Raw genomic sequence first — 226,503 nt, 5'->3', positions numbered from 1 at the left:
CAGCTTGCACTCGGTGTACCGCATGGCGGCGGCCGGGTCGTTGCCCGGGGAACCGAAGTTGCCGTTGGAGTCCACCAGCGGCATCCGCATCGACCACGGCTGCGCGAGACGGACCAGCGCGTCGTAGATCGAGGAGTCACCGTGCGGGTGGTACGTACCCATGACGTCACCGACGACACGGGCGCACTTGTAGAAGCCCTTCTCGGGCCGGTAGCCGCCGTCGTACATGGCGTACAGGACGCGCCGGTGGACGGGCTTGAGACCGTCCCGTACGTCGGGCAGCGCGCGCGACACGATGACGGACATCGCGTAGTCGAGGTACGAGCGCTGCATCTCGGTCTCGAGCCCGACGGGCTCGACGCGCAGCGTGATCTGGCCCTCTTCGGGCGTGCCCGGACCAGTGGGGGAAAGGGGCGTCTCGTCGGTCATTGCTGGTGAAGATCCTTTCTGGTGCGGTCAGCTGAGACCGACTCAGATGTCGAGGAAGCGGACGTCCTTGGCGTTGCGCTGGATGAACGCGCGGCGTGCCTCGACGTCCTCGCCCATCAGGACCGAGAACAGGTCGTCGGCCTGCGCGGCGTCGTCGAGCGTGACCTGGCCGAGGACCCGGTGCTCCTGGTCCATCGTCGTGATGCGCAGCTCCTCGGCGTTCATCTCGCCGAGGCCCTTGAAGCGCTGGACCGAGTCGTCCCGGGTGCGCTTGCCGTTCTGCCGGCCGTGCTCGATCAGCGCGTCGCGCTCACGGTCGGAGTACGCGTACTCGAAGTCGTCCCGGCCCCACTTGATCTTGTACAGCGGGGGACGGGAGAGGAACACGTGTCCGGCCTCGACCAGCGGGCGCATGAAGCGGAACAGGAAGGTCAGCAGCAGGGTGTTGATGTGCTGGCCGTCGACGTCGGCGTCCGCCATCAGGATGATCTTGTGATAGCGCAGCCTCGCGATGTCGAAGTCCTCGTGGACCCCGGTACCGAAGGCGGAGATCAGCGCCTGGATCTCCTGGTTCTGCAAGATCTTGTCGATCCTGGCCTTCTCGACGTTGAGGATCTTGCCGCGGATCGGGAGGATCGCCTGGTACTGCGGGTTACGGCCGGACTTCGCCGAACCGCCGGCGGAGTCACCCTCGACGATGAAGATCTCGCACTTGGTGGGGTCGTTCGACTGGCAGTCAGACAGCTTGCCCGGCAGCGACGCCGTCTCCAGCAGACCCTTGCGACGGGTGAGGTCGCGGGCCTTGCGGGCCGCCACGCGCGCGGTGGCCGCCTGGATGCCCTTGCGGATGATGTCCGAGGCCTCGTTCGGGTTGCGGTCCAACCAGTCGTTGAGGTGCTCGTAGACCGCCTTCTGCACGAAGGTCTTCGCCTCGGTGTTGCCCAGCTTGGTCTTGGTCTGACCCTCGAACTGGGGCTCCGCCAGCTTGACCGAGATGATCGCGGTCAGACCCTCGCGGATGTCGTCACCCGTGAGGTTGTCGTCCTTCTCGCGAAGCAGCTTCTTGTCGCGCGCGTACTTGTTGATCAGCGAGGTCAGCGCGGCCCGGAAGCCCTCCTCGTGCGTACCGCCCTCATGCGTGTGGATGATGTTCGCGAAGGAGTACACACCCTCCGTGTAACCACTGTTCCACTGCATCGCGACCTCGAGGGACAGGCTCTTCTCCCTGTCCTCCGCCTCCAGGTCGATGACCGTCGGGTGCACCACGTCCCCCTTACGGGAGTTGAGGTACGTCACGTAGTCGACGATGCCGCCCTCGTAGTGGTACGAGACGGTCCTGACCTCGTCCTTCTCGTCGGCACCCGCCTCGTCCGCCCCGGTCGTGGCCTTCGCCACCTCACGCTCGTCCGTGAGGTTGATCGTCAGACCCTTGTTGAGGAAGGCCATCTCCTGGAAGCGCCGCGAGAGCGTCTCGAAGGAGTACACGGTCGTCTCGAAGATGTCACTGTCGGCCCAGAAGGTCACCGACGTGCCGGTCTCGGCCGTGGCCTCGTGCTGGGCCAGCGGAGCCGTCGGGACGCCCAGCTTGTATTCCTGCGTCCAGCGGTGGCCGTCCGTCCTGACCTCGACCGCGACCCTGCTGGACAGGGCGTTCACGACAGAGACACCGACGCCGTGCAGACCGCCGGAGACCGAGTAGCCGCCGCCGCCGAACTTGCCGCCCGCGTGCAGCACGGTCAGCACGACCTCGAGGGCCGGTTTGCCCTCCGACGGGACGATGCCCACCGGGATGCCCCGGCCGTTGTCGATGACGCGCACGCCGCCGTCGGCCAGGATCGTCACGTCGATGGTGTCCGCGTGACCGGCCAGCGCCTCGTCGACGGAGTTGTCGACGACCTCCTGCACCAGATGGTGCAGACCACGCTCACCGGTCGAACCGATGTACATGCCGGGCCGCTTGCGGACCGCGTCCAAACCCTCGAGGACGGTGATGGCGCTGGCGTCGTACGAGGCGGTGACCTCGCCGTTCAAGGATTTCGCCTCGACGGTCGCGCCGGCGTCGTCGGTGGACGGGATGTTCTCGTTGGGGTTGCCGGAATCGGCCACGAAGCGCCCTTTCTGGCACAGCACAAGCCGTACTCCCGACGGTTGGCCGGAGCGGCTGCGGCATGTTGCGTTGGTAAGCCTTGGTCAGCGGTGCACACCATTTCCCGGTGGTCCCCTCCAATGGGGCGGGATTAGCTCCCAGTCTACCGGTAGCGCCGACAGTGATGGGGGTTTGCCGGTACCTGAGTCCGCATGTGCCGCCCTCAACCGGCGTCTCCCGAGTCCCCATATACGGAGCGGGGCTCCAAGAGGCTTGGAGAGGCACTCAGCGCTTCCGGGTGTCAACCCTTGGCTACCGGGGAGTCACGTAGGAATTCGCACACGCGCGCACCACCGTCCGCGGGCCCCCGCCCAGCATTTCCTGTGACACAGCTCACCTACAGGGAGTGGCGGGGCTCACCCGTAGGTGTCACCTGGACCAACGCTCCCGGGCGCCCGCAACGGGCCGAACCGACGGGCCGGACCATGAGGGCCGAGCACCTTGATCAGCCGCACCCTGCCCTGCCCGAGATCCTCGTTCAGCCGTGCGACCAGCTGCGGCGCCAGCAACCGCACGTTCGTCGCCCACGCCGTCGAGTCGCAGCGCACCGTCAGCACCCGCTCGTCCTCGTCGTACGACTCCGGCTCACAGTGCTTGGCCAGGTTCTCGCCGACGATCTCCGGCCAGCGGCCCATCACCCCGCCCACCGCGGCCGGCGCCTCCCACCCGCGCTCCGTCACCAGCCGGTTGATCGCCGCCCCCAACGCCATGGGGTCACGCCCGTCACGACCCGAGCCGGAACGCGGACCACTCCCGCGCCGCACCTGCTTCTTCTGCTGAGCCGCCTCCCCACGCGCGCGTGCCGCCTCTTTCGCCGCCCTGAGCGCCACCCGCGCGAGATCCACCCCGGAGTGCTCGGGGATCGGCTTGGGGGACGCGGCGGATTCCTCCGGGCTCTCCCCCGACACCGACCGGTCGGCCGTCATACGCGCTCCACCGCCCCCTCCGACACCGAGTACCGCGCCCCCGCCAGTACGTGCGGTACGTCGTCGTCGACCGCGGCCGTCACCAGCACCTGCTCACCGGGCGCCACCAGCTCGGCCAGCCGCTCCCGGCGCCGGGTGTCCAGCTCCGCGAACACGTCGTCGAGCACCAGCACCGGCTCATTGCCCTCGGCCCGCAGCAGGTCGTACGAGGCCAGCCGCAGCGCCAGCGCGTACGACCACGACTCACCGTGGGACGCGTACCCCTTGGCGGGCAGCGAGCCGAGCTTGAGATGCAGGTCGTCCCGATGCGGCCCCACGAGGGTGACGCCCCGCTCGATCTCCTGCTTGCGCACCTCGGCCAGGGCCCCCATCAGCTGCTCGTACAGCTCCTCACGCGCGTGTGCCTCCCCCGGCGCCGACGGCTTGTACTCCAGGGCGAGCGGACCGCCGCCGGGCGCCAGCTGCTCGTACGCCTTGTCGGCCAGGGGCTGGATCGAGGCGATCAGGTCGAGCCGCTGGGCCAGCAACTCGGCCCCCACGCGCGCGAGATGCTGGTCCCACACGTCGAGGGTCGACAGGTCCATCGTGCGACCCCCGTGCCGCCGGGCCAGCGCGGCCGACTTGAGGAGCGTGTTGCGCTGCTTGAGAACCCGGTCGTAGTCGGAGCGCACACCCGCCATGCGCGGGGAGCGCAGGGTGATCAGCTCGTCGAGGAACCGCCGCCGCTCACCCGGGTCGCCCTTCACCAGGGCGAGATCCTCCGGCGCGAACAGCACCGTCCGCACGATCCCCAGTACGTCACGAGGCCTGACCTGCGACGACCTGTTGATGCGGGCTCGGTTCGCCCGGCCGGGGTTCAGCTCCAGCTCGACCAGCTGCTGCCGCTCACCCTGCCTGACCTGCGCCCGGATGATCGCCCGGTCGGCGCCCATGCGGACCAGGGGCGCGTCCGAGGAGACCCGGTGGCTGCCCAGCGTGGCGAGATAGCCGACCGCCTCCACGAGGTTGGTCTTGCCCTGGCCGTTGGGGCCCACGAACGCGGTGACGCCGGGCTCGAGCGGGACCTCGACCGCGGCGTACGAACGGAAGTCGACCAGCGACAGATGCGTGACGTGCATGGTCGTTCGCCGACCTCCCCCGGACTCGCGGACCGCTGAGCGGCCCTGTGGACTACTTCGACTCGACCGCGTGGCCGCCGAACTGGTTGCGCAGTGCCGCGATCATCTTCATCTGCGGGGAGTCGTCCTGCCGGGACGCGAACCGCGCGAACAGCGACGCGGTGATCGCGGGCAGCGGAACCGCGTGGTCGATGGCGGCCTCAACGGTCCAGCGCCCCTCCCCGGAGTCCGCGGCGAACCCGCGCAGCCGCTCCAGGTGCTCGTCCTCCGCGAGGGCGTTGACCGCGAGGTCGAGCAGCCAGGAGCGGATGACGGTGCCCTCCTGCCAGGACCGGAAGACCTCGCGCACGTCCGTGACGGAGTCGACCTTCTCCAGCAGCTCCCAGCCCTCGGCGTAGGCCTGCATCATGGCGTACTCGATGCCGTTGTGGACCATCTTCGAGAAGTGCCCGGCGCCCACCTTCCCCGCGTGGACCGCGCCGAAGTCGCCCTTGGGCTTGAGTGCCTCGAAAACCGGCTCCACCTTGGCGATGTGCTCGGCGTCGCCGCCGTACATCAGCGCATAGCCGTTCTCCAGGCCCCAGACGCCGCCGGAGACACCGCAGTCGACGAAGCCGATGCCCTTGGCCGCCAGCTCCTCGGCGTGCTTCTCGTCGTCCGTCCAGCGCGAGTTGCCGCCGTCCACGACCACGTCACCGGGCTCCAGAAGCTCGGCGAGCTCGTCGACGGTGGACTGGGTCGGGGCGCCGGCCGGGACCATCACCCACACCACCCGCGGGGCGCTGAGCCCGTCCACAAGCTCCTTGAGGCTGTGCACATCGGCGACGTCCGGGTTGCGGTCGTATCCGATGACGGTGAGACCTGCGCGGCGGATCCGCTCGCGCATGTTGCCGCCCATCTTGCCGAGGCCGACGAGACCGAGCTCCATCAGTTGTTCCTTAGGTTGCGACGTGGCATGAGGGCACTCCTGTTGCTCGTACCCACGTCCGACCCTAAACCCGGACGCTCATGCACACCTGTGGGCATACGCGCTCAAACGTATGCCCTCACCTGCGGTGTTTCCGTCGGAGCCGATCAGCCGTTCGAAAAGACTCAGCCGCTGAGGCGAACCGGCATGATCAGGTACTTGTACGCCTCGTCCGCCTCGGCGTCCACGGCGGGCTTGCCGCTGAGCAACGCGGGCTTCGTGGACGTCGTGAAGGAGAGCTGAGCGACCGGGGAGTCGATGGCGCTCAGGCCGTCCAGCAGGAACGTCGGGTTGAAGGCGATCGACACGTCGTCGCCCTCCAGCTGGGCGTCGACCCTCTCCACAGCCTGTGCGTCGTCGCTGGAACCGGCCTCCAGGATGAGCACACCCTGCTCGAAGCTGAGCCGCACCGGGGTGTTCCGCTCGGCCACCAGGGCCACACGCTTGACTGCCTCCACGAAGGGGGCGGTCTCGATCACCGCGATGGAGTTGAACTCCGTCGGGAACAGCGAGCGGTACTTCGGGAGGTCGCCCTCCAGCAGACGCGTCGTCGTGCGACGGCCGGCGCCCTCGAAACCGATGAGTCCCTCACCGGCCCCGGAGCCGGACAGCGCCAGGATCACGCTGTCGCCGCTCGTGAGCGCCTTGGCGGTGTCCAGGAGCGTCTTGGCGGGCACCAGGGCCACCGCGGACGCCTCCGGGTCCTCCGGCTTCCACAGGAACTCGCGGACCGCGAAGCGGTAACGGTCGGTCGAGGCCAGCGTCACCCTGTCGCCCTCGATCTCGATGCGCACACCGGTGAGGACCGGCAGCGTGTCGTCGCGGCCGGCCGCGATGGCCACCTGGGCGGCGGCGGAGGCGAAGACCTCACCGGGCACCGTGCCGGTCGCGGTCGGCATCTGCGGCAGCGCCGGGTACTCCTCCACAGGCAGGGTGTGGAGGGTGAAGCGGGACGAGCCGCACACCACCGTCGCCCGTACACCGTCTGTGGAGATCTCCACCGGGCGGTTGGGAAGGGCTCGGCAGATGTCGGCGAGGAGCCGGCCCGACACCAGGACCGTGCCCTCCTCCTCGACCTCGGCCTCCACCGACACCCTCGCGGAGACCTCGTAGTCGAAGCTCGACAGGCTCAGCTGGCCTTCCTCGGCCTTCAGCAGGAGGCCGGCGAGGACAGGGGCCGGTGGACGGGCCGGGAGGCTGCGCGCCGCCCAGGCAACTGCCTCCGCGAGTACGTCGCGTTCCACCCGGATCTTCACTGTTGCCGCCTCCTGCTGTTGCCGGCGCTTCTCGGCCTGCCTGGCTTCGTCGTCTGTCTCGGTGTCGTCGGTCCCTGTGGTGGGAAGGACACCGGGAACAGTCTGACGCACGGCACTGACAGTAGGTGCCTGTCGGGGTCAAGTCGTGACGAGCGGCAGCTGGGCTCCCAGGAGCGAGTTGTGCACAGGACCCACTTCGAAACGGATATCCAGCTCTCACTAGTTGTCAGTAGTAGTAGGGGCTGTGGATACCGTGGATAACCCCGTTTTCGCAGCTCAGGCGGCAAATTTTGTCCACTGGCCCTGTGGGTGGAGGCGGTGGATAACCAGGCCCCTCTGTGGAGAACAGAAAGTTCTGCACACTCCGTGCACAGGCGGGGGGTACTTCTCCCCAGCGCCGTCCCCAGCTTTACCCACCTTTCCCACAGCCCAACCAGGCAGCTTGGTGTGACGCCTTTCACTCGACGTGGTGAGAAGGCGCGTCGAGTTGCCGAACAGTGGACAGGGGTGTGGAGAAGCCGGTGATCGCTGGGGACAACGGGCCGCAGCCTGTGGGCCGCCGGTGGACAACTCCGTGCACAGCCTGTGGATCATTTCTTTGTCCACAGGCTGTGGATATCTTTTGTCCACCAATCCACAACCACCTGACCTGGTCTGATGATCTATCACCAACCTCGCCTGTGGACACAGTCTGGACAACTTCTGGGTCCCCAGGTTGTGGACGCGAGAAAGTCACCAAATCTGTGGAGGGTGGCCGTAACTCGGCGCGCGTTCGAACACCGGGTTGCGGTCCGGCAACGCCCGACGCGTGCCGAAACCGGCGGGAGAACCGGCCGGCACCCCTCGCGGAGCTGCCGGAGAACGGCGAAGGCGCCCCCGGGACGTGTCCCGGGGGCGCCTTCGGTGCCGTGACAGCGCTGCTGTCAGCCGTTCTTGATGCGGTTGGTCAGCTCGGTGACCTGGTTGTAGATGGAGCGACGCTCGGCCATCAGGGCGCGGATCTTGCGGTCGGCGTGCATGACGGTCGTGTGGTCGCGGCCACCGAACTGCGCGCCGATCTTCGGCAGCGAGAGGTCCGTGAGCTCGCGGCACAGGTACATGGCGATCTGGCGGGCCGTGACCAGCTGACGGCCGCGTGAGCTGCCGCAGAGGTCCTCGACCGTGAGGCCGAAGTAGTCGGCGGTGGCCGCCATGATGGCCGGCGCGGTGATCTCGGGGGTCGAGTCCTCGCCGCCCGGGATGAGGTCCTTGAGGACGATCTCCGTGAGGCCGAGGTCCACCGGCTGCCGATTGAGCGACGCGAACGCCGTCACCCGGATCAGCGCGCCCTCCAGCTCGCGGATGTTGCGCGAGATGCGGGAGGCGATGAACTCCAGGACCTCCGGCGGGGCGTTGAGCTGCTCCTGGACCGCCTTCTTACGGAGGATGGCGATCCGCGTCTCCAGCTCGGGCGGCTGGACGTCGGTGATCAGACCCCACTCGAAACGGTTCCGCAGCCGGTCCTCCAGCGTGACCAGCTGCTTCGGCGGCCGGTCGCTGGACAGCACGATCTGCTTGTTGGCGTTGTGGAGCGTGTTGAAGGTGTGGAAGAACTCCTCCTGCGTCGACTCCTTGTCCGCGAGGAACTGGATGTCGTCGACGAGCAGGATGTCCATCTCGCGGTAGCGCTTGCGGAAGCTGTCGCCCTTGCCGTCGCGGATGGAGTTGATGAACTCGTTGGTGAACTCCTCCGAGCTCACATATCGCACGCGCGTGCCGGGGTAGAGGCTTCGCGCGTAGTGCCCGATGGCGTGCAGCAGGTGTGTCTTGCCGAGTCCCGACTCCCCGTAGATGAAGAGGGGGTTGTACGCCTTCGCGGGTGCCTCGGCGACGGCGACGGCCGCCGCGTGGGCGAAACGGTTCGATGCCCCGATGACGAAGGTGTCGAACAGGTATTTGGGGTTGAGGCGTGCGGTGGGCTCGCCGGGGCCCGGTGCCGGGGTCTGCCGCGAGGCCGGCGAGCCTGGTGCGCCGCCGCCGGGACGCACGGCGCCCCCGGGTCCGCCCCGGTGCGCGTGACCGCCGTTCGGCGGCGAGTCCGACAGGTCGCGGCGGCCGTCGCGCTGCTCGTACTCCGAGCGCTGCTGGCCGTAGTCGCCACGCTGCTGCTCGTAGTCGGAACGCTGTTGTTCGTACGGCGAACGGTCGCGGGGCGGCGGCTGGCGGTAGTCCGAGGACGGTGACGCGTACGGATCGCGCTCCGGGAAGCCGAGCCGGGGCTGCTGCCAGCCGTAGTCGTCCTGGGTCGGCCGGGGCCAGGCGCCGGGATCGGGGCGCTGGTACTCGGACGGGTAGGCGGGGCGGGCGGTGGGGAGCTGGTCCGGGTGGGAGGGCTGCTGGCCGTCGCGCGTCTGGGAGTGGTCGTCGGCGCGGTGTCGGCCGTATCCCTGGTACGGGTCGCGGGCCGGGGGGAGCTCGGGCCCGTCGTAGCGCGACTGCGGGGGTGCGGGGGCGGGCGGTGACTGCTCGCCGACGGAGTCGTCCACGGTGATCGCGATGCGGATCGGCCGGCCGCACTCGCGGCTGAGGGTCTCGCTGACGATCGGTGCGAGGCGGCCTTCGAGCACGCCTTTCGCAAACTCGTTCGGTACGGCGAGCAGCGCGGTGTCCGCGACCAGGGCCAGCGGCTGGCAGCGCCTGATCCAGCGCTCGTCCTTCACCTCGACGCCCTGTCCGCGGCCCTCACCGAGGAGATGTTCCAGCACTCGTGGCCACACTGCGGCAAGATCGGCAGGCACGTCAGCCACAGGGCACGCTCTCTCACGGGTCCCACGAACGTGTGGTTCTGGGACGTATCGGGATGTACATCGGGTGGAACGGGCGATGGGGAGTCCGGCCACGGTAGTCAGGGCGACGGGTGCGGTTCAAGTTGTTGTCCCCAGGCTGTGGACAGTGTCTCGCCCACGGTGCTGGTTTGACCGGATGGCGTAGCCCCGCGTACCGTGACCAGGTCGAGTTGTCGATGGCTGCTGCCGCCTGCCTCCGATGGGCATAGATCACGTACGAGCGCTCCCACCAGGGCATCGTCCAGTGATCGGGAGCGGTGCAATCGGGCGTAAGCGAGCTACTCGTGGGCGCACGGTGACAGCCAAGACGGCACCCCGGTATCCACCGATTCTTTCTGGAGCCCCCGAGTGAGCAAGCGCACCTTCCAGCCGAACAACCGTCGCCGCGCGAAGACCCACGGCTTCCGCCTGCGGATGCGCACCCGTGCCGGTCGCGCGATTCTCGCGAACCGCCGTGGCAAGGGTCGCGCGAGCCTGTCCGCCTGATCCTGATCAGGTCATGACGTCGTGCTGCCTACCGAGCATCGGCTGAGGCGGCGCGAGGAATTCGCGACCGCGGTACGACGGGGCCGCCGGGCCGGCCGTCCGCTCCTCGTCGTCCATCTTCGTAGCGGTACCACGGACCCGCACGCGCCTGGGGAGAGCGCTCCCCCGACGCGTGCGGGTTTCGTCGTCAGCAAGGCAGTCGGCGGCGCGGTCGTCCGCAACAAGGTGAAGCGCAGGCTTCGCCACCTGATGCGCGACCGAGTCGCCGAGCTGCCCCCCGGTAGCCTGGTAGTCGTACGAGCGTTGCCCGGTGCGGGCGACGCCGACCATGCACAGCTGGCCCGAGACCTGGATGCCGCTCTGCAGCGGCTGCTGGGAGGGGGCGCGCGATGAAGTACCCGCTACTGGCTCTGATCAAGCTGTACCAGTGGACGATCAGTCCGCTGCTCGGACCGGTCTGCAAGTACTACCCGTCGTGTTCCCACTACGGCCATACGGCCATCGACCGGCACGGTGCGGTCAAGGGGACGGCGCTCACCGCCTGGCGCATCCTGCGGTGCAACCCGTGGTCGCTCGGCGGTGTGGACCATGTCCCGCCGCGCAAGCGCCCGCGGTGGCACGAAATGCTGCGCAACACCTGGCATGCACGCAAGGGCGGGACCTCCGCCGCCGGCGCGGCCATCGAGGGACAGAATCCTTCGAGTCCGGCCGCCGAGACCCCGTCCCATGTCCAAGGAGCATGATTAGTGGACACGATTGCCAGCATTTTCAGCTTCATCACGACACCCGTTTCCTGGGTCATCGTCCAGTTCCACAGTGTGTACGGCGCGATCTTCGGGCCCGACACCGGCTGGGCCTGGGGCTTGTCCATCGTGTCCCTGGTGATCCTGATCCGTATCTGCCTGATCCCGCTCTTCGTGAAGCAGATCAAGTCGACCCGGGCCATGCAGACGCTGCAGCCCGAGATGAAGAAGATCCAGGAGCGCTACAAGAACGACAAGCAGCGCCAGTCCGAAGAGATGATGAAGCTGTACAAGGAGACGGGCACCAACCCGCTCTCCTCGTGCCTTCCCATCCTGGCGCAGTCGCCGTTCTTCTTCGCTCTGTATCACGTGCTCAACGGCATCGCGACGGGCGACACCATTGGCGTCATCAACGATTCGCTGCTGGCCAGCGCCCGTAAGGCGCACATCTTCGGTGCCCCGCTCGCCGCGAAGTTCAGGGACGGTTCCGGCACCGTCCAGGCTCTGGGCGCCACGGTCACCGATGTCCGCGTCGTCACCGCGATCATGATCGTCATGATGTCGGCGTCGCAGTTCTACACGCAGCGCCAGCTGATGACGAAGAACGTCGACACCACGGTGAAGACGCCGTTCATGCAGCAGCAGAAGATGCTGATGTACGTCTTCCCGGTCATGTTCGCCTTCTTCGGCATCAATTTCCCGGTTGGTGTTCTCGTCTACTGGCTGACCACCAACGTGTGGACCATGGGCCAGCAGATGTACGTCATCCGCAACAACCCGACCCCGGGCAGCAAGGCGCAGGCCGCTCACCTGGAGCGCCTCCACAAGCACGTCACGCAGCACGGCAAGACCCGCAGCCGTGGTGAGCGTGCCATCGTGAAGGCCATCGTCTCCAAGGGCCGCGACCGCAACGAGTTCGAGCGCAAGTTCATCAACGGTCTGAACAAGGCGGGCCTCGCGGCTCAGCCCGACGGCACGGTGACGAAGGGCGTGAACCCGGAGGTCGCCGAGACCGAGGACGGTACGCCCGCCGGCGCCACCGCCAAGCGCCAGCAGCCCAAGCGCCAGAGCAAGTCCCAGCGTCAGTCGGGCGCCAAGCCGGACACCTCCACGGTGTCACTGAGCAAGTCCGACGAGCCCGACGACGCCAAGCCGGCCGGTGGAGCCTCCAAGCAGACCGCCTCCAAGTCCGCGTCCGGTACCCGCAGCAAGGCCCAGTCAGGACAGCGCAAGGGTCCGCAGCGCCCCAAGTCCCCGTCCAAGAAGTAAGAAGGAGTCCATCCCGTGACGGAAGGCACCACCACCTCCGCCGCAGCCGAGGGTGTCGACACCCTGTCCCGCCTGGAGCAGGAGGGCGAGATCGCGGCGGACTACCTCGAGGGTCTGCTGGACATCGCCGACCTCGACGGCGACATCGACATGGACGTCGAGGCCGACCGGGCCGCTGTCTCGATCATCAGCGACGCGGGCGGCCGAGATCTGCAGAAGCTGGTCGGCCGGGACGGCGAGGTGCTGGAGGCCCTCCAGGAACTCACGCGCCTGGCTGTGCACCGGGAGACCGGCGACCGCAGCCGGCTGATGCTCGACATCGCGGGCTACCGCGCCAAGAAGCGTGAGGAGCTCTCGGAGCTGGGTGCCAAGGCCGCGGCCGAGGTCAGGAGTTCCGGCGAGCCCGTCAAGATGAATGCGATGACCCCGTTCGAGCGCAAGGTCGTGCACGACGCGGTGAAGGCCGCAGGCCTGCGCAGCGAGTCCGAGGGCGAGGAGCCCCAGCGTTTCGTCGTCGTCCTGCCCGCCTGATCGGTACGTAGCTCCCTCCGGCCCCGTCTGTTGCGCAGACGGGGCCGAACTTTGTCAGCCTGTAGTTCCCGGCAGCTGTTGGCCCTCTGTTCGTCCCCCTGTGGTGCTCGACAGCTGTAGTCCCTGTAGTCCTGGTGATCAGCGCCCAGTGCGCTCATGCGGTACGGAAGGACGGTCCCCCGTGACGGAGGCAGCGGAGCTTCCCCCGGCGCCCGAGCAGGCGCGCGAGGTGTTCGGCGATCGCTTCGCGGACGCGGTCCGATACGCGGAACTGCTCGCCGAGGCGGGTGTGCAGCGCGGTCTGATCGGCCCGCGTGAGGTGCCCCGCCTGTGGGAGCGGCACCTGTTGAACTGTGCTGTGCTCTCCGAGGTCGTGCCGGACAACGTGACGGTGTGCGATGTCGGTTCGGGCGCCGGACTGCCCGGCATTCCGCTGGCGCTGGTCCGGGAGGACCTGAAGATCACACTGCTCGAACCGCTGTTGCGCCGGACCAACTTCCTCAGCGAAGTCGTCGAGCTGCTGGGCCTGGACCATGTGACGGTTGTCCGTGGCCGCGCGGAAGAGGTCATGGGGACGCTCCAGCCCGTCCATGTGGTGACGGCACGTGCCGTGGCCCCGCTGGACCGTCTGGCCACCTGGGGCATTCCTCTGCTGCGTCCTTACGGGGAGATGCTCGCGCTCAAGGGGGACACCGCCGAGGAGGAGCTGAAGGCCTCGGCCACCGCGTTGAGCAAGCTCGGGGCGGTCGAGACGTCCATCCTGCATGTGGGTGAGGGTGTGGTGGACCCGCTGTCGACCGTGGTGCGGGTCGTGGTCGGAGAGAGTCCCGGCGGAGTGCGGTTCGCGGCGAAGCGGGCCAAGGCTGCCCGGACGGGGCGGGTGCGACGTCGGCGCTGATCCTCACGTTCATTGATCCGTCCTGACGACGAGACGTACTCCACACAAGCTGCCTAACCTACGCATCTCGGAGTGTCGCGCAGCCGGAGAGCTCACAGCTGGGCATCTTGTTTCACGTGAAACGTCGCTCACTGCTGCACGGCATCATCAGCCGCGGCCGGGCCGCGGCCGCACCCCGCGACCGAAAGCCTCTCCGTTCACCCGGAGAGGTAACGGAGTTGTCCACAGAGGTGGATTTCTCCACAGAACACCAGGCCTCACTGGTTCATGACCCCGAAGACATGGCAGGCTCTGTTCATTGCGAGCCTGAAGTCGAGGAGAGTGAATCCTTGCGGTCCAACGCCAACATCGCGGGACCGATGACCGATCCGGTCCCCGGTCCCCGAACCGAGTCGATTGGGGAGGATGTTTCACGTGAAACACCGCCCCCGATGGACGACACTCCCATCGGTCGTGCTGCCCAATTGGCGGTGGAGGCTCTGGGGCGGGCCGGCGAAGGCCTGCCACGGCCGGAGCGAACCCGTGTCATGGTGGTCGCCAACCAGAAAGGCGGAGTGGGGAAGACGACGACAACCGTCAACCTCGCCGCCTCGCTGGCCCTGCACGGGGCTCGCGTCCTGGTCGTGGACCTCGACCCTCAGGGCAACGCTTCCACGGCGCTGGGGATCGACCATCACGCCGATGTTCCATCCATTTACGACGTGTTGATCGACAGCAGGCCACTCTCGGAAGTCGTTCAGCCGGTCCCCGACGTCGAGGGCCTCTTCTGCGCACCCGCCACCATCGATCTCGCCGGTGCGGAGATCGAGCTGGTGTCACTGGTGGCACGAGAGAGCCGGCTTGAGCGAGCGATCCAGGCGTATGAGCAGCCTCTGGACTACATCCTCATCGACTGCCCGCCCTCGCTCGGTCTGCTCACGGTCAACGCACTGGTCGCTGGTGCCGAGGTACTCATCCCGATCCAGTGCGAGTACTACGCGCTGGAGGGCCTGGGCCAGCTGCTGCGCAACGTCGATCTGGTAAGGGCGCACCTCAACCGCGACCTTCAGGTAACGACGATCCTGCTCACCATGTACGACGGCCGGACGCGCCTCGCGTCCCAGGTCGCGGACGAGGTGCGCAACCACTTCGGCGACGAGGTGCTGCGGACGAGCATTCCGCGCTCGGTCCGAATTTCCGAGGCGCCGAGCTATGGACAGACGGTGCTCACCTACGATCCAGGATCGAGTGGTGCCCTGTCCTATCTTGAGGCGGCCCGGGAAATCGCGCTGAAGGGTGTCGGTGTCAGCTATGACGCGCAGCACGCCCACATCGGCGCACAGAGCGAACAGAGCATCGTGGAGGGTATCCAGTGAGCGAGCGACGGAGGGGGTTGGGTCGTGGTCTCGGCGCACTGATCCCAGCTGCACCGACCGGAGACAGGCCGACGCCACCGGCGATGGGGGGCACCGCTTCCACCTCACCGGCGGCGGTCCCCGTACTTACGGCCGAGCGTGGAGTGGCCGCGGCGAGGGTGGCCGCGCTGCCGTCTGTTTCACGTGAAACAGAGGATGCCTCCTCGAACGAGTTCAACGAATTCGGGGAAGTCCCGGCACCTCCCATCGGTGCTCACTTCGCCGAGCTGCCCATCGACTTCATCACGCCGAACCCGCGACAGCCGCGTGATGTGTTCGACGAGGACGCGCTGGCGGAGCTGGTCACCTCCATCAAGGAGGTCGGTCTCCTCCAGCCCGTCGTCGTGCGGCAGGTGGGTCCCACCAGCTACGAGCTCATCATGGGCGAGCGGCGCTGGCGGGCCTGTCGTGAAGCGGGCCTTGAGGCGATCCCGGCGATCGTGCGGGCCACGGACGACGAGAAGCTCCTCCTGGACGCGCTGCTGGAGAACCTCCACAGGGCTCAGCTGAACCCGCTGGAAGAGGCGGCGGCCTATGACCAGTTGCTCAAGGACTTCCACTGCACACACGATCAGCTGGCGGACCGGATCGGCCGTTCCCGGCCGCAGGTCTCCAACACTCTGCGGCTGCTGAAGCTCTCGCCGGCCGTCCAGCGCCGTGTCGCTGCCGGAGTCCTCTCCGCCGGGCACGCGCGGGCGCTTCTCTCCGTGGACGACTCGGAGGAGCAGGACAAGCTGGCTCACCGGATCGTGGCCGAGGGGCTCTCGGTACGGGCGGTCGAGGAGATCGTGACCCTGATGGGCTCGCGGCCGACGGCGGCCACGAGGTCCAAGGGGCCACGGGCCGGTGCCCTGGTGTCTCCGGCACTCACCGATCTCGCCGGTCGACTCTCGGACCGCTTCGAGACACGGGTGAAGGTCGACCTGGGGCAGAAGAAGGGCAAGATCACCGTCGAGTTCGCCTCGATGGAAGACCTTGAGCGCATCCTCAGTTCTCTCGCCCCGGGCGAGGGACCGGTTCTTCAGAAGAGTCTTCTGGACGACGACTCCGAGGACTCGGAGGCCTGAGCGTGGCGGGCCCGCTCTTTGCTTGCAGACGGTATCGATGCAATCGCTTCGTGGATACGATGCGTTCGGGATGGCGCATCCACCTGGCAGCACCTCTGAGTTGGGGAGGCGGGGGCCATGCGAACGGTGAGCCGTACCGGACTGGTGAGCGCCGGTCTGGGACTGGGGGCCGTCGGCGGGTTCGTCGGCAGTCTGCTCAGGGAACGGAGCGCTCTGACAGCCGCTCGCGACGCTGCGGGCGAAGGAAGCGAGGAACAGCCTTCATGGGGCGTCGGCTCGTACCGCTCACGCTGGACAACCTTCAGGACCTTCCCCAGCGCTGTCGCGCGTGTGTCTTCTGGGAACTGGATCCCGTCAGCGGAGAAGCCGCGCTGAAGGCGGGGACACCCGCACTGGAGAAGGAAGCGTGGATCTCGGCCGTTCTCCTCGACTGGGGTTCCTGCGGCCGTGTCGTCTACGTCGACGCCAATCCGGTGGGGTTCGTGCTCTACGCCCCTCCGGCTTACGTTCCCCGGTCCACGGCGTTCTCCACGAGTCCGGTCTCGCCGGACGCCGTACAGCTGATGACGGCCTTCATCATGCCGGGCTACCAGGGGCAGGGACTGGGGCGCGTGATGGTGCAGACGGTCGCCAAGGACCTGTTGCGACGGGGCTTCAAGGCGATCGAGGCTTTCGGGGACGCCCGCTGGAAGGAGACCGCCTGCGTTCTGCCGGCGGATCATCTCCTTGCTGTGGGCTTCAAGACGGTGCGACCCCATCCCGTGCATCCTCGTCTTCGCCTGGAGCTGCGGACGACGCTCTCCTGGAAGGAAGACGTTGAGCTGGCGCTCGACCGGCTGCTGGGAGCAGTGCAGAAGGAGCCGGTGCTTCGGCCGCTCTAGGGACTGACGCAACGCGCATGGGTAAAACGAGTGGGCCGACCCGCAAGGGTCGGCCCACTCAATGTTTCACGTGAAACACCGGCTGCTGCGTCGGCTAGTTGCCGATGAAGTCCTCGAGGTCACGCACGATCGCGGCCTTCGGCTTGGCGCCGACGATGGTCTTGGCGACTTCGCCACCCTGGTAGACGTTCAGGGTCGGGATGGACATCACGCCGTACTTGGCGGCGATACCCGGGTTCTCGTCGATGTTGAGCTTGACGACCTCGATCTTGTCGCCGTACTCGGCGGCGATCGCCTCGAGCGACGGCGCGATCTGGCGGCACGGTCCGCACCAGGCGGCCCAGAAGTCCACCAGGACGGGCTTGTCGTTCTTGAGGACGTCCTCGTCGAAGGAGGCGTCGGTCACGTTCTTCAGGGTGCCGGCCACAGGGGGCTCCTTAATTCGATGCTGCGGTGGGGCGGACGGGGGTCAGACAGAGGTCTTCTCGGGCTCGGCCTGCTCTTCGCTGTCCGCCAGGGCGGCGAGGAAGCGCTCGGCGTCCAGAGCGGAGGCGCAGCCGGTGCCGGACGCGGTGATCGCCTGCCGGTAGGTGTGGTCGACCACGTCACCGGCGCCGAAGACCCCACTGAGGTTGGTCCGCGTCGAAGGGGCGTCGACCTTCAGGTAGCCCTCTTCGTCGAGGTCCAGCTGACCCTTGAAGAGTTCGGTACGCGGGTCGTGGCCGATCGCGATGAACAGTCCCGTCACGGCCAGGTCGGACAGCTCGCCGGTCTTGAGGTTGCGCAGCTTCAGCGCGGCGAGCTTCGGGTCGCCCTGGATCTCTGCGATCTCGCTGTCCCAGATGAAGCGGATCTTCGGGTCGGCGAAGGCGCGCTCCTGCATCGCCTTGGAGGCGCGCAGAGTGTCCCGGCGGTGGACGATCGTCACCGACTTCGCGAAGCGGGAGAGGAAGGTCGCCTCCTCCATCGCGGTGTCACCGCCGCCGATCACGGCGATGTCCTGGTCCTTGAAGAAGAAGCCGTCGCACGTCGCGCACCAGGAGACGCCACGGCCGGACAGGGCGTCCTCGTTGGGCAGTCCGAGCTTGCGGTGCTGCGAGCCGGTGGCGACGATCACGGCCTTCGCCTTGTGCACGATGCCCGCGGTGTCCGTGACGGTCTTGATGTCACCCGTCAGGTCCACGGCGACGATGTCGTCCGCGACGAGCTCGGCGCCGAAGCGCTCGGACTGGGCGCGCATGTTGTCCATGAGGTCGGGGCCCATGATGCCGTCCTGGAAACCGGGGAAGTTCTCCACCTCGGTGGTGTTCATGAGCGCACCACCGGCGGTCACGGCACCCTCGAAGACCAGCGGCTTCAGCGACGCGCGTGCGGTATAGAGCGCCGCCGTGTAGCCGGCAGGCCCGGAGCCGATGATGATCACGTTACGGACGTCGCTCACGGCGTGTTTCCTCGTTTCTGAACGGCTTCGTACGACCGGTGGGAGCCTCTCTCAGAACTCTCACCCCACGCAACGGATCCTACGGGGCCCGCATTCCCGCTGTGTCCGGGCACACAGGGGCGCCACTCGGTAGGGGAGGAGACCGATGGGTGGATGAGTGCGAGGCGTCCGCGCTCAGGAACGCGCGTAGGACTGCGTCAGCAGAACCTCTGGCGAGACCGACGGCCGTGTCTCACAGGCTGAGTCGACGACGTAAGCGGTGACCCGGGTGTCGTCTCCGGCTGCGGGCAACACGACGAGATACGCGTCCGTACCGTCGTAGGTTCCGTGCTTGACGCCGACGACGGACACATTGGGGCGTCCGATGCCCTTCATGACGCAGCCCGGGGCCGACGTCTGCTCGATCTTGAGGGTGTCCTCATGTTTGTCGATCGTCGGGTCACTGGGGTGGGTCTGGATGCCGACCGACGGTTCCCCGCTGCGGGTGCTCTTCTTGCCGCCCTGGCCCTTGAGGAGTTCGGCGACCTGGGTCTCGATCTTCTGCCCGGCGAACGTGCTCGTGCTCTCAGCCTCGGGCTGCTTGGTGTCATCGCCCAGTGAGGACACCAGCAGCGAGCCGAGTCCCAGGACGGCAGCGGTGAAGACGGTGCCCAGGACAATGGTCCGGCGCCGTCCGCGGCGTGCACCGTTCTTACGCCCCGGCCCGGTAGCGGCGTGGGCGTGCCCGGTGGGGCGGTCTGCGGGTCCCTCGACGGGAGTCGATGTTTCACGTGAAACATGCGCGCTCTCGGTCCCGCCGGACATGGCACCGGCAGCACCGACCGACACCGGGGTGTTCAGGGATGCCTCGGCGGCGAGGGCGGCGTCGATACGGCCGACGACGTCGTCCGGCATGCGCACAGGGCTCGGCATAGTGCCGAGGAGGCTGCGAATCTCCTCTAGGGAGGCGTACACGTCAGCGCAGAGGACGCACTCGTCGAGATGCCGTTGTACGTCTGCGGTTCGGGACGGTGTGAGCAGGCCTTCGGTGAGGTCGGAGATCTCCGTGACGTCCGGGTGTCCGGCCGTATCGGTCGTGGATGTCACGCTCGCCCACCTCCGCCCTTCACAGCAGTTGTATCGCTTGGCCCTGCATCCGTTGGTCCCGCTGCGGGTGGGACGGATGTCCCCTGCGCCCGGTTCCGTCCGTCACCCGATTGCTTGCCGTCACCGGCTTTTTCCGGCCGGAGATGGGTGAGGAGCGGCAGCAGTCTGGCTCTGCCTCGGGCACAACGGCTCTTCACCGTCCCGGTGGGCACATCGAGAACGCGGGCGGCCTCCGCGACCGGGTAGCCCTGCATGTCCACCAGGACGAGGGCGGCGCGCTGGTCAGGTGGGAGGGTGCCGAGCGCCTCGATGAGCTGGCGGTGCAGATCGTTGCGCTCGGCCGGGGCCGATGCCGACTCGTGCGGTTCGAGCAGCTGCTCCAGCCGTTCGGTGTCGTCGACCGGTGAGGTCTTGCGGGACGCGGCCTTGCGGGCGCGGTCCAGACAGGCGTTCACCGTGATGCGGTGCAGCCAGGTCGTGACGGCCGACTGGCCCCGGAAGGTGTGGGCGGCCCGGTAGGCGGAGACGAGGGCGTCCTGGACGGCGTCAGCGGCCTCCTCGCGGTCCCCCAGCGTCCGCAGGGCCACCGCCCAGAGCCGGTCACGATGCCGACGCACGATCTCACCGAAGGCGTCGGGGTCGCCTTCTACATGTAGGGCGAGAAGGTCCTGGTCGCTTGTGTCACCGTATGCGCTGCCATCTGCCATCGGACCCCCTCCCCCTTGACTTGTCAGCTGCTCACCTTGACGTCCACGATCCTGCCGCGGAACTTGCCGTCGTCGACCTGCTTCGGTAGATCGGTCAGCCAGACCAGAAGATAGCGAGACTTGAGGGACTTGCCGGGCTTGAGCGTCACACTCGCGCCCGAACCCTTGGCCACCTTGTTGTAACCGTCGAGGGATGTCGGCTCCGAACCGGTGTCCCCAGAGGCGGCGCGGAGTTCGACCGAGGTGTTGCCGACGAAGGTGACGGTCACCTTTCCGACCTGCTGGACCTTGCCGAGATCGAGGATGACTCCGACGCCCGACTTCAACCGTCCGAAGTCCGAGCTCGTGTAGAAGCTCGTCTGCCAGTAGGTGCCCGCAGCGGCGTCGTAGATCTTGTCTATGTCGTCCGGGTTCTCGGACCCGTCCGCGCCGAGTGGATCGAAGTCACGGGCACCTTCGATGGCGATCGGCTTGCTGACCGGCTTCGCCGGGCTCTTGTCTCCGCCGTCCGTTGTCTGCGTCTGGTTGGTGTCCTCGGACTTGTTGCCCTGCTCAATGAGCGCGTCCGCCAGCTGCCAGCTTCCCAGGCCCAGTGCGGCGATCAGCAGCGCGGACACGGCCCACTTGAGGACCTTGCCCGTGCGGCTCTGCAGCGGGGGCGGCGGGGTGGGGAGGGGCTGCGTGAGGCCCGGGCGGGGCGCCTGACGGCCGTACGAGCCCTGCTGGTACGTCGTGCGCTGGTAGTCGGGCGGGGCCGTGAACACCGGCTCAGGCGGGCGGATGCGGGGCATCTCACCGATCGCCTTGACCAGTTCCTCGGGCGTCGTGCACGCGGACTCGTGGCGTGAGGCAGTGGCCCCGTCGTTGGCGAGCGCGCGCATCGCGAGCTCCGACAGGCCCCGGTGCACACCGGCCCGCACCTGGTCGGGTGCGATCAGACCGACGCCCTTGGGCAGCCCGGACAGGCCGTACGCGTCGTTCTCGTACGGCCAGCGCTGGGTGAGCGAGGCGTACAGCAGGGCGCCGATCGCCTCGGTGTCGGTGCGCTGGGGGGTGTCCGAACTGATGCCGCGCAGCGCGGCGTTGACCGCGAGGCCGCGGATGCGCCACTGGCCGGACGAACTCCGCAGGATGGTGCCCGGGGTCAGGCGCAGATGCGCGAGGCCCTCCCGGTGGGCGGCCGCCATGGCGGAGGCGAGCTGGCTGACCATCTGGTAGGCGTCGTGAGCCTCCAGCGGGCCGGCGGCCAGGAGCGCGGTCAGCTCCGTCGCGTCGGGCAGCCACTCGTGGACGACGTACACCAGGTCGTTCTCCTCGACGGCGTCGAGGACCTGCACGAAGCGGGGGTCGCCGAGCAGCGCCGAGGAGCGAGCCGCAGCCAGCACGGGACGCGCCCGTGAGTGGTCCGCGGGCAGAATGTGCACGCCGACGGCGCGACGAAGTTTCTCGTCGACCGCGCGCCAGCTGCTGAATCCGTCCAGACGGGTGACGCATTCCTCCAGGCGGTAGCGCCTGGCGAGTTTGTGACCGCTGTGCAGTTCGGGCGGTGAGGCCTTTTCGGGACTCTCGGTCCCGCCGCTCCCCTGTGCCTCGTCGTTGTCCGTGTCCCGCTCCCGGTTCTGGGCCACGCCGTCGGCCGTGGACTCGTCCGCCTGCGCGGTCAGCGGCTCGTCGCCGCTGTTGTCTGCCACGTCGACGGCAGCTGTGCTCCGTTCCGCCACCGTCGCTCCTGCCTCCCCATCCATTGCGAGCTCTCCGACGCCAAACCCAATTGTGCCCACAGTCCGCCACTCTGCACGACACGCGGTGGCGGACGATGGTTGTGCGGTTTCCCTCGACTCATCGCCCCAGTCGCCCGCGCACCATACCCACCAGTGAGTTCAGTTCTTCAATGCGCATCCGGCGGGCGGCGACGTAGAAGACGACGAGCAGGACGGCACCGCCGCCGAGCAGGGAGGCGAAGGACCCGCCGACGCCCTGGCCCAGAGTGTGGCCGATGCCGTAGCAGGCCGCGCCACTGAGGAGCGCGGCCGGTACCGAGGCGATGCCCAGTCGGGCGTACGTCCGCAGGACACGGGTGCCGTCGAGGTCACCGCCGAGGCGCGTGCGCAGCCGGTTCCAGGCGACGCCCACACCGATCGCGTACGCGAGGCCGTACGAGGCGGCCATGCCGACCACGGCCCAGCGGGCCGGGAGCACGAAAAAGCAGAGCGCGGAGGCCGTCGCGTTGACGGCGGCCACGATCACCGTGTTGTAGAAGGGCGTGCGGGTGTCCTCGTACGCGTAGAAGGCACGCAGGACGACGTACTGCACGGAGTAGGGAATCAGGCCCAGGGCGAAGGCCATCAGCATGAAGCCCATGTTGGTGGCCTCGGTGGTGCCCGAGGAGCCGAAGATCAGGGTGCACATCGGGATGCCGAGGGCCACGAAGCCGAAGGCGATGGGCACGATCGCGACGGCGGTGGTGCGCAAGCCCTGGGAGATGTCGTCGCGGACCGCGCCGGCGTCGCCCTCGTGGGCAGAGCGGGCCAGCCGCGGCAGCAGCGCGGCCATCAGCGAGACCGTGATGATGGCCTGCGGCAGGCCCCAGATGAGCTGAGCGTTGGCGTAGGCAGCGAAGCCTGTGCCATCAACCGGCGAGTCCTTGCCCGCGGCGGTGGACAGCTGGGAGACGACGATCGCGCCGGCCTGGTTGGCGAGGACGAAGAGGAACGTCCACTTGGCGAGCGTCACGGCCTTGCCGAGGCCATGGCCTCTCCAGTCGAAGCGCAGTCGCAGCCGGAACCCGGTCTCACGCAGGTACGGGATCATCGCCAGAGCCTGTACGACTAGGCCGAGCAGGATGCCGATGCCGAGGAGCCGCTGGCCCTCCTCCGGGATGGTCGTGACTTTCATACCGGAGTCGGCAGCGGTGCCGTAGACCCAGATGAACATGCCCAGCGTCACGATGATGACGATGTTGTTCAGGACAGGGGTCCACATCATCGCGCCGAACTTTCCGCGCGCATTGAGGATCTGCCCCATCACCACGTGAATGCCCATGAAGAAGATCGAGGGCAAGAAGTAGCGGACGAAGGTGATGCCGACTTCGTTGGCTGCCGGGTCACTCGCAACCGGGTCGGACAGCAGGCGGATCAGGACGGGAGCGCCGACGACCGCGAGCACGGTCAGCGCACCGAGTGCCACCACGACCAGGGTCAGCAGCCGGTTGGCGTAGGACTCGCCCCCGTCCTCGTCCTCTTTCATCGCGCGTACGAGTTGGGGTACGAAGACGGAATTGAGACCGCCGCCGACGGTCAGGATGTAGATCATCGTTGGCAGCTGGTATGCGACCTGGAAGGTGTCACCCAGCAAGCCGACGCCCAGCGCCGACACGATCAGTGCCGAGCGGACGAAGCCGGTGAGGCGGGAGACCATCGTGCCCGCCGCCATCACGGCGCTCGACTTGAGCAGGCCAGTGGCCCGACCGCCCTTCTTGGGGGCCGCCGGCGCTGGGGCGGGGGCGGGCGCTGCTTGGGGGGTGAGCTGCATCGTGGCGTCGGTCGCCGGGGCCTGGGCCCGCGGGACCGGAGCCGGCGAGGGGGACGGGCCGGGTACCACCGGAGGTTCCACGGGCCCCTGCCCGCCGCCCTGCTGCTGGTCCCGGAAGAGATGCGCGAAGGCGTCCGGTTCGTGCCGCTGCTCCCCGGCCTGGGAGACCAGGGCGTCGACGCCCACGTACTGGGTGGTGCGGGGATCGTCGCCGTACGGCAGGTACTGCGTGGCTCCGTCCGGCTCGGGTGCCGGGGTCTGGGCCCAGACGTGCGGGTCGGGGGCGTAGGGCGACTGGGCGGGCTGTCCATAGAGCGGGGGCTGCGGCTGATACGTGCCGGGGGGCGGCGGGGGGTGCGCGGCGCGGTCGTAGAGCGCCTCGGCCACCGGGTCCTGGGCGGAGAGGTCCTGGGCCCGGTACGGGTCCTGGGTGTAGGTGTCCTGGAGGTACATGTCCGCGGGGGACTGCGCCGGCACCTGGCCGTCCTCGGGCGGCGGACCCTCGGGAGAGCCCGAGTCGCCCGCGCCCTGACCGCGGTCACCGTCGTACGGCGCGTTCATGGTTTACCCCACCTCATCGTTCACCGGGCCCACCGGCCACGACGACATCGCTCAACGGTCCACTCTCTCACCCGTCCCGGACGGGCCGGCGCTTTCCGGAGCGGTGTTCGGCGTCGGGTCACTCGGCTGCTCCGGGGCGTCTGCCCGCACCGCCGAGTCCGACTCCCCCTGAGGACGGTCCTTGGAGCCGTCGTGGTTCTCGTCGGCGCCGGCGTTCTCATCAGTGGTCTCGTCCTCGGGCCCGTTGCCGGCCTCCTCGGCTAGCCGGGATGCGGCGCGCTTGCGCTGGGTGTACATGCGCAGGCCGGCGAGTACGAGCAGCAGGAAGCCGCCGCCGATGACCAGCATCGCCATGGCTGTGAACTCGGTGACCCGCACGTCGAAGGAGACAGCCGGTCCGTACTTCTGGCCGTCCTTCGTGTACAGCTGGGCGATCACGGTGATCGGGCCGTTGGCGTTGGACGACGTGGTGAACTTCACCGACTGGCTGTGCCCGCCGGACACCGCGATGGGCTGTTCCTGGTAGTCGTCGTCACCGATCTTGAGCCGGGTCGGGTTCGTCGAGGTGACCCGCAGTACGAGGTTGTCGACGGGCTGGACGAGGTTGTTCTGGACGGTCACTGGGATGGTGGCGCTGCCGCCGGAGAGCTTGGTCTCGGACTTCTTGATCAGTCTGACCTGGTCGGTCAGTTCGTTGAGGTGCCGCTCCACGCCCTTGCGGAAACTGTCCGCCTCGCGGGACCGGCCGCGCCAGGACGTGGCCATCTCACGGTTGATGGCCCGCCCGAAGGGGGTCTCCACGCGGGTCTCGTCGGTAAGGATGATCTTGAAGTTGTCGAGCTTGTCCTGCGTGGTCGCGATCTGGGCGAAGGCCGACCGCGGCAGCTGGTGTCTGCGCAGTGTGGCGGGGTACGAGGACGCCGAGGGCACCTTGGTGGTGGCGCCCGGGTCCGGCTTGGTGTCGGCGGTCGCGGTGAGTTCCTGAGGCTGGGACCAGTTCGCGTCCTGGAGGGCGGTGATCGCCTTCTCCATCGTCTGGGCCTGGCTCGCGGACGGCATGCGCTGCGGGGCGACGACCATGGTGCGCTGCTTGTCGGTCTGGAGGGTGGTCGTCAGGCTCGTGGCGAGGAACTTCTGCACTGCGAGCGTGGACCTGCCGGCATTCGTCATATCGCCCTGGAAGGCCGTGGACAGCCGCGTGTCCGCGACGACCGCCGTGGTGCCGCCGCCGATGGGGCGCGCCGCGGAGGGCGTGTACGGCAGGTCGCCCGTCTCCTTCAGGCTGTCGCTGCGCGCGATCACCTTGTCGGCGCCCGCCGACGTGGCGATCTTGACGATCGACGGGTCGACGGCACCGTTCACCGGCCACGCGAAGTCGGTGCTCGGCGTGACGTGGAGGATCGTCTTCACGGTGTCGGTGGCAACGTCCGTGGCGCTCTTGAGGTGGCTCAGCGTGCCGGTGACGTTCTTGCCGTTGTGCGCGATGGAGGCGAGGTCGGGATCGCCGAAGGGGAGGGCGACGACCTCCTTGCCCTCGACCGCGTCCTGGAGTTCGGAGAGCCACTGCTTGGCGACCGCCTGACCGGTGCCGGGCGTACTGGTGCCGCCGGCGCCCTGGACGCCGTAGCTGCCGATCATCGCGTCGACGGAGGCCAGCAGATCGGGGTCGATCACCCAGGTGACGTCGAGTTCCCTGCCCAGGGAGAGCATCTGCTCCAGACGTCCGCCCGGGGAGATCTCCGCGGCGAGGTCGTCGTTGAGGAAGACGGGCGTCTGCTGCTCGCCCGGGCCGGTCTCCGCCGTCATGTGGACCGTGGAGATCAGCGGCCACAGATACGTCGTCCGTGTCCTCGTGTCCGCTTCCTCGGGCTGCCACGGCAGGAACGTCCGCCGGATTCCGAGCACCCGCTCGTACGGTTCGGCGGAGGTCTCGCCCGACAGTGAGACGCCGAGCTCGTAGACGCCGTCCTGGCCGAGGTCCAGCTTGTCGACCGGAACGGAGATGGTGAACGGCTCGGCGACCCCCGGAGTGAGCTTCGAGAACCTCTCGACGTACTTGCCGCCGACCTCCGTCCCGTCCGCGCCCAGTACGTAGTCGGTGCGCGCGGCGACGTCGTCGATCCCCGAGCGGGTGGTCAGCAACTGCCCCACGCGCAGGTCCACATGGGCGTCCGTGACCGCACGTTTGCCCTTGTTGGTCACCGTGCCGGACACGGTCACCGTGTCCCCGTCCGTGGGGGCGCTGGGGGTGAGCGAATCGATGGAGACGACCACCGGATCGGACCCCGCGGCATACGCGGGCTGTCCGGCGGGTAGTTGGAGCAGACCGGCCAGTAGGGGCGCCCCCGTGAGCAGCACTCCGGCTCGCCGGAACCACCGGCGCGCGAGAGAGGGAGTCAGCCCCGGGAAGTCTGCCGCCTCGGCCACGCGTTCGCCCGTCCCTCGTCGTCAGTGGTCGTCGGAATGTGCGTCCACGCATGGTAACGATGCGCGCTGAGGGGAAGTGCCGCGGACTGCACCACAAGATCGTGGAACATCGGCCGGCTGTCCCCTATGTGCGTGTATTGATGGAGGAGTCCCCGGCCAAGCACGTGGACGTTTTATGGAGGCGCGGGCCGTGGCCCGGGCCACGTACCCTTTTCTGTTGTGCCGAACGCCAATGAAGACAATGCCAGTGCCCTGAGCCAGGTGCAGCACCAAGCGGTGAGTGAGCTGCTGCAGGTGGCCCCTGTCGCCGACGACCTAGCCCGCCGTTTCCAGGAGTCCGGGTTCTCGCTCGCCCTGGTCGGCGGCTCCGTCCGGGACGCGCTGCTGGACCGGCTCGGCAACGACCTGGACTTCACGACCGACGCCCGCCCCGAGGACGTACTGAAGATCGTCCGGCCCTGGGCGGACGCCGTGTGGGAGGTCGGGATCGCCTTCGGGACAGTGGGGGCGCAGAAAGACGGCTTCCAGATCGAGGTGACGACCTATCGGTCGGAGGCGTACGACAGGACCTCGCGCAAGCCCGAGGTGTCGTACGGCGACTCCATCGAGGAGGACCTCGTCCGGCGTGACTTCACGGTGAACGCGATGGCCGTGGCACTGCCGGAGAAGGTGTTCATCGATCCCCACGGCGGACGTGAGGACCTGGCACGGCGGGTGCTGCGCACGCCGGGCACGCCCGAGGACTCCTTCTCGGACGACCCGCTGCGGATGATGCGGGCCGCGCGGTTTGCCGCCCAGCTCGACTTCGAGGTGGCACCCGAGGTCGTCACCGCCATGACCGACATGGCCGGCCGCCTCGAGATCGTCTCGGCGGAGCGCGTACGGGACGAGCTGAACAAGCTGCTCCTGTCCCCGCACCCGCGCAAGGGACTGACTCTGCTGGTGGACACGGGCCTCGCCGACCACGTACTGCCCGAGCTGCCGGCCCTGCGCCTGGAGCGCGACGAGCACCATCGGCACAAGGACGTCTACGAACACTCTCTGATCGTCCTGGAGCAGGCGATCGAGCTGGAGCAGGACGGTCCCGACCTCGTTCTCCGGCTGGCCGCGCTGCTGCACGACATCGGCAAGCCGCGCACGCGCCGTTTCGAGGACGACGGGCGGGTCTCGTTCCACCACCATGAGGTGGTCGGCGCGAAGATGACCAAGAAGCGGATGACGGCGCTCAAGTACTCCAACGAGCTGGTGAAGGACGTCTCGCGGCTGGTCGAGCTCCACCTGCGCTTCCACGGGTACGGCACCGGAGAGTGGACGGACTCGGCGGTCCGCCGCTACGTCCGGGACGGGGGCCCTCTCCTCGACCGCCTCCACAAGCTGACCCGCTCGGACTGCACCACGCGGAACAAGCGCAGGGCCACTGCGCTTTCGCGGGCGTACGACGGCCTGGAGGAGCGCATCGCCCAACTCCAGGAGCAGGAGGAGCTGGACTCGATCCGTCCCGACCTCGACGGCAACCAGATCATGGAGATCCTGGGCGTCGGACCCGGTCCGGCGATCGGGCAGGCGTACAAGTTCCTGCTGGAACTGCGGCTGGAGAACGGGCCGATGGAGCGGGAGTCGGCGGTGGCGGCGCTCAAGGAGTGGTGGGCCGAGCAGGGCTGAGACGTGAAACGGCGCGATGTTTCACGTGAAACATCGCCACGCGGTTTGGATCACGGTACTGACTGAAAAGCCTCAATACGGGGATAGATCCCGCTGTCGTCACGTGACGTGCGTCACCTTATTGCTGTGTGCCTACTGTGATTCAACAGGTCGTGATCTGGTCGCTGGCGACCCTTTTCACCTTCTGTTGGGGGAAACGTGAAGCGTGTTGGAGCATTACTGGCCACAATGGGTGCAACAGTGGCTCTGGTCGCAATACCTACCCAGGCTCATGCGGCGCCGAGTAATTGTCTGACCCAGTGGCATCGCACGAGTTATCCGATGTGGACGACGACTGCCTGCGGCGCTGGCACTGGTGAGTTCAGAGCAATAGCTGTCTGTCGCCAGCAGAGCGGCGCCACTTACTCGGTCTACGGCAGGTGGTATGCGGTGGGCCTCGGCGTCTCGAGGGCCACTTGTCAAGGGGAGCACTACTTGTCGAGTGGGGCCTACGAGACGCGATAGTCCTGACTCCTGCATGAGCGAAGGGGTGTTGTTTCACGTGAAACAACACCCCTTCGTGCGCCTACCGTTGCGGTGGCGTCACTTCGCTTCTTTCAGGCAGAGCACGACGTCGTGGCCGCTGCCCGACTGGATGTAGTAGATGGTGGCTTCCGTGACGGTCTTGCACTTGTTCTCATCGCTACTGTTGTCGAACTTCTCAACCACCGTGTACTGAGCCCCGTCTGAAGAGCAGTCGACCTCATTGAGGTCGGCGTCGGCGTCTGTTCCGTCGTTGTGCAGGCAGGCGCCCACCGACGTGGTCTCCGCGTCGCTCTGGCCGAAGTACCACTTGCCGCCGGCGATGGCTATCGCGACGACGATGAACACGCCTATGCGCAGCAGCTTCTTGCTGAAGCGCTTGGCCGGCGCGGGCGGCGGGACCGGAACTCCCTGGAACGGGGCACCCTGGTGCGGCGGGTACGGCTGTTGGGGCGCCGTCGGCTCGACGGGAACAGGAGCGTTCGGGTTCTGGTCCTGCGGCGGAGTGGTCACTTCGGGGTCCCCCTTGGGTATGGGTGCGCTTGGCGTGAAGTAAGACGCACGTAAATTACCGGGACCCACTGACAACTCCGTACCTCAGAGAGTCTCTGTGGCCTTCATGTGACACTTACCGACGTTCAAAGCGGGCCATAGTCAGAGCAATCGCCCCGTAGATAACGGCGATCGTGACCAAGAGGGGCACCGAACGGCCGTCGGAGGGCAGCATCAGGGCCGCCACCCCGGCCGCGCCGACGAAGGCGACGTTGAACAGGACGTCGTAGACGGAGAAGATCCGGCCGCGGAAGCCGTCGTCGACCGAGGACTGGACGATCGTGTCCGTGGCGATCTTCGAGCCCTGGGTGACGAGGCCAAGGACGAAGGCCGCGATCAGCAGGGGCACCTCGGCGAACGTGAGGCCGAGCCCGGGCACCAGGACCGCCGCCGCTCCGGCGCAGACCACGATCCAGCCGCCGGGGCCGAGTCGCCCGGCGCCGGCCGGAGTCATGACGGCCGCGACGAAGAAACCCGCCCCGGAGATGCCCACAGCGAGGCCCAGCAGGGCCAGCCCGTCGTCGGAGCCGTCCGACCAGGCGTACCGGCAGAGCATCAGCACCATGACCGTCAGGGCGCCGTAGCAGAACCGCATCAGCGTCATCGCGGCCAGCGACCGGGCCGCCTCCCGGCGCCCGGGTTCGGCCAGGTGCCGTACGCCCGCCGCCAGGCCGCGCGCGGTGCCCGTGAGCGCCGCTCCGAGCCGGGGCTGCACCAACTCGGGGTCGGGGCCGAGCAGTTCCCGGTCGAGGCGGAGGGAGGCGAGCGACGCGCAGAGGTACAGGGCCGCGCCCAGGAGGACCACGGCGGCGTCCGAGTCGGAGGCCACGATGCGTACGACGAAGGCGAGTCCGCCGCCCGCCGTGGCAGCGAGCGTGCCGGCTGTCGGGGAGAGCGAGTTGGCGATCACCAGGCGCTCGTCGTCGACCACGCGCGGCAGAGACGCCGAGAGCCCGGCCAGGACGAAACGGTTGACGGCGGTGACGCAGAGGGCGGAGACGTAGAAGAGCCGGTCGGGGACATGGCTCAGCATCAGGACGGCCGTCACGCATGCCAGCAGGGCGCGCAGCAGGTTGCCGTACAGCAGGACCTGCCGGCGTCGCCAGCGGTCGAGCAGGACGCCCGCGAAGGGGCCGACCAGGGAGTACGGCAGCAGCAGAACCGCCATCGCGGAGGCGATCGCGGCTGGTGAGGTCTGCTTCTCCGGCGAGAAGACGACGTACGCGGCGAGTGCGACCTGGAAGACGCCGTCGGCGCCCTGGGAGAGCAGCCGTACGGCGAGCAGCCGCCGGAAGTTGCTCAGACGCAGGAGTACCCGCAGGTCACGCACGACAGCCATGGGGCACAGCCTCACATACGAGGAAGGTCCCCGGGCGGATGACCCGGGGACCCTCGACGGGCAGGAGCGACAAGCCTGTTGGGGCTCGACCGGCGCTGGACTCCTCTCAGCGCTCGACTTCGCCCTTGATGAACTTCTCGACGTTCTCCCGTGCCTCGTCGTCGAAGTACTGGACCGGCGGGGACTTCATGAAGTAGCTCGACGCGGAGAGGATCGGGCCGCCGATGCCGCGGTCCTTGGCGATCTTCGCGGCGCGCACGGCGTCGATGATGACGCCGGCGGAGTTCGGGGAGTCCCAGACCTCCAGCTTGTACTCCAGGTTGAGCGGGACGTCGCCGAACGCGCGGCCCTCCAGGCGGACGTACGCCCACTTGCGGTCGTCGAGCCAGGCCACGTAGTCGGACGGGCCGATGTGGACGTTGTCGGCGCCCAGGTCGCGGTCGCGGATCTGGGAGGTGACGGCCTGCGTCTTGGAGATCTTCTTGGACTCCAGGCGCTCGCGCTCGAGCATGTTCTTGAAGTCCATGTTGCCGCCGACGTTCAGCTGCATCGTGCGGTCCAGGACCACACCCCGGTCCTCGAACAGCTTCGCCATCACGCGGTGCGTGATCGTGGCGCCCACCTGCGACTTGATGTCGTCGCCGACGATCGGGACGCCCGCCTCGGTGAACTTGTCCGCCCACTCCTTGGTGCCGGCGATGAAGACCGGGAGGGCGTTGACGAAGGCGACCTTGGCGTCGATGGCGCACTGGGCGTAGAACTTCGCCGCGGCCTCGGAACCCACGGGGAGGTAGCAGACGAGGACGTCGACCTGCTTCTTCTTGAGGACCTTGACGACGTCGACCGGCTCGGCCTCGGACTCCTCGATGGTCTCGCGGTAGTACTTGCCGAGCCCGTCGAGGGTGTGGCCACGCCGGACCTTCACACCGGTGTTCGGCACGTCGCAGATCTTGATGGTGTTGTTCTCGGAGGCGCCGATGGCATCCGCGAGGTCGAGACCGACCTTCTTCGCGTCGACGTCGAACGCGGCGACGAACTCCACGTCACGGACGTGGTACTCCCCGAACTGCACATGCATGAGGCCCGGGACCCTGGCCGCCGGATCGGCGTCCTTGTAGTACTCGACTCCCTGTACCAGTGACGCGGCGCAGTTGCCCACGCCGACGATGGCTACGCGAATGGAACCCATTCGGTTGCTCCCTGTGTGTACGAGTGAGGACCTGAGCGGCCCTCACGTGGCGGTGTCGTCGGACGGACCGGTCCGGGAGTCGTCCTCCCGGGACCGGGGCAGGCCGCCCGGCGCTCCAGATGTGGTGTCCTGCGAGTCGGGCTCTCCGGAAGCGGCACCTTTGAGGTCCCGACCGGCCCGCTCGCTCTCGATGAGCTCGTTCAGCCAGCGCACTTCGCGCTCCACGGACTCCATTCCGTGGCGCTGGAGCTCAAGGGTGTAGTCATCGAGGCGCTCCCGGGTACGCGCCAGAGAGGCGCCCATTTTCTCGAGACGCTCCTCCAGCCGGCCGCGGCGGCCCTCGAGCACGCGCATGCGTACATCGCGGGACGTCTGGCCGAAGAAGGCGAAACGAGCGGCGAAGTGCTCGTCCTCGTATGCGTCCGGGCCCGTCTGTGAGAGCAGCTCCTCGAAGTGCTCCTTACCTTCCGCCGTCAACCGATAGACGATCTTGGCGCGGCGCCCTGTGAGCGAAGCGGCGACCACGTCCTCGGGCGCACTGCCAGGCTCCTCGATCAACCAGCCGCTCGCGACCAGCGTCTTGAGGCAGGGGTACAGCGTGCCGTAGCTGAAGGCGCGGAACACACCCAGTGACGTATTGAGTCGTTTGCGCAGCTCATAGCCGTGCATCGGGGACTCACGGAGCAGGCCGAGGATGGCGAACTCGAGGATCCCGGCACGCCGGCTCATCGTCGCCTCCCTTCTCCCACGGTCCCACCGTGACGGTCTCCGGCACTGTTTATGCCGAGCTGATGTATCGACTCGATACATCTAGACGATAGAACGCTCCTGCGGATGGGACAAGAGGGGAGGTCGTGAACGGGATCACATCACCGATTCGTAGGAAGCAAGTTGCCTGGTTTGGGGTGAACTTCGGGGCTGGACAGGTTTTGACGGTGCGTAGTCTGTGCGCCATGCAGTCCACCGGGAACCGAGTGACGTTTGGGGACGTCGTCGTGCTCGGTGCGGTACGGATGAATGCGAACCCGGCCGCATCCGTACTTTGGGGGGACCGGAAACCAGCCGCCGTTTCCAGGCGCGCACGGGTGCGCCTGCCCAAGGAGTAATCGTTCGATGAGCGAGCACCGTCGCAAACCGCCGCAGCCGCAGGGAGGCGGACGTGCCGAAGCCCGACGCGGCCCGTCCTCCGGCCGCCGCGCGGCGCCGCGAGGCGCAACCGAGTCTCCTTCCGACTCCTATGGATCGGATTCCTATGGGTTGGGTCCCTACGGAGCGGAAGGTGAAGTGCGCCAGTCCGGAGGCCGCGCCGAATCCCGGCGAGCCTCGCAGAGAAGTACTGGCGCACGTCGCAGAGAGCCCGAGGGCGGCGGACGTCGCGGTGGTCCCAACGGCCCGAACGGGCCCGGGCGCGGACGAGGCCGTGCGGCGGGTCCTCCGCCCAAGAAGCGCTTCATCGACTATCCGCGCGCGGGCAAGTACGGAGTGGCGCGCTGGATGCCGTCGTGGCGGCAGGTGACGGGACTGTTCATCGGCTTCGTCGGCAGTCTCGTGGCGGTCGCCGGCGTCGGTTACGCCCTGGTCGGCGTGCCGGATGTCGCGAAGGCCGCCAATGCCCAGAACAACGTCTACTACTGGGCCGACGGCAGCCAGATGGTGGCGACCGGTGGCGAGACGAACCGACAGATCATCGGCTACGAGCAGATTCCCCCGGCGATGCGCTACGCCGTGATGTCGGCCGAGAACAAGACGTTCGAGACCGACAGCGGTGTCGACCCGATGGGTATCGCCCGTGCCCTGTTCAACATGGCCAAGGGTGGTCAGACACAGGGTGGTTCGACGATCACCCAGCAGTATGTGAAGAACGCCCGGCTGGACGACCAGTCGCAGACGCTCACGCGAAAGTTCAAGGAGCTGTTCATCTCCATCAAGGTCGGCACCAACGTCGACAAGAGGGAGATCATGGCCGGCTACCTGAACACCGCCTACTACGGCCGTGACTCCTACGGCCTGCAGGCAGCCGCCCGCTCGTACTTCAACAAGAACGCCAAGGACCTGGACGCCAGCCAGTGTGCATTCCTGGCGGCGGTGCTGAAGGGCGCCACGTACTACGACCCGGCCGGCGCGCCGTCCGTCGACCCCGTGAACGCCACCCAGGCAGCCAACACCAAGCGGGCCGTGGAGCGGTGGAGTTGGATCCTCGACGAGGAGGTCAAGGACGGGCGCATGACCGCGGCCGAGCGTGCCAAGATCACGGCCTTCCCGAGGATCCAGAACCCGCGTTCCAACACCGCGCTGAGCGGCCAGATCGGCTACCTCGTCGACCTTGCCAAGGGCTACCTCATCAACAACACCGACAAGACCGGGATCACCGCCAACCAACTGCAGCAGGGCGGCTACTCGATCTACACGACCTTCGACAAGAAGAAGGTCCAGGCGCTGGAGAAGGCGGTCACGAAGGTTCGGAAGGCGAACATCAAGCCCGACGAGCGCCCCAAGACCGACAAGTACGTCCAGTTCGGCGGAGCCTCCGTCGACCCGACGACGGGCGCGATCAAGGCTGTCTACGGCGGTGAGGACGCGACCAAGCACTTCACCAACAACGCCGACACGACGGGCGCCCAGGTGGGTTCGACGTTCAAGGCGTTCGTACTCGCCGCAGCGATGAAGTGGGGCGTCCGGGATCCGGACCTGGGGGCGACACAGGCCCAGGACGAGAGGACCCAAGTCTCCCCGGACAGCATCTACAGCGGCAAGAACAAGCTGAAGATCAAGAACTACGACAACACCATTTGGAAGGACAAGGAGGACAAGGAGTGGCTGCAGCGCAACGACGGCGACGAGTCGTACAACGCGCCCAGCTTCCGGATCGACCTGCGTGAGGCGATGCGGGTCTCCGCCAACTCCGCCTACGTTCAGCTCGGCATGGATGTCGGCCTGGACAAGGTCAGGGAATCCGCCACCGACGCCGGCCTTCTCGACAGCAGCCTGGCCAGCGCCGACTTCCCGTCGTTCTCGATCGGTACCTCGGACCCGAGCGCGATCCGCATGGCAGGCGCCTACGCGACCTTTGCGGCCAGCGGCAAGCAGAACACCCCGTACTCGGTCGAGACGGTCAACAGCAAGGACGGCACGGTCTTCGAGCACAAGAAGATCGCCAGCCCCAAGCAGGTGTTCACCGCCCAGGTCGCCGACAACGTCACCGACGTTCTCAAGACCGTGGTCGACGACGGAACGGGTACGGCCGCTCAGCTGACCGGCCGTGAGGTGGCCGGCAAGACCGGTACCACCGACGGCAACAAGTCGGCCTGGTTCGTCGGCTTCACCCCGCAGCTGTCCACCGCGATCAGCATGTTCCGGATGGACGACGACGAGACCAACAAGAACCGCGAGTTCCTGGAGATGTACGGCACGGGTGGCCAGGCGAAGATCCACGGCGCCTCGTTCCCGGCCGAGATCTGGCACGACTACATGGAACAGGCGCTCAAGGGCACGCAGCCGAAGAACTTCCCGACTCCCGAGCCCTACGGCGAGGTCGTTGACGAGGACCCGCTGCCGAGCCCGACGCCCTCTGTCACCGAGTCGGAGGAAGCGACGCCGACGCCGAGCCCGACGCCCACTGAGGAAGAGGTCGAGCCCTCCCCCTCGCCGTCACCGAGCGAGTCCTGCGGCACCTTTGACGTCACCTGCGGAGACACCGGAGGGACCGATACGGGCGGCACGGACGAAGGCACTACCGACGGCGGAGTGACATCCAGTCCGACTCCCACGGAGAGCGAAGACGAGAGCAACGGCAACGCGAACGGCAACGGTGGCAATAACGGAGGCATCTTCGGCTGACCCAGTGGCTGGCCGAAGCAGCGCCCGGCGCGGGTGTTTCACGTGAAACACCGATCCGATTCACGCTGTTTCACGTGAAACATGGGGCCGTCGCACCGACCAGGTGCGGCGGCCCTCGACGTGTTCCTAGGTGGGTACGGCAGGATGTCGCCCATGCCCAGTGCAGAGACGACGCAAGTGAGCGTGCGCGAGCAGGACCCGGTACGGCCGACCAGGGACGACGAGATCGCCGTGGCCGGCAGTGAGCTGATCGGCGGCCCCATCGGGCGACGTGCCCTGCTGGGGACGTCCTGGTGGACTCCGGTACGAGTGGTCGCACTCGTGGCGATCGGCATGTTCGCCCTCGGCCTGGTCCAGAAGGCGCCCTGCTACAACGGGGGCTGGTTCTTCGGGGCCAGCTCGCAGTACACGCACGCCTGCTACTCCGACATTCCGCACCTCTATCAGGGCCGCGGATTCGCCGACGGACTCGTGCCGTACTTCGACAAGATCTCCGGCGACATGGAGTACCTCGAATACCCGGTGCTGACCGGCGTGTTCATGGAGGTGGCGGCCTGGCTCACGCCCGGCAGCGGGACCATCCAGCACCAGGAGCAGTGGTACTGGTTCGTCAACGCCGGAATGCTGATGGTGTGCGCGGCGATCATCGTCGTATGCGTGTCACGCACGCACGCACGGCGCCCCTGGGACGGTCTGCTGGTCGCCCTGGCGCCTGCTTTCGCGCTCACCGCCACCATCAACTGGGACCTCCTGGCGGTCGCTCTGACGGCCGCTGCGATGCTGATGTGGTCTCGAGGTCGGTCACTCGCCTTCGGTGTCCTCCTGGGGCTCGCCACGGCCGCCAAGCTCTATCCCGTCCTGCTGCTGGGACCCCTGCTCGTGCTGTGCTGGCGCGCGGGCAAGTGGCGGCCGTTCGGCAAGGCGCTGGGAGGAGCAGTCGTCGCCTGGCTCGCGGTGAACCTTCCGGTGATGTACTTCGCCTTCGACGGCTGGTCGAAGTTCTACACGTTCAGCCAGGAACGGGGCGTCGACTTCGGTTCCTTCTGGCTGGTCATCGCCCAGCGCTTCGACTATCCGTTCACCACCGAAACCGTCAACACCTTCGCGATGCTGCTGATGCTGGCGTCGGCCGCGGGCATCGCGGCACTCACGCTGACCGCCCCGCGCCGGCCCCGCTTCGCCCAGCTGGCCTTCCTGATCGTCGCGGCCTTCATCCTCACCAACAAGGTCTACTCACCCCAGTACGTCCTGTGGCTGGTCCCCCTTGCCGTACTGGCCCGCCCGAAATGGCGGGACTTCCTCATCTGGCAGGCGTGCGAGGTCGCGTACTTCCTCGGGATCTGGATGTACCTCGCCTACACGACCAGCGGTGACGCCCACAAGGGTCTGCCCACCGAGGGCTACCAGTTCGTCATCGGCGTCCACCTGGTGGGCACGCTGTACCTCTGCGCCGTGGTCGTCAGGGACATCCTCATGCCGGAACGGGACGTGGTGCGCCGGGCCGGCGACGACGATCCGTCAGGGGGCGTGCTCGACGGTGCGCAGGACGTCTTCGTAGTCGGCCCGGCGGCTCATCCGCCGCGGCACGCCGCGCAGTTCGACGGGCCGCAGGTGGAGTGGGGCAGCGAGCGGGCACGGGAGGACGACGACCGTTCGCTCTGAGCGAACACGGCTTGGAGGCGCTACGTGAAAGGCCGTACACGGATTCCGTGTACGGCCTTTCAGGCAACCTGCTCCAGGTAGGTCAGCGGTCGACGATCCGGTCGAACTGCGTGGTGGTGTGGCGCAGATGGGCCACCAGTTCCTCGCCGACCTTCGGCTCGCGGGCGTCGGCCGAGGGCACGAAAAGGATCGAGACCTGCATGTGCGGCGGCTCGGCGAACCAGCGTTGCTTGCCGTCCCAGACGAACGGGGCGAGATTCCGGTTGACCGTGGCGAGGCCGGCGCGGGCGACGCCCTTGGCGCGCGGCATGACGCCGTGCAGGGCCTTGGGGGCCTCCAGGCCCACCCCGTGTGACGTACCGCCCGCCACGACCACCAGATAGCCGTCCGAGGCCGCTTTCTGCTGCCGGTAGCCGAAGCGGTCGCCCTTGGCCACGTGGGTGACGTCCAGGACCGCGCCGCGGTACTCCGTGGCCTCGTGGTCGCCCAGCCACAGCCGGGTGCCGATACGGGCGCGGAAGCGGGTCTGCGGGAACTGCTGCTGAAGTCGCCCGAGGTCCTCGGCCTTGAGGTGGCTGACGAACATGGTGTGCAGGGGCAGCCTGGCCGCGCGCAGCCGGTCCATCCAGCCGATGACCTCCTCCACGGCGTCCGAGCCGTCGGTGCGGTCCAGCGGCAGGTGGATCGCGAAACCTTCGAGGCGCACGTCCTCTATGGCCGCGTGCAGCTGGGGCAGCTCCTGCTCGGTCACACCGTGACGCTTCATGGAGGACATGACCTCGATGACGACACGGGCTCCGACGAGGCCGTGCACCCCGTCCACCGACGACACCGAGCGGATGACGCGATCGGGCAGGGGCACGGGCTCCTCGCCCCGCCTGAAGGGCGTCAGCACCAGCAGGTCCCCGCTGAACCAGTCCTTGGTCCGCGCGGCCTCGTACGTCGTTCCGACGGCGAGGATGTCCGAGCCCAGTCGCGTGGCTTCTTCCGCCAGCCGCTCGTGCCCGAAGCCGTACCCGTTGCCCTTGCAGACCGGGACGAGCCCCGGGAACTGCTCGGACACGTGCTTGTGGTGCGCACGCCAGCGCGCGGTGTCGACGTAGAGCGTGAGCGCCATGGCCGGGACCTGGAACCTTTCTCGTGGCTGCGGTGCATCAGTGGTGTGAACGGGAATTCCGGTACATCAACGGCGCGACATGTAGATGTCGAGCGCCTTGTGGAGCAGCTTGTTGAGCGGGAAGTCCCACTCGCCGAGATACTCGGCAGCCTGCCCACCCGTGCCGACCTTGAACTGGATCAGACCGAAGAGGTGGTCCGTCTCGTCCAGCGAGTCGGAGATGCCGCGCAGGTCGTAGGCGGTGGCGCCCAGCGCGTAGGCGTCGCGCAGCATCCGCCACTGCATGGCGTTCGAGGGGCGGACCTCACGCCCGATGTTGTCCGAGGCGCCGTAGGAGTACCAGACGTGCCCGCCGACGATCAGCATCGTCGCGGCCGACAGGTTCACTCCGTTGTGGCGGGCGAAGTAGAGCCGCATACGGTTGGGGTCCTCGGTGTTGAGGGCCGTCCACATGCGCTGGAAGTACGACAGCGGGCGGGGCCGGAAGTGGTCGCGCACCGCTGTGATCTCGTACAGCCGCTGCCACTCCTCCAGGTCGTTGTAACCGCCCTGGACCACCTCGACACCGGCCTTCTCGGCCTTCTTGATGTTGCGGCGCCACAGCTGGTTGAAGTTCTGGTGGACCTCTTCCAGCGAACGGTTCGCGAGCGGCACCTGGTAGACGTAGCGAGGCTGTACGTCGCCGAAGCCGGCCCCGCCGTCCTCGCCCTGCTGCCAGCCCATGCGACGCAGCTTGTCGGCGACCTCGAAGGCGCGCGGCTCGATGAAGTCGGCCTCGATGTCGCGCAGGCGCTTCACGTCCGGGCTCTGGATGCCCGCCTTGATGGACGTGGCCTCCCATCGCCGGATGATCACCGGCGGGCCCATCTTCACGGAGAAGGCGCCCTGCTGCTTGAGATGGGCCAGCATCGGCTGGATCCAGTCGTCGAGATTCGGCGCGAACCAGTTGATGACCGGGCCCTCGGGCAGATAGGCCAGATACCGCTTGATCTTGGGCAGCTGGCGGTACAGCACGAGACCGGCGCCGACCATGTCGCCCGTCCGGTCGTCGAACCACCCGAGGTTCTCCGAGCGCCACTCCGCCTTGACGTCTGCCCAGGCCGGAACCTGCATGTGGCTCGCCGACGGCAGGCTCTGGATGTACGCCAGATGCTGCTCACGGCTGATCGTCCTCAGGGTCAGGCTCATTCCGGGCGCTCCTCGGGCTGGTGTGTCCCCATGGGTACAGGGGCTCCGGCTCTCGCGCCGAAGCCTACTGCGCCCTGCGAGCGCCTCGTCTGGCCGTACGGCACCTGTGCCCCGGCCTTACCTCGGCCGGGGCACCAGGGGGTGGTCCGCGTCAGCCGATCACACCGCCGAAGAGACCGCCGTGCGCCATGCCGAGGAAGAAGCCGACCGCGGCGGCGCCGAGGCCCAGGATCAGTCCGAAGCGTTCGCGGGTCGTCTCCGAGACGAACTGTCCGTACGCGCCGGTGAGGATCCCCACCAGGCCGGCCCAGGAACTGAGCAGATGCAGACTGTGGAACATCGCCGTGACGAAGGCCGTCAGCCCGAGCACCAGAGTCACAGCGAGCAGGCTGTCCTGGAGCGGATGGGGCTTGCCGTCGGTGGCGAAGAGAGATCCGGCGGTGTTCGGTCGCAATGCCTGTGCCATGTGGCACCTCCTGCGGAAGGCGGCGCATCGTAGCGCCATACACACCCGATGTGTACAGATTGACGGTCACCGGGGCCTGATTTCAACCGGAAGCGCAGTGCGGGTAGTCTGTACCGTCTGCACCGGTGTCTGCCCATGCCGTGACGAGGAATCCTTCGGAAACCTCCGACTGTCAGTGGCTGCCGATACCGTTGCGTACGCATAACAACCCTCCTGCCACGGAACGACCGTGGCCGCTGAGTCCAAAGGAGGTGGGTTCCACATGCGTCACTACGAAGTGATGGTCATCCTCGACCCCGAGCTGGAGGAGCGCGCTGTCGCCCCTCTGATCGAGAACTTCCTCTCCGTCGTCCGTGAGGGCAACGGAAAGGTCGAGAAGGTCGACACCTGGGGCCGTCGTCGTCTCTCGTACGAGATCAAGAAGAAGCCCGAGGGCATCTACTCGGTCATCGACCTGCAGGCCGAGCCTGCGGTCGTCAAGGAGCTCGACCGCCAGCTGAACCTGAACGAGTCGGTCCTCCGGACCAAGGTGCTCCGCCCCGAGACCCACTGAGCTTCCGCTCAGCTGATCCCGGGATTCGAGTAGCAGCAACCAAGCAGCCAGAGCAGCAAACCCGCCGAGAGGTTCCCCCATGGCAGGCGAGACCGTCATCACCGTCGTCGGAAACCTGACCGATGATCCCGAGCTGCGCTTCACCCCGTCCGGCGCGGCCGTCGCGAACTTCACGATCGCGTCGACGCCTCGGACGTTCGACCGCCAGACCAACGAGTGGAAGGACGGCGACGCGCTGTTCCTTCGCGCGTCGATCTGGCGCCAGGCCGCAGAGAACGTCGCTGAAACGCTGACGCGCGGTATGCGCGTCGTCGCTCAGGGACGACTTCGGCAGCGTTCGTACGAGACCCCCCAGGGCGAGAAGCGGACGGTCGTGGAGCTCGAGGTCGACGAGATCGGCCCCTCGCTGCGCTACGCCACTGCCAAGGTCACCAAGACCCCCGGTGGTCGTGGTGGCCAGGATGGCGGTGGGTTCGGTGGTGGCCAGCAGGGTGGCGGTCAGCAGGGCGGTGGCGGCTGGGGCGGAGGTCCCGGTGGTCAGCAGGGCGGTCAGGGCGGAGCCCCCGCCAGTGACCCCTGGGCGACCGGTGCCCCGGCCGGCGGCGGTCAGCGGCAGGGCGGTGGCGGTAGCTGGGGTGGAAACTCCGGCGGTTCCGGCAGCTCTGGCGGCTCCGGCGGCGGCTACTCGGACGAGCCCCCTTTCTAGGCCTTTGGGCCGAGGGGTGGGCTGTACCCACACTTCTTGATCACACAGGAGAAACACCATGGCGAAGCCGCCTGTGCGCAAGCCTAAGAAAAAGGTCTGCGCTTTCTGCAAGGACAAGGTCCAGTACGTGGACTACAAGGACACGAACATGCTGCGGAAGTTCATTTCCGACCGCGGCAAGATCCGTGCCCGCCGCGTGACCGGCAACTGCACGCAGCACCAGCGTGACGTCGCCACGGCTGTCAAGAACAGCCGTGAGATGGCGCTGCTGCCCTACACGTCCACCGCGCGATAAGGGAAGGGTGACCGACTAATGAAGATCATCCTCACCCACGAGGTCTCCGGCCTCGGCGCCGCGGGCGACGTCGTCGACGTCAAGGACGGCTATGCTCGCAACTACCTGATCCCACGGAACTTCGCGATCCGTTGGACCAAGGGTGGCGAGAAGGACGTCGAGCAGATTCGTCGCGCTCGCAAGATCCACGAGATCCAGACCATCGAGCAGGCCAACGACATCAAGGCCCGCCTCGAAGGCGTCAAGGTCCGTCTGGCCGTCCGCTCCGGCGACGCCGGTCGTCTCTTCGGTTCCGTCACCCCGGCCGACATCGCCACGGCGATCAAGGCTTCCGGTGGCCCCGACGTCGACAAGCGCCGCATCGAGCTGGGCGCGCCCATCAAGACGCTCGGCGCCCACGAGACGTCGGTGCGTCTGCACCCCGAGGTTGCCGCCAAGGTCAACATCGAGGTCGTCGCCGCCTGAGCGTTGCGCTCACTGGAGTAGTTGTAGGGCCGCATCCTCCGGGGTGCGGCCCTACTGCGTGAGCGGAATTGTGAGCGCAAGGCGTAGCGGGCGTGGGTCTCTGGTTGTGCGGGGACCAAGCACGCCGATGTTTCACGTGAAACGGCAGAAATCTGGCGATGTTTCACGTGAAACAGCGGGACGGGGAACAGCGGGACGGGGAACAGCGGGACGGGGAACAGCGGGACGGGGAACAGCGCGGTACGGCGAACTCGGCGTTCTCCGTACGCTCAGCGGATGGCTCCCGTGACCATCCAGCGGCCTGAGCGGGCTCGCAGCCACAGGGTGAGCATGCGGACGGTCATCATGAGCGTCATCGCTCCCCAGAGGGCGGTGAGGCCGCCGCCAAGGGTTGGCACAAGCAGGGCAACCGGTGCGAAGGCGGCCAGTGTGATCAGCATCGCCCAGGCCAGGTAGGTGCCGTCGCCCGCGCCCATCAGTACGCCGTCCAGGACAAAGACGATCCCGCAGATCGGTTGGGACAGCGCGACCATGAGCAGGGCCGGCAACGCGGTGTCCTTGACCACCGAGTCGCTGGTGAACAGGGGCAGGAACAAGGGGCGGCTGACGATCACCAGCAGGCCGAGCACGATTCCGGTGGCGATGCCCCACTCGACCATTCGGCGGCAGGCTTCGCGTGCGCCCTTGGTGTCGTCAGCGCCGAGATAGCGCCCGATGATGGCCTGCCCTGCGATGGCGATCGCGTCGAGCGCGAAAGCGAGCAGGCTCCACAAGGACAGGATGATCTGGTGTGCGGCGACGTCCGCGTCCCCGAGCCGTGCGGCAACGGCCGTGGCGATCACGAGGATCGCCCGCAGAGAGAGGGTACGCACGAGGAGCGGCGCGCCCGCCTGGGCGGAGGCCCGTATCCCCGCGGTGTCGGGGCGCAGCGAGGCGCCATGCCGGCGGGCGCCCCGGACGACGACCGCGAGATAGGCCGCCGCCATGCCCCACTGGGCGATGACGGTGCCCCAGGCGGAACCCGCGATGCCGAGGTCCGCTCCGTAGACGAGGCCCATGTTCAGGGCGGCGTTGGCGACGAAGCCCGCGATGGCTACGTACAGCGGGGTTCTGGTGTCCTGGAGACCGCGCAGAACGCCGGTGGAGGCGAGGACGACGAGCATGGCCGGGATACCGAGTGCCGAGATCCGCAGATAGGTGGCCGCGTACGGGGCCGCGGTGTTCGAGGCGCCGAAGAGGTCCACGAGTGCGGGTGCCGAGGGCAGGACGGCGGCAATGACCGCTGAGCCGAGCAGTAGGGCGAGCCAGATGCCGTCCACACCCTGGCGGATGGCGGCCTGGAGATCGCCTGCGCCGACGCGTCGGGCGACGGCGGCCGTGGTGGCGTACGCGAGGAAGACGAAGACGCTGACCGCTGTGGTGAGCAGGACAGAGGCGATGCCGAGCCCGGCGAGTTGCGCTGTGCCGAGGTGGCCGATGATCGCGCTGTCGGCGATGACGAAGAGAGGCTCGGCGATGAGAGCGCCGAAGGCAGGTACAGCCAGTGCGACGATCTCTCGGTCGTGCCGGCGCCGGGTCGCCCTGGGTTCAGCGGGAGCCTGTGTCATGACCACCAATCTAATCTTCCACAGGTAATAGATGCAATCTGCCTGGGACTATTACCTGCTCTCCTGAGGCGCGTGTCACGGTGTGCCGCTTGTGGAGATCTTGGCCCGATGCGGAAAGTTTTTCTTCTGCACAGCCGGTGGACGGGAAACGCGCTGGTCAGAAGCGGTGTGTCGAATGCCGCGAAAGCTTGTTCACAGGGCTGTCCACCGGGTCGTGCACAGGTTTTGCGGAGTTCTCCACAGCATCCGGGCCGTCGTCCACATGGCCTGTGGATAACCAGATTGGCTGACGGTGCAGACGGGCCTACGGTGGTGCGGCGCCCGCTCCTTCTCCCAGCCTCGGAAACGTCACAAAACCGACGCGCCGGAACCGGAGTTGGGCGTCTTATTTGTCAGTGCCGTGCCGTAGAAAAGAGGGGCACGGCGAGGTCCGCTCGGCGGACGGGAGGAGGTGGCTCGGTGAGTATTTCCGAGCCTTTGGACGATCCTTGGGCCGACAGCGGTCCCAGTGATCGTCTGCCCCCCTCCCGACAACGCCGTGAAGGGGGCCGGGGCCGTGACGAACAGCACGACCGCGGACGCGAAAGCGGCGCGTGGGAAAGCGAGGGCACGTCTTTCGAGCGCGTACCGCCCCAGGACCTCGACGCCGAGCAGTCGGTCCTCGGCGGCATGCTCCTGTCCAAGGACGCGATCGCGGACGTCGTCGAGGTGCTCAAGGGCCACGACTTCTACCGGCCCGCACACGAGATCGTCTACGGGGCGATCCTCGATCTCTACGCGAAGGGCGAGCCGGCCGACCCCATCACGGTCGCGGCCGAGCTCACCAGACGGGGCGAGATCACCAAGGTCGGCGGTGCTCCCTATCTGCACGCGCTGGTGCAGACGGTGCCGACGGCGGCGAACGCCGAGTACTACGCGGAGATCGTGCACGAGCGCGCGGTTCTGCGGCGGCTGGTCGAGGCCGGAACCCGCATCACCCAGATGGGATACGCGGCCGACGGAGACGTCGACGAGATCGTCAACAGCGCCCAGGCCGAGATCTACGCGGTCACCGAGCAGCGCACCACGGAGGACTATCTGCCGCTCGGCGACATCATGGAGGGTGCGCTCGACGAGATCGAGGCGATCGGCTCGCGTTCGGGGGAGATGACCGGTGTGCCGACCGGGTTCACCGACCTCGACCAGCTCACCAACGGTCTGCACCCCGGCCAGATGATCATCATCGCGGCCCGCCCCGCCATGGGTAAGTCGACGCTGGCGCTGGACTTCGCTCGTGCCTGCTCGATCAAGCACAACATGCCGAGCGTGATCTTCTCCCTCGAAATGGGCCGCAACGAGATCGCGATGCGTCTGCTGTCCGCGGAGGCACGCGTGGCACTTCACCACATGCGCTCCGGCACGATGACCGACGAGGACTGGACCCGGCTAGCCCGCCGCATGCCGGATGTCTCGGCCGCTCCTCTTTACATCGACGACTCCCCGAACCTGTCGATGATGGAGATCCGTGCCAAGTGCCGCCGCCTCAAGCAGCGCGCGGACCTGAAGCTCGTGATCATCGACTACCTCCAGCTGATGCAGTCCGGCGGCAAGCGTTCCGAGAGCCGACAGCAGGAGGTCTCCGACATGTCGCGAAACCTGAAGCTCCTGGCCAAGGAGCTGGAGCTGCCCGTGATCGCGCTGTCGCAGCTGAACCGTGGCCCCGAGCAGCGTACGGACAAGAAACCCATGGTCTCCGACCTGCGTGAGTCCGGCTCCATCGAGCAGGACGCGGACATGGTGATCCTGCTGCACCGTGAGGACGCGTACGAGAAGGAGTCTCCGCGCGCGGGTGAGGCGGACATCATCGTCGGCAAGCACCGAAACGGCCCGACGGCGACGATCACGGTCGCCTTCCAGGGGCACTATTCGCGGTTTGTGGACATGGCCCAGACGTGACGCGTGTCTGTGTAGGGTCTCGCGGCTAATGTCGTAATCTCACGGGCTGTGTCGTACCGATGTCGTATATGACATCACCATAAGACCAGCGCGTGGGTGCTGCTGCTCAGCGCCTCGTCTCGTACCTGGTCAGGACCACGCCGCCGGGCAACGTCCGCGTCTCCACCAGGTTCAGGTTCACCCAGCTGTCCAGCGCGGTGAAGAACGGCGTGCCGCTGCCCACCAGGACCGGATGGGCGGCGATCACGTACTCGTCGATCAGCCCGGCGCGCATGGCCGTCCCGGCGAGCTTTGCGCCGCCGATGTTCATCGGGCCGCCGTCCTCGGCCTTGAGCCGGGTGATCTCGGCGATCGCGTCGCCGGTGACCAGGCGGGTGTTCCAGTCGACCTTGTCGATCGTCGAGGAGAACACCACCTTCGGCGTGTCCCGCCAGTTCCGCGCGAACTCGATCTCTGCCGGGGTGGCGCCCGGCTGCTGGTCGCCCGTCGGCCAGTAGGAGCTCATCGTCTCCCACAGCTTGCGCCCATACAGCGACAGGCCACTCGCCTGCTCGTGGTCGAGCCACCACTGGAACAGCTCGTCGCTCGGCGGTCCGCCCCAGCTGATGTCGTCGCCTGCCGCGGCGATGTAGCCGTCCAGGGTCAGGTTCATGCCGTAGATCAGTTTCCGCATGGCTCAGCCTTCCGTTCGTGGGTGTCCGGTGTGTAGACCAGCGCGGTGCGGGAAACTCATCGGTGCACGAGGTCACGCAAGATCGACATGTCACGAGCGGCGAGACCCTACAGTCACACGGCGGCGCGCAAATAGGCTCGACGCAACGCAGCACGACCGATGAACTTGCCCCATGACAACACCTCAGGACGAGCTTCTTCCCGGCACGCGGCGGGCCTTGCTGCATCGGGTCGCTGTTGCCCAGAGTGAAGGGCGGGCACCGTCGTTGGTCGCGGCGGTGGTGCGTGGCGGGGAGACGGTGTGGACGGGGGCGCGGAGCTCGGTGGACGGCCATGCGCCCGATGCCAACGTGCAGTACCGGATCGGTTCGATCACCAAGACCTTCACCGCCGTACTGGTGATGCGGCTGCGCGACGAGGGGCTTCTCGACCTCGTCGACCCGCTGGAGAAACACCTGCCGGGTACCGGCGCGGGGGAGGCGACCATCGCCGAACTGCTCGCGCACACCGGTGGGCTGGCGGCCGAGTCGCCCGCACCTTGGTGGGAACGGACACCCGGATCGCTGCGACCCGAGCTGGCCGACGTACTCGGGAAGCGGCCGTTGCTGCATCCCGTGGGTCGACGCCACCACTACTCGAACCCTGGCTACAGCGTTCTCGGTGCGCTGGTCGAGGAACTGCGCGGTGCCCCGTGGGAGGACGTGCTGCGGCGTGAGGTGCTCGAACCCCTGGGGCTGGAGCGGACCAGCGGGCAGCCGCAGGCACCGCACGCGGGTGGCTGGGCGGTGCATCCCTGGGCCGATGTGCTGCTGCCGGAGCCGACGGAGGACCTCGGACGGATGGCGCCGGCCGGTCAGCTCTGGTCCACCACAGGAGACTTGGCGCGCTTCGCTGTCTTCCTCGCCAGGGGGGACGACCGGGTGCTGAGCGCTGCGTCCGTTGCGGAGATGCGTACGCCGGCAGCTCCGGCCGAGCCGGAGGACGTGGCCGCGGGTGCGGCGTACGGCCTCGGTATGCAGGTCCAGTACCGGGACGGCCGGCTGCTGGTGGGGCACGGAGGGTCGCTGCCCGGGTTTCTGGCGAGCCTCACCATCAGCGTGGCGGACGACCTCGCGGCTGTCGTCCTGGCCAACTGCACCTCTGGTCCGCTGGTGTCCGTGGCCGCCGCCGACCTCGTGAAGATCGTCGCGGAGGCCGAGCCGCGGATTCCCGAGCCATGGCGCCCGTTGCCCGAAGTCGACAGGGCCGTACTGGAGTTGGCGGGCCAGTGGTACTGGGGGACCACCCCGTATGCCCTGCGGCTGTCGGTCGATGGGGGCGTCTCGCTGGGGCCCTTGGGTGACGTCGGCCGACGCTCGCGCTTCAGGCCGAACGGTGACGGCACCTGGACGGGCCTCGACGGGTACTTCGCCGGAGAGCTTCTGCGGGCCGTACGGCGGCCGAACGGAATCGTGGACCACCTGGACCTGGGGTCGTTCGTCTTCGTGCGTCAGCCGTACGACGAGGGCGCTTCAGTGCCGGGCGGGGTGGATCCGGAAGGGTGGCGGGGGATCAGGTAGGCGCCGACTGCGAGGAAGCGTCATGTTTCACGTGAAACATGACGCTTCCTCCCGGTGTTCAGAGCTGGAGTTTGAAGCCCACGTGTGAAGGCGTGAAGCCGAGCCGTTCGTAGAAACGGTGGGCGTCCGTGCGCGTGACGTCCGAGGTCAGCTGAACCAACTGGCAGTTCTCCCGGCGTGATGTGTTGATCGCCCACTCGATGAGCTCTCCGCCGAGGCCGCTGCCGCGTTCGGCGGAGTGAACGCGCACACCCTCGATGATCGACCGGGTCGCGCCTTTGCGGGACAGTCCGGGAACGATCGTGAGCTGGAGCGTGCCGACCACGCGCCCCTCGCGGACCGCGACGACCAGGCGCTGGTTCGGGTCGGCGGTCAGACGGGCGAGCGCGGTCAGATACGGGGTCAGGTCATCCGGTGACTCGCGCTGCGCGCCCAGCGGGTCGTCGGCGAGCATGCCGACAATCGCGGGAACGTCCTTCGTGGCCGCTGGCCGTATCTCAAGATCTCCCATGGCCGCACCCTATGCGGGGAGGTTCACCGACTCCACGGCCCGGACCAGTGGAGCCAGCTCCGGATTCATGGCCGCCTCGTCGAGGGCCTCGCGAAGCGCGACGTCATTGGTGGGACGTGCCTCGTCGAGGAGCTTGAGCCCTGCGTCGCTGACGTTCGTGTAGATCCCGCGGCGATCGGTGGGGCACAGATAGCGGGCCAGCAGTCCGCGGTCCTCGAGTCTGGTGACCAGTCGTGTCGTGGCGCTCTGGCTGAGGGCGACCGCGTCGGAGACCGCCTTCATCTGCAGATGGCCGCCCACGCCGTCATGCTGCCGGCTGAGGACATCCAGCAGCGAGTACTCGCGCACGCTCAGCCCGTGCCTGCTCTGCAGGGCGCGCTCGATGTGCGCCTCGATCTTCCCGTGCAGCAAGGAGAGCGCGCACCAGCTCTGGGAGAGGGCGGTGAGCGCGGGGTCCGTCGCCGGCATTGGCTGTCTCCTCTGTCCCTGGAGCGGCTGACCCCAGGATAGGCCACAGACGCGATAGTCGCCTGGCGCACTTAACCCGCGTATGCAACTATTATGTGAGCAGTTAATGAGCTTACGCAACGTCTCTGGAAGGCGCACTCACCTCATGCCTCTCGCGCTCCTGGCCCTCGCGATCGGGGCCTTCGGCATCGGAACGACGGAATTCGTGATCATGGGCCTGCTGCCCGACGTCGCGAGCGACTTCGGGGTATCCATCCCGGCCGCCGGGTTTCTCGTGACCGGCTATGCGCTCGGTGTCATGGTCGGAGCCCCGATCATGACGGCCCTCGGTACCAGGGTCTCCCGCAAACTGATGCTCATGCTGCTCATGGGGCTGTTCATCATCGGCAACCTGCTCTCCGCCGTCGCCCCCGCATTCGCCGTCATGCTGATCGGCCGCGTGGTCGCCTCGCTGGCCCATGGAGCCTTCTTCGGGATCGGCTCGGTCGTCGCGGCCGATCTGGTCGCCCCGGACAAACGGGCCGGCGCCATCGCGACGATGTTCACCGGACTCACCGTCGCCAACGTCGTCGGCGTTCCACTGGGTACCTTCGTCGGACAGGCCGCCGGCTGGCGGGTCACCTTCGTCATCGTGGCCGGACTCGGCGTTCTCGGTCTGGCCGGCGTCGCCAAGCTCGTCCCCGACCTGCCCAACGCGCAAGGCGTGCACCTGCGTGACGAGCTGGCTGCCTTCAAGAACGTTCAGGTTCTGCTCGCCATGGCGATGACCGTTCTCGGCTTCGGCGGTGTCTTCGCCGCCATCACCTACATCGTGCCGATGATGACCCACGTCGCCGGTTTCGCGGACGGCTCCGTCACCTGGCTGCTGGTCCTCTTCGGCCTCGGCATGGTCGGGGGCAACCTGGTCGGCGGCAGGTATGCGGACCGCGCCCTGATGCCCCTGCTGTACGTCTCTCTGGGTGCTCTGGCAGTCGTACTCGCCCTCTTCACGGTCACCGCCCACCACAAGGTCCTCGCGGCCGTCACGATCGCGCTGATCGGTGCGCCGGGCTTCGCCACCGTCCCGCCGTTGCAGAAGCGGGTCATCGACCAGGCGCACGGCGCGCCGACGCTGGCCTCGGCCGTCAACATCGGCGCCTTCAACCTCGGCAACGCGCTCTCCGCCTGGCTCGGAGGCACGGTGATCGCAGCGGGTCTTGGATACACCGCCCCCAACTGGGTCGGCGCCGCGCTCGCCACCGGCGCCCTGCTCCTGGCCTTCCTGTCGGCCGCTCTGGAGCGCCGCCCCACCGCACCCCGTTCGGTCGTCGCCGGCGGCACGCCTGCCAGGCAGCAGGCGGCCCTCCGCCGGTGACCCGGGCGGTCGGCGCGGCCCTCAGCCGGCGGCCACCGTCAGAGGCGCGAACCGCCGCGTCCAGTCACCCGGCAGTTCGGGGATTCCGTACGTCATCACCGCGTTGAGGCCCACCTGAGCCAGTCCGCGCTCCTTCACCCAGGCCAGCAGTTCCTCGTGCCGTACGTCGATGTCGGTGCGCAGTGGACGGTCGGTGTGGGCGGCGAGGGAGGTGAGGAGCGCTTTCGCCGTCTCCGTGTCGCGGGCGATCAGCGGACCGACGACATGGGTGTCCATGTTGGGCCATGCCGCCGCGTACCCGATGATCCGGCCGTTCTCCTCGGCGACGCGCAACTGGTCGGAGAAAGCAGGCAGCCGAGTGATGACGGGGGTGCGGTCGATGCCGAACACCTTCTCGTCGAGCCGGATGATTTCGGCGAGATCCTCGGCCGTGGCCGCGCGCGTGCCGACTTCGGGGTCCGGTCCGCCAGACGTGAAGCGTCCGCGTACTGTCTCGGACCCGCCCGTGACCTTGAAACCGAGTTCTTCGTAGAGCGGGCGGCCGTTCGGGGTCGCGTACAGCGTCAGTGGCGTGGTGCCCATCGCGGCGACGATGTGCCGCATCAGCCGCCGCCCGACGCCCTGGCGGGCATACCGCTCGGCGACGAGCACCATGCCGATGGCTCCCAACTCGGGGTTTCCATACTGTCCGTACTCGGTGACGACGCAGGCGGTGACCAGTCCGCCGCCGGGGTCGTCGATTCCGTAGCCCTTGCCTGCTGTGAGCAGGAGACCCCACTTGTGCTCCTCACGGGGCCAACCCCGGTCCTCGGACAGGTCGGCGCAGGCGGTGAGATCGCGATGCGTCAGACGGCGGATGGGCAGATCAGCGAGGGAAGGAGTCGGCACGCACGTCAGGCTGTCCGACCGGCGCCCCCTGCGTCCACCTGTTTGCGGTCGGCCGCACGCTCTTTTGGCCATGTCGTGCCGGTCCGTACAGCGCATGGACAGATGTTTCACGTGAAACGTTGAGCAACGGTCATCGGGCGACAGGCCCTAGCCTCGGCACTCATGACGCGACTGCATCTCTTCGACCTCGACGGAACACTGCTGCACGGCTCGGCCGCCCCCGTCGAGATATCCCGGCAACTTGGGCTCGACCGTGAAATCGCCGAGCTGGAGCGGGACTTTGTGACACGGCGTGTCGAGCCCGCGGAGTACGCGCGGCGCGTGCACCTCCTCTGGGCGGAGCTGACAGTGGCCCATATCGACGCGGCCTTCGCGGAAGCGCCCTGGCTGCGGCGGATCAGGGAGACATGGGATGCGATCCGGGACCGAGGGGAGTACTGCGCCGTTGTCTCTCTGTCGCCCTCGTTCTTCGTCGAACGGCTGATGGGGTGGGGCGCTCATGCGGCCCATGGCTCACGCTTCCCGGCGGTGCCCTTCACGGAGCCGCTGGATCCCACCGGAATCCTGACGCCCGCGGCCAAGGTGGAGATCGCGGACCGGCTCTGCGGGCAGTTCGGGCTGACCCGGGCGGACTGTGTCGCGTACGGCGATTCGCTCTCGGACGTGGACCTCTTCGGGGTGGTGCCGGTCTCCGTCGCGGTCAACGCCGACCGTCGTCTGGCCGGCCTCGCGACCCACACCTACGCGGGGCAGGATTTGTGGGATGCCTATGAATTGGTGTGCGGCGCACGGTAGTTGAGGGAATTGATGGTTCGCCCCTTGCTCGTCAGCGGTGAACAATGGCGGGACTTGTGTGCTCGGCGACGGCCGGTATGGTCGACTCCGGTTCTCGTCCAAGCGAGGGTGCGTATCCAGCGCACGCGGCAAGAGCAGGGCAACGCACCCTAACGGGACGGAGAGATCGAAGACTCGCATTTCCGGTTACGCGGCGGAGGTCCGGGTTGGATGTGGCCGCATTGGACAGGGGGCGAACGGGAAAAACCAGCCGTCAGCGGGGGAACGCGAGCACATTCCGACCCAGGAAGTGCGCAGACCGACCGAAAGATGTTCGAGGCGAGGCAGACCATGGACGCTCCGACCACCACGCCGGCCGACAACGGCACTTCCGGCGACAGCGGCGGGGGCGGCTGGTTCAAGCCGCACAAGCAGCCGGAGACACCCCCGGGCGGCGAGCAGGAGGCAACAGAAGGCAATCGGCTGGCCGCGCTCCGTCCCGTGGGCAGGCCCAGTACGGGCGTCGCCCCGAGCTTCTCGCCGGATGCCAACGCCCGTCCGGCTGGGGCAGAGCCTCCGCCGGCGCGGGAACGAATACCCGCGCCGCCGCCCGAGCTCCCGGCGATCCCTCCCGCTCCCGCGCCCCTGCCTCCCCTGCCCCTCGTTCCCGCGTCACCGCTTCCCGCGCCCTTCACTCCCGCGCCCTCAGCCGCCGAGAACCCGGTTCGCCCACCCTTCGCCCCGGTGACCCCGGCTTCCGGACCGCCGGCTCCCGGCATGTCGGCGGGGGCACCCGAACCCCCTCCCCCCGCGCCGCGCGCCGAGCCGCTCCAGCAGGCGTCCCCGGACGCAGTGCTCATCCGGCGGACGATGGAAGCGGTCGGTCCCGTCGCGGACAAGGCCACCTCGTACTTCTACGCTCTCCTCTTCGTTCGTCATCCCGAACTGCGTTCACTTTTCCCGGCGGCGATGGACACCCAGCGGGACCGGCTGCTCAAGGCACTGCTCACCGCCGCCGAGCACATCGACAACACCGAGATCCTCGTCGCGTATCTGAGGAACCTCGGCCGCGGCCACCGCAAGTACGGCACCCGGCCCGAGCACTACCCGGCCGTCGGTGAGTGCCTCATCGGCGCGCTGAGCCGCTACGCCGCCGCGATCTGGGACCAGGAGACCGAGGCGGCGTGGGTACGGGCGTACACGACGATGTCCCAGGTGATGATCGACGCTGCGGCCGTCGACGAACTGCGCGCTCCGGCATGGTGGTTCGGGGAGGTGGTCGCGCACGACCTCAGGACCCCGGACATCGCCGTCATCACCGTCAGGCCCGACCAGCCGTACCCGTTCCTCGCCGGGCAGTACACGAGCCTGGAGACGCCGTGGTGGCCCCGGATCTGGCGGCACTACTCCTTCGCCTCGGCGCCCCGCTCCGACGGTCTGCTGTCGTTCCATGTGAAGGCGGTTCCTGCGGGCTGGGTCTCCAACGCGCTGGTGCACCGTGCCCAACCCGGCGACATCGTCCGGCTCGGCCCGCCCGCCGGCACGATGACCGTCGACCACACCACCGACAGCGGGCTGCTCTGTCTGGGCGGCGGCACCGGCATCGCGCCCATCAAGGCACTGGTCGAGGACGTCGCCGAGCACGGTGACCGGCGGCGGGTCGAGGTCTTCTACGGCGCCCGTACAGATCTCGACCTGTACGACATCGACGCCATGCTGCGGCTCCAGCAGAGCCACTCCTGGCTGGCGGTGCGCGCGGTCATAGACCAGCAGGCACATCCGCAGCTCCCCGACGCCGTACGGGAGTACGGGCCCTGGTACGAGTACGACGCCTATCTGTCGGGCCCGCCCGGGATGATCCGCAACGGGGTGGACACGCTGCTGCGCACCGGTTTCCCCCCGGAGCGGATCCGCCACGACTCGGTGGAGGAACTGGTCGTCACCGGGAGCTGACCCGGTTGGGCGCTGTCAGCCCAGGTCGGGCGCGTGCATCGCCCGTACGCCCTCGATGTTCCCGTCCAGATAGTGGCGCAGCGACAGTGGCACGAGATGGACGGAGGCGATGCCTACCCGGGTGAAGGGGATGCGGACGATCTCGTACTCGCCGCAGGGCTCGTCGACTTCGGGGCCGTGCCGCAGCGAGGGGTCCATGCTCTCCAGCCGGCACACGAAGAAGTGCTGCACCTTCACGCCCGTAGCGCCGCCGTCCGCGCCGATGTGCTCGACGGTGTCCACGAAGCAGGGCACCACATCGGTGATCTTGGCACCCAGCTCTTCGTGCACTTCACGGTGCAGGGCGTCGACGACGGTCGTGTCGTCCGGTTCGACGCCTCCGCCCGGAGTGAGCCAGTAGGGATCGACACTCGGCTTGGTCCGCTTGATGAGGATCAGGTCGTCGCCATCGAGCAGGATGGCGCGTGCGGTGCGCTTGACCACAGGTCGGACGGTCATGGGAGAAATGTGGCCCGGCTGGTTCCACGTGAAACATGTCGGCCCCCCACGAAGTGCTCTCGGTGAAGCAAAGAGCGTGGATCGCATGAGGTGAAATGCGATGTTTCACGTGAAACATCGCAGAGGTCCGGAGACGTCCGCAGAAGGGTCTCAGGCCCTACGGCGGCTCAGTTCCAGTCGGTCGCCGCGTGCTGGAGCCATTCGTGCGCCCGTGTGATGTGCGGCATCGCCAGTGTGCCGGTGCGGACCACCAGGAAATACGTCCGCAGTGGGGGCACCGCCGGATCGAGCAGAGCAACCACCTCACCGCGTCCCAGCGCCGGCGCGCACAGATACCGGGGCAGTACCGCGATCCCCGCACCCGCGGACGCGCAGGCGAGTACGGCGCGCAGGTCGGGCACGATGACGGTGCCCGAGCCGGCGGGGTGGGAGCCGAAGACAGCGGCCCAGTAGCGGGCGACGAGTGGCAGCGACTCATGGACCTCCACGAGGGGGAGGTTCTGCAGAACGGACGCCCCCTTGCGGCGGAGCTTCCCGGGGCCGATTTCGGCGGCCCAGCGCGGAGCGGCGACCAGGACGTGTTCCTCGTCGCAGAGCGCAGTCGCCGTGAGCAGGGTGCCGCGCGGACGGGTCGTCGTGATGGCCAGATCATGGTGCCCGGCGGACAGGCCCTCCAGAGTTTCCTCGGCATTGCCGAAGGAGACCCGAAGGGCGAAGCCCTGGCCGTCGTCCCCGGTCAGCTCCGTAAGCGCGGGCAGCGCGCGTTCCGCGGTGAACTCAGGTGGCCCGGCGAGGTGCAGCGTGCGTACGGAGGAGTCCTCGTCCAGTCCGGTCTCGGTGATCTCCACGAGCGCGTCGAGATGCGGCGCGGCCTTGTGCGCGAGCTCGTCGCCGATGGTCGTGGGGGTCACGCCACGGGCCTGGCGCAGGAACAGAGGGCGCCCCAGCTGCCGCTCCAGGGTGCGGATCTGCGAGGTGACGGCAGGTTGCGAGAGGCCGAGCAGGGCGGCGGCACGAGTGAAGGAGCCGGCTCGGTGGACGGTCACGAAGGTGCGCAGCAGGGCCAGGTCCATGACGCTCTCCCCCTTCACTGACCTTCTCTCGACCTCCCGGCCCTGGCCAACTATAAATAAGTCGATAGGACCCTGTCGCTACAGTGATTGGACACTGACACAGAGTCAACTAGCCTTGTTCGCGCGGTTCTTCGCGCGCGGGACCGCGGCGGTCCGAGCCACGAGGGGGGAGGCTCGGACCGCCACCGGGGGGCGGCGGAGTACCTCTGGACCCCTGCCTCGTCCCGTCAGTCCGTCGACTCCTCCAACGCGCGCAGCACATCCGCGACCAGGTCTCCCGGGTCCTCGGCACCGACCGACAAACGAATGAACCCCTCCGGCACGGCGTCCCCGCCCCACCGGCCGCGCCGTTCGGCCGTGGACCGGACCCCACCGAAACTCGTGGCGTCGTCCACGAGCCGCAGCGCGTCGAGAAAACGGTCGGCACGCGCGCGCGTGGGCAGCACGAAGGAAACCACGCACCCATAGCGCCGCATCTGCTGCGAAGCGATCTTGTACGAGGGGTCCTCCGGAAGCCCCGGATAACGCAGCCCGGTCACCTCGGGCCGTCCGCGCAGAGCCTCGGCGAGAGTCAGCGCGGTGGCGTCCTGCCGGTCGACACGCAAGGGGAGGGTGGCGATCGACCGATGTGCGAGCCAGGCCTCCATGGGCCCGGGAACGGCCCCGGCGATCTTGCGCCACCGACGTACGGCGGCCATCGCGGAGGCGTCAGCACCGGTGACGTAGCCGAGCAGTACGTCACCGTGTCCGGTGAGCTGCTTGGTTCCGCTGGCCACGGAGAAGTCGGCGCCGAGCTCCAGCGGGCGCTGGCCGAGCGGGGTCGCCAGGGTGTTGTCGACGGCCACGAGACAGCCACGCGCGTGTGCCGCCTCGGCGAGCCGTCGTACGTCGCACACGTCGAGTCCGGGGTTCGACGGGGTCTCGATCCACAGCAGCCGCGCTCCGTCGAGCACGTCGAGCTGCGCGTTGCCGCCGGTCGGAGCGGTGCGCACCTCGATGCCGTACGCCTCCAGCTGGGCCCGCACCAGGGGCAGCGCCTGGTAGCCGTCGCCGGGCAGGACGACAGTGTCCCCGGTGCGCAGCTGGGAGAAGAGCACCGACGAGACGGCGGCCATCCCGGAGGCGAAGACGAGCGTCTCGACGTCGTCCCGTTCCGGCGCCTCCAGCTCGCCGATGGCGCGCTCCAGCAGCGTCCAGGTCGGGTTCTCGTCGCGGCCGTAGGTGTACGGACCGGTGGGGGCGCCCGGCAAGTGGTAGTGGGCCGCGAACACCGGTCCGGGGAGGGCCGGCGCGTACTTGACCGGCTCGGGCAGCCCTGCCCGCACCGCGCGCGTGCCGTCTCCCATACCTGGGTTCGCGCGAACGCCCGAACTCTCGTTCGCAGCCGAATCAGTCATGCCGTCCGTCCTTCCACTTCCGTCCGTACCGCGGCGAGCAGGCCCACGCTCGCCGCCTCCACCATCTCAAGGCACTCCTCGAAGCCGTCCAGACCCCCGTAGTACGGGTCAGGGACGTCCAGATCGGTACCCGCGGCGGGATCGTACGAGCGCAGTAGACGTACCTTCTCCGCGTCCTGCGGAGCGGGCGCCAGATGACACAGGGCCTTGAGATGGCCTGCGTCGAGGGCGACGACGAGGTCGACGCGGGCGAACCACGCGGCCCGGAACCGGCGGGCCGCGTGATCACCGTCGTAACCGGCCGCCTCCAGCACGGAGACCGTGCGCGGGTCGGCGGCGTCGCCCTCGTGCCAGCCGCCCGTGCCCGCGCTGTCGACCTCGACCAGGCCCGCCAGCCCGGCCTCCTCCACACGCGCGCGGAAGACGGACGCCGCCATCGGGGAGCGGCAGATGTTGCCGGTGCAGACGAAACAGACGCGGTAGGGCATCGGGCGTCCTCAGTCCTCGTCGGGAAGGACGATGTGCAGCGCCCAGGAGACGACCGAGATGATCAGGCCGCCCAGGACGGCCGTCCAGAAGCCCTCGACGTGGAAGCTCAGGTCGAACTTGTCGGCCAGCCACGAGGTGAGCAGCAGCATCAGGGCGTTGACCACGAGGGTGATCAGGCCGAGCGTGAGGATGAACAGCGGGAAGGTGAGCACCTGCACGAGTGGCTTGACGAGGAAGTTCACCAGGCCGAACAGAAGGGCGACGACGATCAGCGTGCCGATCTTCTTGCCCGTGCTGTCACCGGTCAGGGTGATCTTGTCGAGTACCCACACGGCCACGCCGAGGGCACCCGCGTTGGCGAGTGTCTTGACTACGAAATTCTTCATGTGTCTGATCGTGGCAGAAGAGATCGGTTACGAGTGTGGGCGAGGGCGATGAAGGCATTCCGGTTGGATGAACTGGAGGCGGAACGTGCCGCCAACGACGGCGCCTACCTGCAGTTCCTGCACGAACGGAACATGTCGGTCGGCCTGTACGCACTGGACGCGGGCGAGCAGGACCCGCAGCAGCCCCATCGTCAGGACGAGGTGTACTTCGTGGTGAGCGGGCGCGCCGCGATCACGGTCGGCATGGAGACGACCCAGGTGGCACGCGGCAGTGTCGTGTACGTGCCGGCCGGGGTGGCCCACAAGTTCCACCACATCAGCGAGGATCTGCGGGTCATGGTGGTCTTCTCTCCGCCTGAGAGCTGACCCGCTGCCTCGGGGTTCCCTAGGGGATCGATCAGGGGAGGACAAGGGATGCGAGGCCCCCGCCGGGCCCCCTGCCGGCCCTAGCATCGGAGGCGGAACATCGAATGTCCCGGCACGAGCGAAGGGCACAGGCCCCGGCGGATGCGACGGGCCGAGCAGTAAGGAAAAGGGCGATGCGAGAGATCTTCGCGGGAACGCCGTGGTGGGTGAAGTGGGTCGCGGTGCCGGTCATCGCCCTCGTCGTGTTCGGCGGGCTGATAGCGACCGTCGTCGGTTTCGTCATCGGCCTGCTCTTCAAGGCGCTGGTCTTCGTCGCCCTGGTCGGCGGACTCATCTACGTCGTACGGAGGTTCATGTCGAGTTCGTCGTCGCGCAGCGACTGGTGAGAGCGGTGGGGCGAGGGGGGCACGTGAGCCGGCGGGCGGGACGGCACGGGCGGCGGTAACAGAAATCACCCGTTCCCTCGGGCGAGGGAAGTTTCCCGTACGGGCCGTATGTACGCGGTGACAGGCGGTTAGAGTCCGGAATTCGACGCGGGGACAACCCTCGCGGACGGCGTACCCCCTCCTCCCGTGCCCTTCCGTACGGGCAGCCCCCCTCGCCCTCGAGAGTGACCCTCGCCATGGTCGACTCCGCACCAGCGGAACCACAGGCCCCACCCGTACAGCGCCGGCCCGAGCAGCGGACCGCGCCCTCCCCGAGGAATCGCGGCCGACCCACCGAGAGGCGTGTGTCGGCCCTCGTACCCGCACTGGTCCCCGTGCCGACCGCCGAACCGCATCCCACGGCGACCCTCATCGGCTCCGTGCAACGGGCGATGCGTCTGCTGGAGTCCGTCGCCGCGCACGAGCACGGCGCACCGGCCAAACAACTGGCCCGCGAGACCGGCCTCGCCCTCCCGACCGCCTACCACCTGTTGCGGACGCTCGTCTTCGAGGGCTATCTGCGGCGCGAGAAAGGGCTGTTCTTCCTCGGTGAGGCGGCCGAGCGGCTGGGCAGCAGCGGCGCACGGCAGAAACGTCGCAGCACGGTGGTGGACGCCCTCGCGCACTGGCGGGACACCATCGGAGTGCCTGTGTACTACGCGGTGTACCGCGATGGCGAGATCGAGGTCATGTGCGTCTCCGACACCCCCGGCAACCCGGCGGTCGAGGAGTGGGCGGACTTCCGGGAGACCGGCCACGCGCACGCCATCGGACAGTGCCTGCTCTCCCAGTTGGACGAGGAGGGCCGCCGGGACCATCTCGACCGCCACCCCGTACAGACGGTCACCCCCTACACGGTGCGTGACAGCCACACGCTGCTGCGCCGCCTCGACCGGATGCGGCGAATGGAACTGGTCGTGGAGCGGCAGGAGTACGCGCTGGGGACGGTCTGTGCGGCGGTTCCGATCACCATCGGTTCCACGGCTGGCACATTGGCCATTTCTCTACCTTCCCACCAGGCCGATCGACTGCTAGATGCTGCCCAGCAGTTGCAAGCAGAGGTCGGAAGACTGCTGGGGTCGCTCGCGATCTCTATCAGTATCTGAAAACTCACTCCTTGTGATTCACCGTGTACTTTCAGCAAGATTCGAGCAGTATCAGAGCGATGATTCCAGGCCAGTCCACGGCAAGTGACGGGGTAGGCGATGCGCGAGTCGGTGCAGGCAGAAGTCATGATGAGCTTTCTTGTCTCGGAGGAGCTCTCCTTCCGCATTCCGGTGGAGCTGCGCTACGAGACCTGTGATCCCTATGCCGTCCGGTTGACCTTCCATCTCCCTGGCGACGCCCCTGTGACCTGGGCTTTCGGTCGCGAACTGCTGATCGACGGCGTGGGTCGGCCCTGCGGGGACGGAGATGTACGGATCTCGCCCGCCGACTCCGATGTCCTGGGTGAGGTGCTGATCCGGCTGCAGGTCGGTGGCGACCAGGCGCTGTTCCGCTCCGGTGCGGCGCCGCTGGTGGCCTTCCTCGACCGTACGGACAAGCTCGTGCCGCTGGGGCAGGAGCGTTCCCTCGCCGACTTCGACGCCCACCTCGACGAGGCGCTGGACCGCATCCTGGCGGAGGAACAGAGCGCGGGCTGAGCGGATTCGTGCCCGAGCTGTCGACAGTGCTGTAACGCTTCTCCTCGGCGCGAGGAGAAGCGTTACAGCCGCACTTCGCGCGCAGCCGCACTTCACCGCAAGCACTGACAGAGCCGCTGCAAAGTCTCCGTCAGTGCTTGCGGCGACGGCCCTTCCCGGCGCGGGCCGGAGCCGCCTGGGTCGTCGCCCCCGCCCCGGCTGCCACAGTCCCTGTTCCCGATCCGTCCCCGGCTGCCGCCCCTGCGGCCGACGGTGCCGTGCCCGCGCGGTCGGCCGAGACCATCAGGGCCGCCAGGAGCGTGGTCACCGGCACGGACGCGACCAGGCCGATCGAGCCCACCAGGGTCCGCACGATCTCCTCCGCGACGAGTTCGCTGTTGGCGACGGCCCCCACGCTGCTCTGCGCGATCGAGAAGAGCAGCAACAGCGGCAACGCGGCGCCCGCGTAGGCGAGGACGAGAGTGTTGACGACGGACGCGATGTGGTCGCGGCCGATGCGGATGCCGGCGCGGTACAGCCCGCGCCATCCCATCGTCGGATTGGCCTCGTGGAGTTCCCAGACCGCCGATGTCTGCGTCACCGTCACATCGTCCAGGACACCGAGCGAACCGATGATGACGCCTGCGAGCAGCAGGCCGCTCATGTCGATGGACGGATACAGGCCATGGATCAGGCCCGTGTTGTCGTCCGTGTTGCCGGTCAGTGCGGCCCAGCCGATGAACAGCGAACCGAGGACGCCGATCAGCACCAGCGAGATCAGGGTGCCGAGCACCGCCACGGACGTACGGGCCGACAGGCCGTGGCACATGTAGAGCGCGATCAGCATGATGGCGCTGGCTCCGACCACCGCCACGAGCAGCGGGTTCGAGCCCTGGAGGACCGCCGGCAGGATGAAGAAGGTCAGGATCATGAAGCTGACGGCCAGTGCGACCAGTGCCATCACACCGCGCATGCGGCCGACGACCACGACGGCGAGCGCGAAGATGCCGGCCAGCAGGGCCATGGGGAACCTGCGGTTGACGTCGGCGACCGAGTACTGCAGGTCCTTCGGTGCCGAGGGCTCGTAGGCCACCACGACCTTCTCGTCCTGGTGCAACTGCCGTGACTGGTCCGGCTGGACGATCTCCGTGAACGTACGGCCCTTGTCGTCACCGGTGTCGACCCGGATCGTCGCCCTCTTGCAGTCGCCGGTCGCCTGCTGCTGAGCCGAGGAGCCTTCTGCGGTGGACGTGTCGCCGGTCGGGGTCTCCCCCGAGGCGTTGACGGACTTGCAGTCCACCGCGACGACCTTGGTGACCGTCGCCTCCTGGGTCTGCCGGTCGAAGCCGACGCCCGTGCGCTCGTGCGCCGGGGCACCCCCGGGCCACAGCACCGCGAGCCCGACCACGACCGCCACGGCGAAGGGGATCAGAATCGCACCGATGATCTTGCGCAGATGGATGGAGACAGGGGCGGCCGGGCCATGACTGTGGCTGTGGCCGTGCGAGTGACCGGAGTGGTCATCGGGTCCGTGGGCGTCGCCGGGTCCGCTCCCGCCCCCTTGCCCGGGTCCGTGCCCGCCACCCGGCCCGGGTCCGTGCCCGTCACCAGAACCGCCGCCAGGTCTGCCGCTGTGACCGTCACCTGGGCCGTTCCCGTGCCCAGGGTGGTCATGGCCGGCGCCGTGTTGCGGGCCGAACGCGTGATCGTGAACACCGCCTGCTCCGGGGCCGGGACCGCGCCAGCTCCCGGAAGAGGAGAGCGGGTCGAACTGGCCGGTCCCGGGCCCCTCGGCTCCGTAGCCCGGGCCGCGGCCACCCGGACCCGGTCGGCCGTCTTGACCTGAGCCTGAGCTTGTCCCTGCCTCCGCTCCGGGTCCGTAGCCCGGACTGCGGCCACCCCGACCCGGTCGGCCGTCTTGACCTGAGCCTGTCCCTGGCCCCGCTCCGGGGCCGTAGCCGCGATCGATCCTCCGGCCGGGCCCGTATCCTGGGCCGCTACTCGGTCCGGTCGCCCCGCCGGTGCCGCCTGTTCCCGCTCCGGCCCCGGACGCACCGCCGAGGCCGCCGGAGCCACCGCCGGTCCGGGGCCCGCGCTCTCGGCCGGTGCCGCCGCCGGTTTCGCTGCCCGGCCCGGAACCGTGTCCGGCACCGCTTCCGCGCGGAGGCTCGGAGGACGGGTATGGGGGTCCTTGCGTCGTGGTCACCGCCCGATCATCGCAAGAACGGCCGGGGCCCTCTGTTCACCTCGCCCAAATTGACGCTAGCGTGGAGGCACCTTTGCACACGCGGGAGCTCGGAGCACCGGGCTGAGAGGGCGCTGACCTCCGTCTTAGCGATGTTTCACGTGGAACATGTGGAACGAGTGATGTTTCACATGAAGCATCGGCAGACGGAATCCGCTGCGTCGACCGCTGAACCTGTTACCGGGTAATGCCGGCGTAGGGAGTAGGTCTCATGACCATCAAGGACACACGCACGCCTGCCTCCGACCAGGACGAACAGCCCGTCCAGGGCGAACAGTCCCAGGAGGCCGGGAAGTCCGTCGGCTGGCACAAGGGGTATGTCGGCGGCTCACGCCCCGACCTGCGGGTGCCGGTCCGTCAGGTGCACCTCACCAACGGGAAGTCGGTCACCCTGTACGACACGTCGGGCCCGTACACCGACCCGCAGACCGACACCGACGTCCGCAGGGGGCTCGCGCCGCTGCGTGACAACTGGATCATCGCCCGGGGTGACACCGAGGAGTACGCGGGCCGTCCCATCCGTCCGGAGGACGACGGGATCAAGCACACCTCGCCGCGCGGCGGACTCAGGAACCTCGACGCGGTGTTCCCCGGGAGGCCCCGGGAGCCGCGCCGGAGCCGGAACGGACAGGCGGTGACGCAACTCGCGTACGCCCGCCGCGGGGAGATCACGCCCGAGATGGAGTTCGTCGCCATCCGGGAACACGTGGACCCCGAGGTGGTCCGCGAGGAGATCGCCGCCGGACGTGCGGTACTGCCCGCGAACGTCAACCACCCGGAGATCGAGCCGATGATCATCGGCAAGCGGTTCCTGGTGAAGGTCAACGCCAACATCGGCAACTCCGCGGTCACTTCCTCCATCGAGGAAGAGGTCGAGAAGATGACCTGGGCGACGCGCTGGGGCGCCGACACGGTCATGGACCTGTCCACCGGCCGCAATATCCACACCACCCGTGAATGGGTCCTGCGCAATTCCCCCGTTCCCATCGGCACGGTGCCGCTCTACCAGGCGTTGGAGAAGGTGGACGGCAAGGCCGAGGAACTGACCTGGGAGATCTACAAGGACACGGTCCTCGAACAGGCCGAGCAGGGCGTGGACTACATGACGGTCCACGCGGGAGTCCGCCTCGCGTACGTGCCGCTCACCGCGAACCGTAAGACCGGCATCGTCTCGCGCGGTGGATCGATCATGGCGGCATGGTGCCTGGCGCACCACAAGGAGTCTTTTCTGTACGAGAACTTCGAAGAACTGTGCGAGATTCTCGCCGCCTATGACGTCACCTACTCCCTCGGCGACGGCCTTCGGCCGGGATCGATCGCGGACGCCAATGACCAGGCACAGTTCGCGGAGTTGCGGACGCTGGGGGAGCTCAACAAGATCGCGAAGCGTTTCCATGTACAGACGATGATCGAAGGCCCGGGACACGTCCCGATGCACAAGATCAAGGAGAACATCGACCTGCAGCAGGAGATCTGTGATGAAGCTCCGTTCTATACGCTCGGCCCGCTGACGACGGACGTCGCGCCGGCGTACGACCACATCACCTCCGGCATCGGTGCCGCGATGATCGCCTGGTGGGGCACGGCCATGCTCTGCTATGTCACACCCAAGGAGCACTTGGGTCTGCCCAACCGTGACGACGTCAAAACCGGCGTCATCACCTACAAGATCGCCGCCCACGCGGCCGACCTAGCCAAAGGGCACCCAGGTGCGCAGGACTGGGACGACGCACTCTCCGACGCCCGCTTCGAGTTCCGGTGGGAGGACCAGTTCAACCTGGCCCTCGACCCGGACACGGCGCGGGAGTTCCACGACGAGACCCTGCCGGCCGAGCCCGCCAAGACGGCTCACTTCTGCTCGATGTGCGGGCCGAAGTTCTGCTCGATGAAGATCAGCCAGAGCATTACGGAGCGGTTCGGCGGAACGGCGGCTGCGGGGGCGACGGCCGAGGAGGTCGCCGAGGGGATGCTCCAGAAGTCGAAGGAGTTCGCCGACGCGGGCAACCGGGTCTATCTGCCGATCGCGGACTGACACCGGCTCCGGATGCCGGCTCGTGCCCGAGCGGTAACGGAAGGGTCGAAGGAGACGGTGACGTGGCGATCGCCCCCGAGGACGTGCACGTACATGTGCTCGACCAGGAGGTCGCGCTCCCCGAGGACATGGCCGGCCGGCGGGACGAGATCGAGGTGGAGAACGAGCGGCTGCGGGCGGAGGGGCGGACACCTGTGGAACGGCCTCCGTCACGCGGTCGAGTCGTTCGACATCTCCCGGACGGCCCTGGCGGAGCATCCGGAAGTCCACACGCCAACCGGATCCACCGGTACGCACCGGTCGCCCCGGCCCTTGCACCACCTGGCCCTGGTCCATGCGCGCGGCAGGACGCCTGTGGAGCGTGCGGAAGCCCAGGTGGTCAGGCGGCTCCAGCAGCCGCCCGCTCCACCTGGGTCCTGGGTACCGCGTCCGGACCGGCCGGTCACTCCGGCGGGTGGTCCGGACCCCCGAAGTCCGGGCTGCTGAAGTCCGGGCTCGAGAAGCTGGGGCGGTGGCCCGCCGTCGAGCCTTCGTCGGGGCTGCTGAAGCCGGGTCGGTTGTAGCCGAGCTGGGGCATGCGGCCGGTGGTGTGTTCCGGGGCCGGTTTGCGGTTCATGGCCGCCGTACCGGGATCGGCGAGGGCATCGCGGAGGAACGGCATGATGCCGCGCTCCAGCAGGGCCTCGCGCCAGGCTTCCCTGGCCAGCGCGACCTCCCCCGTCATTTCGCCGTATGCCCCGGCCTCCTCCGCCTCCGGGCTGTTGCGCAGGGCGGTGAGGAGAAGGCCGACCGCGGCGACGAGTATCGCTGCCGCGGTCACCGCACCGAACACCCATCCGGTGGTGAGTATGGTCCGGGCGAACGCCGGCTCGGGGTCGAGCATCTTGAGGATGTAGCCCACGAGCAGAAAGATCGCCGCGGCCGTGCCCGCGAGGACGGGAGCCAGGACCGCGACGACGGCGACGGCGCCCGCCCCGGTCTCGGCGGCGACCTCGCCCATGCCGGCGAGCCCGATCGCGCCCGTGCCCGGCCCGGTGGAGCCGGATTCGTGGAAGGACGACGGGGACGGCGCCGGGTGGCGCAGTTCGTCGCGGACCTTCACGTAGTGCTGGTATTCGGCCGCCGCGGCGACCGTGATGAGCGCGGTGGCGTTGAGTGCCATGGTGCGCAGTTGTTCGGGGTTCAGACGCTGACCGACGGCGGCCAGTTCCGGGCGGTGTGGGGCGGAGCGCAGCGCCTCATCGAGGATCCGCTCGTATTCCTGGCGGTCCTCGTTCAGCAGGTGCTGCGGAACGCTGTTCATGTGCATCCCCCGATGCTCCGTAGGGCTTGGGGCTCGGCATGCTGACGAGCCGTCGGGCAGAAACGGAGGGGAGCCTGCTACGGATAAGCCGATGGTAGAGCGGCGACGGCGCGCGGTGACAGGGGGTTTGAAGAATTCGCCGTGCGACTGTCCCCCGTCCGACGCGGTTCACAGTCGGAGGACGCCTGCCCGGGAAACGCGCGGATATCCGTCAGAGGTCCAGCGGAAGTTCCTGGACCAGCAGTTTTCCGGCCATGGTCACGCCGCCGTCCATCGCGATGGCCAGCCCGTCGGCGTAGACATGCGGATGTTCGATGTTCGGACCGGAATTCTCCTCGCCGTCGTCCTCGGTGCCCACGTCGCCCACCAGATACGGGATGGGGCTGTGGCCGTGGACGATGCGGGTGCCGCCGTATGTGTCGAGGAGGGAGCGTACGGCCTCGGCACCGCCCTCGTCGCGGAAGGAGAAGCGCTTGGTGAACTTGCGGAACAGATCCCACACCTCGTCCGCGTCGTTGCGCGTGATCGTCTCGCGGACGGTGTCGTTGACCGCCTCGATCGAATCGCCGTAGTCGAGGTAGGCGGTGGTGTCCGAGTGGACGAGCAGGTGGCCGTCGACCTCCTCGATCGCGTCGAGGCGGGCCATCCACTGGAGGTGGTGGTCCTGGAGCCGGTCCATGTCGGTCTTCTGGCCGCCGTTCAGCAACCAGGCCGCCTGGAAGGTGGCCGTGCCCGCGCCCGAGTTGACGGGGGTGTCACCGAACCGCTTGGCGCCCAGCAGCAGCAGCTCGTGGTTGCCCATGAGGGCCTTGCAGTAGCCGCCGGCCGCGGCTGCCTCGGCGGACAGCCGCATGACCAGGTCGATGACGCCGATGCCGTCCGGACCGCGGTCGGTGAAGTCGCCGAGGAACCAGAGCCGGGCGGTGCCCGCGGACCAGTTGCCCGCGCTGTCGATCAGGTTTTGTTCCTGGAGAGCGTTCACCAGTTCGTCGATGTAGCCGTGGACGTCGCCGACGACGAACAGGGGGCCCGGGCCGTCGGCGGCCGGGGCCGCGGGATCGACGGCCACCTGAAGCGTGTCATCGGGTTTGATGACGGGCAGGTCCCGTTGCGTCGGCGTGTACCCGTCGGGGTATTCCTCCAGGTCGGACAGGGTCTGCGCGCCCTCGGCGGGCTCCTGGACCTCGGTTTCGGCCGCCCCGGCGGTGACGTCCCCGGGGGCCGTGCCGGCGGTGTGCGGACCGGCCTCATGGACGTAAGCGGGCACCCGGAAGTCGCGCAACGTCGCCGTCCGCGTCACCTCGGGTCCCTGACCGGCCCCCTGAGTCATCGACCCCTCCACCATCGCGCCGCATCTGCACCGCATCGGACTGCCTGGTCGCAGCGGCCCGCGGTGTCGTGGGCCCATCATAGGAATGCGGATCGCGCCATGTGATGACCCAGGGGTGGTGAATCGGCGAAGGAGCCCAGTTCACCGCGGCTTTCGCCCCGATTCGGAAGGGCTTTCCCGTCTGCTCCCGCCCCCGACCCGCCTGCTTCGTACCTTGCTTCGAACCTCGGTACACCGACGCTTCGTAGGATCATGACACCGGCGTCCGTGAACTGACCGGACGCCGGTGTCCCACGTTCCTGAACGGGGCCGGGCTCCCGCTTCCCCTGCGGGGCCGACCCCTCGTACGGCCCCGCTCTCCGGGAACCGGCCCCGCCAAGCCACTTTCCCCGCCCCTCACCACCGCCCCCGGATCACCCTTCCTCGGGCGACCGCGGAGGACTGACCGTCGTGCGCGGCGGACGGCGCTGCGAGGACGTCCGCACGATCAGTTCGGTCGGTATCACCTGCTCGACCGGCTGGTCCGAGTCGAGGTTCTCGATGGCGTCGATCAGGAGCTGGACCACCGCCGTGCCGATGCGGCGAGGCTTCAGCGAGAGGGTGGTGATCGGCGGCTCGGTGGTGGCGTACACCGTGGACTCGCTGCAGCAGACCAGCAGGAGGTCCTCCGGGACGCGCAGGCCGTAGCGGCGGGCCGCGGCCAGCAGGTCGGTGCCGTTCGGGTCGAAGAGGCCGTAGACGGCGTCCGGGCGGTCCGGGCGGGCCAGCAGCCGGTCGGCGGCCACGGCGCCCGCGCACGGGTCGTGGGCCGGGTAGGACTCGTACACCGGGTCCTGGCCGACCCGCTCGCACCAGTTCAGGTACGCCGTCGTCGAGAGACGGGTGTAGGTGTCGGTGGTCGTCCCCGTCAGCAGGCCGATGCGGCGGGCGCCGGCGGCGGCGAGGTGGTCGAGGATGCCCAGGACCGCCGCCTCGTGGTCGTTGTCGACCCACGCGGTGACCGGGAGCGAGCCGGCCGGGCGGCCGTCGGAGACGACGGGCAGCCCCTGCCGGACGAGTTCGGTGACCATCGGGTCCTGGTCGGACGGGTCGATGACGACCGTGCCGTCCAGGGCGACGTTCGACCACACGTCGTGGCGCGAGGTCGCGGGGAGGATGACCAGGGCGTAGCCCCGGGCGAGCGCGGCCGAGGTGGCGGCCCTCGCCATCTCCGCGAAGTACGCGAACTCGGTGAAGGTGAAAGGTTCATCCCCGTATGTCGTCACGGTCAGACCGATCAGCCCGGACTTGCCGGTACGGAGGGTTCGGGCCGCGGCCGACGGGCGGTAGCCCAGCCGGTCGGCGACCTCACGGACATGGCGTCGGGTGACGTCCGGGAGCCGGCCTTTCCCGTTGAGGGCGTCGGAGACGGTCGTGATCGAGACGCCGGCTGCGGCGGCCACGTCTCTGATGCCTGCCCGGCCCGGTCTGCTGGCTCGTCGGGTTGTCTCCGCGCGGCTCACCTGGTGCTTCCCTGCTGCTGTCATGGCGAGCCGATAGTAGGGCTCATGCGGTGGGGTAGTGCGGACGCATATGCAGTCGTTGACAGGCACGTTTCTGCATGGTCAAAAGATATCAACTGCCTTAGAAAAGAAGCCAGTTGAACGATATTACTGCCCTACGTGACTTGTCGGCGCGCATGGGCCTGCCAAGTGACCGATGTTTCGAAGAGGTCTCAACTCACCTCTACGAGGGATGCGCGCCACGGAGTGAGCCACCGGCGCGTGCCGAGAAGCGCAATGCGCCCCCTAATTCGTACAACTTTGTACGGTGATAGACCTGATGCCCATGTGGCAGGTGAGGTGGACGCGCGGAGCGCGCCGGAGGCTCTCGGGCACGACCGACCCGTACGCGGCGGCGCCGAATCCTCATAAGGTGTGAAGCATTGGTACCCGGTAACCGGCAGCGGGTGGCCGCGCTGAGCCGGTGGTGGTCATGAGGAGGACTGCGGTGAGCGAGACGAGCCCCAGGCTGCGCGCCGAGCTGGAGGGGATCCCCACCTACAAGCCGGGCAGGCCGGCCGCGGCCGGCGGTCCGGTGGCCTACAAGCTGTCCTCGAACGAGAACCCGTACCCGCCGCTGCCCGGTGTGCTGGAGACGGTGACAGCCGCGGCGGGGGCCTTCAACCGTTACCCGGACATGGCCTGCACGGAGCTCATGAGTGAGCTGGCAGAACGTTTCGCCGTGCCGGTCTCCCATGTCGCCACCGGCACCGGCTCGGTCGGCGTCGCACAGCAGCTGATCCAGGCCACCAGTGGGCCCGGCGACGAGGTGATCTACGCCTGGCGGTCCTTCGAGGCCTATCCGATCATCACCCAGATCAGTGGCGCCACGTCGGTCAAGGTCCCGCTGACGCCCGGGGACGTGCACGACCTGGACGCGATGGCGGACGCGATCACCGACCGGACCAGGCTGGTCTTCGTCTGCAACCCCAACAACCCGACGGGGACGGTCGTACGGCGGGCCGAGCTGGAGCGGTTCCTGGACCGGGTGCCCGGTGATGTGCTGGTGGTGCTGGACGAGGCCTACAAGGAGTTCGTGCGCGACATGGAGGTGCCGGACGGGGTCACGCTCTACCGCGACCGGCCGAACGTCTGTGTGTTGCGGACCTTCTCCAAGGCGTACGGCCTCGCCGGGCTCCGGATCGGGTTCGCGATCGCCCACGAGCCGGTCGCGGCGGCCCTGCGCAAGACGGCGGTGCCGTTCGGGGTGAGCCAGCTCGCCCAGGACGCGGCGGTGGCCTCGCTGCGGGCCGAGGACGCGCTGCTCGGCCGGGTCGGTTCGCTGGTGTCCGAGCGCACGCGGGTGGTCGACGGTCTGCGCGGCCAGGGCTGGACGGTGCCCGAGACCCAGGCGAACTTCGTGTGGCTGCGGCTGGGGGAGCGCACGGTGGACTTCGCGGCGGTGTGCGAGCGGGCCGGGGTGGTTGTCCGGCCGTTCCCGGGCGAGGGGGTTCGGGTGACGGTCGGCGAGACCGAGGCGAACGACGTCTTCCTGAAGGCGGCGGAGGTGTTCCGCAAGGAGCTCTAGTCCGAGGTCCCCGAGCTTCGGCACCCGTCCTGCTCGCGGCCTGTCCGTACCCCGCCTGACCGGCCCTTTTCCGTCAAGGGCCGGTCAGGCCTCGTTTAGGGACCCCCCACCCCTCCACGTTCGAACGGGCATGCGCCATAATTGCTTGTGAATGTGAACGCGTTCACAAGCGCATCCGGTTTGTCCCTCTTCTGGAGGACGGCAACCGGGACGGACCGCCGCAATGGCCATGGACGTAAGGAGGAGATGTGGACATCGCTTTGGCGCCCGAGACTCTGGCGCGATGGCAGTTCGGCATCACCACCGTCTACCACTTCCTGTTCGTGCCGCTGACGATCTCCCTCGCCGCGCTCACCGCCGGCCTGCAGACCGCCTGGGTGCGCACGGAGAAGGAGAAGTACCTCAAGGCCACCAAGTTCTGGGGCAAGCTCTTCCTGATCAACATCGCGATGGGCGTCGTCACCGGCATCGTGCAGGAGTTCCAGTTCGGCATGAACTGGTCCGACTACTCGCGCTTCGTCGGCGATGTCTTCGGTGCCCCGCTCGCCTTCGAGGCGCTGATCGCCTTCTTCTTCGAGTCCACCTTCATCGGGCTGTGGATCTTCGGCTGGGACAAGCTCCCGAAGAGGATCCACCTGGCCTGCATCTGGATGGTCTCGATCGGCACCATCCTGTCGGCGTACTTCATCCTCGCGGCCAACTCCTGGATGCAGCACCCCGTCGGCTACCGGATCAACGAGCGGAAGGGCCGCGCCGAGCTCACCGACTTCTGGCTGGTCCTCACCCAGAACACCGCGCTGACCCAGGTCTTCCACACCCTCACCGCGGCCTTCCTCACGGGCGGCGCCTTCATGGTCGGCATCGCCGCCTTCCATCTGACGCGCAAGAAGCACATCGACGTGATGAAGACCTCGCTGCGGCTCGGCCTGGTCACCGTCGTCATCGGCGGTCTGCTCACCGCGGTCAGCGGTGACCTTCTCGGCAAGGTCATGTTCAAGCAGCAGCCGATGAAGATGGCCGCCGCCGAGGCCCTCTGGGACGGCGAGGCGCCCGCGCCCTTCTCCGTCTTCGCCTACGGCGACGTCGAGGCCGGCCACAACAAGGTCGCCATCGAGATCCCGGGCCTGCTGTCCTTCCTCGCCAACGACGACTTCAGCTCGTACGTCCCCGGCATCAACGACGTCAACAAGGCCGAGCAGGAGAAGTTCGGGCCCGGCGACTACCGGCCCAACATCCCGGTCGCCTACTGGGGCTTCCGCTGGATGATCGGCTTCGGCATGACGTCTTTCGCGATCGGGCTGGCCGGACTCTGGCTGACCCGCAAGAAGTTCATGCTGCCGCGGCATCTGCGGGTCGGCGACGACGAGGTGCCGCATCTGTCGCTGCTCCCCGGGAAGGCGCTCGGCCCGACGCTCACCAAGTGGTACTGGCGCATCGCGATCCTCACCCTGGGCTTCCCGCTGATCGCCAGCTCCTGGGGCTGGATCTTCACCGAGATGGGCCGTCAGCCGTGGGTCGTGTACGGCATCTTCCAGACCCGGGACGCGGTCTCCCCCGGGGTCTCGCAGGGCGAGATCCTCACCTCGATGATCGTCTTCACCTCGCTCTACGCGCTCCTCGCCGTCATCGAGGTCAAGCTCCTCGTGAAGTACGTCAAGGCCGGGCCGCCCGAACTGACCGAGGCCGACCTCAACCCGCCCACGAAGATCGGCGGCGACCCACAGGACGCCGACAAGCCGATGGCCTTCTCCTACTAGGCCCAGGGAGCTGGAATCGCCATGCAACTTCACGACGTCTGGTTCGTCCTCATCGCCGTCCTGTGGACCGGCTACTTCTTCCTGGAGGGCTTCGACTTCGGGGTCGGTGTCCTCACCAAGCTGCTCGCCCGCGACCGTGCGGAGAAGCGGGTCCTCATCAACACCATCGGGCCCGTCTGGGACGGCAACGAGGTGTGGCTGCTCTCGGCGGGCGGCGCGACCTTCGCCGCCTTCCCCGAGTGGTACGCCACCCTCTTCTCCGGCTTCTATCTGCCGCTGCTGCTCATCCTGGTCTGCCTGATCGTGCGGGGCGTCGCCTTCGAGTACCGGGTGAAGCGGCCCGAGGAGAACTGGCAGCGCAACTGGGAGACCGCGATCTTCTGGACCTCGCTCCTCCCGGCGTTCCTCTGGGGCGTGGCCTTCGCCAACATCGTGCGCGGGGTGAAGATCGACGCGGACTTCGAGTACGTCGGGAATCTCGCCGATCTGCTCAACCCGTACGCCCTGCTCGGCGGCCTGGTCACCCTGTCGCTGTTCACCTTCCACGGCACGGTGTTCGTCGGTCTCAAGACCGTCGGAGACATCCGGGAACGGGCGCGGAAACTGGCTGTCCGCGTCGGGCTGGTGACAGCCGTCGTCGCGCTCGTGTTCCTGAGCTGGACCCAGGCCGACAAGGGCGACAGTGGCTCCTTGGTCGCGGCGATCGTGGCCGTGGTCGCGCTCGTCGCCGCACTGGGGGCGGCGCGGAAGGGACGCGAGGGCTGGGCGTTCGCGTTCTCCGGGGTCACCATCGTGGCCGCCGTCGCGATGCTCTTCCTGACGCTCTTCCCGAACGTCATGCCGTCCTCGCTCAACGCGGACTGGAGCCTCACGGTCACCAACGCCTCGTCGAGCCCGTACACGCTGAAGATCATGACGTGGTGTGCGGGGATCGCCACCCCCATGGTCCTGCTCTACCAGGGCTGGACGTACTGGGTGTTCCGCAAGCGGATCGGCACGCAGCACCTCGCCGAGAGCGCGCACTGAGTCGTCCTCGTCTGTGTTGTCTCTGTCTGCGTCATCTCTGTTGCGTCATCTCAGTCCGGGGGAGGTGGTTCCGCGATGTTTCACGTGAAACATCGCGGAACCACCTCCCTGGACCGAAGGGCATGTTTCACGTGAAACCAATCGATCCACGCCTCCTCCGGTACGCCGGCGCCACGCGCCGATTCCTGCTGGCGGTCGTCGGCCTCGGTGCCGTCGGTGCGGGGCTGGTCATCGCGCAGGCCATGCTCATCGCCGAGGTGGTGGTCGGCGCGTTCCAGCACGGACTGTCGGTCACCGAACTCCGTACGCCCCTGCTGCTGTTGGTGGCTGTCGCCGTTGGCCGGGCGGTGGTCTCCTGGCTCACCGAGCTGGCCGCTCACCGGACGAGCGCGGCGGTGAAGTCGGAGCTGCGTGGGCGGTTGCTGGAGCGGGCCGTCGCGCTCGGCCCCGGGTGGCTGAGCGGGCAGCGGACCGGGTCGCTGGTCGCCCTCGCCACCCGGGGGGTCGACGCGCTCGACGACTACTTCTCGCGCTATCTGCCGCAGTTGGGGCTCGCGGTGGTGGTGCCCGTGGCCGTACTGGCGCGGATCGTCACCGAGGACTGGGTGTCTGCCGCGATCATCGTCGGCACCCTGCCGCTCATTCCCGTCTTCATGGTGCTGATCGGCTGGGCCACGCAGTCCCGGATGGACCGTCAGTGGCAGCTGCTGTCCCGGCTGTCGGGTCACTTCCTCGATGTCGTGGCGGGGCTGCCGACGCTGAAGGTGTTCGGCAGGGCCAAGGCGCAGGCCGAGTCGATCCGGCGGATCACCGGCGAGTACCGGCAGGCCACGATGGGGACCCTGCGGATCGCCTTCATCTCGTCCTTCGCGCTGGAGTTGCTGGCGACCCTGTCCGTGGCGCTGGTCGCGGTGACCATCGGTATGCGGCTCGTGCACGGCGAGATGGACCTGTACATCGGGCTCGTCGTTCTCGTCCTGGCGCCCGAGGCGTACCTGCCGCTGAGGCAGGTGGGTGTTCAGTTCCACGCGGCGGCGGAGGGACTGGCCGCGGCCCAGGAGATCTTCGCCGTACTGGAGACGCCGGTGCCTGAATCCGGGACCGGGCCGGTTCCGGCGGGCGGGGTGGCCTTCGAGGGCGTGACGGTCCGGTATCCCGGGCGTTCGGTGGACGCGGTGGTGGACGCGTCCTTCGCTGTCGAAGCCGGCGAGACGGTCGCGCTCGTCGGGCCGAGCGGCGCGGGCAAGTCGACGTTGCTGCACGCGCTGCTCGGGTTCGTACGGCCGACGGCGGGGCGGGTGTCGGTCGGGGGAGCCGATCTCGCCGGCATCGACCTGGACCAGTGGCGTTCGCGGGTGGCCTGGGTGCCGCAGCGGCCCCATCTGTTCGCCGGGTCGATCGCCGAGAACGTACGGCTGGCCCGGCCCGACGCCGACGACACCGCCGTACGGCGGGCGCTGGCCGATGCCGGTGCGCTGGAGTTCGTGGACGCGCTGCCCGAGGGTGTCCACGCGGTGCTCGGCGAGGACGGCGCCGGGCTCTCCGCCGGGCAGCGGCAACGGCTCGCGCTGGCCCGGGCGTTCCTCGCGGACCGGCCTGTGCTGCTGCTCGACGAGCCGACGGCCGCGCTGGACGGGGAGACCGAGGCCGAGGTCGTGGCCGCCGTACGGCGCCTCGCCGTCGGACGGACGGTGCTGCTGGTCGTGCACCGGCCCGCGCTGCTGGCGGTGGCGGACCGGGTGGTGCGGCTGGCGGAGGCCGACCGCCCCGCTCATCTGCCTGGCGCCGAGCAGGCCGGCGGTTCCTTCGGCGGCGACGGGCTTGTCGTGGGCGGTCCGCGGAGTGCGCGGTTCCCCGTGCTCGACGAGGAAGAAACCGTACCCGGCGCTCCCGCGGGACGACTTGGTGTGCTCGCGCGGGTGCGGGCCATGTCCGGGGCCCGGCGTGGGCGGCTCGGACTCGCGCTGCTGCTCGGGAGTCTCGCGCTCGGCAGTGCCGTCGGGCTCATGGCGACCTCCGGGTGGCTCATCTCGCGGGCCTCGCAGCAGCCGCCCGTGCTGTATCTGATGGTCGCCGTGACGGCCACGCGGGCCTTCGGGATCGGGCGGGCCGTCTTCCGGTACGCCGAGCGGCTGGTGTCGCACGACGCCGTGCTGCGGATGCTGGCCGACACCCGGGTCGCCGTCTACCGGCGCCTGGAGCGGCTGGCACCCGCCGGACTGCGGACGACCAGGCGCGGTGACCTGCTGTCGCGGCTCGTCGCCGACGTGGACGCCCTCCAGGACTACTGGCTGCGCTGGCTGCTGCCCGCCGGCGCCGCCCTTGTCGTCTCCGCGGCCTCCGTCGGGTTCACGGCGTGGCTGCTGCCGGAGGCCGGGGCTGTCCTCGCCGCCGGACTGCTCGCCGCCGGCGTCGGCGTCCCCCTCGTGACCAGCGCTGTGGCGCGGCGCGCGGAACGCCGGCTCGCCCCGGCCCGTGGGGCACTCGCCACGCACGTGACCGACCTGCTCACCGGAACCGCCGAGTCGACGGTCGCGGGCGCCCTGAACGGACGTACCGAGCGGGTACGGCGGGCCGACTCCGTGCTCACCCGGATCGCCTCGCGCGCCGCCACCGCCACCGCGCTCGGCGATGGACTCACCACGCTGGTGTCCGGGCTGACCGTGGCGGCCACCGCCCTCGTGGGCGCCCAAGGGGTCGCCGAGGGGCGGCTCGGCGGAGTGGTGACGGCCGTGGTCGTCCTCACTCCCCTGGCCGCCTTCGAGGCCGTCCTCGGGCTGCCGCTCGCCGTGCGGTACCGGCAGCGGGTACGCAGGAGCGCGGAGCGCGTGTACGAGGTCCTGGACGCGCCCGAGCCCGTACGCGAACCCGAAGAACCGCTCCCCGCGCCGGTGTCGCCGTTCCCGGTCGTCGTCAGGGAGCTGGCCGCCCGCCACGCCGGACAGGACCGGGACGCGCTGGCCCGACTCGACCTCACCCTCGACGAAGGGCGCCGGATCGCCGTCGTCGGCCCGTCCGGGTCCGGCAAGACGACCCTCGCGCAGGTGCTCCTGCGGTTCCTGGACGCGGACGCCGGTTCCTACACGCTGGGCGGTGTGGACGCGTACGCGCTGGACGGCGACGACGTACGGCGGCTGGTCGGGCTGTGCGCCCAGGACGCGCACCTCTTCGACAGTTCCGTGCGCGAGAACCTGCTGCTGGCGAAGAAGGACGCGACCGAGGACGACCTGCGGGGCGCGCTCGCGCGGGCGCGGCTGCTGGACTGGGCCGAGTCGCTGCCCGACGGGCTCGACACGCTGGTCGGCGAGCACGGGGCGCGGCTGTCCGGCGGGCAACGGCAGCGGCTGGCTCTTGCCCGGGCGCTGCTCGCGGACTTCCCGGTGCTCGTGCTCGACGAGCCCGCCGAACACCTGGACCTGCCGACCGCCGACGCGCTCACCGCCGATCTGCTGGCCGCGACCGAGGGCCGTACGACGCTGCTCATCACCCACCGGCTGGCCGGACTCGACGCCGTGGACGAGGTGATCGTGCTGGACGGGGGGCAGGTCGTGCAGCGGGGGACGTACGCGGAGCTGGTCGCCGTCGAGGGGCCGCTGCGGAGGATGGCGGAGCGGGAGGCGGAGTCCGAGCAGTCGGCGGCCGTGGCGGCGGTGCGTTGATTCTCTGCTCGTCAGGGGAGTCGTCGCCGCTCGACTTTCGGGGACAAACAGGAGTAATTACGCTCGGGGGATGTCCGACCTGCCGCTTCGTCCCGAGCCGTGTGTGCCGCAGTTGCTGGAGGCGATGCGGGCCGTCGGGAGCGGGCTCGGGCGGCAGGCCACGCTGGAGCGGATCTGCGCGACGGCGACCGCCCTGGTGGACGCCGGGCGCGTGGCCATCGGGGTCCTCGCCGAGGACGGCGTCGGCTTCGCCGACTTCGTGCACCACGGCGTCGACGAGGAGACCGTCCGGTGGGTCGAGCCGATCCGGGTGCACGGCGAGGTCTTCGGGAACCTGTACCTGGGTGACAAGCGCGGCGGCGGCCCGTTCACCGAGCACGACCTGACCCTGGTCCGGGTGCTGGCCGCCGAGGCGGGCATCGCCATCGGCAACGCCCGCCTGTACGAGGCCGCCAGACAGCGTGAGCGCTGGATCGACGGGTCCGTGGCCGTGACCACCGCGCTGCTCTCGGGCGGCGACATCGGCGACTCCCTCCGGATCGTCGCCGAACAGGCCCGCCGGCTCTCCGGGGCCGCGGCCGGGATCGTGCTGCTGCCCGCCGACGAGGGCGGCCTGGAGATCGTCGCCGTGGACGCCGAGCGCCCCTCCGACGCGCTCGGCGTGATCATCCCGCCGGAGAGCGAGGTCGTCGCCGAACTCCTCGACGGCGAGCCGGTGTTCGTCGCGGACGCGGCCACCGACCCCCGGCTGGCCATCGGCAACGGCCTCACCCGCGACTACGGGCCCACGATGCTGCTGCCCCTGCAGAGCGACGGCCGGGTCGTCGGCAGCCTCGCCATGCCCCGCGCGCGGGGAGAGCGCGCGTTCACGGAGACGGAGCGCGCGCTCGCCGTCCGGTTCGCCGCGCAGGCCGCGCTCGCGCTGATGATGGCCGAGGCACAGCGCGACCGGGAACGGCTCGCGGTGTACGAGGACCGCGACCGGATCGCCCGTGACCTGCACGATCTCGTCATCCAACGGCTGTTCGCCACCGGGATGATGCTGGAGAGCGCCCAGCGCGGGCCGGTCGCGCCCGAGGTGCGGGACGGCGTCGGCAGGGCCGTCGACGAACTCGACGTCACCATCCAGGAGATCCGCACCGCGATCTTCGCGCTCCAGGACGACCCCGGCGAGGTGCCGTCCGAACTGTCCACCCGGGTGCGGCGGGAGATCCACATGGCCGCCGTGGCACTCGGCTTCAAGCCCACGCTCCGGGTGGTCGGTCCGGTCGACACCGCCGTCGGCGAGCCGACCGGCAAGAACCTCGTCGCCGCCCTCCGCGAGGGACTGTCCAACGCCTTCCGCCATGCCGGGGCATCCCGGATCGATGTCGTGGTCGACGCGGGCGTGACCCTGGCGGACGGCCGGCCGGGCGTACGGCTGACCGTCGCCGACGACGGTGTCGGCATCCCCGAGGGCGGCCGGCGCAGTGGCCTCAGGAACCTGAAACGGCGTGCCGAGTCGCTGGGCGGCGACAGCCGGCACGGACCCGGCAGCGGCCCGGACGGCGGCGGTACGACGGTGGTGTGGCAGGCCCCGTACTGAGGCTGTCGAAAAGCCTGTTGCTGAGCCGTTCGTGGCAAGGGGTCCCCCAGGCGTACGACTTGAACAGGGCATCGGCCCGGTTTGCGGTACACGATCGCTGACATGGGCTCACGTCGCCGTCATCCGCTGCTCGTTCCGGCACTGCTGTGCGCGCTCGCGGTCCTGGTCGCCCGGCCCACGGCCGCCTCCGGCGAGGACACGGACCCCGGCTCGGACGCCGGTACGGACTCGGGCCTCAGCACCGAGGTGACCCGGCTGTACGCGGATGCCGCCGTGGTGACGCGGCGGTACGAGGCCGGACGGCACGAGTCCGCGGTGGAGGGGGCCAGGGCCCGGCGGTACGAGGAACTCCTCGCCCGTGAGCGGCGCGACATCGCCGTCCTGCACGAGGACCTGGGCCGGATCGCACGCGGCCAGTACCGCAGCGGCGGCGGCCTGCCGCTCACCGCGCAGATGCTGCTCGCGGACAGCCCCGAGGAGCTGATGCGCGGTCAGCGGGCCGTGTGGCAGGCCGATCTCGCCGTCAACAACGCGATCGACAAGAGCCGGCGCGCGGAGGCCAGGCTCGCCGCCGACGAGGCGAAGGCGGCGGCGCAGTGGCAGCAGCTGGAGCGGCAAAACCGCGAACTCGCCGAGCTGAAACGGTCGATCGAGGCGAAGTTGGAAGAGGCCCGCTGGACGCTCCAGGGCCGGGCCGACGCCTCGGTCGCGGCGGGCTCGTGCCGGGGCGCCGTCCGGCTCGACCAGCCGGATCCCGGGACCATGCCGGAGTACGTCACGCCCGTGGAGACGTACGAGCTCTCCGCGAGTTTCGGCAGCGGCGGCGACCGGTGGGCCAACGGGCACACCGGGCAGGACTTCGCGGTACCGATCGGCACACCGGTGCGCGCGGTCGGCGCGGGCACGGTGGTGTCGGTGTCGTGCGGGGGCGCCTTCGGCATCGAGATCGTGATCGAGCACCCCGGGGGCTACTACACGCAGTACGCGCACCTCGCCGCCGTCACCGTCGACCAGGGGCAGCGGGTGACCCCGGGCCAGTGGATCGGCCAGACCGGCACGACCGGCAACTCGACCGGCCCGCACCTGCACTTCGAGGTACGTGTCACACCGGAACTGGGATCGGGGGTGGACCCGGCGGCGTGGCTGGTGGCGCGCGGGGTCCAGCTGTAGGTGAGGCCCCCGTACGACGGCTTCCTCAGCGGCGTTCCGCGAGCAGTCGCTCGATCACGACGGCCACCCCGTCCTCGTTGTTGGGCGCCGTGTGTCCCGAGGCCGCCGCGAGGACGTCGGGATGCGCGTTGCCCATGGCGTACGACCGGCCCGCCCAGGTGAGCATCTCGACGTCGTTCGGCATGTCCCCGAAGGCGACGACCTCCTCGGACGAGATGCCCCGCTCGGCGCAGCACAGGGCCAGGGTGCTCGCCTTGGAGACCTCGGGGCCGCTGATCTCCAGCAGGGCGCTGGGGCTGGAGCGGGTCACGGTGGCACGGTCGCCGATCGCGAGCCGGGCGGTGGTGAGGAACGCGTCGGGGTCCATGGTGTGGTGGAAGGCGAGGATCTTGAGCACGGGCTCACCGTCGCTCGGCCCGCCCGGGGCCAGCAGCTTCTCGGCGGGCGCCCGATTGTCCGGCACCTCCATGTGCAGCTTCGGATACTCCGGCTCCTGGTGGAAGCCGTACGTCTGCTCCACGGCGTACACGGTCCCCGGCGCGGCCTCGCGCAGCAGCCGTACGGCGTCCAGCGCGTTGTCCCTGGCCAGCTCCCGAACCTTCACGAAGCGGTGGGCGCCGGGGCCGCCGTGCAGGTCGACCACGGCGGCGCCGTTGCCGCAGATCGCCAGCCCGTGACCATGGACGTGCTCGCTGACGACGTCCATCCAGCGGGCCGGGCGGCCCGTGACGAAGAAGACCTCGACACCCGCGGCCTCGGCGGCGGCCAGGGCGGCGACCGTGCGCGGGGACACCGACTTGTCGTCGCGCAGCAGCGTGCCGTCGAGGTCGGTGGCGATCAGCCGGATCGGGAGGGCGGCGGCGGGGGTCTCGGGCTCTCTGGTCGCTGAGGTCACCCGGCCATTCTCGCGTATGTCCGCGCACGTCCGTGCGGCGGTCCGCCCAGGTGAGTGGCCGCCCCGGCCGGTTGTGGGTCAGCGCAGTGGCGCCGGCGCCTCCGTGGCGAGGCGCTCGCAGACCCGCTCGTCGGCCGCGAAGCCGGAGTCGGGGCCGGGCCGGTGGGCCACGATCTCGGTGAGGCCCAGCTCGCGCGGACGCCCCCGGTCCGGGTGAGCCCGGTGAGCAGGATCGTTTCGACCCCGCTCATGTCCCGGCCGGTCGCGGCGCAGGCGTCGGCCGCTTCCCGGTCTGCCCGCGCAGGGCCTGGAGCGTCTGCCCGGAGCGCCCTCCAGCTCCGCCAGGAGCGGCTCTTCGCCCTCGACGGACGGCTGGGCGGCCTGGCCCGCCGGTCCCTCTACCGGGTGGTGGACCGCAACCGGACGCTCCAGCAGAAGGTGCTGGCCAGGGCCTACTTCCAGGTGCAGGAGCCGGGGCGGACCGTGGCCCGGCGAGTGGTGCGGCAGCCGGCCCGGCCCTGAGCGGCTGCGGCAGCCGCGAGCACAGACCACTGCCCGGGTCCCGACAGGGGGACCCGGGCAGTGGTCTGTCCGCCGACGAAGGTCACCAGGTGACGGGCATACGGCTCAGGGCGTGCACCATCATGCCGGTGGTCAGGGTGAGGTTGTCGACGTCGTCGGCGGGGGCCAGCCTGGGGAAACGGCGGATCAGCGAGGAGACGGCGATCTGCAGCCCCGCGCGGGCGAGGGCGGCGCCCAGGCAGAAGTGCGCGCCGTGGCCGAGCGCCAGGTGGGCGCCTGCGGAGGGCCGCGCCGGGTCGAAGGCGCCGGGGTCCTCCCCGAAGCGGTCCGGGTCCTGGTTGGCCGAGGCGACCGCGGCGTTGGTGGCCGCGGCGACCACGCTCAGCTCGTCGGGGACGGTGTGCACGGACCGGGCGGCGACCGTGGCCAGCGCCTCTCCCACCAGCACGTCCGCCGCCGCCGAGGCGAGCACGTGCCGCGCCTGCGGCAGATCGATGAGACGCCGTCCGAACAACTCGCGCCGCTCGGCGAAGTCCAGGGCGATGCTCAGCGCGTGATCGGCCGCGCCCAGCGACAGCGAGGCACACAGGGTGCGGGTGAGCTGCAGGGCCTTGAGCACGGTCTCGACGCCACCGCCCGCCCCGCCGACCGCCGCGTCCGCCGGCACGGGGGCGGCGTCGAAGGCGATGCCGCTGATGTCCGCGCCCCGGATGCCATGCGTGCGGATCTTGTCCAGGCAGCGGTAGTCGTCGCCCTCGGCCAGCCGCCGCTTGTCGACCAGCAGCACGGTGAAGCCGCGCGGCCCGCCGTCCTCGGCGGTACGGGTGAGCACGGAGAGCACGCTGCCCCGGATGGCGTTGTTGATCAGCCACTTCTCACCACTGACGCGCCAGCCGCCCTCGCCGTCGGCCTCGCCCCGCACATCCCCGGCGAGCAGGTCGCTGCCGTGGGCGCGCTCGGTGAGGGCCAGCGAGACCGGTACCCCGGCCCGGATGCCGGCGGCGAGGCCGCGGGCCTGCTCGGCGGTGCCGGAGATCCAGACGCAGACCCCGCCCAGATAGGTCTTGCCGTGCCCGACGGCGACGGTCAGATCGCGTCGGGCCACCACCCGCATGACCTGCATGACGGTCTCGTAGTCGGTGAGCCTGCCGCCGTACTCGGCCGGGATGTAGCCACTCCTGCAGGTCCCAGCCCTCCAGCAGCCGGCAGATGTCGGCCGGGAACTCCTCGTTCTCGTCGAGTTCCAGACTGGGTCTTACCGAATTCCGCCACTGTCTTTTCCCTCGCCTCGAAGCGACTCATATCGCGTCGAAACCGTCCGAACCGGCTGGACCGTCCGAACCGGCTGTCTGCCGGACCTGCCGTGCCGATCGTCGGGGCCGTCTTAAAGCCCCTCTTGCGGCCGGCGTCAGTCACTCCCGTCGGCCGGGGCCGTCCTCCACCCGGCCGTGCCCCTCCAACTGCGCCCACAGCTCCCGTTCACGCGGGGAGAGCGGCACATCGGTGGCCAGCCGCTCGGGATGGGCGGGCGGCGGCTCGTCGAGCGGGAGCGCGTAGCCCGGGACCCTGGGGTCCGCGTCGCCGAGCCACCATTGCTTCGCCTGCGCGACGGATCCCGGCGGAACCACGCCGAACATCATGGCGAGCCCGCCGAAGCCGTCAAGGAAGAACGTGGCCACGCCCCGCCACGCCCGCCGCGCGGACCATCGCATGCCGTCCGCCTCAGGACGACCGCCGGCCGAGGTCCGCCGTCAGACGGACGTACGCCGGCGGTGTCGGCAGCTGTTCGTCGGACAGGTCGTGCCGGAACGACACGGTGCCGTCCGCGCTCTCACCCGTCTTCGCGAAGCCCATGGACGGGTACAGGTCGCGCACCCGGTGGTTCTTGGCCGTCGGACGGTAGCGGGCGTACACGGCGCCCGCGCCCGCGGCGCGGGCCTCGGACAGCACGGCGGCCAGGCAGGCCTGCTCGATACCGCGGGCGAACACCCGGCAGCTCAGCAGCATGTTGTCGATGTGCCAGCCGCCCTCCGCCCCGCCGCCCGCCTCGACGCCGCTCACCAGGACGGCACCCACCAGCCCGTTGTCCCCGAACCGGTCCGCGGAACGGATCGCGAGCACCAGCCCGTCGGAGGACTCGTGCAGCGCCCGTACATCGGCCTGCTGGAGCCGCTCGGTCGTGAGGTTGAACTGGTTGGTGCGCAGCGTCACCTGCGAGACCCTGGCGATCTCGTGGTCCCGTACGGGCGAGAGGGTGATCTCGACACCCAGTTCCGCGACGTACTCGTCCATCGAGGCCGCGCTCTCCAGAAGGTCCTGGCGGGCGACCTCGGTGCGGTACTGCGTCGCCCGGGCACGGTCCTCGGACGTCAGCTCCCGTACGTCGAACCAGCTGTCCGCGAGCAGCCGTTCGACGTGCAGGGCGGGTTCCTCGTCGAGCCGAACCACGGCGACGCCGGGCAGGCTGCGGGCCACCAGACCGCACTCGAACGGCGAGTCGTCGGCGAAGACGAAGCTGTCCACACCGAGGTTGAGCCGCTGAGCGATCTCCAGCAGGTTCCGGTCCTTGGGTTCCCAGTTGGCGGTGACCTGGACGAAGTCGGTCTCCCGCAGAGCCATGTCGGGGTGGTCGCGCAGCACGCTGCGGACCGGCTCGATGTCGTTCTTGCTGCATACGGCGAGCAGGACGCCCTGGGAGCCGATCTGGGCGACGGCCTTCTGGAACCGGCCGAACGCCTCGCCCCGGTAGGTGGTGGAGGCGGCGATGCCGTCCGGGCCGTCGTCGCCGAGGATGCCGTCCCACAGGGTGTTGTCCAGGTCGACGACCAGCACCTTCTTGGTGCGTCCGCGCAGGGCCCGGGCCAGGTGGCCGATCTCGCGGGCGTAGGCGGCCAGCAGTTCCTCGCCGAACCGCACCTTGGCGTAGGCGGCGAGCCGCGGCTCGTTGACCGGGCCGCAGGAGGCGAGCAGCGGGTCGAGGTCCACGACGTGGACGCGCTCGTGCACGGCGGCCAGCCGCAGCAGCCCCGCGTTGAACTCCCGCCAGATCACCCCGAGCCGGGCCCTGGACCGGGCGTCGACCAGGCGGCGCTGATGGCTGCGCAGCAGGGGCACGGTGTTGAGCACGAGGGTGCCGGTGCCGCGTGCGACATAGCGCTCCGCGAGCGAGCGGATCAGGTTCAGCTTCCCGGCGGTGGCGCGCTGCACGTCCTCCACCCGCCAGGGGTGCGGGAGCTCCGCGAAGATGATCTCGGCGTCCAGCACGCACAGCGCCAGATCGGCGCCGGAGGAGTACACGTCGCTGTCGGTGTTGTGGAGATCACGGCGCCACGAGTCGTAGTCGCCCTCGTGCAGCTTCAACAGCAGGCTGTGACGGGCGAGTTCGGCGGTCAGCGGGGCAGTGAGCCCGTTCAGGGTGGAGTGGCCGGTGACCGCGACGGTGATCGTCCCGGTGCCGGGGTGCTCACACACCACCTCCTCCCGGTCCAGCCGTGAGAGCAGCTGTCCGGCCCGCGCCAGGTCCGGCGCCGGCGGTCCGGCGGGGTCCCCCGCGGCGGCCGGCTCGGACAGCAGACCGGGCACCTCGTCGTACGCGTCGGCAAGGCGCCCTTCGGCATGGAGGGCGTGCAGCCGGTCCAGCGGTCCGGTCCGCTCGCCCACCGCGGTGCTGACAACCGTGGCCATGGTGTCTCCATTCACTGAATCGCCCGTCGCTCACGGCGGTCCGCGAGCGCCGATCCGTGCCCGCGCCCGGTCCCGGGCACGGGCACGGGCCCACCACCACTGCCGGTGGCCGGAACGAGCCTGCCGCGTCCGTCTTAAGGCGTCCTTGAGCGAGCCTCGCAACGCCCTCGCGCTCTCGGGACGAACACCGGGAAGAAGTGGCTCTCGCCAGGCGGCAGGCCACGGCGGGTGACGGCGCAGGGGACCAGGCGGCCGTGGGGACTCATCGCGATCTGCCGGGTTCCCGCCGACGACCGCGCCGACGACCGCGCCTGGCAGGTCCAGGAACCGCTCACCAAGCAGACGAAAGGGACCGAAGAGCCGGAGCTGTCGACCTGGTCGTCACCGCGACCACCGAGCGCTGGGGCTCACCCTGCTCCATCGCTCAGCAGCCCCACCCGAGTCCTGGCGTTCCTTCCGGGACGGCCCTGCATCCCGTATCCCGTCCCGTCCGCCCCTTCCTGCTGCGCCGCAGAAAGTCCGACCCAGGGATCGCACCCGAGCTGCCACCGGCCCCGGCCGGCATCCCTGCCGCGGCCGCTTACACCCGCTGGGCCGAACACGCCCCCCAGTTGCCCGACCCCCCCCCGAACCGGTCACCCACACCGTCTCGCTCCCCGTCGCTCCGCCGTCCGGCAGTGGGCTGGCCACCACGGACCTGGAACGCCTCATGGCCGACGCCGCCGCCCGCTCCGCACGACTCCTCGCGGGCGACATCACCGACCTGCACCTGACCCAGCACCAGGACGCGGTACGGATCGCCGCGAGCAGTCACGGACCCGAGTGGTTCCACCACCTGATCGTGAACACCGGCGCCAAACCGGGCGCGTTCGCCCGCCTCACCCGTGCCTGGCGCCACGGCGGCCCCACCGGCCTCACCGTCGCCGAACACCCCCACACCCCCGACCCGGTGACGATGAAGGCCGCCCGCACCGCCCTGACCGGCGCCCCCGTCCCCCTGAGGACCTGGCGTAACCGCCTCACCCTCACCGACCACGGCATCCAGCTACGGCTGGGCCCCGACGCCCGCTGGTATCCCTACTCCCAGGACGACGAGGGCGAATGGTGGCCCGGGGCACCGGCCGACACCGACCCTGCCGCCGCGCTCACCTCGGTCTGGCAGCGGACGGTGACGTAACGCCGGCGTTGCGCCCATGGCATCGACCGCTACGGATACGGTGGGGAGCCATCGAGGACCGGCAGACCTGCGGGCCAGTTCTTCGAGCTGGCGAACGGGGCCCTGTTTCGCCGGACGGCCGCAGACCGGACCTGGGAGCAGGTGCGCGCCCGCGTCTTCGCGCGCTACCGCGAGGGCTGAAGGCAACCCCAGCCGGGCATGTCCGGTGCTGCCGTTGCTCCCAGTCACCGGAACATGGAGTCGGGACGGGCCGTGGTTCGGGGCGGTGCCCACGTTGACCGCAGCGGCGACGGCTACACAGAGTGTGCGACCGGGTACGCTCGTCACCTCGGTCAAGCCTTTTTCACCTATCGCCTCGTGACCTGCGACAACGCAGTCCAGAAGGCGGAGGCACGCTCGCGGAGCTGACCACTCACCCCAACTGCGCCGGGGCCTCCATGGCGATCTGCTCGAAGATCTTCTCGTCTGCGGCGAAGTCCGAGTCGGGGACCGGCCAGTGGATCACGACCTCGGTGAAGCCCAACTCCTGATGCCGGCCCGCGAAGTCGACGAACGCGTCAACCGACTCCAAGGGGCGGCCACGGTCCGGGGTGAAACCGGTGAGCAGGATCTTGTCCACCTCGGCCACGTCCCGCCCGATCGCGGCGCACGCATCGGCCAGCTTCTCCACCTGGCCACGGAGAGCACGGATCGATTGCTCCGGCGTGCCGTTCTCGTACAACTTGGGGTCCCCAGTGGTCACCCACGCCTGCCCGTACCGCGCGGCGAGCCCCAGCCCGCGCGGGCCGGTGGCGGCAACCGCGAAGGGCAGTCGGGGCCGCTGCACGCAGCCGGGGATGGTACGCGCCTCGTGCGCCGAGTAGAAGTTCCCCTCGTACGACACCGAGTCCTCGGTCAGCAGCCGGTCAAGGAGGGGCACAAACTCTGCCAGCCGGTCGGCACGCTCTCGCGGGGTCCATGGCTCCTGCCCCATCGCGGTGGCGTCGAAGCCGGTGCCGCCCGCGCCGATGCCGAGCGTCACCCGACCGCCGGAGATGTCGTCCAGCGAGATCAACTCCTTGGCGAGAGTCACCGGGTGGCGGAAATTGGGCGACGTGACGAGGGTGCCCAGACGCATCTGCTCCGTGACGCCCGCCGCGGCCGTCAGCGTCGGGATCGCGCCGAACCACGGACCGTCGCGGAAGCTGCGCCAGGACAGGTGGTCATAGGTGTACGCCGTGTGGAAGTCGAGCTGCTCGGCCCGTGACCAGGCCGAACGCCCGCCCTCGTGCCAGCGGCGGTACGGAAGGATCACGGTGCTCAGACGCAGACTCATACCTCGGAGCCTACGTTGGTGCTCGCTGAACCGCGGGCCACCGGAGGCTCATCGTCACCCGTCGCCGACACAGGTCAACGGCTTGATGCGACGTAAGGCGAGTGAGGCACCCACAGGCGAGATCCACGCAGCCGCACCGTGGAGGCGGCGCCAGGCAGGACTTGAACCGCGCATATGTCGGATGGCCCGTATGGCGGGCGGACTACGCAGGTGGCAGCTGGTTTGCCGCACCCCGCAGCCGGTTGGGCCACTCAGCTGGTAGTGCCTCCCAGCGTGAACAGGGCCGCCGCGGGCCGGAATCTGTGGTCACAGGGGCGGGGATTACCGGACCCAAGGGTTCGGTTAGCATTCCCCTGAACCGGACCTCGGGGTCCATTTGATGCGTACTTCTTCTTGGGAGCCGGAACCCATGGCAGAAACCAAAGAGGCGAGGACCGTGCCTCCAGGCCGCAGCCTGGCCATCCTCGGTCTGGCGGCGCTTTCCTTCGCCCTGGCCCAGACCTCCATCGCACCCGCACTGGGCGACATGGCCGCCTCGCTGCACACCACGGCACAGAACGCGACCTGGGCACTCACCGGTTACCTCGTGGCCGCGGCCGTGCTGACGCCGGTGTTCGGGCGGCTGGGTGACATGTTCGGCAAGCGTCGGCTGCTGGTGATATCGCTGATGCTCTTCGCGCTGGGTGGTGCGTTGGCCGCACTGGGCGACAACCTCGCCGTGGTGGTGGCCGGACGCGTGGTGATGGGTGCGGGCGGCGGCATCTTCCCCCTGTGCTTCGGCATCGTCCGCGACGAATTCCCGCAAGAGCGACGGGCCGGCGCGGTAGGACTGATATCGGCCACCGCCGGGATCGGCGGCGGGCTGGGCCTCCTGATGGGCGGCCTGCTGGTCGATCACGCCTCGTACCGCTGGATCTTCATCGCGGGTACCGCCATGGCGGTCCTCGCGGCCGCAGCGGCGCATTTCCTGCTGCCCGAGTCGCCGGTGCGCACCCCCGGCAAGGTCGACTTCATCGGTACCGTCCTGCTGGGCCTGGGCATCACCGCGCCGCTGATCGCCATCAGCCAGGCAAGCTCGTGGGGCTGGACCAGCGGCCGTACCCTTGGCCTGGTCGGCGCCGGATTGGTGGTGCTGGCGGTCTTCGCCCTGGTGGAACGGCGTGTCGCCGAGCCGCTGGTGGACATGACGGTGCTGATGCGCTGGCCGGTGCTGATGACCAACGTCGCCACGCTGCTGATCGGCTTCGGGATGTTCGGCATCTTCCTGCTGCTGCCCCAGCTCATCGAAACCCCCGTGGCCAGCGGCTACGGCTTCGGCGGCGACGCCACCCGCGCGGGCCTGCTGATGCTGCCCGGGTGCCTGATGATGCTGGTGGCCGGCCCGGTCTCCGGCCTGCTCACCACCCGCTTCGGCGGCAAGGTGCCCCTGGTGCTGGGTGGTGTCGTCACCGCGGCCGGTATGGCTCTGCTCGCCGCCGAGCACGGTTCGCAGGGGGCCGTCCTGGGCTTCGCCATGGTGGTCTTCACCGGCATAGGGCTGGGCTTCGCCGCCATGCCCAACCTGATCGTGGACGCGGTCGAGCCGGCCAAGACCGGCGAGGCCACCGGGGTCAACGCCCTTCTCCGGTCGGTGGGTTCCTCACTGGGCAGCCAGGTGATCGCCAGTGTCCTCGCGAACAGCGTCACCGCCCGGCATCCGCTGCCGACCGAGCACGCCTACACGGTGTCCTTCCTCGTCGCCGGTGCCGGGGCCCTGGTCGCCGCGGCCGTCGCCCTCTTCATTCCCCGCCCACGAGGCCATGCCCATGGGTCGGTCCTGGCGGAGGTCGGTGCCGCCGCTCCGCTTCCCGAGCCGGCCCTCACCGCCGAGGACAGCGGCAAGCGGCACACTTGAGCCCATGGACACGCCGAGAGCCGCACCGCCCATGACGACGAACGAGCACACAACGGACTGGTCCGACCGTCGCACTGATGCCCGCCGCAATCATGAGCGCATCGTCGCCGCGGCCCTCCAGGTCTTCGCGGAACGAGGCTTGGAGGCCACCGTCCCCGAGGTCGCCGCCCGAGCGGGTGTCGGCAAGGCGACCGTCTACCGCAGCTATCCGACCAAGGACGACCTGGTCGCGGCCGTCATCCGGCGCCGCTTCGGCCGGATCGAGGAACGTACCTCCGCGGCGCTGGCCGAGCCGGACGCCGGGCGTGCACTGGCGGCGCTCCTGCTCGACGTCTTCGAGTCGATGGCCGCCAACCGGCTCCTGGCCGACGTGATGTACAACCAGTCCTCCTTGGACGGCGACCGCCTCCTCGAACTGCTGAACACCCTCCTGCGAACAGCCAGAGAACAGGGAGCGATCCGCTCGGACGCCACCGTCACCGACCTCATCATCGTGGCGGGCGGCTGCGCCAGACAGCTCGCCCGCATGGGCGTGTCGGACCCGGCACAGTGGCGCCGCTACGGGGAACTGGTCCTGGCCTCCCTCCGCCCCGTCTGACAGCACTCCTCCCGCGGTACCTGTCCCATACCGGGCACGCAGGCCCGGTCGCGCGAAGACCTGTCGGGAACTGTCCCGCAAGTGCCCGGAGAGGGCCAGAGGTGACTAGCGCCGACGTCGATCCGGCCCGCCGCCTTGGTGGTCGTCGGCTCCCGACGTGAAGACGCCGTCTGCCGGTCCGCGCACCGCGGTCTTGGTCAGCTCAAGGACCCGCGCTGCGGGGAGAGTGCTGCCGGGGGTCGTGGAGGCCGAGTGGAACCACTCCTGAGGACGCTTCGCCGAGGTAGGCCTGGCCGGCTACCGGGGTGTCCGGGTCGGTGCGCCAGCTCTTGGTGGGCGGGCCGCCACCGAAGCGCTCAGCCAACTCCGGTCAAGCTGAGCAGACTCATGCTCCAGGGACTGGACGCCGTTCATGTTTCACGTGAAACAGTCACCGGGCCGTTGGTGCCGTTGCGGTGTCAGTGCGGACCGGAGAACCGCAGATAGCTCGGCGGCACGGACTCCGTGAGCCATACGCCGTTCGCGCTGACGTGGAAGAGGTGGCCGTCGTGGTGCATGGCGGCCGAGTCCACCGAGAGCACGACGGGCCGGCCTCGGCGGGCGCCGACCCGGGTCGCGGTCTCACGGTCGGCCGACAGGTGCACGGCGTGCCGGTTCATGGGCCGCAGGCCCTCGGCGCGGATCGCGTCCAGGAAGCGGTCCACCGTGCCGTGGTAGAGGTACGGCGGCGGGGTCGCCGGGGGCAGCCCGAGGTCGACCTCGACGCTGTGGCCCTGGCTGGCGCGGATCCGGGTGCCGTCGATCGCGAAGCGCTTCTTGTCGTTGGCGGCGACCACATGGTCCAGCTCGTCCCGGGTGAACCGGAAGCCATGGGCCGTGGCAGCGGCGATCAGCGTGTCGATCTCGACCCAGCCGGCCTCGTCGAGCGCGAGCCCGATCCGGTCCGGCTGGTGCCGCAGATGCTTCGACAGGTACTTCGACACCTTCACGGTGCGTCTTTCATCCATCTCTTTCATCCATCTCTTTCTCGGTCATCCCGTAAGGGTGCCGGGCGAGACGGTGATCACGCATTTGATTTTGGTGCGGAGGTTTGATCCACAGCCAAGTGCGGTTATCCACAGGGCAATTGAAGAAACTGTGGACAACCGGACATCCTTTTAAGGCTTTTGGGCAACTTTGGTTGATTCACTACCGTTTGGGGATGCTGGTCACAGCGGCGGGTCCATCCGTGCCAGCGCCCTCAACGCACCCGGTATGAACCGGGACATGAGATGCGCTCCCCGGGCCTCCGGCGTCACCGGTGCGACCGCCTCGTTGCGCACCACGGCGCGCAGGATCGCCGAAGCCACCCTCTCCGGCGGGTAGTTGCGCAGTCCGTACAGCCGCGCCGTCCGCTTCTGCCGACGGGCCTGTTCCTCGGCGTCGACTCCCGTGAAGCGCGCGGTCGTTGTGATGTTCGTGTTGACGATCCCGGGGCAGATCGCCGAGACACCGATGCCCTGACCCGCCAGCTCGGCGCGCAGACACTCACTGAGCATCAGCACCGCGGCCTTCGAAGTGCTGTACGCGGCCAGCACCTTGGAGGGCTGGAACGCGGCGGCGGAGGCGATGTTCACGATGTGGCCGCCCTGTCCGCGCTCGGCCATCTGCCTCCCGAAGATCCGGCAACCGTGGATCACACCCCACAAGTTGACGTCCAGGACCTTCTTCCAGTCCTCCGGGGTCGTGTCGAAGAAGGACCCGGAGAGCCCGATCCCCGCGTTGTTCACCAGCACGTCCACCACGCCGTACTCGGTGGCGACCTTCTCGGCGAGCTTCTCCATCGCCTGCTCGTCGGTGACGTCGACCGGCTCCGCCCAGGCTTCGGGGGCGCCGACAAGTCGGGCCAACTCGGCTGTACGGGCCGCGCTTTCGGCATCCCGGTCGACGGCCACCACGCGGGCGCCCGCCTCGGCGAACGCGAAGGCCGTCGCCCGTCCGATGCCGCTGCCCGCCCCGGTGACCAGGACCAGCTGACCGCCGAAACGCTGCGCGTACGCGCCCGTCGGCGTCGCGGGAAGCCGCCCGCCCTCGTTGGCGGTGACGAACTCCCCGATCCAGGCCGCCACCTGGTCGGGCCGGGTGCGCGGGATCCAGTGCCTGGCGTCGAGCGTGCGGCGCACCAGCCGGGGCGCCCACCGCTCCAGTCCGTCGTACAGCCGCTCGGAGAGGAACGCGTCCCCCAGGGGCGTGATGAGCTGCACGGGCGCGTGCGCGTGCGCGTCCGTGCGCGGCCTGCGCAGCCGGGACCTGACGTTGTCCCGGTACAGCCAGGCGCCGTTGGCCGCGTCCGTGGGCAGGGTGGCGGTCGGGTAGCCGTCCCCGGAGACCCTTTCGAGGCGGGCCAGGAGCTTCGGCCAGTGTCTGCCGAGCGGGCCGCGCCAGGCGAGTTCGGGCAGCACGGGCGTGTGCAGCGCGTACACGTACCAGGATCGGCGTCCCTGGCCCAGGAGTTGGGCGACCGCGCGCGGGGTGGGCCGCTGCAGGCGCCCTTTCGTCCAGTGGCCGAGGTGGTCGAGGGACGGCCCGGACATCGACGTGAAGGACGCGATCCGGCCCTCCGTGCGCGCGACGGTGACGAACTCCCAGGACTGCACCGAGCCCCAGTCGTGCCCCACCAGGTGCACCGGCCGGTCCGGGCTGACCGCGTCCGCGACCGCCAGGAAGTCGTCCGTGAGCTTCTCCAGGGTGAAGCCGCCCCGCAGCGGACGCGGCGGCGTCGAACCGCCGTGGCCCCGCACGTCGTACAGCACGACATGGAAGCGGTCGGCGAGCCGCGCGGCGACCTGCGACCACACCTCCTTGGTGTCCGGATAGCCGTGCACGAGGATCACCGTGGGGTCCGCCGGGTCCCCCAACTCGGCGACGCACAGCTCGATCCCGCCCGTCCGTACCCGGCGCTCACGCGCCCCGTCGAGAGTCACTTCGCCTCCGCCCAGCGCCGCACATGCGGCAGATCGTCGTCAAGCCAGAACGCGCTCTCCCGCGGGTCCGCGGAGTCCGTGACGACCAGGATCTCCTCGAACTTCGCCCCCGTGCCCCGGAATCCGAGATGCGGCTCGACCGCCCACAGACCCGGCTGCGGCGGGTGGTCGGAGAAGCGGTACGGCGACCACAGGGGCGACCAGCCCTCGCGGTGGCCGCGCAGCGCGTCGCCCGCCAGCCCCTTCAGGGACTGTGTACCGAACCCGAACAGCCGGGGCGACCAGGGCCGTTCACGTACCCGGTCGATCTTGTGCGCGATCACCCCGAAGGGATACGCGCGATGCCGGTTGGCGTAGCCCTGGCGGACCATGAGGCGGTCCACGTCCTCGTAGATCTCGCGCAGCGGGCGCCGCTCGCGCACCTCGCGCAGGATCAGCTCACGGTGCGCCTCCAGGTCGGCCATCAGCCTCTCCTGCACCGGGTTGGCGCCGAGCGAGCCGGAGTAGCCGATGTCCGCCGCGAAACCCCGGTGGACGGGGGCCAGGTCCAGGATGAACGGCATCCCGGGCTCCAGCCGGCGGCCGGTCGGGAAGAACTGGAGGGGGACGCGGAAGTTCACGAACGCCGTGCGGTCCCCGAACCAGGCGAAGGGCAGATGGAACCAGTCCCGCACGCCCCGCTCGCGCAGCCACTCCCGCAGCATCCGGGCCGCCTCGCGCTCGGTGATCCCCGGCTCCAGCCGCGCCGCGACGGCCTCCGCGCACTCGTACGCCAGCCGCTGCACCCGTCTGAACCCGGCCAGTTCCCTGACCAGGCCCCCGGCCGGTTCGCTGACCGGTTCCCCGGTGAGTTCGTCCGCCGCCTCCGCCGTCGTCATTGCCGCCGCCCACCGTCCCCATCGACCGCGCTACGTGCCCGTAACTTGACCCTCGTAACTTGACCCTCGCGAATCTGACACCTGTTAGAGCCCGCGTCAACAGTCGAACGCCTGTCTGTGGACAACGGCGCCGATGCGGACGACCCGCCATCGGTTGTTCGACCTGAGGGGGACCCCTACGGGCCCGTACGACTGAAGGTGGATGCCGAGACAGCTCTTCGGGTTGACGACCGATGTGGTGTGCGCCACTACCGTCGTGGACGTGACTGTGATCGCGACCGAAAGCCTGAGCAAGCGGTTCCCCCGGGTGACCGCGCTCGACCGGCTCTCCATGGACATCGGACCCGGTGTGACCGGACTCGTCGGTGCCAATGGCGCCGGCAAGTCCACCCTGATCAAGATCCTGCTGGGTCTTTCCCCCGCCACGGAGGGCCGGGCCGCCGTGCTCGGACTCGACGTCGCCACCGAGGGCGGCGCCATCCGTGAGCGCGTCGGCTACATGCCGGAGCACGACTGCCTGCCACCCGACGTCTCGGCCACCGAGTTCGTCGTGCACATGGCGCGCATGTCCGGGCTCCCGCCTGCCGCCGCCCGCGAGCGCACCGCTGACACCCTGCGCCACGTCGGACTGTACGAGGAGCGCTACCGGCCCATCGGTGGTTACTCGACCGGCATGAAGCAGCGCGTCAAGCTCGCCCAGGCCCTGGTCCACGACCCGCAGCTGGTCTTCCTGGACGAGCCGACCAACGGCCTCGACCCGGTCGGCCGCGACGAGATGCTCGGCCTGATCCGCCGCATCCACACCGACTTCGGCATCTCGGTGCTGGTCACCTCGCACCTGCTCGGCGAGCTGGAGCGGACCTGCGACCACGTGGTGGTCGTCGACGGCGGCAAGCTCCTGCGGTCCAGCTCCACCACGGACTTCACCCAGTCCACGGCCATCCTCGCCATCGAGGTGACCGACACCGACGAACACCCGGACGGCACCGCCGCGGTGCGCGACGCGCTCCACGCGCGCGGGGTGGACACCCACGACGACGGCGGCGGCCTGCCCGGCGCCGGACACATCCTGCTGCTCACCGCCCAGGGCGAGGACACCTACGACCTCGTACGGGACACGGTCGCCGACCTCGGTCTCGGTCTGGTGCGCATGGAACAGCGCAGGCACCACATCTCCGAGGTCTTCACCGACAGCGACGAACAACAGAGCGCCGCCCAACGCGCCACACCACAGAGCACCGCACAGCACAGCGCGGGAAAGGAGGCGGTCGGCCATGGAGGTTGAGCAGACCCCGGCACCGACGGGCGCCCAGTCCCGCATCCACAACATCGGCTACCGCTCCTACGACGGCCAGCGCCTGGGCCGTGCGTACGCCCGACGCTCGCTCTACTCGCAGTCCCTGCGCGGCTCCTACGGCCTCGGCCGCTCGGTCAAGTCCAAGGTGCTGCCGATGGTGCTCTTCGCGGTGATGTGCGTCCCGGCGGCCATCATGGTCGCGGTCGCCGTCGCCACCAAGGCCACCGAACTACCCGTCGAGTACACGAACTACGCGATCATCATGCAGGCGGTCATCGGCCTGTACGTCGCCTCGCAGGCGCCCCAGGCCGTCTCCCGCGACCTGCGCTTCAAGACCGTACCCCTGTACTTCTCGCGCCCGATCGAGACCGCGGACTACGTCCGGGCGAAGTTCGCGGCGCTGGCCTCGGCCCTGTTCCTCATCACCGCGGTGCCGCTGATCGTGCTCTACGTGGGCGCCCTGCTGGCCAAGCTCGACTTCACCGACCAGACCAAGGGATTCCTCCAGGGGCTCGTCTCCGTGGCACTGCTCTCGCTGCTGTTCGCCGGCATCGGCCTCGTCATCTCGGCCGTCACCCCGCGCCGGGGCTTCGGTATCGCGGCGGTCATCGCCGTACTGACCATCTCCTACGGGGCGGTGTCCACGCTCCAGGCCATCGCCGACGCGCAGACCATGGGAGACGGGCAGAGTTCGGGCGTCGTCCCCTGGATCGGCCTCTTCTCGCCCATCACGCTCATCGACGGGGTGCAGACGGCCTTCCTGGGTGCCACGTCCTCCTATCCCGGCGGGGTGGGCCCCGGCACCGGCGAAGGCGTGGTCTTCCTGCTCGTCGTCCTGGGTCTCATCGCCGGCTGCTACGGCCTTCTGATGCGCCGCTACCGAAAGGTCGGACTGTGACCACGCTCAACATCGACCACGTCTCGCGCTGGTTCGGCAACGTGGTGGCGGTCAACGACATCACCATGACGATCGGCCCCGGCGTCACCGGCCTCCTCGGCCCCAACGGCGCCGGGAAGTCCACCCTCATCAACATGATGGGCGGCTTCCTGCCCCCCTCCACCGGCACCGTCACCCTCGACGGACAGCCCGTGTGGCGCAACGAGCAGATCTACCGGCACATCGGCATCGTCCCCGAGCGCGAGGCGATGTACGACTTCCTCACCGGCAGGGAATTCGTCGTCGCCAACGCCGAGTTGCACGGCCTCGGCGCCAAGGCGGCACAGCGTGCGCTCGCCACGGTCGAGATGGAGTACGCCCAGGACCGCAAGATCTCGACGTACTCCAAGGGCATGCGCCAGCGCGTCAAGATGGCGAGCGCGCTCGTCCACGACCCGTCGCTCCTCCTGCTCGACGAGCCCTTCAACGGCATGGACCCGCGCCAGCGCATGCAGCTCATGGACCTGCTGCGCCGCATGGGCGCCGAGGGCCGCACGGTCCTGTTCTCCTCGCACATCCTCGAAGAGGTCGAGCAGTTGGCGGCCCACATCGAGGTCGTCGTCGCCGGTCGGCACGCGGCCGGCGGTGACTTCCGCCGGATCCGCCGTCTGATGACCGACCGGCCGCACCGCTACCTCATCCGCTCCAGCGACGACCGGGCCCTCGCCGCCGCGCTGATCGCCGACCCGTCGACCTCCGGCATCGAGGTGGACCTCGCGGAGGGCGCGCTGCGCATCCAGGCCGTCGACTTCGGCCGCTTCACCGCCCTGCTGCCCCGCGTTGCCAGGGATCACGGCATCCGGCTGCTCACGGTCTCGCCGTCCGACGAGTCCCTCGAATCCGTGTTCTCGTATCTCGTCGCCGCGTAGGAGGCCGAAAATGTACGACCCCACAGTCGCCCGGCTCACCTACCGGGCCCTGCTCGGCCGCCGCCGGGCACTCATCCTCGGTGCGCTGCCCCTGCTGCTCATCGTGATCGCCGTCGCCGTACGCGGCCTCGTCGGCGCCGACGACCAGACGGCGGCGGACCTGCTGGGCGGCCTCGCGCTCGCCACGATGGTGCCGCTCATCGGCGTCATCGCGGGCACCGGCGCCATCGGGCCCGAGATCGACGACGGCTCTGTCGTCTACCTGCTCGCCAAGCCGCTCAAGCGATCCAAGATCATCTACACCAAGCTGATCGTCGCGATCGGCGTCACCATGGCGTTCTCGGCGGTGCCGACGTTCATCGCCGGTCTCATCCTCAACGGCAACGGCCAGCAGGTCGCCGTCTCCTACACGGTCGCCGCACTGGTCGCCTCCATCGCCTACGCCGCGCTCTTCCTGCTGCTCGGCACGGTGTCCCGGCACGCCGTGGTCTTCGGGCTCGTCTACGCCCTGGTCTGGGAGGCCCTGTTCGGCTCCCTGGTGCCCGGGGCGCGCACCCTGAGCGTCCAGCAGTGGGCCCTTGCCGTCGGCCACAAGGTCACGGGCGGCGAGCTGATCACCTCCGAGGTCGGCCTGACCACGGCGACGGTCCTGCTGATCGCGGTCACCGTCCTCGCCACCTGGTACGCCGGCCAGAAGCTGCGCACGCTGACACCGACCGGCGACGAGTAGGCAGTTGGCGGGCCCGGATGCGCGCGGTCTCCTGACCGGGACTTCTGACAGGTACTCCTGACAGGGACTTCACGCGTGTCCGGGCACACTGGACAAACGGGGCCGCGGGCGAGGAGGACGGGGATGGCAGGCGACAGGGACATCTGGGACGAGCTGGTCCTCGACGAGGACTTCATACGCTCCGCCGAAACCACCGAACCCTCCGCGCGCGCCCGGATGCTGACCGCGCGGTGGCGCGGTGAGGCACCCGAGCCGCAGCCCTGGCGGTCGGACGAACCCCCGGCGGGCTGGTTCTTCAGCAGGTCGCGTCGCCGCAGGTGGCGCCGCAAGTAGGGCAGCCGGTGGGCGTTCCGGTCCGGCGCCCCGGAACCCGCTCACCAGTTTTATTCGGTGGCGCCCGACTCGGGCTCCGGGCACAGTGGTGGTGTCCAGTACGCCGGATCTGTCCGGTGTTCTGGGCCGGGTTCTGGGAGCGGAGCCGGGCGACGCCGATGCACGGCGGTCCGCGCGGTTTCCTTCAGGGCAGTCCGCGGCCGGCTCCGGAGCAGTCACTGCCTCCCTGGAGTCCGCACAGCGGGGGGAGCTGCCCGGGGCGGCCACTTCGAGCGCGCGATTCACTCCGCGCGGGCCGCCCTCCCAGACCCCCCAGCCCCCGCAGGGGCCTACGCCAGCAACCGCTCCAGCACCACCGCGATGCCGTCCTCGTCGTTCGACGACGTCACCTCGTCCGCCACCGCCCGCAGTTCGGCGTGGGCGCCCGCCATCGCCACCCCGTGTGCCGCCCAGGCGAACATCGGGATGTCGTTGGGCATGTCGCCGAAGGCGATCGTGTCCGCGGATCTCAGGCCCAGCCGACGGGCCGCCAGGGACAACCCCTTCGCCTTGGACAGACCCAGGGGGAGGAGTTCGACGATCCCCTCACCGGCCATGGTGACCGTGACGAAGCCGCCCGCGATCCGCGCGGCGACCTCGGTGAGCTCGTCGGCGGACAGGTCCGGATGCTGGATGTAGATCTTGCCCAGCGGTTCGGTCCAGAGGTCCGACGGTTCCGTGACCGGGATGAAGGGCAGTGAGCCCACGCTCTGGTAGCCCGGCCCGACCAGCACCTCGCCGTCGAGGGCCGCCCGGCTCGCCGCCAGGAACAGCGGTCCGACCTCCGCCTCGATCTTCGCCAGCGCGAGCGAGGCCAGCTGCCGGTCCAGGGTGATCGACGTCAGCAGACGATGCGCCCCGACGTCGTACACCTGTGCGCCCTGGCCGCAGACCGCGAGTCCCTCGTAGCCCAGTTCGTCGAGGATGTGCCGTGTCCAGCGCACTCCCCGGCCGGTGACGACGATGTGCGCGGCGCCCGCCGCGGTGGCCGCGGCGAGTGCCTCACGGGTGCGCGCCGAGACCGAGTCGTCGGAGCGCAGGAGCGTTCCGTCGAGATCGGTCGCGACGAGCCGGTACGGGAACGACCCGGCGGCGTCGGTCACTTGGCGACCGGCTCCAGCAGTTCCCGGCCGCCCAGATAAGGCCGTAGCACCTCGGGTACGCGCACCGAGCCGTCGGCCAGCTGGTGGTTCTCCAGGATCGCCACGATCGTGCGCGGTACGGCGCACAGCGTGCCGTTCAGCGTCGAGAGCGGCTGGACCTTCTTACCGTCACGCATCCGCACGGACAGTCGCCGGGCCTGGAAGCCGTCGCAGTTGGAGGCCGAGGTCAGCTCGCGGTACTTGCCCTGGGTCGGGATCCAGGCCTCGCAGTCGAACTTGCGCGAGGCGGACGCGCCCAGGTCGCCCGAGGCCACGTCGATGACCTGGAAGGGCAGTTCGAGGGCGGTCAGCCACTGCTTCTCCCAGTCCAGGAGACGCTGGTGCTCGTTCTCGGCGTCCTCGGGGTTGACGTACGAGAACATCTCGACCTTGTCGAACTGGTGGACGCGGAAGATGCCCCGGGTGTCCTTGCCGTAGGTGCCGGCCTCGCGGCGGAAGCACGGCGAGAAGCCGGCGTAGCGCAGCGGCAGCTTGTCGGCGTCGAGGATCTCGTCCATGTGGTACGCGGCGAGGGGGACCTCGGAGGTGCCGACGAGGTAGTAGTCGTCCTTCTCCAGGTGGTACACGTTCTCCGCGGCCTGGCCGAGGAAGCCGGTGCCCTCCATCGCGCGAGGGCGGACCAGCGCCGGGGTCAGCATCGGGATGAAGCCGGCCTCCGTGGCCTGGGCGATCGCCGCGTTGACGAGGGCGAGCTCCAGGAGCGCGCCGACACCGGTGAGGTAGTAGAAGCGCGAGCCGGACACCTTGGCGCCCCGCTCGACGTCGATGGCGCCCAGCGCCTCACCCAGCTCCAGGTGGTCCTTGGGCTCGAAGCCCTCGGCGCCGAAGTCACGGATCGTGCCGTGCGTCTCCAGGACGACGAAGTCCTCCTCGCCGCCGACGGGGACGTCCGGGTGGACCAGGTTGCCGAGCTGGACGAGAAGCTTCTTGGCCTCCTCGTCCGCCTCGTGCTGCTCGGCGTCGGCCGCCTTGACGTCGGCGGCGAGCTGACCGGCCTTCGCGAGCAGCTCGGCCTTCTCGTCCCCGGATGCCTTGCGGATGAGAAGGCCGATCGCCTTCTGCTCGGCGCGGAGTTCGTCGAAGCGGACGCCGGACGACCTGCGCCGCTCGTCGGCGGACAGGAGAGCGTCGACGAGCGCGACGTCCTCTCCACGGGCGCGCTGCGAAGCGCGCACACGGTCGGGGTCCTCACGGAGCAGGCGAAGGTCAATCACCCTCCAAGGCTACCGGTGCCGGGTCGGCGCTCACGACTCGGTATTTCCCCGCACACCACGTGTTGCCATTTGCCCCAAATGTCGACGTATCCGAGGGGCGTCAAAGAAAGGTGGCCGGCTGCCCTGAACGGGTCGGGCGGTAGCGCCTGGTTGACTCGAATCCCTTGCGGTGAAGGGGACTTGGGGGCGGGGTCGTCCACAGTAATCCACACCTGGGAAAAGTTATCCACAGGCTGTGCGAAAGATCTGTGGATTACCGAAGTGATCGTTTCGAAAGGTGTCCTCGAGATGGCCAATTCCCAAAGCGAACCACCCTCATGACCACTTTCGGGTGGAAATGCGTAACCCCGGCGAGTTACGTCTGGGGAACGAGTGGACGAAGGGTGGTATGCCGGGCTGTGGACGAGCCCGTGGCCTGTAGAGAGATTTGTCGACAGATCGGCGTTCCGTTGTCGACTTGTCCCCAGGTCGAGAAGCCAGCCTGTGGATAACTTCTGTGGATAACGGAAATCGGCTGGTAGGACCGGCCGACACGACTGCCGGACCGGCTAGAAGCGGCCGTCCTGGCAGCGCGCCACCCAGTCGGCGGCCGTCACGAACTCCTCGTCGGACGTCCCCGGCAGCGGAGCGCGTACGTCCGCAACGCCGATGTCCGCACGCGGGTACGAACCCAGGTACCGCACCTTGAGACAGATCCGCCGGAGCCCCATGAGGGCCTCGGCGACCTTCCGGTCGGAGATGTGGCCCTCGGCGTCAATGGCGAAGCAGTAGTTGCCGATGCCCTGCCCGGTCGGCCGGGACTGGAGCAGCATCAGGTTGACGCCCCGCACCGCGAACTCGCCCAGCAGATCACGCAGTCCACCGGGGTGGTCGTCGCGCTGCCAGATGACGACGGACGTCTTGTCGGCGCCGGTCGGCGCGGCGGGCCGGGCGGGCCTGCCCACCAGGACGAACCGCGTCTGCGCGTTCTCCGCGTCGTGGATGCCGGTCTCCAGCGCGGTGAGGCCGTACCGGGCGGCGGCGAACTCGCCCGCGAAGGCGGCGTCGTACCGGCCCTCCTGCACCAGCCGGGCACCGTCCGCGTTCGAGGCGGACGACTCCCACACCACGTCCGGGAGGTTGACCTTCATCCAGTTGCGGATCTGCGACTGCGCGGCCGGATGCGCGGTGACGGTCTTGATCTCCGACAGCTTGGTGCCCGGCCTGACCAGCAGCGCGAAGGTGATCGACAGCAGTACCTCGCGGTAGATCATCAGCGGGGAGCCCGCGACCAGCTCGTCGAGCGTGGTGGTGATACCGCCCTCGACGGAGTTCTCGATCGGCACGAACGCGGCCTCGACCTCACCGCTGCGCACCGCGTCGAGCGTGGCCGGCACGGACACCATCGGGATCAGCTCTCGGGTGGCCGTCTCCGGAAGCGTGCGCAGGGCAACCTCGGTGAAGGTGCCCTCGGGGCCGAGATACGCGTAACTGGCTGGCATGACCTCACCCTAATGGCCCCAGGGCCTGCCCGGCGGGCTCATGCCGGGGACGCGGAGCGCGGCAGGCCCTCCCCCGGAGGGGGGACCCCCATCGCGTTGACGCCCTCCTCCGCCGTGCAGGTGCACGCACCGAGCCCCGCTCATGTGCGCCGATAAGGCCCCGCTGTTCTCCCCCGACCTGGTGATCGCCGGACAGGCCCTCGCCGAACCCGTGCACACGTCCCGGCCCCGCCGCCCCAAGGGGTGACCCGGCCCCGGACACCTCCCCGGGGAGCCGCCGCGTCAGCCCTCCAGCAGCCGCTGCCCCACGTACTCCCCCTCGCCCGCCCCACCCGGCACCGCGAACAGCCCGCTCGACTCGTGCCGGATGAACCGCGACAGCGCGTCGCCCCGGTCGAGCTTGCGCTGGACGGGGACGAAACCGCGCAGCGGGTCGGCCTGCCAGCAGACGAAGAGGAGCCCCGCGTCGGGCGTCCCGTCCGCCCCGATCCCGTCATGGAAGGAGAAGGGGCGCCGCAGGATGGCCGCGCCCCCGTTCTCGTCGGGGCGGGTGATCCGGGAGTGCGCGTTGATGGGGACCACGAGATCGCCGTTCGCGTCGACCTTCTCCAGGTCCATGGCGGTCGTCTCCGTACCGCCGCTCAGCGGCGCCCCGTTCGACTTCTTCCGCCCGACGACGTCCTCCTGCTGCTTGACTGACAGCTGCTCCCAGTCGTCGAGAAGCATGCGGATACGGCGTACGACGGCATAGGAGCCGTTCGCCATCCAGGACGGTTCGCCGGTGGCGGGCACGAAGACGCGCTTGTCGAAGTCGGCCTCGGACGGCTTCGGGTTGCGGGTGCCGTCCAGCTGGCCCATCAGGTTGCGGGCGGTCATCGGCTGCGCGGTGGCGCCCGGCGACCGGTTGAAGCCGTTCATCTGCCAGCGCACCCGGGCCGCGCTGCCCGCGTCCTTCTGGATCGCGCGCAGGGCGTGGAAGGCGACCAGGGCGTCGTTGGCGCCGATCTGCACCCACAGATCGCCGTTGCTGCGGGCCTTGTCGAGGTGGTCGGAGGAGAACTCGGGCAGCGGATCGAGCGCGACCGGGCGCTGCTTCTCCAGCCCGGTGCGGGCGAAGAAGCCGTACCCGAACCCGAAGGTGACCGTCAGGGCCGAGGGGCCCGCGTCCCGGGCGACATCCGTGTCGTCGTGCGCGGCGGCCTCGCCCGCCATGAGCCGCTGGGCGGTGTCGGACCAGCGGCGCAGCAGCGCGGCGGCCTCGGTGCGGCCCGCGCCCGCAGCCAGGTCGAAGGCGACGAGGTGGCCGCTGGCCTGGAGGCCCTCGGTGATGCCCGGCTGATGTTTCCCGTGAAACATTGCCATGTCCGCGCCCACCGAAGCGAGCGCCGGGGACGTGCCGGAGGAACCGGAGTCGTCGGAGGAGCCGACGGCGTAGCCGGTTGCCCCGCCCGCCGCACCGAGCGCGAGCCCGGTGGCGCCGGTGGTGCCGAGCAGCCGCCGGCGCGAGATGCCCTGTTCGCCGTTCTCCTGGGCGCTTCCCACGGCGTCTTCCTTCTTGTTTTCCTTGGTGGACTGGTCAGCCATGGTGCGGTTCAGCCGATCTGCGCGTTCTTGTCGACGGTCACTTGGTCGATGTCGGAGGTCCGCACGGTCACCGCGATCTTCCAGTCGCCGGCCATGGGGATCTGGACCTCGTTCGCCGTCCAGTGTCCGGTGGCGACGTGGTCCGGGTTGACGGGAAGCGGCCCGAGGTTCTTGGCGGTGAGGGTGAAGGCGACCTTCACCTCGGGCACGTCGAACGCCCTGCCGTTGGACCGCTCCACGTACACGTGCATGACGTTGCCGCCGACGCGGGCGGGGTTGATGTCGAGCCGTACGAGGCCCTTGCCGTCCTGGCCGCCGGTGTCGAAGGGCATGTCCAGGGTCAGCGCGCCCGTCCCGTCCGCGTCCGAGGTGGAAGAGGACGACGAGGAGGACGACGCCGAGGTGGCTGCCTTGGCCTCCTCCTCCGTACGGCCCGGCTCGGTGGACGTCAGCACGGTCGTGACGGCGAGCAGGACGACGGCGACGCCCGCCTCGGCGAGCACCGAGCGGCGCAGCCCCGAGCGCAGGGGGTCGGCGCCGCGCAGCCGCTTCAGCCGCGCGGTGTCGACGGCGGCGCGCTGCCGGGCGAGCTGGGCGGCCCGCTTGGCGTCGGAACCCCCTGCGGCCGAGGCGGCGACCGGTTCCTTCGCGGGGGCGTCGGCCCGGTCCTCGGCACTCTCCGTATCCACCGCCGCCTCGGTCGCGGCGGTCTCCGGCAGCTGGGCGGTCCAGCGGCGCGAGATGTAGGCGATGCCGACGAGAACGGCCACCAGGCCGATCTTGACGAGCAGCAGCTGTCCGTACGAGGTGTCGGTGAGCGCCGACCAGGAACCGAGCTGGCGCCACGACTGGTAGATCCCGGTCGCGACCAGCACCAGCACGCTGCCGAAGGCGACGCGCGAGAAGCGGCGTACGGCCGACCCCTCGATCGGGGCGTCCGCGGGCGCCCGGAAGAGTGCGACCAGGAGTGCCGAGAGTCCGCCGAGCCAGACGGCGACGGCGATCAGGTGGAGTACGTCGACGGGCATCGCGATGTCGGGCTGGAGGCCGGTCGAGGCGTGTTCGGCCAGCGCCCAGGTGGCGGCCAGCCCGATCGCCACGACACCGCCGCCGATGCCGAGCCCGAAGGTGAGGTCGCGCCTCGCGGAGCCGTCGTCCAGCTCCTCCCCGTCCTCCTCGTCGTCCTCGGTCCCGGTCTCCGTCTCGGGCCGGGCGTACGCCCCGAAAAGAACCGCGATGAACAGCGCGCCGGCCGCGAGGAGCAACAGCCGGGAGACCAGGGCGGCACCCGTCTTGGTCTGGAGGACGTCTGTCAGGAGGCCCAGGTCGAAGATGTCGCCGACCTTGCCGGAGCCGGTGTACGAGCCGCGCATCAGCAGCAGCGCGAGCGTGGCCGCGGTCATCGCGAGCCACCCGGAGACGACGAACCGCTGGAGCGCCCGTACGCCGGAGCCGCGCTGCCAGCAGGCGAGGACGAAGGCGGCGCCGCCGACCATGACGATGAAGCCCGCGTACGAGACGTACCGGCCGAAGCCGTAGAGGGCGCCGACGACCCCGCCGCCCGCCGTCTGGTCGGAGACCGAGACGGAGGTGACGGAGGGGGCGCCGATGGAGAAGGTGAAGGCGCCGGCGACGGGGTGGCTGTCCGCCGAGACGACCTGGTAGGCGACGGTGAACGTGCCGTCGGGCAGCCCGGAGTGGAGCGGCACGCCGTAGGTCGTGCCGGTCAGCTCGGTCGCCTTGCCGGTGTCGACGCGCTTGCCCTTGGGGTCGAGCACGCGGAACGCGCCGTCGGACAGCGCGACCTTCTCGGAGAAGGTCAGCGTCACCTGGGTCGGGGCCTTGTCGACCACCACACCCTGCTGCGGGGCGCTGCCGGTGAGCGCGGCGTGTGCGGAGACCGGCGCGGCGCCGGCCAGCCCGGCGAGCAGCGCGGCGGCGACCGCGAGGAACAGCAGCACCAGGGGCCGCACGCGCGGGGCGATGGTCTGTGTCACGGTGATCCCTCCCTCGGTCTCAGTGTCCGGTCTTCGGGTTGTACGTCGCGGACTTCACCGGCATCTCGACGGTGATCGGCGAGGTTTTGGCAAAGTGCAGCTGGACGGAGATCTTCTCGCCCTCCCGCGGTCTGCGCTTGAGCTGCTCGAACATCAGATGGTCGCCGCCGCTCCGCAGGGCGAGTTCGCCGTGGGCCGGGATGTCCAGGCGCTCGGCCTCCTCCATGGTCTGTCCGACGGTCCTGTGCACGGTCACCTCGCCCGCGACCGAGCTGGTGACGCGGGTGAGTACGTCACCGGCGGCGCCCTTGTTGGTGATGACGAGGAACCCGGCGGCCATGGAGTCGGAGACCGGCTGGGGCATGTAGGCGGACCCGACGGACAGACCGGCGCCGGTGCTGTCGTCGTCGGACCCGGAGCCCGAACTCCCGCACCCCGTAAGGGCGAGCGCCCCGGCGAGCACCGCGCCCGTCGCGACGGACAACCGCCTCGTGGGCCTCACGGGTTCTGCCCCTTGATGATCTTGGGAAGGTCCTTGATGTAGTCGTCGACGGTGGCGTCCTCGCCGTAGAGGACATAGCCGCCGTCGGTCTTCGGGGAGAACGCGATGACCTGGGTGCCGTGCATCGAGATCGTCTTGCCGTTCTTGTCCTTCGACGTCGGCTCGATGGAGATGCCGAGGGTGCGGGCGCCCGCCTGGATGGTGGCGAAGTCGCCGGTGAGGCCGACCACCTGGGGGTCGATGCCCTTGAGCCACTTGCCGAGCGCGGCCGGGGTGTCCCGCTTCGGGTCGGTGGTGACGAACACGATGCGGAGCTTGTCCTGGTCGGTTCTGGAGAGCTGCTTCTTGGCGACGGCGATGTTGCTCATCGTCAGCGGGCAGACGTCGGGGCAGTTGGTGTAGCCGAAGTAGATGAGCGTGGGCCGGCCCTTGGTCTCCGCGCGGAAGTCGTACGGCTTGCCCTGGGTGTCGGTGAGGACCAGGTCGGGCTTCTCGAACGGCTGGTCGAGGACCGTGGCCGCCTTGTCCGAGCCGGCCTCGACGGAGACATCGGCGACGGACTGGCCGGAGTCGTCGCCGCTGCCGCAGGCGGAGAGGGTCAGGGTGGCCGCGACGAGCAGGGCGGACGCGGCGAACAGCTTCTTGCGCATAAGGAGAGTTCCCGAAGGTGTTGTTCGTGGAAGGTGCGATGCGCACCCGAGGGTGTACGGGACACCAGGGGGCGTACGGGGCAACCGCACGCCCCCCGGCGCGCACCGGAGGTGAGCGGGTGTCAGACGGTGGTGCGGCGGCGGCCGGCCACGCCGTACGCGACGCCCGCGACACCGACGACGATGCCCACGACGCCCAGCACGCGCGCGGTGGTGTCGCTGCTGTCGGCGGGCTCGGCGACGGTGGTCGTGGTCTTCGCGGCGGCCTGCTCGGCGGGCTCCGCGGAGGCCGCGGCGCCGCCGTGGTGGTCCTCGGTGGCGGCGGACAGCGCGAGCACCGGAGCGGGGTTGTCGGGCTCCTCGGCGCCGTCCTGCTGGACCTCGATCCAGCGGACGACCTCCTTGTTGGAGTACGTCTGGAGCGCCTTGAAGACGAGCTCGTCGGTGTCCTCGGGCAGCTGGCCGAGGGACAGCGGGAACTTCTGGAAGAAGCCGGCCTGGATGCCCTTGCCGTCGTCGGCGGTCCAGGTGACCTTGGAGACGGCCTCGGTGATCTTCTCGCCGTGCATTTCGAGGGGCTTGGCCAGCTTCGCCCTGGTGACCTTGGCGGTCCACCCGGGGATCACCTCCGGCATCACCGAGGCGAGCGGGTGCTCGGTCGGGAAGCTGACCTCCAGCTTGGTGGTCGAGGCGGTGTCGCGCTCGTTCGGCACCTTGAAGTTGACGGTCGCGTAGCCGCCCTTGGCGGCGGCGCCCTCGGCCGCCACGCTGACGTGCGCGAAGGCGGGGCCGGACAGGACGAGGACGGTGGCACCGGCGAGGACACCGGTGGCGGCGATACGGGAAACCCCCATGACGGAAGGCGCTCCACTTCGAGTGAGGTCCGACGGGCCGGAGAGGATCCGACAGGTCGGAGCGGAAGAGCGGGAGGGAGAGGGCGCGCGTGCGAAACGGTGCACACGCGCGCGTGCCGCACGACGGCGGCTCTTCCTCGGACTCGGACCCTCGGATCCGAAGACCCTGGGTACCCGATGGGGAGCGGTCGCGTCGTGTCAGGCGGCGAGCACGAACGGGGCGGCCGGCGGACCGCGCCGGATCACCGTGTGCTGGAGCTCGGCGGCGGCCGGCCCGAAGGGTACGAGGGTCCACGCACGCGGTGCGTGCGGTGCCGTACCGGGCGTACCCGGAAGGCCCGTACGGAGTGCGCGCGCCAGCGCGAGCGCCCCGCGCAGGGATCGTACGAGCGCCGTCTCGGCCACGCCGTGCGCCGACAGCCGCATCAGCCGCAGCAGGGCCAGGTCCCCGCGGCGCAGCAGCCAGCCGGTGGCGACGGCCGAGAGGACGTGACCGAGCAGCATGGGCAGCGTCGGCAGGAGGGAGGCCAGGGAGGTGACGGACCCGGCGGACGCGAGGGCGTCAGCCGGGTGGCTCATGGACCCCATGTCCATACCGCCGCCGCTACCGGTACCCGCCCCCGTGCCGCTCGTGCTGAGCCGCGCGTCGGCGAGGATCCGCTGTGCCTGGGCCGGACTGATCGCCGCGAGGGGCACCCCGCACAGCAGCCGGGCGGCCCGCGCGACCAGGTCGGCGTCCGTCGTGGAGGCCATCGCCGACGACGTGGTGTGCTGCCCCAGCCCGAACAGTGTGTGCAGGACGGTCTGGCCGACGGCCAGCAGGGCGACGATGCCCGCCAGCGAGCGGGTCCGTCCGGCGAGCGGTGCCGCGCACGCGAGGACCCCGAGGAAACCGGCGCCCAGGGTCCACAGCGGAACGGAGGCGCAGGAGGCGAGGGTGTGACCGGCGCCGGCCAGCACGACACAGACCGCGGAGAACACCGCGGCCCTCAGCATCCGGAAGGCACTTCCGGAGGGCGCTGTGCGCCGGCGGCGGGCAGTCATGGCGGGCTCATCATCGCACTGGCCCCACGCCACCCGGACGGCAGGTCCACAAGGTGGATTACAGCCGGTTACCACCAGGTAAAACCATGTACAACCGGAAGATCGCTTCTGTCAGTTGATGTACCGCATACACCGATTGAAGCCCGAGGCGCATCCCCCGTATGGGCGGCATCACGTCAACTGTGTGCTTACACACCGCCACCGGCGGCAATACGTACAGGTATGTCGAGCCGCGGCCTGGAGGCTGGAGCATGAGCATCTGGTGGTCACTCCATCTTCGGCGTGAGGCCGCGAGCGTTCCACTGGCCCGGCGCCTGCTGCTGGGCACCATGGAGACGGCGGGCGTCGACCCTGACATCTGTTTCGACCTCTCCGTCGCGCTCAGCGAGGCCTGTGCGAACGCAGTCGAGCACGGCGGGGACACCGGGCACGGCGACTCCCGCGGGGCCTATCGCGTCACCGCGTACCTCGACGGGGAGAAGTGCCGCATCGAGGTCGCCGACTCGGGGCCCGGTTTCCCGGCGAACCCGGCGGTCCCGGAGGCCCCGCGCCGGCCGGCGCCCATGGCCGCCGTCTCGTACGACGCGGAGAGCGGCCGGGGTCTGTCGCTGATCGAGGAACTCGCCGATCACGTCACCATCGGCAACAAGCCGGGCCGGGGCGGTGCGGTGGTCAGCTTCGACAAGATCCTCAAGTGGCAGAAGGACGCGCCGCTGATGGCGGTGTGACGGCCCGGGGAGCGGTCGGTCCGCAGCGGTGACCCACGCGTCGCGGAACCGCCGGCTTCAGGTTTCCCAAGCTTCACAGGCGGCTCTCAGCCCACGCCCATGTTCCTGACGGACGGCGTCCCTAATTTCCTGATCATGACGGGAAACCACAAGGACACATCCATCAGCCGGCGCCGCGCTCTCGCGGTGACCGGAGGCACGGTCGCCGCCGGCGGGCTCGTGGTCGCGGGCTACCAGTCGGCCTTCGCCGACGAGGCGACGACCGCGGCCACCGCCGACGCCACGGCGTCCGCCACGGCGAGCGGGAGCAGCGGCGCCTGCGTGCTCATGTCCAGCGTGACGGAGGGGCCGTACTACCTCGACAACGCGCTGGTGAGAAAGGACATCACCGAGGGCAAGTCCGGTGTCCCGCTGACCCTGCGCATCACCGTCCAGGACACCACCGAGTCCTGCGCCCCGGTCGCCGGCGCGGCCGTGGAGATCTGGCACTGCGACGCCTGGGGCTACTACTCCGGCTACACCACCGCCAACCCCGGCGGCTCGGCCCCCGCCGAGAGCGAGGACGGCTCCACCGCCGACGACAACACCTATCTGCGCGGCTACCAGATCGCCAACGCCAACGGGGTCGTCAAGTTCGAGACGATCTTCCCCGGCTGGTACACCCCGCGCACCTGCCACATCCACCTCAAGGTCCACACCGGCGGCCAGAAGGAGGACGGCACCTACGAGGGCGGCAAGGTCAACTACACCGGCCAGCTGTTCTTCCCCGACGACGCGGCCGAGGGCATCTTCGCCCTGGAGCCCTACGCGAAGCACTCCGGCAGCTACACCACCCTCGCCAACGACATGGTGTACGACGGCGGCGGCTCCACCAGCGGTCTGCTCACCCTGAAGCCGGTCCACAAGAAGGACGTCTCCAAGGGCTACAAGGGCTCCATCACCCTGGGCATCGACCCGGACGCCGAGAACACCGGCGCGGGCAGCGGCGGCGGAGGCGGCGGTACGCCCCCGAGCGGTGAGCCGCCGACGGACGCCCCGACCGACAGCGCCTCCCCATCCGCCTCGGCCTCCTCGTAGGCTGCGGCCATGAGCAGCCGTGAGGACGAGGCGCTGGCGCTGGCCGCCGTGGACGCGCTGACCGGGCAGCTGGCCCTGGCTCCCAAGCCGGGCCTGCCCGACCCGCGCGATCTCGACGCCCGCGCGACGCGCAGGGACCAACTCGCCCTGCGCTGGTCGGCCAAGGCGCTCGCGCCCGGCCTCGCGGCGATGGCCGCCGCGGCCCGCCGCACCGGCGAACCGACACCCGGACTCCGTACGGAACTGGGTGCGATCGGCCGGTCCACCGAGCACTCGGTGGCGCTCGCGGGCGGTGGCCACCGGGGTGCCCTGTGGGCGCTCGGCCTGCTGGTCGCGGCAGCCGCCCTGGACCCCCGGGCCAAGGCGCTCGACGTCGCCGCGGCGGCCAAGCGGATCGCCTCCCACCCCGACAAACGCGCCCCGCGCAGACCCTCCCGGGGCTCCTCGGTGTCCGCGAAGTACGGCGCGGCCGGCGCCCGGGGCGAGGCGAGGGCCGGATTCCCGCACGTACGGCGCGCGTTGGACGCCCTGGCCACCGCCCGTTCGACCGGCGCGACGGAGGCGGAGGCCCGGCTCGACGCCCTGCTGACCGTCATGTCGACGCTCCAGGACACCGAGTTGCTGTACACGGCGGGCCCACTCGGCCTGCGCCACGTCCAGGCGGGCGCCCGCGGAATCCTGGAGGCGGGCGGCACGTCCACGGAGGCGGGAGCCGCGGCACTGACCGCCTTCGACGACGACCTCCACACGCGCGCGTGGAGCCCCCGCGGCAGCGCCGGCCTCTTCGCGGGGGCTCTGTTCCTGGACTCCCTGCCGGTCAGCTCACTGACACGGGCTGCCTGACAGCCGCGCCCGCCGGTCCGGCGGCGGCCGCCTTCCGGGCCGCCGGCCCCATCGCGTACGACGCCACCAGCGTGACCCCGCCCAGCAGCAGCCAACCCGAGGTCCCCCAGCCCACCAGCAGCGTGGTGAGGACGAGGGGCCCCGCGGTACGGGCCACGGTGACGCCGGTGCCGAAGAAGCCCTGGTACTCGCCGACCCGGTCGGCCGGGGCAAGCTCGAACGACAGCTGCCAGGACCCCGCCGACTGCCCCATCTCGGCGACGACCTGAAGCACCGCGCCCACCACCAGGACACCGACGGCCACCCAGGGGCTCAGCCCCGCCGACAGGGCGAACACCGCGCACGCGGCGAGCATGACCCACCCGGAGCGCCGTACCGCGCGCGTGGCCGACGCGAGCCCCGACACCCCACGCGCCATCCGCACCTGGAACACCATCACGGCCCCGGTGTTGAGCACGAACAGCGCGGAGACGACCCAGGCCGGAGCGTCGGTCCGCTCCGTGATCCACAGCGGGATACCGAGGCTGAGCAGCGGCATGCGCAGCAGCAGCACGGTGTTGAGCAGGGTCACGACGACGTACGGCCGGTCGCGCAGCACACCGAGCCCCTGAGACTTCGTCAGGGCGACGGGCGCCACCGCCGGCAGCCGCAGCAGCAGTCCCGCGCACACCAGGAAACTCACCGCGTCCAGCGCGAACACCCCGAGATACGCCGCCCGTGTCCCGGCGTTCAGCGCGAGGCCGCCGAGCCCGGCGCCGACCGCCAGACCGGCGTTGAGCGTGGACTGGAGATGCGCGAGCAGCCGCGTCCGGTCCCCGGCGGTCACCAGCCCGGCGAGCAGCGCCTGCCGGGCCGCGGCGAGCCCCGACTGCGCGGAGGCGTAGGCACAGGCCGCGATCACGAACGGCACGAAGCCCCGCACGACGAGGAAGGACGCCACCGCGGCCCCCGTGGCGAGCGCCAGCAGTACGGCGGTCCCGCGCGCCCCACGCCGGTCGGCGAGCCGCCCGAGCGGCACCCCGACCAGCGAACCGACCGCCCAGGCGAGCGTCAGCCCGAGCCCCACGCGCGCGGGGGCGAGCCCGACGGCGTGGGTGAAGTAGAGGGCGGAGGTGACGTAGTACGCCCCGTCGCCGACCGAGTTGGTCAGCTGGGCCAGGGCGAGGACGCGCTGCGGGCCTACGGGCGGGACGAGGGAGTTGGTCATACAGACGACGTTAGAAGCACGGTGGACCGATGGGCAGGCCCAATAGTCACGCCCTTCTGTGGCCCAATTCCACCCCCCGTCCCGCCCTCGGCAACCCGCGCTCAGCCACCCTCCAGAACCCGCCCGAGCACCTCCAGCGCCTCCGGATACACCCGCTCCCGGGGCGTCCCGTACCCCACGACCAGCCCCTGCGCCCGACCCGCCGCCCCCGCGCCCGGCGCGTGCCAGTGCTCCCCGAGATGCCCGACCGCGAGCCCCGCCTCCTCGGCCCGCGCCAGGACCGCCGCCTCGTCGGCCACCTCCACCAGAGCGTGCAGCCCCGCCGCGATCCCGCGCACGTTCCGACGGGCGCCCAGCAGCTCGACGAGCCGGTCCCGGCGACGCCGGTACCGCAGACGGCACGCGCGCACGTGCCGGTCGTACGCGTGGCTGGTGATCAGTTCGGCGAGGGCCAGCTGGCCGATGGTCTCGGTGTGGTGGTCACTGTGCAGCTTGGCGTCGGCGACCGCGTCGACGAGGTGGGGCGGCAGCACCATCCAGCCGAGGCGAAGGGCTGGCCCGAGCGTCTTGGAGGCGGTGCCGATATAGGCGACCTGCCCCGGGGCCATCCCCTGAAGAGCGCCGACGGGCTGTCTGTCGTACCGGAACTCCCCGTCGTAGTCGTCCTCGACGATCAGCCCGTCACGCGCGCGTGCCCAGTCGGTGAGCGCCCGGCGCCGCTCCGGGTGCAGGGTCACGCCGGTCGGGTACTGATGGGCAGGCGTGACGACGACAGCCGAGACCCCGTGCAGGGCGGCCAGCTCCTCGACACGGGCGCCGCGCTCGTCGACACCCACCGGTACGACCCGTCCGCCGGCCCGCCGTACGACCTCCCGGTGGAAGGGCAGCCCCGGGTCCTCCATGGCGATCGTGGCACCGTCCAGCACACGCGTGAGGAGCGCGAGCCCCTGCACGTACCCCGAGGTGATCACGATCCGCTCGGGCGGCGCGAGCACCCCGCGGGCCCGCCCCAGGTAGGCGGACAGTGCCGTCCGCAGCTCGATCCGGCCGCGCGGATCGCCGTAGTCGTACGCCAGGGAGGGCGCCGTCGCCATGGCCCGGCGCAGCGCCCGCAGCCAGGCGTCCGCCGGGAACGTCCCGACGTCCGGGCTGCCGGGCCGCAGATCGAACCGGGGCACACGCGCGCGTGCGTGTGCCTCCGGCGGTCCGGCGTCCACAGCGGGCAGCGCGGCGACCTGGGTACCGGCCCCCTGCCGGGCGGTGAGATAGCCCTCGGCGACGAGCTGGTCGTAGGCCGCCTTCACGGTCCCCCGCGAGACCCCCAACTCGTCGGCAAGCCGCCGAGTGGCGGGCAGCAGAGCCCCGGGCGCGAGCCGCCCGTCGCGCACGGCGTCGCGCAGGGCACGCTCGAGCCCCGCCCGACGACCGTCGGAAGGGTCTGCTTCCAGATGCAGGTCCACACCGACGCCGGTAGGGGCGCGGGGCCGTGACATGTGCGGCTCCGCCGCGTGGGCGCGCTCAGCCACGAACCACCCGCAACCAAAAGATCAGCTCTTCAGGGAAGCCATCCATGCCTCAACTTCATCAGACCGGCGAGGCAGTCCGGCGGACAGATTCCGGTTGCCACTGTCGGTCACCAGGATGTCGTCCTCGATCCGTACCCCGATACCCCGATACTCCACAGGCACGGTCAGATCATCGGCCTGGAAATACAACCCGGGCTCAACCGTCAGCACCATCCCCGGCTCCAACGTCCCGTCGACATAGGACTCCACCCGCGCCGCAGCACAGTCGTGAACGTCCATGCCGAGCATGTGCCCGGTGCCGTGCAGCGTCCACCTCCGCTGCAACCCCAGCTCCAGCACCCGCTCCACGGGCCCCTCGACAAGCCCCCACGCCACGATCCGCTCGGCCAGCACCCGCTGCGCGGCGTCGTGGAAGTCCCGGTACTTGCCGCCAGGCTTCACCGCGGCGATCCCGGCCTCCTGAGCGTCGTACACCGCGTCGTAGATCTTCTTCTGGATCTCGGTGTACGTGCCGTTGACCGGCAGCGTCCGGGTGACGTCGGCCGTGTAGTACGTGTGTGTCTCGACGCCCGCGTCCAGCAGCAGCAGCTCACCGGAGCGCACGGCCCCGTCGTTGCGCACCCAGTGCAGCGTGCACGCGTGCGGGCCGGCGGCGCAGATGGAGCCGTAGCCGACGTCGTTGCCCTCCACCCGCGCGCGGAGGAAGAAGGTCCCTTCGATGTACCGCTCGGAGGTCGCCTCGGCCTTGTCGAGGACCTTCACCACGTCCTCGAACCCGCGCACCGTCGAGTCGACGGCCTTCTGCAGCTCACCGATCTCGAACTCGTCCTTGACCAGCCGCGCCTCGGACAGGAAGACGCGCAGTTCGTCGTCGCGCTCGGCGGTGACCTTGTCGGTCAGCGCTGCCTCGATACCGGCGTCGAACCCGCGTACGACCCGTACCGGCCCGGTGGCCTCCGTCAGCGCGCCGGCCAGCTCGCGGACGTCCGACGCCGGGATGCCGTACACCTGTTCGGCCTCGGTGAGCGAGTACCGACGGCCGACCCACAGCTCACCCTGCCCGGAGAGCCAGAACTCACCGTTCTCGCGGTCGGAGCGCGGGAGGAGATAGATCGTCGCCCTGTGACCGTCGACGACCGGTTCCAGGACGAGGACGCCGTCCTCCGTCTGGTTGCCGGTCAGGTACGCGTACTCGACCGACGCGCGGAAGGGGTACTCCGTGTCGTTCGAACGCGTCTTCAGATTGCCCGCGGGGATCACCAGGCGTTCGCCCGGGAAACGCGCGGAGAGCGCGGCGCGGCGGGCGGCGGTGCGACCGGCCTGCGCGATGGGCTCCAGGCCCGTCAGCTCGGTGTCGGCCCAGCCGGACTTCATGTTCTCGGCAAGCTCGTCGGAGACGCCCGGGTACAGGCCGTTCTTCCGCTGCTTGATCGGCTCTTCGGGCTCGGTCTCAGTTTCCGGGGTCACCGGATTGAGCTCGTCCGCCACGGTCATCCTCCTAGATACGGCACTGGACCCCGTCCATCGTACGGTCGTACGGGACGGGGCCCAGAGGCGCGAAGGGCGACCGGCCGGGTGTCCGGCGGTTCACTCGAACCGCGCCGACAGCAGTACGACGTCCTCCTGACCGTCCGACGCGTCCAGCTCGTCCGGCAGCATGCTCCGCAGGACGTGGTCCGCGATGGCGCCCGGATCGTCCCGCAGCTGCCTGGGCACGCTCGCCGCCGCCGCGTGCAGCCGGGAGAAGGCCCGGTCCACGGGTTCGCCGGTACGGTGCAACAGCCCGTCGGTGTAGAGCAGAACCGTCTCTCCGGGCTCGGTACGGAACTCCACGCTGGGTGCCTCCCAGCAGGCGAGCATCCCGAGCGGCGCCGACACGGTGGTCTCCACGAACTCCGTGCGCCGCTCGCCGATCACCAGTGGGGGGCAGTGCCCGGCGCCGGCCAGCGTGACCTTGCGCAGCGCGGGCTCGCAGTACGCGAACAGGGCGGTGGCGCAACGGGCGGGCTCGGTGAGCCTCAGCAGCAGCTCCAGGTCGGAGAGGACCGCCACCGGGTCCTCGCCCTCCATCACGGCGTACGCGCGCAGGGAGGCCCGCAGCCGGCCCATCGCGGCGACCGCGCTGGGCCCGGAGCCGGTCACCGCGCCCACGGCCAGGCCGAGGGCCGCGTCGGGGAGCGGCAGCGCGTCGTACCAGTCGCCGCCGCCACGCGGGCCGGTGCGGTGCCGGGCGGCGAGCTGGACGCCGGCCGTCCGGGGCAGCCGGGCGGGCAGCAGTTCCTCGGAGATCGTCCGCACGCACGCGCGCGTGCGCTCCACCTCGACCAGCCGGGCCAGGTGCTCGGTCGCGAACCGCGCGTACAGGCCGACGAGGTGACGCTGGCGTTCGACCGGCTCCGCGGGCTCGTCGTACAGCCAGACGGCCGCGCCGAGGCGGCCCGCGGACTCGGTGGACAGGGGGAGCGAGTAGCTCGCCCCGTAGCCGAGGCGGGCGGCCACCTCGCGGTGGCGGGGGTCGAGACCGTCCTCGGCGAGGAGGTCCGGGTGTGTGATTTCGCTCTCCCCGCCGGGCAGCCCGGCGGCCGTGTCGAGAAGCCGGCCGTACGGCATCGCGCCGCGCGGGATCGTCTCGATGTGCCCGAGGTCCGCGCGGGCAAGCCCCAGGCCAAGGGTGGTGTCGGGGCCCAGGCCGTCACCGGGTTCCAGGACGACGAGACCGCGCCGGGCGCCCACGAGAGCGGCTCCGGCGAGCAACAGCTCCTGGAGCGCGTCGGCGAGTGACGCCGTGCGGGCCAGCCGTTCGGTGAGCTCGTGCAGCGTTGTGAGGTCGGACACCCAGCCGGCGAGGCGGTCCTGAAGGAGGATGCCGGGGCCGTTCGGGCAGGTCAGCGCGGGTGTGTCTGCTGGGGTGTCCGTGGATACGGGCGCGGGCGCAACAGTGTGTGCGGGCGAGGGAACCGTGGCATCGATTCCAGCCACTTTCGGGAGGTGAGGGGCGTTCATGGCGTCCGGCCTTCCGACCGGCGCTTATTGCTCATTAGCATCGCAAACCCCCATGTGATTCTGCGCCGCTAGCAGTGTCTCCACATGTACACGCACTCGTGAGGGGATGTCCAGCATTGTCCTGCCGGGATTCCTGGTGTCCATGGGTTTGCCGGGGTCCCCTTGCGGAAATGTGAAGTTGGCTTAAAACTGACTCGGGTAGCGGGTTATTGCGGTCGACTGGCCTGGTTCGACGGAGCGTCACAGCGGTCTTGATGGGTACGTTCTCGGTGAAGACCAGGGGTGGTTGTGGAACCTCCCGGAACCTGGCGACGGACCCGGGCGTCTTAACCATCGACGACCGTGCCCCATCCTCCCTTGGCGGAGGCGGAGAGAACACGCGGGACAGCAAAACGCCAGACTCCGCCACCCCGCGCCATGCCCATGCTTTAGATGAACGCTGTATGGATGCGGACGTAACCACCGCTCGGCGCTCGGCGCACAACAGGGGGGCTGCCCCTTGTCTCCCACAGGTTGGGATGCGCCAGAAGGTACGCACAGTGAAGTGATCTGCACATGATGTGATGTGGCCCACGGTGTTGCCAGGCGTGCAACGGAAAGGAACGAGCGCTCATGCGCGAGATCCTCGGAAGGCTCGGAAGGCGACGCAGGCTCCTGTCCCGGCGTGACGGCGGGAAGCCTGAGGTGCTCGGCGCGGCTCTGACGTTCGCGACCGGATGGCAGTGGCCCGTACTCCCGGGCGTGGCACCGGATCCACAGGGGCGCGCCCGTTGTGGCTGCCCCGATCCGGAGTGCACGGTCCCCGGCGCTCACCCGTTCGACCCCGGCCTGCTCGCGGCCACCACTGACGAGCGCATGGTGCGCTGGTGGTGGACGAACCGGCCGACGGCGCCCATCATCCTCGCGACCGGCGGCACGGCCCCGTGCGCGGTGAGCCTGCCGGCCCCGGCCGCGGCCCGCGCGCTCAAGGCCCTGGACAGCAAGGGCATGCGCCTGGGTCCGGTCGTGGCGGCGCCCACCCGCTGGTCGCTGCTCGTGAAGCCGTACACGATGGAACAGCTGGGCGAACTGCTGTACGCGCAGGACTTCGTCCCCGGCTCCCTCCGCTTCCACAGCGAGGGCGGCTACATCGCGCTGCCCCCGTCCGAGACCGGCCAGGGCCAGATCCGCTGGGAGCGCGCACCGCTGCCCGGCTCTGCCTCGCCCTGGGTACCCGATGTCGAGGCCGTGGTGGACGCCGTGGTCGAGGCGCTCACTCGTACGGGTGTGAGCGCGCCCGAGTTGTAGGGGTGTCGGGCGCGCGGGCAACCGGGCGCCCGTCCCCTGTCGTTATCTTCACCTCCATGAACCTCCGTCTGCTCGCGCTCTCGGGCGTCGTGGCGCTCACGGTCGCCCTGCCGCTGGCCGTGGCGTCCGCGGGGCCCGTGGGCGACGCGGACCGCGACGCCCTCCTTTCCCCGCTGCCGGACAAGGGCCCTCAGGAGGGCTCCGGGGACGGCAAGGCGCGAGAGACCGCCGATCCTCCCGCCGATCCCGCCGGTTCCCCGCTGCTGCTGGGCCTGGGGCTCGCCACGGCCGCCCGCTGCGGTCCCGAACTCACCTCCCCCGACGGCATCGAGGCACAGACCTGTGTCCTGTCGCAGGGGGAGGAGACCTGGGCGCGCACCTACTACCGCAACGCGACCGGCCGCGCGCTCACGTCCGTCCTGAGCCTCATGGGGCCGGGCGCCCACACCGTGCAGCTGCGGTGCGCGGTGGGCGCGGAGGACGAGCCGGGGGTGTGCGAGACACCCAGGGAGCGCACGATGGGCGAGCCGGGGGCGTACACGGCGGTCGCGGAGTTCGCGGCGGGGAATTCGGCGGGGGACGCGCCGGGGGCGACGGACCTCGGAGAGAGCCCGCTGCTGCTGCGATCGGGGAGCAACTCCGGGGCGCTTGACGGGAGTTGACGCGCGGCACGGTTCCGTACAGAACACCGTGCGGATCGCCGGGCACAGAAAGACCCGGTTGCTGGCGACGGGGGATGCACCAGCAACCGGGCTACTGCAACGCTAACAAGAGATCGGCGGTTCGCAAATTCGAACTTGGCTATTCGGACACCAATTCCGCTGATCTCACAGGGAGTTGTGACAGGAGTCACCCCGGTCGGAGCAGGCGGATCCGACTGCGCGTCAGCTGAGAGTCACCTGTCGGTTGGTCAGTCCGCCGCGGGCGCGGCGCTCGTCCGGGGTGAGAGGGGCGTCCGAGGCCAGGGCGGTGGCGAGACGGTCGGCGAACTCGGCGGCCGGCTTCTCGACGTCCTCCGCGGTGACGCCGGTCGGCAGGTCCCAGACCGGGACGGTGAGGCCGTGCGCCCGGAAGGAACCCACCAGGCGGGTGCCCTCGCCCAGGCTGGACTGCCCGGCCGCGTGCAGCCGGGAAAGGGCGTCGAGCAGCTGCTCCTCGCCGTGCGGCATCACCCAGCGCAGATGGTTCTTGTCCGGGGTCTCGCACCAGTACGCGGCGTCGACGCCCGTCAGCTTCACGGTCGGGATGGCGGCGTCGTTCGCCCGCTCCAGGGACGCGGTGACGTCCGCCGTGGCGTTCTGCGCGTCCGGGACCCAGAACTCGAAGCCCGTGTGCACAACTGGCTCGAACGCGCCTTCGGGGTCGAGCAGGTCCTGCAGTCGCGGACCCTCCGCCGGGGCGCGGCGGCCCTGGACGGGCGTACCGGGCTCTGCGGCGAGCGCGCGCCGGAGGGTGTCGGCGAGGTCGCGGCTGATGTCGCCGGACGCCGTGTCGTTCTGCAGGCCGAGCAGGACCGAGCCGTCGTCGCGGCGCAGGGCGGGCCAGGCCATCGGCAGGACCGTCGCAAGTGTGACCGAGGGAACGCCCTCGGGAAGGCCGCCCTTCAGGGTCAGCTCCACGGTGGCGGCGGGGACCAGCTCGCGCAGGGCCACCCAGTCGCCCTCGCCGGGCAGGCCCTCGAAGGGCCGGTGCACCAGTTCGGTCACCGCGTGCGCGGCGGCCCGGCCATGGCAGGCCTTGTAGCGCCGGCCACTGTTGCAGGGGCAGGGCTCGCGGGCGCCGACGACCGGAAAGTCTCCGTCAGCGCCTCCGGTGCGGGCCCGGTCGGACAGCTGAGGCCGCGAGGCCTTCGTCTGGGGTCGCTTCTTGGCCATCGTGGGTGTCTCCCGGTTACGGCTCGTCTCGTACTGGCGCGAGCCTAGCCGCTCGTACGACGGCCGACGGGACCCTGTGGACAACGGACCGCACGTCGGCGGCCGGACCTGTGCACGCGTCCGGCCGTCGGCGTGCCGTCAGTCCATGTCGTCGAACGCGTCCGCGAAGTCCAGCTCGGGTATCGCGGACATCGAGCGCGCCGTGACGCGGGTGGCGAAGTCGGTACGCCGGTGGCCCGCGTCCGGGTCGTGGACGTCGTCGTTGACGACGACCCACACCGTGACCTCGCCGCGGGTGTCGTCGCGGACACCCCAGTCGTCGGCCAGCGCCGTGATGATGTTCAGCCCGCGACCACCGTGTGCCGTCACCGAGGGGGTCGCCGGAACCGGGCGGGTGGGACCGCCGCCGTCCGTCACCTCGACGATGAGTCTGCCGCCGCTGTCCACACGCCACGCGGCCCGGACGTCGCCGTCACCGGCCAGGGCCTCGCCCAGTGGCCGACCGTGTTTGCACGCATTGCTCAAGAGTTCGGACAGGATCAACACCGCGTCGTCGATGACCGATTCCGACACGCCACCCGTGCGCAACTGCTCGCGCATCCGGTGTCTTGCTCTCCCCACGCCCGCAGGGCCATGGGGAACGGCCATGCTCGACGACGTGGGCACCTCCTGTGCCACCACCAACGCCACCCCCGAGACCTCCTTTGCCCCACGCCACGGTGTGAATGCCCCTTTGGCCTGTACCGGAAACCGTCCGTTCCGCCTTCTATGACGCACTCACGGTGATCGAACACGGAGCGAACGCGCCGGTGCACTCCCTGTGACCGAGTGGCCGGATTTCGACGGTATGGCCGAAGGTGGAGGTTCCCTCACCGGGACCGCCAGGTCAAGAGTCCTGGCACGAACCGGAGTCGGAGTCGGGTAAGAGGCCGGCCCGCGACCGGGGGGTTCCGGAGTGGTGGGAGCGCGGCTGGTCAGCGGCCCAGTTGCCGCAGGACCGCGCCCGGACGGTTGGTGATGATGGCGTCGATGCCGAGGTCGACGCAGCGGCCGACGTCCTCCGGCTCGTTCACGGTCCAGACGTGCACCTGGTGACCGGCGCGTTTCAGCCGCTCGATGTACGCCGGATGACTGCGCACGATCCGCATCGAGGGGCCCGCGATCCCGACTCCGGCGGGCAGCCGTCCGTCGCGCAGCCGGGGCGAGAGGAACTGGTTCAGATAGACCGTCGGCAGCGTCGGTGAGGCGGCCCGGACGCGGTGCAGCGAGCGCGCCGAGAAACTCATCACCCGTACCTGTGAATCGGCCGGGGACTCCGGGGCGTCCAGCCCGAACCGCTTGAGCAGGAACAGGAGCCGCTCCTCGACCTGGCCCGCCCATCGCGTGGGGTGCTTCGTCTCGATGGCCAGCTCCACCCGCCGCCCGGCGTCCGCGACGAGTTCGAGCAGCCGCTCAAGGGTGAGTACGGAGGTGTCCTCACGGTCCTCCGGGCGGTGCTCCCAGTCGGGGGCCTCGTCGCCGTTCTTCCAGGAGCCGAAGTCCAGGGCGGCGAGGTCGGCGAGCTCCAGGGCGGAGACCGCGCCGCGGCCGTTGGACGTACGGTTGACGCGTCGGTCGTGGACGCAGACGAGATGGCCGTCCGCGGTCAGCCGTACATCGCACTCCAGGGCGTCGGCGCCGGCCTCGATCGCCTTCTTGTAGGCGGCCAGTGTGTGCTCGGGCGCCTCTTCGGAGGCTCCGCGGTGGGCGACGACCTGGATCGGGTGCTGTCGTGCGTGGGTCACCGAGTCATGGTGTCACCGTCGGGGGGCAGCCGTGACGAAGTGGGCACCCCGCGCGCGTAACAGATGTGTATGTTTGTGTGACTTGTCAGATATAAAGGATGATCCCGGACCCACAGGCACCGCTTATGGTGCCCTGACGTCCCGTGGGAAAAGCTGGCGGCATACAAAAGGACACGCACAGCTGAAACGTACCGACCGCGTACCCGTGTAAACGGGTACCCACATAGGTGATCGGACGTGACCAAGTGCGACCGACCAGGACAGCCGTGGATCGAGGAGACAGAGCTGTGAGCACCGAGAACGAGGGCACTGTGGTACCCCCGGCCCCGTCCGCACCTCCCGTGCCGGTGGAAACTCCTGCTGCCTCCCCGCAGGCCACCGCGCACGAGGCCCCGACGGCTCCGCTCCCGCCGGTGCCTTCGAGCGCCCCGGGCACCCCGGAACCGGCGTACGCGGACCAGGTGCCGGCGTACGCGTCGGCGGGAGCGCCGGAGGCAGGACAGGGCGCCTGGCCGCCGCCCCCGCCGCCGGTGACACCGTCGTACATGGACGGCGGAGGCGGCGGCGACACGGGCACGCCCTGGGGCGCCGCGTACGACCAGCAGCCGAAGCCGAAGCCGAAGTCCGGGCGCGGCGGGCTGTTCGCGGCCGTGCTGGTGGCCGCGCTGGTCGCGGGCGGCCTGGGCGGCGGCCTCGGCTACACGCTGGCCAAGGACAACGACGACTCCACCACGTCGACGACGGTCTCCGCCGCACAGCAGAGCGGCGGCGACCTCAAGCGCGACGCGGGCACGGTCGCGGGCGTCGCCGCCAAGGCGCTGCCGAGCACGGTCACCATCGAGGCCGAGAGCTCCAGCGGCGAGGGCGGCACGGGTACGGGCTTCGTCTTCGACACCCAGGGCCACATCGTCACCAACAACCACGTCGTCGCGGACGCGGTCGACGGCGGCAAGCTGACGGCCACCTTCCCCGACGGCAAGAAGTACGACGCCGAGATCGTCGGCCACGCACAGGGCTACGACGTGGCGGTCATCAAGCTCAAGAACGCCCCGTCGGACCTCCAGCCGCTCGCCCTCGGCGACTCCGACAAGGTGGCCGTCGGCGACTCGACGATCGCGATCGGCGCCCCCTTCGGCCTCTCCAACACGGTGACCACGGGCATCATCAGCGCCAAGAACCGCCCGGTGGCCTCCAGCGACGGCAGCGCCAGCAGCAAGGCGTCGTACATGAGCGCCCTCCAGACCGACGCGTCGATCAACCCGGGCAACTCCGGCGGCCCGCTGCTCGACGCGGCGGGCAACGTCATCGGCATCAACTCGGCGATCCAGTCCTCCAGCAGCGGCGGCCTGAGCACCGGCCAGTCCGGGTCGATCGGCCTGGGCTTCGCCATCCCGATCAACCAGGCCAAGTACGTCGCCCAGCAGCTGATCAAGACCGGCAAGCCGGTCTACGCGAAGATCGGCGCCTCGGTCACCCTGACCGAGGGCACGGGCGGCGCGCAGATCAGCCAGAAGGGCACGGACGCCGCCGACCCCGTCGAGTCGGGCGGCCCGGCCGCCGCGGCCGGCCTGAAGCCCGGCGACGTCATCACCAAGCTCGACGACCACGTGATCGACAGCGGCCCGACCCTGATCGGCGAGATCTGGACCCACAAGCCCGGCGACAAGGTCCAGATCACCTACGAACGCGACGGCAAGTCAAAGACGGTCGAACTGACCCTGGGCTCCCGCGAGGGCGACAGCTGACCCACGCGCGCAGGTGGAGACCCGTTACTCTTGTCCCGCGCCGAGCTGATCAGGCCCGGCGCGGGGAAGCGTGCCCGAGCGGCCTAAGGGAACGGTCTTGAAAACCGTCGTGGCAGCGATGTCACCGTGAGTTCGAATCTCACCGCTTCCGCCAGGTGGGAGAGTGTGCAGGTCAGATGGGGTGTCTCTCGGTGAGGGGCACCCCATCTGCGTTCACCCTGTCTCACCCTGACTCGCCTGTATCCCATCTTTGACCAGTACGTATGGGCCATCTGTGGGCCAGGAACCGGGCCTACTCGTCATCGGCCAGACCCCGGGTGATCAGTTGATTGGAGCGTCCCTGATCCCCCTCCAAGATCTTGGCGTAGAAGTAGAAGCGGTAGACCACCGCGATGCTGTGTCCCGCCCGCGCCGCGACCTCTGCGGGGGCCACCCCTGATTTGGTCCAGAGGGAGACGCCGGCGTGCCGCAGCGAGTAGGGCACATCGGCGAGCCGTTACTTCCCTCGCGGCGAAGAGCTTGCTGACGAGCTTCGGGAATCGGGGCTCAGCGACGTGCAGCTGTTCGGAATCGAGGGTCCGGCATGGTCGCTCGTGAAGGCGGTTGAACAACAGCCGGGGGACGGGCCCACAGACGACCTGATCGCGTCCGCCATGACGGCCGCGCGGATGGCTGAGCCGTACCCTGAGCTGCTCGCCGCAAGCTCTCAGCTACTCGCAGTGGGACGGGCGCCCGCCGACGCCAACGGCTGACGCTTCACACCACGATCAGAGGGCTGTGGGCCATGTGTGGGCCAGTCGCCCGCCGGCGATGCCGGAACGGCGCTCCCTCTCAGGTCAGGCGGGGTTTGTTCCTGATTCCGCGACGCTCTTGAGGGCCGCCGTGCTCCACGTGCGCTGCGCGGACATCGTCCGAGCAGCGGTCCACAGCGATCGCCCCACCCGGCTTCCCACCACAACTGCACTCCAGGTTGTACACCCGACTACCACCCTGGTTGCAGGCGCAGTTGAACCCTTGGGTGGACGAGAAGGAACGGCCCCTGCAGCTAGCTTTTCCATGCACTCAGGGAACATCGCCTCGGGCGGGCTCCAACGCAGCCGGGTGGGACAGGCTCATCGGGCAGGCGATCGTGGCTGATGCCTGGATGCGGTGCATGGGGACGTTCTCGTCACACTTTCACCTTCAGGAGACGGTCATGGCTCGAAGATTCTCGTTCAGAGGCACCCGGAAGAAGGTCGCGGTCGCGGTCGCGACCGCCGCCGCCGCAGGGCTGGTCATGGGCTTCTCCGGCCAGGCTCAGGCCGCGACCCACGGATGCGGCCACCTGATCGTCAACCTGCACGGAACCGCCCCGGCGTCGTCGATCTGCGCCGATGGCGCCACTCCCGGCTCTGTGTCGCCGAACGTCAGCGTCCTGTGCGCGTCGGGGGCGCTGCGGATCTACCAGAACGGCGGCCTTGGCGGATACTCCATCTGCTTCGCGGGAACCGGCACCGCGGACATGACCAACTACACCATGCCAAACGGCAATAACTGGAACGACCGGGCGAGCAGCGCCCGCACGGGTTCCCATTACGTGGTGTTCTGGAGCGACACTGCGGAGCGTGGCCGCGCGGACAGCGTTGCCCGCACGAACTACACCTTCGCATTCGACAGCAGTTCGGCGGTCGGCAACGACGCATTGTCGTCGATCAACGTCTACTAGCCAGGTGCCGACGCATGACCTTCAGGTGACTGCCGTCGCGCCCGTTGAGCGGATCCATGGGCCACCTGTGGGCCAGCGGGACAGCTGAGAGCGGCCAGGACGACGTTCGAGCAGGTCACATGGGGTGTAGGCGCGGCGAGAGCGACGCTCTTGGAACCGTCGTGGCAGCGATGTCACCGTAGGTTCGCATCTCACCGCTTCCGCGGTTGTTCAGTGCGTGAGCCGATCAGGAGGGGTGCCCCGACACCGGGGCGCCCCTCCCGCGTGTCCGCTCCCGGGCCGGCAGCCCCGCCCCGGGGATCACCCCCGCCGCCCCGTCATCCGCGCCGCCGAAGCAATCGTCGCCCGCGCCTCCCGTTCCGTAAGCCCCGTCTGTACGGCCGCCTCGACCAAGGGGGCCAACAGGGCCGGCCCGAGGTCGTTCTCGTACGCGCGGCAGGCCGCCCAGAAGAGGCGGGTGTTGCGTTGGCCCTCGTGGGCCGCGAGGACGAACTGGACCAGGCCCTGGCCGTGTTCGCCCGGTGTGGGGGACGCGGAGTGGTGTGTGCGGGGTGGCGGGAGCAGGAGGCGCAGGAGGGACGGTGGGCAGAGGGCCGGGGTCAGGTGGGCCGTGCCGGGGGCGGTGCCGTAGACGCCGTGTTCGGTGCGGGAACCGGGGCCGACGAGGTAGCCGCCGGCCCCTCTGATGTCGATGCCGGGGGCCAGCCGGCTCGCCGAGTTGGGGACCACGGCGTCCGGGGGGCCGGTCAGCCACAGGTGGCGGCCGCCGGACGGGGTCAGGACGACCACCGTCTCGGGGATCGTGAAGAGGTGGCGCAGGGCCAGTTCGCGCAGGGCCGCTGAGGAGTCCGTGCCCGACTTGGTGTCCAGGTCGATGCCGATGAGGTGGTGCGGGGGCAGGCCGCAGGCGATGCCGTAGCCGGTGGCCCAGGGGGCGGCGGCGAAGAGTTCGCGGATGCGGGGCGGGTCGGTCGAGGCGTCGTACACGCCGTGGCCCATGCCTCCGCACTCGCCGTGGCACGGGGACGGGACCGGGTCGTCGCGGTGGGGGGAGCGCAGGGCCGGGAGTTTCGCCCGGGACAGGGGGATGACGGCCAGGCCGCGTTCGGCGGCTGACAGGGCGTGGGCGAGGGCCAGCGTCGTGGCCTGCCGGTCTGTGGTGGCCATGCCTCCATGTTCGTACGTATGTTCGAAAAAGGGAAGGGTGCGCGGCCCGCCGGAGTCGTTTTGGTGGAATGGCTGGAAATGCGCTGGAACGATTCGCCCCTTGCGCCCCTCGGGTTTCATCGTGGCGGCTTGGCGTGAATCGTCCCCATCGGCCTGACCTGCTACTTCGGTGATGCGAGGAGGGTTTATCGACTTGTCATCACGCTTCAGGGGGAATAACCGGTTCCGGGATGGTTCGCCGGGGATTCGGTGGGCAATTCTGATCTCGCGACGCAGTGCACAGCGGCGATACAGCACCGAGGCGGGTGGCCAACTGCCTTGGGGCTGGAGGTAGTTCACGCATCACACGTACTTCGTGCGGTCCGGCACTGGAGCCGGGGCGTACATGTTCTGGAGGAACAGACATGGCAAGCATCCGTACCGCCCGCGTTCTCGCCGCCGTCTCGGCTCTGCCGCTCGCCGTCGCGCTCTTCAGCGGCGTCGCGACGGCGGACAACGGCGCCTTCGCGGACGACGGATCGAACTCGGCTGTCGCCGGCATCATCGGCAGCGGCGTGGGCGGAAACAACAACGGCAACTCGTCCACCTCGCAGCAACAGGCGGTCGGCTCCGGCGCCTCGAACCAGAACAACACGGCACAGGTGAACGGCTCCGCCTTCACGGCCATCGACCAGTCCAACGCGGTCGTCAACTTCACCAACCTCTGGTGAGCCGTGGGCCGACGGGGGTGTGGGTCCCCGGCGGTCCTGAACTCCCTTGTGGGGAGCGCTTCATGGGGTGGTAACGCGTCTGCGCGGCGGCACGTGATTCGTGCCGCCGCGCAGACGTTTCCGGGCCCTTGACACCCTTCATTATCTGACGGACAGTCAGAAACCGTGACCCACCTACCCAGTTATCAGCCCGGGGACCGGCCCGGTCATCGGCTCGGTGATCCGCCCGGCGGGCAACTCGCCGAGCAGCTCGCCGCGTTCGAAGGGCGCCCCGCCGTCAGCGGCGGTGTCGGCAAGGATCCCGTCAACGAGCCGATGATCCGGCACTGGTGCGAGGCGCTGGGCGACACGAGTGCGGCGTACGCCGGCCCGGACGCCGTCGCGCCGCCCGCCATGCTCCAGGTGTGGACCATGGGCGGCCTCTCCGGGAATCCGGGCCGCTCGGCCGCGTACGAGGAACTGCTCGCCCTGCTCGACGGGGCGGGCTGCACCTCGGTCGTGGCCACCGACTGCGAGCAGGAGTATCTGCGGCCCCTGCGGCCGGGGGACCGGGTCACCTTCGACTCGGTTGTCGAGTCCGTCGCCGGGCCCAAGACCACCAAGCTCGGCACCGGGTACTTCGTCACGACCCGGACGGATGTACGAGTGGACGGTGAGCCGGTGGGCACCCACCGGTTCCGGATCCTGAAGTACGCGCCGGTACGCGCCTACGCCCCCTCGCGCGCCCCTGAGGCAGGTGAGACATCTGCGGGGCAGAAACCGCAGGCCGCCCCCGCCCCCACCCCCACGCGCCCCCGGCCGGTCATCAACCGCGACAACGCCGGATTCTGGGACGGGGTCGACCGCCACCGGCTCCTCATCCAACGGTGTCTCGGGTGTCGTACCCTCCGTTTCCCCTGGCTGCCGGGGTGCAACGCCTGCGGCGACGGCGAGTGGGACACCGTCGAGGCGTCCGGCGACGGCACCGTCTTCTCGTACGTCGTCCTGCACCACCCGCCCTTCCCGGCCTTCGACCCGCCCTACGCGGTCGGGCTGATCGAGCTCGCCGAGGGCGTCAGGATCGTCAGCAACGTGGTGGGCGTGCCGTACGACAAGGTGCGGATCGGGATGCCGGTGCGGCTGGAGTTCGTCCGGTACGAGGAGGGGCAGCCGGCGCTTCCGGTGTTCCGGGGCGACCTTCCCGCGGAGGTGCGCGGATGAGGGCCGGGGACGAGCTGCCGCCGCTGGAGATCGCGGTCACGCGCACGCTGATCGTCGCCGGGGCGATCGCGTCCCGTGACTTCCAGGACGTGCACCACGACGCCGAGTCGGCGCGGGCGAAGGGGTCCCCCGACATCTTCATGAACATCCTCACGACGAACGGGCTGGTGGGACGGTACGTCACCGACTGTTTCGGGCCAACCGCGGTACTGCGCAAGCTCGCCATCCGCCTCGGCGCCCCCAACTACCCCGGCGACACCATGGTGTTGACCGGCCGCGTCGAGGAGGTCGACGGCGACACGGCCGTCGTACGCGTCCTCGGGGCGAACGGGATCGGCCGGCACGTGTCCGGAACGGTGACCGTCTCCGTACCTCCATCCGTATCCCCATCGGCCTCGGGAGGCACCCTGTGACCCTGCACGCGCGGGACGACCTCGGTGGCCGTGCGGCCATCGTCGGTATCGGGGCCACCGAGTTCTCCAAGGACTCGGGGCGCAGTGAGCTGCGGCTGGCCGTGGAGGCGGTGCGGGCCGCGCTCGACGACGCCGGGCTGACGCCGGCCGACGTGGACGGCATGGTCACGTTCACGATGGACACCAGCCCGGAGATCACCGTCGCGCAGGCCGCCGGGATCGGGGAGCTGTCCTTCTTCTCCCGGGTCCACTACGGCGGGGGCGCCGCCTGCGCGACCGTGCAGCAGGCCGCGCTCGCCGTCGCGGTCGGCGTGGCCGAGGTCGTCGTCTGCTACCGGGCCTTCAACGAGCGGTCCGGGCGGCGGTTCGGGTCGGGAGTGCAGCGGCGGGAGCCGTCGGCCGAAGGGGTGGCGCTCGGCTGGTCGCTGCCGTTCGGGCTGCTCACGCCCGCCTCCTGGGTGGCGATGGCGGCACAGCGGTACCTGTACGCGTACGGCCTGTCGGCGGAGGCGTTCGGGCAGGTCGCCGTCCGTGGCCGGAAGTACGCGGCGACCAATCCGGCCGCCTGGTTCCACGGCCGGCCCATCACCCTCGCCGACCACGCGGCCTCACGCTGGATCGCCGAGCCCCTGCGGCTGCTGGACTGCTGCCAGGAGACGGACGGCGGCCAGGCGGTCGTCGTCACCTCCGTCGAACGGGCGCGCGAGTTGCGGCAGTCGCCCGTCGTCGTCGCGGCGGCGGCCCAGGGCGCCGGCCGCGCACAGGAGCAGATGACCAGCTTCTACCGCGACGACCTCACCGGGCTCCCGGAGATGGGTGTGGTGGCCCGTCAGCTGTGGCGGACCGCCGGGGTGGGCCCGGCCGACATCGACGTCGCCATCCTGTACGACCACTTCACGCCGTTCGTGCTGATGCAGCTGGAGGAGTTCGGCTTCTGCGCACCGGGTGAGGCGGCGGATTTCGTCGCGGCCGAGGGGCTGCCCCTGAACACACACGGGGGTCAGCTCGGGGAGGCGTACCTGCACGGCATGAACGGCATCGCGGAGGCCGTACGACAACTGCGCGGGACCTCCGTCAACCAGGTGCCGGGCGCGGGAACAGCACTGGTCACGGCGGGTACAGGGGTGCCGACGTCGGGGCTGGTGCTGGCCGCCGCCGGGTGAGCGCGACCTCCGGGCCGGCCACCGGGCCCGCGGCTCCTCCTCCTACCGGAGGAGCAGTCTCCGTACTACCGCCGTACGACCCCTCAGGGTTGAACCCTCATAGTCCCGTACCCTGCCTCCACCTTCAGGAGGTGGAGGCAGCCCCCCTCCTACAACCTGAGGGGGACGCGGCTTCGGGACCTGCGGCCGATGAGCCCAAGTAGGGGTCGAACCTAGCGTAGAGCCATGACCACACTCGTCTGCACCAGCGCTTCGAACGCGGCTACGCCGGCGACGCAGACCCTGTCGTTCGCGTCCTACACCTCGTACCCCTCGTTCTCGTCGTACGTGAAGGCCCGCCGTCCCGTGCTGCTGCGCACCGCCCGGTCGCTCACCGCGAATCCGAGTGACGCGGAGGACCTGCTGCAGACCGCGCTCACCAAGACGTACGTCGCGTGGGAGCGGATCGAGGACCACCGTGCGCTGGACGGCTATGTCCGCCGGGCGCTGCTGAACACGCGGACGTCGCAGTGGCGGAAGCGGAAGGTCGACGAGTTCGTCTGCGACGAGCTGCCCGAGCCCGAGGGGACGCCGGTCGGCGATCCGGCGGACCATCAGGTGCTGCACGACGCGATGTGGCGCGCGATCATGAAGCTGCCGGCGCGACAGCGGGCGATGGTGGTGCTGCGGTACTACGAGGACCTGAGCGAGGTCCAGACGGCCGAGGTGCTCGGGGTGTCGGTGGGCACGGTCAAGTCGGCGGTCTCACGGGCGCTGGGCAAGCTGCGCGAGGACCCTGAACTGGTGCTCGCCCGGTAGCCGCGTCGGCGACTCCGCCGCGGGCTCCGCCCGCTGGTTCCCGGATGGGAACCTCTGGTGATCACCGATAGTTCCCGAGGCACGACGTGATCTGATCGATCACTCTCTCCTAGTGACGTACCGCTCGGTATGTGCGCAGAATCAGCACAACCTTTACCACCGAGTAGGCAATGATGCCCCGGGAGGACGCCGTGCTGAGCACCATGCAGGACGTACCGCTGCTGATCTCAAGGATCCTGACCCATGGGTCGACGATCCACGGCGACTCGCAGGTCATCACCTGGACCGGCGAGGCCGAACCGCGGCGCCGTTCCTTCGCCGAGATCGGGGCCCGGTCGGCACAGCTCGCACACGCCCTGCGCGACGACCTGGGAGTGGTCGGCGACGACCGCGTCGCAACTCTTATGTGGAACAACCCTGAACACGTCGAGGCCTACTTCGCGATCCCCTCCATGGGCGCGGTCCTGCACACCCTGAACCTGCGTCTGCCCCCTGAGCAGTTGGCATGGATCGTCAACCACGCCGCCGACAAGGTGATCATCGCGAACGGCTCGCTGCTGCCGCTGCTCGCCCCGCTGCTCCCGCACCTCAAGACGGTCGAGCACGTCGTGATCTCCGGCCCCGGTGACCGTTCCGCCCTCGCCGGGTCGCACGCCCAGGTGCACGAGTACGAGGACCTCATCGCCGGGAAGCCGACCGGCTACGACTGGCCCGAGCTGGACGAACGCACGGGCGCCGCCATGTGTTACACCTCCGGGACGACGGGCGACCCCAAGGGCGTGGTGTTCAGCCACCGCTCCATCTACCTGCACTCCCTCCAGGTCAACATGGCCCAGTCCATGGGCCTGACCGACCAGGACACCTCCCTCGTGGTAGTGCCCCAGTTCCATGTGAACGCCTGGGGCCTGCCCCACGCGACCTTCATGACCGGCGTCAACATGCTGATGCCCGACCGGTTCCTGCAGCCCGTCCCGCTCGCCGAGATGATCGAGAAGATCCGGCCGACGCACGCCGCCGCCGTCCCCACCATCTGGCAGGGCCTGCTCCTGGAGCTCACCGAGCACCCCCGGGACGTCTCGTCCCTCACCCAGGTCACCATCGGCGGCTCCGCCTGCCCGCCCGCTCTCATGGCTGCCTTCGACAAACTGGGCATGCGCGTCTGCCACGCCTGGGGCATGACGGAGACCTCCCCGCTCGGCACGATCGCCCGGCCGCCGGCCCATGCGGTGGGTACGGACGCGGAGTTCGCGTACCGCCTCACGCAGGGCCGTTTCCCGGCGAGCGTCGAGGCCCGGCTGAGCGGCCCCGGCGGCGAACGGCTCCCCTGGGACGGCGAATCGGCCGGTGAGCTGGAGGTGCGCGGCCCGTGGATCGCGGGCTCCTACTACAACGGCCCCGACAGCGAACCGCTCCGCCCCGCCGACAAGTTCAGCGAGGACGGCTGGCTCAAGACGGGTGACGTTGGCACCATCAGCCCCGACGGCTTCCTGACGCTCACCGACCGCGCCAAGGACGTCATCAAGTCCGGCGGCGAGTGGATCTCCTCCGTCGACCTGGAGAACGCCCTCATGGCCCACCCGGACGTCATGGAGGCGGCCGTCGTGGCCGTCCCCGACGACAAGTGGGGCGAACGCCCGCTGGCCACGGTCGTGCTGACGGAGGGCTCCACCGCCGACTTCGCGACACTGCGCGCCTTCCTCGCCGACGAGGGCAAGATCGCCAAGTGGCAGCTCCCGGAGCGCTGGACGATCATCGAGTCGGTCCCGAAGACGAGCGTCGGCAAGTTCGACAAGAAGGTCCTGCGCAAGCAGTACGCGGAGGGCGGGCTGGACGTCACCAAGCTCTGACGGCCGGCCGGGGATGGCAAGCGGGTGTGGGGTGGGGCGATGTTTCACGTGAAACATCGCCCCACCCCACACCTACATGTGAGATGTGCCGATCAGTTCTGACTACTGACTACTGACTACTGACTAATTGGTGCCGATACGTGCCAGCAGATCGACGATCCGGCTCTGCACATCGGTACTGGTGGACCGTTCGGCGAGGAACAGCACCGTCTCGCCCGACGCGAGTTTCGGCAGGTCGGCCTGGTCGACGGCGGCCGTGTAGACGACCAGCGGTGTGCGGTTCAACTGCCCGTTCGCCCGCAGCCAGTCCACGATTCCGGCCCTGCGGCGCTTCACCTGGAGCAGGTCCATGACCACCAGGTTCGGCCGCAACTGCGAGGCCAGCGTGACCGCGTCGGCGTCGCTCGCGGCCCGTGCGACCTGCATCCCGCGCCGCTCCAGCGTCGCCGTCAGGGCGAGCGCGATCTCCGCGTGCTCCTCGATGAGCAGGACCCGCGGCGGATGCTGCTCACTGTCACGCGGGGCGAGCGCCTTCAGGAGTACGGCGGGATCGGCGCCGTACGCCGCCTCACGCGTCGCCTGCCCGAGCCCGGCCGTGACCAGCACCGGAACCTCGGCGGCCACGGCGGCCTGGCGCAGCGACTGGAGGGCGGTCCGGGTGATCGGCCCGGTCAGCGGATCGACGAACAGTGCTGCCGGGAAGGCCGCGATCTGCGCGCTGACCTCCTCGCGCGAGTTCACGATGACGGGCCGGTACCCGCGGTCGCTGAGCGCCTGCTGCGTGCTGACGTCCGGCGCGGGCCACACCAGCAGCCGGCGCGGGTTGTCCAGCGGCTCCGGTGGCAGCTCGTCGTCCATCGGCCGGGGCTGCGGCTGGTCGGAGACCTCGACGGCTCCGCCGGGCCCGTCGAGCGGCTCGGGCCCCTCGGCGGCGTTCTCGTCCGGTGCTCCTATGGCGTACGAGCGCCCGGCCCCCTCGGTGAACCCGGGCAGCCGCGGAGTGCCCGGGGCGAGCTGCGTCTGCCCGGCGAGCGAGGGCTGCGTGGGCAACGGCGCCTGGGCGGGCGGTGCCTGCCCGGCGAGGGAGGGCTGACCCGGCAGGGGCGCCTGGCCGGCCAGGGAGGGCTGGGCCGGGACCGGTGCGGCGGGCGCGGCCTGGCCCGTCTGCGGGTGCGGGCGGGCCGTCGTCTCCGGCTGGCCGGCGGGCTCGGGGCGTGTACCGAGCTTGCGGCGGCGACCGGAGCCGTTCGAGCCGTTGGTGCCGTGCGGAGGCGTCGCGGTCTGTGGCTGACCCGGTGTCTGGACCTGTGCGGCCTGCCGACTGAACGGCACCCCCTGCCCGAGCGTCCGCACGCTGATCGACCGCCCCTGCGTCGAGTTCGGGTCGACCGGCGCGGCGGCGGCCTCGGCGGGCAGCGCCTGTCCGACCCGGGGCTGCGCGACCCGCTCGGGGGGGAGGGGGGCGGCTGCCGCCTGGGGTACGGGGGCAGCCACAGGAGCAGCTCCCGGGTTGTTCGGGTGCGGCGCTACGGCGGTGCCGGCGTCCGGGGTTTCGTCGTCGGTCGTGGGCCAGGGCTGGGGCTGGGCAGCGAGGGCGGCCTGGGCGGGGATCGCCTGGCCGGGGGCGAGACCCTGGGCAAGGGCGGCCTGGGGCGCCGTACCCTGCGCCGGGACCTGCTGGGGCTGGGCCTGGGGAACGGGCTGGAGGGACTGCTGCGGCACCTGTTGGGGAACCTGCTGGCTCTGGATGCCCTGCGCCGGGACGGGCTGACCGGGGAGAGGCTGACCGGGGACGGGCTGCGCGACCGGCTGTCCGAGCACCGGTTGCGCGGGAAGCCCCTGTGGGGGAACCGCCTGTCCGGGCATCCCCTGCCCCTGTCCCGGTACGCCGCCCTGCGGACCGGCGGCGGCCTGAGCGGCCATCGCCTGGACGGGAGCCGCCTGGCCGGGAATCCCGCCCGGCGGCACGGTCCCCGGCTGCTCCGGGGCCTGGCGCGCACGGCGGCGACCGGTCGGGGCGGAGGTCGGGTGCGGCTGGGGCGGCGTGTGGTCGTCGTCGGGATCGTGCGTGAGCGCGTCGTGACGGCCACGGTCGTCGAACCGGTCGCCGACCGGCCCGGCGGGTACCGCGGCGGCACTTTCGTCCGTCCGGTCGGCCTCCGCCGGAGGCAGGGCGAACACCGGACGGGGGGCCGCCTCCTGCGCGCCGCGCTCGGCCGCTGCCGCCAGGGCCCGGCGCCGACGCCCTGTGGGCTGCCCGTCCGTGCCGTCATCGGCGGCGCCCTCGGCACCGGCGACCCCGGAAGGAGCCGATGGCAGGGCGGGCGGCAACGCGTGCTGCTCGCCTCCGCCGCGCCGGCCCGGAGCGCCGGGCACGCCCTGCGGCGGCACCGTCCCGCCCAGGCCGGTCCCTGCGGCAGCCGTGCCCGCGCCGTGCTCGCCCGCCAGGACGACGGCGCCGGTGGAGACACCGCCGCCGTTCGCATCGCCCGCGTCGGCGGGGCTGGGCCGACCACGCCGACGCCCCGTACCGCCGTCCCCGTCGGCCGAGGGTTGCGCCGGGGGCTGGGACTGGGGCAGGGGCTGAGGAACGGGCGCAGAAGCCATGGCGGCCTCCTCGGCCGCACGCCTCCGGCGCCGCCCGGTGGGCGCGACCGCCTCGTTGCCGGAGTCACCGGACTCGGTGTCGGTCTCCGCCTCGGGCGCGACGTCCGGGACATCCGCCTCCAGGAAGGCGTCCACGGACGACCGCCGCGCCCGTCGCCGCCCACTGACCCCACCGGTGCCGTCGCTGTCGCCGCCGCCCGACGCCTGCTCGGGCACGGCCAGCTCGGCGCCGACGCCCGCCTGCGGGACCTCGGCCTCGACGGCGGCCACCACCGCGCCCGCCCCGCCCCCGATGGGCACCTCAAGAACGTACGCACTGCCGCTCATGCCCGGCACCTCGTGCGTCTGGAGCACTCCGCCGTGGGCACGCACGATCCCGCGCACGATCGGCTCGTGCACCGGGTCTCCCCCGGCGTACGGCCCGCGCACCTCGATCCGTACGACCTCACCGCGCTGCGCGGCGGCCACGACGACCGTGTTGTCCATGTAACCGCCGGTGGAGGCGGGCGAGTTGCCGGTCGCGTCGACGCCGGCGACGTCCGCGACGAGGTGCGCGAGGGCGGTGGCGAGGCGCTGCGGGTCGACCTCGGCCTCGATGGGCGGCGCGTGCACGGCGAACTGGACGCGCCCGGGCCCGATCAGTTCGACGGCCCCGTCGACACCGGCGGCGACGACCGCGTCGAGCATCACCTTCGTACGGGTGATGGAGTCGGCGCCCGTGTCGAGCCGCTGGTAGGAGAGGACGTTGTCGACCAATGTGGTGATGCGCGAGTAACCGGCCGACAGATGGTGCAGCACCTGGTTGGCCTCGGGCCACAGCTGCCCGGCGTCGTCGGCGGCGAGGGTGGCCAGTTCGCGGCGCAGCTCGTCGAGGGGTCCGCGCAGCGAACGTCCGAGCAGTACGAGCAGTTGTTCCTGCCGGCCGGCCAGGGCCTCGTACCGGTCCTTCTCGCGCTCCGCGAGCGCCGCGTACCGGTCCTCACCCGCGGCGAGTTCCTCCTCGTGGTCCTCGCGCAGCTGCTCGATCTCGGCGACGTGCTGCTGGCGCAGGGCGGTGAGCTCGGAGGCGTGCTCCTCGGCGACCCGCTCCAGCTCCTCCTCGTGCAGCTTCTCGGCGGCCGCCTTCTCCTCGGCGAGGGCGTCGTACGGACGCCGGTCGGTGAAGGTCATCACGGCGCCGACGAGCTGGTCGCCGTCCCGGACGGGCGCGGTCGTCAGGTCGACGGAGACCTGGTCGCCGCTCTTGGACCACAGCACCTGCCCGCGCACCCGGTGCTTGCGCCCGGACCGCAGGGTGTCGGCGAGCGGCGACTCGCCGTACGGGAAGGGCTCGCCGTCGGCGCGCGAGTGCAGGACGAGCGTGTGCAGCTCGCGCCCGCCGAGATCGCTGGCCCGGTAACCGAGTATCTGGGCGGCGGCCGGGTTGACGAGGACGACCCGCCCCTCGGTGTCCGTCCCGACGACCCCTTCGGCGGCGGCACGCAGGATCATCTCGGTCTGACGTTGCGAACGCGCCAGTTCGGCCTCGGTGTCGACGGTGCCCGACAGATCCCGTACGACGAGCATGAGCAGCTCGTCGTTGGTGTAGCCGTAGCTGTCGTACGCCTGCTGGCCGTTCTCGAGAGTCGCACTGGTGACCTCGACGGGAAACTCGCTCCCGTCCGTCCGCCGGGCGATCATCCGGGTCGGCTTGGTCTGGCCGTGCGGGTCCATGGAGTCGGGGCGCCGCATGGTGCCGGGGATCAGCCGCGAGTCGAACTCCGGCAGCAGATCGAGCAGCCCGCGCCCGACGAGAGCGGTGCCCGGCGTCTCGAAGGCCCCGAGGGCGATCGTATTGGCGTTGACGACGGTCCCATTGGCGTTGACCAGTACCAACGCATCGGGCAGCGCGTCGAGTATGGCTGCGAGGCGAGCAGCGCCTCGGGATGGCCTGCTGCTCACGAGACGCTTCCTCCCTGTTACCGCACCTTGCCTACCGCGGACGCCATCTTGCCTACCGGCCCGCAACGTGTCACGCGAGGGAGTCTAAGGGCAGTGGTTGCGCTCGCGACGCCGGATGAGAGGGAGGTCGCACGACGAAGTGACAGAGAGGCTGTGACGGCGCCTTTCACACCACTTATGCGCTACGGGGCTCCTGTGACTGTGGTGTGCGGGCCCCTGGGAGCCTTACCGCGCCGGTCAGAAGCCTGGCCGGGGAGCTCGGCGGGGGCTCATCGAAGATCGGGAAGCAGCGGTACGAGCCGGTTCCAGCGGTCCATCTGGCACCCGTTGCTGCGGTCGAACGTGGCATCGACAGGACGCCCGGCCCAGGTACCGGTCACATGTGCGGTCGCCGGACCCCCGTACATCATCGTGCAGACGCTGTCGGGGGATACGGGGGCGAACGGATCCTTCCCCCACCGCGTCCCCCGGTCGAGCGACCCGCAGGCGTCATCGACGTCGGGGTGGGAGCCGCCACCGGGATGGCAGTACAACTCGAACCGCCCGTCCCCACGCCCACCGGTGCCGCGGACGGTGACGCTGAGGTGGTCGGAGGCGCGCCCCAGGGGAGTAAGGAGGGGCGCGAAGGGCGTGAGGGGGCGCGTCCAGGGGCCCGCGTCGGCGTACGCGGCCGAGGGGGCGGCGGAGAAGGAGGCCGCGGCGAGGGAGACGCCGGCGGTGGCGGCGAAGACGAGGCGGCGGCGGAGGGCGCCGCCGGCAGGAGAGGTGACCTTGAACATGACCTGACTAACGCCTGACGCCGGAGGACGTTGCGCGACCGGCACAACGGCTTTGCCCTGTGCCCCGCCTGCCTAGTACCGTGGGAGGCGATTGGTGACACAGCGCTCGTCTGTGTCATCATCTGCACGCACCACTCGCGCTCGCGCGGGAGGTTGTGCTGGAGGCGTCGCCTAGTCCGGTCTATGGCGCCGCACTGCTAATGCGGTTTGGGACTTACATCCCATCGAGGGTTCAAATCCCTCCGCCTCCGCACCTCGTCCCGAAGCCCTGGTCATGACTGACCGGGGCTTCGGTCGTTTTCGCAGGTGAGGCCGGGTATGGCAAACGGATTTCACCTCACGCCGCCAGTCATGTAATGTTGTTCCCGCAACGCCAACCGGGTCGAAAACACCGGAAGGAAGAGCGAACACAACAGAAAACACAAGCACTCGTAGCTTAACGGATAGAGCATCTGACTACGGATCAGAAGGTTGCAGGTTCGAATCCTGCCGAGTGCACAGCAAGTTGCAGGTCAAAGGCTCTGATTCGCCCCGGCGGATCGGGGCCTTTGTCGTGTCGTCTCACCATTTCTCACATCCGCCGGTTGATCATGGTCAGCCGAGCAGTTCGGCGAGCTTGTCCGACCCCGCCTTCAGGGACTGCGGATCGGGGTGCACGTAGATCCGCTTCGTGAAGCCGAGGTCGGCGTGACCGGCCCATGCCGACACCACGGTGTCGGGTACGCCGTTGTTCGCCATCCACGACAGGCAGGCGTGCCGCGCGTCGTACAGCCGGACCTTGCGCACGTTGGCCGACTCCATCCGCTCGTACGCCCGCCGGCGAAGCCAGTCGGTCTTGACCGCGGCCCCCAGCTCGTCGACGACGACGCGCCCCGAGGACTCGTAACCGTTGCCTGCCGCGAGACGCTCGCGCGCCTGGCGGGCGCGGAAGACTTTCAGCGCGGCGAGGACGATCACGGGCAAGGGCAGGATCCGTTCGCCGGACGCAGACTTGGTGTCCTTCTCGACGACGACGCCCGCGACCAGCGTGCGCGTCTCCTCCACGGACACGGTGCCCGCCTCGAGGTCGACGTCACGCCAGCGCAGCCCACAGACCTCCGCCGGCCGCAGACCGATCAGGGACAGCAGCATCACGGCGTGCAGACGGTCACCGGCGACGTGGGCGAGGAACACCCTCACCTCGTCCTCGGTCCACGGCACGCGCGCCTTCCTGCGCGCCTTGTCGTCCTTGCGGGCCTGCCTCGGGATCGTCACGTGTTCCGCGACGTTCCGGGCGACCAGGCCCCGGCGGATCGCCAGGTTCAGCGCGGCCCGCAGACGTCCGAGCGTCAGGCTCACGGTGCGGACGCTCAAGCCGGTGCCGGCCTTCCCGCCGATACGCCGCGCGCTCGTCAGCATCCAGTCGATGAGCGACTCGACATCGTCCTCGGTGAGCTGCTGCAGCTGCCTCTGCCCAAGGTGCGTACGGACGTACCGCATCGCGTCCTCGTACGACCGCTTCGTGGCCACCTCGACATCCCGCGTCGCCGCCTTCAGCCACATGTCCACCACGTCCGCGACCGTGACCTTCGACGGGGCGACGAACGAACCGATGGCCTTCTGGTGCTGAATGCGCGAGTACTCGGCGAGCGCCTCCTTCTTCGTGTCCTTCGTGACGGTGAGCTGCACCCGCCGCATCACCGGCTGCCCGGTCTCCTCGTTCATGACCACCTCGCCGGTGGCCTTGTCCTTCCTCGGCTCAGAGCCGACGTCGACAACGAACCGGTACCGGACCTGCCCGCCCTTCAACGTCACCTTCTTGATCGGGTCAGCCATCGCCACGCTCTCCCATCAGCTGCTCGAACTCGTCGGCGTCCAGCCGCTGCAACTCCTTGATGTCCAAGCCCAGGGCAGCGAGCTCCTGGTAGGCGTCACGGATCTTGGCCACGTCCTCCCGCCCGCGACGGCCGCTGGGACGCAACACGATCCCGAGTACGTCGCGACGGCCGGGCGGACGGCCGAACAGGCGGAACTCCATGTACGTCGTGCCGCCATCGTCGGGCATGTCCAGGGGGCGCTTACCGTCCGCCCAGTCCCAAGCCACATCGGCCGCCACGGTGCCGGCGCCCGTGAGGGTCACCTGTTCGTCCGGCGAGTCGGTAAGCGGCAGGAGGAGTGCCGTGGGGGACACGCCGAACGCCGCGGCGAGCGCCACGAGTTCGTCGCTGGTCACGCTCCGCTCCGCCTTCTCCATGCGGGTGATGCCCGATGCAGGGATCGGGCGCCCGGCCCGCTCGAGCAAACCGGCGAGCTGGCGAGTCGTGAGCCCCCTGCGTTCGCGCAGCCGGGCGAGGTTCTGCGCCACAGTCTTTCCGGTCGGACCTACCTCGAGGGCGCGGCGTCCGCGCTGCTGCTCGCTCATAGGCAGCAGCGTAAGCAACACGGATCTCCTTGCATGCCTGCCGTTGATCGCTACCATCTTCGTCATGGGTCCATCTAACATCAGATGGTGCTAACGTGCAACGCATGTTGCGACTAAGAGGGGTGAAAGTGCGTGTCCGATGAGTTGTTGACCCCCAAGCAGGTACAGGCCGCGTTCGGCATTCAGGTGCAGGTCCTCGCCAACTGGCGTTGGGCGGGCAACGGGCCGAGCTACATCAAGAGCACCCCTGCACGATCGGGCCGCGTCTACTACCGCCGCGCGGCGGTCGCCGAATGGCTCGAGGCGAACACGATCAACCAGGCGGCCCGCACATGAGCGCGCCCACCCTGGCGGAGGTCCGCCAGTGGCCGGCCACAGTCGGGATTCCCCAGGCTGCCCAGGCTCTCGGCATCTCCAAGTCCCAGCTCTATGAGCTGGTCAAGCGAGGCGAGGCACCTGTGCGGGTCCTCGACTTCGGCTCCAAGCGGGTCGTCACGGCGAGCTTGGTACAGCTCCTCGAATCCGCATGAAGCGGGCCCCCACCTGGCCGCAGGTGTTCCAGCACCAGCGCGGCAGGGGCCCTGTACCCGGACCAGAAACGCCGAAGCCCCGGGCCAATCGCTCGCCAGCGACCCAGGGCTTCAACACAGAACGGACCCACAGATGATGACACGACCCGTCCCTCGGGCGAGAGCCGAGCACGTAGATAGCCCGGTGATGCTGAGCCACGCCCTGACCTACTCGACCCACGGGTGGGCGGTCTTCCCGCTCGCGGGCAAGACGCCTGCGATCCCGCGCGCTCATGAAGCTGGGCACCCTTGCCGCGGGGAGTGCGGCCAGCACGGTCACGGCTATCACGACGCAACGCGCGACCCCGAGCAGCTGCGTGCGTGGTGGGCGCGATACCCGGGCGCGGGCATCGGTCTGCCGTGCGCTCCGAACGGCCTGGCCGTGGTCGACGTCGACCCGCGCAACGGCGGGCACGCGACGCTGTGCCGCCTCGAAACGGAGCACGGCCCGCTGCCCGGCACTCTGATGCAGCTCACCGGCGGGGACGGGCTCCACTTGGTCTACGCCCACCCTGGCACTGACTTGCCCGGCAAGCTCGGTCCTGGCATCGACGTGAAGTCGAACGGCTACATCGTCGCCGCGCCCTCGCTGCACCCGTCCGGCGTCCGCTACCGCTGGTCAGGCGACGGGCAGTTCGGCCGCCCGCTCACCCCGTGGCCGGCCTTCCTCGGTGCCCGGGCCGCGCCGCCACGCCCGACGCTCTCGCTCGAGACGGTACGCCCGTACGACAACCTCGTCGGCCTGGTGGCGTTCGTCCTCGAGGCCCGCGAGGGCGAACGGAACTCGCGGTTGTTCTGGGCAGCATGCCGCGGCCTCGAGCTGGTGCGCGCGGGCATGGCCGACGGCGGGGCGGTCTACGGCTCTCTGATGGACGCAGGGGCCCGTATCGGCCTGCCGGAGTCCGAGGCATCGCGGACGCTGCGCAGTGCCGAGTGCGCCCCGCACAGGGTGGGAGCGTCAGCGTGACCGGACCGCACGACGAAGCGAGGGAGATCCTCGAGCGCAACGGGCTCACCGACGCCACCCTTGGCGCGACCCGATCGCTCAGGCTCACCCGCGCTTCGGAGATCGACCCCGAGCCGGTGGTGTGGGCATGGGAGCCACAGCCCGGCGAGGGTCGCTTGCCCGCCGGGGCGCTCACGCTCGCCGCAGGCCGCGAAGGTACGGGCAAGTCCAGCTTCGGCATCTGGGTTGCCGCGCGTCTGTCTCGGGGCGAGCTGCCTGGCACGTTCTACGGCCACCCCAAGAGCGTCTTCTACGCGGCCGTCGAAGACTCCTGGTCACGCACCCTCGTACCGCGGCTCATCGCGGCCGGCGCCGACCTCGAGCGCGTGTTCCGCGTCGACGCCGAGGACACGCTGCGGGGCGAGACGATGATCTCGCTGCCCATGGACGTCTCTCTCATCGAGCAGGCCATCGCCGAACACGACGTCGCCGGGCTCATCGTCGACCCGCTCATGTCGACGCTGGGCAGCAGCACCGACGCCCATCGCACCCAGGACGTCCGCCAGGCCCTCGAGCCCCTCGTGCGCATGGCCGAGCGAACCAAGGCGCTCACGCTCGGGATCGCCCACTTCAACAAGGGCAGCAGCACCGACGCGTCACAACTCATCTCAGGCTCGGGTGCGTTCAAGGATCTCGCCCGCGCGGTCCTCGCCTTCGCCCGTGACCGGGAGTCGGGCGAGCAGGTGATGACGCAGACGAAGAACAGCCTGGGCAGTCTCGACCTGCCGTCGCTCGCGTACCGGATCGAGGGCTTCGACGTGCCGACCAGCAAGGGCAACGCCAACGTCGGACGGCTCGTCTTCACCGGCATCTCCGAACGCAGCGTCGAAGACACCCTTGCCGCGCCCATCGACCGCGAGGACGCAAGCGAGCGCGACGAAGCCGTCGCGTGGCTGGTCGGCTACCTCACGGACAACGGCGGCGAGGCATCCGCCGGCGACGTCATCAAGGCGGCCGAGAAAGACGGGTTCTCCAAGCGGACGCTGCAACGGGCCCGTTCCAAGGCGGGCGTGACGTCGCAAAAGTCCGGATTCGGCAAACAGTGGGTGTGGGTACTCAGCGTCACCGATGACGGCGAAGGTGCCACGCAAGACCCCGAAGGTGCCATAGGTGCCAACACCGTGAGGGCTGGCACCTATGGCACCTATGTGTCACCTACGGAATCCCGGTCACAGTCTGTAGCTGACGGCGAACGCCCACTGCCCTTTCCCGAACGCGACGCTGCGGAGCCCGCATGAGAGCCAAGAGATGTACGAAGTGCGGCGCCCTCAAGCCCCTCAAGGGCTTTCACAGGAACCGGTCGCAGCCAGACGGGCGCATGTCTCAGTGCACCGAATGCCGCCGCGCCAACTACCGCGCAGCACATCCCGTGCCCCCACCAGAGAAGCCCGGGCACAAGCGGTGCGCCCGCTGTACCCAGCTGCTCCCCCTCGAGGACTTCACGCCCCGCAAGGACTCCCGTACCGGCCGCTCGAGCTGGTGCCGGAAGTGCGCCCGCGAAGCTGTACGCCACCAAACCGCCTAGGAGTACGCCGATGACCCGTCCCATCAACGCAGCAGCCGACCTCCGCGCCGGCGTAGCCTTGCTGACCGCCACGCACCAGATGCTCGAGGGTGGCCTCCCGCCCGCGCAGTACGCCGCCATCGTCGACGACACCACGACCGAACTCTGGCCGGACAAGCCCGTCGACGCCGTACGCGCCGTCGCCTACCTCGGAGTGCGGCTCGCCTCCCTGCTCGCCGCACACACCGAGCAGGACATCGACACCGTCCTCGGCTTCCTCGGTGCGGAGGTCGCCTCCCTGCCCCAGCAGTAGCACCACCCGCCCGCGGAACTCCTGGTCGTTCCGCGGGCCGGTGTGGCACCATCTGATCAACTCCTTCGCGAGTGATCTGTGATGGGTCGCAGAGCACAACAGAAGAGGCGGCACACGGCCGCCACCGGTACGCCGGCTCCCGCGCCGACCGCACGAGCAACACGCGGCCACCCGGGGTAGTTACCACCTACCGGGATCGTCAGCGACAACCCGCCATCCTGCCGCGGGTTCTGTCGCCTTTCCCGAGAGGCGTACCCCGTGATCCCGAACGTTTCCCTGCCACACCTGCGCGCCGCCCGCTCCGCTGCGAAGGCGCAGCTCGACGGCATCCTCGCCGCCCCCCAGGCCGAGAGCCGCGACCTCACCACCGCCGAACGGACCACGTTCAACGCGAAGTGCGATGAGATCCGCGGCTTGGACCGCGACATCGAGCAGGCCGTGGAAGCCGAGCAGCGCGGCGACAAGGCCGCCCAGCTCCGCTCCCGGTACATGCCCCAAGGGCCGCAGCCCACGGGCCTCACGGTCACGAGCAACGAGAACGTCTACCGCAAGGCCGACGTCCACGGCCACTCGTGGGTGAAGGACATGACCGCCGTCGCCCTGCGCGCCGACGCGGACGCTGCCGAGCGGCTGCACCGCAACACGCGTGAGGTCGCGATGGAGACCCGCGCCCTGTCCACCACCGACGGCGCCGGCGGCGAGTTCGTCCCGCCGCTGTGGCTCATCAACGAGGCCGTCACCCTCGCCCGGGCCGCCCGCGTCGTCGCCGACCAGGTGCGCAAGCTGCCGCTCCCGCCCGGCACCGACAGCGTCAACCTGCCGCGCGTGGCCACCGGCACCACCACGGCCGAGCAGACCAGCCAGAACACGGCCGTGTCGAACACCGACGCCACCACGAACAGCGTGAGCGCCAGCGTCGCCACGCTCGCCGGACAGCAGGTCATCAGCCAGCAACTCATCGACCAGTCGCCGGTGAACATGGACGATGTCCTCCTGGCCGACCTCACCGCGGACTACGCGGTCAAGCTCGACACGTTCGTCATCAACAACAACGCGGCGAACAAGCGCGGCCTGCTCAACGTGACCGGCGTCAACGCGATCTCCTACACCGACGCCTCGCCCACCGTGGGTGAGCTGTACGCCAAGGGCGCCGACGGTATCCAGCAGATCCACACAGGGCGCTTCCTGCCGCCCGACAAGGTGTTCATGCACCCCCGCCGCTGGGCCTGGTTCACAGCCGCCCTCGACACGGCAGGCCGGCCCCTCGTGGTGCCGGTGGCGAACATGCCGCAGAACGTCCTCGCCGCCATGGGCGACGTCATCTCCGAAGGGTTCGTCGGCACATGGCAGGGCCTGCCTGTCTACGTCGACCCGAACATCCCGATCAACCTCGGTGCGGGTACCAACGAGGACCGCATCATCATCGCCCGCTCCTCCGACATCCTGCTGTACGAGGGCGTGATGCGCGCTGAGGCGTTCCGTGAAACTAAGGCCGACCAGCTATCGGTTCTCTTGCGCGTGTACAACTACGCCGCGCTGCACTCCGAGAGGTACCCGAAGAGCATCAGCGTCATCAGCGGCACAGGCCTGATCACCCCGACGTTCTAGCCGGGCAGGCTGCAACGACACCTACGCCAACCATCACGGCCCGTCACCAACGGTGGCGGGCCGCTGGTGTGTCCGGCATGGGCACAGCGGCCCGAGCCTGAAGCCAGACCAGTTTTTGAGGCGCAGGTGGGCGACCCAACCGCACATCACGCCCTGATTTTTTTGCGGCCGGATTTAAAGATCAGTTCGCGCGAACTCGGTTCGACCGATTTAGCGAACCGTCACTCAGGGTGATGTGACGGTGAGTGAGGGGTCTCCCGCTACGCCTGCTCGGGCAACTCGGTCACGAACGTGCCGATGCCCGGCTGCATCTGCGCGAGGCCGGCCGTCCGCAGTTCGGTCAGTACCCGGCGCGCGGTCATCTGCGCGATACCGAACTCACCCTGGATCGCGAGGACGCCGGGGAGCTGCGATCCGGGCGCGTATGTCCCGTCGGTGATCCGCTCCTCGATGACCGCGTAGACCTGCTTCCACCTTGGCACGTCCGGCTCCCATTCCATGATCCTGAAGCTAGGCAGTCCTATCGGACTGAGCGAGGCGAGTTCGCCTGACTTGCCTATCCACCCTAGCTAGCTAGGTCTACGCTGCGGGATACGGAAAGCCCCCGCGCCGTGCGACCGGCCGGGGGCATGGACGACTGGTTGGAGCCGCCGTGAGCGAGCCTACGCACACCCCCGAGACCTCGAACACCCCCAGTAGCTACGGGTACTGCGCCTGGCATCAGGCGTTCGCTTCGAACGTCCGGCTGATCCAGGTACAGGAGCAGGGCAGCGGCCCCGGTGGTGGCGCGTTCGCCTGCCGGCCGTGCCGTGAGTCCTACGGCCTGGTCCCGTTCGCCGACCGGCCGCTGTGAGCGGCGACGAGAAGTCCCCCGAGTGCCAGCTCGAAGCGCACCGTTACTGCGCGGGTCCGAAGGTCATACGACGCGAGGGCGCGCCCGCCTGGGAAGTCCCCATCATGACCCTGCGTTGCGGGTGCCTGTGCCACCCCCAAAGCCCCCGGTCCGGTCGCGCTCCCCAGGCATAGCGGCCGGGCCGGGCCCACACGACAGACGACCCCCGAGGACTGATCCTCAGGGGTCGTTGTCGTACGGGGAGGGAGGTTGGCCGGGGGATGCTGAACTCGCCGTTTCCCGGTTTCCGCAGGCGAGGAGATCCGCCTCCCTGACCTCCCTCAACTGGCATATGCGCAGGTCACGCCGGGGGAGGTGGCAAGGGAGGCAGTCAGGGAGAACTCCCCAGGATCTAGGCGGGTCCCTCCTCGTCGTCGACGTCCGCGACGTCCTCGGCGAACCGCTCGAGGATGGCGTCGTGGACGCGTTCGCGGGCGACGACCATGACGCCGTTGGACTTGTACTGCTCGGCTCCGTACGGCTCCAGGGCCCGCTTCAGGTCCGTCGGTCCCCAGCTGCCGTACGCCTCCGTGTTGCGGGCGGCGAGGCGGTGCAGCACCTCCTGTGCGAGGACGCGCGTGTCGTCGGCGAGGACGGCCGCGACGTCGGCGAGCGGGTCGGCCGGCTGGAACGTCGGCTCGTCGGCGGCCGGGCCGCCCTCGTACAGACCCATCGCCCGCGCGACGACCGGTGTCACCTCGTCGATGCCCTTCTCCGGGTCGCGGGCCACGTAGTGGGCACGGATCACCTCGAACGGCTTAGCGGTGAACCCGTACGTCACCGCGGTGCCGATGTCTTGCCCGGGAACGAGTTCGGTCGCGCGGATGCCGGCCTTGTACTTGCCCGAGCCGAGCAGCCCGTCGTTGGCGACCTGGTCGCCGACCGCGAACGCGACACGGTGGCTGGTGTTGCGGGTGACGTCGCGCGGGATGCTGTCCGCCGTCGGGGAGACGGTGACCCAGATGAGGGTGATGCCCACCTTGCGGGCCTTCTTCATCACGCGGATGGCCAGCTCAGCGGCCTCCTTGCCGTAGTCCTTGCTCATGAACAGCTCGTGGCACTCGTCGAACACGACGACCCTCGGCCGCATCCGCGGGTCCTTCAGGGCCAGTTCGCGGGTCAGCTTGGGCGACTCGCCGCCAAGTTCCTCCAGCAGCTTTCCGCGCTCGGTCACCTCGCTGGTCAGGCTGCGCAGCCGGTCGAGGGCGGCCTTCAGTTGCTCGGGGTCGTCGCCCTTGACCAGCGTTTTCAGCCGTGGCCTGAGCGGGTCGTAGTCGATGTTCGTCGCCATGACGTACACCTCGGCCTCGACGAGCGGGTCGAGGATCGCGCCGAGCAGCAGGGACACGACGATGGACGTCTTCCCGGAGCCCATGATTCCGCCGACGATCCAGTTCGCGGCCATGAGCTTGCCGACGATCTGGTCCCCCCGCTGGGAGACGGCGACCGGCACGCCCTTGAAGTAGTCCGTGGTGCCCTCGGTGAGCAGCGGCCACGGTGGCACCGCACCGGAGAGCGAGCCCTGGTCGGCCACCCACAGGTCAAGTACGCCGGGCTGCTTCGGGGGCTCGGTGGGCCACACCTCGACGGGCTTCCTGAGCAGGTTGTGGGCGAGGATGTTCTTCTTCGCGTTGACCATCTCGACGGTGACGCCCATGGGGAGCTGCAGCTGGGTGTGCCAGCCGTTCCCGGAGCGGGTGGTGGGCTGCACCCAACGCGCCTGCCAGCCGTCCTTGATGGCCTTGTTGAGCGGGGCGATGCCGAGGCTGCCGAGTGCGCGCAGGATGGCGCCCTCGTCGGGCACGACGCCCTGCTCGTCGCCGCCTGCGGGCAGTGCCCACGACGGTGCGGTCTGCCGGTGCCGGCCGACGGCCCACACGCCTGTGAGGGCGAGCCAGGGCAGCGAGTACAGGAGCGGCTCCCACAGCACGCCCGCGATGAACGCGACCCATCCGATCAGCTCGATGACCGTGTTCAGGGGTGTGAGGACGTCGTGGACGTCGTGGTTGTACCAGGCCAGCATGAGGCCGAGCATGAGCAGCACGCTGCCCGTGCTGAGGACTGCGGAGGCGATGGCCTTGGGGGCGTTGAGGATCATCTGCAACAGGTCCATGCGCCGCTTGTGGCGGGCGAACCGGTAGGCGTAGGCGCGCTGCTCCCACTGCCGTACGAGTTCCTCGTTCCCCGCGGCCTCGGCCTGGCGCATCATGCGCGCGTGCATGGCGGTCGTGCGGGCCTCCCAGGTACGGCGGGTGAGGACGCGGGTACCCCCGAGTACGTACGCGCCGTGGCGGACGAGGATCCGGTACGCGGTGTGCTCGCGGGCCTCGACGACGACCCGTCGCAGGGCTTCCGTGCGGACGCGACGGCGGGGCTGTACCTCGGTCGCGGGTACGGGGGTACCTGCCGTACCCGAGGGTGCGGGTACATCGGGTACGGGTGTACCCGTCGGGTCGGTGTGGGCGGGTGCGGTCGTGTCCGTCATCCTGGTCGCTCCGGTTGCTCTTGCGGGTGATCGGGTGCACGGGGCGGCCGTACCCGGCCAAGGAATCCGGCCGCCCCGTGGTGTACCTACTTGCCGTTCGCGCGCTTGCGGGCGCGCTCCTTGATGCGCTCGATACCGCGGTCGATGTCGGGCTGGTCCTGGATGTTGGCGATGGCGCGGCGGGCGCCGCGGACCTCCAGGCGGACGATGGCGGCCTTCTCCCAGAAGGTCAGCTTCGGCTCAGACATGGGTGACCTCCGTGGCGGGCAGGGCGGCGGCGATGGCGGCGTAGGCGGATGCGACGTCGGCGTAAGCGGTGCTGGTCGCGGTGAGCCGGGGGATCTCGTGCTTGCGGTCGGGGTGGCTGATGTCGCGATCAGCGGCGGCGGCGAGTTCCTTCGCCCGGGCGGCGGCGAGGCGGGCCTCGGTGAGGGCCTGGTCTCGGGTCACGGTGTCCTCCGTGGTCGTGGGCTGGCCGGTTGGCCGGCCCCACCGCGCCCCCGCAACCGCGGCCGTGACGACCGTGGTTGGCGGAGGACGGAAGGGCAGGTCAGCGGCCCTTGTTGAAGTCGCGCCACATCGAGCGCAGGACCAGGGCGACGATCGCGGCGGCCATCCCGCCGATGGCGAACGCGATGGACGCGAACGCCAGCCCGACGGAGCCGACACAGACGGCGCCGCCGATCGCCAACCACTCGCCCGCACTGCGTCCCTGGGGGTGCTGGTGCTGGCAGGCCTGCGGGGCGGGCTGCTGCTGTGCCGCCTTCGCCAACTCCACGGCGGCGAGCGCGATCTGTACGGCGGCCGTGTTCACCGCGGCCTCGCGCGCGGCGGCCTCCGCTTTGTCCAGCGGCGTCGGCTCGCTCATGCCGTCCACCCCCGCACGCGGCGGGTGATGCGCGGCCACAGCAGGACACCGGCAGCGAACGCGAGCACCGCAGGCTGCGAGACGACGGCGGCCACGACCGCCAGGACGACGGCGAGCAGCGACGGGCAGGCGACGAGGAGACCGAGGACGGCCCCGAGGACCAGGCGCATCATGTCCGCACCCCCATCAGCTCGTCACGGATGCGCTGCGCGCGGGCCTGCCCGATGCCGTACGTCTCCTTCAGACGCCGTACTCCGGGTACCTCGCCGGGGAAGTCGGCCTGTACCTGGGGGATGAGCGGGTCCGGGTACGGGGCGTCCTCGTCGGCGGCCTCGGTGGGGTTGCCGGCCGCGTCGGCGTAGTCGCCGGGGACCTGCCAGTCGAGGTGTACCTGAACGTCGGGTACGGGGTACTCGTGCGCAGGTACAGGCTCGGGTACGGGTACCTCGACGGCCCACTCGGGGATGACCGAAGCGGGCGCGGGCCGGGCGACGATCGGCAGCAGGCGGGCACCCTGAGGTACGGGCTCGGGTACGGCAGGTACACGTACGGCGATCGCCGGGTACGCATCGGGTACGGGCGGCGCCGTGGCGGGTACGGGGACCCGCTCGACAGCTGCCGCGTACCCGGCGGCGGGCGCGGCATCCTCGTCGCGGGCGAGAGCGTGGGTACGCCACAGTGCCACCGGCACGAGGACCGAGACGACCGTGACGAGTTCGAGGTTCACACGTACGACCCCGGCCTCGAGGGCGTGAGCGGCCACCTGCGCGGCGCACATCAGGATCAGCGACAGGGCGACGTCGAACGCGCGGAACCACTTCAGGGCGGCGACCACGTAGCAGTCGAGGGCGAGCGGCAGCATGACCGCGATCGGCGGGCGGGCGCCCAATCGGCGGGCCAACTCGTACTCAGCGATGGCGGTGTAGGCGAGGCCGGCCGCAGTCGACGTCCGGCGGATCCACGTACGAGTGCTGTCGGTGGTCACCGGCCACCCCCAAGGATCGTGTGCAGCTGGTCGGCGAGGTCGCGCAGCCGGTCCGCGTAGGTGTCGAGCGTGGCCGCCAGGTCGTACAGCTGGACAGGGTCGAGGGTCCGGCCGAGCGGGTGTACGGAGACGCCGGGGGTGCTGCTGCACAGCTCCGGGATCTCGGCCGTGGAGAACGGCGACTGCACGAGGCTCGCGTCCGCGATGTGCTGGCCGCGGAAGGTGAGGGTGACGTCCGGTCCGCTGTGCAGGATGTCGGCGCGGAGGTCGTCGGGCCTGTGGTTGGGGTGGCCGACGCACCAGGCCGGCTCGTCGAGGGTGACGTCGCCGTGGTCCTCGGTGGGCAGCGTGACGGTGCGGGGCTCGCTCACTGCTCCTCCCCGGTGGGCAGGGTGACGGCCTCGGACCACGACTTGCCAGCGTCGAGAGCGGCGTGCGCCTGGTCGGCGGTGACGTACCCGGCAACGGGGTGCTTGGCCAGCTGCTCGCGCAGGTAGGTGGTCGTCCACTCGATGCCGAGCGGGTGTTCCTCCAGGGCGCTGCGCAGGGCGATGCGGGCGTGCACGGCGCGGGTGTTCAGCAGACGGTCGTGCGCTTCGGTACCGCCGACGCACGCGGGGTGGGGGAGGTCGAGGGCATCGAGGACGGCCGCGAGCAGGTCACGGACGGGCTCGGGCAGGGTCTGCGCGTTCATCGGCCACCACCCGACAGGCCGGCCAGCTGGGCACGGAGGGCGAGGATGCGCGCCTCATAGCTGCGGAGGTCGCTCAGCAGCTGGTCGACCTCGGAGAGACCCAGCTCGCCCGTGCTCTCGCCGACGACGACCCGCGGTGCGTCGCCCTCCCACTGACTCAGGTGGACGGCGGGGAACTCCGCGCCGTACGGGCCCGCCATGGTGACGGGCGGGCCGTCGCAGTGAGCGTCCCCCGGATGGGACACGGGTGCGGAGTGGTCGTCGACGCACGCACCACCCAGCCCGGCGCAGGCCCCGCCCGCCGGGGCGCCTTCCGCCGGCGCCCCCGGCATCTGCGCGTGGAGGTGGCGCACGGCCTCGAGAAACATGGCCAGGTCCTCAATCACCCTCCCCGCGCCCTCGATGTCGAGGGCGACGCCCTCCCCACCGGAGTTGAAGGACAGGGTTGCGTCGTCCCACTCGCTGTTCTCGTACAGCTGCGCGCTCAGCAGCTCGCCGTGCGCCACGCTCATCCCGCTCGGGACGGGCAGGGAGACCGACTCCCCGCTGTGCTCGATGAGGACGTCGCCGTTGCTGTAGCGGCGCTCGTAGCACTCGCCAGGCTCGCACCACGGGAGGTGCCCAGGCGCGTCCGGCGCGAGGACGTGAGTTGTGGGCCGCTCGGGAAGGCAAGGGCCCTCGAGGAACGCGGCCATCGTCGCGAAGTGGGCGTCCACGGTCCCGCTGACGGCCGCCCGCTCCTCCGCCTGGGCCACGGTGACGTTCGCCCGGGTACGGATCACGTCCGGGTTGATGACGGTCGCGTCAGCGTCGGCGAGGACCTCGCCAAGCGACGCAGGAAACGCCGATACGGTGGTGCTCATGGTCTGGACTCCTTGATGCGAAGGGATTCGGATCAAGGCGCCGGTCGGTGGGTGAGATCACCGGACGGCGCCGCCCTGTCTCACGCGCGTCTCACAAACTGCGCGGGAACGACGGGGCAGGGAGCCTCTGACCTGGTCTCGGGTCGCTCGCTGTGGACTCCGTGGAATCCACGGAAGCCTTTCGGATCACTACGGATCAGAAGGTTGCAGGTTCGAATCCTGCCGAGTGCACAGCAGACCAGAGGCCCCGTGGAGGAATCCACGGGGTCTCTGGTTTTCGCGTTGACGGCAGCCTTTGACGGAAACGGCCTCAAGAGCGGATGTGGGGTGTCCAGGGGCCCTGGTGGAGTGGCCCTGATTCGGCGGGACGGGCACCTCGTTAGGATCCCCGATCATGGACATCAAGGGCGGGGAGCCCTCATCGCAGGACACAGGGCGCGGTACGGCCGTCGAGTTCGTCTACCAGCCGGTGGTCGCGGACTTCGAGGAGGCGTTCCGTGGGCGAGCGCGTCGGACATGGGCGGGCCGGGTCCAGGTGCTCACGGGGCCGCTGGTAGCGGCAGCCGCTGTGCTCTTCTTCTCGGTCCTCCGTGATTTCCCGCTGCCCGTGTTGATCATCTCGCTGGTGCTTGTCCTGGCAACGACATCCTGGGGCGCCGTGCGAGGGCTGCGCACCATGGCCCGCCGGATGTTCAGTGTCATGGAACCGTACGGGCAGTGCCGCATGGTGGCCGACGACCGTGGCATGGCCACTACCGGTGAGCGGGCGTCCTTCACCGTGGACTGGACTGTGTTCCGGGAGTACTTGGAGACGCCCGGGATCTTCGTGCTGCTGGGTGGCGACCGCGCGTCGGGAATCGCGGTATTGCCCAAGCGGGGCGCCCAGAACCCCGCGGACGTGGATCAGCTCCGGGCGATCCTGGACCGGAACCTGAAGCGGCTTTAGACCCCGCTCTGACCGGCCTCGGCCGTGCGAGCGGCGCTCACCTGGGTCGGACAGGCGAGGGGGTGAGGGGCGTAAGGGGTAGTGCACTTTTCTTGTGCGCGACCAGCCGCGCACGCGGTGACCCTGCGCCGTTGTCCGGCTTGCTCGCCTACGCCAGGATTCCCGCATGACGATCTTGCCGCCGTCTCTCCTGCGTACGCTTGAGCGGTTCCACGCCGCTCACCCCTGGGACCACAACGCCCACTACCACCCCTGGATCCTGCGGCAGTTGCCGAGGCGGTACGGCCGTGCGCTGGACGTCGGGTGCGGCAGCGGTGACCTGGTGCGGTTGCTGGCCGGGCGGAGTACGGCGTCGGTGCTCGGTGTCGACTCCGACCCTGCGATCGTCGATCGGGCGCGGGGACTCACCTCCCCCACCGCCCCGGTGACGTTCACCGCCGTGGACGTGATGACCGGCCTTCCCGACGGTCCGGACGGTTCGTACGACGTCATCACCTGTGTCGCCGTCGTCCACCATCTTCCGTACGCCGACGCGCTCGCCCTCTTTCGGCAGCGGCTCGCGCCCGGTGGGACGCTCGTCGTGGTGGGGCTGGCTCGGAGTGAGAGTCCTGTTGATCACTTGCTGGGGGGTGTCGCCGTTCCCGCGAACGTCGTCATGGCCTGGGTGAAGAACCGGGGGCGGCCGGCGGTGCGGCCGGTTGCCATGAGTGCGCGGACGCGGGCGGCGGAGATGGGGTTCGGTGAGGTGGTGAGGGAGGCCCGGCGGGTGTTGCCCGGGTGCGGGGTGCGGCGGCGGCTCTTCTGGAGGTACACCCTGGTGTGGCGGCAGCCGACGCGGAGTTGACCTTTTTCCCGGCCGTTCTCTTCTTCCCGCTCTCCTCTTTCGCGTCCTTCCCGGGGTCCTCTCCCACTGCCTCCTTCTGTGTCACCGTTGGTCCATGGCCGATCCGCTGCGGCAGCGGTGGTCCGGTCCCTCTACGTGCCGTCCGTCCCGCGGATCTCGTCCATGTACTCCCGGGCCAGCCTGCCCTGACGCGTGAACCAGTCGGACAGTACGGCTACTTCGGCGGGGGAGTAGTCGGCGGTGAGGGCGGCCAGGCGGGCGTAGTACGGGCCGTAGAGGGCGTGGGCCCGAGCGACGGCGGCCGGTTGGGCGGCCACGCGGACCCGGCGGCGGTCGCCCGGGTCGGGGCGGCGGGTGATGTAGCCCGCGCGTTCGAGGCGGTTGAGGATTCCGGTGACGGCACCCGTGGTCACGTGGGCGCGCTCGGCCAGGTCCCCGGCGGTGAGCAGGTCCTCGCCTGCCTCCAGGACGTAGGCGAAGCAGGTGAGGTCGGTGACGTTCAGGTTGAGGCGACGCGCCATCTCCTGCTGGCTGAGCAGGTGCGTCGCGATGGTGTGGTCCATCTCCTTGAGCATCTGGGCGGGGGTCGCGGGCGGGCGGGTCGTGCCGTCCTGTGCGCCGCCGGGGGTGTCGGGCGTGCCTTGCATCGTGTATTACCTTAGCTGGTGAGAGGTTTTGTAGCTAAACTACTTACGTCGTGAGAGATTTCCGATCCTACTGGGGAGACGCTGACGTGAGCACATACGACGAGGGGCACACCGTCGCCGGCTGGACCGGCACCGCCATCGCGACCGTCGGGTCCTGCGTGCTCGGGCTGGGCAGCTGTACGACCTCGGGCGTCACGGTGACGGGCGGGATCGCGGTGCTGGTGGTCTCGGGCCTGGTCACCTGGGTACTGCATCTCGCCGGGTGGGGGAAGCCGCCTGGTGTGCGGCCGGTGGGCGAGTGGCCGATGCGGGAACGGGACCTTTCGGCGCGGGCGGGGCATCCGGGGTGCGTGGGGTGCCGGCTGGCGGGGCGGGGGCGGCTTGCGGGCCGTGTGAGTAGTGCGGCCATCGCCGCCGAGGTCGCTCCGGAAGGTGTCTGACCCTCTGACCTGCACCTCTGTCGTCCGGGAAGGCGTTGTCAGTGGTGCCCCGTACTCTCGCAAGGGATGGCACAAGCGTGGAGATGCTCGGGGCTGCGGTGGACGGCGGACGGTCCCGTGCTGCGATGGGACGGTGGGCGCGGTAGTGCGCTGACCTGGGGGAAGCGGGTGGCCTTCGGGGTCACGGAAGGGGGCGTACGGACATGTGTGGGAGCGCGGGGGAACGCCTGTCCGATACGGGCGGGGGTGTCGGGGCGGAGTACGGGGGCGCGGTGCGAGGAGTGTGCGCGGCTGGACCGGGCGCACTCGGTCGCCGCCGACACGATCGCGGACGATCCACGGCCCTATCACGTATATCTGGCGTGGTTCGGGCCCGGGATGACCAAGGTCGGCATCACGGCGCTGGAGCGGGGCTCGGCGCGGCTGCTTGAGCAGGGTGCCGTCGTCTTCAGCTGGCTGGGCGTCGGCCCGCTGATGGCCGCCCGGCGTACGGAGGAGCTGCTGCGCGCCGCGCTCGGAGTCCCGGACCGGATTCCGTACGCCGACAAGCGGCCGGTGCGGGCCGCGCTGCCGGGGACGGCGGCGGAGCGGGCCGCCGAGGTCGAGGACCTGCACGCCCGGGCGGTGGGGCTGGCCGGCTGGCCCGAGTCCCTGGAGCGGACGTCCTGCCAAGTCGTCGACCACGTCGGGGTGTTCGGCCTGACAGGGCTGGCGCCGGCCGTGGGCGCGGTGAGCGAGTTGGTCGCGGGAGGTGTGGTCGGGGGCGAGCTGGTGGCGGCGGCCGGGCCCGATCTGCATCTCGCGGCCGAGGACGGGCGGGGAGTGGTCGTGCTGGACACCAGGCTGATGACCGGGTGGGAGCTGGTGCCTGTCGGGAGCGGTGGACTCACCGTTCCTGTGCGGGAGTTCAAGGCGGCGAAGGAGCCGGCGGGGGTGCAGGACGGGTTGTTCTGAGCCCCACCAACTCCGTGCGAGGCCGCACGGCGAGTCACAGAGTCACGGTGAAGACGTGTCACGGACTCACAGTGAAAGGGGGTGGCGGTGGACGGCATGAGGGAAGCCTCGACGACTGGCTGCGGGCCGTCTGCCACGACAACGGGGCGCGGCTGTTCGGGCTGGCGGAAACGGATGAGGAGGGCCTGACATCGGCGTGAGTTCGAGGTGAGAAGAGGCGGTCGGCGGGGACAAACCGGGCGTACGGAAGTGGGGTGCGTAACTTTCGATCAGGTTCGCCCAGGAGACGCACAGGATGCCCGAGGGTGGCCTCAGGTGCTCCCGGGAGGCGGGTCCGAAGGTCTGCGCGGTTACTGAACGTGCAGGTCGGAGAGGGATTCGGTGCTTCCCGGTGCATGGTGCCGCCTCCCCTTTTCCGGCTTCCCGGGGCCGGAATTCCCAGGGGTTCCCTGAGAGGCGCCTGTGAGTTTCTCAGGAAAATCACAGGTTCCAGAAAGCTTGCTCTCAGAGGACACCGACAAGGTTTCCGCTATGACCACGACCTCGCCCCAGGGGCGCACCGAACTGCTGAGGCCGGACGGGAGCCCCGTCCGGGTGCTTGTGGTGGACGACGAGCTGTCGATCACCGAGCTGCTCTCCATGGCCCTTCGCTACGAAGGCTGGCAGATCCGCAGCGCGGGTGACGGAACGGGTGCGGTGCAGACCGCGCGCGAGTTCCGGCCCGACGCCGTCGTTCTCGACATGATGCTGCCCGACATGGACGGGCTCACCGTCCTCGGCCGACTGCGGCGCGAGCTGCCCGAGGTACCCGTGCTGTTCCTGACGGCGAAGGACGCCGTCGAGGACCGGATCGCGGGCCTCACCGCGGGCGGCGACGACTACGTCACCAAGCCCTTCAGCCTCGAAGAGGTAGTGGCACGGCTGCGCGGCCTGATCCGGCGCTCCGGTGCCGCCGACCGGCGCTCCGACTCCGTCCTGGTCGTCGGTGACCTCACCCTCGACGAGGACAGCCACGAGGTGTCGCGGGCCGGGGACGGCATCCACCTCACCGCGACCGAGTTCGAGCTGCTGCGCTTCCTGATGCGCAACCCGCGGCGCGTGCTCAGCAAGGCGCAGATCCTCGACCGCGTGTGGTCGTACGACTTCGGCGGCCAGGCGAACGTCGTCGAGCTCTACATCTCCTACCTGCGCCGGAAGATCGACGCCGGGCGCGAGCCGATGATCCACACCCGGCGCGGTGCCGGATACCTGATCAAACCCGCCGGCTGACCCCATGTCCTTGGTGGTGCCGCTCCGGAAGACGTGGTCGAGCCCGGTAGGAGGGCAGCACTGTGAGCAGTAAGAGGAAAGCGGGCGGGCAGCGGAGGCTGGGCAGGTCCGAGCAGAAGGCCCAGCGGCAGAGCAGGCCGCGGACCCTGCGGACGCGGCTCGTCGTCTCGGCGGTCTCGCTGATCGCCGTGGTGTGCGCCGTGATGGGCACGGTGACGACCATCGCGCTCGAACAGCACCTCTACAAGCAGCTGGGCAACCAGGTCGGCGAGGCCGCCAAGCGCGTCGGCGGTCCGCCGAACGGGCCGGGCGGTGGCAACGGCAGTCCGCCGAACGGGTTGCCGGACAGTAGTGGCTCGGCGTCTTCCTCCTCCGCCACGGGTTCCTCGTCCTCCACCGCCAACGGCGCCCCCTCCGGTGCCGGCGCCGGTACGCAGACCGTCGCGCAGCGGCTCTCGGACTTCATGCAGAAGGGCGGCACGCAGGAGTACACCGTCGCCGCCGCCGTCGACGCGAACGGTGGCGTCACCAAGGCGTACGTCGCCAACATGGAGTCGACCACGAGTACGACCACGACCACGAGCACGACTGACAGTGGTGTCGCAGGCATGGAGGCGGTCCCACTCACCGCGACGCAGATGGCTGAGCTGGCCGCCGTGTCCCGGGACGGCGGACTGCACACCGTCACCCTGACCGGCCTCGGCGAGTACCGCGTCAAATACACGACCGCCGACCGCGGCAACTTCTACGTCGCCCTGCCCACCGAGTCCGTCACCACGACCATCAACACCCTGATCCTCGTCGAGGTCAGCGTCACCGCCGCCGGTCTCGTCGCCGCCGGTATCGCCGGCACGGTCCTCGTGGGAGTGGCCCTCCGCCCGCTCCGCAGGGTCGCCTCGACCGCCACCCGGGTCTCCGAACTCCCGCTGCACACCGGCGAGGTGACCCTCAACGAGCGCGTCGCCGAGTCCGAGACCGACCCGCACACCGAGGTCGGCCAGGTCGGCGCCGCCCTCAACCGGATGCTCGACCATGTGCACGGCGCCCTGCACTCACGCCAGCAGAGCGAGATGCGCGTACGTCAGTTCGTCGCGGACGCCAGTCATGAGCTGCGTACGCCGCTGGCGTCGATCCGCGGATACGCCGAGCTGACGAGACGTGGACGCGAGGAGACCGGGCCGGACACACGGCACGCGCTGGGGCGGATCGAGTCCGAGGCGGGGCGCATGACCCTCCTCGTCGAGGATCTCCTGCTGCTCGCCCGCCTCGACGCGGGCCGGCCGCTCCAGTTCGACCAGACCGACCTCGTACCGCTCGTCGTGGACACCGTCAGCGACGCGCGCGCCGCGGGCCGGGACCACAACTGGCGGCTCGACCTGCCCGACGAGCCCGCGCTGGTGTCGGCGGACGCGGCCCGGCTGCAGCAGGTGCTGGTGAACCTGCTGGCCAACGCCCGTACGCACACCCCGCCCGGGACGACCGTCACCGCGCGCGTGCAGCGGCGCGGGCCGTGGCTGTGTGTGGACGTGCAGGACGACGGACAGGGCATCCCCGCCGACCTGTTGCCGCATGTGTTCGAACGGTTCGCGCGCGGTGACACCGCACGCTCCCGCACCACGGGGTCGACCGGTCTCGGCCTCGCCATCGTGCAGGCCGTCGCGACCGCGCACGGCGGTGCGGTGACCGTCGACAGCGTGCCCGGACAGACCATCTTCACGGTGCATCTGCCGGCCCTCGCTCCCGAAGCGGCACCAGAAACAAACTGGCAATCGGACTCACAGGTACAGCACAGTGCCACCACATGGGTGCAACAGGGGGCCTGACGAAAGTCGGTCCTATGCGAACCGACTCTTCTCCCGGCACCCTGCCGGCGCGGGAGCACCTCCCGGCCGCGGCAGCCGGTACGCCTGTCCTGGACGTAGTGATCCCCGTCTACAACGAGGAGAAGGACCTCCAGCCATGCGTGCTCAGACTGCACGAGCACCTCAAGCGCACGTTCCCGTACGCGTTCCGCATCACGGTTGCGGACAACGCGTCCACGGACACCACTCCCCTGGTGGCGGCGCGGCTGGCGGCGGAGCTGCCGGAGGTCAGGTCCTTCCGGCTGGAGCAGAAAGGGCGCGGCCGAGCACTGCGGACAGTGTGGTCCGCGTCCGACGCGCCGATCCTCGCCTACATGGACGTCGACCTGTCGACCGACCTGAACGCCCTGCTGCCGCTGGTGGCACCGCTGATCTCCGGTCACTCGGACCTCGCGATCGGCTCCCGGCTCGCCCGCTCGTCGCGCGTCGTGCGCGGTGCCAAGCGGGAGTTCATCAGCCGGACGTACAACCTGATCCTGCGTGGCTCGCTCCAGGCCCGCTTCACGGACGCGCAGTGCGGATTCAAGGCCATCCGGCGTGATGTCGCCCAGATCCTGCTGCCGCTCATCGAGGACACCGGCTGGTTCTTCGACACCGAGATGCTGGTGCTCGCCGAGCGCGCGGGCCTGCGCATCCACGAGGTGCCGGTCGACTGGGTCGACGACCCGGAATCGACCGTCCACATCGTCAAGACCGCGACCGACGACCTGAAGGGAGTGTTGCGCGTGGGCAAGGCCCTTGCCACCGGCTCACTGCCGCTGGACCGGCTCACCCGGCCCTTCGGCGACGATCCGCGCGACCGCGACATCAAGGACGTACCGAAGGGACTGGCCCGCCAGCTCGTCGGATTCTGTGTGGTCGGCGGTATGTCGACCCTCTTCTACCTGGTGCTCTACAGCGCCTTCCGGGGCTTCGCCGGCTCACAGATCGCCAACGCCCTCGCGCTGCTGGTCTCCGCCGTCGCGAACACCGCGGCCAACCGGCGCCTGACCTTCGGGGTGCGCGGCCGGGGCGGGGCGGTGCGCCACCAGGCGCAGGGCCTGGTCGTCTTCGGCATCGGGCTCGCCCTCACCAGCGGCTCGCTCGCCGCCCTCAACGCGGCGACCAGCGACCCCGGTCACTCCACGGAACTGGCGGTGCTCATCGCCGCCAACCTCGCGGCGACGGTGCTGCGGTTCCTGCTCTTCAGGGCCTGGGTGTTCCCGGACGACACCGACGGGCCGGCCTCGCCGTCGACGGTGGTCGCCTCGCACCTGTTGGACTCGCCCGTCTACCAGGCGTACACCACGGGCCCGTACGCCAACGCCTCGCACAGCAACGTCAACAGCGCCAACAACGTCAATGCTTCGTACGGCAACTCCCCCTACCCCACCGACCAGTTCCGCGCCGGTGATGTCGCGGACCGCACCTGGGGGGACCCGACCATGCGGCTCCAGCCGGTGCGCCCGCACGACAGCCAGGATCCGAGGAACCCGCGATGACCACTCACTTCGACCAGACGACCCATTCGGGCCCGGGGGGTGCGAACCCCTCGTATCCGCCGCCGGAAGCAACTGCCGTACAGCAGAAGGCGGTTCCTGACTCGGCCGTTCCGGCGCCCTCGTCCGGTGAGCCCAAGCAGCCCTTCGTACACAGACTGTGGCGCGGACGGCCCGAGGACCACCGGTGGGTGCGGCCCGCGTTCCTCGCCACGCTGCTGGTGATCGGCGCGCTCTACACCTGGAACCTGACCGCCTCCGGATACGCCAACTCCTTCTACTCGGCGGCGGTTCAGGCCGGCAGCCAGTCCTGGAAGGCCTTCTTCTTCGGCTCCCTCGACTCGGCCAATGCCATCACCGTCGACAAGCCCCCGGCCTCCCTCTGGCCGATGGCGCTTTCGGTCCGGCTGTTCGGTCTCAACTCCTTCGCGATCCTGTTCCCGCAGGTCCTGATGGCCGTCGCCACGGCGGGTGTGCTGTACGCGTCCGTGCGGCGCCGGTTCAGCGCCACGGCCGGGTTCCTCACGATGGCGGCCTTCGCGGTGACGCCCGTCGCCGTGCTGATGTTCCGCTTCAACAACCCGGACGCGCTCCTCGCGCTCCTCATGGCCGCCGCGGTCTACTGCACCCAGCGCGCCATGGAGAAGGCCGAGACGAAGTGGATTCTCTGGGCGGGTACGGCGATCGGTTTCGCCTTCCTGGTCAAGACGCTCCAGGCCTTCCTGATCCTGCCGGTGCTGGCACTGGTGTACGTGATCTTCGCGCCGACCAGCGTCCGCAGGCGCATCGGACAGGTACTGGCCGCCGGGCTCGCGATGATCGTCGCGGGTGGCTGGTGGGTCGCGATCGTCGAGCTGTGGCCGGCGTCCTCGCGCCCCTACATCGGCGGCTCGCAGAACAACTCCTTCCTCGAACTGACCTTTGGCTACAACGGACTTGGCCGTATCAACGGCGACGAGACCGGCAGTGTCGGAGGCGGTGGCGGCGGAGGCGGCACCGGAATGTGGGGCACGACCGGCTGGAGCCGGATGTTCAGCTCCGAGAGCGGCGGCCAGATCTCCTGGCTGATCCCGGCCGCGCTGATCCTGCTCGCCGCGGCGATCTGGGCCGGCCGCAAGGCCAGGCGCACGGACACCGCCCGCGCCGGGCTCCTCCTCTGGGGCGGCTCGCTGCTGATCACCATGGTGATCTTCAGCTACATGCAGGGCATCTTCCACGACTACTACACCGTCGCCCTCGCCCCCTACATCGCGCCGCTGGTCGGCATGGGCGCGGCCCAGCTCTGGCAGGAGCGGGACAAGCTGTGGGCGTCACTGACGCTCGCGGGTGCCACGACGGCCACCGCGGTCTGGGGTTATGTCCTGCTCAACCGCTCCTCCGACTACCTGCCCTGGCTGAAGTGGCTCGTGCTGCTGGGCGGTCTCGTGGCCGCGCTGGGGCTTGTCTTCGTCAACCGGATCGGGCGTCAACTGGCCCTGGCAGTCGTCGGGTTGAGCTTCGTGACGGCGCTGGCGGGTCCGACCGCGTACTCCCTCACCACCCTCAACGAGGGTCACACCGGCTCGATCGTCACGGCGGGTCCGTCCGTGGCGGGCGGTCGCGGTGGGTTCGGCGGTGGCGGCGGTATGGGTGGCGGTCCCGGTGGCGGCACCGCCCAGGGTGGCCGGCAGGGCACTCAGCAGGGTGGCGGCATGGGCCAGCCCCCGACCGGCGGCGGCTTCCCCGGCGGCGGCAACAACACCCAGGGCAACCAGCAGCAGGGCAACGGCAACACCCAGCAGGGTGGCCCCGGCGGTCAGACCGGTGACGGCGGCGGCATGGGCGGCGGCGGTGGCGTGGGCGGTCTGCTCAACGGCGCCAGCGTCACCAGCGAGGCCAAGGCCCTGCTGGAGAAGAACGCCGGCGACTACAAGTGGGCCGCAGCGGCCATCGGCGCCCAGAACGCGGCGAGTTACCAGCTCTCCACCGGCGACCCGGTGATGGCGATCGGCGGCTTCAACGGCACCGACCCGTCCCCGACGCTGGCCGAGTTCAAGAAGTACGTGGCGGACGGCAAGATCCACTACTTCATCTCCAGCGGCTCCGGCGGTGGTGGCATGGGCGGCGGCAGCAGCACGACGAGCACGTCGTCCCAGATCAGCTCGTGGGTCGAGAGCAACTTCAAGAAGGTGACGGTGGGTTCGGCCACCTTCTACGACCTGACGCAGCCGACGAGCAGCAGCTGATCGGTACGGCTGAGGGTTCTTTCCCTGGTGGTGGCCCGGAGCGACCTCGCTCCGGGCCACCGCTTTCTTATTTTGTTGTACGCCGTATAGGAACTGTTCTACGGTGTACAGCATGTCGTCTACGTCCCGCCAGAGCGACCTTCAGGGCCAGGGCCAGGGCCACCACCAGGGCCAGGGTCACCCCCAGCGCTGGCTGATCCTCGGTGTCATCTGTCTCGCGCAGCTCACCGTGCTGCTCGACAACACCGTCCTGAACGTCGCGATCCCCTCCCTCACCCGGGAGTTGGGCGCCGGCACCTCCGACATCCAGTGGATGATCAACGCGTACTCGCTGGTCCAGTCGGGCCTGCTGCTCACCGCCGGCAGCGCGGCCGACCGTTACGGCCGCAAGAGGATGCTGATCGCGGGCCTCGTCCTGTTCGGCGTGGGCTCACTGGCCGCCGGACTGGCCGACAGCACCGGCCAGTTGATCGCGGCGCGCGCCGGAATGGGCGTAGGCGGTGCGCTGTTGATGACGACCACGCTCGCCGTGGCGATGCAGATCTTCACGCCCGAGGAGCAGCCGAAGGCCATCGGGATCTGGGCCGCGGTGAACTCGCTGGGTTTCGCGACCGGCCCGCTGCTCGGCGGCTTCATGCTGAACCACTTCTGGTGGGGCGCGATCTTCCTCGTCAACATCCCGGTCGCGGCGCTGGGGTTGGTGGCGGTCGTGGCCCTCGTACCCGAGTCGAAGAACCCGAAGGGTGACCGCCCGGACCTGCTGGGCGCCCTGCTCTCCACGATCGGCATGTCCGCGCTCGTGTTCGCGATCATCTCCGGGCCCGAGCACGGCTGGACGTCCGGCCGGGTGCTGGTGCCGGCGACCGTCGCTGTCGTGGTGCTGGGTGCCTTCGCGTACTGGGAGAACCGGATCCCGTACCCCATGCTCGACATGCACTTCTTCCGGAACCGGCGGTTCACGGGGGCGGTCTCGGGTGCGGTGCTGATCACCTTCGGGATGGGCGGGTCGCTCTTCCTGCTCACCCAGCACATGCAGTTCGTGCTCGGCTACGGCCCGTTGGAGGCCGGGCTGCGTACGGCACCACTCGCGCTCGTCATCGTGGCGCTCAACTTCACCGGTGTGTCCGCGAAGTGGGCGGCCAGGCTCGGGACCCCGCTCGCCATCGGTCTGGGCATGACGCTGATGGCGTGCGGCCTGGTCTCCATCGCGACGGTCGCCTCCGGCGGTTACGCGGGTACGTTGCTGGGCCTGCTGCTCATCGGTACGGGGGCCGCGGTGGCCAGCCCGGCGATGGCACACGCGATCATGAGCTCGATTCCGCCGGAGAAGGCAGGCGTCGGGGCGGGGATCAACGGCACGGTGGCGGAGTTCGGGCAGGGGCTGGGCGTCGCGGTGCTCGGTGCGGTGCTGAACTCGCGGTTCGCGGCGCTGGTTCCGGTGGCGGCGGGTTCCCTGCCGGGGGCGTTGGCGGAGGCGGGGTCGGCGTCGGAGAGGGCGCGGATCACTGAGGCGTTCGCCTCCGGGTTGGAGAGCAGTCAGTTGGTGGGGGCTGGGGCGGTGTTGCTCGGGGGATTGGTCGCGGCGGTGTTGTTGCGGCGGGCTGAGCGGGCAGAGTCCGAGGTGGATGTGGGCGCGGTCGCCTAGAAGCTCGGGGGTCTGTTCGGTTGCGCCTGCGGGTGGTGTGTGGCTGGTCGCGCCCACGCGGCGGAGCCGCAGATCAGACACGGTCCCGCGTCCCGGAAGGGGCGCCTAGCATGGCCCGTGTTGGAACGCTGACGAAAGGTACGGCCATGGTGAGGGCAGCCGAGGGGCCGGCGCGGACCAGCGTGTGGCTGGACGGCAAAGCCGTGCGCCGAGGTGGCGGCGGTCGCGGCGGGCAGCCGTCCGGGCTGGACCGGGACCGGATCACCGAGGTGACCGTACGGCTGCTGGACGCGGAGGGGTTGGCCAGGTTCTCGATGCGGCGCCTGGCTGCCGAGCTGAACGTGACGGCGATGTCCGTCTACTGGTACGTCGACACCAAGGACGACCTGCTCGAACTCGCCCTCGACGCCGCCTGCGCCGAGCTGCGCCTCCCTGACCCGGAGTCCGACGGCGAGGACTGGCGGGACCAACTGCGCATGCTGGCCGGCGAGTACCGCGCCCTGCTGGTCCGCCACCCCTGGGTGTCGCCGCTCGCCGGGACCTACCTCAACATCGGCCCCCACTCCCAGGCCTTCTCACGTGCCGTCCAGCGCGTGCTGCGCCGTACCGGCCTGCCGGCACGGGGGCTCACGGGCGCCATCGCCGCCGTCTTCCAGTTCGTGTACGGATTCGGCACGATCGAGGGCCACTTCATCGCCCGCTGCACGGACGCCGGGATGACCCAGGACGCCTACTTCCAGCACGCCATGAGCGCGGTGGGGGCCGCCCCGGAGGCCGCCGAGTTCATCCAGGAGTCGGCGGACATGATGGCGGCGCGGGGCGGCGGCACGGTGGAGGAGATGCGCGAGCGGGACTTCGACTTCGCGCTGGAGCTGCTGGTGGCGGGGATCGAGACGATGGTGGACAAATCCGGCCCGTCCGGCGATTGAGGACGAGCGCGTTCAGCACGACCGGGGTCTGGGGGCGGAGCCCCCAGGGGCCAGCCCTTACTCCGGCGGAGCCAGCCGCGCCGGGAACCCGCCCGTGGCCACCGGCCCCCACTTCTCCGGCGTCACCCGGATGATCGACTTGCCCTGCTTGACCATCGCCTCGCGGTACTCGTCCCAGTCCGGGTGCTCACCGGAGATGTTCCGGAAGTACTCCACCAGCGGCTCGACCGAGTCCGGGGAGTCGATGACCTCCGCCGTGCCGTCGATCTGGACCCACGGCCCGTTCCACTCGTCGCTCAGCACGAGCAGGCTGACGCGCTCGTCCCGCTTGGCGTTGCGCGTCTTGGCGCGCTCCGGGTATGTCGACATGACGATCCGGCCCGAGTCGTCGACCCCACAGGTCAGCGGCGAGGCCTGGGGGGACCCGTCCGCGCGCCGGGTGAGGAGGATCGCCCGGTGCCGGGGCCGTACGAAGTCGAGCAGCTCGGCCAGGGACACGGCGGTGTTCGTAGCGATGTTCGGTGCCATGGCGCCAGCCTAGGGCGCAGGGGGCCCCAGGACCTCCCGGATACGCCGGGCACGGCCGTCATCTCCACCCGGCCGGACCGGCCGGACCGGCCTGTCCGGGCTTCGAGCGGTTCGGAGAACAGGTCACCACCGCCAAGGAAAGGTACGAGGGCTGTTCGAGTCGACGGTCGGGAACTCCGCCGACACTTCCCGGTGGCGTTCGATCAGTTCCGGCTTGCTCCCGGCCAGGGGCGGTTCGAGATGCGGGGGCCGCCGCAGAGCGTGGTGGGTAGGTGCCCCGGCGGTGGGGCGAGGACGCGCGTGCGGAGCGTGACGAGTACGGATGGCCGCGCCCGGCTGGTCCGTGGATCCTCGAACGTCGGCCGAAGCCTGGCCGGGCGGGCGGCTGCCGAAGGGTCAGGCGGCGGGAACCGCCTGCGGATAGAGCACGCTCGGGTCGGCGGACAGGGCCGCCTTGAGCTGGACGCTGTTGTTGTCGGCGAGGATCTCCATCTTCCCGGCCTCGATACCGTCGAGGGCGGCGCGCACGACATCGGCGGGGTCGTTCTTCTCCACGTCCCACCCGGCCATCATGTCGGTGTCGGTGCTGGCCAGGTGCAGGCCTGTCACCGTGGTTCCCTGGCCCGCGAGTTCGAGGCGGATGCCGTTGGTGAGGCTCCACGCCGCCGCCTTCGACGCGCTGTAGGCGTTGGCCCCGTCGTAGGCGAGCCAGGACATCGCCGACAGGACGTTGAGGATGGCCCCACCGCCGTTGGCGGCCAGGACGGGGGTGAACGCCCGGACCACGTTGAGGGTGCCGAAGTAGTTGGTGTCCATCTCCAGCCGGATCCTCTCGGGGTCCCCGGTGACGAGGTTCTGCTGGGTGAAGACGCCGGCATTGTTGATCAGGAGGGTGACGTCCGAGGCCGCGCCCGCCGCGGCGGCGACCGAAGCCGGATCGGTGATGTCGAGCCGCAGTACCTCCACACCGGGGACGTCGACGAGGTGGGGGGTGCGCGCGGTCGCGTAGACCTTGGTGGCGCCCCGGTGCAGGAGCTGTTGGGCGAAGTGCCTGCCGATGCCGCGGTTGGCGCCGGTGACGAGGGCGACGGAACCGGTGATCTTCATGGGGAGTCTCCTGGCAGTGGTGAGGTGATTCCTGTCCGGGCTGTCCGGGCTGTTCGCGGGTTACGCTAGAACCTGACGTTGACGTCAGAGGCAAGGAATGTGATCCAGGTCACGGAGGGGGCGTTGATGCGCATCGGTGAGCTGGCCTCAAGGGTGGGCGTGAGTGTGCGGGCACTGCGCTACTACGAGGAGCAGGACCTGCTGGCCTCGGTGCGCAGCCCCAGCGGCCAGCGGCAGTACCCGGACAGCGCGGTCGACCGCGTCCAGCTGATTCAGCAGCTGTACTCCGCAGGGCTGCCGAGCAGGGCGATCCTGGAACTGCTGCCGTGCGTCGAGACCGGTGACGTGACCCCCGCGCTGCTCGACCGGCTGTCGGCCGAGCGGGACCGCATCGATACGCAGGTCAGCACCCTGGTGAAAACCCGGGACCGGCTCGACGCCATCATCACCACAGCCTCCACAGCCAGGAGCGCGGGCCGGCCCTGCCCTCGTTGAGCAGCGCGCCTTCCCCAGGCGTGCGGCAGTGCTTGTCCGCCCGACGCAGACGGACGCCCGTCAGCAGGCGTCACTTGAGTCTCTTGGTGGTGGGCCGTCCGTCCCAGCGGTAGAGCGGGGTCGCGCGGCGGATGAGCATACGGAGCGTGACGATTGCGGCGGACAGACAGAGACGGAAGTCCACAACAGTCCGACACGGGATCCGACACGATGCACGCGTACCTCAACTCACCTCCGGGAAGAGCGCTGTGCCACGTCGGAGAGGAAGTCCGCCCAGGCTGCGGGCCGGAGGGTGAGGCGGGGGCCGGAGGGTGTTTTGGAGTCGCGTATGTGGATGGTGGTGAGGGTGGGGGCTATCTCGACGCAGGAGGATGCTTCCTCGCTGTACGTGGACTTCTGCCAGTTGAGTTCGGTCATGGCTCGGCTTTCAGGTGTCTTGGGCGATGCGGTGGACGAGGTCGAGAGAGGCCCCGGGCTCCAGGGTGACCTCCTGCATGCGGTCGAGGATGAGTCGGTACTTGGTCAACTGTGCGACGGAATCGATGAGTTCGCTGCCGTGGGCCGCGTCCAGCTGCGCTGTGTCGAGGGCGGGTACTGGCCCGTACGTGTAGTCCAGCCCGTGGCCGACCGTAGGGAACGCCGTGCCGTCGAACGGGATCACCCGGAGCGTGACGTGCGGCAGTTCGCTCATCTTGGCCAGGTGGTCCAACTGGGCACGGGCCACCTCCCGACCACCGAACCGCATCCGTAGAGCGGCCTCGTGAATGATCGCCGTGTACGCGGGCGGTTGCTCGTGGTGGAGGATGGCCTGGCGCTTGATCCGGTGGGAGATGCGGTACTCGATCTCGTGCGGCCGCAGCTCCGGGACCACCTGACGGAACAGGGTGCGGGCGTGCTCAGGGGTCTGGAGCAGGCCGGGGATGTTGATGACCTGTGCCACGCGTAGGGCGACGGCGTGGTGCTCCATCTCCGCGACGTCCAGAAAACGCGGCGGCAGCGTGTCCCGGTACTCCTCCCACCAGCCGCGTTCCCGACGCGCCGCCATGGCCACGAGCGCGTCGATCAGGGCCGAGTCGGTGCAGTCGTAGTTGTGGGCGAGCGTGCGGATGCGCTGTTCGCTGAGGCCGAAGCGGCCTGTCTCGATGTTGCTGACGCCTGCCTGGTTCGCGCCGATCATCTCGCCGGCTTCCCGGGCGGTGAGCCCCGCGTTCTCGCGCAGTTTTCGTAGTTCCGCGCCCAGGCGCAACTGGCGTGCCGTGGGTGTCTGCCGTGGGGGCATGTTCTGCCGCTCCCTTGTCTTGCTTCGTACAGGGTCACCCACACGAGTGCATCGTAGGATGCATCCGCTGATTCCGTAGAAACCATTCTACCGACGCCGCTACGGTGAAGCCCAAGCCGCTCAACCCCGACCGACAAGCCGGAAGCGCACCGCGCCCCCCGCTCACGCGCGGCACTGCCACCGCCCGGCCGGGAGATCGAGTGAGCCAAGTCCCTCCACCGCAGGAGCCGTTCATGAGCACCGTAACCCCGCCCCACACCTGGACGTACGCCCTCCGCCTGCCCCATGACCCGCGCGCCGCACGGGTCGCACGTATGACCGTACGGTCGGTGCTGGACAGCCACGGCAGGCCCGAAGTCCTCGACGCCGTAGAACTGTTGACCTCCGAGATGGTCACGAACACCTACCGGCACACCAACGGCCCCGCCTCCCTCCGCCTCACCGCCCTCGCCGACGGACGTCTGCGCGTCGGCGTCTGGGACAGTCACCCGCGTATCCCTTCCCCCTTCGGACTGCCGCCCCGCGACCGTGTCCCGCTCGCACCGGCCGACGGTGAGGGCGGGCGGGGGCTGCGCCTCGTGCAGGAGTACGCCGACTGCTGGGGCGGCTGGCCCCTGGGGGACGGCCTGTTGGACCGTGGCGCCGGGAAGCTGCTGTGGTTCGAGGTGGGCAGGTGACAACCACCGCCTCTTCGGCGTACTCGACTTCACCAACCCGCGTGAGTTGAGAGGCTGTGAGTGAGACCGGCCGGTTCTGGAGAAGGATCCGAGCGGACGGACAACGGCCAACTGGGGGCGGGGAGCGGTATGGGCAATGGGTCGAGCGCCGGTGGGAACGACGGCGGGAACGACGGCAATGCGGAACAGTGGCCCCTTCTCCCCGACTGGATGTGGGACTGCGCCGACTGCGTCCGGCTCTACGAGGAGATGCGCCACGTACAGGCCGAAGTGGCCGGGTTGACGGCCGAAGACGCCTCCGTCGACTGGGACTTCACCGACAGTGTCCTGGGAACGCAGATCAGGCTAGGCCGTCATCTCGCCGACGCGCACGCCGAGTTGCTGTCCCCCTGGGATCCGGGCTGCGCCACCTGCGCCGAACGCCAGGAGTCCCTGGTGAAGGCGGAGGGACGGCCCGACTGGATGCCCGCGGCCGTGATGAACGCCGAGGAACACCGAGCCCGGCACCTCTTCGTCCCGCCCCGCCTGCTCCGACTCCTGTAGCCCGTCTCAATCAGTCACGCCAAACAGTCACGTCAATCAGTCACGCTGTCGGCAGCGCAGGCCCCTGCACCGCCTGAACCTCGATCTCCACCCTCAACGTCGTACCGATCGCCGCGATCCCCGCCCGCACCACCTGGTTGTAGTTCATGGCGAAGTCCTCGCGCCGCAGCTCCGTCGTCGCCCGGAACGCGGCCCGCGTGCCGCCCCAGGGGTCGGCGCCGGTGCCGAGGTAGGCGAGGTCGAGGTCGACAGGCCGTACGACACCGCGCATGCTCAGCTCGCCGTGGACGGTCCAGCGGTCGGGACCGGCGGCCGGAGTGAGACCCGTCGAGTGGAACGCGATGTCCGGATGCCGCTCGGCGTCCAGAAAGTCGGCGGACCGCAGATGCTCGTCCCGCATCGCGTTCCCGGTATCGATCGAGGCGGCCGAAATCACCGCCTCCACCCGGGACTTGGCGACCTCGTCCGGCGCGATCCCGATCGTCGCCGTGAACTCGGTGAACCGCCCGTGCACGCTGGAGATGCCCAGGTGCTGGGCGACCGCCCCGACGGACGAGTGGGCCGGGTCGACGGTCCACGGCCCCGGCGGCGGCAGTTCGGCACCGCCGCCCAGCCGGGCGAGGGTGACGGTACCGACCTCGGTACGCCGTCCCCCAGCGGTGACGATGGCTGTGGACGCGGTGGGGGCGTATCCGACGGCCGTCACGATCACGGTGTACGCGCCGGGCGCGAGCGGGGTCGCGTCGCGCACGACCCCGTCCGCGTCGGCCCCCGCACGCAGCACCTGCTGCCCGGTCGCGTCGGTCACGGTGACGACGGCGTGCGACACCGCCCACCCGTCCCGCGTACGAACCCGCGCGCTCAGCCCTGTGATGCCTGTGACGCCTGTCATGTCCCGCAACTCCCCGTCACTCCCCGCCCGGGTGGGCGAGTTCGATGTCGTGGTCGTCGGCGCCTCGGCCGGTGACGGTCAGGGCGGTGGCCACCGGCGGGTAGCCGGTCGCGATGACCGTGTACTCGCCGCTGTCCAGGTCGGCGAAGGCGTACGCCCCGTCCGCACCGGTCGTCGCCGAGCCGACCACGTTGCCGGCCGCGTCGACGAGCGTGACCCGCGCGTCCCCGAGCGGCCCGTGCGGCGCCCGTACGACACCCTGGACCTGCGCCCCGGACGCCAGTTCCACCTCGACCCGGGTGACCCCCGTGCCGCCGACCTCGACGGGCAGGGCCCGCGGCCGGTATCCGGCGGCGTTCACAGCGACGGTCACGGCACCCGGCACCAGCTCGGCGAACGTGAACTCGCCCTGCTCACCTGTCGTCCCGGTGGCCAGCACATCCCCGCGCACATCGGTGACGATGACCATCGCGTCCTTGACGGGCACCCCGGTCTCATTGCCGCGCACCAGCCCGCCGAGCCCACTGGTGCCGCTGAGCAGGATGTCGTACGCGACCGGCTCACCGTTGACGACGACGGTCGAGGCCTGCGGCTGGAACCCGTCCGCCGAGGCGATCAGGACGTACGAGCCCGTGCCCGGCGCATCCAGCGCGTAGCCGCCGTCGCCCTGGGCGACCGCGCGGCCCAGCTGACGCCCGGTGAGGGAGATCAGCGTGACGGCGGCCTGCGGAACGGGCGCGCTCTCGGCACCGCGCACATGACCGCGTACCGGAATCCCGCCACGGGTCGGCTCGTTGACGGCCTCGTCGGTCTCGACAGCCACCGTGGCGACGGCGGCGAGCTCCTTCTCCGTCTCCGTGACCGGAGTGACCGGGACGGAGGAGACACCCTTCTCCTCCGCGGCCTGCGCCAGCGCGCCCTTGGTCCGCAGCGGGACCTCCTTGATGAAGAGGGAGAAGACGAGCGCGAGCAGGGCGGCCGGGGCCGCGTAGAGGAAGACGTCACCGATGCCGTGGCCGTACGCGCCCTCGATGACCGTGCGCAACGGAGCGGGCAGCGCGTCGAGGTCGGGGATGGTGTTGGAGCTGGAACCGGACAGCGCCGACGCGTACTTGGGGTCGATGGTGGCCAGACCGTCCTTGAGGTGGTCGGTGATCCGGTGACCGAGGACCGCGCCCAGCGCGGAGACGCCGATCGCGCCGCCGAGGGAACGGAAGAAGGTGACCACCGAGCTGGCGACGCCCAGGTCGGAGGGGGAGACCTGGTTCTGCGTGCACAGCACGAGGTTCTGCATCATCATGCCGACGCCGAGGCCGAGCAGCGCCATGTAGATGGCGACGTGCCAGTACGCGGTGTCGTAGCGCAGGGTGCCCAGCAGACCGAGACCGGCCGTCACCAGCACACCGCCGGAGAGCAGCCACGCCTTCCAGCGTCCCGTACGGGTGATGACCTGGCCGGAGACGGTGGAGGCGACGAACAGGCCGCCGATCATCGGGATCGTCATGACGCCGGACATGGTCGGCGACTTGTCCCGGGCCAGCTGGAAGTACTGGCTGAAGAAGATGGTGCCCGCGAACATCGCGACGCCGACGAAGAGCGACGCGAGCGAGGCGAGGGTGATCGTGCGGTTACGGAAGAGCCGCAGCGGGATGATCGGCTCACTGGCCCTCGACTCGACGAGGACGAAGATCCCGAGCAGCGCGACCGTGCCGCCGATCATCGCGTACGTCTGCCACGACACCCAGTCGTACTTGTCGCCGGCGAAGGTCACCCAGACCAGCAGCAGACAGACGGCCGCGGTGATGAAGAAGGCACCGGTCCAGTCGACCTTGGCCTTGCGCTTCACGACGGGCAGGTGCAGGGTCCGCTGGAGCACGACGAGGGCGACGACGGCGAAGGGCACGCCGACGTAGAAGCACCAGCGCCAGCCCAGCCAGCTGGTGTCGGTGATGACACCGCCGATCAGCGGGCCGCCGACCATCGCGGTCGCGAAGGTGGCGCCGAGGTAGCCGTTGTAGCGTCCGCGCTCACGCGGGGAGATCATCGCCGCGAGAATGATCTGGGCGAGCGCCGAGAGCCCGCCCATGCCGACGCCCTGCACGGCACGGAAGGTGATCAGCATGCCCGCGTTCTGCGAGAGCCCGGCGGCGGCCGAACCCAGCACGAAGATGACGAGGGCGAACTGGATCAGCAGCTTCTTGGAGAAGAGGTCGGCGAGCTTGCCCCACAGCGGGGTGGACGCGGTCATCGCGAGGAGCGACGCGGTCACGACCCAGGTGTAGGCGCTCTGGCCGCCGCCGAGGTCCTTGATGATGTCGGGCAGGGCGTTGGAGACGATCGTCGACGACAGGATCGCGACGAACATGCCGAGCAGCAGCCCGGTGAGCGCTTCCAGGATCTGCCGGTGCGACATCGGCGCGCCGTCGGCGGAGCCCTGGGAGCCTCCCCCGTGCTTGGCGTGTGCCGCGCGCACACCGGCCGGTGTGGTCGTTGCCATGGAACTTCCTTGTCTGTGCTGCGTCTTGTACGCCTTGTGTATCTTGTGCGTCTTTACGCCGTTTGCGATGTGGCTTGCCACGTCGTGTGCCACGTCGCCTGCTATGTCGTCTGCTACGTCGCCTGTTGGGCGCCGAAGCTCTCCCGGAGCCGCCCCATGAGCCGGGCGAGCTGCCCGACCTCGTCGTCGGTCCAGTCGGCGAGCCGGTGGGCGAGCAGTTCGGTGGACCGCCGTGACAACTCGCCGATCTGCGTGTGCCCGGAGGGCGTCAGCCGCAGAATGCGGGAGCGCTTGTCGGCGGGATCGGGGAGCCGTTCGATCCAGCCGCGTACGGCGACGTGCGCGACATGACGGCTGGTCACGGACATGTCGACGGCGAGCAGCTCGGCGAGCCGGCTCATCCGCATGTCCCCGTACCGGTCGAGCAGCATCAGCACGACGGCGGAACCACTGGGACACTCGGGCGGCATGACCCGCCCCATCTCCCGTTTCACGGCACCGAAGGCACTGAACTGACGCGCCAACTCCTCGTACTGCGTCGGCTCGGCCATCACGCCCCCTGAGTCCTGCCTGCCCGTCCGGTATTCGTTGCTTGGGGCAACCATAGAAAAGATTGGTTGCTGCAGGCAAATGAAATGGGAGGGGGTGGACTAAAAACTTGGCAAAGGCACGTGTTGGCGAACGTAAACGCCCAGGTGGCGGCGGTGAGAGAGGGGGCCCACTTGGGTGGGAGCCGTCGGGTTCGCTAGGGTCTCGCACCATGGCCAACACCCAGGGCCCCGAGGGCAACTACGACCCCGCGGGCAGCACCCAGATGTTCCGAGCGTTCGTCGACGAGACCCCCCAGGGCGGCGGCCGTCAGGCACCCGCCCCGGCGGGCCCCCGTATCGGCCTGATCGTCGGCGTGGTCGTCGCCGTACTGGTGGTCGCGGCGGTGGCCTGGCTGGCGCTGAAGTAGGACCGACGGGAACCGCGCCGGCGACTCGGCCGGCGCGTTCCGGAATCCCGCCGAGCACCCACGAGCGATCCAGGGATGCCCTGTGAGCGACGACGTCCTCTCCGTCATCCCCACCGACCCGTACTGGCAGCCTGACCGGGCCGCGGCCGACCGAACGGCGGCGGTCGTGGCGGACCTGGCTCCGGGCGTTCCGGGTGGGGTGGACGCGGAGATCGACGTCACCTGGCACGACACGCTCGCGGTCGTGGCCTGCGGCCAGAACCTGCGAAGGATCGGTTGCCCGCACTGCGGCGCGTCGATCTCCATGGAGTGGTGGACGGGCCTTCTCGACGGCATCGAGGGTGACGGCTTCGCGACCCTCGCGACGGAGGTCCCCTGCTGCGGCGCGTCCGCCTCGCCGGTGGACCTGGACTACGACTGGCCGTGCGGCTTCGCCCGGTTCGAGATCGCCGTGCGGAACCCCGAGCGAGCCTGGTTCGGCGACGAGGAACTGGCCACCCTCGGCAAGGCGCTCGGCCATGCCGTACGGCAGGTCAGGGCCCATATCTGACGAGCCCCGACCGCTGCTGCCGCCCGCCGACCGGAGGACGTACCGCCATGGACCGCGGAGACGACTGGGTCAGTACCTCCATGCCCTATCTGGCGCCGCGGGCGAGCGGGCAGGGCGACGCCTGGAGCGAGGAAGCCGCCGCGAAGGGGCGTCGGGGCACGCAGCGCATCGTCCACGCCGGGGAGGTGCCGGCGTCCGAGGAGGTCTCCGGGCTGCTCGGCGTCGCCGAGGGCGAGGCCGTGGTCGTACGGCGCCGGGTGATCGAACTCGACGGTGAGCCCTGTGAGTTGACGGACACCTACTATCCCGTGCACATCGCCGGAGGCACCGGCCTCGCCGGCCTCGCCAAGATCCCCGGCGGAGCCGTCACCCTGCTCGCACGCCTCGGGCACGTGGGCGTACGGGTACGCGAGGACGTGACGGCCGGGCTGCCGAGTACGGCGGAGCAGCAGGCACTGCGCGTCGGCCCGGACACCCCGGTCCTACGGCTGACCCGGCTCACCCTGGACGCCGAGGACCGCCCCCTCCAGGCCGACCTGATGACCATGCCCGCCCACCGCCAACGCCTGCGCTACGAACTGCGGATCGGCTAGCGGGCGCGCGGATCGGACAGCGGACGCGGATCGGCTGCCCCCGCACCCACGTCACCTACGCCCACTCCACCTCGACCACCCGCGTCTCCACCCGCATCCCCCACGGCACGCGCCACTCCGCCACGCACACCGTCCAGCTCTCCTCCCGCGTGGCACCCGGCCCGATCGGCACAGGGAGCGGCACGGTCGACTCGATCGTCGCCCAGTCGATGCCGAGCAGGTCGATGATGTGCGTGCCGAAGGTGACTGTGCCCGAACGCACCGGTGAGTCTCCGGTGTTGTGGAAGGCGAGCGTCACTTTCTCGCACCAGCGCTTGTCCGTGGGCTCGCGTACCGGCGCACCCGTGGTCAGGTGCGCGGGACCGACGGGCGGTGACGGTCCCGGTGTTGTCGATGCCGATGTCGATGTCGGTTCCGACGTCGGTGTCGAAACGGAGGTCGGCGTCGGCGTCGGTGCGGGAGGCGCCGAATTCGTGCTCGTCCGGGCCGAGTCGGAGTTCTCCGCCGGAACGGTCGTCGATCGGGGCGCCGTTGCCGGTGCGCGCGGCCGACTCTCCTGCCCAGGGGGCGAGTTGGGCGCCGCCGATTCCGGCTTGCTTCCCTCCAGCGGTACGAACGTCACCTCCCCGGTGGGAGCAACCGCCGTACCGCCGATCGCCGGTCGCTCGACCGGGACGTACCCCTCGTCGTGTCCGCCGCTGTCCCCGCACGCCGCCAACACCCCTGCCAGGGCGCAGATCACGACGGCCGCCGAGGTGGTCAGGGCGATGGCGCCCCGGCGGTCATGCGTCGTATGCGTCGCGCGGGTCTGTCGAAGCATCGCGTCATCGTCGCTGATGCTCCGTCAGAAGTGAACCCTCAGTCGGAGATCAGGCCCTCGCGGAGCTGGGACAGGGTTCGGGTCAGGAGACGTGACACGTGCATCTGGGAGATGCCGACCTCCTCGCCGATCTGCGACTGGGTCATGTTGGCGAAGAAGCGCAACATGATGATCCGGCGCTCACGGGGCGGGAGTTTGGCCAGCAGCGGCTTGAGGGACTCGCGGTACTCCACGCCCTCCAGCGCCGTGTCCTCGTAGCCGAGGCGGTCGGCCAGGGAGCCCTCGCCGCCGTCGTCCTCCAGGGCCGGGGAGTCCAGGGACGAGGCCGTGTACGCGTTGCCGACCGCGAGGCCGTCGACCACGTCCTCCTCGGACACGCCCAGGACCAGGGCGAGTTCGGGCACCGTGGGGGAGCGGTCCAGCTTCTGGGCGAGCTCGTCGCTGGCTTTGGTGAGGGCCAGACGCAGCTCCTGCAGGCGGCGCGGTACGCGCACCGACCACGACGTGTCGCGGAAGAAGCGTTTGATCTCACCCACGACCGTCGGCATCGCGAACGTCGGGAACTCGACGCCGCGTTCGCAGTCGAAGCGGTCGATCGCCTTGATCAGGCCGATGGTGCCGACCTGGACGATGTCCTCCATCGGCTCGTTCCGGGAGCGGAAGCGGGCCGCCGCGTACCGGACGAGAGGGAGGTTCAGCTCGATGAGGGTGTCCCGGACGTACGCACGCTCGGGGCTGTTCTCGTCGAGGGCGGCGAGCCGCAGGAACAGGGAACGGGACAGGGTGCGGGTGTCGATGGCACCCGTGGTCGGCGGAGCCGGCGGGAGGGCCTGGGTGGCCGGGGCCGCCTCTGCCTCGACCTCCACTACAAGGGCCGGGACGTCGTGAAGCTCGGCGGGCGCCGACTCGCTCTTCGTGAGCGTGAGCACCTTGGAGCTGCCCTGGTCTGCGGACATGCCACCCCCTTTGGGTCGCGGACGGTCGCGGCGGACGCTCCGATTCGAGGAACGCAGCCTTCACCTGAATACCGGAGCCGAAGCCACGGCAAACGCTCTTCACGGAGAATGTCACATGTCGGCAACACGCTGTAGTTACATGTCGACATGTGGGACGCGAATCCGCCCTGGAAAAAGGGGGTCTGGCAGTTTTTAACCCCAGAAGAGCCGAGAAATGAGTCACTGAGCGATTCGCTCTCCCAGGTGACGGCTCGCTCCTGTGTCCGGTTACGTCGCTTGCGGCCTCTCCGGCTCCGTCCCCGGCTCCGTCCCCGGCTACGCCTCGACGCGGTTCGCGGAGCGCAGTCGCGCGAAGCTACGGGCCAGTAGCCGGGACACGTGCATCTGGGAGACACCGAGTTCCGCGCTGATCTGGGACTGGGTGAGGTTGCTGTAGTAACGCAGCAGCAGGATGCGCTGTTCGCGTTCCGGGAGCTGGACCAGGAGATGCCGGACCAGGTCGCGGTGCTCCACGCCGTCCAGCGCCGGATCCTCGAAGCCGAGGCGGTCGACCAGGCCCGGCAGCCCGTCGCCCTCCTGGGCCGCTTCCAGCGAGGTCGCGTGGTACGAGCGGCCCGCCTCGATGCAGGACAGCACGTCCTCCTCGCTGATCCGCAGATGCTCGGCGATCTCGCCGGTCGTCGGGGTGCGCCCGAACGCCGTCGTCAGGTCCTCCGTCGCCCCGGTGACCTGCACCCACAGCTCGTGCAGCCGGCGCGGTACGTGGACGGTGCGGACGTTGTCCCGGAAGTACCGCTTGATCTCTCCGATGACGGTCGGCATCGCGAACGTCGGGAACTGCACGCCCCGGTCCGGGTCGAACCGGTCGATGGCGTTGATCAGCCCGATGGTGCCGACCTGGACGACGTCCTCCATCGGCTCGTTGCGGGAGCGGAAGCGGGCGGCGGCGTAGCGCACGAGCGGGAGATTCGCCTCGATGAGCGCCCCCCGCACGCGGTTGTGCTCCGGCGTACCCGGCTCCAGCATCTTGAGCTGGCCGAAGAGCACCTGGGTGAGCGCCCGGGTGTCAGCGCCTCGGCTCCGCTGGGGGGCGGGCTCCTGAGGTGCGGGTTCCTGGGCGGCGGCTTCTCGGGCAGTGGCTTCCTGGGGTGGCGCAGTACTGGCCGACACGGTCAAGGCCACCTCTTCATCGGTCAACTCAATCGGTCAACTCATCCGTCAAAAGCGGTCATAGCATCACAAGACATGTGCACTGTGTGCAAGCACCCCATAACACCGTGTTGAGGGAGAGTTGGCCCATAAGACGTAAGAAGACCCCGCACCGTTCGGGTGCGGGGTCGTCGCCTGTGCGGCCGTACGGCTCAGAACTCGTAGTCGGCGATCACCCAGGTGGCGAACTCGCGCCACGGTCCGGCAGCGGCCTGATGGGCCGGGTGCTCCAGGTACCTGACCAGCGCGTCCTTGTCCTCGACCGCCGAGTTGATCGCGAAGTCGTAGGCGATGGGGCGGTCGGTGATGTTCCAGGCGCACTCCCAGAAGCGGAGGTCGCCGATCTGGCCGGGCAGGGCGCGGAAGGCCTCGACGCCCGCCACGACCCGCGGTTCGTCGCGCTGGACGCCCTCGTTGAGCTTGAAGAGGACCAGATGGCGGATCACATGCACTCCCCGGCTGCTGGTTGGGCTGGCTGCTACTGGGCGCCGTCGGCGACCCAGGTCATGAAGTCGCCTATGGCGCCGGCCGCGTTCGAGATGCCTTCGAAGGCTATCTCGACGTAGTCGGCCGCCCCTCTGGGGTCCGTGATGATCACGTACGCCACGAAGACCACGAGTGCGTAGACGGCAATCTTCTTCGCGTTCACCGCCACGGCGGCCTCCCCCTCAGACCCGACCAGACCCGACCGCGCGACACCCGACTGATGTCGCACGAAGGGCCCCGCCGTCCGGCGAGGCCCTTCTACAGCGGTAGCGGAGGGATTTGAACCCTCGGTGACTTGCGCCACACTCGCTTTCGAGGCGAGCTCCTTCGGCCGCTCGGACACGCTACCGAGGGGAACCTTACAGCAAGGTGCGGCATGGTCCGAAATCCGTTTATCGTCGGCCCCCGCCGGTGAATCAGTGGTCTGTCGGCGGTCAGCGGTCGTGGCGGAAGAAGGTGGTGAGGAGGCCGGCGCAGTCGTCCGCGAGGACGTCGCCGATCACCTCGGGGCGGTGGTTGAGACGGCGGTCGCGTACGACGTCCCAGAGGGAGCCGGCCGCGCCCGCCTTCTCGTCGCGGGCGCCGTAGACGACCCGGTCGATCCGCGACTGCACGAGGGCGCCCGCGCACATCGTGCAGGGCTCCAGCGTCACGACAAGCGTGCAGCCGGACAGCCGCCACTCCCCGAGCCGCGCCGCGGCCCGCCGGAGCGCGAGGACCTCCGCGTGCGCCGTCGGATCGCCGGTCGCCTCGCGCTCGTTGTGCCCGGTCGCGAGCACCGTCGTGCCGTCGGCGGCCAGCACGACGGCGCCGACGGGGACGTCACCGCCCAGGGCGGCCCGCCCGGCCTCGGCCAGGGCGAGCCGCATCGCGGCCCGCCACGGACCACGTACGGGGTCGGGCGCCCCCTCGTCGATCAGGCCCTCTCGGCTCAGCGCACCGTCTCCAGGACCTCCGACGCTCCCAGGGCCTCGGCGATCGCGCTCAGCGCGTCGTCGGCGTCCAGGGCGCGCAGTTCCTTCTCGCCGACGCCGAGGTCGTCGAGAATCACGGGGTCCCCCACGGGGCCGTGCGGCACCGCGTCGGCGGGGGCGATGGTCTCGTCGTCGGCGGAGGCGGCGTCGGTGTCCGGATCGGCGTCCGGCTCACCGTCCTCGGTGCCGTCGAGATCGAGGACGAGGGCGTCGAGATCCGGCTCGTCGGCGTCCGGATCGCGGCCGAGCAGCTCGGCCGTGAGCAGGATCTCACCGTACGAACTACGGGAAGCGGCGGCGGCGTCCGAGACGTAGATCCGGGGGTCGTCCTCGCCGTCGATGCGGACGACGCCGAACCAGGCGTCCTCCTGCTCGATGAGCACCAGCACCGTGTCGTCCTCGGGGGAGGCTTCACGGGCCAGTTCGGCCAGGTCCGACAGGGTTTCCACATCGTCGAGCTCTGTGTCGCTCGCTTCCCACCCGTCTTCGGTGCGCGCGAGCACTGCGGCGAAGTACACCGTGACTCTCCCACTGTTCCTAGGCGTGCCCGTTGGGGGTCCCCCCGGCGGAGGTTGCGGGCGGGGAAGGCTGTTCGCCGAGCCCCACCCACTCGGCATCGTGGCAGAAACGGAGCGTTCAGGGGACGTCTTCGGCACCCTGTGTCCGGCTCTTTTGATCGGTTGTCAGCCGAGCCCTTCAACAGCGCTCTCGTTGCCGCCACCAGCGGATCGTAACCGGCTTCCGTCACCGGCCCCGCACGGCTACCCCCTCAACGCGCCTACTACCAGCGGAACGTACGCATACGCATGGCGTGGCGAAGGCGCGCGGCCTTGGCGCGGCGGGGCTGTACACGGTCGCGCAACTCGCGGGCCTCGGTCAGCTCGCGCAGGAAGACGGCCCGGCGCCGACGCCTCTCGGCCTCGGTCTCCGACGCCTTCCGGTCCTGGTCGGGTACCTGATCGGGTGCATGGACGGGTTCGTGGTCAGGCATGGGCAGCACCCCCAATCCGTCCCTCCACCTTCCCTCCGTCGGGCGGTTTGATGCCAGCGGAAGAGTGAGGGGGAGGTGGAGCCGCTGTACGGGGAAGCGGAACCGCTGTATGGGGGAGCGGGCCGCTGTGCGGGACCCCGGCTACTGTTGGGGACATGCGTCTCCACGTCGTCGACCACCCGCTGGTCGCCCACAAGCTCACCACGCTGCGCGACCAGCGCACCGACTCCGCGACCTTCCGCCGTCTCGCCGACGAGCTGGTCACCCTGCTCGCCTACGAGGCCACGCGCGACGTGCGCACCGAACAGGTCGACATCACGACGCCGGTCGCCTCGACCACGGGCGTCAAGCTGTCCTACCCGCGCCCGCTGGTGGTGCCGATCCTGCGGGCCGGCCTCGGCATGCTGGACGGCATGGTCCGGCTGCTGCCGACCGCCGAGGTGGGCTTCATGGGCATGGTGCGCGACGAGGAGACGCTCCAGGCGTCCACGTACGCCACACGCATGCCGGAGGACCTCTCCGGGCGTCAGGTGTACGTCCTCGACCCGATGCTCGCCACCGGCGGCACCCTGGTCGCGGCGATCCAGGAGCTGATCAAGCGCGGCGCCGACGATGTGACGGCCGTGGTCCTCCTGGCCGCCCCGGAGGGCGTCGAGGTCATGGAACGCGAGCTGGCGGGCACCCCGGTCACCGTCGTCACGGCCTCGATCGACGAGCGCCTGAACGAGCACGGCTACATCGTCCCGGGCCTCGGAGACGCGGGCGACCGGCTGTACGGCGCGGCCGAGTAGCACCAGCACCAACAGGCGGTACGGAGTCAGGCAGTACGGAGTACGAGGCTCAGCAGCTCTTCTGGGTGCTGGAGGGCGTCGGCGCGGGACCGGTCAGCGCGGCCAGGGCCTGGTCGGCGTCCTTCTTGCTGGTCAGGGCCGTGAACTTGGTGCCGATGAGCAGGTCGACCTCGGTGGCCGAGGTGCGCGCGTCGGTCTTCACCTGGGCGCCCGCGAGCTGGGTGCCGAGCACGGGCAGGGCTGCCCGGGCGGCCGACTTCGCGCCGAGCACCATCCCGGCTCCGGCGATCTTCTTGTCGTAGGCCTTGGGCGCGTTGCCCACGTCGCCGATGCGGAAGCCACGCTTCCGCAGCTCGTCCGCGGCCTGTTTGGCCAGGCCGCTGCGGGGCGTGGCGTTCAGGACGTTGACGGTGATCACGCCGGGCCTGGGCAGTGTTCTGGGGGCCGTCGTGGGCGTGGCCGTCGGGGTTGCCCTGGTGGCGCAGTCCGACTTCGGTCCCGCGGCCGTGGCCTTGCTGCCGCCGCCGGTGAAGACGTCGATGAGCTGCAAGGTGCCCCAGCCGATCAGGCCGAGGGCGGCGACGGAGGCCACGAGTCCGAGCACGAACCTGCGGCGCCCCCGGGGTCGGCGCATCCGCGGGTACTTGTCCCCCGTGATGCGGTACTGGCCGCCCATTCCGGGGGGAGTCAGCATGCTCATGGGCGCAGCGTAGTGCGCCCGGGCACCGATGCCTACTAAATGATCATTGACCCGGCCGCAGGACTACCCGAAAGGGCCAATAAGCGTCGCGAGGACGGCTGTCAGGGGACGGCCGTCAGTCCATTTCGAGGACGCGGGCGTGCAGCACCTGGCGTTGCTGGAGGGCCGCCCTGACCGCGCGGTGCAGACCGTCCTCCAGATACAGGTCGCCCTGCCACTTCACGACATGCGCGAAGAGGTCGCCGTAGAACGTCGAGTCCTCGGCGAGCAGGGTTTCCAGGTCGAGCTGGCCCTTGGTCGTCACGAGCTGATCGAGGCGGACCGGGCGCGGCGCGACGTCCGCCCACTGCCGGGTGCTTTCCCGGCCGTGGTCGGGGTACGGCCGGCCGTTTCCGATGCGCTTGAAGATCACACGGAAAGCCTACCGGTCCAGACGTTCCGGGCGCAGCCATGGAGACGGAGTGCGACGCTGGAAAAGATGGAGTAAAGCGGGGCAAACCGGAAGACGGGTTCGACATGAGCGACAGCGAGACCGTGCCATCGGCCGTTACGGAGGCCGCCCCGGAGCCCTTGCCGCCGGCAAACGCGTCTGCCTCGTCACCCCCTGCGCCTGGGAGCGCTCCCGCGCTTCCCCGGCCGGCCCTGGAGATCGCCGCCGGGTACGCCTTCACCGGCCCGGCGCTCGACCTGGGCGCCCTGGTGTGGGACGGGACGTGCCTCCCGGACGCCCGGATCCGCATCCCGCTCCCCCTGCTCAACCGGCACGGTCTGGTCGCGGGGGCCACCGGCACCGGCAAGACCAAGACGCTCCAGCTGATCGCCGAACAGCTCAGCGCCCAAGGTGTGCCCGTTTTCCTGGCCGATGTGAAGGGCGACGTCTCCGGGATCTCCGCGCCCGGGACGATGAACGACAGGGTCGCGTCCCGTGCCGCCGAGGTGCACCAGAGGTGGACGGCGACCGGCTTCCCCGCCGAGTTCTACGCCCTCGGCGGTCTCGGCCACGGCATCCCGGTGCGGGCCACGATCACCAGCTTCGGCCCGGTGCTGCTGTCCAAGGTGCTCCAGCTCAACCAGACCCAGGAGCAGTCGCTCGGCCTGGTCTTCCACTACGCGGACCAGAAGGGGCTGGAGCTGCTCGACCTGAAGGACCTGCGGGCCGTCGTCGCCTTCCTCACCTCCGACGAGGGCAAGGAGGAACTGAAGAACATCGGCGGACTGTCGACGGCCACGGCCGGGGTGATCCTGCGCTCCCTCACCGCCTTCGAGGCACAGGGCATGGCGGACTTCTTCGGCGAACCCGAGTTCGACACGGCCGAGCTGCTGCGTACGGCGGCGGACGGCCGGGGCATGGTCTCGGTGCTCGAACTGCCCGCCGTACAGGACCGGCCACAGCTCTTCTCGACCTTCCTGATGTGGCTGCTGGCCGACCTCTTCCACGACCTCCCGGAGGTCGGCGACGCCGACAGGCCCAAGCTCGTCTTCTTCTTCGACGAGGCGCATCTGCTGTTCAACGACGCGTCGAAGGCCTTCCTTGACGCGATCACGCAGACCGTCCGCCTCATTCGCTCGAAGGGCGTGGGCATCTTCTTCGTGACGCAGACCCCGAAGGACGTCCCCGCGGATGTCCTTGCCCAGCTCGGCAACCGCGTCCAGCACGCGCTGCGCGCCTTCACCCCGGACGACCAGAAGGCCCTCAGGGCCACGGTGAAGACCTTCCCGAACTCGGCGTACGACCTGGAGGAACTGCTCACCGGCCTCGGAACGGGCGAGGCGGTGGTCACCGTCCTGAGCGAGAAGGGCGCCCCGACCCCGGTCGCCGCGACCCGCCTGCGCGCCCCCGAGCCCCTGATGGGCCCGGTCGACGCGGCGGTCCTCGACCAGGCGGTCAGGTCCTCGCGGCTCTACGACCGTTACGCACAGGCTGTGGACAGGGAGTCGGCGTACGAGAAGCTGACGGCGGCGAAGCCCTCCGGTGGAGCGGGTGGAGCAAAGGGCCCGGACGAGATGAAGCCCAAGGAGTCCAAGGCGAAGGAGTCCAAGCCCGAGGAGGACCCTTCCCTGGTGGAACAGGTGGTGGGCAGCGGGATGTTCAAGTCCCTGGCCCGTTCCGTGGGCACCCGGATCGGCCGGGAGATCACCCGCTCCCTCTTCGGCACGGCCCGGCGGAGGCGGTAGCCACCGGGATCCCCGTCGCCCGCTCGGCGCCTACTTGCCGGAGGCCTTCGCGGCCTTCGCCGCCGCCTTCATCTCCTGCTTGTGGGCCCGGACCTTGGTCAGGGACTCGGGGCCGGTGATGTCGGCGACGGAGCGGAACGACTTCGCTTCGCCGTACGCGCCGGCGGCCTCGCGCCAGCCCTTGGGCTGTACGCCGAGCTGCTTGCCGAGGAGGGCCAGGAAGATCTGGGCCTTCTGCTTGCCGAAACCCGGCAGGTCGGTGAGGCGCTTCAGCAGCTCCTCGCCGGTCGCCACGTCCCGCCAGACTCCTTCGGCGTCCCCGTCGTAGTGCTCGACGAGGTACTGGCAGAGCTGCTGGACGCGCTTGGCCATCGAGCCCGGATACCGGTGCACGGCAGGCTTGTCGGAGAGGAGCGTGGCGAAGGCCTCGGGGTCGTACGCCGCGATCTCGTGCGCGTCGAGATCGTCCGCGCCGAGGCGCTGGGCGATGGTCGCCGGCCCCTTGAACGCCCACTCCATCGGAACCTGCTGGTCCAGCAGCATTCCGGTCAGCGCGGCGAGCGGGCTGCGGCCGAGGAGCGCGTCGGCCTCGGGGTCCTGGGCGAGGTGGAGAGTGACGTCCATGGGTCGATCATGCCCCGCCGGTCGCCCGGCCGCGTGTGGGACATGACTCCACGGAGGGGCCGGGCGACCGGTACGACGGTCAGAGGTATACGTACGGGCTGGTCAGGGACGTCCCGAAGAGGGCGTCCGACAAGTGGACCCTGATGCCGGTGTTCTTGCCGCACAGGGTGTGGGAGCCGTTGACGACCGGGCCGGAGGCCGAGCCGCGGGCGAGCCAGAGGCAGCCGTCCATGTTCTCGCCCGGGATGCCGACGACCGTTTCCGCCCGGCCGTCGCGGTTCAGGTCGGCGAGGTGGACCGAGGTGCCGAAGCCGTCGTACGCCTCGGCGGTGTCCGGCACGCCCGCCGTGTCCTCGGTGTAGCCCGCCGCCCGGGCTGTCGTCAGGCCCTTGGCGGAGCCGCGCAGGAGTACGGCCGTACCGGCGCCCTCCTTGTTGGCCACGCCCTCGTTCGGGGAGCCGATCAGGACGTCGGCGTAGCCGTCCTTGTCCACGTCGCCGATGCTGAGGGACTGGCCGAACATGTCGGCGTTCTCGGCGCTGCCGGGGACGCCCGGGGTGTCCTGGTGGAAGATCTTCGGGCGCTGGGCGGCGGTGATGCCCTGGGCGCTGCCGTAGAGGACCTGGATCTCGCCGCCTCGGTGGGCGCCGCTCGTCGACGAGGAGAGGTAGTTGTCCATGGCGATGCCGGTGACCAGGTCGCCGTAACCGTCGCCGTTGATGTCGCCGATGCGGCCGGTGTGGCCGGCGGCATAGGGGAGTTCGAGCGCCTTGTTCTCCCAGGGGGCCGACTCGTTCGGCGGCCCCTGTTCGAGGAACACCGGGCCGCGGCTGTCGCCGTCCGTCGGCCCGGGCAGCCAGAACCGTTCTGCCCGTCCGTCGCCGTCGACATCGCCCATCACCACGCCCCGGGCATCGCCCAGGCGACGGTCCAGGTAGTTGGCCGCCGCCTTCCCGGTACGTTTGAAGGGGCCCGTGTAGGAGGTGCCCTCGCAGCGGGAGCCGATGGTGAGTTCGGGGGCGCCGTCGCCGTTCATGTCGCCGCTGGTGATGTTCGTGCCGAAGCCGCAGAACGTCCGGTCCTTGCCGTAGCCCGCGGGTGGAGTGATCTCCACACCGCTCCCGAGACCGCCCGAACCGCCCCACACGACCGTCACGGAGCCCCGCACGTCGTTGTTGCCGACGGCCTCGGACGGCGAACCGATCAGCAGGTCCGCGTAGCCGTCGCGGTCGAGGTCGGCACTGGCCACCGTCTCGCCGAAGCGGTCCCCCTGCTCGGGGTTGCCGGGGATACCGGCGGTCGCCTGTGTGATGACGGTCCGGCGCGTCACGCTCACCGTGGACTTCCCGCCCCACAGGACGACGACCGCCCCGGCCGCCTCCACGCTGCCGTTCGCCGCGCCCGGGGCGCCGACGGCCAGGTCGCGGTAGCCGTCGCCGTTGAAGTCGTCCTGGACGGCGGCGGTGTTGGCGCCCTTGTAAGGGGTGGTGGCCGATGAGGCAGTGGGGGTGAGCGTGGCGGCGACGGCTGTGGTCAGCACGGCTGTCGCCATGACGGCTCTGCGCAACAGAACTCCTTGGTACAGAACTCCTTGGTGTGGACAGGCTCGAACGCCAGCCGTCTCTTTGGACACAGAGGTCTCACAGAAGGTTGCGCGCCGTTCCGGGAGTTCCCGAGTCGTTATGACAGCCGCTCGCTGTCGCAGCGGTTCCGGTTCTACGGCTGCCAGTACCCCAGCCCGTGCACCCGCCGCCTCGGCATCCCCGCCGCCTTGCGGAAGTAGCTGGTCAGGGCCCGGGTCGTGACCGTGTCGCAGGCGCCCGTCACGGTGAACGCGAAGTCCTTGCCCCGGAAGAGCCCGGGGACATCGGGCAGGCCGATCTCCGGAAGGACAACAACGGGCCCGGCCACAAACCCTTGCCGGAGAAGCGCGCCCAACTGGCGTTTCTCACCCGGGAGGTAGCTTTTCCCGGGTGACCTCGACCCCAGGACATCCGACCGGACCTCCGACAGGGCATCCGACGCCCGCCGACCTGATCGCCCACTACGGCCTGGAGCCGATCCCGCGTGAGGGCGGGCTGTTCCGGCGTACCTGGGCGGGACCCGAGCGGGCCGACGGGCGGCCGGAGGGCTCGGCCATCGTCGCGCTGCTGACCGCCGAGCCCGGCGACTTCTCCGCGCTGCACCGGCTGCCGTCCGACGAGATCTGGCACTTCTACCTCGGCGGCCCACTGGAACTGCTGCTCCTCGCACCGGACGGCACCTCCCGGACGGCGGTGCTCGGACCCGCTCTCCTGCACGGGCAGGAGCCGCAGCTCACCATTCCGGCCGGGACCTGGATGGGCGCGCGGGTCGTCGAGGGCGGCGCGTGGACGTTCTTCGGGTGCACGATGGCGCCCGGGTTCACGTACGAGGGCTACGAGCACGGGAACGCCGTCGAGCTGGCCGCGCGTTATCCGGCCGAGGCGGCTCGTATCGAGGCACTGTGTCGCCCATGAGGTCTTCCGTGCGGTCATCCATGAGTTCATCCATGAGTCCTGCGGGTCTTCTCGCCGGCCAGGTCGCCCTTGTCACCGGGGGCGGAGGCGGGATCGGGCGCGGGATCGCGTCGCGGTTCGCGGCGGAGGGGGCCGCCGTCGCCGTGCACTGCCGGACGTCGGACGAGGGCGCGCGGGAAGTGGCCGCGCGGATCGAGGAGTCGGGCGGACGGGCCGTCGTACTGCGGGGCGATCTCACCGTCGAGGACGAGTGCCGGCGCGTGGTGCGGGAGGCCGCCGAGTGGGGTGGCGGGCGGCTTGACGCGCTGGTCAACAACGCCGGTGTGCAGCCCGTCCAGGAGCTGACCGGGATGACGGTCGCGGACTGGCGTGCCGTCGTCGACACCAACCTCCTCAGTGTCTTCGCCTGCACGCAGGCCGCGGCTGAGGTCATGCGGGAGCAGAACGGCCGGGGCGGGGACGGAAGCGGGGGCGGCGGTGGGGGCAGTGTCACCCACATCGCGTCCATCGAGGCCGCGCATCCGGCGCCCGGTCACGCGCACTACAGCGCCTCGAAGGCGGCGGTCGTCACGCACGCCCGGTCCGCGGCACTGGAGTACGGGCGGTACGGCATCCGCGTCAACACCGTCTCGCCCGGACTCATCGGCCGGGAAGGGCTGGCCGACGACTGGCCGGAGGGGGTGCTGCGGTGGCAACAGGCGGCGCCCGTAAGGAGGTTGGGGCGGCCCGAGGATGTAGGCGACGCGTGTGTGTTCCTCGCCTCCCGGCTGGCGTCCTGGGTCAGCGGCCACGACCTGGTCGTGGACGGAGGGGTGTCCGCCCGTCCCACGTGGTGAAGACCACGGCGAATCCGGTTCCGGCGGGGTGAGCGGGGCGTCAGGATCGTCCGTACGTATGCGAGAGCCGAAAAGTCCCGAAGACGGAGAAGGTACGTGGGCCGACTACGGAACGAAGGGCGCGATGACCGACGAGCCGCAGAAGGCGAGCGCACGGGGATCGGCGCACGTACGGGCGTGAAGACCGTCCGGGGTGTCAAGAACCTCCGGGGGGCAGGGCACCTCCGGGGAGTTCAGCGGCTGGCGCTGCTGGGTACCACGCTGGTCCTTCTCCTCCTTGTCGGCGGGGCGGGGACCGCGTCCGCGCACGCCGCTCTCCGCGACACCGACCCCCGGGACGGAAGCGTCCTCAAGTCCGCCCCCCGCCAGGTCACCCTGACCTTCACCGAGTCCGTGGCCCTGCTCGACGACTCCTTCCGCCTGTTCGACCCCGGCAGCCGGCGCGTGACCACCGGCGAGGCCAAGCATGTGGACGGGCGCTCCGACGCGGTGCGCGTGAGCCTGCCGGGGGGCCTCGGCGAGGGCACGTTCACCGTGGCCTGGCGGGTCGTCTCGGCGGACAGCCACCCCATCTCGGGCGCCTTCACCTTCTCCATCGGGGAGCCCTCCGCGACCCCGGCCACCATCGACACCGGCCCCACCGAGAACGCGGCCACCAGCGCCCTCTACGACATCGTCCGCTACCTGGCGTACGCGGCCCTGGCGCTGCTCGTCGGTACCGTCGTCTTCGTCCTCCTCTGCCGCCCGTCGAGCACGGACCCCCTGCGCAGGCTGGTCCTGACGGGCTGGTGGACCCTGCTGGTGGCCACCGTCGCGCTGCTCCTGGTGCGCGGCCCGTACGAGGCGGGCACCGCACCCACCAGTGCCTTCGACCTGTCGACCCTGGAACGGACCGCGACCAGCAGGCCCGGTCTGGCACTCCTGGCCCGGCTCGCTCTGCTCGCGGCAACGGCCGTACTGCTGACCGTGGTCGTACGCCGACGCCGGCGAGCCGATGACGAGACGGGTGACCGCGCGAAACCGGTCCTGCTCGCCGTCGGGGGTGTGCTCGCCCTCGGTCTCACGCTGACGTGGGCCGCCGCCGAACACGCGTCGGCCGGTATCCAGGTGCCGGTGGCGATGACGTCCTCCGTGCTGCATCTGCTCGCCATGTCCGCCTGGCTGGGCGGCCTCGCGGCCCTGCTCACCCTGCTCCAGGCGGAGGAGCCGCTCCCGGCGTCCACCGTCGCCCGCTTCTCCCGGCTGGCCTTCGCCTCCGTGGCCGTCCTGACCCTCACCGGCGTCTACCAGGCCTGGCGCGGCCTCGGCTCCTGGGACGCGATCACCGGCACGTCGTACGGCCGCATCCTGATCGCCAAGGTGTGCGCGGTGGCGCTGCTGCTGGTGGCCGCCGGGTTCTCGCGCCGGTGGACGGGGCAGTTGCTGGTACCGGAGGCGGCGGAGGCCAAGGTCGCGGAACGGGTGCCGGAGACGGTCGGCGCTCCGGCGACACGGTCCGGCGGGAACGACGACGACACCCCCGACGGTGATATTCCCGACGACGACACCTCGGCCGACGGCACCTCCGACAACGGCACCTCGGGCAACGCAGGCGCCTCCCACCGGCGTCGGCTCCGACGCTCCGTGCTGGCCGAAGTGGCCGTCGGTATCGCGGTGTTGGTGATCACGACCGTCCTGACGGCCACCCTGCCGGGCCGGGCCGCCGCCGAGGCGGCGGAGGCGGCCAAGGACGCGCCCGTCCCCGGCGTGATCAGCGCGACCACGACGACGATCCCCTTCGACGTGGGTACGCCAGGCGGGCACGGCAAGGTGCAGATCACCCTCGAACCCGGCCGGGTCGGCGAGAACAGCGTGCAGGCCGTCGTGTTCGGCCCCGACGGCGGCTTCGCGGTCGTCCCCGAACTCCGCATCTCCTTCTCCCTCCCCAGCAAGGACATCGGCCCCCTCAACGCCGAAGTCACCGACCAGGGCGGCTACTGGGGCACCAACACCCTCAACCTCCCGATCGCCGGCACCTGGACCATGAAGGTGACGATCCGGACGTCGGACGTGGATCAGGTGAGCGTGTCGCGGAAGGTGAGGATCAGTGGCTGACCGAATCGAATGGAGTCGAACCGAACCGGATCCGACCGGATCCGACCCGACGGCAGGTGTCCCCGCCACGGTCGTGCCGACGCGGAACCACGCCGCCAGGACGATCGGGTACACCGGATAGCCGAACCGGGCGGCCGGTATCAGGCACATCGCCAGGCCCAGGCCGACGGCGAGGCGGTCGGCCGCCGCGCGGACCGTGTGCGGTGGCCGGACCACGAGTGACGCCGTCACCGCGACGGCGCTCGCGACCAGCAGCGCGACCGCGAGGGCGAAGCCGCCGGGGACGTACTCCGCGAGCAGATGCCCGGGCAGCGGGCTCGTCGCCGGGGAGCGGACGCCGCCCCTGCCCAGCGGGAACAGGATCACGTGCTCGACGAAGGCGTAAGGGTCGGCCAGGGCGACCGGTACGACGGCTGCTGCGGACGGCAGGATGGCGGTCCCGGTAGCTCGAACGGCCGTACGGCGGCCCGCTGTGACGGCGACCAGGGCGAGGCCGACCGGGAGGAGGGGCCAGACGGTCCACTTCAGGGCCGCTGCGGCGCCCATCGCCAGCCCGGCCGCGACCCCGGCTCCGGGTCCGGAACCGACCCGGCCCGCCGGCGCGAGCCCCAGGCGCATCAGCCCGATCACCGGCAGGTCCACCCCGCCGACGGCGAGGGGCAGGGCCACGGCGGGGAAGGAGAGCAGCAGGGTCGGAGTACGGGCTGAGTGGTCTCTTTGGGGCTTACTCGTCGTACGGGACCTGGTCGTGGCGTACACGCACGCGGCGAAGGCCGCGCAGAACCACGGGCGGGCGTCCGCGAGCGGGGCCAGTGGGGTGCCGCCCAGGAGGGCGCCGGGGAGGCCGAAGAGGGCCATGCCGGGCAGATACGGGTCGCAGTCGTCCACGGTGGCGGGGTGGGGCGTGTACGGGCCGGCCGTGTGCAGCAGCAGAGTGCCCGAGTGTTCGACGACCGCTACCTCGGACCGGGCGTCGCCGAGCACGGTCAGCAGGGCCAGGGGGAGCAGTACCACGCCGACGGTGGCCGTGCGCGGTGCTGCCCGGCTCTTCCAGGGGTGCGGGGAGCGGGCGGCCAGGATCGCCGCCGTGCCGTAGCCGAGGGCCGCGCGGACGCCCCACACCCGGTGCGGGGTCAGGGTCGTGGCCAGTGCCGGACCGAGCGCGAAGGCCGGGCAGGCCAGCAGGTGGACGACGTCCCGGCGGACCGGGAGCCGGGGCGCAGGCACGCTGCGGGGACCCGTGCTGACCGTGGGCGCCACGGCGGTGGTCGTGCTGGGCATGGCGGGCTCCTGCCGGCTCCGGCTGACGGTGGGGGTGATCACCACCAATGTCGCTTCCGGGCCGGTCCGCCCGCCTCGGCTGAAAGGTCATCGTTTGTGGTGGGCGAGGCCGCGCCCCTCGGCCGAACGGCCGAGAAGGGGTTTGCGTCGACTGTTTGCCGTCTGGTTGTCAGCAAATATTCACGCCTTTATGTCCATCACGTTTCAGGAACGGCGGGCGCCAGCTCTTGACGACGGGCCGAACAAGGGCTGTTATTGCCGCCACGATGTTCGGTCAAGTTGATTTCTGGTCGATTTAGATCAGCATGGACTCAGCGTAGTCGTGACCTTGCTCCCCGTTTCGGGGGGTCTGTCCTCAGGAGCCGTCATGCACCACACTCCCTCCGGTCTCTCCGTCCCTGGTCCGAGCCGCCGCACCCTGCTGCGCGGCGTCGGCGGCGCGGCGGCGCTCGGCGCTGCCGTCCCGCTGCTGAGCGCCTGCGGCGGAAGCGACTCGGGTTCCGACGCCAAGACCGTCACCCTCGGCTCGAACTCGTCGGACGCGGTCCCGAAGAAGGCCTTCGCCGAGATCTACGCGGCGTTCACGAAGAAGACCGGCGTCAAGGTCAAGGTCAACACCAAGGACCACAACACGTTCCAGGAGCAGATCAACTCCTACCTCCAGGGCTCCCCGGACGACGTGTTCACCTGGTTCGCCGGCTACCGCATGCAGTTCTTCGCGGGCAAGGGCCTGGCCAGCCCGATCGACGACGTGTGGCAGAAGATCGGGGCCAACTTCCCCGACGCGATGAAGCAGCTCAGCAAGGGCGCGGACGGCAAGTACTACTTCGTGCCGCTGTACACGTACCCGTGGGCGATGTTCTACCGCAAGAGCGTCTTCAAGGAGCACGGCTACGAAGTGCCCACCACCTGGGCGCAGTTCCTCGCGCTGTGCAAGCAGATGAAGAAGGACGGCCTGGTCCCGATCGCCTTCGGTGACAAGGACGCCTGGCCCGCGCTCGGCACCTTCGACCAGATCAACTTCCGTACCAACGGCTACGACTTCCACGTCGAGCTGATGGCCGGAAAGGCATCCTGGACCGACGCGAAGGTTCGCGCCACGTTCGACAACTGGGCCGAGATCCTCCCCTACAGCCAGGAGGGCTCGACCGGTCGCACCTGGCAGGACGCGGCGCAGACGCTCGTCTCCAAGAAGGCCGGCATGTATCTGCTGGGCACCTTCGTGGGCCAGCAGTTCACGAACGCGACCGACGCGGCGGACCTCGACTTCTTCGCGTTCCCGGAGATCGACCCCTCCTTCGGGCAGGACACGGTCGAGGCGCCGACCGACGGCTTCATGCTCAGCAAGAAGCCCAAGAACAAGGCCGGTTCCGTCCAGCTGCTGGAGTTCCTGGGCACTCCGGAGGCCGAGCAGATCTACCTCAAGGCCGACCCGAACGTCGTCGCCGCCTCCAGCAACGCCGACACCTCCTCGTACAGCGCCCTGCAGAAGAAGGCGTACGCGATGATCTCCGGCGCGAAGAACCTCACCCAGTTCATGGACCGCGACAGCCGCCCGGACTTCACCTCCACGGTGATGCAGCCCGCGCTGCAGAAGTTCATCCGCGATCCCAAGGGCATCGACAGCCTGCTCTCGTCCATCGAGCGCCAGAAGAAGACGATCTTCGCCTCCTCATGACCAACTTCGAATCGACTCCCGTGATCCCGGGGGCGGCCGACGCGCCGCCCCCGGGCGGTACCGACACCCCCTCGTCCCCGCAGAGCCGCAAGCCGGCCTCGGGCCACCGCCGGCTGCTGACCCGCCGGGACAGGATCGCCCTGGGCTTCATGGCGGGCGTGCCGACCTTCCTGCATGTCGCCCTCGTGTGGGTGACGGCCTTCGCCTCGATCGGGCTGGCCTTCACCACCTGGGACGGCATCGGCTTCGACTCGATCAAGTGGGTGGGGCTGGACAACTTCCGCGAACTGTTCACCAACAACCCGCAGTTCTGGCCGGCCGTCCAGCACAACATCATCTGGTTCGTCGTACTCATCGCGATCCCGACCCCGCTGGGCCTGTTTCTGGCCATGCAGCTGGACAAGAACATCCGGTTCAGCCGGGTGTACCAGACGGCGTTCTTCCTGCCGGTCGTGGTGTCGCTGGCGGTCACCGGGTTCGTCTGGCAGCTGGTCTACAACCCGGACACGGGCCTGATCAACAGCCTGATCGGCGCCAACAAGCCGGGCCACTACATCGACTGGATCGGTGACCCGGACCTCAACCTCTGGGCCATCCTGGTCGCCGCCTGCTGGCGGCACACCGGCTACATGATGATCCTTTACCTGGCCGGTCTCAAGGGCGTCGACCCGTCCCTGCGCGAGGCGTCCTCGCTCGACGGCGCCAACGAGTGGCAGACGTTCAAGAACGTCATCTTCCCCACCCTGCGCCCCACCAACACCATCGTCCTCGTCGTCACGATCATCGAGGCCCTGCGCGCCTTCGACCTGGTCTTCGTCTTCAACAAGGGCGCCCAGGGCACCGAGTTGCTGTCGATCCTGATCACCAACAACATCATCGGCGAGTCCAGTCGCATCGGATACGGCTCCGCGATCGCCGTCGTCCTCCTCGTGATCTCGCTCGTCGTGATCATCCCGTACCTGATCAGCACCTTCCGGAAGGAGCGGCGGGCATGAGCGCTCCCACCCTGGCCACGCGGGGGCCCGTGAAGGGCTCCGTGAAGGGGCATCGCGCCCCCGTCCGTCCCGCCCGCGTGCTGCTGCACGTGTTCCTGGTCTCCATGTCGCTGGCCTGGCTCGCGCCGCTGCTGTGGGCGATGTACGCGGCCCTGCGCCCGTACTCCGAGACCAGCACCAAGGGCTATGTCTCCTGGCCCGACAAGCTGAGCTTCGCCAACTTCACGAACGCGTTCACGCAGTCGGACATGCTGCACTACTTCGGGAACACGCTGATCATCGCCGTGCCTGCGGTGCTGCTGACGCTGTTCCTGTCGTCGATGGTCGCCTTCTACGTCAGCCGCTTCGACTTCCGGGTCAACCTGTTCCTGCTGTTGATCTTCACGGCCGGCAACCTGCTCCCGCAGCAGGTCATCATCACCCCGCTGTACCGCCTCTACCTGCTCGTTGACCTGCCGGGGATCACCGCGTCCGGCAAGCTGTACGACTCCGCACTCGGCCTGGTCCTCATCCACATCGCCTTCCAGTCGGGCTTCTGCGCGTTCGTGCTCTCCAACTACATGCGGATGCTCCCGCACGAGCTGACCGAGGCCGCGCTGGTCGACGGCGCGTCGGTGTGGCGGATGTACTGGCAGATCGTGCTGCCGCTGTGCAGGCCCGCGATGGCGGCGCTGGCCACGCTCCTCTCCATCTGGATCTACAACGACTTCTTCTGGGCGATCGTGCTGATCTCCACCGGCGAGAACATGCCGATCACCTCGGCCCTCAACAACCTCTCCGGCCAGTACTTCACCGACCCCAACCTGGTCGCGGCGGGTGCGCTGTTGACCGCGATCCCGACCCTGATCGTGTACTTCACGCTGCAGCGGCAGTTCGTCAGCGGTCTGACCCTGGGCGCCAACAAGGGCTGAGGACTGCTCCCAAAGAGCCTCACAAGAACAAGAACAAGAACAAGAACAGGAATGCCGACCGATGAAGCGCGAACTCGCTGTCCCCGGTATCGCGTACGGGGGCGACTACAACCCCGAGCAGTGGCCCGAGGAGGTCTGGGCCGAGGACATGCGGCTGATGCGCGAGGCCGGGGTCACCATGGTGAGCGTCGGCATCTTCTCCTGGGCGCTGCTCGAACCGGCCGAGGGCGTCCACGACTTCGGCCGCATGGACCGTCTCCTCGACCTGCTCCACGAGAACGGCATCGCCGCCGACCTCGCGACCCCGACGGCGGCGCCGCCCGCCTGGTTCTTCCGCGCCCACCCCGAGGCGCTCCCGGTGGACAAGGACGGGCGCCGGCTGTCGTACGGTAGCCGGCAGACGTTTTGTCCGTCGAGCCCCGCCTACCGGGAGGCCGCGCTGCGGATCGCGGGCGCGCTGGCGGAGCGGTACGCCGGCCACCCGGCGGTCGCGATGTGGCACGTCCACAACGAGTACGGCTGCCACAACCCCGCCTGCTACTGCGACGAGAGCGCGGAGTCCTTCCGCCGCTGGCTGCGGGCACGGTACGGGGACGACCTGGCGGCGCTGAACCACGCCTGGGGCACCACCTTCTGGAGCCAGTGGTACTACGACTGGGACGAGATCATCCCGCCCCGCGCGACCGGCGCGGTCCCCAACCCCACCCACCAGCTGGACTGGCGCCGCTTCTGCTCCGACGAACTGCTGGCGCTGTACAAGGCGGAGAGGGACGTGCTGAGGGCGGCGGCCCCCGCCCTGCCGGCCACCACCAACTTCATGGTGATGTACAACTTCGACGCCCTGGACTACTGGCGCTGGGCCCCGGAGCTGGACGTCGTCGCGAACGACCACTACCTGCGCTCGACCGACCCCGAGTCGGAGATCGACATCGCGCTGAGCGGCGATCTGATGCGGTCGCTCGCGGGCGGTCCCTGGTTCCTGATGGAGCACTCCACGGGCGCGGTGAACTGGCAGCCGGTCAACAGGGCCAAGACGGCAGGGGAGTTGCGCCGCAATGCCCTCTCCCATGTCGCCCACGGCGCGGACGGCATCGCGTACTTCCAGTGGCGGGCCGCGAAGGCGGGCGCGGAGCAGTGGCACTCGGCGATGCTTCCGCACGCCGGCACGGACAGCCAGATCTGGCGGGACGTGGTCCAACTGGGCGCGGATCTGCGGGCGTTGGCCGAGGTGCGCGGCAGCACGGGCACGGCTTCGGTGGCCATCGTCTGGGACTGGGACGCCCGTTGGGCCCTGGAACTCCCCTCCCAGCCGAACGGCGAACTCCGCTTCCAGGATCTCGTACGGGACTGGTACGAGCCGCTGTGGCGGTCGGGCGTCGCGGTGGACTTCGTACGGCCGGACGCGGAACTCGACGGATACCGGCTGGTGCTGGTCCCGAGCCTGTACCTGGTCGACGACGCGGGCGCGGCGAACCTCACCGGCTTCGCGGAGCGCGGGGGCACGCTGGCCGTCGGGTTCCACAGCGGTGCCGTGGACGCCAACTGCCATGTACGGCTCGGAGGTTACCCGGGCGCGTTCCGAGAGGTCCTCGGGGTGCGGGCGGACGAGCTGTTTCCCCTGCTGCCGGGGGAGTCGGTCGGGCTCGGCGACGGTGACGGCACGGGAACCCTCTGGTCGGAGCGGCTTCGGCTGGAGGGTGCGGGGGCGGAGGCGGTGCTGTCGTACACGGACGGTCCGTTGGCCGGGATCCCGGCGGTGACGCGCAACTCGGTCGGCGCGGGCGAGGGTTGGTACCTGGCGACCCGGCCGGACGCGTCGACGCTGGGTGCGCTGCTCGCCCGTATGTGCGCGGAGGCGGGTGTCGAGGGGGTGCGGGCGACTCCGGCGGGAGTGGAGGCTGTGGTGCGGCGGGGTGCCGACGCGGACTTCCTGTTCCTCATCGACCACGCCGGGAAGGGCGCCGAGGTCGCGGTGGCGGCGGGGGCGACCGAACTCCTCACCGGGGAAGCGTTGGCGGGCGGCTCGGTGCGGGTCGCGCCGGGCGGGGTGGCGGTCGTACGGGAGCCGCGTCCCTAGTTCGGACGCTCCAACGGGGTTGCGCCCATGCCCTCTTGATGAGGTGTCAGGTGGCTCATACGCTGCCCTCCTGGATCGTTGACCAGGGGGCAGGGTTGCAGGCCCTGCTGCACCATTCCCACCGCCGGGCCCGCCCTCGGGGATGGCCGAGGAGCTCAGGAGCACCGCGCGGAGCACGCCGGCGGTGCGGGCCCGCCGCAGGAACGGCGGCATGACCGCGGCCGGATCGGAGTCGCCGAGGGGCGGTACGAGGTGGACGCGGTCGACTCCGTCGAGAGCGGCGGCGTGGGTGGCGGGCTCGTACCAGCCGAAGGCGACCGGCTGCGCGCTGCCCGTGCCGTCCGCACTGAGGGCCGGGGTGGCGTGACGGCTTGGCGGCCTTGACGCGATGGCCGGCCGCTGTCAGCCGCGCGGCGGTGCGGCTGGGGGTGCCGCGGGAGAGGATGCGCACCCAGTTGGCGAACTTCACCGCCAGAGTCCTGGGTTCCGGCTCCCGAGAGGATTGACGGCCGGGGGCGGTCATGGCCGAGTGAGTCGGACGCAGCCGCGACGGCCACCCTCGCGCCTTCGTCCTCACTGCCGAACAGCTCCTACTCAGACCGGAGTTGAGTACGTGCGCGCATACCCGGCGCCTGCCGCGCGGCCAGGATTGGGGCAACGGCGCGGACAAGAGCGCCGGTGATCTCATCCAGCTGATCCTGTTAGGGGAATTTCTGATGGCGCGTCGTATCGTTCTGGCCGTTGCCGCCGGTGTTGTCGTCCTCGGTGGTGCCGGAGCCTTCGCCCTGGCCTACGCCGGGGAGCAGCCTCTGTCGGTGGCGCACGGCGCCGCCCGGTTCGCGGCCCCCGTCGGCGACCGCGACGGCTCGTTGACCTTCACCACCGACGTCACGGCGTCCTCCGGGGTAAAGGGCGTGAAGGTCCTGGCGTGGCCGGCGAGTTCGTCCTTCTTCGCCAAGCAGGGGCTGACCGCCAAGGACATGGCTTCCGTGGAGTCGGCCGTGTGCAAGCCGTCCGGTGGGGACACGGTGCGCTGCACCTACACGATCCCCGTCACCCGCGCCGACGTCGAGACGTCCGAACGGGGTGTGTGGCACGTCGCCGTCCTGGCCACCGCGAAGGACGGCGAGACGAAGCTGGTCACCAAGGCCGCCGACTTCACCGTCGCATGATCCGATGGGCAAGTGGGCGTGGCGCGTGCGCTCGCGTCTCAGGGGCCGAGGAAAGCGGGAAGTGATGTCGGTGAACGAGCCGTGGCGGATGTCGGTCGACGGCGAGGAGTTCGAGGTCAGCCAGCCGGACAACAGCCCCGGCACCTACCATTTCACCTGGCTGACCGGCCCCGACCCCGGGTACGGCTTCGGGTTCAGCACCCACCCTCCGGTGCAGGCCGACAGGGCTGAACTCGAGGAGTCCATCCGGGAGTTCCTCTCGCAGGTCGACCCCGGGACCGGACACATCGAGTGATCGACCGACGAAGGTGACCTGGGCGGAGGGAAGATGGGCGCATGAGCGAGGTCCTGCTCGCCGACCCCGAGCCCGCCCTACGTGTCCAGGACCCCGACCCCTTCGGGAACCCACTGACTCACCGAGCCCCTGGCGTCGCCCTGAGAAACCCCTCGTCCCTCCGGCCGACCAGCCGCCGAGGCCCGGCCGCTCGCAGTACGACGTCGAGTACGCTCTCCACCCGCGCCGCGTAACTGTGCGAGAACCAGGGCATGTTGGCCTCCACCACCGCCCACTGCTCACACCCGCCCCGGTCGGGATCCCGGACCAGGTCGACGTCGACGACGACCGCGCTCGGCAGGGAATCCCCCTCGACGGTGAGGAGTTGGTCCGCGAACCGGAGGACCTCCGACTCCCGCCCGTCCCCGTCCAGCGGCGCCGGATCGAGGCGCCCGTACACCGCGTACCGGCTGCCGGTCACCACCCGCCCGTCGAGCACGAACAGGCGGTACTCGACGGCGAACGTGACGATGTCCGACACCAGCACCGGCGTGTCCGGGCCCACGTCCTCCCCCGGACGGCCCGTACGGGGAAGCCGCGAACCGTCCGCATACACCCCCGCCGGGAACGACTTGGCGCTCGGCGGCTTGGCGAACACCGGGCGCCTGGTCCGCCACGCCTCCGCGAGCGTCGTCAGTTCCACGTGCCGTCCCGTGAACTCCTCCGGCAGCGCGGCGAGCCAGCCGTCGGACGGTTCCAGCAACCCGAGGCCGAGTGCGCCGGCGATCCGGTGGTCGTACGTCAGCGGACCCCCGTACCAGTGCACCGCCCGATCCCCCGAACCGGACAGCCCCGTCAAGGCCGGCGCATCGTCGAGCGACCGCACCTCCATCCCCCGGCCGGCCGCCGCCTCCGCGAGCAGCACCGTCGTACTGGTCCGCCGACCGGAAGTCAGGAACACCGGAGCCGGTTTTCCGTCGCCTCCCATGTCCCGCCCCCTGTGTCAGGTCCCGTCCCGGGACAGGTACTCCGTCACCCGCCCCACCCCCCAAACCTCACCGATCTTGTGCCGGATGTCGAACAGATTCGCCGCGTGCACCCCTGCGTCCCGGTCGCCCACCGCCTCCTCGACCACCACCGGGACGAACCCGTGCTGCATGGCGTCGAGCGCCGTCGCGCGTACGCAGCCGCTGGTCGTCAGGCCGGCGATGAGAAGGGTGTCGATGCGGTGGGAGGTGAGGTACGTGGACAGGGCGGTGCCGAAGAAGGCGCTCGGATACTGCTTCGTCACCGTCAACTCCGTTTCCCTCGGCGCCAGTCCGTCGATGAAGTCGGCGTACGGACTGCCCGCCACGAACGCCCGCAGGCTCGGCACCTTGCGGTAGAAGACGCCTCCGTCACTGCCGTCGGGGCGCAGCAGTACGCGCGTCACGATCACCGGGATCCCGGCCCGGCGGGCGACGGCCAGCAGCCCCCTCATCGCCTCGGCGGCGCCCTCCGCGCCCGCCCCCGCGTAGAGGGGGCAGGCCGGATCGACGTACGCCCGGGCCGGGTCCACGAGGAGCAGGGCGGGGGCGGTGCCGGGGGTCAGCCGGCCACCGAGACCGGCGCGTCGGTAGTCGTCCTCCGCGGCGCCCGCCCCACCGGTTCCCGGAACCGGAGTCACGCCGAACTCCCCCTCCCCGCGCGGGACTTCATCAGCGGCTGGATGCGCGTACCGAAGTTCTCCAGGCCCTCCAGGAAGTCGTCGAAGACCAGCATGATGCCCTTCGTGCCCGCCACCTCGGCGACCTCGTCGAGCATCCTCGCCACGCTCTCGTACGAGCCGACCAGCGTCCCCATGTTGAAGTTGACCGCGCCCTCGGGCAGCGCGATCGTCCGCGCCGTCGACGTTCCCGTGGACGTCGTGTCCGTGGCCGTCTCGCCCGCCATGTACGCCAGGGCCGCGTGGTCGGCGTTGTCGTGGTAGTCCTGCCACGTGGCCTGGGCCGCCTCGTCCGTCTCGGCCGCGATGATCATGAAGAGCGAGAGGGCTCCCACGTCCCGGCCCGTTCGCTCCGCCTCCTCCACCAGCGTCGCCGTGCTGCCCGCCAGCGCCGTCGGGGTGTTGACGCCGCTGCCCAGGATGAAGTTGTACTCCGCGTGCTCGGCGGCGAACTTCATGCCGGTGCCGCTCTGACCGGCCGCGACGATGTCGATGTGCCCGTCCGCCGGGCGCGGGGAGAGGACGCAGTCGTCCATCTCGTAGAACTCGCCCTTGAAGTTGCTGACGCCGTCGCGCCACAGGTCCTTCATCACGGTGACGTACTCGACGGCTCGCGCGTAGCGGTTGCCGAAGTGGTCGTCGCCGGGCCACAGGCCCATCTGGGAGTACTCGCCGGGGGCCCAGCCCGTCACGATGTTGATGCCGAACCGGCCCGGGGCGATCGAGTCGACCGTGACCGCCATGCGCGCGACGATCGCCGGGGGCAGGGCCAGGATCGGTGTCGAGGCGTAGAGCTTGATGCGGTCGGTGACCGCCGCCAGGCCCGCCATCAGCGTGAACGACTCCAGGTTGTGGTCCCAGAACTCCGTCTCGCCGCCGAAGCCCTTCAGCTTGATCATGGAGAGGGCGAAGTCCAGGCCGTGGGCCTCCGCCTTCTGCACGATGGCCTTGTTGAGGTCGAAGCTCGGCAGGTACTGGGGTGCGCTCTTCGAGATCAGCCAGCCGTTGTTGCCGATGGGGATGAAAACGCCGATGTCCATGCCGCTCCTTGGCGAGATCCTCTGGACGGATCCTCAGATGTGAAGTCCTCGACAGTCAGTTACGTTCAAATCTCAACTGTCCTTCAACGGGAGGCTACTTGGTCCCTATGACGGTGGAATGTCACACAACCTGCGCCGAGAGAACGGTTGTTGATGTCCCTGTGAGCCGGTGAAGGTGGCCGGAGGTGAACGTGAGATTCCTGCAAAGTCCTGCTTGAGACGCCATTCGAACGGTAAAACTTCAAGTATGAACGCACGGCTGGCACTGCTCGGCTCGGTGGACCCCGGTGTCGCGGAGAGCGAGGTCTTCCGGCTGGCCCTCCAGCACGCGGTGGCGGAGCTGGGAGCGCTCGGGGGAACGATCCACCTCCGGGGCCCCATGTCGGCCCTGCGGCTGGTGTCGGCCACCGGTCTGCCCACGGCTCTCACCGGCCCCTGGGAGATCATCGACCAGGAGGGCCCGCTGGCCCCCGCCCGTGCCCTGCACGAGGACAGTCACGACGGCCGTGGGGTGTGGATACCCGGGGTGGCGGCCGACCGCGCCGACCCCACGATCCCCATCTGCCCGTCCAGCGCGCCCATCCCGGGCAGCGGACTCGCCGCTGTGCCCGTCATCCGCCGTGACCGCAGCATCGGCGCCCTCACGGTCATCACCGGTGAGGGCCGTGAACCGACGTCCGCCCACTGGCGGTTCCTGCGGGCCGTCGTCGCCTGGGCGGAGGAACGCATGGTCCAGGCGCCGTTGCCGGCCGGTCCCGTGCACTCGGAGATGAGCGGTGACCGGCTCCGCCAGGCGCTGAAGGAGGTCCGCGTCGGGTCGTGGGACTGGCACATCGCGAGCGGTGAACTGATCTGGGACGAAGCCGCGATGGAGCTGTACGGCACCCGCCCCGAGGAGTACACCGCCCGCGTCGAGAACTGGATGCGCTGCGTCCACCCCGACGACCTCGGACCGACCCTCGCCCTCGTCGACCAGGCGATCCGCGGCCACTCGGTGTTCGAGGCCGAGTACCGCGTGCGAGGCCTGGACGGGACGTACGGCTGGCACCAGGCGCGCGGCCGGGCGACGTACGACGAGCACGGCGAGCCCCTGCGGCTGATCGGCATGGGCTGGGACAGCAACGAGTCACGGACCGCCCGGGACACGCTCAGCCGCGCCCTGCGGCACATGAGCGACGGGTTCCTCGCGGTCGACGACACCTGGCGGATCACCTTCGCCAACCTGGAGGCCGAACGCACCCTCGGTCTCTCCGAGGCGGAGCTGTTCGGGCAGGTCCTGTGGGACCTGCCGACCGTGCGGGAACTGCCCGACCTGGAGAGGCGCTGCCGGAAGGCCGCCGCCGAGGACAAGTCGGTCGGCTTCGACATACGCGTGCCCGGCACCGGTCGCCGCCACCACCTGCGACTGGTCCCGGGCCCCGACGGCCGCACCCTCTACCTCCAGGACGTCACCGAGAAGCGGCGGCACGAGGAGGAACGGCGGGCCGCGGAGTTCGACGCGTCCGAACGCGCCGCCCGTATCGCGGAGTTGACCGCCGCGCTCGCCAAGGCGACGACCTCGCGGGACGTCGTCGACGCGGTCGCCCGGCGCGTACTGCCGCCGTTCGCCGCCGCCGGCCTCATCGTCCAGACCATCGAGGACGACCGCCTGTGCACCGTCGGAGCCATCGGCTACGAGGACGGCTTCCTCGACCTGATCAGCGACGCCCCGCTGACGCCCGGCTTCCCCAGCTGTGACGTGATCGCCACCGAGACACCCGCCTTCTACTCGTCCGCGGCGGAGTTCACCGCCCACTATCCCGCGCTGGCCGACCTGCCCCGGAGCAGCGGCAAACACGCCTGGGCGTTCCTGCCGCTGACCGCCTCGGGCAACACCTTCGGCGTCTGTTCGGTCAGCTTCGACCGCCCGCGTGGTTTCACCGACGAGGAACGCACCCTCCTCACCACGATCAGCGCCCTCGTCGCCCAGGCCCTGGCCCGGGCCCGCCTCTACGACGACGAGCGCAGCCGCTCCCGCGAACTCCAACGCGCCCTGCTGCCGAGCGAGTTGCCCGACCTGCCGGCCTGCACGGCCGCCGCCCGCTACCTCCCGGCCGCCCAGGGCGTGGACGTCGGCGGCGACTGGTACGACATCATCCCGCTCTCCGGCGGCCAGGTCGCCCTCGTCGTCGGTGACGTCATGGGCCACGGTCTGCCCCAGGCGGCCACCATGGGCCGGCTGCGCACCGCCGTCCACACCCTCGCCGACCTCGAACTGCCCCCCGACGAGATCATGAGCCACCTCAACGACATCGTCGGCAACATGGGTGAGGAGTCGTACGTCACCTGCCTGTACGCCCTCTACGACTCCATCACCCAGACCTGTTCCATCACCCGCGCAGGCCATCCCCCGCCGGCGGTCGTCCACCCCGACGGCACGGTGTACTTCCCGGCCCTCACCGCCGACCCGCCCCTCGGCGCGGCCGAACCGCCCTTCGAGACCGTCGAGTTGAAGGTCCCCGAGGGCAGCCTGCTGGTGCTGTACACGGACGGTCTGGTCGAGTCGTCGAAGCGGGAGATCGACGAGGGCATGGGCCAACTGGCCCGTCTGTTAAGGGGAGCGTACGAGGCCGGTACGGAAGGGGACCTCGAAGGACTCTGCGACACGCTCACCGCGGGACTGCTCCCCGCCGAGCAGCCGAACGCGGACGACGCGGCTCTCCTCATCGCCCGTCTGCACGCCCTGACCGGCGACCGGGTCGCCTCCTGGCCGCTGCCCGAGGACCCGAGGGCGGCAGGCCAGGCCCGTCGCCATGTCCGCGAACAGCTCTCCGCCTGGGGCCTGGACGACCTCACGCCCACCACGGAGCTCCTGGCCAGCGAGCTGGTCGGCAACGTCGTACGGCACGCCAAGGGTCCCGTCCAACTCCGGCTGCTGCACGGCGCCGAGCTGATCTGTGAGGTCTTCGACGGCAGCCTGACGATGCCCCGTATCCGCCGGGCGACGGAGACGGACGAGGGTGGCCGGGGGCTGCAACTGATCACCGCGCTGTCCCAGCGGTGGGGGACGCGTTACACGCCGACCGGCAAGTGCATCTGGACGGAGCAGGCGCTCCAGCCTCCGGCGGGCGGGCAGGGTGAAGCGCCTGATGACGCGCTGGAGTTGATGTTTCTGAACTCCGGGGAGTTCGATGACCTTCCGGAGTTGCGAGGGCTCGGGGACCTGAACTAGGCCTTCACCGCGGGCCGGTGGGCGCTGGTCGCGCCCACGGCGCTGCGGTAGAGCCTAGTTCTGGTAGACCTTGTCCGTTCCCGGGCCGCCCGAGAGGGTGTCGCTGCCGGGGCCGCCGTGCAGGATGTCGTTGCCGCTGTTGCCGTAGAGGGTGTCGTTGCCGGCGTCGCCGTAGAGACGGTCGTTGCCCTTGCCGCCGTAGAGGAGGTCGGCGCCGGACTTTCCGTGCAGGACGTCGTTGCCGGCGTCGCCGTACAGCGCGTTCTCGTCCCCGTCCCCGTCCGCACCGCCGGTGAGCGAGTCGTTCCCCGCGCCGCCGTGGCACGCGGTCGAGCAGCCGGTGAGGACGTCGTTCCCGGCGCCGCCGTACGCTCCGAGGCCCCAGACTCCGCCCCCGCCGTTGAGCTGGTCACTGCCGTCCTGGCCGTAGAGCACGTCCCAACTGGTGCCCCGCAGAACGTCGTTGCCCTTGCCGCCGTAGATCGTGGCGTACGCGGTGTTGTCGGCGGCGATCGTCGCGGTGTCGTTGCCGTCGCCCAGATCGACGTCGTAGATGTCGGAGTCGTCGGAGCCCACCGGGATGCCGACCGCGCAGCGGGCGACCGTGTGGTCGGTCGCCGACGGGTACACGCACTCGTCGTTGTCCGCCGCGCTCTTGTCGATGGCGATGGGGGCGCGGTCCCGGAAGGTGAGGATGTAGTAGGCGTCGAACTCGTTCTCACGGATCTCCACCGTCATCGAGACCGTCAGCCGGTTGGCCTGGCCGGCGGCGCCGTTGTACCAGAGCTCGTCGGCGGTGTGGTGCAGCGAGCCCGCGTTCGGCGTGGCCGCCTGGGCGGCGGGGGCGGTGAGCGCGGCGGCGCCCAGGGCGAGGGTGAGGGTGAGTGCGGTGGTGGTGGCGGTGGCGATCCTTCTGTGTGTACGCATGCCGAGCAGCCCCTTCGCGGGAGTGGTGCCGTGGGTTCTGAACACCCGTTAGACAGCGGACCCGGGGCTGAGGTTGTGCTCCGAAGCGAACCCGCATCGCCGTTCGACCCTCGGGAAGAGGGGGCCGAGCGAGCCGGCGTGGCCCGGGGCCTGGTCCGCCCGGGCTTCGTGACCCTCCACCGCGTACGTCCTGTTCTGGCCGGTACGTACCGCGTCGCGTCCAGTGGTACGTACCGGTGACTGTCACCTATCCGGCCGTTCGGCTATCCGGCCAGGTCGTGAGGGCCGCGCGAACCGTGACCGGTCCCCCACGCCGGTCACGGCCCCGCTGGTGTGGCGGTCGGTGAGCGGCGGATCAGCAGCAACCGCCCGCGACGGACGGTTCCTTCGAGCCGGAACCGGAACCGGAACCGGGCTCGACCGGGCCGGCGCAGCAGGTGCTGCCCTGCTGCTTGGCCAGCGAGCCGGCGTCGGCCTTGACGACATAGACCTCCCAGGGTTCCTGGCCGGGGCCGTGGACCCAGACCTTGTCCTGGAGGGCGTAGCAACAGGTCGTGTCGTTCTCCACCTCGGTGGCCAGACCGGACTCGCCCAGGCGGGCGGTGGCGGCGTGGACGGCCTCGGTGCTCTCGACCTCGACTCCCAGGTGGTCCATGCGTGTTGCCTCGTCCGCGCTGCCCTCGAGGAGGACCAGCTTGAGCGGGGGTTCGGCGACGGCGAAGTTGGCGTAGCCGTCGCGGAGCTTGGCGGGCTCGGTACCGAAGAGCTTCGTGTAGAAGGCCACGGATGCGGCGAGATCGGGCACACGAAGGGCGAGCTGTACGCGGGACGTCATGGCGAACCTCCTTGGTTGGGCGGGGAGTTCAGCAGCCGCCGGACCGCTCGGCGGCGGGCGCGCCGGTGCTGGACGAGGCCACGGGCTTGCCCTTGCTTCGATGTCTGTCGATCCCCTGCGCTGCCAGCCTCCCACTTGTATCGATGAACGTCAACATAGACACTCATCGAATCAGTGGACGGACATCGGCCGGCCTGTCGCGGGCCCCTCCCGCCACTGATTCGATGTATGTCAACATAGATGCATGTCGAATGCGAAGGTGTTGCCGCTGCTCGATCCCGCCCTCGCCTCCGGAGAGGCCGCGGCGCCGTGCTGCCCGCCGCTGAGCGAGCGCCCGTTCACCGCCGACGAGGCCGAGACGGCCGCGCGGATGTTCAAGGCGCTCGGCGACCCGGTGCGGCTGCGGCTCTTCTCCGCCGTGGCCTCGCACGAGGGCGGCGAGGCGTGTGTCTGCGACATCTCCGACGTCGGCGTCTCCCAGCCGACGGTCTCCCACCACCTGAAGAAGCTCAGGGAGGCCGGTCTGCTCACCTCCGAGCGGCGCGGTACGTGGGTGTACTACCGGGTCGAGCCGTCGGTGCTGGCCGCGATGGGCAAGCTGCTGGCGACCACCTCGACCGGCGCCTGAGCGCGCGACCGGCGTACTCCGGAAGGCGGGGTTGCCGTCAGTCGCCGGGGTGAGCGAACTTCCGCCGCCAGGCCAGGGAGACGTAGACCAGGGCGACCAGGACCGGGACTTCGATGAGCGGGCCGACGACACCGGACAGCGCCTGACCGGAAGTGACGCCGAAGGTGGCGATGGCGACCGCGATGGCCAGCTCGAAGTTGTTGCCGGCCGCGGTGAAGGCGAGGGTGGCCGTGCGGTCGTAGGCCAGGCCGATGACCTTGCCGAGGGCGAAGGTGCCGAACCACATCACCGCGAAGTACACCAGCAGCGGCAGCGCGATACGGGCGACGTCGAGCGGCTGCGAGGTGATCGTCTTTCCCTGCAGGGCGAAGAGGAGGACGATCGTGAACAGCAGGCCGTAGAGCGCCCAGGGGCCGATCCTCGGAAGGAATCCGGACTCGTACTTCTCCCGGCCCAGCTTGCGCTCGCCGACACGGCGGGTGAGGAAGCCGGCCAGCAGTGGGACGCCGAGGAAGATGACGACGTTCAGGGCGATCCTCCACATGGAGATGTCGAGGTGCTCACCGTCGCCGAGGCCGAGCCGGCCCGGCAGCAGGTCGAGGTAGAACCAGCCCAGCAGACCGAACGCGATGACCTGGAAGACCGAGTTGAGGGCGACGAGCACGGCCGCCGCCTCGCGGTCGCCACAGGCCAGGTCGTTCCAGATGACGACCATGGCGATACAGCGGGCGAGACCGACGATGATCAGGCCGGTGCGGTACTCGGGCAGGTCCGGCAGGAAGATCCAGGCCAGCGCGAACATCACGGCCGGGCCGACGATCCAGTTGACGGCCAGCGACGAGACCATGAGCTTCTTGTCACCGGTGACGGCGTCGAGCTTGTCGTAACGGACCTTGGCCAGGACCGGATACATCATGATCAGCAGGCCGACGGCGATCGGCAGCGAGATGCCGCCGATCTCGATCTTGGCGAGGGCGTCGTTCAGGCCGGGGACGAGCCGGCCGAGGCCGAGCCCGAGGGCCATCGCGACGAGGATCCATACCGCCAGGAAGCGGTCGAGCGTAGACAGCTTCGCGACGACCGAGGGCTCCTCGGCGGTCGGGGTCGCTTCGGCGCGGGTCACGGGCAGGCTCTCTTCTTCCCGGCGGCGGCGCGTGCGGACTCGGCCAGGTCGGCGAACCGGCCGGCGAGTTGGGCGACGACGTCGGGGCGCAGCTTGTAGTACGTGTACCGGCCGCACGGCTCCGTCTCGACGAGACCGGCCTCGCGCAGCACCCTCAGATGGTTGGAGAGGTTGGTCTGCCGGGCACCGGTCTCCTCCACCAGGTGGGTGGTGCACAGCGTCTCCTGGGCGAGCAGGGTCACGATCCGGAGCCTGAGCGGGTCGGCCAGAACCCGGATCAGATCAGTGTCGACCGACGTCATCATGGGCTGATACTTTCACATCACTCTGTACTGATACCAGTGCGTGCTGATGTCAATCTGTGCTGACGTGAGCCTGTGCGCTGATGCGAGCCGGGCTGACGTCCGGGCCCCGCGAGAACCCTTGACGAAGACGAAGGAAGAACCGATGTCCTCCAGCCCGCCGCTCGCCTCCGTGCTGTTCGTCTGCGTCCACAACGCCGGCCGCTCCCAGATGGCCGCCGGTTTCCTGGGTCACCTCGCGGGCGACCGGATCGAGGTCCGCTCCGCCGGTTCGATCCCCGGAGACCGGGTCAACCCGTCCGCGGTCGAGGCCATGAAGGAAGTCGGCATCGACATCGCCGGCGCCCGGCCGAAGATCCTCACCACCGAGGCCGTGCAGGCGTCCGACTACGTCATCACCATGGGCTGCGGCGACGCCTGCCCGGTCTTCCCCGGCAGGAAGTACCTCGACTGGGCCCTGGAGGACCCGGCGGGCAAGGGCGTCGAGGCCGTCCGTCCCATCCGCGACGAGATCAAGGGCCGTATCGAGGCCTTGATCGCGGAGATCGACGCCCAACGGGAGGCGTGACCTCAAGGCGTCGAAGGCGCTCCTCCGAGGCCGCGTACAACGTTTCGCGCCGGCGTGAGTCTGACAGGACGGCACGGGCTGATGGCCGCCGTGACGGCAGCCGCAGCACCTTGCCGGCGTACTCACATCGGAGGACCCATGGGGGCGGGACGCTTGAGACGCACGAATTCGCGTACGGCACCGAAAGGCGGGCGGTCGAAAACCGGGGCCGTCTCGGTCGCTGCGGTCCTGGCGGTGGTGGCCGGTCTGCTGCAGTTCACCTCGGGGCCGGCCGTCGCGGCGGGCGGCGAGGACATGCCGTCCGTCACGCTGACCGGCGCGCACCGGGAGTTGCCGAGGCAGGTGTACCTGGCCGCGGTGGACGACTCCGGGTACCTGTCCGACGCGACTCCGTATACGCACTGGGCGGGCGACCCGGTGACGTGGACCGGCCGCGACGGCTCGACCAGGGAGTACACGAACCACGCGTACTCGGACTCCTACAACGGCGGCCTCGGGCTGGAAAAGCCACCGGGGACGACGAACGTGTACCAGATCCGGCGCTACTCCACCGGCAAGGTGACGCGGTTCTACCTGCGGGCAGGCGACCGGGTCACCCCCGTCTTCGCCGAGAACCGCCTGATGGTCGCCCGCCAGGTCGGCGGGAAGTGGACGCTCGTCCTGCTGGAGATGCCGGCGGGCGGCGGGCAGCCGGTCGAGCGGCCGGTGACCGGCGTGGCGGACGACTTCAGCGGGTGGACGTACGAAGAGACGTCGGACTCCCGGGGGGCCGCCTTCTGGTACAAGCCGGCCGATGCCGGCCTCCCCTGGCGCACCGCGCTGCTCGACTTCGGCACCGCCGCGCTGACGTACGTGCCGAGCGACGACTTCGGTGTCCTGGAATACCCCCATCTGGCCGGCGACACGGTGCTCTTCTTCGCCGTCGACAAGGCCTTCCGGACCTCGCGGCTGTACGTCGTCGACCGCGATCATCCGGAGATCCCCGGGCACCTGGTGGATGTCCCGGAATCCGCCCGCCTCAAGGCCCGCGCGATCGGTGACTGGGTGCTGTACCCCGACGACACCAGCAAGAACGCGATCCGCGCGGTGCCGGTGACCGGCGGCCCGGCGCGCACGCTGCTGCCCGCCTCGTCCGGCAACTTCGTCGACGGCGACGACGGCAGTTTCTCCATCGAGGGTGGTACGGACGCCGAGCACTGGGCGATCCAGCGCGTCACCCTGGGCGCGGACGGGGTCCCGGTCTTCGAGCCGGTGGTGCCGCTGCCCGCCATCTCGGTGTACGAGGCCGGCGGCGTCGCGGTCGACCAGGGACGCTTGCTGCTCGGCACCGAGCACGTGGAGGTCGGGCCCGGCACCGATCTCACCGCCTCCGCACTCTCCCTCGCGGCCGACGGCACCCTGACAGCCGCGCCGCCGGAGAAGCTGCGCGACCTCGGGTACGAGGTGCACGACGTGACCGAACCCGACCACGTCTATCACGCCGAGTGCTACCAGGAGTGCCTGCGGTTCACCGGCACGGGAGAGGGCGACATCCCCCGCTGGGAGGAAGGGCTGTCGGCGGTCCTGGCGGCGTCCGGCCCGTACACGGTGGTCCGGGCAGGGGGCACCCAGCAGGTGCGGGACGGGAACAAGGTGCTGGCCACCGGCTCCTGGCCGGCCGCCGCCCTGTGGGGGAACACCCTGTGGTCGGCCGGGACCGACTCGGGGGGCAGGGCCGAGTTCCAGAGGTTCTCGCTGCCGTCGATGCAGAAGCTGGAAAGCGTGAACTTCGGCGTCTGCTCCCCGTCCGATCTGCAGGTGGTGGGCCGGTACGTCTACTGGTCCTGCGGACCGAACGCGCAAGCGGGCGTCTACGACCAGAAGACACACACGCAGCAGGACGTACCGCAGGGCTACGCGCGACTGGGCGACGGCTATGTGGTCTCCCAGGACGACGAGGCCGGCAAGCTGCTGATCACCTACCTGACGGGCGCGGTCCCCTCCGACCGGGTAGGCACGGAGGAACTCGGCCCGCTCCCGTCCCAGGCGCACGCGCCCGCCGACCCGCGCGGCCGGTACTGGAACGTGGACCGGTTCGGCGGTCCGGTCGCCTACCTGACGGCGTCCGGTGACGTGACGGTGAAATGGCCGCAGGTGACGAACTCCCCGCTCACCGCGATCGACTCCGCCGTCCCCACGTCCGTCGACCTGCGCCAGGGCGGCGGCTTCGAGGGCGTCTGGCACCTGAACAGGCCGGCCGTGAGCTGGAAGCTGACCGTCGCCAGTCAGGGCGGCGCCGTCGTGCGGACCGTCAGCGGCGGCCCGGCGCGCGGGAAACTCACCGCGACCTGGGACGGGCGCACCGAGAACGGGGTCCTGGTCCGCACCGGTAACTACCGGGTGACACTGACAGCCCGGGCCGCGGACGGCACGACGACGGACACGCAGATCCACAACAAGTGGGTGCTCGTACGGTCGTTGGAGCGCCACGACTTCGGCCGGGACGGCATCGGCGACCTGGTCACCTTCGACAGCGCGGGCAGGCTGGCGATCCAGCCCGGCACCGGGCGCGGCACCATCGACAGCGCGCACAAGGTCCTGGCCGGCGGCTGGCCCACCTCGTCGGCCTTCGTGCCGTTCGGCGACCTGAGCGGCGACGCGTGCAACGACCTCCTCGTCCGGGACTCCGCCGGGCGGCTGACCCGGTACGACGGCACCTGCGGCAAGGCGTTCACGCCGGCGAGCCCGCACCGTCTGCTCGGCACCGGGTTCGGCGGGTACGACGCGCTGACCTCGCCCGGCGACCTCACCGGTGACGGCCGCGCCGACCTGATCGCCCGTGACAAGGCGGGCGTGCTGTGGCGGTACTCCGCCGACGGCAAGGGCGGTCTGGCCGAGCGGGTCAGGCTGGTCGCGGGCCAGGGCGGCTACACCCGGCTGGTCGGCGCCGGCGACCTGAACGCCGACGGCATCGGCGACATGGTCGGCCTCGACCGCGCGGGCGTGCTGTGGCGGTGGCTCGGCAACGGCAAGGGCGGCTTCGGCGCCAGGGTCCGGATCGCCCAGGGCATCAGCGTCAACGCCCTGGCCGCCCCCGGCGACCTGACCGGCGACGGCCGTCCCGACCTCGTCGGCCGGGACAGCGCGGGCGCCCTGTGGCGCTGGAACGGCACGGCATCCGCCACCTTCGGCGCGAAAACCCGGATCGCCACAGCCTGGAACGGCTACAAGGGGCTGTACTGACCCTCCGGACCCCCGATCATGCCGATGGGCCCCACCGTTCACGGTGGGGCCCATCGGCATCGTGCCCGGTGACGCACCGACGTCGAAGGACACGACATTCGAACGTGTGGGGGTGGCCCTGGGTGTCCAGCCGCTCCCTCCCCGAGGGCACGGCGGAGGCGATCCGCCGACGGCTCGGCAAGCGCGAGGTCTCCGCGTTCATCACCGAAGCGGTGGAGCGCGAGAAGCGGGGAAACGCATCCCGGGGGGAACATCCAGGGAGTAAACTCTCCCCCCTTTCCCAGGTGCGACCGGTGTCATCCTGGGAAGCATGACCAGCAACGCTCCCCTCAACGAGCTGGGAGAATTCCTCAGGAAGCGCCGTTCGGAGCTGAGCCCGCGCACGGTCGGCCTCCCGGAGACGGACAGGCCCCGCCGGGTGGCCGGGCTGCGTCGCGAGGAGGTCGCCCAGCTCGCCAGCATCAGCACCGACTACTACACCCGCCTCGAACAGGGCCGTATGCAGGCGTCGGCGCCCGTGCTGGACGTCCTCGCCCGGGTGCTCCGCCTGGACGACGACGAGCGCGGCTACCTCTTCCAGCTCGCGGGCAAGACCACCACCCGCACCCGACGGCCCAGCAGGCAGAAGGTCCAGCCGCAGCTGCAACGCGTCCTGGACGACCTCACCGCCACCCCGGCCGTCGTGCAGGGCCGACGCGGCGACATCCTCGCCTGGAACACCCTGGCCGCAGCCCTGGTCACCGACTTCTCCCGCATCCCGGAAAAGCACCGCAACTATCCCCGGATCCAGTTCACCGATCCCGTCATGCGCACCCTGTACGCCGACTGGGAGGCCTCCGCGCAGATCTCCGTGGCCCAGCTGCGCATGGAGGCGGCCAAATACCCCGAGGACCCCCGCCTGATCGAGCTGGTCGGCGAACTGTCCCTGCGCGACCAGCAGTTCGCCCGCTGGTGGGGAGACCACCACGTCGCCGCCCGCACCGTCGGCACCAAGACCCTCAACCATCCCGTCGTCGGCGAACTCGTCCTCGACTGGGACACCCTCACCGCCAACACCGACCCCGACCAGCACCTCACCGTCTGGACCGCAGCACCCGGCTCACCCACCCACGAACGGCTCCGCATACTCGCCTCCTGGGCCGCCGACCACCACCTCCCCGCGTCGCCACCACCCGCCTGACCCCTTTATTCCGCTGTGGACAAAACGCAGGACAACGAGGCCTGAGAACCGTCGAAGGGCCCCACCGCGAACGGTGGGGCCCTTCGACATCGTGCCCGGTGAGGCACTGGCGGAGGATACGAGATTCGAACTCGTGAGGGGTTGCCCCCAACACGCTTTCCAAGCGTGCGCCCTAGGCCACTAGGCGAATCCTCCGACGCGAACATTACATGACCGTGGGTGGTGCTTGCGAACTCGTTCGGACCCCCTGCGATCAGGTACGCTGGGCCTCAGCCCCTCACGCGGCGCTATCTGACTGAACTCCCCCAGGGCCGGAAGGCAGCAAGGGTAGGTTGGCTCTGGCGGGTGCGTGGGGGGTCTTCTGTGTGCCTGGGCAGGCTGGTTGGGGCGGTGTCCCGTACGGGGTGAGCCGGGCGGGCGGGGTCGACTGTCAGTGGGGCCCGATATCGTCGTAAGCGTGTCGTCCCTTGCGCTGTACCGCCGCTATCGCCCGGAGTCGTTCGCCGAGGTCATCGGGCAGGAGCATGTAACCGACCCGCTGCAGCAGGCGCTGCGGAACAACCGGGTCAATCACGCGTACCTGTTCAGCGGGCCGCGCGGCTGCGGCAAGACGACCAGTGCGCGCATCCTGGCGCGCTGCCTGAACTGCGAGAAGGGGCCGACGCCGACGCCCTGTGGCGAGTGCCAGTCCTGTCAGGACCTGGCGCGCAACGGGCCGGGGTCGATCGACGTGATCGAGATCGACGCGGCGTCGCACGGTGGTGTGGACGACGCCCGTGACCTGCGGGAGAAGGCCTTCTTCGGGCCGGCGAGCAGTCGCTACAAGATCTACATCATCGACGAGGCCCACATGGTCACGCCGGCCGGTTTCAACGCGCTGCTCAAGGTCGTCGAGGAGCCCCCGGAGCACCTCAAGTTCATCTTCGCCACCACGGAACCCGAGAAGGTCATCGGGACGATCCGCTCCCGGACCCACCACTACCCCTTCCGGCTGGTGCCGCCGGGCACGCTCCGCGAGTATCTCGCCGAGGTCTGCGGACACGAGAACATCCCGGTCGCCGACGGCGTGCTCCCGTTGGTCGTCCGGTCCGGCGCGGGTTCCGTACGAGACTCGATGTCCGTCATGGACCAGCTGCTGGCCGGCGCCGGTGCCGAGGGCGTGACGTACGCCATGGCCACCTCCCTGCTCGGCTACACCGACGCCTCGCTGCTCGACTCCGTGGTCGAGGCGTTCGCCTCCGGGGACGGAGCGGCGGCCTTCGAGGTCGTGGACCGCATCATCGAGGGCGGCAACGACCCGCGCCGCTTCGTCACCGACCTGCTCGAACGGCTGCGCGACCTGGTGATCCTGGCCGCCGTCCCGGACGCGGCGGAGAAGGGGCTCATCGACGCCCCGGTGGACGTGATCGAGCGTATGCAGGCCCAGGCCGGTGTCTTCGGCGCCGCCGAACTCAGCCGCGCCGCCGACCTCGTCAACGACGGGCTCACGGAGATGCGGGGCGCGACCTCGCCCCGACTCCAGCTGGAACTCATCTGCGCGCGCGTGCTGCTCCCCGCCGCGTACGGCGACGAGCGCTCCGTCATGGCCCGGCTCGACAAGCTGGAGCGCGGCGTCAACTTCTCCGGCGGCCCCGCTGCGGGCATGGGCGGCGCCGGAATCGCCATGGGGTACGTCCCGGGACCCGGTGCGCACGAGGGCGTGGCGTCCGGCGGTCCCGCGGCCCCGGTTCCGGCGGGCGGCGGCGTCGTGGCGGCGCGGGCGGCCGTGCGCGGGGATACGCCGGGTATGCCTGACCTGCCCGGTACGGCGGCCGCGGCCGGCTCGCCCACCCCGCACCCACAGCCCCAGTCTCAGGCCCCGGTGGCACCGACCCCGACCCCGCCCCCGGCACCGGTGGCTTCCGCCCCGGCCGCTCCCGGCGCCTGGCCCACCGCGACCACCGTGGGCAGTGGCCGGCGTCCCGGTGGCTGGCCCACGGCCTCACCTGCGGGCAGCGGCCAGCCCCCGGCCGCCGGCCCCACCCCAGCGCCCGCCGCACCTGCTCCGGCGGCGGCCTACTCCCAGGCTCAGCCCCAGGCACCGGCGCAGGCTCCCGCCGCGCAGGCCGGCGCCCCCGTGCCCGGCGGCCTCGATCCCCGCATGCTCTGGCCCAACATCCTGGAGTCGGTGAAGAACCGCCGCCGGTTCACCTGGATCCTGCTCAGCCAGAACGCCCAGGTCAGCGGCTTCGACGGCACCACGCTCCAGCTGGGCTTCATGAACGCGGGCGCGCGGGACAACTTCTCCAGCAGCGGCAGCGAGGAAGTACTGAAGCAGGCGCTGGCGGAACAGTTCAACGTCCAGTGGAGGATCGAGGCGGTCGTCGACCCGACGGGCGGCGGCCCGGCGGCCCCGGCGACCAGTGGCTACGGCGGAGGCGGTACCTCCGGTGGTTACGGAGGCGGCGGTGGAGCTGGAGGAGGTGGTGGCTACGGCGGTGGCGCATCGACGTCGGCCTCCCACCAGCAGGCAGCGCCCCCGGCACCAGCGCCCACGTCCGCGCCCGCGTCGGCATCGGGCGCCCCCCGTCCCCAGGCCTCCGCCCCGGTACCGCAGCGCTCGGCCCCGGAACCCCCGCACGTCGCCCCCGAGGACGACACCGCCGAGGACGACGACCTCGACCTCGACGAGTCGGCCCTCTCCGGCCACGAACTGATCGTGCGTGAGCTGGGGGCGACGGTGGTGGAGGAGGTCTCGAACAACGACTAGGCGAGGGGAGCGCATCCAGCCCGTCCGGGGGTCCTCCTCTGGGGAGGCTTGAGGACAAGCCCTCGGCGAGGCCCGCACCAGCACCGGCAGGCATTCCCCACCCCGACCACTAAGCTGACCCCCGTGAAGGTCCTCCTCATCGGTAACGGCGCCCGCGAACACGCCCTGTGCCGCTCCCTGTCCCTCGACCCCGACGTCACCGCGCTGTACTGCGCCCCCGGCAACGCAGGCATCGCCGAGGTCGCCGAGCTGCGCCAGGTCGACCCCCTCGACGGCAAGGCCGTAGCGGCGCTGGCCCTTGAGCTGGGCGCCGACCTGGTCGTCGTAGGGCCGGAGGCGCCGCTCGTCGCCGGGGTCGCCGACGCCGTGCGCGAGGCGGGCATCCCGGTCTTCGGCCCCTCCGGGGAAGCCGCGCAGCTGGAGGGCTCCAAGGCCTTCGCGAAGGACATCATGGCGGGAGCCGGCGTCCCCACGGCCCGCTCATACGTCTGTACGACGCCGGAGCAGGTCGACGAGGCGCTCGACGCCTTCGGCGCTCCGTACGTCGTGAAGGACGACGGACTCGCGGCCGGCAAGGGCGTGGTGGTCACCGCCGACCTCGCCGAGGCCGCCGCGCACGCGAACTCCTGCGAACGCGTCGTCATCGAGGAGTTCCTCGACGGCCCCGAGGTCTCCCTCTTCGCGATCACCGACGGCGTGACGGTCGTCCCGCTCCAGCCCGCCCAGGACTTCAAGCGCGCGCTGGACGACGACGAGGGCCCGAACACGGGCGGTATGGGCGCCTACTCACCGCTCCCCTGGGCCGACCCGAAGCTGGTCGAGGAGGTCCTCCAGACGGTCCTGCAGCCGACGGTCGACGAACTGCGCCGCCGCGGCACCCCCTTCTCCGGCCTCCTCTACGCGGGCCTCGCGATCACCTCGCGCGGCGTCCGCGTGATCGAGTTCAACGCCCGCTTCGGCGACCCGGAGACCCAGGTGGTCCTGGCCCGGCTGAGGACCCCGCTGGCGGGCATCCTGCTCGCGGCGGCCAACGGCACCCTCGCCGACCTGGAGCCGCTGCGCTGGAGCGACGACGCGGCGGTCACCGTGGTCATCGCCTCGCACAACTACCCCGGCACTCCGCGCACCGGCGACCCGATCACCGGCCTCGCGGACGTGGCCGCCGAGGACGCCCCGCACGCGTACGTCCTGCACGCAGGGACGAAGCACGACGGTGACGCGGTCGTCAGCGCGGGCGGCCGGGTGCTCTCCGTGACGGCGACCGGCAAGAACCTGAGCGAGGCCCGCGACCGCGCGTACAGCGCCCTCGGCCGCATCCACCTGGACGGCTCGCAGCACCGCACGGACATCGCGGCGAAGGCGGCGGCAGGGGAGTAGTACAGACATACCAGTCGTACCGGCACACCGGTCAGTCGTACCGGCACACCAGTAGTACCGACACACGTCGATGAACCTCTCGGGCCCCGCAGCCGTCTAAGGATGCGGGGCCCGAGAGTCTTTCCGAGGTGTCTGGAGGCCTCTCGAACCCCTCCCAACTGCCACTTCGTCGTCGCTGTGTGTCATCCACCTCTCCCCAGAGCCATTCCATCGGGTGACCGATCCCCCATCCGGCTGACGAGGGCCGGGCCCCCAACTATGGTGCGGCGCAAGCGTTCCGGCACTTGGCCCACCGGCATTGCGTTGTCAGTGGCGGGTGCCACAGTGGGGGAGTGAGCAACGTCAGGTGAGAGCGGAAAAGGTAGGGGGTGACATCCGGTCGTGACCGGTATGGGTGTGGAGGCGGGCGCGCAGGTCGCGCGTTCCCGGGCCCTCGCCGTGCTGCGCATCCGCAGCAGGGCCCTGGCCGTCGCCCTGCTGCCCGCGGCCGTCGCCGTCGTGCTGCTGGCCGGTGGCTCCACCGATCACCTGGTGGGTGGCGGCTGGGACCTCGCCCGCTGGATCACCGGCGCCGCCGCGCTGGTCGTACTCCTCGCCGCGGCCGTCGTCGCCCTGGTCGTCGCCCGCGCCCGCCCGGCCATGAGCCCCACCGTCCCGATCGCCGAGGAATCGGCCCTGGACCTCTACCACCTGGTGCGCGACCTGGCCGACCGCCTCGGCGTCCCCGCCCCCTCCGCGATAGCGCTCACCCCGGACTGCGACAGCTGGCTGGAGGACCGCACCCACCCCGCCAACGCCCCGCCCCCGCCGGAGGGCCGGGACGAGATATCGGGTGTACGAGGTCTGCGCCCGGTCTTCCAGGGGCAGCGCAGGCGTGCGGCGGCGACGGCCTCGCCCGTCCTGGTCATCGGTTCGCCCTTCCTGTGGTGGATGCGCGTCGCCGAGCTGCGCGCGGTCCTCGCCCCGGTCGTCGCCGGTACGGGACCGTCGGCGCACCCGGACATCGCGGCGGCGCGGCGCTTCGTACGGGGTCTGGACGCGGCGGTTGCCGTGACCGCGGCGCACCGGCGCAACCCCGTGTCCGGTGCGGCGCTCGCGGGCGTCGGCTGGGTGGCGAGGCTGCTGCTGCGCAACTGCCGGGTGCACGCGGCCGAGATGGAGCGCGGGGTCGCGTCGGCCGCCGCCGAGCGTGCACAGGCCGTGGACTACGGACTGCGGATCGTCGCGCAGGAGCAGGTCGGCCTGGCGTACGCGGGCTGGGACAGGCTGCTGACCCGGGTCGCGCTGCCCGCCTGGCGGATGGGCCGCTGGCCGGCCCGGCTGGACGCGGGCGTCGTCGCGGCGCTCACGGAGCTGTCCCGCCGCGACCGGCTGGCCGAGGGCTTCACGTCCCGGCTGGGCGAACGCCCGGCCTGCGACCTCCTCGAAGAACCCGGCCTGGTCGACGAGGCGGCCTCACTGCTGGCCGCCCGCCTCTTCCACGGCGGCCCCGCCGAGCCCGGCCCGGACTGGGCGCCGGTGGACTGGCAGGAGTACCCGGAGGAGGTGGTCGACCGTAAGTGGCGTACGGACGCGGCCCGCCTGCACCGGGTCCTGGACGGTCTGGACGCACGGGGCGTCCACCGCGCCTCCGCCCCCGCACGCCAGAACCCCGACGCCCCGACCCTGTCCCGCGTGCTGAACCACCTCACGACGCCCCAGCCCCCCGCAGAGGCGACGACGGCGGCAACGCCCGCAGAGACGGCGAAGGGCGAGTACAGGTACGCGGACGGGAATGGGGACGGGGACGACGAGCGGGTGGGAAGCGAGCGCGGTGAGGCTCTCGCCGCCGGGCTCAGCGCGGAGGTCGCCCGCGAGGAGGAGGCGGCGGCGCCGGTGAGCGGGCGGCAGGTCCCGGCGGGGCTGACCGGCCAGGGCCCGGACACGGCACTCTGGGACGAGGGCTCGCTGCCACTGTTCCCGTTGCAGCCGCCGCGCACGGGTCGCGAGCTGCTCGCCGATCACGTCACGGCGATGGTGTGCTGTGCGGCGATGGACACGGCGGGAGCGGCGCCCGGGCTGGACTGGCTCGACGGCCCTTCGCTCCTCCTGAACGGCGAACGGGCGGCCGACCTGGGCCCGAAGGTCCTGACGCTCATAGCAACGGGCGACCCGGCCCCCTTGGACGCGTGGCTCCGCAAGACAGGCGTACGCCCGGAGAAGCCCGTACGCCTGGTGTGAGGCGGGGGTTCAGGGGCGCGGGGGCGAGAAACCGGTCGGAACCCTCTCTTCCGCTTCTGGTCAATTCGCGACGAATGGTGACGGAGTGCGCGCGTAATGTGATGTGCTGGGACCGAACACGCGCATGGCAATCGCACGGGACATAAGACAGCTGACGGGGGAGCCAGGGAGGGGAACGTCATGGGTCCGCAGCCGATCCGCCGCTGGGAGTCCGGAGCACTCGCGCACGCCGTCACGGACCCCTTCGGCCTGGGCCCCGTTCCCTGGCTCCGAGGCAGCGAGACCTACTTCGACGACACCGGCCACGTCGTCCCCTGGTACGTGGACCCCTTAGACCCGAGCGCCACCGCCACCCCCACCGCCACCACACGCCAGAGGAACACCAGAATCCCCGCGCCCCGCTCCTCCCGCACCTCACCCCCCACCACCGGCGGCCCCCGCGCCGCCGACGACGTGCACTGTCAGATCAAGGGGTTCGTCTCCACCGGCCCCGCCTCCCCCGGCGAGGCCATCGACTTCCACATCACGGTCGACCCGCCGCAGGAGTTCGCCGTGGACATCTACCGCATCGGCCACTACGGCGGTGACGGCGCCGCGAAGATCACCACCAGCCCCCGCCTCTCCGGCATCGTCCAGCCCGCGCCGCTCACCGCCGACCGCACGGTCTCCTGCCACCACTGGTGGCTGTCCTGGCGGCTGCAGATCCCGTCGTACTGGAACGTGGGGGCGTACGTCGCCGTCCTCACCACCGTCGACGGCTACCGCTCCCACATCCCCTTCACGGTCCGCGACAACCATCCGGCGGACCTGCTCCTCCTCCTGCCGGACATCACCTGGCAGGCGTACAACCTCTACCCGGAGGACGGCCGCACCGGCGCGAGTCTCTACCACGCGTGGGACGAGCGCGGCCGGCTCCTCGGCGAGGCCGACGCCGCGACCACCGTCTCCTTCGACCGCCCGTACGCCGGCGCCGGCCTCCCCCTCCATGTGGGCCACGCCTACGACTTCATCCGCTTCGCCGAGCGCTACGGCTACGACGTCGCCTACGCGGACTCCCGCGACCTGCACGCCGGCCGCGTCGACCCCACCCGCTACCGGGGCCTGGTCTTCCCGGGCCACGACGAGTACTGGTCCACGGCGATGCGCCGCACCACCGAACTCGCCCGCGAGTGCGGCACGTCCCTCGTCTTCCTCTCCGCCAACACCATGTACTGGCAGGTGGAGCTGGCCCCGTCCCCGTCCGGTGTCCCGGACCGCCTCCTCACCTGCCGGAAGCGCCGCGGCCCCGGAAAACCGGCCCTGTGGCGCGAAATCGACCGCCCCGAGCAGCAGTTGATCGGCATCCAGTACGCGGGCCGGGTCCCCGAGCCCACCCCCCTGGTCGTCCGCAACGCCGACCACTGGATCTGGGAGGCGACCGGCGCCCACGACGGCGACGAGATCGACGGCATGGTGGCCGGCGAGGCCGACCGCTACTACCCGCGCACCCAGCTCCCCGAGCACGACGACCGCATCCTCCTTGCCCACTCCCCGTACGCCGACAGCGAGGGCGCCCTCCGCCACCAGGAGACCTCCCTCTACCGGTCCCCGTCCGGCGCCCTGGTCTTCGCGTCCGGAACGTTCGCCTGGTCCCCCTCCCTGGACCGCCCCGGCCATGTGGATGCCAGGGTCCAGCGGGCGACCGCGAACCTACTGGACCGCATCTGCAAACGGGACTGAGCGGCCTTTCTCGCTGCCCTCTTCCTGCCCCCGGCGAAAACGAGTGCTCCGCATACGGGAGAATCGAGCCACTTGGTCATCACCACGGGGAGGAACCGTGTCCGGATTCGTAGAAAAGCCCGAGCCGCTTCAGGTTCCGGGTCTGGTGCATCTGCACACCGGCAAGGTGCGCGACCTGTACCAGAACGAGGCGGGCGACCTCGTGATGGTCGCCAGCGACCGCATCTCCGCCTTCGACTGGGTGCTGCGGACGGAGATCCCCGACAAGGGCCGCGTCCTCACCCAGCTCTCGCTCTGGTGGTTCGACCAGCTCGCCGACCTGGCCCCCAACCACGTCCTGAGCACCGAACTCCCGCCGGGCGCCCCCGCCGACTGGGCGGGCCGCACCCTGATCTGCAAGTCCCTGCGCATGATGCCGGTGGAGTGCGTGGCCCGCGGCTACCTCACCGGCTCCGGCCTCACCGAGTACAACGAGTCCCGTACGGTCTGCGGCCTGGCCCTCCCCGAGGGTCTCACCGACGGCTCCGAGCTCCCCGCCCCGATCTTCACTCCGGCCACGAAGGCCGCGGTCGGCGAGCACGACGAGAACGTGTCGTACGAGGAGGTCGCCCGCCAGGTCGGCGCGGAGTCCGCCGCCCAGCTCCGCCAGGCGACCCTGGCCGTCTACTCCCGCGCCCGGGACATCGCCCGCGGCCGGGGCATCATCCTGGCGGACACGAAGTTCGAGTTCGGCTACGAGAGCACGGCAGCCGGCGAGACCCTGATCCTCGCCGACGAGGTCCTCACCCCGGACTCGTCCCGCTTCTGGCCGGCCGACCAGTGGGAGCCGGGCCACGCGCAGCCCTCGTTCGACAAGCAGTTCGTACGGGACTGGCTCACGTCCTCGGAGTCCGGCTGGGTCCGTGCCGACGAGCAGCCTCCGCCGCCGCTCCCGCAGCACGTCACGGACGCGACCCGCGCGAAGTACATCGAGGCGTACGAGCGCCTGACGGGCCTGAGCTGGTCATAGCGCACGGCGTTGACGCACGACAAAGCCCCCCGGCCGAAGCCGGGGGGCTTGATCTGGAGCGGACGACCAGGTTCGAACTGGCGACCTCAACCTTGGCAAGGTTGCGCTCTACCAACTGAGCTACGTCCGCATCGCGTCCCGTACGTGTTGTACGTGCCGTGGCGCGAGAGCAACTATACCCAACCCCGAAGCCGCGCGAGCCGTACCGCCGCATGCCGGTTCTCCGCCCCGAGTTTCGAGACGGCCGACGACAGGTAGTTGCGTACGGTCCCCTGTGACAGCGCGGCCCGTTCCGCGATCTCCGCGACCGGCGCGCCGTCGGCGGCGAGTTCGAGCACCTCGGCCTCGCGCGGGGTCAGCGGCGAGTCGCCGGCGGAGATCGCGTCGGCGGCCAACTCGGGGTCGACGTAACGGTTTCCGGCGTGCACGGTACGGATGATCTCGGCGAGCCGCTGGGCACTGACCGTCTTGGGGACGAACCCGCGCACACCTGCCTCAAGCGCCCGCTTCAGATGCCCGGGCCGGCCGTGACTGGTCACGATGAGTACCCGGCACTCCGGCAGTTCGGCCCGCAGCGATGTGGCGACCTTCACACCGTCCGCGCCCGGCATCTCCAGGTCGAGCACCGCCACGTCGGGCCGGTGCGCCCGGGCCATGGCCAGCGCCTCGGGCCCGGTGGCGGCCTCGGCGACAACCACGAGATCGTCCTCCAGCCCGAGCAGCGCGGCCAGCGCCCCCCGGATGAGGTGCTCGTCGTCGGCGAGCAGCAGCCGCACCCCGCTCAAGGGGCCACCTCACTCACAACGACCCCTGCACCGGTCTCCGGCCCCGACCGCAGCCCCGACCCCGCAGGCAGCGGCACCGTCGCGACCACCCGGAAGCGCTCCTCCCGCTCGCCCACGACCCCCGCCTCCAGGCGCCCGTCCACGGCCGTCAGCCGCTCGCGCAGCCCGACCAGCCCTGACCCCGTCCCCGACGAGCCCTCGGCGGCCTCCTGCCGGACCCCGTCGTTCTCCACGGTCAGCACGACCCGCCCGTCACCGACCCGGACCCTCACCCCGCACCACCCCGCATCCCCGTGCCGCAGCACGTTGGTCGTCGCCTCCCGGACCACCCACCCGAGCGCCGACTGCACCTCGCCCGGCAGCCCGGCCGCTTCGCCGGTCACCTCGCACGCGATCCCCGCAGCGGTCAACACCCCTTGCGCGCCCAGGAGTTCCGCACCGAGGTCGGCCTCGCGGTACCCCCGTACGACATCCCGTACCTCCCGCTGCGACTCGCGCGCGATCCGCTGCACCTCGATCATCTGGTCGACGGCCTCGGGCCGTTCGCGCCGGGCGAGCTGCACGGCCAGTTCGCTCTTGAGGGCGATCACCGCCAGGTTCCGTCCCATCACGTCGTGCAGATCGCGGCCGAACCGCAGCCGCTCCTCGGCGACGGCGAGCCGGGCCCTGGTCTCGCGGGCCTCGTCGAGTTCGTACACCGCTCTGAGCAGCCAGACGGAGAAGGCGTAGGTGAGCGTGATGAACCCGGCGCCGAGCAGTACGGCCAGCCCCGTGCCGAGGGACACGGCCACGGGGAGGCCCAGCGGGAGGGCCACGGCGACCGAGCCCCCGGCCAGCCCGCCCACCAGCCACAGCATCCGCAGTCTGCTGCGCAGGCCGAGGGTGAGGGTGCCGACGCCGAAGGAGACCACCCCGCCGAACAGGGCGCCGGCGGCGGTCTTCGTGCCCTCGCCGCCCGGCCCGTGGGTGGCCAGGACGAGAGCCGCGACCCCGATCGCCGCCGTGACGGCGCCGAGTACGGCCGGCAGCCGCAGCGGCTGTTCCCGGGTCCCCCGGATCCAGTCCAGCGCCCGGGACGCGGTGACCGCGCAGAGCACGGAGTGCGCGCACACCAGCAGGAACAGCCAGAGCGCGAGTCGCCCCCGAACCTGACCGAGGACGGGCAGTCCGATCGCGGTCACCTCGACGAAGGGGAACAGATGAAACGACCAGCGCGTGTACGTCTCCACCTTCGCCGGTGTGCTCTTGCGCCCCCACCAGCTCCCGGGCCTGCGCATTTTCCTGATCCCCCGTCCACTACCGCCGCGGTTCCCAGCGGAACCACCGTCGTACAGCAAACACCGACAGGACGGTCCAGGCCAGGCCGGTCAGTACGGCGCCCAGGACGTCGTGTGTCGAGAGGTCGCCGGTCCAGGCGCCGCGTACGAGGGTGATCGCGGGCGTCAGCGGAAGCAGCTCGCAGAACGAGGCGAGCCGGTCAGGCAGGAACTCCAGCGGGACGGTGATCCCGGAGCCGATGAACGAGAGCAGCATCAGCGGCAGCGAGGTGACCTGCGCGCTCTCGGTGGTCCGGCTGAAGCTGGCGGTGAGAGCGGCCAGCGCCGCGGCCGTCAGCAGGCCCAACAGTAGCCCGATGACCGCGAGTTGGGGCGCCGGCGGCGCATCGAGATCGAGCAGGACGCTGCAGCCGACGGCCAGCAGCAGGCACTGAACGAGGCCTGTCGCGACCGCCGGGAGCGCCGACCCGGTGAGTATCTCGACGTCGCGCAGCTCACCGGTGCGCAGCCGCTTGAGGACGAGTTCCTCGCGCCGGGCGACGAAGACGCCCACGAGGGCCGCGTACACGGCGAAGAGCAGTGAGAAGCCGACGGAGGCGGGCAGGATGAGCGTCCCGAGATTGAGTCCGACGTCCTTCAGGTCCGTCTCGGACATGGCGGACCGCACACTGAACGGCAGCACCAGCGGCACGAACAGGGCAGCGACGAGGGTCCCCTTGTTGCGCAGGAACAACGTCAACTCCGCCCGGGCCAGGGCCCGCATCCGCCCGGCGGGAGTCGTACGACCGATACCGGCGACCATGCTCATGCGACACGCTCCTCTGCGCCAACGGATGAACTCTCGACGTCTGACCTGCCCCTGCCGGACGCCTCCCGGGCGATCCGCAGAAACGCCTCCTCCAGCGAGGCCGACCGCACGTCCAGCCCCCGCAGCGTGACCCCGGCCCCCTCGGCCCACACCAGCAACCGCGTTGCCGCGCGCTGGAGTTCATGCGTGCGCAGCCGTACGACCCGCCCCTCCTCCTCGTACCCGCTCACGCCGAGCGGGCCGAGCGGCGGCAGGTCGCCCACGAAGTACCCGGCGGGCAGCTCGAAGGAGATCCGGGACGGCTGCGAGGCGGTCACCTCGGCGGGCGTACCGGCGGCGGCGATGCGCCCCTCGTGGAGGATGGCGAGCCGGTCGGCGAGATCCTCGGCCTCCTCCAGGTAGTGCGTGGTGAGCAGGACGGTCGTACCGCCGGCGCGCAGTTCCCGTACCAACTCCCAGGTGTCGCGGCGCCCTTCGGCGTCGAGACCGGTCGTCGGTTCGTCGAGGAACAGCACCTCGGGGTTGCCGAGGAGCGCGAGCGCGAGGTCGAGGCGCCGCCGCTCACCCCCGGACAGCTGCTTCACGCGTACGTCGGTCCGCCGCTCCAGCCCGACGAGCGCGAGCGCCTCAGCCTCGGGCCGCGCCCCGCTCGTGCACCCGGCCCACATCCGCGCGGTCTCGCCGACGGTCAGCTCGGACGGGAAGCCGCCCTCCTGGAGCATCACGCCGGTGCGAGGCCGTACGAGGGCCCGCTCGGTGTACGGATCATGGCCCAGCACCCGCACACGCCCCCCGGCCGGCGGCGCCAGTCCCTCCAGCAGCTCGACGGTCGACGTCTTGCCCGCGCCGTTCGTGCCCAGCAGGGCGAAGATCTCCCCGCGGCCCACGGAGAACGACACCCCGCGCACCGCCTCGAACCCGCCCCCGTACACACGCCGCAGGTCAGTGACCTCAATCACGTGTTCGTGTTCGTTGGTTTCCATGCCTTCAGCATCCCGGCGGGGAGGCGGGGAGAGCAGTGCGTGGTGTCATCACCGCACATGACAAATGTCAGACGCCCGTAGCAGCCGAACCCGTGATGCCCGTGAAAGGCCAACACGAAGAAGGCCCCGGTCCAATGGACCGGGGCCTTGATCTGGAGCGGACGACCAGGTTCGAACTGGCGACCTCAACCTTGGCAAGGTTGCGCTCTACCAACTGAGCTACGTCCGCATTGCCTCCAGTCGGCTTTCACCGACTGGCGCGAGCACCAGCCTACCTGATCCACGACAGTGGTCAGGACGGCGCTGCAGAGCGGGTGACAGGAATTGC

At 69.8% G+C, this 226,503-nt stretch carries 206 protein-coding genes, 8 tRNA genes, 1 other RNA gene and 3 pseudogenes (2 of these 218 only partly in view); 104 read left to right on the top strand and 114 right to left on the bottom strand.

The window, feature by feature from the left end:
- The 7 genes from gyrA to dnaA all read right to left on the bottom strand — a co-directional run.
- Nucleotides 1–429, bottom strand: the 5' end (the start) of a protein-coding gene (gene gyrA / locus ACW4TU_RS22380; protein ID WP_457416156.1) for a DNA gyrase subunit A. Its footprint begins 2,178 nt before the window's first position; only the first 429 of its 2,607 coding nucleotides appear in the window; its start codon is at nt 427–429; its stop codon lies beyond the left edge, outside the window.
- A gap of 42 nt (nt 430–471) precedes the next feature.
- Complete coding sequence (gyrB, locus tag ACW4TU_RS22375) at nt 472–2,535, bottom strand: DNA topoisomerase (ATP-hydrolyzing) subunit B (protein ID WP_457416153.1); 2,064 nt, start codon at nt 2,533–2,535, stop codon at nt 472–474.
- A 396-nt stretch (nt 2,536–2,931) separates the two neighbouring features.
- Complete coding sequence (locus ACW4TU_RS22370; protein ID WP_457416151.1) at nt 2,932–3,501, bottom strand: DciA family protein; 570 nt, start codon at nt 3,499–3,501, stop codon at nt 2,932–2,934.
- Nucleotides 3,498–4,619 carry a DNA replication/repair protein RecF gene (gene recF / locus ACW4TU_RS22365; protein WP_457416148.1) on the bottom strand — a complete coding sequence of 374 codons (1,122 nt, stop codon included), beginning with the start codon at nt 4,617–4,619 and terminating at the stop codon, nt 3,498–3,500. The genes ACW4TU_RS22370 and recF overlap by 4 nt, the downstream gene beginning before the upstream one ends.
- Nucleotides 4,620–4,671: 52 nt before the next feature.
- Nucleotides 4,672–5,547, bottom strand: a complete 876-nt coding sequence (gene gnd / locus ACW4TU_RS22360; RefSeq protein WP_457416145.1) for a phosphogluconate dehydrogenase (NAD(+)-dependent, decarboxylating) — start codon at nt 5,545–5,547, stop codon at nt 4,672–4,674.
- A 164-nt stretch (nt 5,548–5,711) separates the two neighbouring features.
- On the bottom strand, nt 5,712–6,842 hold the full coding sequence (dnaN, locus tag ACW4TU_RS22355) for a DNA polymerase III subunit beta (protein WP_164408514.1): 1,131 nt from the start codon (nt 6,840–6,842) through the stop codon (nt 5,712–5,714).
- 923 nt (nt 6,843–7,765) lie between these two features.
- Nucleotides 7,766–9,628 (bottom strand): chromosomal replication initiator protein DnaA, encoded by a 1,863-nt coding sequence (gene dnaA / locus ACW4TU_RS22350; RefSeq protein ID WP_457416142.1) that lies wholly within the window; start codon nt 9,626–9,628, stop codon nt 7,766–7,768.
- A gap of 387 nt (nt 9,629–10,015) precedes the next feature.
- On the opposite strand from dnaA, the gene rpmH reads away from it, so the two are divergent.
- The 9 genes from rpmH (at nt 10,016) to ACW4TU_RS22305 (ending at nt 16,936) form a co-directional block, all read left to right on the top strand.
- On the top strand, nt 10,016–10,153 hold the full coding sequence (rpmH, locus tag ACW4TU_RS22345) for a 50S ribosomal protein L34 (RefSeq protein WP_006381191.1): 138 nt from the start codon (nt 10,016–10,018) through the stop codon (nt 10,151–10,153).
- A gap of 21 nt (nt 10,154–10,174) precedes the next feature.
- On the top strand, nt 10,175–10,546 hold the full coding sequence (gene rnpA, locus ACW4TU_RS22340) for a ribonuclease P protein component (protein WP_189150480.1): 372 nt from the start codon (nt 10,175–10,177) through the stop codon (nt 10,544–10,546).
- Nucleotides 10,543–10,896 carry a membrane protein insertion efficiency factor YidD gene (gene yidD / locus ACW4TU_RS22335; protein ID WP_164315877.1) on the top strand — a complete coding sequence of 118 codons (354 nt, stop codon included), beginning with the start codon at nt 10,543–10,545 and terminating at the stop codon, nt 10,894–10,896. The genes rnpA and yidD overlap by 4 nt, the downstream gene beginning before the upstream one ends.
- A gap of 3 nt (nt 10,897–10,899) precedes the next feature.
- Complete coding sequence (gene yidC, locus ACW4TU_RS22330) at nt 10,900–12,165, top strand: membrane protein insertase YidC (protein ID WP_457416137.1); 1,266 nt, start codon at nt 10,900–10,902, stop codon at nt 12,163–12,165.
- 15 nt (nt 12,166–12,180) lie between these two features.
- Entirely contained in the window at nt 12,181–12,696 is a 516-nt protein-coding gene (locus ACW4TU_RS22325; protein WP_457416135.1) for a Jag family protein, read from the top strand.
- A 181-nt stretch (nt 12,697–12,877) separates the two neighbouring features.
- A complete protein-coding gene (rsmG, locus tag ACW4TU_RS22320; protein ID WP_457416133.1) occupies nt 12,878–13,594 on the top strand; it encodes a 16S rRNA (guanine(527)-N(7))-methyltransferase RsmG in 717 nt (238 codons plus the stop codon).
- Between the two features lie 281 nt (nt 13,595–13,875).
- The gene (locus ACW4TU_RS22315) at nt 13,876–14,949 is read left to right on the top strand and encodes an AAA family ATPase (RefSeq protein ID WP_164408513.1); all 1,074 of its coding nucleotides are present in this window, start codon (nt 13,876–13,878) and stop codon (nt 14,947–14,949) included.
- A complete protein-coding gene (locus ACW4TU_RS22310) occupies nt 14,946–16,055 on the top strand; it encodes a ParB/RepB/Spo0J family partition protein (RefSeq protein ID WP_457416132.1) in 1,110 nt (369 codons plus the stop codon). Before ACW4TU_RS22315 ends, ACW4TU_RS22310 begins: the two co-directional genes overlap by 4 nt.
- A 263-nt stretch (nt 16,056–16,318) precedes the next feature.
- Nucleotides 16,319–16,936 carry a GNAT family N-acetyltransferase gene (locus ACW4TU_RS22305; RefSeq protein WP_457416130.1) on the top strand — a complete coding sequence of 206 codons (618 nt, stop codon included), beginning with the start codon at nt 16,319–16,321 and terminating at the stop codon, nt 16,934–16,936.
- Between the two features lie 94 nt (nt 16,937–17,030).
- Here the strand turns inward: ACW4TU_RS22305 and trxA are convergent, their stop codons facing one another.
- The 7 genes from trxA to ACW4TU_RS22270 all read right to left on the bottom strand — a co-directional run bounded on the left by trxA (nt 17,031) and on the right by ACW4TU_RS22270 (nt 26,689).
- Nucleotides 17,031–17,363 carry a thioredoxin gene (gene trxA / locus ACW4TU_RS22300; protein ID WP_457416128.1) on the bottom strand — a complete coding sequence of 111 codons (333 nt, stop codon included), beginning with the start codon at nt 17,361–17,363 and terminating at the stop codon, nt 17,031–17,033.
- Between the two features lie 42 nt (nt 17,364–17,405).
- Complete coding sequence (gene trxB, locus ACW4TU_RS22295; RefSeq protein WP_457416126.1) at nt 17,406–18,377, bottom strand: thioredoxin-disulfide reductase; 972 nt, start codon at nt 18,375–18,377, stop codon at nt 17,406–17,408.
- Between the two features lie 174 nt (nt 18,378–18,551).
- Complete coding sequence (locus ACW4TU_RS22290; protein WP_457416124.1) at nt 18,552–19,463, bottom strand: anti-sigma factor family protein; 912 nt, start codon at nt 19,461–19,463, stop codon at nt 18,552–18,554.
- The gene (sigM, locus tag ACW4TU_RS22285) at nt 19,460–20,170 is read right to left on the bottom strand and encodes an RNA polymerase sigma factor SigM (protein ID WP_457416122.1); all 711 of its coding nucleotides are present in this window, start codon (nt 20,168–20,170) and stop codon (nt 19,460–19,462) included. The genes ACW4TU_RS22290 and sigM overlap by 4 nt, the downstream gene beginning before the upstream one ends.
- 23 nt (nt 20,171–20,193) lie before the next feature.
- Entirely contained in the window at nt 20,194–21,891 is a 1,698-nt protein-coding gene (locus tag ACW4TU_RS22280) for a protein kinase family protein (protein WP_457416120.1), read from the bottom strand.
- A 118-nt stretch (nt 21,892–22,009) separates the two neighbouring features.
- Complete coding sequence (gene murJ, locus ACW4TU_RS22275) at nt 22,010–24,262, bottom strand: murein biosynthesis integral membrane protein MurJ (protein ID WP_457416118.1); 2,253 nt, start codon at nt 24,260–24,262, stop codon at nt 22,010–22,012.
- Between the two features lie 51 nt (nt 24,263–24,313).
- Nucleotides 24,314–26,689: a DUF6049 family protein gene (locus tag ACW4TU_RS22270; protein WP_457416116.1), complete on the bottom strand. Its 2,376-nt coding sequence runs from the start codon at nt 26,687–26,689 to the stop codon at nt 24,314–24,316.
- 219 nt (nt 26,690–26,908) lie between these two features.
- Here ACW4TU_RS22270 and ACW4TU_RS22265 point away from each other — a divergent pair, with 219 nt between their 5' ends.
- A complete protein-coding gene (locus ACW4TU_RS22265) occupies nt 26,909–28,351 on the top strand; it encodes a CCA tRNA nucleotidyltransferase (RefSeq protein ID WP_457416114.1) in 1,443 nt (480 codons plus the stop codon).
- A 582-nt stretch (nt 28,352–28,933) separates the two neighbouring features.
- On the opposite strand, the gene ACW4TU_RS22260 is transcribed toward ACW4TU_RS22265, so the two are convergent.
- From ACW4TU_RS22260 to ACW4TU_RS22245, 4 genes are all read right to left on the bottom strand, one after another.
- Nucleotides 28,934–29,386 carry an LppU/SCO3897 family protein gene (locus tag ACW4TU_RS22260; protein WP_457416112.1) on the bottom strand — a complete coding sequence of 151 codons (453 nt, stop codon included), beginning with the start codon at nt 29,384–29,386 and terminating at the stop codon, nt 28,934–28,936.
- Between the two features lie 115 nt (nt 29,387–29,501).
- Nucleotides 29,502–30,764: an MFS transporter gene (locus tag ACW4TU_RS22255; RefSeq protein WP_457416110.1), complete on the bottom strand. Its 1,263-nt coding sequence runs from the start codon at nt 30,762–30,764 to the stop codon at nt 29,502–29,504.
- Between the two features lie 106 nt (nt 30,765–30,870).
- Nucleotides 30,871–31,953, bottom strand: a complete 1,083-nt coding sequence (locus tag ACW4TU_RS22250) for an inositol-3-phosphate synthase (protein WP_457416108.1) — start codon at nt 31,951–31,953, stop codon at nt 30,871–30,873.
- 42 nt (nt 31,954–31,995) lie between these two features.
- On the bottom strand, nt 31,996–32,682 hold the full coding sequence (locus ACW4TU_RS22245; protein ID WP_457416106.1) for a PadR family transcriptional regulator: 687 nt from the start codon (nt 32,680–32,682) through the stop codon (nt 31,996–31,998).
- 384 nt (nt 32,683–33,066) lie between these two features.
- On the opposite strand from ACW4TU_RS22245, the gene ACW4TU_RS22240 reads away from it, so the two are divergent.
- Together ACW4TU_RS22240 and ACW4TU_RS22235 are read left to right on the top strand one after the other, a co-directional pair.
- Nucleotides 33,067–35,790, top strand: a complete 2,724-nt coding sequence (locus tag ACW4TU_RS22240) for a transglycosylase domain-containing protein (protein ID WP_457416104.1) — start codon at nt 33,067–33,069, stop codon at nt 35,788–35,790.
- Nucleotides 35,791–35,943: 153 nt separating this feature from the next.
- The gene (locus ACW4TU_RS22235; protein ID WP_457416102.1) at nt 35,944–37,452 is read left to right on the top strand and encodes a glycosyltransferase family 87 protein; all 1,509 of its coding nucleotides are present in this window, start codon (nt 35,944–35,946) and stop codon (nt 37,450–37,452) included.
- 82 nt (nt 37,453–37,534) lie between these two features.
- Here ACW4TU_RS22235 and ACW4TU_RS22230 read toward each other — a convergent pair whose 3' ends face one another.
- The 3 genes from ACW4TU_RS22230 to ACW4TU_RS22220 all read right to left on the bottom strand — a co-directional run bounded on the left by ACW4TU_RS22230 (nt 37,535) and on the right by ACW4TU_RS22220 (nt 40,223).
- Nucleotides 37,535–38,569, bottom strand: coding sequence for an alanine racemase (locus tag ACW4TU_RS22230; RefSeq protein ID WP_457416100.1), 1,035 nt, complete (start codon nt 38,567–38,569; stop codon nt 37,535–37,537).
- 66 nt (nt 38,570–38,635) lie between these two features.
- On the bottom strand, nt 38,636–39,757 hold the full coding sequence (gene femX / locus ACW4TU_RS22225) for a peptidoglycan bridge formation glycyltransferase FemX (protein ID WP_457416098.1): 1,122 nt from the start codon (nt 39,755–39,757) through the stop codon (nt 38,636–38,638).
- A gap of 151 nt (nt 39,758–39,908) precedes the next feature.
- Entirely contained in the window at nt 39,909–40,223 is a 315-nt protein-coding gene (locus ACW4TU_RS22220) for a hypothetical protein (RefSeq protein ID WP_457416096.1), read from the bottom strand.
- Nucleotides 40,224–40,485: 262 nt separating this feature from the next.
- On the opposite strand from ACW4TU_RS22220, the gene rpsF reads away from it, so the two are divergent.
- From rpsF to rplI, 4 genes are all read left to right on the top strand, one after another.
- Complete coding sequence (rpsF, locus tag ACW4TU_RS22215; RefSeq protein WP_329273985.1) at nt 40,486–40,776, top strand: 30S ribosomal protein S6; 291 nt, start codon at nt 40,486–40,488, stop codon at nt 40,774–40,776.
- 79 nt (nt 40,777–40,855) lie between these two features.
- The gene (locus ACW4TU_RS22210; protein WP_457416093.1) at nt 40,856–41,482 is read left to right on the top strand and encodes a single-stranded DNA-binding protein; all 627 of its coding nucleotides are present in this window, start codon (nt 40,856–40,858) and stop codon (nt 41,480–41,482) included.
- Between the two features lie 58 nt (nt 41,483–41,540).
- On the top strand, nt 41,541–41,777 hold the full coding sequence (rpsR, locus tag ACW4TU_RS22205; RefSeq protein WP_006381652.1) for a 30S ribosomal protein S18: 237 nt from the start codon (nt 41,541–41,543) through the stop codon (nt 41,775–41,777).
- 18 nt (nt 41,778–41,795) lie between these two features.
- A complete protein-coding gene (rplI, locus tag ACW4TU_RS22200) occupies nt 41,796–42,242 on the top strand; it encodes a 50S ribosomal protein L9 (RefSeq protein WP_053746021.1) in 447 nt (148 codons plus the stop codon).
- Between the two features lie 269 nt (nt 42,243–42,511).
- On the opposite strand, the gene ACW4TU_RS22195 is transcribed toward rplI, so the two are convergent.
- The gene (locus ACW4TU_RS22195; protein WP_457416091.1) at nt 42,512–43,849 is read right to left on the bottom strand and encodes an MATE family efflux transporter; all 1,338 of its coding nucleotides are present in this window, start codon (nt 43,847–43,849) and stop codon (nt 42,512–42,514) included.
- Nucleotides 43,850–44,308: 459 nt separating this feature from the next.
- Here ACW4TU_RS22195 and dnaB point away from each other — a divergent pair, with 459 nt between their 5' ends.
- On the top strand, nt 44,309–45,784 hold the full coding sequence (dnaB, locus tag ACW4TU_RS22190) for a replicative DNA helicase (protein ID WP_457416089.1): 1,476 nt from the start codon (nt 44,309–44,311) through the stop codon (nt 45,782–45,784).
- Nucleotides 45,785–45,890: 106 nt separating this feature from the next.
- Here dnaB and ACW4TU_RS22185 read toward each other — a convergent pair whose 3' ends face one another.
- Entirely contained in the window at nt 45,891–46,457 is a 567-nt protein-coding gene (locus ACW4TU_RS22185) for a dihydrofolate reductase family protein (RefSeq protein WP_457416087.1), read from the bottom strand.
- A 172-nt stretch (nt 46,458–46,629) separates the two neighbouring features.
- Between ACW4TU_RS22185 and ACW4TU_RS22180 the strand changes: the two genes are divergently transcribed.
- Entirely contained in the window at nt 46,630–48,015 is a 1,386-nt protein-coding gene (locus tag ACW4TU_RS22180) for a serine hydrolase domain-containing protein (protein ID WP_457416085.1), read from the top strand.
- A 58-nt stretch (nt 48,016–48,073) separates the two neighbouring features.
- Here the strand turns inward: ACW4TU_RS22180 and ACW4TU_RS22175 are convergent, their stop codons facing one another.
- Together ACW4TU_RS22175 and ACW4TU_RS22170 are read right to left on the bottom strand one after the other, a co-directional pair.
- Complete coding sequence (locus tag ACW4TU_RS22175; RefSeq protein WP_457416083.1) at nt 48,074–48,526, bottom strand: GNAT family N-acetyltransferase; 453 nt, start codon at nt 48,524–48,526, stop codon at nt 48,074–48,076.
- Between the two features lie 9 nt (nt 48,527–48,535).
- Complete coding sequence (locus ACW4TU_RS22170; RefSeq protein ID WP_457416081.1) at nt 48,536–48,994, bottom strand: MarR family winged helix-turn-helix transcriptional regulator; 459 nt, start codon at nt 48,992–48,994, stop codon at nt 48,536–48,538.
- Nucleotides 48,995–49,139: 145 nt separating this feature from the next.
- Between ACW4TU_RS22170 and ACW4TU_RS22165 the strand changes: the two genes are divergently transcribed.
- On the top strand, nt 49,140–50,348 hold the full coding sequence (locus tag ACW4TU_RS22165; protein ID WP_457416079.1) for an MFS transporter: 1,209 nt from the start codon (nt 49,140–49,142) through the stop codon (nt 50,346–50,348).
- A 21-nt stretch (nt 50,349–50,369) separates the two neighbouring features.
- Here the strand turns inward: ACW4TU_RS22165 and ACW4TU_RS22160 are convergent, their stop codons facing one another.
- The gene (locus tag ACW4TU_RS22160; RefSeq protein WP_457416077.1) at nt 50,370–51,236 is read right to left on the bottom strand and encodes a GNAT family N-acetyltransferase; all 867 of its coding nucleotides are present in this window, start codon (nt 51,234–51,236) and stop codon (nt 50,370–50,372) included.
- Between the two features lie 162 nt (nt 51,237–51,398).
- Here ACW4TU_RS22160 and ACW4TU_RS22155 point away from each other — a divergent pair, with 162 nt between their 5' ends.
- Nucleotides 51,399–52,031 (top strand): HAD family hydrolase, encoded by a 633-nt coding sequence (locus ACW4TU_RS22155; RefSeq protein ID WP_457416075.1) that lies wholly within the window; start codon nt 51,399–51,401, stop codon nt 52,029–52,031.
- Nucleotides 52,032–52,361: 330 nt separating this feature from the next.
- Entirely contained in the window at nt 52,362–53,963 is a 1,602-nt protein-coding gene (locus tag ACW4TU_RS22150; protein WP_457416073.1) for a globin domain-containing protein, read from the top strand.
- A gap of 15 nt (nt 53,964–53,978) precedes the next feature.
- Here the strand turns inward: ACW4TU_RS22150 and ACW4TU_RS22145 are convergent, their stop codons facing one another.
- The 5 genes from ACW4TU_RS22145 to ACW4TU_RS22125 form a co-directional block, all read right to left on the bottom strand.
- Nucleotides 53,979–54,461 carry an NUDIX domain-containing protein gene (locus ACW4TU_RS22145; RefSeq protein ID WP_457416071.1) on the bottom strand — a complete coding sequence of 161 codons (483 nt, stop codon included), beginning with the start codon at nt 54,459–54,461 and terminating at the stop codon, nt 53,979–53,981.
- A gap of 167 nt (nt 54,462–54,628) precedes the next feature.
- The gene (locus ACW4TU_RS22140) at nt 54,629–55,534 is read right to left on the bottom strand and encodes a LysR family transcriptional regulator (RefSeq protein WP_457416069.1); all 906 of its coding nucleotides are present in this window, start codon (nt 55,532–55,534) and stop codon (nt 54,629–54,631) included.
- A 227-nt stretch (nt 55,535–55,761) separates the two neighbouring features.
- Nucleotides 55,762–56,931 carry a cystathionine gamma-lyase gene (locus ACW4TU_RS22135; RefSeq protein ID WP_457416067.1) on the bottom strand — a complete coding sequence of 390 codons (1,170 nt, stop codon included), beginning with the start codon at nt 56,929–56,931 and terminating at the stop codon, nt 55,762–55,764.
- Nucleotides 56,928–57,419, bottom strand: coding sequence for a low molecular weight protein-tyrosine-phosphatase (locus ACW4TU_RS22130; RefSeq protein ID WP_457416065.1), 492 nt, complete (start codon nt 57,417–57,419; stop codon nt 56,928–56,930). The genes ACW4TU_RS22135 and ACW4TU_RS22130 overlap by 4 nt, the downstream gene beginning before the upstream one ends.
- Before the next feature lie 9 nt (nt 57,420–57,428).
- The gene (locus ACW4TU_RS22125; protein ID WP_457416063.1) at nt 57,429–57,806 is read right to left on the bottom strand and encodes a phage holin family protein; all 378 of its coding nucleotides are present in this window, start codon (nt 57,804–57,806) and stop codon (nt 57,429–57,431) included.
- A 48-nt stretch (nt 57,807–57,854) separates the two neighbouring features.
- Here ACW4TU_RS22125 and ACW4TU_RS22120 point away from each other — a divergent pair, with 48 nt between their 5' ends.
- From ACW4TU_RS22120 to ACW4TU_RS22105, 4 genes are all read left to right on the top strand, one after another.
- On the top strand, nt 57,855–58,172 hold the full coding sequence (locus tag ACW4TU_RS22120) for a cupin domain-containing protein (protein WP_398398204.1): 318 nt from the start codon (nt 57,855–57,857) through the stop codon (nt 58,170–58,172).
- Nucleotides 58,173–58,345: 173 nt separating this feature from the next.
- A complete protein-coding gene (locus ACW4TU_RS22115; RefSeq protein WP_457416060.1) occupies nt 58,346–58,558 on the top strand; it encodes a DUF5326 family protein in 213 nt (70 codons plus the stop codon).
- A 236-nt stretch (nt 58,559–58,794) separates the two neighbouring features.
- Nucleotides 58,795–59,703 carry an IclR family transcriptional regulator gene (locus tag ACW4TU_RS22110; protein ID WP_457416058.1) on the top strand — a complete coding sequence of 303 codons (909 nt, stop codon included), beginning with the start codon at nt 58,795–58,797 and terminating at the stop codon, nt 59,701–59,703.
- Nucleotides 59,704–59,802: 99 nt separating this feature from the next.
- Nucleotides 59,803–60,240 carry an SsgA family sporulation/cell division regulator gene (locus ACW4TU_RS22105; protein WP_055529170.1) on the top strand — a complete coding sequence of 146 codons (438 nt, stop codon included), beginning with the start codon at nt 59,803–59,805 and terminating at the stop codon, nt 60,238–60,240.
- 130 nt (nt 60,241–60,370) lie between these two features.
- Here the strand turns inward: ACW4TU_RS22105 and ACW4TU_RS22100 are convergent, their stop codons facing one another.
- Entirely contained in the window at nt 60,371–62,188 is a 1,818-nt protein-coding gene (locus tag ACW4TU_RS22100; RefSeq protein WP_457430236.1) for a YibE/F family protein, read from the bottom strand.
- Between the two features lie 487 nt (nt 62,189–62,675).
- On the opposite strand from ACW4TU_RS22100, the gene thiC reads away from it, so the two are divergent.
- A complete protein-coding gene (gene thiC / locus ACW4TU_RS22095) occupies nt 62,676–64,496 on the top strand; it encodes a phosphomethylpyrimidine synthase ThiC (RefSeq protein WP_457416056.1) in 1,821 nt (606 codons plus the stop codon).
- A 442-nt stretch (nt 64,497–64,938) separates the two neighbouring features.
- On the opposite strand, the gene ACW4TU_RS22090 is transcribed toward thiC, so the two are convergent.
- The 3 genes from ACW4TU_RS22090 to ACW4TU_RS22080 form a co-directional block, all read right to left on the bottom strand.
- Nucleotides 64,939–65,805: a hypothetical protein gene (locus ACW4TU_RS22090; RefSeq protein WP_457416054.1), complete on the bottom strand. Its 867-nt coding sequence runs from the start codon at nt 65,803–65,805 to the stop codon at nt 64,939–64,941.
- Nucleotides 65,806–66,010: 205 nt separating this feature from the next.
- Nucleotides 66,011–67,129 carry a metallophosphoesterase gene (locus ACW4TU_RS22085; protein WP_457416052.1) on the bottom strand — a complete coding sequence of 373 codons (1,119 nt, stop codon included), beginning with the start codon at nt 67,127–67,129 and terminating at the stop codon, nt 66,011–66,013.
- Nucleotides 67,130–67,542: 413 nt separating this feature from the next.
- Entirely contained in the window at nt 67,543–68,655 is a 1,113-nt protein-coding gene (locus ACW4TU_RS22080) for a LacI family DNA-binding transcriptional regulator (protein WP_457416050.1), read from the bottom strand.
- A 463-nt stretch (nt 68,656–69,118) separates the two neighbouring features.
- Here ACW4TU_RS22080 and hisC point away from each other — a divergent pair, with 463 nt between their 5' ends.
- The 6 genes from hisC (at nt 69,119) to ACW4TU_RS22050 (ending at nt 79,395) form a co-directional block, all read left to right on the top strand.
- Nucleotides 69,119–70,198, top strand: a complete 1,080-nt coding sequence (gene hisC / locus ACW4TU_RS22075; RefSeq protein WP_457416048.1) for a histidinol-phosphate transaminase — start codon at nt 69,119–69,121, stop codon at nt 70,196–70,198.
- A 248-nt stretch (nt 70,199–70,446) separates the two neighbouring features.
- Nucleotides 70,447–71,955, top strand: coding sequence for a cytochrome ubiquinol oxidase subunit I (locus tag ACW4TU_RS22070; protein WP_457416046.1), 1,509 nt, complete (start codon nt 70,447–70,449; stop codon nt 71,953–71,955).
- Between the two features lie 21 nt (nt 71,956–71,976).
- A complete protein-coding gene (gene cydB / locus ACW4TU_RS22065) occupies nt 71,977–72,981 on the top strand; it encodes a cytochrome d ubiquinol oxidase subunit II (protein ID WP_457416044.1) in 1,005 nt (334 codons plus the stop codon).
- A 131-nt stretch (nt 72,982–73,112) separates the two neighbouring features.
- Nucleotides 73,113–76,640: a thiol reductant ABC exporter subunit CydD gene (gene cydD / locus ACW4TU_RS22060; protein ID WP_457416042.1), complete on the top strand. Its 3,528-nt coding sequence runs from the start codon at nt 73,113–73,115 to the stop codon at nt 76,638–76,640.
- A gap of 70 nt (nt 76,641–76,710) precedes the next feature.
- On the top strand, nt 76,711–78,225 hold the full coding sequence (locus tag ACW4TU_RS22055; RefSeq protein WP_457416040.1) for a sensor histidine kinase: 1,515 nt from the start codon (nt 76,711–76,713) through the stop codon (nt 78,223–78,225).
- Nucleotides 78,226–78,327: 102 nt separating this feature from the next.
- Entirely contained in the window at nt 78,328–79,395 is a 1,068-nt protein-coding gene (locus ACW4TU_RS22050; RefSeq protein WP_457416038.1) for a M23 family metallopeptidase, read from the top strand.
- Between the two features lie 25 nt (nt 79,396–79,420).
- Here ACW4TU_RS22050 and ACW4TU_RS22045 read toward each other — a convergent pair whose 3' ends face one another.
- Entirely contained in the window at nt 79,421–80,290 is an 870-nt protein-coding gene (locus tag ACW4TU_RS22045; protein ID WP_457416036.1) for a Cof-type HAD-IIB family hydrolase, read from the bottom strand.
- A 222-nt stretch (nt 80,291–80,512) separates the two neighbouring features.
- Here ACW4TU_RS22045 and ACW4TU_RS22040 point away from each other — a divergent pair, with 222 nt between their 5' ends.
- On the top strand, nt 80,513–80,812 hold the full coding sequence (locus ACW4TU_RS22040) for a hypothetical protein (protein WP_457416034.1): 300 nt from the start codon (nt 80,513–80,515) through the stop codon (nt 80,810–80,812).
- Nucleotides 80,813–80,894: 82 nt separating this feature from the next.
- On the opposite strand, the gene ACW4TU_RS22035 is transcribed toward ACW4TU_RS22040, so the two are convergent.
- The 3 genes from ACW4TU_RS22035 to ACW4TU_RS22025 form a co-directional block, all read right to left on the bottom strand.
- Nucleotides 80,895–81,935, bottom strand: coding sequence for a cytochrome P450 (locus tag ACW4TU_RS22035; protein ID WP_457416032.1), 1,041 nt, complete (start codon nt 81,933–81,935; stop codon nt 80,895–80,897).
- Nucleotides 81,936–82,224: 289 nt separating this feature from the next.
- Complete coding sequence (locus tag ACW4TU_RS22030) at nt 82,225–82,524, bottom strand: DUF6059 family protein (RefSeq protein ID WP_457416030.1); 300 nt, start codon at nt 82,522–82,524, stop codon at nt 82,225–82,227.
- A 10-nt stretch (nt 82,525–82,534) separates the two neighbouring features.
- Nucleotides 82,535–84,496 (bottom strand): HAD-IIIC family phosphatase, encoded by a 1,962-nt coding sequence (locus ACW4TU_RS22025; protein ID WP_457416028.1) that lies wholly within the window; start codon nt 84,494–84,496, stop codon nt 82,535–82,537.
- A 709-nt stretch (nt 84,497–85,205) separates the two neighbouring features.
- Here ACW4TU_RS22025 and ACW4TU_RS22020 point away from each other — a divergent pair.
- The gene (locus ACW4TU_RS22020) at nt 85,206–85,673 is read left to right on the top strand and encodes a hypothetical protein (protein ID WP_457416026.1); all 468 of its coding nucleotides are present in this window, start codon (nt 85,206–85,208) and stop codon (nt 85,671–85,673) included.
- A gap of 412 nt (nt 85,674–86,085) precedes the next feature.
- On the opposite strand, the gene ACW4TU_RS22015 is transcribed toward ACW4TU_RS22020, so the two are convergent.
- Nucleotides 86,086–86,988: an LLM class flavin-dependent oxidoreductase gene (locus ACW4TU_RS22015; RefSeq protein ID WP_457416024.1), complete on the bottom strand. Its 903-nt coding sequence runs from the start codon at nt 86,986–86,988 to the stop codon at nt 86,086–86,088.
- A 409-nt stretch (nt 86,989–87,397) separates the two neighbouring features.
- Between ACW4TU_RS22015 and ACW4TU_RS22010 the strand changes: the two genes are divergently transcribed.
- Together ACW4TU_RS22010 and ACW4TU_RS22005 are read left to right on the top strand one after the other, a co-directional pair.
- A complete protein-coding gene (locus ACW4TU_RS22010; RefSeq protein WP_457416022.1) occupies nt 87,398–88,882 on the top strand; it encodes an MFS transporter in 1,485 nt (494 codons plus the stop codon).
- Between the two features lie 4 nt (nt 88,883–88,886).
- Nucleotides 88,887–89,480, top strand: coding sequence for a TetR/AcrR family transcriptional regulator (locus ACW4TU_RS22005; protein ID WP_457416020.1), 594 nt, complete (start codon nt 88,887–88,889; stop codon nt 89,478–89,480).
- Nucleotides 89,481–89,938: 458 nt separating this feature from the next.
- Here ACW4TU_RS22005 and ACW4TU_RS22000 read toward each other — a convergent pair whose 3' ends face one another.
- The 3 genes from ACW4TU_RS22000 to ACW4TU_RS21990 all read right to left on the bottom strand — a co-directional run bounded on the left by ACW4TU_RS22000 (nt 89,939) and on the right by ACW4TU_RS21990 (nt 93,321).
- The gene (locus ACW4TU_RS22000) at nt 89,939–90,487 is read right to left on the bottom strand and encodes an RNA 2'-phosphotransferase (protein ID WP_457416018.1); all 549 of its coding nucleotides are present in this window, start codon (nt 90,485–90,487) and stop codon (nt 89,939–89,941) included.
- A gap of 201 nt (nt 90,488–90,688) precedes the next feature.
- The gene (locus ACW4TU_RS21995; protein ID WP_457416016.1) at nt 90,689–92,443 is read right to left on the bottom strand and encodes an SDR family oxidoreductase; all 1,755 of its coding nucleotides are present in this window, start codon (nt 92,441–92,443) and stop codon (nt 90,689–90,691) included.
- Nucleotides 92,440–93,321 (bottom strand): M24 family metallopeptidase, encoded by an 882-nt coding sequence (locus tag ACW4TU_RS21990; protein WP_457416014.1) that lies wholly within the window; start codon nt 93,319–93,321, stop codon nt 92,440–92,442. The genes ACW4TU_RS21995 and ACW4TU_RS21990 overlap by 4 nt, the downstream gene beginning before the upstream one ends.
- 268 nt (nt 93,322–93,589) lie before the next feature.
- On the opposite strand from ACW4TU_RS21990, the gene ACW4TU_RS21985 reads away from it, so the two are divergent.
- From ACW4TU_RS21985 to ACW4TU_RS21965, 5 genes are all read left to right on the top strand, one after another.
- A complete protein-coding gene (locus ACW4TU_RS21985) occupies nt 93,590–94,606 on the top strand; it encodes an ABC transporter ATP-binding protein (protein ID WP_457430234.1) in 1,017 nt (338 codons plus the stop codon).
- Nucleotides 94,596–95,516 carry an ABC transporter permease gene (locus ACW4TU_RS21980; RefSeq protein ID WP_457416012.1) on the top strand — a complete coding sequence of 307 codons (921 nt, stop codon included), beginning with the start codon at nt 94,596–94,598 and terminating at the stop codon, nt 95,514–95,516. Before ACW4TU_RS21985 ends, ACW4TU_RS21980 begins: the two co-directional genes overlap by 11 nt.
- Nucleotides 95,513–96,424: an ABC transporter ATP-binding protein gene (locus tag ACW4TU_RS21975; RefSeq protein WP_457416010.1), complete on the top strand. Its 912-nt coding sequence runs from the start codon at nt 95,513–95,515 to the stop codon at nt 96,422–96,424. Before ACW4TU_RS21980 ends, ACW4TU_RS21975 begins: the two co-directional genes overlap by 4 nt.
- Nucleotides 96,425–96,434: 10 nt before the next feature.
- Nucleotides 96,435–97,154, top strand: a complete 720-nt coding sequence (locus ACW4TU_RS21970) for an ABC transporter permease subunit (RefSeq protein ID WP_457416008.1) — start codon at nt 96,435–96,437, stop codon at nt 97,152–97,154.
- Between the two features lie 123 nt (nt 97,155–97,277).
- Nucleotides 97,278–97,487, top strand: coding sequence for an SGM_3592 family protein (locus tag ACW4TU_RS21965; protein WP_457416006.1), 210 nt, complete (start codon nt 97,278–97,280; stop codon nt 97,485–97,487).
- Between the two features lie 329 nt (nt 97,488–97,816).
- Here the strand turns inward: ACW4TU_RS21965 and ACW4TU_RS21960 are convergent, their stop codons facing one another.
- The 9 genes from ACW4TU_RS21960 to ACW4TU_RS21920 all read right to left on the bottom strand — a co-directional run bounded on the left by ACW4TU_RS21960 (nt 97,817) and on the right by ACW4TU_RS21920 (nt 108,015).
- Nucleotides 97,817–98,629, bottom strand: a complete 813-nt coding sequence (locus tag ACW4TU_RS21960) for an HAD family hydrolase (protein ID WP_457416004.1) — start codon at nt 98,627–98,629, stop codon at nt 97,817–97,819.
- Nucleotides 98,626–99,903 (bottom strand): serine--tRNA ligase, encoded by a 1,278-nt coding sequence (serS, locus tag ACW4TU_RS21955; RefSeq protein ID WP_457416002.1) that lies wholly within the window; start codon nt 99,901–99,903, stop codon nt 98,626–98,628. The genes ACW4TU_RS21960 and serS overlap by 4 nt, the downstream gene beginning before the upstream one ends.
- Before the next feature lie 548 nt (nt 99,904–100,451).
- Nucleotides 100,452–101,384, bottom strand: a complete 933-nt coding sequence (gene pheA, locus ACW4TU_RS21950) for a prephenate dehydratase (RefSeq protein WP_457416000.1) — start codon at nt 101,382–101,384, stop codon at nt 100,452–100,454.
- Between the two features lie 282 nt (nt 101,385–101,666).
- Entirely contained in the window at nt 101,667–102,968 is a 1,302-nt protein-coding gene (gene efeB, locus ACW4TU_RS21945; RefSeq protein WP_457415998.1) for an iron uptake transporter deferrochelatase/peroxidase subunit, read from the bottom strand.
- 8 nt (nt 102,969–102,976) lie between these two features.
- Entirely contained in the window at nt 102,977–104,965 is a 1,989-nt protein-coding gene (locus tag ACW4TU_RS21940) for a copper resistance CopC/CopD family protein (RefSeq protein WP_457415996.1), read from the bottom strand.
- Between the two features lie 19 nt (nt 104,966–104,984).
- Entirely contained in the window at nt 104,985–105,467 is a 483-nt protein-coding gene (locus ACW4TU_RS21935) for a copper chaperone PCu(A)C (RefSeq protein ID WP_457415994.1), read from the bottom strand.
- A complete protein-coding gene (locus ACW4TU_RS21930) occupies nt 105,464–106,117 on the bottom strand; it encodes an SCO family protein (protein WP_457415992.1) in 654 nt (217 codons plus the stop codon). The genes ACW4TU_RS21935 and ACW4TU_RS21930 overlap by 4 nt, the downstream gene beginning before the upstream one ends.
- A 122-nt stretch (nt 106,118–106,239) precedes the next feature.
- Entirely contained in the window at nt 106,240–106,971 is a 732-nt protein-coding gene (locus ACW4TU_RS21925; protein ID WP_457429938.1) for a YcnI family copper-binding membrane protein, read from the bottom strand.
- 198 nt (nt 106,972–107,169) lie between these two features.
- Nucleotides 107,170–108,015: a hypothetical protein gene (locus ACW4TU_RS21920; RefSeq protein WP_457429936.1), complete on the bottom strand. Its 846-nt coding sequence runs from the start codon at nt 108,013–108,015 to the stop codon at nt 107,170–107,172.
- 251 nt (nt 108,016–108,266) lie between these two features.
- On the opposite strand from ACW4TU_RS21920, the gene ACW4TU_RS21915 reads away from it, so the two are divergent.
- The 3 genes from ACW4TU_RS21915 (at nt 108,267) to ACW4TU_RS21905 (ending at nt 110,663) form a co-directional block, all read left to right on the top strand.
- Entirely contained in the window at nt 108,267–108,743 is a 477-nt protein-coding gene (locus tag ACW4TU_RS21915) for an ATP-binding protein (protein ID WP_457429934.1), read from the top strand.
- Between the two features lie 135 nt (nt 108,744–108,878).
- Entirely contained in the window at nt 108,879–109,820 is a 942-nt protein-coding gene (locus ACW4TU_RS21910; protein ID WP_457429933.1) for an intradiol ring-cleavage dioxygenase, read from the top strand.
- A gap of 9 nt (nt 109,821–109,829) precedes the next feature.
- Nucleotides 109,830–110,663, top strand: coding sequence for a triphosphoribosyl-dephospho-CoA synthase (locus tag ACW4TU_RS21905; protein ID WP_457429932.1), 834 nt, complete (start codon nt 109,830–109,832; stop codon nt 110,661–110,663).
- On the opposite strand, the gene ACW4TU_RS21900 is transcribed toward ACW4TU_RS21905, so the two are convergent.
- The 4 genes from ACW4TU_RS21900 to ACW4TU_RS21885 form a co-directional block, all read right to left on the bottom strand.
- Complete coding sequence (locus ACW4TU_RS21900) at nt 110,638–111,870, bottom strand: MFS transporter (protein ID WP_457429930.1); 1,233 nt, start codon at nt 111,868–111,870, stop codon at nt 110,638–110,640. The genes ACW4TU_RS21905 and ACW4TU_RS21900 overlap by 26 nt on opposite strands.
- Nucleotides 111,871–111,971: 101 nt before the next feature.
- Nucleotides 111,972–113,363 carry a MocR-like pyridoxine biosynthesis transcription factor PdxR gene (gene pdxR, locus ACW4TU_RS21895; RefSeq protein ID WP_457429929.1) on the bottom strand — a complete coding sequence of 464 codons (1,392 nt, stop codon included), beginning with the start codon at nt 113,361–113,363 and terminating at the stop codon, nt 111,972–111,974.
- Nucleotides 113,364–113,417: 54 nt separating this feature from the next.
- Entirely contained in the window at nt 113,418–114,884 is a 1,467-nt protein-coding gene (locus ACW4TU_RS21890) for an aminopeptidase P family protein (protein ID WP_457429927.1), read from the bottom strand.
- 99 nt (nt 114,885–114,983) lie between these two features.
- On the bottom strand, nt 114,984–116,399 hold the full coding sequence (locus ACW4TU_RS21885; protein ID WP_457429925.1) for a PP2C family protein-serine/threonine phosphatase: 1,416 nt from the start codon (nt 116,397–116,399) through the stop codon (nt 114,984–114,986).
- A gap of 612 nt (nt 116,400–117,011) precedes the next feature.
- On the opposite strand from ACW4TU_RS21885, the gene ACW4TU_RS21880 reads away from it, so the two are divergent.
- Both ACW4TU_RS21880 and ACW4TU_RS21875 read left to right on the top strand, forming a co-directional pair.
- On the top strand, nt 117,012–117,686 hold the full coding sequence (locus tag ACW4TU_RS21880) for a bifunctional DNA primase/polymerase (RefSeq protein WP_457429923.1): 675 nt from the start codon (nt 117,012–117,014) through the stop codon (nt 117,684–117,686).
- 56 nt (nt 117,687–117,742) lie between these two features.
- On the top strand, nt 117,743–118,348 hold the full coding sequence (locus tag ACW4TU_RS21875) for a hypothetical protein (protein WP_457429922.1): 606 nt from the start codon (nt 117,743–117,745) through the stop codon (nt 118,346–118,348).
- Between the two features lie 222 nt (nt 118,349–118,570).
- Here the strand turns inward: ACW4TU_RS21875 and ACW4TU_RS21870 are convergent, their stop codons facing one another.
- From ACW4TU_RS21870 to ACW4TU_RS21860, 3 genes are all read right to left on the bottom strand, one after another.
- The gene (locus ACW4TU_RS21870) at nt 118,571–119,560 is read right to left on the bottom strand and encodes a DUF5926 family protein (protein WP_457429920.1); all 990 of its coding nucleotides are present in this window, start codon (nt 119,558–119,560) and stop codon (nt 118,571–118,573) included.
- Nucleotides 119,561–119,698: 138 nt separating this feature from the next.
- Nucleotides 119,699–120,337: an ATP-binding protein gene (locus ACW4TU_RS21865; RefSeq protein ID WP_457429918.1), complete on the bottom strand. Its 639-nt coding sequence runs from the start codon at nt 120,335–120,337 to the stop codon at nt 119,699–119,701.
- 197 nt (nt 120,338–120,534) lie between these two features.
- On the bottom strand, nt 120,535–121,344 hold the full coding sequence (locus ACW4TU_RS21860) for a glycerophosphodiester phosphodiesterase (protein ID WP_457429916.1): 810 nt from the start codon (nt 121,342–121,344) through the stop codon (nt 120,535–120,537).
- Nucleotides 121,345–121,631: 287 nt separating this feature from the next.
- Between ACW4TU_RS21860 and ACW4TU_RS21855 the strand changes: the two genes are divergently transcribed.
- Nucleotides 121,632–123,089: a S1C family serine protease gene (locus tag ACW4TU_RS21855; protein ID WP_457429914.1), complete on the top strand. Its 1,458-nt coding sequence runs from the start codon at nt 121,632–121,634 to the stop codon at nt 123,087–123,089.
- 64 nt (nt 123,090–123,153) lie between these two features.
- Nucleotides 123,154–123,243, top strand: a tRNA-Ser gene (locus ACW4TU_RS21850).
- A 138-nt stretch (nt 123,244–123,381) separates the two neighbouring features.
- Here ACW4TU_RS21850 and ACW4TU_RS21845 read toward each other — a convergent pair.
- The gene (locus ACW4TU_RS21845) at nt 123,382–123,573 is read right to left on the bottom strand and encodes a site-specific integrase (RefSeq protein WP_457429912.1); all 192 of its coding nucleotides are present in this window, start codon (nt 123,571–123,573) and stop codon (nt 123,382–123,384) included.
- A gap of 13 nt (nt 123,574–123,586) precedes the next feature.
- On the opposite strand from ACW4TU_RS21845, the pseudogene ACW4TU_RS21840 reads away from it, so the two are divergent.
- Both ACW4TU_RS21840 and ACW4TU_RS21835 read left to right on the top strand, forming a co-directional pair.
- A pseudogene (locus ACW4TU_RS21840) lies at nt 123,587–123,841 on the top strand (SAM-dependent methyltransferase); the annotation flags it as partial.
- A 443-nt stretch (nt 123,842–124,284) separates the two neighbouring features.
- Complete coding sequence (locus ACW4TU_RS21835) at nt 124,285–124,794, top strand: hypothetical protein (RefSeq protein WP_457429910.1); 510 nt, start codon at nt 124,285–124,287, stop codon at nt 124,792–124,794.
- A 300-nt stretch (nt 124,795–125,094) separates the two neighbouring features.
- Here ACW4TU_RS21835 and ACW4TU_RS21830 read toward each other — a convergent pair whose 3' ends face one another.
- On the bottom strand, nt 125,095–125,961 hold the full coding sequence (locus ACW4TU_RS21830) for a bifunctional DNA primase/polymerase (RefSeq protein WP_457429908.1): 867 nt from the start codon (nt 125,959–125,961) through the stop codon (nt 125,095–125,097).
- Nucleotides 125,962–126,365: 404 nt separating this feature from the next.
- Between ACW4TU_RS21830 and ACW4TU_RS21825 the strand changes: the two genes are divergently transcribed.
- The 6 genes from ACW4TU_RS21825 to ACW4TU_RS21800 all read left to right on the top strand — a co-directional run bounded on the left by ACW4TU_RS21825 (nt 126,366) and on the right by ACW4TU_RS21800 (nt 132,092).
- Nucleotides 126,366–126,671: a hypothetical protein gene (locus ACW4TU_RS21825; protein WP_457429905.1), complete on the top strand. Its 306-nt coding sequence runs from the start codon at nt 126,366–126,368 to the stop codon at nt 126,669–126,671.
- Nucleotides 126,672–126,836: 165 nt separating this feature from the next.
- Nucleotides 126,837–127,871 (top strand): bifunctional MaoC family dehydratase N-terminal/OB-fold nucleic acid binding domain-containing protein, encoded by a 1,035-nt coding sequence (locus ACW4TU_RS21820; RefSeq protein WP_457429904.1) that lies wholly within the window; start codon nt 126,837–126,839, stop codon nt 127,869–127,871.
- Nucleotides 127,868–128,284, top strand: a complete 417-nt coding sequence (locus tag ACW4TU_RS21815) for a MaoC family dehydratase (protein ID WP_457429902.1) — start codon at nt 127,868–127,870, stop codon at nt 128,282–128,284. Before ACW4TU_RS21820 ends, ACW4TU_RS21815 begins: the two co-directional genes overlap by 4 nt.
- A complete protein-coding gene (locus ACW4TU_RS21810; protein WP_457429900.1) occupies nt 128,281–129,447 on the top strand; it encodes a lipid-transfer protein in 1,167 nt (388 codons plus the stop codon). The genes ACW4TU_RS21815 and ACW4TU_RS21810 overlap by 4 nt, the downstream gene beginning before the upstream one ends.
- 225 nt (nt 129,448–129,672) lie before the next feature.
- Nucleotides 129,673–130,245, top strand: coding sequence for a SigE family RNA polymerase sigma factor (locus ACW4TU_RS21805; protein ID WP_457429898.1), 573 nt, complete (start codon nt 129,673–129,675; stop codon nt 130,243–130,245).
- A 170-nt stretch (nt 130,246–130,415) separates the two neighbouring features.
- Nucleotides 130,416–132,092: a long-chain fatty acid--CoA ligase gene (locus ACW4TU_RS21800; protein WP_457429896.1), complete on the top strand. Its 1,677-nt coding sequence runs from the start codon at nt 130,416–130,418 to the stop codon at nt 132,090–132,092.
- Between the two features lie 123 nt (nt 132,093–132,215).
- Here the strand turns inward: ACW4TU_RS21800 and ACW4TU_RS21795 are convergent, their stop codons facing one another.
- Both ACW4TU_RS21795 and ACW4TU_RS21790 read right to left on the bottom strand, forming a co-directional pair.
- Nucleotides 132,216–136,640: a hybrid sensor histidine kinase/response regulator gene (locus ACW4TU_RS21795; RefSeq protein WP_457429894.1), complete on the bottom strand. Its 4,425-nt coding sequence runs from the start codon at nt 136,638–136,640 to the stop codon at nt 132,216–132,218.
- A 269-nt stretch (nt 136,641–136,909) separates the two neighbouring features.
- Nucleotides 136,910–137,419, bottom strand: coding sequence for an SSI family serine proteinase inhibitor (locus ACW4TU_RS21790; RefSeq protein WP_457429892.1), 510 nt, complete (start codon nt 137,417–137,419; stop codon nt 136,910–136,912).
- 160 nt (nt 137,420–137,579) lie between these two features.
- On the opposite strand from ACW4TU_RS21790, the gene ACW4TU_RS21785 reads away from it, so the two are divergent.
- Together ACW4TU_RS21785 and ACW4TU_RS21780 are read left to right on the top strand one after the other, a co-directional pair.
- Nucleotides 137,580–137,670, top strand: a tRNA-Ser gene (locus ACW4TU_RS21785).
- Nucleotides 137,671–137,844: 174 nt separating this feature from the next.
- Nucleotides 137,845–137,917, top strand: a tRNA-Arg gene (locus ACW4TU_RS21780).
- 96 nt (nt 137,918–138,013) lie between these two features.
- Here ACW4TU_RS21780 and ACW4TU_RS21775 read toward each other — a convergent pair.
- Both ACW4TU_RS21775 and ACW4TU_RS21770 read right to left on the bottom strand, forming a co-directional pair.
- On the bottom strand, nt 138,014–139,234 hold the full coding sequence (locus tag ACW4TU_RS21775; RefSeq protein WP_457429891.1) for a site-specific integrase: 1,221 nt from the start codon (nt 139,232–139,234) through the stop codon (nt 138,014–138,016).
- The gene (locus tag ACW4TU_RS21770; RefSeq protein WP_457429889.1) at nt 139,227–139,820 is read right to left on the bottom strand and encodes a helix-turn-helix domain-containing protein; all 594 of its coding nucleotides are present in this window, start codon (nt 139,818–139,820) and stop codon (nt 139,227–139,229) included. Before ACW4TU_RS21770 ends, ACW4TU_RS21775 begins: the two co-directional genes overlap by 8 nt.
- Nucleotides 139,821–139,952: 132 nt before the next feature.
- Between ACW4TU_RS21770 and ACW4TU_RS21765 the strand changes: the two genes are divergently transcribed.
- From ACW4TU_RS21765 to ACW4TU_RS21740, 6 genes are all read left to right on the top strand, one after another.
- Nucleotides 139,953–140,156: a helix-turn-helix transcriptional regulator gene (locus tag ACW4TU_RS21765; protein ID WP_457429887.1), complete on the top strand. Its 204-nt coding sequence runs from the start codon at nt 139,953–139,955 to the stop codon at nt 140,154–140,156.
- Nucleotides 140,153–140,350: a helix-turn-helix transcriptional regulator gene (locus ACW4TU_RS21760; RefSeq protein WP_457429885.1), complete on the top strand. Its 198-nt coding sequence runs from the start codon at nt 140,153–140,155 to the stop codon at nt 140,348–140,350. Before ACW4TU_RS21765 ends, ACW4TU_RS21760 begins: the two co-directional genes overlap by 4 nt.
- 187 nt (nt 140,351–140,537) lie before the next feature.
- Nucleotides 140,538–141,356, top strand: a complete 819-nt coding sequence (locus ACW4TU_RS21755) for a bifunctional DNA primase/polymerase (RefSeq protein WP_457429884.1) — start codon at nt 140,538–140,540, stop codon at nt 141,354–141,356.
- Nucleotides 141,353–142,633 carry an AAA family ATPase gene (locus ACW4TU_RS21750; RefSeq protein WP_457429882.1) on the top strand — a complete coding sequence of 427 codons (1,281 nt, stop codon included), beginning with the start codon at nt 141,353–141,355 and terminating at the stop codon, nt 142,631–142,633. Before ACW4TU_RS21755 ends, ACW4TU_RS21750 begins: the two co-directional genes overlap by 4 nt.
- A 297-nt stretch (nt 142,634–142,930) precedes the next feature.
- Complete coding sequence (locus ACW4TU_RS21745; protein WP_457429880.1) at nt 142,931–143,212, top strand: hypothetical protein; 282 nt, start codon at nt 142,931–142,933, stop codon at nt 143,210–143,212.
- A gap of 258 nt (nt 143,213–143,470) precedes the next feature.
- Nucleotides 143,471–144,820 (top strand): phage major capsid protein, encoded by a 1,350-nt coding sequence (locus tag ACW4TU_RS21740; RefSeq protein WP_457429878.1) that lies wholly within the window; start codon nt 143,471–143,473, stop codon nt 144,818–144,820.
- A 260-nt stretch (nt 144,821–145,080) separates the two neighbouring features.
- Here the strand turns inward: ACW4TU_RS21740 and ACW4TU_RS21735 are convergent, their stop codons facing one another.
- On the bottom strand, nt 145,081–145,320 hold the full coding sequence (locus ACW4TU_RS21735; RefSeq protein WP_457429876.1) for a GntR family transcriptional regulator: 240 nt from the start codon (nt 145,318–145,320) through the stop codon (nt 145,081–145,083).
- 152 nt (nt 145,321–145,472) lie between these two features.
- On the opposite strand from ACW4TU_RS21735, the gene ACW4TU_RS21730 reads away from it, so the two are divergent.
- Nucleotides 145,473–145,673 (top strand): hypothetical protein, encoded by a 201-nt coding sequence (locus ACW4TU_RS21730; protein ID WP_457429874.1) that lies wholly within the window; start codon nt 145,473–145,475, stop codon nt 145,671–145,673.
- 391 nt (nt 145,674–146,064) lie between these two features.
- Here the strand turns inward: ACW4TU_RS21730 and ACW4TU_RS21725 are convergent, their stop codons facing one another.
- The 9 genes from ACW4TU_RS21725 to ACW4TU_RS21685 all read right to left on the bottom strand — a co-directional run bounded on the left by ACW4TU_RS21725 (nt 146,065) and on the right by ACW4TU_RS21685 (nt 151,607).
- Nucleotides 146,065–148,197, bottom strand: coding sequence for a cell division protein FtsK (locus ACW4TU_RS21725; protein WP_457429872.1), 2,133 nt, complete (start codon nt 148,195–148,197; stop codon nt 146,065–146,067).
- Nucleotides 148,198–148,283: 86 nt separating this feature from the next.
- A complete protein-coding gene (locus ACW4TU_RS21720; protein WP_179200578.1) occupies nt 148,284–148,445 on the bottom strand; it encodes a DUF6257 family protein in 162 nt (53 codons plus the stop codon).
- Nucleotides 148,438–148,647 carry a hypothetical protein gene (locus tag ACW4TU_RS21715; protein WP_457429870.1) on the bottom strand — a complete coding sequence of 70 codons (210 nt, stop codon included), beginning with the start codon at nt 148,645–148,647 and terminating at the stop codon, nt 148,438–148,440. Before ACW4TU_RS21715 ends, ACW4TU_RS21720 begins: the two co-directional genes overlap by 8 nt.
- A gap of 100 nt (nt 148,648–148,747) precedes the next feature.
- Nucleotides 148,748–149,065 carry a hypothetical protein gene (locus ACW4TU_RS21710; RefSeq protein WP_409124823.1) on the bottom strand — a complete coding sequence of 106 codons (318 nt, stop codon included), beginning with the start codon at nt 149,063–149,065 and terminating at the stop codon, nt 148,748–148,750.
- Nucleotides 149,062–149,238: a hypothetical protein gene (locus ACW4TU_RS21705; protein WP_457429868.1), complete on the bottom strand. Its 177-nt coding sequence runs from the start codon at nt 149,236–149,238 to the stop codon at nt 149,062–149,064. Before ACW4TU_RS21705 ends, ACW4TU_RS21710 begins: the two co-directional genes overlap by 4 nt.
- Nucleotides 149,235–150,050 (bottom strand): hypothetical protein, encoded by an 816-nt coding sequence (locus tag ACW4TU_RS21700; RefSeq protein ID WP_457429866.1) that lies wholly within the window; start codon nt 150,048–150,050, stop codon nt 149,235–149,237. The genes ACW4TU_RS21705 and ACW4TU_RS21700 overlap by 4 nt, the downstream gene beginning before the upstream one ends.
- Nucleotides 150,047–150,421, bottom strand: a complete 375-nt coding sequence (locus tag ACW4TU_RS21695; RefSeq protein ID WP_457429864.1) for a DUF6907 domain-containing protein — start codon at nt 150,419–150,421, stop codon at nt 150,047–150,049. Before ACW4TU_RS21695 ends, ACW4TU_RS21700 begins: the two co-directional genes overlap by 4 nt.
- Nucleotides 150,418–150,744, bottom strand: a complete 327-nt coding sequence (locus ACW4TU_RS21690) for a hypothetical protein (protein ID WP_457429862.1) — start codon at nt 150,742–150,744, stop codon at nt 150,418–150,420. The genes ACW4TU_RS21695 and ACW4TU_RS21690 overlap by 4 nt, the downstream gene beginning before the upstream one ends.
- Nucleotides 150,741–151,607: a DUF6907 domain-containing protein gene (locus ACW4TU_RS21685; RefSeq protein WP_457429860.1), complete on the bottom strand. Its 867-nt coding sequence runs from the start codon at nt 151,605–151,607 to the stop codon at nt 150,741–150,743. The genes ACW4TU_RS21690 and ACW4TU_RS21685 overlap by 4 nt, the downstream gene beginning before the upstream one ends.
- Nucleotides 151,608–152,001: 394 nt before the next feature.
- Here ACW4TU_RS21685 and ACW4TU_RS21680 point away from each other — a divergent pair, with 394 nt between their 5' ends.
- Both ACW4TU_RS21680 and ACW4TU_RS21675 read left to right on the top strand, forming a co-directional pair.
- The gene (locus tag ACW4TU_RS21680; RefSeq protein ID WP_457429858.1) at nt 152,002–152,553 is read left to right on the top strand and encodes a YcxB family protein; all 552 of its coding nucleotides are present in this window, start codon (nt 152,002–152,004) and stop codon (nt 152,551–152,553) included.
- A 166-nt stretch (nt 152,554–152,719) separates the two neighbouring features.
- Complete coding sequence (locus ACW4TU_RS21675) at nt 152,720–153,397, top strand: class I SAM-dependent methyltransferase (RefSeq protein WP_457429856.1); 678 nt, start codon at nt 152,720–152,722, stop codon at nt 153,395–153,397.
- Between the two features lie 131 nt (nt 153,398–153,528).
- On the opposite strand, the gene ACW4TU_RS21670 is transcribed toward ACW4TU_RS21675, so the two are convergent.
- Nucleotides 153,529–154,044 (bottom strand): MarR family transcriptional regulator, encoded by a 516-nt coding sequence (locus tag ACW4TU_RS21670; RefSeq protein ID WP_457429854.1) that lies wholly within the window; start codon nt 154,042–154,044, stop codon nt 153,529–153,531.
- Between the two features lie 86 nt (nt 154,045–154,130).
- Here ACW4TU_RS21670 and ACW4TU_RS21665 point away from each other — a divergent pair, with 86 nt between their 5' ends.
- The 8 genes from ACW4TU_RS21665 (at nt 154,131) to ACW4TU_RS21630 (ending at nt 164,846) form a co-directional block, all read left to right on the top strand.
- On the top strand, nt 154,131–154,484 hold the full coding sequence (locus tag ACW4TU_RS21665) for an HGxxPAAW family protein (RefSeq protein ID WP_457429852.1): 354 nt from the start codon (nt 154,131–154,133) through the stop codon (nt 154,482–154,484).
- A 66-nt stretch (nt 154,485–154,550) separates the two neighbouring features.
- Nucleotides 154,551–155,438, top strand: a complete 888-nt coding sequence (locus tag ACW4TU_RS21660; protein WP_457429850.1) for a DUF2797 domain-containing protein — start codon at nt 154,551–154,553, stop codon at nt 155,436–155,438.
- 531 nt (nt 155,439–155,969) lie between these two features.
- Complete coding sequence (locus tag ACW4TU_RS21655; RefSeq protein ID WP_044471956.1) at nt 155,970–156,707, top strand: response regulator transcription factor; 738 nt, start codon at nt 155,970–155,972, stop codon at nt 156,705–156,707.
- A gap of 203 nt (nt 156,708–156,910) precedes the next feature.
- Complete coding sequence (locus ACW4TU_RS21650) at nt 156,911–158,530, top strand: HAMP domain-containing sensor histidine kinase (RefSeq protein WP_457430232.1); 1,620 nt, start codon at nt 156,911–156,913, stop codon at nt 158,528–158,530.
- A 14-nt stretch (nt 158,531–158,544) separates the two neighbouring features.
- Nucleotides 158,545–160,050: a bifunctional glycosyltransferase family 2/GtrA family protein gene (locus tag ACW4TU_RS21645; RefSeq protein WP_457429847.1), complete on the top strand. Its 1,506-nt coding sequence runs from the start codon at nt 158,545–158,547 to the stop codon at nt 160,048–160,050.
- The gene (locus tag ACW4TU_RS21640) at nt 160,047–162,272 is read left to right on the top strand and encodes an ArnT family glycosyltransferase (RefSeq protein WP_457429846.1); all 2,226 of its coding nucleotides are present in this window, start codon (nt 160,047–160,049) and stop codon (nt 162,270–162,272) included. The genes ACW4TU_RS21645 and ACW4TU_RS21640 overlap by 4 nt, the downstream gene beginning before the upstream one ends.
- A 112-nt stretch (nt 162,273–162,384) precedes the next feature.
- The gene (locus tag ACW4TU_RS21635) at nt 162,385–163,917 is read left to right on the top strand and encodes an MFS transporter (RefSeq protein ID WP_457429844.1); all 1,533 of its coding nucleotides are present in this window, start codon (nt 162,385–162,387) and stop codon (nt 163,915–163,917) included.
- Between the two features lie 146 nt (nt 163,918–164,063).
- Nucleotides 164,064–164,846 (top strand): TetR/AcrR family transcriptional regulator, encoded by a 783-nt coding sequence (locus ACW4TU_RS21630; protein ID WP_457429842.1) that lies wholly within the window; start codon nt 164,064–164,066, stop codon nt 164,844–164,846.
- 57 nt (nt 164,847–164,903) lie between these two features.
- Here the strand turns inward: ACW4TU_RS21630 and ACW4TU_RS21625 are convergent, their stop codons facing one another.
- Both ACW4TU_RS21625 and ACW4TU_RS21620 read right to left on the bottom strand, forming a co-directional pair.
- Entirely contained in the window at nt 164,904–165,374 is a 471-nt protein-coding gene (locus ACW4TU_RS21625) for a PPOX class F420-dependent oxidoreductase (protein WP_457429840.1), read from the bottom strand.
- Nucleotides 165,375–165,770: 396 nt separating this feature from the next.
- A complete protein-coding gene (locus ACW4TU_RS21620) occupies nt 165,771–166,481 on the bottom strand; it encodes an SDR family oxidoreductase (protein WP_457429838.1) in 711 nt (236 codons plus the stop codon).
- Nucleotides 166,482–166,607: 126 nt separating this feature from the next.
- Between ACW4TU_RS21620 and ACW4TU_RS21615 the strand changes: the two genes are divergently transcribed.
- The gene (locus tag ACW4TU_RS21615; protein WP_382083178.1) at nt 166,608–166,976 is read left to right on the top strand and encodes a MerR family transcriptional regulator; all 369 of its coding nucleotides are present in this window, start codon (nt 166,608–166,610) and stop codon (nt 166,974–166,976) included.
- Nucleotides 166,977–167,046: 70 nt separating this feature from the next.
- On the opposite strand, the pseudogene ACW4TU_RS21610 reads toward ACW4TU_RS21615, so the two are convergent.
- The 3 genes and pseudogenes from ACW4TU_RS21610 to ACW4TU_RS21600 form a co-directional block, all read right to left on the bottom strand.
- A pseudogene (locus ACW4TU_RS21610) lies at nt 167,047–167,163 on the bottom strand (IS5/IS1182 family transposase); the annotation flags it as partial.
- A gap of 41 nt (nt 167,164–167,204) precedes the next feature.
- Nucleotides 167,205–167,393 carry a DUF397 domain-containing protein gene (locus tag ACW4TU_RS21605; RefSeq protein ID WP_457429836.1) on the bottom strand — a complete coding sequence of 63 codons (189 nt, stop codon included), beginning with the start codon at nt 167,391–167,393 and terminating at the stop codon, nt 167,205–167,207.
- Between the two features lie 10 nt (nt 167,394–167,403).
- Nucleotides 167,404–168,255 (bottom strand): helix-turn-helix domain-containing protein, encoded by an 852-nt coding sequence (locus ACW4TU_RS21600; protein ID WP_457429834.1) that lies wholly within the window; start codon nt 168,253–168,255, stop codon nt 167,404–167,406.
- Nucleotides 168,256–168,488: 233 nt separating this feature from the next.
- On the opposite strand from ACW4TU_RS21600, the gene ACW4TU_RS21595 reads away from it, so the two are divergent.
- A complete protein-coding gene (locus ACW4TU_RS21595; protein WP_457429832.1) occupies nt 168,489–168,932 on the top strand; it encodes an ATP-binding protein in 444 nt (147 codons plus the stop codon).
- A 129-nt stretch (nt 168,933–169,061) separates the two neighbouring features.
- The gene (locus ACW4TU_RS21590; protein ID WP_457429830.1) at nt 169,062–169,475 is read left to right on the top strand and encodes a hypothetical protein; all 414 of its coding nucleotides are present in this window, start codon (nt 169,062–169,064) and stop codon (nt 169,473–169,475) included.
- A gap of 40 nt (nt 169,476–169,515) precedes the next feature.
- On the opposite strand, the gene ACW4TU_RS21585 is transcribed toward ACW4TU_RS21590, so the two are convergent.
- The 3 genes from ACW4TU_RS21585 to ACW4TU_RS21575 form a co-directional block, all read right to left on the bottom strand.
- Complete coding sequence (locus tag ACW4TU_RS21585) at nt 169,516–170,367, bottom strand: YceI family protein (RefSeq protein ID WP_457429828.1); 852 nt, start codon at nt 170,365–170,367, stop codon at nt 169,516–169,518.
- Between the two features lie 16 nt (nt 170,368–170,383).
- The gene (locus ACW4TU_RS21580) at nt 170,384–172,780 is read right to left on the bottom strand and encodes an MFS transporter (RefSeq protein ID WP_473965364.1); all 2,397 of its coding nucleotides are present in this window, start codon (nt 172,778–172,780) and stop codon (nt 170,384–170,386) included.
- A 197-nt stretch (nt 172,781–172,977) separates the two neighbouring features.
- A complete protein-coding gene (locus ACW4TU_RS21575) occupies nt 172,978–173,415 on the bottom strand; it encodes a MarR family winged helix-turn-helix transcriptional regulator (RefSeq protein ID WP_457429824.1) in 438 nt (145 codons plus the stop codon).
- A gap of 209 nt (nt 173,416–173,624) precedes the next feature.
- Between ACW4TU_RS21575 and ACW4TU_RS21570 the strand changes: the two genes are divergently transcribed.
- The 3 genes from ACW4TU_RS21570 (at nt 173,625) to ACW4TU_RS21560 (ending at nt 174,965) form a co-directional block, all read left to right on the top strand.
- Nucleotides 173,625–173,822 carry a hypothetical protein gene (locus ACW4TU_RS21570; protein ID WP_457429822.1) on the top strand — a complete coding sequence of 66 codons (198 nt, stop codon included), beginning with the start codon at nt 173,625–173,627 and terminating at the stop codon, nt 173,820–173,822.
- An 82-nt stretch (nt 173,823–173,904) separates the two neighbouring features.
- The gene (locus ACW4TU_RS21565; protein ID WP_457429820.1) at nt 173,905–174,372 is read left to right on the top strand and encodes a hypothetical protein; all 468 of its coding nucleotides are present in this window, start codon (nt 173,905–173,907) and stop codon (nt 174,370–174,372) included.
- A 47-nt stretch (nt 174,373–174,419) separates the two neighbouring features.
- Nucleotides 174,420–174,965, top strand: a complete 546-nt coding sequence (locus ACW4TU_RS21560; RefSeq protein ID WP_457429818.1) for a GntR family transcriptional regulator — start codon at nt 174,420–174,422, stop codon at nt 174,963–174,965.
- A 55-nt stretch (nt 174,966–175,020) separates the two neighbouring features.
- On the opposite strand, the gene ACW4TU_RS21555 is transcribed toward ACW4TU_RS21560, so the two are convergent.
- The 9 genes from ACW4TU_RS21555 to ACW4TU_RS21515 form a co-directional block, all read right to left on the bottom strand.
- Nucleotides 175,021–175,785, bottom strand: coding sequence for a hypothetical protein (locus tag ACW4TU_RS21555; RefSeq protein WP_457429817.1), 765 nt, complete (start codon nt 175,783–175,785; stop codon nt 175,021–175,023).
- A 38-nt stretch (nt 175,786–175,823) separates the two neighbouring features.
- Entirely contained in the window at nt 175,824–176,741 is a 918-nt protein-coding gene (locus ACW4TU_RS21550; RefSeq protein ID WP_457429815.1) for an RNA polymerase sigma factor SigF, read from the bottom strand.
- A gap of 315 nt (nt 176,742–177,056) precedes the next feature.
- The gene (locus ACW4TU_RS21545; protein ID WP_457429813.1) at nt 177,057–177,923 is read right to left on the bottom strand and encodes an RNA polymerase sigma factor SigF; all 867 of its coding nucleotides are present in this window, start codon (nt 177,921–177,923) and stop codon (nt 177,057–177,059) included.
- Nucleotides 177,924–178,102: 179 nt separating this feature from the next.
- Nucleotides 178,103–178,396, bottom strand: a complete 294-nt coding sequence (locus ACW4TU_RS21540; protein ID WP_457429811.1) for a Dabb family protein — start codon at nt 178,394–178,396, stop codon at nt 178,103–178,105.
- Between the two features lie 32 nt (nt 178,397–178,428).
- Nucleotides 178,429–178,605 carry a hypothetical protein gene (locus ACW4TU_RS21535; protein ID WP_457429809.1) on the bottom strand — a complete coding sequence of 59 codons (177 nt, stop codon included), beginning with the start codon at nt 178,603–178,605 and terminating at the stop codon, nt 178,429–178,431.
- Between the two features lie 95 nt (nt 178,606–178,700).
- Nucleotides 178,701–178,785 (bottom strand) — tRNA-Ser (locus ACW4TU_RS21530).
- Nucleotides 178,786–178,870: 85 nt separating this feature from the next.
- A complete protein-coding gene (gene tadA / locus ACW4TU_RS21525; RefSeq protein WP_457429807.1) occupies nt 178,871–179,305 on the bottom strand; it encodes a tRNA adenosine(34) deaminase TadA in 435 nt (144 codons plus the stop codon).
- Nucleotides 179,306–179,367: 62 nt separating this feature from the next.
- The gene (locus ACW4TU_RS21520) at nt 179,368–179,928 is read right to left on the bottom strand and encodes a tRNA adenosine deaminase-associated protein (protein ID WP_457429805.1); all 561 of its coding nucleotides are present in this window, start codon (nt 179,926–179,928) and stop codon (nt 179,368–179,370) included.
- 263 nt (nt 179,929–180,191) lie between these two features.
- Entirely contained in the window at nt 180,192–180,401 is a 210-nt protein-coding gene (locus tag ACW4TU_RS21515; RefSeq protein WP_457429803.1) for a hypothetical protein, read from the bottom strand.
- Between the two features lie 155 nt (nt 180,402–180,556).
- Here ACW4TU_RS21515 and upp point away from each other — a divergent pair, with 155 nt between their 5' ends.
- Nucleotides 180,557–181,192, top strand: a complete 636-nt coding sequence (gene upp / locus ACW4TU_RS21510; protein WP_327696337.1) for a uracil phosphoribosyltransferase — start codon at nt 180,557–180,559, stop codon at nt 181,190–181,192.
- A 49-nt stretch (nt 181,193–181,241) separates the two neighbouring features.
- On the opposite strand, the gene ACW4TU_RS21505 is transcribed toward upp, so the two are convergent.
- Nucleotides 181,242–181,892 (bottom strand): LytR C-terminal domain-containing protein, encoded by a 651-nt coding sequence (locus ACW4TU_RS21505; RefSeq protein ID WP_457429801.1) that lies wholly within the window; start codon nt 181,890–181,892, stop codon nt 181,242–181,244.
- 115 nt (nt 181,893–182,007) lie between these two features.
- Entirely contained in the window at nt 182,008–182,304 is a 297-nt protein-coding gene (locus tag ACW4TU_RS21500; RefSeq protein WP_006377352.1) for a type II toxin-antitoxin system VapB family antitoxin, read from the bottom strand.
- 104 nt (nt 182,305–182,408) lie between these two features.
- Between ACW4TU_RS21500 and ACW4TU_RS21495 the strand changes: the two genes are divergently transcribed.
- Nucleotides 182,409–184,067, top strand: a complete 1,659-nt coding sequence (locus ACW4TU_RS21495; protein WP_457429799.1) for a helicase HerA-like domain-containing protein — start codon at nt 182,409–182,411, stop codon at nt 184,065–184,067.
- Nucleotides 184,068–184,097: 30 nt separating this feature from the next.
- Here the strand turns inward: ACW4TU_RS21495 and ACW4TU_RS21490 are convergent, their stop codons facing one another.
- The 3 genes from ACW4TU_RS21490 to ACW4TU_RS21480 form a co-directional block, all read right to left on the bottom strand.
- On the bottom strand, nt 184,098–184,691 hold the full coding sequence (locus tag ACW4TU_RS21490; protein ID WP_457429797.1) for an HhH-GPD-type base excision DNA repair protein: 594 nt from the start codon (nt 184,689–184,691) through the stop codon (nt 184,098–184,100).
- Nucleotides 184,692–184,770: 79 nt separating this feature from the next.
- On the bottom strand, nt 184,771–186,258 hold the full coding sequence (locus ACW4TU_RS21485; RefSeq protein WP_457429795.1) for an FG-GAP-like repeat-containing protein: 1,488 nt from the start codon (nt 186,256–186,258) through the stop codon (nt 184,771–184,773).
- 149 nt (nt 186,259–186,407) lie between these two features.
- Nucleotides 186,408–186,602 carry a hypothetical protein gene (locus ACW4TU_RS21480; RefSeq protein ID WP_457429793.1) on the bottom strand — a complete coding sequence of 65 codons (195 nt, stop codon included), beginning with the start codon at nt 186,600–186,602 and terminating at the stop codon, nt 186,408–186,410.
- 62 nt (nt 186,603–186,664) lie between these two features.
- Here ACW4TU_RS21480 and ACW4TU_RS21475 point away from each other — a divergent pair, with 62 nt between their 5' ends.
- The 8 genes from ACW4TU_RS21475 (at nt 186,665) to ACW4TU_RS21440 (ending at nt 197,061) form a co-directional block, all read left to right on the top strand.
- On the top strand, nt 186,665–187,189 hold the full coding sequence (locus tag ACW4TU_RS21475) for a cupin domain-containing protein (RefSeq protein WP_457429791.1): 525 nt from the start codon (nt 186,665–186,667) through the stop codon (nt 187,187–187,189).
- Nucleotides 187,190–187,221: 32 nt separating this feature from the next.
- Entirely contained in the window at nt 187,222–188,025 is an 804-nt protein-coding gene (locus tag ACW4TU_RS21470; RefSeq protein ID WP_457429790.1) for an SDR family NAD(P)-dependent oxidoreductase, read from the top strand.
- Between the two features lie 240 nt (nt 188,026–188,265).
- Nucleotides 188,266–190,119 (top strand): copper resistance CopC/CopD family protein, encoded by a 1,854-nt coding sequence (locus ACW4TU_RS21465; protein ID WP_457430229.1) that lies wholly within the window; start codon nt 188,266–188,268, stop codon nt 190,117–190,119.
- A gap of 366 nt (nt 190,120–190,485) precedes the next feature.
- On the top strand, nt 190,486–190,827 hold the full coding sequence (locus ACW4TU_RS21460) for a hypothetical protein (RefSeq protein WP_457429789.1): 342 nt from the start codon (nt 190,486–190,488) through the stop codon (nt 190,825–190,827).
- Nucleotides 190,828–191,767: 940 nt separating this feature from the next.
- Nucleotides 191,768–193,078 (top strand): ABC transporter substrate-binding protein, encoded by a 1,311-nt coding sequence (locus ACW4TU_RS21455; RefSeq protein WP_457429787.1) that lies wholly within the window; start codon nt 191,768–191,770, stop codon nt 193,076–193,078.
- Nucleotides 193,075–194,073, top strand: coding sequence for a carbohydrate ABC transporter permease (locus tag ACW4TU_RS21450; protein ID WP_457429786.1), 999 nt, complete (start codon nt 193,075–193,077; stop codon nt 194,071–194,073). Before ACW4TU_RS21455 ends, ACW4TU_RS21450 begins: the two co-directional genes overlap by 4 nt.
- Nucleotides 194,070–194,984, top strand: coding sequence for a carbohydrate ABC transporter permease (locus ACW4TU_RS21445; protein ID WP_457429784.1), 915 nt, complete (start codon nt 194,070–194,072; stop codon nt 194,982–194,984). The genes ACW4TU_RS21450 and ACW4TU_RS21445 overlap by 4 nt, the downstream gene beginning before the upstream one ends.
- Before the next feature lie 61 nt (nt 194,985–195,045).
- The gene (locus tag ACW4TU_RS21440) at nt 195,046–197,061 is read left to right on the top strand and encodes a beta-galactosidase (protein WP_457429782.1); all 2,016 of its coding nucleotides are present in this window, start codon (nt 195,046–195,048) and stop codon (nt 197,059–197,061) included.
- Nucleotides 197,062–197,178: 117 nt separating this feature from the next.
- Here ACW4TU_RS21440 and ACW4TU_RS21435 read toward each other — a convergent pair.
- A pseudogene (locus ACW4TU_RS21435) lies at nt 197,179–197,536 on the bottom strand (hypothetical protein); the annotation flags it as partial.
- A 241-nt stretch (nt 197,537–197,777) separates the two neighbouring features.
- On the opposite strand from ACW4TU_RS21435, the gene ACW4TU_RS21430 reads away from it, so the two are divergent.
- Together ACW4TU_RS21430 and ACW4TU_RS21425 are read left to right on the top strand one after the other, a co-directional pair.
- Complete coding sequence (locus ACW4TU_RS21430) at nt 197,778–198,233, top strand: DUF5707 domain-containing protein (RefSeq protein ID WP_457429781.1); 456 nt, start codon at nt 197,778–197,780, stop codon at nt 198,231–198,233.
- Between the two features lie 64 nt (nt 198,234–198,297).
- A complete protein-coding gene (locus tag ACW4TU_RS21425; protein ID WP_457429780.1) occupies nt 198,298–198,528 on the top strand; it encodes a hypothetical protein in 231 nt (76 codons plus the stop codon).
- A gap of 118 nt (nt 198,529–198,646) precedes the next feature.
- Here ACW4TU_RS21425 and ACW4TU_RS21420 read toward each other — a convergent pair whose 3' ends face one another.
- The 3 genes from ACW4TU_RS21420 to rutA are packed head-to-tail and all read right to left on the bottom strand — an operon-like array spanning nt 198,647 to nt 201,252.
- The gene (locus tag ACW4TU_RS21420; protein ID WP_457429779.1) at nt 198,647–199,495 is read right to left on the bottom strand and encodes an ATP-grasp domain-containing protein; all 849 of its coding nucleotides are present in this window, start codon (nt 199,493–199,495) and stop codon (nt 198,647–198,649) included.
- 15 nt (nt 199,496–199,510) lie between these two features.
- Complete coding sequence (locus ACW4TU_RS21415; protein WP_457429778.1) at nt 199,511–200,173, bottom strand: isochorismatase family protein; 663 nt, start codon at nt 200,171–200,173, stop codon at nt 199,511–199,513.
- Nucleotides 200,170–201,252 (bottom strand): pyrimidine utilization protein A, encoded by a 1,083-nt coding sequence (gene rutA, locus ACW4TU_RS21410; protein WP_457429776.1) that lies wholly within the window; start codon nt 201,250–201,252, stop codon nt 200,170–200,172. Before rutA ends, ACW4TU_RS21415 begins: the two co-directional genes overlap by 4 nt.
- Before the next feature lie 247 nt (nt 201,253–201,499).
- On the opposite strand from rutA, the gene ACW4TU_RS21405 reads away from it, so the two are divergent.
- On the top strand, nt 201,500–204,463 hold the full coding sequence (locus ACW4TU_RS21405) for a SpoIIE family protein phosphatase (RefSeq protein ID WP_457429774.1): 2,964 nt from the start codon (nt 201,500–201,502) through the stop codon (nt 204,461–204,463).
- A gap of 54 nt (nt 204,464–204,517) precedes the next feature.
- Here the strand turns inward: ACW4TU_RS21405 and ACW4TU_RS21400 are convergent, their stop codons facing one another.
- Complete coding sequence (locus ACW4TU_RS21400; protein WP_457429772.1) at nt 204,518–205,390, bottom strand: calcium-binding protein; 873 nt, start codon at nt 205,388–205,390, stop codon at nt 204,518–204,520.
- Nucleotides 205,391–205,745: 355 nt separating this feature from the next.
- Entirely contained in the window at nt 205,746–206,225 is a 480-nt protein-coding gene (locus ACW4TU_RS21395) for an ArsI/CadI family heavy metal resistance metalloenzyme (RefSeq protein ID WP_457429770.1), read from the bottom strand.
- Nucleotides 206,226–206,469: 244 nt separating this feature from the next.
- On the opposite strand from ACW4TU_RS21395, the gene ACW4TU_RS21390 reads away from it, so the two are divergent.
- Nucleotides 206,470–206,853, top strand: a complete 384-nt coding sequence (locus tag ACW4TU_RS21390; RefSeq protein ID WP_457429768.1) for an ArsR/SmtB family transcription factor — start codon at nt 206,470–206,472, stop codon at nt 206,851–206,853.
- A gap of 37 nt (nt 206,854–206,890) precedes the next feature.
- Here the strand turns inward: ACW4TU_RS21390 and arsB are convergent, their stop codons facing one another.
- Both arsB and ACW4TU_RS21380 read right to left on the bottom strand, forming a co-directional pair.
- Entirely contained in the window at nt 206,891–207,976 is a 1,086-nt protein-coding gene (gene arsB / locus ACW4TU_RS21385; RefSeq protein ID WP_457429767.1) for an ACR3 family arsenite efflux transporter, read from the bottom strand.
- Nucleotides 207,973–208,281, bottom strand: coding sequence for an ArsR/SmtB family transcription factor (locus ACW4TU_RS21380; RefSeq protein ID WP_457429765.1), 309 nt, complete (start codon nt 208,279–208,281; stop codon nt 207,973–207,975). The genes arsB and ACW4TU_RS21380 overlap by 4 nt, the downstream gene beginning before the upstream one ends.
- Before the next feature lie 142 nt (nt 208,282–208,423).
- Between ACW4TU_RS21380 and ACW4TU_RS21375 the strand changes: the two genes are divergently transcribed.
- The 3 genes from ACW4TU_RS21375 to ACW4TU_RS21365 all read left to right on the top strand — a co-directional run bounded on the left by ACW4TU_RS21375 (nt 208,424) and on the right by ACW4TU_RS21365 (nt 213,248).
- Nucleotides 208,424–208,846 carry an arsenate reductase ArsC gene (locus ACW4TU_RS21375; protein WP_457429764.1) on the top strand — a complete coding sequence of 141 codons (423 nt, stop codon included), beginning with the start codon at nt 208,424–208,426 and terminating at the stop codon, nt 208,844–208,846.
- A 153-nt stretch (nt 208,847–208,999) separates the two neighbouring features.
- A complete protein-coding gene (locus tag ACW4TU_RS21370; protein ID WP_457429763.1) occupies nt 209,000–212,068 on the top strand; it encodes an FG-GAP-like repeat-containing protein in 3,069 nt (1,022 codons plus the stop codon).
- A 310-nt stretch (nt 212,069–212,378) separates the two neighbouring features.
- Nucleotides 212,379–213,248, top strand: coding sequence for a helix-turn-helix domain-containing protein (locus ACW4TU_RS21365; RefSeq protein ID WP_457429762.1), 870 nt, complete (start codon nt 212,379–212,381; stop codon nt 213,246–213,248).
- Between the two features lie 107 nt (nt 213,249–213,355).
- On the opposite strand, the gene ACW4TU_RS21360 is transcribed toward ACW4TU_RS21365, so the two are convergent.
- Nucleotides 213,356–213,443, bottom strand: a tRNA-Ser gene (locus ACW4TU_RS21360).
- A gap of 73 nt (nt 213,444–213,516) precedes the next feature.
- Here ACW4TU_RS21360 and ffs point away from each other — a divergent pair.
- The 6 genes from ffs (at nt 213,517) to ACW4TU_RS21330 (ending at nt 222,322) form a co-directional block, all read left to right on the top strand.
- Nucleotides 213,517–213,613, top strand: an RNA gene (ffs, locus tag ACW4TU_RS21355) — signal recognition particle sRNA small type.
- 92 nt (nt 213,614–213,705) lie between these two features.
- Nucleotides 213,706–215,997, top strand: coding sequence for a DNA polymerase III subunit gamma and tau (locus tag ACW4TU_RS21350; RefSeq protein WP_457429760.1), 2,292 nt, complete (start codon nt 213,706–213,708; stop codon nt 215,995–215,997).
- 123 nt (nt 215,998–216,120) lie between these two features.
- Nucleotides 216,121–217,374 (top strand): phosphoribosylamine--glycine ligase, encoded by a 1,254-nt coding sequence (gene purD, locus ACW4TU_RS21345; RefSeq protein WP_457429758.1) that lies wholly within the window; start codon nt 216,121–216,123, stop codon nt 217,372–217,374.
- 390 nt (nt 217,375–217,764) lie between these two features.
- Nucleotides 217,765–219,594 carry a M48 family metalloprotease gene (locus tag ACW4TU_RS21340; protein ID WP_457430228.1) on the top strand — a complete coding sequence of 610 codons (1,830 nt, stop codon included), beginning with the start codon at nt 217,765–217,767 and terminating at the stop codon, nt 219,592–219,594.
- 180 nt (nt 219,595–219,774) lie between these two features.
- On the top strand, nt 219,775–221,313 hold the full coding sequence (locus tag ACW4TU_RS21335; protein ID WP_457429757.1) for a N,N-dimethylformamidase beta subunit family domain-containing protein: 1,539 nt from the start codon (nt 219,775–219,777) through the stop codon (nt 221,311–221,313).
- A gap of 97 nt (nt 221,314–221,410) precedes the next feature.
- Entirely contained in the window at nt 221,411–222,322 is a 912-nt protein-coding gene (locus tag ACW4TU_RS21330) for a phosphoribosylaminoimidazolesuccinocarboxamide synthase (RefSeq protein WP_457429755.1), read from the top strand.
- Between the two features lie 54 nt (nt 222,323–222,376).
- On the opposite strand, the gene ACW4TU_RS21325 is transcribed toward ACW4TU_RS21330, so the two are convergent.
- From ACW4TU_RS21325 to ACW4TU_RS21295, 7 genes are all read right to left on the bottom strand, one after another.
- A tRNA-Gly gene (locus ACW4TU_RS21325) sits at nt 222,377–222,452 on the bottom strand.
- 43 nt (nt 222,453–222,495) lie between these two features.
- Nucleotides 222,496–223,107, bottom strand: coding sequence for a response regulator transcription factor (locus ACW4TU_RS21320; RefSeq protein WP_457429753.1), 612 nt, complete (start codon nt 223,105–223,107; stop codon nt 222,496–222,498).
- Nucleotides 223,104–224,384: a sensor histidine kinase gene (locus ACW4TU_RS21315; RefSeq protein WP_457429751.1), complete on the bottom strand. Its 1,281-nt coding sequence runs from the start codon at nt 224,382–224,384 to the stop codon at nt 223,104–223,106. Before ACW4TU_RS21315 ends, ACW4TU_RS21320 begins: the two co-directional genes overlap by 4 nt.
- Before the next feature lie 19 nt (nt 224,385–224,403).
- Nucleotides 224,404–225,192, bottom strand: a complete 789-nt coding sequence (locus ACW4TU_RS21310) for an ABC transporter permease (RefSeq protein ID WP_457429749.1) — start codon at nt 225,190–225,192, stop codon at nt 224,404–224,406.
- Entirely contained in the window at nt 225,189–226,175 is a 987-nt protein-coding gene (locus tag ACW4TU_RS21305; RefSeq protein ID WP_457429747.1) for an ABC transporter ATP-binding protein, read from the bottom strand. Before ACW4TU_RS21305 ends, ACW4TU_RS21310 begins: the two co-directional genes overlap by 4 nt.
- A gap of 153 nt (nt 226,176–226,328) precedes the next feature.
- A tRNA-Gly gene (locus tag ACW4TU_RS21300) sits at nt 226,329–226,404 on the bottom strand.
- 80 nt (nt 226,405–226,484) lie between these two features.
- Nucleotides 226,485–226,503 (bottom strand) — tRNA-Gly (locus ACW4TU_RS21295); it runs 53 nt beyond the window's last position.

Source organism: Streptomyces kryoterrae (assembly GCF_054072135.1).
The sequence above is the reverse complement of the archived record's forward strand: the minus strand, read 5'-3'. Positions and strand labels throughout refer to the sequence as shown.

Bases quoted from the DNA above. Each gene is read 5' to 3' on its own strand.
- ACW4TU_RS22110 (WP_457416058.1), top strand. From the start codon at position 58,795: ATGGTCGACTCCGCACCAGCGGAACCACAGGCCCCACCCGTACAGCGC.
- ACW4TU_RS21560 (WP_457429818.1), top strand. From the start codon at position 174,420: ATGGACCGCGGAGACGACTGGGTCAGTACCTCCATGCCCTATCTGGCG.
- ACW4TU_RS22185 (WP_457416087.1), bottom strand. From the start codon at position 46,457: ATGCGGAAACTGATCTACGGCATGAACCTGACCCTGGACGGCTACATC.
- ACW4TU_RS21680 (WP_457429858.1), top strand. From the start codon at position 152,002: ATGGACATCAAGGGCGGGGAGCCCTCATCGCAGGACACAGGGCGCGGT.
- ACW4TU_RS22315 (WP_164408513.1), top strand. From the start codon at position 13,876: ATGGCAGGCTCTGTTCATTGCGAGCCTGAAGTCGAGGAGAGTGAATCC.
- ACW4TU_RS21585 (WP_457429828.1), bottom strand. From the start codon at position 170,367: ATGACAGGCGTCACAGGCATCACAGGGCTGAGCGCGCGGGTTCGTACG.
- rpsR (WP_006381652.1), top strand. From the start codon at position 41,541: ATGGCGAAGCCGCCTGTGCGCAAGCCTAAGAAAAAGGTCTGCGCTTTC.
- ACW4TU_RS22210 (WP_457416093.1), top strand. From the start codon at position 40,856: ATGGCAGGCGAGACCGTCATCACCGTCGTCGGAAACCTGACCGATGAT.
- cydB (WP_457416044.1), top strand. From the start codon at position 71,977: ATGCAACTTCACGACGTCTGGTTCGTCCTCATCGCCGTCCTGTGGACC.
- pdxR (WP_457429929.1), bottom strand. From the start codon at position 113,363: ATGTCACGGCCCCGCGCCCCTACCGGCGTCGGTGTGGACCTGCATCTG.
- ACW4TU_RS21835 (WP_457429910.1), top strand. From the start codon at position 124,285: ATGGCTCGAAGATTCTCGTTCAGAGGCACCCGGAAGAAGGTCGCGGTC.
- ACW4TU_RS22020 (WP_457416026.1), top strand. From the start codon at position 85,206: ATGGCCGACGCCGCCGCCCGCTCCGCACGACTCCTCGCGGGCGACATC.
- ACW4TU_RS22370 (WP_457416151.1), bottom strand. From the start codon at position 3,501: ATGACGGCCGACCGGTCGGTGTCGGGGGAGAGCCCGGAGGAATCCGCC.
- ACW4TU_RS21630 (WP_457429842.1), top strand. From the start codon at position 164,064: ATGGTGAGGGCAGCCGAGGGGCCGGCGCGGACCAGCGTGTGGCTGGAC.
- ACW4TU_RS21555 (WP_457429817.1), bottom strand. From the start codon at position 175,785: ATGCTTCGACAGACCCGCGCGACGCATACGACGCATGACCGCCGGGGC.
- ACW4TU_RS21790 (WP_457429892.1), bottom strand. From the start codon at position 137,419: ATGTTCAAGGTCACCTCTCCTGCCGGCGGCGCCCTCCGCCGCCGCCTC.
- ACW4TU_RS22220 (WP_457416096.1), bottom strand. From the start codon at position 40,223: ATGGCACAGGCATTGCGACCGAACACCGCCGGATCTCTCTTCGCCACC.
- recF (WP_457416148.1), bottom strand. From the start codon at position 4,619: ATGCACGTCACGCATCTGTCGCTGGTCGACTTCCGTTCGTACGCCGCG.
- ACW4TU_RS21605 (WP_457429836.1), bottom strand. From the start codon at position 167,393: ATGACCGAACTCAACTGGCAGAAGTCCACGTACAGCGAGGAAGCATCC.
- ACW4TU_RS21905 (WP_457429932.1), top strand. From the start codon at position 109,830: ATGAGCAGCCGTGAGGACGAGGCGCTGGCGCTGGCCGCCGTGGACGCG.
- ACW4TU_RS21720 (WP_179200578.1), bottom strand. From the start codon at position 148,445: ATGTCTGAGCCGAAGCTGACCTTCTGGGAGAAGGCCGCCATCGTCCGC.
- ACW4TU_RS22105 (WP_055529170.1), top strand. From the start codon at position 59,803: ATGCGCGAGTCGGTGCAGGCAGAAGTCATGATGAGCTTTCTTGTCTCG.
- ACW4TU_RS21445 (WP_457429784.1), top strand. From the start codon at position 194,070: ATGAGCGCTCCCACCCTGGCCACGCGGGGGCCCGTGAAGGGCTCCGTG.
- ACW4TU_RS21775 (WP_457429891.1), bottom strand. From the start codon at position 139,234: ATGGCTGACCCGATCAAGAAGGTGACGTTGAAGGGCGGGCAGGTCCGG.
- ACW4TU_RS21710 (WP_409124823.1), bottom strand. From the start codon at position 149,065: ATGAGCGAGCCGACGCCGCTGGACAAAGCGGAGGCCGCCGCGCGCGAG.
- ACW4TU_RS22305 (WP_457416130.1), top strand. From the start codon at position 16,319: ATGGGGCGTCGGCTCGTACCGCTCACGCTGGACAACCTTCAGGACCTT.
- ACW4TU_RS21800 (WP_457429896.1), top strand. From the start codon at position 130,416: ATGATGCCCCGGGAGGACGCCGTGCTGAGCACCATGCAGGACGTACCG.
- ACW4TU_RS21990 (WP_457416014.1), bottom strand. From the start codon at position 93,321: ATGACGACGGCGGAGGCGGCGGACGAACTCACCGGGGAACCGGTCAGC.
- ACW4TU_RS21735 (WP_457429876.1), bottom strand. From the start codon at position 145,320: ATGGAATGGGAGCCGGACGTGCCAAGGTGGAAGCAGGTCTACGCGGTC.
- ACW4TU_RS21420 (WP_457429779.1), bottom strand. From the start codon at position 199,495: ATGGGAGGCGACGGAAAACCGGCTCCGGTGTTCCTGACTTCCGGTCGG.
- ACW4TU_RS21390 (WP_457429768.1), top strand. From the start codon at position 206,470: ATGTCGAATGCGAAGGTGTTGCCGCTGCTCGATCCCGCCCTCGCCTCC.
- ACW4TU_RS22080 (WP_457416050.1), bottom strand. From the start codon at position 68,655: ATGACAGCAGCAGGGAAGCACCAGGTGAGCCGCGCGGAGACAACCCGA.
- ACW4TU_RS22085 (WP_457416052.1), bottom strand. From the start codon at position 67,129: ATGACTCAGGGGGCCGGTCAGGGACCCGAGGTGACGCGGACGGCGACG.
- thiC (WP_457416056.1), top strand. From the start codon at position 62,676: ATGACCATCAAGGACACACGCACGCCTGCCTCCGACCAGGACGAACAG.
- ACW4TU_RS22145 (WP_457416071.1), bottom strand. From the start codon at position 54,461: ATGACCGTCCGACCTGTGGTCAAGCGCACCGCACGCGCCATCCTGCTC.
- ACW4TU_RS22170 (WP_457416081.1), bottom strand. From the start codon at position 48,994: ATGCCGGCGACGGACCCCGCGCTCACCGCCCTCTCCCAGAGCTGGTGC.
- ACW4TU_RS21870 (WP_457429920.1), bottom strand. From the start codon at position 119,560: ATGGCCAAGAAGCGACCCCAGACGAAGGCCTCGCGGCCTCAGCTGTCC.
- ACW4TU_RS21915 (WP_457429934.1), top strand. From the start codon at position 108,267: ATGAGCATCTGGTGGTCACTCCATCTTCGGCGTGAGGCCGCGAGCGTT.
- ACW4TU_RS22000 (WP_457416018.1), bottom strand. From the start codon at position 90,487: ATGGATGAAAGACGCACCGTGAAGGTGTCGAAGTACCTGTCGAAGCAT.
- ACW4TU_RS21570 (WP_457429822.1), top strand. From the start codon at position 173,625: ATGGCCAACACCCAGGGCCCCGAGGGCAACTACGACCCCGCGGGCAGC.
- ACW4TU_RS21805 (WP_457429898.1), top strand. From the start codon at position 129,673: ATGACCACACTCGTCTGCACCAGCGCTTCGAACGCGGCTACGCCGGCG.
- ACW4TU_RS22115 (WP_457416060.1), top strand. From the start codon at position 58,346: ATGCGAGAGATCTTCGCGGGAACGCCGTGGTGGGTGAAGTGGGTCGCG.
- ACW4TU_RS22140 (WP_457416069.1), bottom strand. From the start codon at position 55,534: ATGGACCTGGCCCTGCTGCGCACCTTCGTGACCGTCCACCGAGCCGGC.
- ACW4TU_RS21675 (WP_457429856.1), top strand. From the start codon at position 152,720: ATGACGATCTTGCCGCCGTCTCTCCTGCGTACGCTTGAGCGGTTCCAC.
- ACW4TU_RS21580 (WP_473965364.1), bottom strand. From the start codon at position 172,780: ATGTCGCACCGGCAGATCCTGGAAGCGCTCACCGGGCTGCTGCTCGGC.
- ACW4TU_RS22135 (WP_457416067.1), bottom strand. From the start codon at position 56,931: ATGACTGATTCGGCTGCGAACGAGAGTTCGGGCGTTCGCGCGAACCCA.
- ACW4TU_RS21595 (WP_457429832.1), top strand. From the start codon at position 168,489: ATGAGCACCGTAACCCCGCCCCACACCTGGACGTACGCCCTCCGCCTG.
- ACW4TU_RS21310 (WP_457429749.1), bottom strand. From the start codon at position 225,192: ATGAGCATGGTCGCCGGTATCGGTCGTACGACTCCCGCCGGGCGGATG.
- ACW4TU_RS21815 (WP_457429902.1), top strand. From the start codon at position 127,868: ATGAGGGCCGGGGACGAGCTGCCGCCGCTGGAGATCGCGGTCACGCGC.
- yidD (WP_164315877.1), top strand. From the start codon at position 10,543: ATGAAGTACCCGCTACTGGCTCTGATCAAGCTGTACCAGTGGACGATC.
- ACW4TU_RS21515 (WP_457429803.1), bottom strand. From the start codon at position 180,401: ATGCCTGACCACGAACCCGTCCATGCACCCGATCAGGTACCCGACCAG.
- ACW4TU_RS21490 (WP_457429797.1), bottom strand. From the start codon at position 184,691: ATGGACGTCACTCTCCACCTCGCCCAGGACCCCGAGGCCGACGCGCTC.
- ACW4TU_RS21655 (WP_044471956.1), top strand. From the start codon at position 155,970: ATGACCACGACCTCGCCCCAGGGGCGCACCGAACTGCTGAGGCCGGAC.
- ACW4TU_RS22240 (WP_457416104.1), top strand. From the start codon at position 33,067: ATGAGCGAGCACCGTCGCAAACCGCCGCAGCCGCAGGGAGGCGGACGT.
- ACW4TU_RS22180 (WP_457416085.1), top strand. From the start codon at position 46,630: ATGACAACACCTCAGGACGAGCTTCTTCCCGGCACGCGGCGGGCCTTG.
- ACW4TU_RS21725 (WP_457429872.1), bottom strand. From the start codon at position 148,197: ATGACGGACACGACCGCACCCGCCCACACCGACCCGACGGGTACACCC.
- ACW4TU_RS21760 (WP_457429885.1), top strand. From the start codon at position 140,153: ATGAGCGCGCCCACCCTGGCGGAGGTCCGCCAGTGGCCGGCCACAGTC.
- ACW4TU_RS21395 (WP_457429770.1), bottom strand. From the start codon at position 206,225: ATGACGTCCCGCGTACAGCTCGCCCTTCGTGTGCCCGATCTCGCCGCA.
- ACW4TU_RS21335 (WP_457429757.1), top strand. From the start codon at position 219,775: ATGGGTCCGCAGCCGATCCGCCGCTGGGAGTCCGGAGCACTCGCGCAC.
- ACW4TU_RS21450 (WP_457429786.1), top strand. From the start codon at position 193,075: ATGACCAACTTCGAATCGACTCCCGTGATCCCGGGGGCGGCCGACGCG.
- rutA (WP_457429776.1), bottom strand. From the start codon at position 201,252: ATGGACATCGGCGTTTTCATCCCCATCGGCAACAACGGCTGGCTGATC.
- femX (WP_457416098.1), bottom strand. From the start codon at position 39,757: ATGAGCCTGACCCTGAGGACGATCAGCCGTGAGCAGCATCTGGCGTAC.
- ACW4TU_RS22235 (WP_457416102.1), top strand. From the start codon at position 35,944: ATGCCCAGTGCAGAGACGACGCAAGTGAGCGTGCGCGAGCAGGACCCG.
- ACW4TU_RS21575 (WP_457429824.1), bottom strand. From the start codon at position 173,415: ATGGCCGAGCCGACGCAGTACGAGGAGTTGGCGCGTCAGTTCAGTGCC.
- ACW4TU_RS21755 (WP_457429884.1), top strand. From the start codon at position 140,538: ATGCTGAGCCACGCCCTGACCTACTCGACCCACGGGTGGGCGGTCTTC.
- ACW4TU_RS21705 (WP_457429868.1), bottom strand. From the start codon at position 149,238: ATGATGCGCCTGGTCCTCGGGGCCGTCCTCGGTCTCCTCGTCGCCTGC.
- sigM (WP_457416122.1), bottom strand. From the start codon at position 20,170: ATGGCAGATGGCAGCGCATACGGTGACACAAGCGACCAGGACCTTCTC.
- ACW4TU_RS21900 (WP_457429930.1), bottom strand. From the start codon at position 111,870: ATGACCAACTCCCTCGTCCCGCCCGTAGGCCCGCAGCGCGTCCTCGCC.
- ACW4TU_RS21640 (WP_457429846.1), top strand. From the start codon at position 160,047: ATGACCACTCACTTCGACCAGACGACCCATTCGGGCCCGGGGGGTGCG.
- ACW4TU_RS21305 (WP_457429747.1), bottom strand. From the start codon at position 226,175: ATGGAAACCAACGAACACGAACACGTGATTGAGGTCACTGACCTGCGG.
- ACW4TU_RS21645 (WP_457429847.1), top strand. From the start codon at position 158,545: ATGCGAACCGACTCTTCTCCCGGCACCCTGCCGGCGCGGGAGCACCTC.
- ACW4TU_RS22165 (WP_457416079.1), top strand. From the start codon at position 49,140: ATGCCTCTCGCGCTCCTGGCCCTCGCGATCGGGGCCTTCGGCATCGGA.
- ACW4TU_RS21925 (WP_457429938.1), bottom strand. From the start codon at position 106,971: ATGGGGGTTTCCCGTATCGCCGCCACCGGTGTCCTCGCCGGTGCCACC.
- gnd (WP_457416145.1), bottom strand. From the start codon at position 5,547: ATGGAGCTCGGTCTCGTCGGCCTCGGCAAGATGGGCGGCAACATGCGC.
- ACW4TU_RS21875 (WP_457429922.1), top strand. From the start codon at position 117,743: ATGAACCTCCGTCTGCTCGCGCTCTCGGGCGTCGTGGCGCTCACGGTC.
- ACW4TU_RS22130 (WP_457416065.1), bottom strand. From the start codon at position 57,419: ATGCCCTACCGCGTCTGTTTCGTCTGCACCGGCAACATCTGCCGCTCC.
- ACW4TU_RS21670 (WP_457429854.1), bottom strand. From the start codon at position 154,044: ATGCAAGGCACGCCCGACACCCCCGGCGGCGCACAGGACGGCACGACC.
- ACW4TU_RS22015 (WP_457416024.1), bottom strand. From the start codon at position 86,988: ATGAGTCTGCGTCTGAGCACCGTGATCCTTCCGTACCGCCGCTGGCAC.
- rpsF (WP_329273985.1), top strand. From the start codon at position 40,486: ATGCGTCACTACGAAGTGATGGTCATCCTCGACCCCGAGCTGGAGGAG.
- ACW4TU_RS22150 (WP_457416073.1), top strand. From the start codon at position 52,362: ATGGACGCTCCGACCACCACGCCGGCCGACAACGGCACTTCCGGCGAC.
- murJ (WP_457416118.1), bottom strand. From the start codon at position 24,262: ATGAACGCGCCGTACGACGGTGACCGCGGTCAGGGCGCGGGCGACTCG.
- ACW4TU_RS21495 (WP_457429799.1), top strand. From the start codon at position 182,409: ATGAGCGACAGCGAGACCGTGCCATCGGCCGTTACGGAGGCCGCCCCG.
- ACW4TU_RS21620 (WP_457429838.1), bottom strand. From the start codon at position 166,481: ATGAAGATCACCGGTTCCGTCGCCCTCGTCACCGGCGCCAACCGCGGC.
- ACW4TU_RS22035 (WP_457416032.1), bottom strand. From the start codon at position 81,935: ATGCAGGTCATGCGGGTGGTGGCCCGACGCGATCTGACCGTCGCCGTC.
- ACW4TU_RS22055 (WP_457416040.1), top strand. From the start codon at position 76,711: ATGTCCGACCTGCCGCTTCGTCCCGAGCCGTGTGTGCCGCAGTTGCTG.
- ACW4TU_RS21600 (WP_457429834.1), bottom strand. From the start codon at position 168,255: ATGCCCCCACGGCAGACACCCACGGCACGCCAGTTGCGCCTGGGCGCG.
- ACW4TU_RS21685 (WP_457429860.1), bottom strand. From the start codon at position 151,607: ATGAGCACCACCGTATCGGCGTTTCCTGCGTCGCTTGGCGAGGTCCTC.
- ACW4TU_RS22175 (WP_457416083.1), bottom strand. From the start codon at position 48,526: ATGGGAGATCTTGAGATACGGCCAGCGGCCACGAAGGACGTTCCCGCG.
- ACW4TU_RS21965 (WP_457416006.1), top strand. From the start codon at position 97,278: ATGGCAGGCGACAGGGACATCTGGGACGAGCTGGTCCTCGACGAGGAC.
- ACW4TU_RS22195 (WP_457416091.1), bottom strand. From the start codon at position 43,849: ATGACACAGGCTCCCGCTGAACCCAGGGCGACCCGGCGCCGGCACGAC.
- ACW4TU_RS21690 (WP_457429862.1), bottom strand. From the start codon at position 150,744: ATGAACGCGCAGACCCTGCCCGAGCCCGTCCGTGACCTGCTCGCGGCC.
- ACW4TU_RS21455 (WP_457429787.1), top strand. From the start codon at position 191,768: ATGCACCACACTCCCTCCGGTCTCTCCGTCCCTGGTCCGAGCCGCCGC.
- ACW4TU_RS21365 (WP_457429762.1), top strand. From the start codon at position 212,379: ATGACCAGCAACGCTCCCCTCAACGAGCTGGGAGAATTCCTCAGGAAG.
- ACW4TU_RS21400 (WP_457429772.1), bottom strand. From the start codon at position 205,390: ATGCGTACACACAGAAGGATCGCCACCGCCACCACCACCGCACTCACC.
- ACW4TU_RS21430 (WP_457429781.1), top strand. From the start codon at position 197,778: ATGGCGCGTCGTATCGTTCTGGCCGTTGCCGCCGGTGTTGTCGTCCTC.
- ACW4TU_RS21340 (WP_457430228.1), top strand. From the start codon at position 217,765: ATGGGTGTGGAGGCGGGCGCGCAGGTCGCGCGTTCCCGGGCCCTCGCC.
- ACW4TU_RS21770 (WP_457429889.1), bottom strand. From the start codon at position 139,820: ATGAGCGAGCAGCAGCGCGGACGCCGCGCCCTCGAGGTAGGTCCGACC.
- ACW4TU_RS21830 (WP_457429908.1), bottom strand. From the start codon at position 125,961: ATGGCCACCACAGACCGGCAGGCCACGACGCTGGCCCTCGCCCACGCC.
- ACW4TU_RS21825 (WP_457429905.1), top strand. From the start codon at position 126,366: ATGGCAAGCATCCGTACCGCCCGCGTTCTCGCCGCCGTCTCGGCTCTG.
- ACW4TU_RS22120 (WP_398398204.1), top strand. From the start codon at position 57,855: ATGAAGGCATTCCGGTTGGATGAACTGGAGGCGGAACGTGCCGCCAAC.
- ACW4TU_RS21660 (WP_457429850.1), top strand. From the start codon at position 154,551: ATGGCACAAGCGTGGAGATGCTCGGGGCTGCGGTGGACGGCGGACGGT.
- ACW4TU_RS22245 (WP_457416106.1), bottom strand. From the start codon at position 32,682: ATGAGCCGGCGTGCCGGGATCCTCGAGTTCGCCATCCTCGGCCTGCTC.
- ACW4TU_RS21550 (WP_457429815.1), bottom strand. From the start codon at position 176,741: ATGTCCGCAGACCAGGGCAGCTCCAAGGTGCTCACGCTCACGAAGAGC.
- ACW4TU_RS22025 (WP_457416028.1), bottom strand. From the start codon at position 84,496: ATGGCCACGGTTGTCAGCACCGCGGTGGGCGAGCGGACCGGACCGCTG.
- ACW4TU_RS21980 (WP_457416012.1), top strand. From the start codon at position 94,596: ATGGAGGTTGAGCAGACCCCGGCACCGACGGGCGCCCAGTCCCGCATC.
- ACW4TU_RS22005 (WP_457416020.1), top strand. From the start codon at position 88,887: ATGGACACGCCGAGAGCCGCACCGCCCATGACGACGAACGAGCACACA.
- ACW4TU_RS21635 (WP_457429844.1), top strand. From the start codon at position 162,385: ATGTCGTCTACGTCCCGCCAGAGCGACCTTCAGGGCCAGGGCCAGGGC.
- ACW4TU_RS22010 (WP_457416022.1), top strand. From the start codon at position 87,398: ATGGCAGAAACCAAAGAGGCGAGGACCGTGCCTCCAGGCCGCAGCCTG.
- ACW4TU_RS21880 (WP_457429923.1), top strand. From the start codon at position 117,012: ATGCGCGAGATCCTCGGAAGGCTCGGAAGGCGACGCAGGCTCCTGTCC.
- ACW4TU_RS21470 (WP_457429790.1), top strand. From the start codon at position 187,222: ATGAGTCCTGCGGGTCTTCTCGCCGGCCAGGTCGCCCTTGTCACCGGG.
- ACW4TU_RS21405 (WP_457429774.1), top strand. From the start codon at position 201,500: ATGAACGCACGGCTGGCACTGCTCGGCTCGGTGGACCCCGGTGTCGCG.
- ACW4TU_RS21885 (WP_457429925.1), bottom strand. From the start codon at position 116,399: ATGAACGCCCCTCACCTCCCGAAAGTGGCTGGAATCGATGCCACGGTT.
- ACW4TU_RS21615 (WP_382083178.1), top strand. From the start codon at position 166,608: ATGCGCATCGGTGAGCTGGCCTCAAGGGTGGGCGTGAGTGTGCGGGCA.
- ACW4TU_RS21745 (WP_457429880.1), top strand. From the start codon at position 142,931: ATGACCCGTCCCATCAACGCAGCAGCCGACCTCCGCGCCGGCGTAGCC.
- ACW4TU_RS21440 (WP_457429782.1), top strand. From the start codon at position 195,046: ATGAAGCGCGAACTCGCTGTCCCCGGTATCGCGTACGGGGGCGACTAC.
- ACW4TU_RS21375 (WP_457429764.1), top strand. From the start codon at position 208,424: ATGTCCTCCAGCCCGCCGCTCGCCTCCGTGCTGTTCGTCTGCGTCCAC.
- ACW4TU_RS22230 (WP_457416100.1), bottom strand. From the start codon at position 38,569: ATGGCGCTCACGCTCTACGTCGACACCGCGCGCTGGCGTGCGCACCAC.
- ACW4TU_RS22255 (WP_457416110.1), bottom strand. From the start codon at position 30,764: ATGGCTGTCGTGCGTGACCTGCGGGTACTCCTGCGTCTGAGCAACTTC.
- ACW4TU_RS21425 (WP_457429780.1), top strand. From the start codon at position 198,298: ATGTCGGTGAACGAGCCGTGGCGGATGTCGGTCGACGGCGAGGAGTTC.
- ACW4TU_RS21910 (WP_457429933.1), top strand. From the start codon at position 108,879: ATGACGGGAAACCACAAGGACACATCCATCAGCCGGCGCCGCGCTCTC.
- ACW4TU_RS21505 (WP_457429801.1), bottom strand. From the start codon at position 181,892: ATGAGCATGCTGACTCCCCCCGGAATGGGCGGCCAGTACCGCATCACG.
- ACW4TU_RS21920 (WP_457429936.1), bottom strand. From the start codon at position 108,015: ATGACTGCCCGCCGCCGGCGCACAGCGCCCTCCGGAAGTGCCTTCCGG.
- ACW4TU_RS22155 (WP_457416075.1), top strand. From the start codon at position 51,399: ATGACGCGACTGCATCTCTTCGACCTCGACGGAACACTGCTGCACGGC.
- efeB (WP_457415998.1), bottom strand. From the start codon at position 102,968: ATGGCTGACCAGTCCACCAAGGAAAACAAGAAGGAAGACGCCGTGGGA.
- upp (WP_327696337.1), top strand. From the start codon at position 180,557: ATGCGTCTCCACGTCGTCGACCACCCGCTGGTCGCCCACAAGCTCACC.
- ACW4TU_RS21625 (WP_457429840.1), bottom strand. From the start codon at position 165,374: ATGGCACCGAACATCGCTACGAACACCGCCGTGTCCCTGGCCGAGCTG.
- ACW4TU_RS21590 (WP_457429830.1), top strand. From the start codon at position 169,062: ATGGGCAATGGGTCGAGCGCCGGTGGGAACGACGGCGGGAACGACGGC.
- tadA (WP_457429807.1), bottom strand. From the start codon at position 179,305: ATGCGGCTCGCCCTGGCCGAGGCCGGGCGGGCCGCCCTGGGCGGTGAC.
- ACW4TU_RS21930 (WP_457415992.1), bottom strand. From the start codon at position 106,117: ATGCGCAAGAAGCTGTTCGCCGCGTCCGCCCTGCTCGTCGCGGCCACC.
- pheA (WP_457416000.1), bottom strand. From the start codon at position 101,384: ATGCCAGCCAGTTACGCGTATCTCGGCCCCGAGGGCACCTTCACCGAG.
- ACW4TU_RS22250 (WP_457416108.1), bottom strand. From the start codon at position 31,953: ATGGGTTCCATTCGCGTAGCCATCGTCGGCGTGGGCAACTGCGCCGCG.
- ACW4TU_RS22050 (WP_457416038.1), top strand. From the start codon at position 78,328: ATGGGCTCACGTCGCCGTCATCCGCTGCTCGTTCCGGCACTGCTGTGC.
- ACW4TU_RS21315 (WP_457429751.1), bottom strand. From the start codon at position 224,384: ATGCGCAGGCCCGGGAGCTGGTGGGGGCGCAAGAGCACACCGGCGAAG.
- ACW4TU_RS21970 (WP_457416008.1), top strand. From the start codon at position 96,435: ATGTACGACCCCACAGTCGCCCGGCTCACCTACCGGGCCCTGCTCGGC.
- ACW4TU_RS21380 (WP_457429765.1), bottom strand. From the start codon at position 208,281: ATGATGACGTCGGTCGACACTGATCTGATCCGGGTTCTGGCCGACCCG.
- ACW4TU_RS22090 (WP_457416054.1), bottom strand. From the start codon at position 65,805: ATGCACATGAACAGCGTTCCGCAGCACCTGCTGAACGAGGACCGCCAG.
- rplI (WP_053746021.1), top strand. From the start codon at position 41,796: ATGAAGATCATCCTCACCCACGAGGTCTCCGGCCTCGGCGCCGCGGGC.
- ACW4TU_RS22030 (WP_457416030.1), bottom strand. From the start codon at position 82,524: ATGCGATGGTCCGCGCGGCGGGCGTGGCGGGGCGTGGCCACGTTCTTC.
- ACW4TU_RS22125 (WP_457416063.1), bottom strand. From the start codon at position 57,806: ATGAAGAATTTCGTAGTCAAGACACTCGCCAACGCGGGTGCCCTCGGC.
- ACW4TU_RS21650 (WP_457430232.1), top strand. From the start codon at position 156,911: ATGGGCACGGTGACGACCATCGCGCTCGAACAGCACCTCTACAAGCAG.